A 225,187-nucleotide genomic window follows, 5' to 3' on the forward strand; every position below is an offset into this window, starting at 1 on the left:
TCTTCGGCCACAGGTCGAGCGAGGGGGCATCCAGGTACACCGGGCCCGAACCGTCCATGACGAAATGCGCATGGCGCGTGGCCGCGCAGTTGGGAATCATCGCCACGGGCTTGCTCGCCGCGTGTGTCGGGTACATCTTGATCTTGACGTCGAGTACCGTGGTCAGTCCGCCCAGGCCCTGCGCACCGATACCCAGCGCATTCACCTTCTCGTAGAGTTCGAGGCGAAGGTCTTCCACCTGCGTGAGCTTCTCGCCCTTCGACGCCTTGGCCTGCAGCTCGTACATGTCCAGGTCGTCCATCAGGCTTTCCTTGGCCATGAGCACGGCCTTCTCGGCGGTTCCGCCGATGCCGATGCCCAGCATGCCCGGCGGGCACCAGCCGGCGCCCATGGTCGGCACCGTCTTGAGCACCCAGTCGACCACCGAATCACCCGGGTTGAGCATGACCATCTTGCTCTTGTTCTCGCTGCCACCGCCCTTGGCCGCCACGGTGATGTCCAGCGTGTCGCCGGGTACCAGCTCGGTGAAGATGACGGCAGGCGTGTTGTCCTTCGTGTTCTTGCGCGCGAACTGCGGATCGGCCACGACCGATGCGCGCAAGGTGTTGTCCGGATGGTTGTAGCCGCGGCGCACGCCTTCGTTGATGGCGTCGTCCAGACTGCCGGTGAAGCCTTCCCAGCGTACGTTCATGCCGACCTTGAGGAACACGTTCACGATGCCGGTGTCCTGGCAGATCGGGCGCTGGCCGGTCGCGCTCATCTTGCTGTTGGTCAGGATCTGCGCGATCGCGTCCCGGGCTGCCGCCGATTGCTCGCGCTCGTAGGCTCGGGCCAGGTGGGCGATGTAGTCGGTGGGGTGGTAGTAGCTGATGTACTGCAGTGCAGCCGAGATGGACTCGATCAGGTCGTCCTGGTGGATGGTGGTCATGGCGTCGTGGGCTCTTTGCGGGCTTCGTGGGGCTTCGTGTGTGGCAACACCCATCAGATGAGAATTGCTTTTATTCGGGGCTATGCTTGCCAGTGTCCGGGCCAGGCTGTCCCCAGCCCGCTATTTTGACAGGTCAAGCCAAATCATGAAGACACGTACCGAGAAAGACACTTTCGGCCCGATCGAGGTGCCCGCCGACAAGTTGTGGGGCGCGCAGACGCAGCGTTCGCTGCAGAATTTCGACATCTCCACCGAGAAGCAGCCGCGCGAGATCATCCGTGCGCTCGCCCAGGTCAAGCGCGCTTCCGCCACCGTCAACCACGCGCTCGGCCTGCTCGACGCAAGGAAGAAGCAAGCCATCGTGGACGCCGCACAGGAAGTCATCGACGGCAAGCACCCCGACGAGTTCCCGCTGGTGGTCTGGCAGACCGGCTCCGGCACGCAAAGCAACATGAACCTCAACGAGGTGATCGCCAACCGTGCGAGCGAGCTGCTCGGCGGCGAGCGCGGGGAGGCCCGCCTGGTGCACCCGAATGACGACGTGAACAAGAGCCAGTCGTCCAACGACGTGTTCCCGACAGCGTCGCACGTGGCGGCGGTCGACGCGCTGACCAACAAGCTGCTGCCCGCCATCGACGTGCTGAAGAAAACGCTCATGCAAAAGGCGAAGGATTTCGACGACATCGTGAAGATCGGCCGGACCCATCTGCAGGACGCCACCCCGCTCACGCTGGGGCAGGAGATTTCCGGCTGGGCCGCGCAACTGGAGCACGGCAGCAGGCATGTGCGTGATGCACTGCCGCACCTGTACGAACTCGCCCTGGGCGGCACGGCGGTCGGCACCGGCCTTAATGCGCCCAAGGGCTACGCGGAAGGCGTGGCGAAGGAGCTCGCCAGCATCACCGGCCTGCCGTTCGTCACGTCGCCCAACAAGTTCGAATCGCTGGCGTCGCAGGACGCGCTGGTGCACGCGCACGGCGCGCTCAAGACGCTGGCCGCGAGCATGAACAAGATCGCCAACGACGTGCGCTGGCTCGCCAGCGGCCCGCGCAGCGGCATCGGCGAGATCACCATTCCCGAGAACGAGCCGGGCTCGTCGATCATGCCCGGCAAGGTCAACCCGACGCAGAGCGAAGCGGTGACCATGCTCGCCGCTCAGGTGTTCGGCAACGATGTCGCCATCAACATCGGCGGCGCGAGCGGCAACTTCGAGTTGAACGTGTTCCGTCCGGTCGTGGCGCACAACTTCCTGCAGAGCGTGCGCCTGCTCGCCGACGGAATCCTGAGTTTCGACAAGAACTGCGCCGTGGGCATCGAACCCAACCGTGAACGTATCACGGAACTGGTCGAGCGGTCATTGATGCTTGTGACGGCTCTGAATACGCACATCGGCTATGACAAGGCGGCCTATATCGCCAAGAAGGCGCACAAGGAAGGCACGAGCCTGCGCGAGGCGGCTGTTGCCTCGGGTCACGTGACGGGCGAGCAGTTCGACCAGTGGGTGGTGCCGGGCAACATGGTGGGCCGCTGAAGCGGGCGCGGTGTCAGTGCGGCTTGTTGCCGTAGGCGGTCGTCGACATCATCTTGTCGGTATAGGCGATGGCCATCGCCGAGAGCAGGAACGCGATGTGGATCACGGTCTGGGCGATCAACACCTTGTCGGTGTAGTTGTCCGCGTTGATGAAGGTCTTGAGCAGGTGGATCGAGCTGATGCCGATGATGGAGAGCGCCAGCTTCACCTTGAGCACCGAGGCGTTCACGTGGCTCAGCCACTCGGGCTGGTCGCGGTGGCCTTCGAGGTTCAGGCGCGAGACGAACGTCTCGTAGCCGCCGACAATGACCATGATCAGCAGGTTGGAGATCATGACCACGTCGATCAGCGCGAGCACCACCAACATGATGACCGTCTCGTTGAGCGAGGTGATGGGGGCTGTGGTCTTGTAGCCGATGCTGGTGATCAGCAGCTGAAGCGCTGCTTCGTTTCCGAATGCGGCTTCGACCAGATGCCATAGCTCTTTCAGGAAGTGCACCACGTACACGGCCTGCGCGGCGATCAGCCCGAGGTACAGCGGCAACTGCAGCCAACGGCTGGCAAAAATCAGGTTGGGAAGGGGGCGCAGGGGGGAAGATTTACCGGTTGCGGGATCGGTCATGACGGGCTCGATTCGAATACCTGGGGCGGCAGCGCGCATTGTAGGGCCAGCCCACGGGACGGGCCGGGTTTCCACTAGGTAGGATGCCACCATACTGTGTCAGTGGCTTGTAAGTGCCGACGCGGACATTACGCCGCAAAAGCGGGTTCAATACGGAAACCCGTACCCATAAACAGGAGACCGCAACATGAGTTCCTCTTCTTCCGCGATCGAATCGGTGCTGGTCGAGAACCGGGTGTTTCCCCCGGCCGATGCCGTGGTCAAGGCAGCCCGGATTTCCGGCATGGCCGCCTACGACGCGCTGTGTGCCGAAGCCGCGAAGGATTTCGAAGGTTTCTGGGCACGCCTGGCCCGCGAAAACGTCGTCTGGAAGAAGCCGTTCACCCGCACGCTCGACGAATCCAGTGCGCCGTTCTACAAGTGGTTCGACGACGGCGAACTCAATGCCAGCGCCAACTGCCTGGACAAGCACATCGGTACCCCCGTCGAGAACAAGACCGCCATCGTCTTCGAGGCCGATGACGGCGCCGTGACGCGGATCACCTACAAGGAACTGCTGGCCCGCGTGAGCCAGTTCGCCAATGCACTGAAGGCGCAGGGCATCCAGAAGGGCGACCGCGTCATCATCTACATGCCGATGACGGTGGAAGGCGTGATCGCCATGCAGGCGTGCGCGCGCATCGGTGCGACGCACAGCGTGGTGTTTGGCGGCTTCTCGGCGAAAGCGCTGCAGGAACGCATCATCGATGCCGGCGCGGTGGCCGTGATCACCGCCAACTTCCAGATGCGCGGCGGCAAGGAACTGCCGCTCAAGGCCATCGTGGACGACGGCATCGCACTGGGCGGCTGCGACACACTCAAGACCGTGCTGGTCTACATGCGTACTGCCACGGCCTGCAACATGGTCGCCGGTCGCGACAAGACGTTCGACGAGGTGCTCAAGGGGCAGGGCAGCGAGTGCGCACCGGAGTACGTCGGCGCCGAGCATCCGCTGTTCATCCTCTACACCTCGGGCTCCACGGGCAAGCCCAAGGGCGTGCAGCACTCCACCGGCGGCTACCTGCTGTGGGCCAAGCTGACGATGGACTGGACTTTCGACCTCAAGCCCGACGACGTGTTCTGGTGCACGGCCGACATCGGCTGGATCACCGGCCATTCGTATGTGGCCTACGGCCCGCTGGCGGCGGGCGCCACGCAGGTCATCTTCGAAGGCATTCCCACCTTCCCGCATGCGGGCCGTTTCTGGCAGATGATCGAGAAGCACAAAGTCACCATCTTCTACACCGCGCCGACGGCCATCCGCTCGCTCATCAAGGCGGCGGAAACCGACGAAAAAGTGCATCCGAAGAACTGGGACCTGAAGAGCCTGCGCATCCTCGGCTCGGTGGGTGAGCCGATCAACCCCGAAGCATGGATGTGGTACCACCGCCATGTGGGCGGCGAGCGTTGCCCCATCGTCGATACCTTCTGGCAGACGGAGACCGGCGGCCACGTCATCACGCCGCTGCCAGGCGCGACGCCGCTGGTGCCGGGCTCGTGCACGCTGCCGCTGCCCGGCATCATGGCTGCCATCGTGGACGAGACGGGCAACGACATTCCCAACGGCTCGGGCGGCATGCTGGTCATCAAGCGCCCCTGGCCGTCGATGATCCGCACCATCTGGGGCGATCCGGACCGCTTCAAGAAGAGCTACTTCCCGCCGGAGATGGGCGGCAAGATCTACCTTGCGGGCGACGGTGCGGTTCGCAGTGCCGACCGGGGTTACTTCCGCATCACCGGCCGCATCGACGATGTGCTGAACGTGTCGGGCCATCGCCTGGGCACGATGGAGATCGAATCGGCCCTCGTGTCCAAGACCGACCTGGTGGCCGAAGCTGCCGTGGTGGGCCGGCCGGACGATGTGACGGGTGAGGCCGTCTGCGCCTTCGTCGTGCTCAAGCGCGCGCGCCCCACGGGCGAGGAAGCGAAACAGATCGCCGCCGAGCTGCGCAACTGGGTCGCCAAGGAAATCGGCCCGATCGCCAAGCCCAAGGACATCCGCTTCGGCGACAACCTGCCCAAGACCCGCTCCGGAAAGATCATGCGCCGTCTGTTGCGCAGCATCGCCAAGGGTGAGGCCATCACGCAGGACACGTCGACGCTCGAAAACCCGGCGATCCTGGAGCAACTGGCCCAGACGAACTGAGCTTCCGGGGGACATCCAAAAAAGAAAGGCCGCATTGCTGCGGCCTTTCTCTGGATGGTTGAGTGACAGAACTTACTTCTGCCCCAGGATCCATGCAGACAGCTTCTTCGCGTCCGCTTCATTCACCTGCGGGTTGGCCGGCATGGGGATCGCGCCCCAGACGCCGGAGCCGCCCTTCATGATCTTGACGGCCAGCTTGTCTGCCGCGTCCTTCTGGTTGGCGTACTTCGCCGCGACGTCCTTGTACGAGGGGCCGACGAGCTTCTTGTCCACGGCGTGGCAGGTCATGCAATTCTTGGACGTGGCCAGCGCCTGATCGGCCAGGGCGGGCTGGGCAGTTGCCAAAGTGGCCAGCACAGAGAAAACCAGCGTGAGATGTTTCATTGGAATGCCTCGTGGGTTGCGGTACAGTCTTTCAAACGGCATTGTAGTAACGCTGGTTGACCTTCAGAAATTGCGGCATGAGCCGCTGCGGAGAAACGTGATGTTGTTCCTGGTGATTGGCATTGTCTTCATCGTGCTCAAGTACATGGAATTGACTTTCGTCGCGACCTGGAGCTGGTGGATCATCCTCTCCCCCTTTTTGCTGGCCGTCGCCTGGTGGCACTGGTCCGATGCTTCTGGCCGCACCAAGCGCAGGGCGATGGAGAAAATGGAGAACCGCAAGAAGGATCGTCTCCAGAAGCAACGGGATGCTCTCAAAGGTTTCAAGAGCCGCGACTGAAGCGCCCGTCATTGTTTTTTGAGGCCGCAGGCGGACGAAGGATCAGAAATCGTCCAGCACCGCGCCCTTGCTGGCGCTCGATGCGCTGAACGCGAATTTGGCCTGCACACCGCGTGTGTAGCGCGGCTCGGGAGCCGTCCAGCCTTCGCGGCGTTTGGCGAGCTGCTCCTCCGGTATGTTCAGTTCCAGCACGAGCTTGTGCGCATCGATGGTGATGGAGTCGCCCTCCTCGATGAACGCGATGTTGCCACCAGCGGCTGCTTCCGGCGCCACGTGGCCGACCACCATGCCCCAGGTGCCACCGGAGAAGCGGCCGTCGGTGATGAGGCCCACGCTTTCGCCCAGACCCGCGCCGATGAGCGCGCCGGTGGGTGCCAGCATCTCGGGCATGCCGGGACCGCCCTTCGGGCCGAGGTAACGCAGCACCATCACATCGCCCGCCTTGATCTTGCCGTCGAGGATGGCCTTGAGCGCGGACTGCTCGTCGTTGAAGACGCGCGCCGGGCCGGTGATGACGGGGTTCTTCAGCCCGGTGATCTTGGCGACTGCGCCCTCGGGCGACAGGTTGCCCTTGAGGATGGCGAGGTGGCCTTCCTTGTAGAGCGCCTTGTCGATCGTGCGGATGACGTCCTGGTCGGCGCGCGGCTGGTCCGGCACGTCCTTCAGGTTCTCGGCGATCGTCTTGCCGTTGATGGTGATGCAGTCGCCATGCAGCAGGCCGGCGTTCAGCAGCACCTTCATCACCTGCGGGATGCCGCCGGCGTTGTGCAGGTCCACGGCCAGGTACTTGCCGCTGGGCTTGAGGTCGCAGATCACCGGCACCTTCTTGCGGATGCGCTCGAAGTCGTCGATCGACCATTCCACGCCGGCCGCATGCGCGATGGCCAGGAAGTGCAGCACCGCGTTGGTGGACCCGCCGGTTGCCATGATGGTCGTGACCGCATTCTCCAGCGCCTCGCGCGTCACGATGTCGCGCGGCTTGAGATCGTTCCGGATGGCTTCCATCAGCACACGGGCCGATTCCCTGGCCGAGTTCTGCTTCTCGTCGTGCGGGTTGGCCATGGTGGACGAGTAGGGCAGGCTCATGCCGAGCGCCTCGAAGGCCGACGACATGGTGTTGGCGGTGTACATGCCGCCGCACGAACCGGTGCCGGGAATCGCGTTCTGCTCGATCGCCTTGAGGTCTTCATCGCTGAGCTTGCCGGCGGCGTTCTGGCCCACGGCTTCGAACACGCTGACGATGTTCAGGTCCTGGCCCTTCCACTTGCCCGGCAGGATGGTGCCGCCGTAGACGTAGATGGCCGGCACGTTGGCGCGCAGCATGCCCATCATGCCGCCGGGCATGTTCTTGTCGCAGCCGCCGACGACGACCACGCCGTCCATCCACTGGCCCTGCACGCAGGTCTCGATGCAGTCGCTGATGACTTCGCGGCTGACCAGTGAATACTTCATGCCTTCCGTGCCCATGGCCATGCCGTCGGAGATGGTGGGCGTACCGAACACCTGCGCATTGCCACCCGCCTCTTCGATGCCGGCAATGGCCGCGTCAGCCAGCTTCTGCAGGCCGGAGTTGCAGGGCGTGATGGTGCTGTGACCGTTGGCGACGCCGACCATCGGCTTGCCGAAGTCGCCTTCCTTGTAGCCCATGCCGTAGTACATGGAGCGGTTGGGCGCGCGGGCCTTGCCTTCGGTGATGTTGGCGCTGCGCAGGGGGATGACTTTCTTGGTGGTCATTGTGTCTCTCGGGTCGTTCGTTCGTTCGTGGGGGACTCGTGTGTCCGGGGAGCGCCGAGTATGCGCCGCTTTATTCATTCTTTCCAATCCGTTTTCGACGATGAATTAATATGTTTGGCATATGAGTGACGCCAACATCGAGCTCAGGTTGTGGCGGCAGTTCGTTGCCGTGGCGGAAGAACTGCACTTCGGCCGTGCCGCCCGCAGCCTGCACATGACGCAGCCCCCGCTGACGCAGGCCATCGCGCTGCTGGAGCAGCGTCTGGGCGTTCAACTGTTCGAGCGCACCAAACGCAGCGTGCAACTCACCGAGGCAGGCCGCGTGTTGCTGCCGCAGGCGCGCGAACTTCTGGCGCGCGCGCAGTCGCTGCCAGCGCAGGCGCGCGCTGCCGCAGCGGGGGAAACGGGGCGTTTGCGCCTGGCTTTCGTGTCCACCGTCGGCTTCGATCTGCTGCCGCAATGGGTGCGGCTGTTCCGGGAGCGCCATCCGCTCGTGCAACTGGAACTGCTGGAGGCCACCGGCGACGTGCAACTCGAACTGCTGGCGCGGGGCGAGGCCGATGCCGGCTTCGTGCTCCACTCCCCCGGCTTTGCGCCGGAGGGGCTGTCGCATTGCGTGGTCGCGACGGAGCCGCTGGTCCTGGCGTTGCCGCAGTCGCATCCGCTTGCACGGCTCGAGTCGCCGCCGCTGGCCGACGTGCTGGCCGAGCCGATCGTGCTGTTTCCGCGGCGCATCCTGCCTTCGGTGTACGACGCACTGATCGCGCTGTACCACGCGGCCGGACAGTCGCCGAAGGTCGCGCAGGAGGCGATCCAGATGCAGACCATCGTGAACCTTGTGTCGGCGGGGTTGGGGCTGGCCTGGGTGCCCCAGAGTGTCACGCAGTTCCAGCGCAGCGGCGTGGTCTATCGTCAGCCCGGCGCCCCCGGGCGGCGGCGGGCGCTGCCGGGCTGCGAAACCAGCCTGATCTGGCCGGCCGGCAACACCGCGCCGGCACTCGCGCGCTTCGTCGAATTCGTGAAGGCACAATAACCGCCATGCTGATGTATCCCGCGATCGACCCCGTTGCCCTGCAGATCGGCCCCTTGGCCATCCATTGGTACGGCCTCACTTATCTGGCCGCATTCGGCCTCTTCATGGCGCTGGGCATCCTGCGTCTGCGGCACGAGCCGTATGCGTCCATCACCGGGCCCGGGGCGTGGCAGCGGCGGGACGTGGAGGACATCCTGTTCCTTGGCGTGGCCGGCGTCATCGCCGGCGGGCGGCTGGGCTATTGCATCTTCTACAAGCCGGCGTATTACCTGTCGCATCCGCTCGAGATCTTCGCGATCTGGCAGGGCGGCATGAGCTTCCATGGCGGCATGCTCGGCGTGCTGGTGGCCATGGTCTGGTTCTCGCGCACGCGCAAGCGGCCTTGGTTGCAGGTGATGGATTTCGTCGCGCCATGTGTCCCTACGGGTCTGGCCGCCGGCCGTGTCGGCAACTTCATCAATGGTGAACTGTGGGGCCGCTTCTCCAGCCCCGACCTGCCCTGGGGCATGGTGTTCCCGCAAAGCGGCTCGATGCTGCCGCGCCATCCGTCGCAGGTGTACCAGTTCCTGCTGGAAGGCGTGCTGCTTTTCATCCTCCTGTGGATCTATGCACGCAAGCCGCGCAGGATGGGGCAGGTCAGCGGCGCATTCCTTGTCGGTTACGGTGTGTTCCGTTTCATCGCGGAATTCTTCCGAGAACCCGACAATTTCCTGGGAATACTCGCGCTCGACATGAGCATGGGGCAGTGGCTTTCGCTGCCGATGATCGTCGCTGGCGTGGCGATGTGGGTCTGGGCGAGCCGTCGGACAAACTGATTGCGACTCGCGAACAAGTTGGCGCGTTTTGGCGCCAGTTGGCTGTTGTTTCCAGCCGAAACGTCTTGAAAATCCGTGCGGCCCCCCTTGCGGGTATTTGCTGGTGCTGATCATAATTACGCGTAATTACGGAAAATTATGCGTCTCGTCCCTTCCACACCCGCTCCGCTTTCCCTGCATGAAGAGGTTGCCGCGAAGTTGCGCGAGCGCATTTTCGGGGGCGACCTTGCGCCTGGCAGTTTCCTGGACGAAGTGGCGCTGTGCGAGGGGCTCTCCATCTCGCGCACGCCGCTGCGCGAAGCGCTGAAGGTACTGACGGCGGAAGGTCTGGTGCGCCACGAGCCGCGCCGCGGCTGCTTCGTCAACCAGGTGACCGAAAAAGACCTGGACGAAATATTTCCCGTGATCGCATTGCTCGAAGGCCGTTGTGCCTATGAAGCCGCGCTGCATGCCACGGACGCCGATATCGCCGCGCTGGACATCCTGCATGACAAGCTCGCGCGCAATGCGAAGGCGCGGCGCATCAACGAATATTTCGAGACCAACTACGCCATCCATGAAGCCATCATCATGCTGGCCGACAACCGCTGGCTGGCGCAGGTGATCACCGACCTGCGCAAGATCGTGAAGCTGGCGCGCCTTCAGCAATTGCACGCTCCGGGCCGGCTGGAGCAGAGCCTGAGCGAACACATGGCCGTGCTGGCGGCGCTCAAGGCGCGGGACAGCGAAGGCGCGGAAGCGGCCATGCGCACCCATCTCAACCGCCAGCGTGAGGCGCTCACGAGCCTCGCCCGCGCGCAACGGTCCAAGGTGATCGCATGAACACGCCCACGTGGATTTCACGCAGTGTCTCGCTGCTGCGCGCCGCACCTGGTGAAAGCGGAGGTGGTGCAGCCGCCTCACCCGCACTGCGCAGCACGCGCGAGCGCCTGAAGGCCACGCTGCGGCGTGATCAGGAGGCCTTGTCCCCCCGCATCCTGCGTCGCACGCTGACCGAACTCCAGTCCATCGTCGACCTGCGCGTGAGCGAGGTCGAGGGCGGGCGTCGCGCCAAGGCCGTGGCCGAGTGGTATGCCACCACCACGCCCGCCGAACGGCGCGACGTTTGGCTGCTGATCAGCGAACAGTTCGCCCCCGACGCGGCCAAGGTGAAGGGGGCGCGTGAACAGTATGAGGCGGCCGTGGGAACGCCCGAAGAGGGCCGGGCCGAAATCCGGCTGCGCCGCGCGCTGGTGTCTCCGCGCACACGGCTGCTGCAGCGCTTCGCCTCGTTCCCCGACGGCATGCGCTTCCTCGTGGATCTGCGCGCCGAACTACTGCCGCATCTCAAATCAAAGGGCGACGAAAGCGCGCGCCTGCTGGCGCTGGACGACGAACTCGAATCGCTGTTCTCCACCTGGTTCGACGTGGCCTTTCTGGAACTGCGCCGCATCAGCTGGGATTCGCCAGCGTCGCTGATCGAAAAGCTCATCAAGTACGAAGCGGTGCATGACATCCGCAGCTGGTCGGACGTGAAGAACCGTCTGGACAGCGACCGTCGCTGCTACGGCTTCTTCCATCCCAGCCTGCCCGACGAGCCGCTGATCTTCGTCGAGGTGGCGCTGCAGGACGATGTGACCGCGAGCATCACGCCGCTGCTGGACGAATCTGCCGAGGCGTCGGACCTGACGCGCGCCACCACGGCGATCTTCTATTCCATCAGCAACACGCAGACGGGACTGCGCGGCGTGAGCTTTGGCGATTCGCTGATCAAGCACGTGGTGGAAGAGCTTCGCGCCGAATTCCCGAAGCTGCGCACCTTCGCCACGCTGTCCCCCATCCCCGGCTTCAAGAGCTGGCTGGCGAAGAACCTGGCCGCGCAGATCGAACATCTGGACGACAAGCAGCGCGCCGAGCTCGGCAAGGTCGTCGATTTCGCCCCGCCCGGCCCGTCGCACGTGCTCGCGGCGATGGACGACGTGCTCGCGCTGGCGCCCAAATCACCGCTGCGCCAGTTCATCGTCCGATGTGCTGCCCAATACCTGGCCCGTTCGCTGGTAGACGGCAAGCCGGCAGACCCGGTGGCGCGTTTCCACCTGGGCAATGGCGCGCGGGTCGAGCGGCTCAACTGGGCGGGCGACCCGTCTGCGAAAGGACTCAAGCAGTCGTACGGCCTCATGGTCAATTACCTTTACGACCTCAAGCGCCTGGACAAGCACCGCCACATGCTGGCCCAAGGGAAAGTCCCAGCATCCGGCGAGATCGACAGCCTCTGCCTGACATGACAATCAGTGTTCCCCGACGGTGCCGCAGAGCGCCGCGCTTCCGCATCGAAAACAGCTTCCATAACGACAGGAGACAAGAGATGAATTTCAGCCTCAAGCGGCGCGATGCGCTGCGACTGGCGGCCGCTTCGGTGGCCGCCGCCACCCCGTGGGTCCGCGCACAAGGAAGCGCCTGGCCCACCAAACCCGTGACGGTCGTCGTGCCGTTCCCCGCTGGCGGCGGCACCGACGCGTTCGCGCGGCCTCTGTCGGCGCAGTTCGCCAAACTCACGTCGCGGCAACTGATCATCGACAACCGCGGTGGTGCGGGCGGCACGGTCGGAGCGAGCATTGCCGCCAAGGCCGCGCCCGACGGCTACACGCTTTTCATGGGCGCGGTGCACCACGCCATTGCGCCTTCGATGTACCCCAAGCTCGATTACGACATCGAGAAGGACTTCGTCCCGCTCGCGCTGCTGGCCAACGTGCCGCAGGTGGTGGTGGTGAACCCCAAGCGCATCGAGGCGAACGACATGAAGGCGTTCCTCGAGCACGCGCGCCGCAACCCGGGCAAGCTCAATTACGCGTCGGCCGGCAGCGGCACGTCGCACCACCTGGCGGGCGAACTGTTCAAGCAGCAGACCAACACCTTCATCACGCACATCCCGTATCGCGGCGCGGGCCCTGCGCTGCAGGACCTGATTGCGGGCAACGTGGACATGATGTTCGACGGCCTGGGCTCGTCTGCCGCACACATCAAGGGCGGCCGCATCAAGGCGCTCATGGTGTCGGGGAACAAGCGCAACCCGGCATTCCCCGATGTGCCGTGCGCCGCGGAAGTCGGCCTGCCCGACTACACCGTGACGACCTGGTACGGCATGTGGGCACCGAGGGGCACGCCGGCCGATGTACAGACGCGCATCGTCGACGAACTCAAGCGTGCAGGCATGTCCGATGAACTCAAGACCATCTGGGCGGGCAACGGTGCGGAGTTCGGCACGCTCACGCCCCAGCAGTTCGGCAGCTTCGTGAGCGCCGAAGTGAAGCGATGGTCGACGGTGGTGAAGGCGTCCGGCGCGAAGCTGGACTGAGGGCGCATGGCAGGACAGGTGATCGTCTCCGACCATCCCCATGCCGAAGGCGTGGTGGCGGTCACGCTGTCCAACCCCGTGCGGCTGAATGCGATGACGCGCGCCATGTGGCGCGCGTTGCGCGACGTTTTCACCGCGTTGCAGACACGTACCGGTGTTCGTTGCGTCATCGTGCGGGGCGAGGGCGCTGCGTTCTGCGCCGGCGGTGACATCGCCGAATACCCGGAGTTCCGCTTCTCGCCGGACTCGCTGCGCGCCTTTCATGAAGATGATGTGTGGGGTGGTCTTGCCGCCATGCTGGACTGCGACGTTCCGCTCGTGGCGCAGATCGAAGGCGCCTGCATGGGGGCGGGCGTGGAGATCGCGAGTTGCTGCGACCTGCGTGTCGCTGGCGCGTCGTCGAAGTTCGGTGCGCCCATCGCAAGGCTCGGTTTTCCCATGGCGCCACGCGAGGCCTGGCTCGTGCGCAACGCCGCCGGCGACGCAACCGCACGCGAAATGCTGCTGTCGGCGGCCGTGCTCGATGCGCCCAGGATGCAGTCGCGCGGCTTCGTCCAGCAGGTCGTGGCCGATGCGCAGGTGGCCACGCACGCGCTGGACATTGCGAAAAGCATCGCCGGGCTCGCGCCGCAAGCCGCCCGGCTCAACAAACAGGCGCTGCGCGCATTGCGTGGGCCGTGCCCGCCGTCCGATGCGCAGGCCTACGGCTACGCGGACAGCCGCGAACACCGCGAAGGCATTGCGGCTTTCATCGACAAGCGCAAGCCCGTCTTCTGAATATCCAGTTCCTCCTTTCTTCCGACCCGAACGCCATGAGCAACGAGAACCTTTTTGCCGCGCTGCGCGCCGCTTTCCCGCAAGACCTGGACGCCATTGCCGTCGAAACCGACAGCGGCCTCACTTACAGCTGGCGGGACCTCGATCGCGCCACGGCCATGATGGCCAACCTGCTCGCGTCGCTGAAGCTGCCGGCCGGCGCACGCGTGGCCGTGCAGGTGGAGAAGTCGGTCGAGGCGATGATGCTGTACCTGGCCACGCTGCGCGCAGGCTACGTGTTCCTGCCGCTCAACACTGCCTACCAGAGCGCCGAGATCGAATACTTCATCGAGAACGCCGAGCCATCGGTGGTGGTCTGCACCTCGCGCAACTTCGGCTGGGTGAGCAAGATCGCCTTCAAGGCCGGCACGAAGAATGTGTTCACGCTCGACGACGACCGCACCGGCTCGTTGCTGGAGCGCGCCACGCATTGCAGTGACAAACACACGCCGGCTGTGAAGAAGGCGGACGACATGGCCGCCATCCTCTACACCAGCGGTACCACCGGCCGCAGCAAGGGCGCGATGCTGACGCACGGCAACCTGCTGTCCAACGCGAAGGTGCTCAAGGACTACTGGGGCTGGAAGAAGGGCGACGTGCTCATCCACGCCCTGCCGATCTTCCACGTGCACGGACTCTTCGTTGCGCTGCATGGTGCGCTGCTCAACGGCAGCAAGATGATCTGGCTCGCGAAGTTCGACCCGAAGGTCGTCATGCGCAAGCTGCCGGAGGCGACGGTGTTCATGGGCGTGCCCACGCTCTATGTCCGCCTGCTGGCCGAGCCGGGCCTGAACCGCGAGTCGGTGCGCAACATGCGCCTGTTCATCGCGGGTTCCGCGCCGCTGCTCATCGAGACCTTCACCGAATGGCAGGAGCGTACCGGCCACACCATCCTCGAGCGCTACGGCATGAGCGAAACGGCGATGCTCACCTCCAACCCCTACGACCCGAAGCAGGGAGAACGGCGCGGCGGCACCGTCGGCTTTCCGTTGCCCGGCGTCGGCCTGCGCGTGCGCGACGACAAGGGCGAAGCCTGCCCCACCGGCGAAATCGGCGGCATCGAGGTCAAGGGCCCGAACGTGTTCAAGGGCTACTGGCGCATGCCCGAGAAGACGAAGGAGGAGTTCACGAACGACGGCTGGTTCAGGACCGGTGACGTGGGCAAGTACGACGAGCGCGGCTACGTCACCATCGTGGGCCGCAGCAAGGACCTGATCATCAGTGGCGGCTACAACGTGTACCCGGCCGAGATCGAGGGCTACATCAACGAGATGCCCGGCGTGGCCGAGAGCGCACTCGTCGGCGTGCCGCATCCTGACTTCGGTGAAGTGGGCGTGGCAGTGGTCATCGCCAAACCGGGCGCGAAGCTCGACGCCGACGGCATCGTCGCGGCGCTCAAGCAGAAGCTGGCGAACTTCAAGATCCCCAAGCGATGTTTTGTGGTCGACGAATTGCCGCGCAACACCATGGGCAAGGTGCAGAAGAACCTGCTGCGCGCGCAGCACAAGGACCTGTTCGTCAAGACTGCCTGATTGTCTTGCGCGACTCAGGGCGCGAAGTCGTCCACCTGGATCACACGGTCTGCGGCTTTGAGATAGGCGAGTGCGAGTTCCGGTTGCGATGACTGCGAGGCCGCTTCTTCCAGCGAATTCGTGCGCCGCAGCACCTTGTTGAGCTGCGCGACTTCGTCACCCAGTTGCTGCGCCAGTTCCAGCGCTTTCATCAGGTCGAGCAGGCCGCCGCTCGCGGGCACGCTCAGGTCGGGGCACAGCTGCATGGCCAGGCGCGGATCTTCGCGCAGCAGCTTCGCGAGTTCGAGCAACTGCACATCGCGCAGTGGCGCGAGGTGGTGCGTGCGGTTCAGTGCCACGCCGCCCAGCGCAGTGCGCGCGGAGAAGGGCAGGTTGGCGTAGAGCTCGGCCATCACTTCCTGCGCGGCGTCGAGCTGCTGACGCATTCCGGCGCGCGCGAAGGGCAGCATCGCCGGACTGCCTTCGTTCACGTAGCGCCAGAGGCAGGCGCTGGCCATGTACAGGTGCGCGAGGCCGTCGCCCAGTCGCGCCGACAGCAGTTCCATGCGCTTGAGCTTGCCGCCGAGCAACCCCATCGCCAGGTCGCAGGTGAGCGCGTAGCGGGCCGACAGGCGTGCGATGAGCCGTGCCTCCTTTTCCAGATCCGCGGGCGGCGTGCCGACGAGTGGCGCGCCGAAGATGCTGCGCCAGAGGTTGCGTGAGAGATGCTTGCCGTGGCCCAGCAGCGCCTCACCCAGGGCTTGCGCGTCGTTGTTCTCGACGGCCTGCATTTCCTTCAGCACCCACGGATGGCAGCGGATCGCGCCTTGCCCGAAGATGATGAGCGAGCGCGTGAGGATGTTCGCGCCTTCCACCGTGATGGCGATCGGGGCCTGCCGGTAAGCGACGCCGAGCAGGTTCGAAGGTCCGGCGATGATGCCCTTGCCGCCGAGGATGTCCATGCCGTGGTTCACGGCGCGTCGTCCCGCTTCGGTGAGGTGCACTTTCAGGATGGCACCCGCCACGCTGGGCCGTTCGCCCTGGTCGAGCACGGCAGCCGTGAATCGGCGCGCCGCGTCGGTGGCGTAGAGTTCCGCCGCCATGCTGCCGATCACGCCGGCGATGGCGTCGAAGCGCGCGATCGGCAAGCCGAATTGCTCCCGGATGCGTCCGTACCCGTTCGCGACGAACAGCGAGGTCTGCTGCATCGCCGATCCCAGCGCAGGCAGCGAGATCGACCGGCCTGCGGCCAGGCTCTGCATCAGCATCTGCCAGCCTCGGCCCACCTGTGCTTCGCCGCCGATGACCCAGTCCATCGGCACGAACACGTCGTTGCCTTCGATGGGGCCGTTCATGAACGACCCGTTCATGGGCCGGTGACGGCGTCCGATCGTCATGCCGGGTTGTGGCACGGGAATCAGCGCGCAGGTGATGCCGCGGTTCTGAGCATCGGGCGGCAGCGACTCGTCGATCGCGTTGAATGCCAGGCCCACCACCGTTGCCACCGGTGCCAGCGTGATGTAGCGCTTGGAGAAATTGACGAGGAAGCCGCGCGTCATCACGCCGTTGAACTCGCGTTCGCACAACACGCCACGGTCCGGGATCGACGCCGCGTCGGAGCCCGCATACGGCGAGGTGAGGCCGAAGCAGGGGAGGTCGCGCCCGTCGGCCAGGCGAGGCAGGTAGTGACGCTTCTGCTGTTCCGTTCCCTCATGGAGCAACAGTTCGGCGGGACCGAGCGAGTTGGGCACCATGACCGTGACGGCTGCCGACACATTCACCGTGGCGATGCGCGTCACGACTGCGGCATGCGCGTAGTGACTGAAGCCGAGGCCTCCCCATTCGGTGGGGATGATCATCCCGAAGAAGCGTCTCTCGCGCAGGAACTGCCAGACCCCGGGCGGCAGGTCACGCGCCTCGTCGATGGCGAAGTCGTCGAGCATGGCGCACAGCTGCACCACTTCGTTCTCGAGGAACGCCTGCTCCTGTGGTGTGAGCTTGTTGGGGCCCACGCGAACCAGCGCATCGAAATCGGGTGTGCCGGCGAACAGGTTGCCTTCGAACCCGACCGTACCGGCCTCCAACGCGGCGCGCTCCGTGTCGCCCATGGCGGGCAGGGCTTTCGAGAACGGCGCCATTGCGGCGCGGCCCACCAGTTTTGCAAACGACATCGCTGTCTCCGGATGTTTTCGGGATTCCGGGCCAGTCTACGCATCGCGGATGCGAACCGGTGTGCGGCAGGGCGCTGCACCCATGTAGGCGCAGTCGTACCCACACTGTCGAAAGACGACTGCAGATCAGCGCAGCACGAGTACCGGCAATGGCGAATGCGTCAACACATGCTGCGTCTCGCTGCCCAGCAGCAGGCGCTTGATGCCGCGCCGGCCATGCGACGCCATGACGATCAGGTCGCACTTGTACTTCTTTGCCGTGGCGATGACGGCGTCGGCCACGAGGTCCGATTTCACCGTGACGGCGCGTGCCGTCACGCCCTGGGCCGCGGCCGTTGCCTTCACGGCGTCCACCACGGCCTGTGCTTCATCGGACCACTGCTTTTCGATGCGGCCGACGTCGTCGGTGCTCATGGTCACGGCGCCTTCGAAGTACGCCTGCGGATAGCGCGGAACGATCTTCACGGCGACCAGCTCCGCACCCGAGAGCCCTGCGAGCCCGATGGCGCTTTTCACGGCCTTCTTCGACAGGCTGGTGCCGTCGGTGGCAACAAGGATGCGCTTGTACATGGTGATCTCCTTGGGTTGTTGACTGTGAAGGCAGATTACGCGCGACCGGCAGGCCTGTGCTTGATCCACATCAAGGCATGCATGCGGAGCAAACCGTAACCTTCGTGACCACACCATGGCCTGCGTCATTTCAACACCCGCGAACGCGCTGCTGCTCGACGACCCGGCCGAGTGGCCGTCGTTCGGCAGTCCCTTGCCGGCAGGCTCGGAGCGGGGCGCAGGAGTCTCGTGGAGCTCGCAACTTGTCGTGCGCGGCATGTGGTGCGCCGCCTGCGCGCTCACCATCGAGGACGCGTTGCAGCAGGTGCCCGGCGTCGTGTCGGCCCGGGTGAACGCGGCCAGCCAGCGTGCCCATGTGGTGTGGCAGCCTGCGTTGGCCAGGCCTTCGCAATGGCTCGACGCCATCCGGCAGGCCGGGTACGACGCCGTGCCCGCGTCCGACGCCAGCGCACGTGAACTGCGCCAGCAGGAGCAGCGTCTCATGCTCTGGCGTTGGGCAGTCGCAGGCTTCTGCATGATGCAGGTGATGATGTACGCCGTGCCGGCCTATGTGTCCGGCCCGGGCGACATGACGCAGGACATCGCCACGCTGCTGCGCTGGGCGTCCTGGGTGCTCACCCTGCCCGTTGTGCTGTTCAGTTGCGGGCCCTTCTTCAGGGGCGCGCTGCGAGACCTGCGGCACCGGCAGGTGAGCATGGACCTGCCAGTGGCGCTGGGCATGGCCATCGCGTTCGTGGTGAGCACCACAGCCACCTTCGAGCCGCAGGGTGTGATGGGCGGCGAGGTGTATTTCGATTCGCTCACCATGTTCGTCTTCTTCCTGCTGACCGGCCGATGGCTGGAGCTGCGGCTGCGCGAGCGCACGGCAGGCGCGCTCGAGGCCCTGCTCAACCGTTTGCCGGACAGCGTGGACCGCGTGGTGCAGGGCACGGGCGATGCCGCCACGTTCGAGCGCATCGCAGCGCGCACGCTTGCGGCGGGGGATGTCATCCGCGTGCTGCCGGGCGAGTCGTTCCCGGCGGACGGCACCGTGGTGCATGGCGACGCGCTGGTTGACGAGGCACTGCTGTCGGGCGAATCGCGTCCGGTGCAACGCCCTTGCGGATCACAGGTGATGGCCGGCAGCCACAACCTGTCCGCGCCGGTGCAAGTGGCGGTGTCGCGCGTGGGCGATGACACGCGATTCGCACAGATCGTGCAGCTGATGCAGGACGCATCGACGCACAAGCCGCATCTGGCGGAACAGGCCGACCGCGTGGCGCGGCCGTTCCTGTGGGCCGTGCTGGCAGCGGCATTGTTCGCCGCGTGGCACGGCTGGTCCACAGGACCAGGGCATGCGCTGATGCTGGCGGCCACGGTGCTCATCGTCACCTGCCCATGCGCGCTGTCGCTGGCCACGCCGGTGGCGATGCTCACTGCTGCCGGCCGGTTGGCACGCGACGGCACACTGGCGCGGAATCTGCAGGCCCTGCAGGCGCTGGCCGAAGTGGACACGGTGGTGTTCGACAAGACAGGCACGCTGACGAGCGACGGGATGGCACTGGCCGCACTGCACGCGCGGGAAGGCATTCCGCATGACGAGGCGCTGGCCATCGCAGCGTCGCTCGCGTCACATTCGCTGCACCCGCTCTCGCGCTCGCTGGTGGCGGCTTGCACGGGCCCGGCCCGCACCAGTCGTGACGTGCACGAACAGGCCGGCGCGGGGCTGACCGGCCGTGTGGCGACCGATACCGGCGGCTGGCGCGAGGTGCGCCTCGGTTCTGCGCGCCACTGTGGCGTCGATGCCATCAGGGAGGTGGGCGACGATGTGCAGGACATCCACGTGCATCTCGCGGATACGTCGGGCTGGCTGGCCACCTTCGCGCTTTCGGAGAATGTGCGGCCCGATGCGAAGCAGGCGGTCGACGCCCTGCATCACATGGGCCTGCGCGTCGTCATGCTGTCCGGCGACCGGCAGCAGAGCGTGCAGCGCGTGGCTGCGCAACTCGGCATCGACGAAGCGCTGGGCGAGTGCAGTCCCGACGGCAAGCTGGCGCAGCTGCGAGCGTGGCAGGCGCAGGGCCGTCGCGTGGCCATGGTCGGCGACGGCTTGAACGACGGCCCTGTGCTTGCCGGTGCACATGTGTCGTTCGCGTTCGGCCCTGCTGTGCCGCTGGCGCAGGCGCATGCCGACTTCGTGGTCATGGGCAACGTGCTCATGCGCATGCCGCAGGCCGTGCAACTCGCGCGCCGCACGCTTCGCGTCGTGCGGCAGAACCTCGCCTGGGCAGCAGGCTACAACGCCCTGTGCGTGCCGCTGGCGCTCATGGGCTGGCTGCCGGCCTGGCTCGCGGGCATCGGCATGGCGGCGAGTTCGCTGCTGGTCGTGGCGAACGCGGCGCGGCTTTCGCGCCTTTCAACACCGGCATGAAAGGCCATGGCGCATGGATATCCTCTTCGTCCTGATTCCCCTGTCGGTGCTGCTCGTGCTGTGCATCCTCGTGGGCCTGTGGTGGGCCATCGAGCACGGTCAGTTCGACGGCGTCGACCAGGAAGGCGAACGCATTCTTCGCGGCGACTGAGCACCGATTGCGCGGCAATTGACGCACGTCAATACCCGCGCGTGACCCCGGCGGGACACTGATGGCACTCATCAAAAGGTGTCACGATGGATCCGCAAACCAAGCTTGAGAATCAGTACAACGACACGGTCGTTCGCCAGTTTTCGATCATGGCCGTGGTCTGGGGGGTGGTGGGCATGCTGGTCGGCGTCATCATCGCCGCGCAGCTGGCCTGGCCCGAACTCAACTTCGGCATTCCCTGGCTCAGCTACGGCCGGTTGAGGCCACTTCATACCAACGCGGTGATCTTCGCGTTCGGCGGTTGCTCACTGTTTGCCACCAGCTATTACGTCGTGCAGCGCACGGGGCAGGTCCGCCTGTTCGCGGGGCCGCTCGCGAGTTTCACCTTCTGGGGCTGGCAACTCGTCATCGTCGCTGCTGCGGTCAGCCTGCCGCTGGGCTTCACAACCGGCAAGGAATATGCCGAACTCGAATGGCCGATCGACATCCTCATCACGCTGGTGTGGGTGGCGTATGCAGTGGTGTTCTTCGGCACCATCGGCATCCGCAAGGTCAGGCACATCTATGTGGCCAACTGGTTCTACGGCGCGTTCATCCTTGCCGTCGCCATCCTCCACGTGGTCAACAGCGCCGAAGTGCCGGCCGGCTGGATGAAGAGCTACTCCGCCTACGCCGGCGTGCAGGACGCGATGATCCAGTGGTGGTACGGCCACAACGCAGTGGGCTTCTTCCTCACCGCGGGTTTCCTCGGGATGATGTATTACTTCATCCCCAAGCAGGCGGAGCGGCCGGTGTACAGCTACCGCCTGTCCATCGTGCACTTCTGGGCGCTGATCTTCACCTACATGTGGGCCGGCCCGCACCACCTGCACTACACCGCGCTGCCCGACTGGACGCAATCGCTGGGCATGGTGTTCTCGCTGATCCTGCTCGCACCCAGCTGGGGCGGGATGATCAACGGCATCATGACGCTCTCGGGCGCGTGGCACAAGCTGCGTGACGACCCGGTGCTGCGCTTTCTCATCGTCTCGCTTTCGTTCTACGGCATGAGCACGTTCGAGGGCCCGATGATGTCCATCAAGACCGTCAACGCGCTGAGCCACTACACAGACTGGACCGTGGGCCACGTGCACTCCGGCGCGCTCGGCTGGGTGGGCCTGATCTCGATGGGCTCGCTCTACTACCTGATTCCTCGCCTCTTCGGGCAGAAGAAGATGTACAGCGTGCCCGCCATCGAGCTGCACTTCTGGATGTCCACCATCGGCATCGTGCTCTACATCGCGGCGATGTGGATCGCCGGTGTGATGCAGGGCCTGATGTGGCGCGCCATCAATACCGACGGCACGCTCACCTACACCTTCGTCGAAAGCGTGAAGGCCACCTATCCGTTCTACGTGATCCGCGTTGCCGGTGGCGCGCTGTACCTGGGCGGCATGCTGGTCATGGCCTGGAACACCTGGATGACCGCGATCTCCGGCCGCTCGGTGAGCGTGGCGATCCCGAACGCCGCCAACACCGCGACCGCCCGACCCGCAGCGGCGCATGCCTGAAGGAAAACATCATGGCTGACAACACAAACAACATCACGGGCAACACACCTGGCTTCTCGCACGAGAAGGTCGAGACCAGCAACTTGCTGATGATCGTGCTCATCCTGCTGGTGGTGGCCATCGGCGGCATGGTGGAAATCGTCCCGCTGTTCTTCCAGAAGTCCACGACCGAAGCAGTCACCGGCGTGCAGCCGTACACCGCGCTGCAACTGGTGGGGCGCGACGTCTACCTGCGTGAAGGTTGCTACAACTGCCACTCGCAGATGATCCGCCCCTTCCGCGCCGAGACGCTGCGCTACGGCCACTACTCGGTGGCGGGTGAGTTCGTCTACGACCATCCGTTCCAGTGGGGCAGCAAGCGCACCGGTCCCGACCTGCAACGCGTGGGCGGTCGCTACAGCGACGACTGGCACCGCGTGCACCTGAACAACCCGCGCGATGTGGTGCCCGAGTCGAACATGCCGGCCTATCCGTGGCTGGAGAAGACCCAGGTCGACCCCGCCGTCGTCGCACCGCGGATGAAGGCGCTGCGCATGGTGGGCGTGCCCTACACCGATGAGCAGATTGCCAAGGGTGGCGACGAAGTGAAGGGCAAGACCGAGCAGGACGCCCTCGTGGCTTACCTGCAATCGCTGGGCCGTGCGCTCAAGTAAGGGGAAAGAACATGGACATCACGACTCTCCGCGTGGCCGCGACCATCGCCTGCTTCGCGACCTTCATCGGCATCATGGTCTGGGCCTTCGCCCGCCGCAACGCCGGCCGCTTCGCCGAAGCCGCGCAACTTCCCTTCGAGGAGGAATGAGCCATGAGCGACTTCACGCATGATTTCTGGTCGCTTTATGTGGCCGGCATCACGGTGCTGGGCATCGTGGGCTGTGTGGTCCTGCTGTGGGTGACGGCCCGCAAGAAGGTGGCCGCGTCCAGCGACAACACAACGGGACACGTCTGGGACGAGGACCTCACCGAGATGAACAATCCGCTGCCGCTGTGGTGGGTCGTCATGTTCGTGCTGACCATCGTCTTCGGCGTGGGCTACCTCGTGGTCTACCCGGGCCTGGGCAGGCACCAGGGTTCATTCAAATGGACGACCGCCGGTGAATACAAGGCCGAAGTGGCCAAGGCCAACGCGGAACTCGAGCCGATCTACGCGCGCTTCGCTGCGATGAAGCCCGAAGAGATCGCCGCAGACCCGCAGGCCCATGCCATCGGCGAGCGCCTGTTCATGAACAACTGCGCGCAGTGCCACGGCTCGGACGCACGCGGCAGCAAGGGCTTCCCCAACCTGACTGACGGGGACTGGCTGCACGGCGGCGAGCCGGACAAGATCCGCGAGACCATCACTGCCGGGCGCATCGGCACCATGCCACCCATGGCCGCCGCCGTCGGTTCGCCCGACGACGTGAAGAACGTGGCGAACTACGTGCTCAGCCTTTCGGGCAGTCCGCACGACAGCCTGCGTGCGTCGCTGGGCAAGTCGAAATTCAGCGCCTGCGCAGCCTGTCACGGCATGCAGGGCAAGGGCAACCCGGCGCTCGGCGCGCCGAACCTGGCAGACAACGTCTGGCTGCACGGTTGGGGCGAACAGGCCATCGTGTCGATCATCAACACCGGCAAGGTCAGCGAGATGCCCGCGCAGAAGGACAAGCTCACCGAGGCGCAGATCCGGGTGCTGGCCGGTTACGTCTGGGGCCTGTCGAACAAGCCCTGAAGGCGCGAGCCAGCATGTCATCCCGCAAGATCATTCCCATCATCCCGGTGGCCTCGGCGCCGGGCGCGCCGCAGGGTGTGCCGGTCGTCGAGGCAGCCAACGAAGAGATGGTGTCGCTGTACGAGGCGCAGAAAAAAATCTACCCTCGCACCGTCACCGGACTTTTCGCGCGCTGGCGCTGGGCCTTCGTGTTCCTCACCCAGCTCGTCTTTTACGGGCTGCCGTGGCTCGAATGGGGCCAGCGCCAGGCTGTCTTGTTCGACCTGGGCGCGCGGCGTTTCTACATCTTCGGCCTGGTGTTGTATCCGCAGGACTTCATCTACCTCACCGGCCTGCTGGTGATCAGCGCGCTGTCGCTGTTCCTGTTCACGGCGGTGGCGGGGCGGCTGTGGTGCGGTTTCGCCTGCCCGCAGACGGTCTACACGGAAATCTTCATGTGGATCGAGCGCAGGACCGAGGGCGATCGCTTGAAGCGCATGCGGCTCGACGAAGGCCCGATGTCGCTGGAGAAGTTCGCGCGCAAGGGCGCGAAGCACGGCCTGTGGCTGCTGGTCGCGCTGTGGACAGGCTTCACCTTTGTCGGCTACTTTTCTCCGGTGCGCGAACTCGGCGCCGGGGTGGCGTCGTTCGCGCTCGGTCCGTGGGAGACCTTCTGGATCCTGTTCTACGCCTTTGCGACCTGGGGCAATGCCGGCTTCATGCGCGAGCAGGTGTGCAAGTACATGTGCCCGTATGCGCGCTTCCAGAGCGCCATGTTCGACGCGGACACGCTCATCGTCACCTACGACGCGGCGCGTGGCGAACCGCGCGGATCGCGCTCGCGCAAGGCCGAACTCGCGAAGCTGAACCTCGGTTCGTGCATCGACTGCTCCCTGTGCGTGCAGGTGTGTCCCACGGGTATCGACATCCGCAACGGCCTGCAGTACGAATGCATCGGCTGCGCCGCCTGCGTGGATGTGTGCGACACCGTGATGGACAAGATGCACTACCCGCGAGGCCTCATCCGCTTTTCCACGCAGAACGCGCTGGCCACCGGTGGCACGTCGCGCCAGATCTGGCGGCGTGTGCTGCGGCCGCGTGTGCTGGTCTACACGCTGCTGTTGGGTGTCGTCACGCTCGCGCTGCTGGGCAGCCTGGTGCTGCGCACGCCGCTCAAGGTGGACGTGGTGCGCGACCGTGCATCGCTCTCGCGCATCGTCGACGGTGGGCGGCTGGAGAACGTCTATCGCCTGCAGATCATGAACGCGACCGAGAAGCCGCAGACCTACCGCATCAGCGCGGGCGGGCTCGAAGGCCTGGGCGTCGCATCGGACACCGATGTGGAAGTCGGCCCCGCCGAGTCGCGCTGGGTTCCGGTGCGGCTGCAGATTCCCTATGGCAGCGCGGCATCGGGCTCGCATCCGGTTCACATCGACGTGCAGGCATTGGGCGACAGCGCACACGTGTCCGAGAAGGCCGTTTTCCTGGTACCCCGCTGAACATCCATTCAAGACATCACCACGAAGGAGACACGCCATGTCAAAGAACACGATGACGCCCCGCATGCCGGGGGCCAGACCCGCAATAGCAGCTGCATCACCTGCAAAGCCCGCAGAACCATGGTGGAAGTTCGGCCACGTCTGGCTCGTCATCTCCGGTCCGGCCATCGTGGTGGTGGCCGGGCTCGTCACGGCGTGGATCGCGCTGTCGTCGCCCGATCCGGTGGTCGATGCCGACTACTACCGCAAGGGCATCGAGATCAACAGGACGCTGGCCGAGCGCAGCCTGTCGCCTGCCATGCATGCGCGCAACCACGCGGCCACGCCGACGGACGACTTGCCCGTGAAGCCTGCAGCGCAAGCCGCCACTCGCCCGTAGGAGCCCGCCATGCTCAAACAACGCCTGATGTGGATCGCCTGGCCGGCGTTCCTGATGGCCGGTGTGCTGGAGATGCTGGTGTTCGCGACGGTGGACCCGGGCGACCTTCACTGGTTCGGCCAGCCCGTCACGCTCTCGCGTCAGGGCGTCTACACGCTGGCGTTCTTCGCGTTCTGGGCGATCACCATGGCGTCGAGCGCACTGACGACCTTGCTGTCGATGTCGCCGTTCGAGGTGAATCGCTGCCCGGTGCCGGTGGACGAGCGACCCGAGGACTGCGCGCGGCACGCCTGCGCGACGGATGGAAAAGCCCGGCAGATATCCTGATCAATTGCAGGCGGTGGAAGGCGGATTCACCAGCCGCTTGAGCGCATCCACATCGAGGATGCGCACGTGGCGCTGCTTCACTTCCACGATGCCTTCCTCGGCAAACTTCGAGAAGGTGCGGCTCACGGTTTCGAGCTTGAGGCCGAGGTAGCTGCCGATTTCCTCGCGCGTCATGCGCAGCACGAGTTCGGACTGCGAGAAGCCGCGCGCATGCAGGCGCTGCACGAGATTCAGCAGGAACGCCGCCAGCCGCTCTTCGGCGCGCATGCTGCCCAGCAGCAACATCACGCCGTGTTCGCGCACGATCTCGCGGCTCATGATCTGGTGCACGTGGCGCTGCAGCGCGGTGACTTCGCGCGACAGGTCCTCGATGCGGTCGAAGGGCATGACGCAGACTTCCGCGTCTTCCAGCGCCACCGCATCGCAGGTGTGGCGATCGTTCACGATGCCGTCCAGCCCGATGATCTCGCCCGCCATCTGGAAGCCGGTCACCTGGTCACGGCCATCTTCGGTGGCGATGCAGGTCTTGAAGAAGCCGGTGCGGATGGCGTAGAGCGACGTGAATTCCTCGCCGTTGCGGAACAGGGGTGTGCCGCGTGCGACCTTGCGACGGGTGGCAACCAGGTCGTCCAGGCGCTCCATCTCTTCCTTTTGCAGGCCCACGGGCATGCACAGCTCGCGCAGGTTGCAGTTGGAGCAGGCGACTTTGATGGTCTGGGGCGTCATGCGTGCGGCCACGGGAAGGGGCCTCAAGCTTACAACCTTCGGGTCCTGTGCGGTGAAAACGGGCGCGTCGTGCATGGTCACTCCTGATATGAAGCAAATTGTCCCGGCAGCGGTGTGAGCCCGGGTTGATCCATGTCAAGGAACGGTCCGGTCGGCTGCGGCAAAGTCACGGTGCACCATCAGAAAGCACCCCATGAACGCCGTTACCCCCGATCTGCTGCGCCGTTTCGACGTTTCGGGCCCCCGTTACACCTCCTACCCGACGGCCGACCGTTTCGTGGAAGCCTTCACGGCCGATGACTACACCCAGGCGCTGACCCAGCGTCGGCACGGGGCCGCGGCCATGACGCAGCCTCTGTCGCTGTATGTGCATGTGCCGTTCTGCGAATCGCTCTGCTACTACTGCGCCTGCAACAAGATCATCACGAAGCACCACGACCGCGCGGCGCCTTACCTGCGCTATCTGGCCCGCGAGGCAGAGCTGCACACGAAGCACCTGGGCACCGGTCAGACGGTGACGCAGCTGCATCTGGGCGGCGGCAGCCCGACCTTCCTGTCCGACGACGAATTGCGCGAACTCATGGCCATGCTGCGCCGCCACTTCGCGCTGGCGCCGGGCGGCGAGTTTTCCATCGAGGTGGACCCACGCACGGTGGACGCGAAGCGCTTGGCCGTGTTGGCCGAACTCGGCTTCAACCGACTGAGCTTCGGTGTGCAGGACTTCGACCCTGCCGTGCAGAAAGCCGTGCATCGCGTGCAGCCGGTCGAACAGGTGTTCGAACTCATGGAGGCCGCGCGCCAGCACGGTTTCGACTCGGTCAACGTCGACCTGATCTACGGCCTGCCGCAGCAGACACCGGAATCCTTCAGCCGCACGCTGGCGCAGGTGTGCGAACTTCGGCCGGACCGCATCGCGCTCTACGCCTACGCGCACCTGCCCGAGCGCTTCAAGCCGCAACGGCGCATCGCCGTCGCCGAACTGCCGGGCGCGGGCGGCAAGGTCTCGATGCTGGCAAGCGCGCTCGACGCGTTCAGCGACGCGGGCTATGTGTACATCGGCATGGACCACTTTGCGCTGCCGGGCGACGCGCTGGCGGTGGCCAAGCGGCAGGGCCGCCTGCACCGCAATTTCCAGGGCTACAGCACGCAGCCCGATTGCGACCTCATCGCCCTGGGCGTGTCGGCGATCGGGCGTGTGGGCGCCACCTACAGCCAGAACGCGAAGACGATGGGCGAATACTGTGACCTGCTCGACCAGGGCCGGCTGCCCGTGGTGCGTGGCCTTGCGCTCACGCGCGACGACCTGATCCGCCGCGCGGTGATCATGGCGCTCATGTGCCAGGGCCAGTTGCTCCATGAATCGATCAACCTGGCGTGGCTCATCGACTTTTCCAGCTATTTCAGGGCCGAACTCGAGGCGCTGAAAGACCTGGAAGAGCAGGGCATGGTGACGGTGAGCGACACCGGCATCCAGGTCACGGCGACGGGCTGGTTTGTCGTGCGTGCCGTGGCCATGGTGTTCGACCGTTACCTGCAGGCCGATCGCACACGTGCGCGGTTCTCGCGCATCATCTGAACGGGGTTGCCGTGCTGCCCTCCGCTTCGCTCGCCCTGACCGCGCTGCTGATGGGGCTGCTCGGCGGGCCGCATTGCCTGTCGATGTGCGGCGCGGCGTGCACCGCGCTGGGCAAGGTGGCCGGGCCGCAGCGCGGCATGGCGCTCTGGGGTTTCCAGTCCGGGCGTTTGCTCGGCTATTCGGCGCTTGGCGGCGTGGCTGCAGCGTCGATGCAGGCCGTCGGCTGGCTGGGCACGCAGTCGGCGGCGCTGCGTCCTGCGTGGACGCTGCTGCATGTGGCGGCGATGCTCATGGGACTGGTGCTGCTGGTGCGCGCGCGCCAGCCGGTGTGGCTGGAGCTGGGGGCGCGCAAGGTCTGGCAGCGCGTGCGCGGTGCTGGCACGACGGCCGCGCTCGGTACGCCGGTGATCGTGGGCGCGCTGTGGGCCTTGCTGCCGTGTGGCCTGCTGTACTCGGCCCTGCTGGTCGCGGCGCTTAGCGGCTCGGCTGTGCAAGGCGCGATGACGATGGCGCTGTTCGCACTGGGCAGCGCCGTGGCGCTGACGGTCGGCCCGTGGCTCTGGCTGAGGCTGGGTGAAGCGGGCCGGGGCAAGCGCGCATGGGGCGACGGGCGTTGGGGCGTCCGCGTGGCCGGCGCGGCGCTGGCGGGCATGTCGGCGTGGGCACTGTGGATGGGGCTGGCGCACGACATGGCGCCTTGGTGCACCACGCCGTAGTTCTTTTCCTTAGCTGCTATAACGGCCGGGTGTCCAACCTTTCGCTGCAAGAGTCCGCATGGCCGACATCACCTTCACCAACAACGCCGAAAAGCATCGCTACGAAATCCATTCCGACGGCCAGCTCGCCGGCTTCTGTGAATACAACGTGCTGACCGACGCGCTGATGTTCACGCACACCGAAGTGCTGCCTGCGTTCGAGGGCCAGGGCTTGGGCTCCAGGCTGGCGAAGCACGTGCTGGACGATGTGCGCGTGCAGGGCAAGCACGTCATTCCCGTGTGCCAGTTCATCGCCGGCTACCTGCGCAAGCATCCGGAATACCAGGATCTGGTGCGGGAAGACATCCGCCGAGCATTCAAGATCTGACATCGAAGATCTGGCGTCAGATCTGTCAGTCCCGTCCTGCATCGCCGCCTGGCCGATCCGGCTAGCATGAAGCCATGAACCACACCTACGCTGCCACCGAACCGCCGCGCGCCGAGATCGACGCGCTCATGGGGCCCACCATCGTCGAATTCGGCGCGCCCTGGTGCCCGCATTGCAAGGCGGTGCAGGCGCCGCTGTCTGCCGCGCTGGACGGGCATGAAGGCGTCCGCCATTACAAGATCGAGGACGGCGCTGGCAAGCCGCTGGGGCGTTCATTCAACGTCAAGCTGTGGCCGACGCTGGTCTTCATGAAGGACGGCGTGGAAGTCTCTCGCCTCGTTCGCGCCACGCAGCAGGCGCCCATCGACGAGGCGGTCGCCCAGATCGATCCTGCGGCGGCCTGATTCGCAGAGCGGGCCGGAACGCACCGATGACGTCTGCACCCCCAAAAGCGAAGCCGACGGCAAAAGCGGGCCGCATCCGCATCGGCATCTCCGGTTGGCGCTACCCGCCCTGGCGTGGGGTGTTCTATCCCGACAAGCTGACGCAGGCGCGTGAACTCGAATACGCCTCGCGCGCGCTGCCGGTCATCGAACTCAACGGTTCGTTTTATTCGCTGCAGACCCCCGAGCGTTATGCGCGCTGGGCAGAGGACACGCCCGCAGGCTTCATGTTCACGGTGAAAGCGCCGCGCTACATCACGCACATCCGTCGCCTGGACGATCCGCTCGAACCCATGGCGAACTTCATGGCCTCGGGTCTGTTCGAGCTCGGGCCGAAGCTGGGTGCCATCCTCTGGCAGTTTCCGCCGGGCATGCGGTTCGACCCGGAAAAATTCGAAACCTTCCTCGCACTGCTGCCGCACACGGCAGCGCAGGCGAAGGCATTGGCGAAGCAGCGCTCGTCGCGCATGCACGGCAAGGAGTCGCTGGAGCCCGGCGCGCGCCAGAAGTTCCGCCACGCGATCGAGGTGCGCAACGACAGCTTCGTCGATCCGGCATTCATTGACATGCTGCGCAAGTACAAGGCCGCGCTCGTCGTGGCCGACACGGGTGGTCGCTGGCCCGAATACGAGGATCTGACGGCTGATTTTGTCTACGTGCGCCTGCACGGCGCGAACGCGCTTTACGAATCGGGCTATGCGGAAAAGCAACTCGACGACTGGGCGCGCCGCATTCGCAGCTGGGCGAAAGGCTCGCAGCACCGGGGTGCGAAGCTCATGTCCACCACGTCAGCGCCGAAGCGCGCAGCGCGCGACGTGTTCTGCTTCTTCGACAATACCGCCAAGATCGCCGCGCCCGCCAACGCGCAGCGACTGCGCGAAAAGCTCAAGGCCTGAACGGGGGAACGCGGCCGCTCAGGAAGTCAGACCCTTCCAGAGCATGTAGGCGGCCAGCACGTACAACACGCTGGCGAACACGCGCTTGAGCTTCTTGACCGGCAGTGCATGCGCTGCCTTCGCGCCGAGCGGCGCGGTGAACACGCTGCACACCGCGATCACTACGAGGCCGGGCAGCCAGATGTAGCCGAACGACGCCGGCGGCAGGTTCTGCACACCCTGGCCCGACACGACATAGCCGGCCACGTTGGCCAGCGCAATCGGCAGACCGAGTGCGGCGGAGGTGGCGACCGCGTTGTGCATGGCGACGTTGCACCATGTCATGAAGGGCACGCTGATGAAGCCGCCGCCCGCGCCCACCAGGCCCGAGATGAAACCGATGCCGCTGCCGGCGCCGATGAGTCCTGCCGTGCCGGGCACTTGCCGTGTGGGCTTGGGCTTCTTGTCCAGGAACATCTGCGTGGCCGAGAAGCCCACGAACAGCGCGAAAAAGATGGCGAGGTAAGAACCCTTGAGCAGCGCGAACACGCCCATGCTGCCGATCAGGCTGCCGATGACGATGCCGGGCGCGAGGCCCTTCACCAGATCCCAGCGGACCGCGCCGCGCTTGTGGTGCGCACGCACGCTGGAGATCGACGTGAAGATGATGGTCGCCATGGACGTGGCGATCGCCATCTTCACCGACAGGCTGGGCTCCACGCCGCGGTTGGACAGGATGATGGTGATGAAGGGCACCATCAGCATGCCGCCACCGATGCCCAGCAGGCCCGCAAGAAAGCCGGTGCCGATGCCGAGCACGGCGAGTTCAACGATGAGCAGGGGTTCGATGGGCATGGGAAACGTACTGCGGGGAATGGATGGAAAGAGGGAGGAGGGTGTCTGCAAGTGCCGCCGGACCGTCATCCTGAACGCAGGGGTTCAGGTGGGCGAGGGCAGCGAGGCTTCGGGTTCATCTGACGCGAGACGATCACGCCCGCTTCGCAATGTACCAAGCCCGGGCTCATAAGAGCATTGGTTCAAGGAAATATAAAGCCCGGCGCGCACTGCAGACGAGCCCATTGTAGACCTGCCCGCCCGAAAAAAGCACGCGCTCAGAGGAGTTGCCCGTCGTCCTGCAGGGTCGAGTCGAGACGCGCGAGCAGGGCTGCGAGCCGTGGATCGTCGGCCTCTTCGCCCTCGGCGTGCGGGCGCGCGGGAATGGTGACTGCCGGGGCGGCGGGACGGTCCCCCGCGTCGGCGGCGATGTTGAGCGCGGCGAGCACGGCAATACGGTCCCGTGCCTTGATGCGCCCGGCGTCGCGGATGCGGCACATGGCCGAATCCACGCGCTCGACCGCGTCGAGCAGTTGCTGTTCGCCGCCTTCGGGGCAGCCCAGCAGGTAGCTCTGGCCCATGATCTGGACTTCGAGTTGCTTCGCGGTCATGAAGAGGCCTCCTTCTGGCTCACTTCGGGCAGGCGTTCGAGCAATGCGTCGACGCGCGAGCGGGCGGCGCTCAGGCGTGATTTCAGGGAGTCGCGCTCCTGCGTGAGGGCCTGCATCTGCTCGACCAGCAAGGCGTTCGTGCGCTGCAGTTCCTCGTGGCGGAGCAGCAGCCGCTCGACGCGCTCGGCGATCTGGTCGATTTGGGAGGAACTGGCCATAAGTGAATGAATTGTAGGGTTTGCAACAGATTCTGAACGTAAAATCGCAGGGTTGGTGCTCGCGGTGTGGCTCTCATGCCGCAGTTCAACGGGAAGCAGGAGGGCTTTTGTCACGGCCTAACCTGCGCTGCCCCCGCAACGGTAAGTGGACCGGCCGCAAGGCCAGCCGTCATCACACCGCCACTGGGCGCCGCAAGGCGCCTGGGAAGGCGATGACGGATGCTCCATCAGCCCGGATACCGGCCAACAAGGTGGGTCCTGTCTGGTTCATCCGGATGGGGCCGTGTCGCCCATGCGCCGGCGGGGAAGCCGGCGAGGGCACTTGTTTGTGTTTCTCAAATCATGACTATCCGCATCCCCCGCGTGCATGGCGCCGTGCGCCTGAGCCGCATGGCCACAGCCTGCGCTGCTGCATGCAGCACGGCCCTGTGCAGCACCGCAGCTTTTTCCCAATCCACCCTGCCTGAAACCGTGGTCACCGCCACGCGCTTCGCCGAGCCCGCGGCTTCGCTGCCGCTGGGCGTGAGCGTGCTCACGGCGCAGGACATCCGCGACTCGGGCGCGACCACGGTGAACGAAGCCGTCATGCGCCTGCTGGGCATCGTGGGCCGCCAGGATTCATATGGCGGCGGCAACTACCAGCTGGATCTGCGCGGTTTCGGCAGCACGGCCGATTCCAACCAGGTCGTCGTCCTCGATGGCGTGCGCCTGAATGAAGGCGACCTGTCCTCGCCGCGCCTGTCGGGCATCGCCATCGACACGGTCGAGCGCATCGAAGTGCTGCGCGGCAGCGGCGCCGTGCTGTACGGCGAAGGCGCCACGGGCGGCGTGATCGTCATCACCACCAAGGCGTCGGCCGGCAAGGAGCGCAGCAACCGCGCGTCCATCTACGCAGGCTTTGGCTCCAACAGCACGCGTGAACTCAGCGCCAACGCCACCGTGGCCGCAGGCGGCTTCTCTCTGGATGTGTCGGGCCAGAAGCGCGAAAGCGACAACCACCGCGACAACTTCCGCTCCGAAACGGACGCGGGCGCTGCGACGGTGCAGTGGGAAGGCAGCAACGTGCGCATCGGCGCGCGCTACGCGCAGGACTCGCTGGACAGCCGCCTTCCCGGTTCGCTGTCTGCGGCGCAGTACGCAGCCAATCCGCAGCAGACCAACACGCCGGGCGACTACGGGCGCATCCGCAACGAACGCACCGGTGTGTTTGCCGAAGCGCAGTTCGGCAGCTGGCAGATCGCTGCTGACGCCGGCAAGCGCGACAAGACGTTGCGCAGCATGAGCGGCTTCGGCCCGTACGACTACAACGTCGACGCCAGCAGCTTCTCCCTGCGCGCCCGCAACGAAGCAAAATTCGGCAGCATGCAGAACACCCTCGTGTTCGGTACCGACTACAACAGCTGGGACCGCACCGTGTTCGGCGCGTTCGGCTCGGTGGCCGAACAGCACTCGCGTGCCTGGTACGTCAAGGACGACATCACGCTGCCGACCGGCACGCGCGTGTCGCTGGGCTACCGCACCGAGCGCTTCGACAAGGAAACGACCGACACCACCGATGTGATCAACGATCGACTGCATGCCTGGGAACTCGGTGTGAGCCAGCCGTTGTCGCAGAACCTCACGCTGTGGGGCCGCATCGGCAAGAGCTACCGCCTGGCGAATGCCGACGAAATGCCGTTCAACGCCGTCGCGCTCGTGCCGCAGACCTCGAAGGACACCGAACTCGGCGCGCGCTGGGCGCAGGCCGGCTACAAGCTCGAAGCGCGCCTGTACCGCAGCGCGCTCGAGAACGAGATCGGCTACGACCCCGCCGGCCTGGGCGTGTTCGGTCCGTTTGGCGCCAACGTGAACTTCGACCCGACGCGCCGCCAGGGCCTGGAGCTCGACGGAAGCTGGGCCGCGACGAAGACGGTCAACCTGCGCGCGAACCTCGCGTGGCGCAATGCCACCTTCCGCAGCGGCCCGTACTCGGGTGCCGACGTGCCGCTGGTGCCACGCCGCACCGCCACGTTGCGTGCCGACTGGACGCCCATCGCCAACCACCGCTTGAGTGGCGGCGTGAACTGGGTATCCTCGCAGCATCCCGATCTGGCGAACCAGTGCTCCATGCCTTCCTACACGACTGCCGACGTCCGCTATGCCTACCAGTGGCAGAACGTGGAATTCTCGCTGGGGGTCGGCAACCTGTTCGACCGCGACTACTACTCGCAGGCCTTCAGTTGCGTTGCCGGCGTCACGAACGGCATCTACCCCGAAGCGGGTCGCACGGTCACGGCGGCTGTGCGCGTGAGCTTCTGACGGAGCACCGGACGGAGCAACATGGGCGCTGCGGACCTCACATCACCCAAGGGTCCGCAGCGCATCGTCTGCCTGACGGAAGAGACAACCGAGTGGCTGTACCTGCTCGGCGAGGAGCGGCGCATCGTGGGCATCTCGGGCTACACGGTGCGCCCGCGCCGCGCACGTGAAGAGAAACCCAAGGTCAGCGCCTTCCTGAGCGCGAAGATCGACAAGATCCTTGCGCTCGAGCCGGACTGCGTGTTCGGCTTCTCCGACCTGCAGGCGGACATTGCCTCGGCGCTCATCCGCCACGGCATCCAGGTGACGGTGTTCAACCAGCGCAGCGTGCAGAGCATTTTCGAGATGTTGTATCAGGTGGCGGCGATGGTGGGGCGGGCCGACGATGGTCTTGCCCGCATCGAGGCCATGCGGCAGGAACTGAATGCCATCGCGCGTTCGGCCGCCGCGTTGTCGCGCCGGCCGCGCATCTTCTTCGAAGAGTGGGACGAACCGCACATCAGCGCGATCGCCTGGGTGTCGGAACTCATGGGGATTGCCGGCGGCGATGACTGCTTCCCCGAACTTGCGCGCGAGCCCTTGGGCAAGAACCGCATCATTGCGGACGGCTCGGAGATCGTGCGCCGCAACCCGGACATCGTCATCGGCTCGTGGTGCGGCAAGAAATTCCGCGCGGAGAAGGTGGCTGCCCGCCCCGGCTGGGAGGCCGTCAATGCCGTGCGCGACAGGCAACTGTTCGAGATCAAGTCGGCCGACATCCTGCAGCCGGGCCCGGCGGCGTTGACCGACGGCGTCCACCAGTTGCATCGCATCGTCAACGAGTGGGCGGAAAAACATGGCTGAGTTGTTGTCCGTCGCGCACGCCGAATTGATCCTGGGCGGGCAGAAGAGCGGCAAGTCGCGCCGCGCCGAACTTCTGGCGCAACGCTGGCTGGCGCAGTCGCCGGCGCACGAAGCGGTGTTGATCGCGACAGCCTTGGCGCACGACGACGAAATGCGCGAGCGCATCGCGCGGCACCGGGCCGACCGTGCCTTGCGGGTACCCGGCATGCGTACGGTGGAAGAGCCCCGTCATCTGTCGGCGACGATCACGGCGCACAGCCGTCCTGGCACCCTGGTCGTGGTGGATTGCCTGACGCTCTGGCTCACGCAGTGGCTGATGCCTGCGGACGACGGCGTGCCGGATGCGCAAGCGCTGCAGCAGGAGTTGCTGGCGCTGTCCACTGCCATCGCCGGTTGCGGGGGGCCGATCGTGCTGGTGAGCAACGAAATCGGCCTGGGCGTGATTCCGCTCGGTCGCGATGTGCGGCGCTTCGTCGATGCCTTGGGCAACCTGAACCAGTCCGTGGCACAGGCCTGCGCGCGCGTGACGCTCATGGCTGCCGGCTGCCCGCTGACCGTCAAGGAGATGGCAGCGTGAAAAGGTGGGGCACGCATGCAGCATCGAGTTCATGGCGTTCGCGGCCTTCATCGCGGTTTTGCGCGGTGTTGCTGTGCGCCTGCGCATGGCTGCCTTCCATCCATGCACAGGCGCGGATCCAGATCACCGATGGCCGCGGCGTGCAGGTCACCCTGCCACGCGCGCCGCAGCGCATCGTCTCGCTGCTGCCGTCGCTCACCGAAACCGTCTGCGAGCTGGGCGCGTGTGACCGGCTCGTTGGCGTGGACGACTATTCCAACTGGCCGGCGCAGGTGCGTACCCTGCCGCACGTGGGGGGGCTGGAAGACGCGAGCGTGGAGCGCATCGTCGCACTCAAGCCCGATGTCGTGCTGCTCGGAACCTCGTCGCGTGTGCTCGGGCGTCTGCAGTCGCTGGGCATTCCGGTGGCGGCGCTGGAGCCGCGCACCCATGCGGACGTGCAGTGGGTGCTGGGCAGGACGGCGGCCCTGCTCGGCCTGGCCGACAGCGCCGCGCAGGCCGAGGCGATCTGGCGGCGCATCGATGCTGGCGTGGATGCGGCGGCACAGTCCGTGCCCGCGGCGTCGCGCGGCACCCGTGTGTATTTCGAAGTGAACAGCGCCCCGTATGCGGCCGGCGAATCGTCCTTCATCGGCCAGACGCTGGCACGGCTGGGCCTTCGCAACATCGTGCCGGCAGCCCTCGGGCCGTTCCCGCAGGTCAATCCCGAGTTCGTCGTCCGTGCGGACCCCGAACTCATCATGGTGTCGGACGTGAAGAGCGTGTCGCTCGATACACGGCCGGGCTGGCCGCGCATCGCCGCCATCCGCTCGGGTCGGGTATGCCGCTTCTCCATGGCGCAGGGCGACGTGCTCGTGAGGCCCGGTCCACGCATGGCCGAAGGCGCGCAGATCATGGCGGATTGCGTGAACGGCAAGCTGAACGCGGCAGCCGGCGGAGTCTCGAAATGACGGCAAGGCGGATGACGCCGTTCCGGCTGGCCGGCGTGCTGCTGGTGTTCACCGCGCTCCTGACCGCGCTCGGCGTGGCCGTGGGCAGCATGGGCTGGGAACCGCCCTGGGGCGCAAGTGCGGTGCCCGGCGCCATCGTGTGGGACATCCGTCTGCCGCGCACGCTCGGTGCCTGGTTCGCAGGTGCGTTGCTGGGCCTGTCGGGTGCGATCGCGCAGGGGCTGTTCCGCAACCCGCTGGCCGACCCGTTCCTGCTGGGCAGCGCGTCGGGCGCGACGCTCGGTGTGGCCGTGCTGCTGGCGTGGCTCGGCGTATCGCCGGCGGCAGCAGGCATCGGCGCGCAGCTGGGCATGACGGGTTTTGCTTTCGCAGGCGCGGCCGGCGCGGTGCTGATCACGCTCACCCTGGCGCAGGGCGTGCAACATACCTTGCGGCTGCTGCTGGCCGGCGTGGTGGTTGGCGTGGTGCTGGGCGCGCTCGCGTCGCTGGTGGCGCTGTGGTCGCCCGACATCCTGCGCGCGATGCAGACCTTCATGCTCGGCACCACGAGTTTTCTCGGCTGGAGCAGCGTGGCGATGACAGCGGTGGCCCTGGCTGTCGCACTCGTCCTCGCGCTGCCGCTGTCGCGCGCGCTCGATGCCCTGAGCCTGGGCGAGACCACCGCGCTCAGTCTCGGCGTGCCGCTGCCCGTGGTGCGTGGCGTTCTCGTGGTGGCACTCGCGCTGTCCACCGGCGCAGCCGTTGCGCACGTGGGGCTGGTGGCCTTCGTCGGCCTGGCCGCGCCGCATCTGGTGCGCACGGCCCTGAAGCCCGCGCACCGCAGCCTGCTGGCGCTCTCCGCAATAACGGGTGGCGCACTTCTGCTGGCAGCCGACGTGCTCGCGCGCTGGCTCATGGCACCGCAGGAACTGCCCGTGGGCATCCTCACGGCCGTGCTGGGCGGTGGCTACCTGCTCGTGCTGATGCACCGGAGGTCTTCATGAGCGCAGCGGGCGGCGCGATCGATTCCGGCGAGGTGATGGTGGCGCAGGGCCTGCGTGTTCGCCTGGGTGATGCCGAGGTGCTGCACGACGTGAGCGTGTCGATGGCGCCTGGACGCTGGACGGCCATCGTCGGCCCCAACGGCGCGGGCAAGACGACGCTGCTGCGGGCGCTCGCGCATGTGTTGCCGGCGCGCCATGTCCTGGCAGGCGGCGTGCGCCTGCAGGGCCGCGACATCGCTACCTGCCCGCGCAGGGAGCGCGCCCGTGTGCTGGGTTGGCTGGGGCAGAACGAGGAAGCCGGCGCCGACTTGCTGGCGTACGACGTCGCGATGCTCGGGCGGTTGCCGCACCAGTCGTGGCTGTCGGTACCCACGGCCGAAGACGCGAGCATCGTCGAGCATGCGATGCGCCTTGCCCATTGTTGGGAATGGCGTCACCGCACCCTTGGCAACCTGTCCGGCGGTGAGCGGCAACGCGTGCTGCTGGCGCGCGCATTGGCAGTGCAGGCGCGCGTGATGCTGATGGACGAGCCGCTCGCCAACCTCGATGCCCCGCACCAGGCCGACTGGCTGGGCATCGTGCGGCAACTGGCGCAGGACGGCTGCACGGTGGTGAGCGTGCTGCATGAACTGGGCATGGCGTTGCAGGCCGACGAGATCGTCGTCATGCGTGCGGGCCGTATCGTGCACCAAGGCGCCAGCGGCGATGCCGCAACGCGCGAGGCGATGGTCGAGGTATTCGACGGCCGCATCGGCATCCACGAGGTGGCGGGGCAGTGGGCCGTGGTGCCCGTGGTCGCGCGCGCATGAACCTGCCTGCCAAACGCGCCCGGGCTGTCATGGTGCTCGGCACCACCAGCGGCGCGGGCAAGAGCTGGCTGGCCACGGCCCTGTGCCGCTGGTATGCGCGACAGGGTCTGAAGGTCGCGCCGTTCAAGGCGCAGAACATGAGCAACAACGCGCGCGTCGTCGCCGGCATGGATGGTTGTGAAGGCGAGATCGGCAGCGCGCAGTACTTCCAGTCGCTGGCCGCACGCGCAGAACCGCACGTCCGCATGAATCCATTGCTGCTCAAGCCCGAGGCAGACACCCGCAGCCAGGTGGTCCTGCTCGGCAGGGTGGATGAAGCGCTCTCGCGCGCGCCCTGGCACGAGCGCAGCGAACGGGTGTGGCCTGCCGTGCGCGACGCGCTCGATGCGTTGATGGCGGACAACGATGTCGTCGTCATCGAAGGCGCCGGTTCGCCGGCCGAGATCAACCTGCAGGCCAGCGACATCGTCAACATGCGCGTGGCGCAACACACCAAGGCGGCCTGCCTGCTGGTGACGGACATCGACCGTGGCGGCGCCTTCGCGCACCTATTCGGAACGTGGTCGCTGCTGCCGCCTGAAGACCGCGCGCTGCTGCGCGGCTTCGTGCTCAACAAGTTCCGTGGTGACGCGGCCCTGCTCGAACCCGCGCCGCGGATGCTCCAGGAGATGACCGGTGTTCCGACGGTGGCAACGCTGCCCATGTGGTGGCAGCATGGTCTGCCCGAGGAAGATGGCGTGTTCGACGACCGCTCGCGCAGCACCGGGGCTGTAATGACGACCATTGCCGTGATCGCATATCCGCGCATCAGCAACCTCGACGAGTTCCAGCCGCTCAAGAACGTGCCCGGCGTGCGACTCGTGTGGGTGCGCACGCCGGCCGATTGCGCCGGTGCGGACTGGCTCATCCTGCCCGGTTCCAAGCACACCGGCAGCGATCTCGCCTGGCTGCGCGCGCAAGGGCTGGATGCGGCCGTCGCTGCGCATGCCGCAAACGGCAGGCGAGTGCTCGGCATCTGCGGCGGCCTGCAGATGCTGGGCGAAGCGCTGATCGACACCGAAGGCATCGACGGCAACGGGCCGGGGCTCGGGCTGCTGCCGCTGGTGACAGCCTTCGCACGCGAGAAGACCGTCCTGCGTTCGCAGGCGCGCTTCGGCGATGTGCGGGGCGAGTGGCAAGCGCTCGCCGGTCTCGACGTGCGCGGCTATGAAATCCACCACGGACAAACAGTGCAGCACGCCGCCATGGCGAATGCGGGCGACATGGCGCAACCGGTCGTGTCGAACACCTCGGACGGCGCGCAGATCCTCGGCTGGCAAAACGGGCAGGGCAACGTGCTCGGCGTGTACCTGCATGGCCTGTTCGAAGACCCCGCAGTGATGCAGGCACTTTTCGGCGCCGGGTCTCGCACGCTCGACGCAGTGTTCGATGGGCTTGCCGACTACATCGACACGCACTTCGTGCCTGGCGTGCTGGAAGATTTGCTCAAGTAGCGCGCGCCGCTTCAGGCTGCGTCACTTCACCGCCGGATCGCCACTCATCTGCCAACTGCGGATTGCGCCCCAGCACCTGGCGCGTGAGCACGTGGCGGCCCACGCGTTCGAGCAGCGTGCTTTTCTGCTGCGGCGTGAGTGCCGAGGCACGGATGAGCGACGCCCAGGTCTTGGCGGCGGTAAGTACGGTCTGCCGCACGATGGCGCTGGCCGGCCCGGGCGCGATGCCCAGCGTGCGGCAGAAGTCGCGGGCCATCACGGGTGAGAGCAGTGAGGGTGGCTCACCGCCGGCATGGCTGGGCGCGATGTGCGCCGGCATCAGCCGCAGCGCGTGCCCGGCCTTCACGCCGTACAGGCACAGGGCCACGACGTCGTAAGCCGGCGAGAGTTCGGCCGTGCGGCCGTCGCGATAGATCAGGCCGATGTTCTTGAGGTGCGCATCGGCGTTGCCGATGAGCTCGTTCACCACCAGGCGGCGCAGCAGTTCATGGACGGCCGGTTCGCCGCAGGCGGGCAGGGCGAGCAACACTGCGGCAATTTCGGCGTAGCTGCGGCTGTATTTGTCTTCGGGCGGCACGCTCAGCACCTGTGCGAAGTCCTCGCACATCACGCGGGCCTGCAGGCCGCCGCCGGGTGCCCGGTCGAAGCGCTCGACTGCGAGGAAGTGCTGCTGCGCCTCGTCGCCCAGGTCGTAGCGATGCGGCTCCATCAGCTGCGACAGCGGCACGAGCGAATGCGCGCAGGTGTTCACGCCCACGGCGCGTGCCATGCGCAAGGAGAGGTCTTCGACCTCGGGCATGCGCGGGTAGCCCACGGCGGGAAGCTTGGCGATGACATGCGTGTCCGGTGCGTCCTGCGTGCCCGGAGCGCCTGTCGTGCGGTGGATCTTCGTCCGCCCGACATACCTGCCGTTCGCGTCGCGCAGCACGGCCAGTTTCGGCTGCACGCCCGAGAGCGACACGGCACCCTGGAACGGCGCTGCGCCCACGCTCATTTCCAGCGCGTCCTGTTCCTGTGTGACGAGGCGGGCCAGCGTGGCGCGGTCCACGTCTTCCCAGCGCGCGGTCACTGCGCCGGGCAGATCCAGCCCGCAGGCGGCAAGCATGCGGAAGTGGTCATCGGGCGCGCAACCGGCTTCCTGTGCGACGTGATCGCGGAACACGCCTTCGGGCAGCAGGTTCTGGAAGAACGAGGGCAACTGCCAGTCGCCCTTGCGGCCGGCGACACCGTTGAAGCGCGCATCCAGCACGTTGAGCAGCAGCGCGCGCTGCTGCTCGGGTTGCGCGGCCACGAAAGACTGGGAGAGGACTGGTGCGGTGCCCGGCCGCGCGGCCGCCCAGGTTTCGTCCGCAACAAAGCGCATCACCGGCGCCGCGCCTTCCGGCGCATAGCGGAACAGGATGCCCACGCGCACCTCGTGCACGCGGATGACGAGCACCTCGACGTTCATGGCTTCTCGCCGCGCGGCGTGCCGGGCTCGAGCGGGCGTAGCCGCTCCAGTGCGGCACCGACAAGACTGGGCGCTGCAGCGGTCGCGACGACCGTGGCGGCAGGTGTGGTGGATGCTGCGGCGTGCGATGGCTGCGCCTGCAGGGCCGGCGCCAGACCGCGCGGCACGAGGGCGACGTCCATGTCCAGTGCCTGCGCGATTGCGAGCAGGTTCGACACCTTGAAGTCCGACGTGCCCTCCAGGATTTTTTGCAACGACTGGTAGGACAGGCCCGTGCTGCTGACCAGATCGCCCCGGCTGCGACGCAGGCGCAGCCGCTGCGCCTCCAGCGCCGTGGCCAGCTCGACATGGGTCGTGGATAAGGTGTCGGTCATTTCAATCAAAATTTGAATAGACGAAGAATTCAAATCGAAGTTGAATGGAATTCTAGTGCTGATGACCTTATTTGTACAAGTAGGATTGAAATGACAAAGAAATTCAAATCAAAGTTTGAATTCAAGACGAATATCAAGAGAATAGGGAGCCAGCCGACTGCAAAAGACGACGGTCGCTAGCTCTTCGCGCAGAAAAACAGTCCGGGTGCACGTCGTAACGCAATTGAAGAAGCACTCTGGCAACATCGGCGTCCATGAGCCTGCAAGACATCACCGACGCTGCCCTCGCGCAGCGCCTGCAGCACAAGCTGGACAACAAGACCAAACCCGTCGGCTCGCTGGGCCGGCTGGAATCCCTGGCTGCGCAGATCGGCCTGATCCTCGGCACGGAATCGCCCGAACTCCTGCAGCCGCAGATGCTGGTGTGCGCGGGCGACCATGGCCTGACCGCGCGCGGCATTTCCGCGTACCCGAGCGACGTGACGTGGCAGATGGTGGAGAACTTCCTGGCCGGCGGGGCCGCCGTGAGCGTGCTCGCGCGCCAGCACGACATCGCGCTCAACGTGGTGGACTGCGGCGTGCGGCACGACTTCGCGCCACGGCCCGGGCTGCTCTTGCGCAAGGTGGCGCACGGCACGGCGGACTCGCTGGACGGCCCGGCCATGACGCCTGTGCAGCGCGACGAAGCCATCGCCAACGGCCGCGAAATCGTGCGCGGTCTGCCGGGCAACGCGCTGCTGCTGGGCGAGATGGGCATCGGCAATACGTCGGCGGCGTCGCTGCTGCTGGCGCGGCTGACCGGGCATCCCATCGCCGAATGCACAGGGGCAGGCACGGGGCTCGGCGGTGAAGCGCTCGCGCGCAAGGTGGACGTACTGCAGCAGGTGCTCGCGTTCCACGAGCAGGCCACGCAACCGCTGGAAGTGCTGGCAGCCTTCGGTGGGTTCGAGATCGCCACACTGGTCGGCGCGGTGTTGCAGGCGGCCGAAGAGCGGCGCGTGATCGTGGTGGACGGTTTCATCGCCAGCAGCGCCGTGCTGGTGGCGCAGGCGCTGGAGCCCTTCGTCACGCAGCGCTGTGTGTTCTCGCACCGCTCCGGCGAGTGCGGGCACGGTTTGATGCTGCGCCATCTCGGCGCGTCGGCGCAGCAGCCTGCGCGCGCGCTGCTGGACATGTCGCTGCGGCTGGGTGAAGGTTCGGGCGCTGCGCTGGCCTGGCCCCTGCTGGTGTCGGCCTGCGCACTGCTGCGCGAGATGGCGAGCTTCGAATCGGCCGGCGTGTCCGGCAAGGCCGACCTTGTTGCGGGCGTCGGGGACATCACCGAGGCCACGGCATGAACGGGCTGCGCCATTACCTGCTGGCCGTGCAGTACTTCACCCGGATCCCCGTGACCGGTGCGGTGGCCGCATGGGTCGGTTACAGCCCGCAGATGCTGCGCGCGAGCGCGGCGCACTTCCCCGGCGTCGGTCTGCTGGTCGGGCTGATGGCAGCGTTCGCGTATGGCGTCGTCATGTGGGCGTTGCCACAGAACGCACACGCGGGTGGATATGCCGCGCTGGTGGCGGCCGTGCTGTCTACCGGCTTCACTGTGTTCATGACGGGCGCATTCCACGAAGACGGCCTCGCCGACGTGGCCGACGGCCTGGGCGGCAGCGCCGAGCGGCAGCGCGCGCTCGAGATCATGAAGGACTCGCGTGTGGGCGCGTTCGGCGCGATCGCCGTGGCGCTCATGCTGATGGCCAAGGTGGCGTTGCTCGGGCTGCTGGGCAGCATCGACGTCGCGCTGGCCTGTGCGGGCCTGCTCGCTGCGCACGTGGCGTCGAGGGCATTCCCTTTGCTGCTGGTGCGTGCGTTGCCGCATGTGGGCGACGAAGGCGCGTCCAAATCGAAACCGGTGGCCGACCAGATCGGCAACACCGCATTGCTCGCGGCCTCTGCCTGGCTGGCGGCAGGGCTCGGGCTCGCATGCCTGTTCATCGACGGCATGCAGGTGCTGGCTGGCGTGGCGTTCGCCGGCCTCGCGTGGCTGTGGATGTGGCGTCTGTTCTCAAGGCGGCTGCAGGGCTTCACCGGCGATTGCCTCGGCGCAACACAACAGGCCTGCGAAGTCGCGTTCTATTTCGGACTGGCGGTGGCGGCATGAAGCTCTGGCTTGTGCGTCACTCGCTGCCGCTGATTTCGCCCGGCACCTGCTACGGCTCCATCGACGTGCCTGCCGACGAGGCCGCAACCGCACGCCAGGCCCGCGCGCTTGCTGTCGTGCTGCCGAAGGATCTTCCCGTCATCAGCTCGCCGCTGCGGCGTTGCCGCCAACTGGGCGAGACCTTGTCCGGCCTGCGCCCGGACCTGCAGCCCAGCGCCGACCCGCGCCTGGCCGAAATGAGTTTCGGCAGCTGGGAAGGTCAGCGCTGGGACGACATCTCGCAGAGGGAATACAACACCTGGCTTGCCAACTTTGCGACGCACCGCGTGGGCGGCGGCGAGTCCGTGCGCGAATTCATGCGCCGCGTGAGCAACGCGATGGTGGACACGCTCGCCACCGCCAATGCGCTCGGCGAGGCGGTGTGGATCACGCACGCCGGTGTGATCCGCGCGGTGACGCTGCTCGCCTCGGGCGTGAGCGACGTCACCCGTGCCGGCCAGTGGCCGCGCCAGGCGCCGGCCTGTGGCGAGTGGTGTGAAATCTGGCTCTGAGCCTCTCCTGAAGTTTCAGTCGGGCCGCAGCGTCTTCGGCGTGAAGTCGCAACAAGTCGCCACGGCGCATTCCCAGCACAGCGGCTTGCGCGCCTGGCACACATAGCGCCCGTGCAGGATGAGCCAGTGGTGCGCGTCCACCATGTACTCGGCAGGAATGCGTTCGAGCAGCTTCATTTCCACTTCGTACGGATTCTTGCCGGGCGCGAGGCCCGTGCGGTTGCCGACGCGGAAGATGTGCGTGTCCACCGCCATCGTCGGTTCGCCGAAGGCGACATTCAGCACCACGTTCGCCGTCTTGCGGCCGACACCGGGCAGGGCTTCGAGTTCCTCGCGCGTGCGCGGCACCTCGCCACCGTGCCGCTCCACGAGGATGCGGCATGTCTCCATCAGGTGCTTTGCCTTGCTGCGGAACAGGCCGATGGTCTTGATGTAACCCTCCAGCCCTTCGAGCCCGAGGTCGAGGATGGCCTGCGGCGTATTCGCCACCGGAAAAAGCTTGCGCGTCGCCTTGTTCACCCCCACGTCGGTGGCTTGCGCCGACAGCAGCACCGCGCTGAGCAGTTCGAACACGCTGGTGTATTCGAGCTCGGTATTGGGCTGGGGGTTGGCGGCCTCGAGGGCTGCGAAAAAGGGTTCGATAGCGGCGGCTTTCATGGCCGCGATTATCGAGGGCGGAAGCTTATCGGTACTTCGCCGCCGTGATGAACTGGCTGAACGTCTCGCACCAGACGATGACGCTGGTGAACTGTGCCGGGTCCACGCCGGGCGGCACAGGCACGACGAAGTTCTCGAAGGTCTTCACGTCGCCAACGCGTTGCATGCGGCTCTTGAGGCGCTTGAAGTCGTCTTCGGTTTCCACGAACTCGGGGGAGAGGTAGAGCTTGTAGTCCGGGCCCGGGGCCAGCTTGCCTGTGAAGCCGATGGCCTGCGCGCCGACGGTGACGGTGCCTTCGCCCCAATGGAGCGCGTCGCTGTCTTTCAGGTCGCGGCGGAACTGCGCGGTCCATCGCACTTCGCCGGTCTGCGCGGCCACCTGGGCTTGCGCGGGCGCTTCGGGCGCGATGAGGATGGGCAGCATGTAGATGCCCAGCGCGAAGCCCACGCCCAATGCGGCGATGTGCGTGGCAACGAGCAGGAGGCGCTTCATGTCTGCATTCTCAGGCCTGCGCGGCGACCGGCACGCAGAGCCAGCATGAGAAAGCGCCGGTGGCCGGGTCATCGAGGCTCAGACCGTAAGTGTCGCGGCGCGGTTGCGTGAGCCCGCGCGAGGCACACCAGCCCATGAAACGTTCCCACGTATGCGCAATACCGGGCGTGCCGTAGGGCCCGGTGCGCCGCATATAAGCCAGACGCATGGCCGGCAAAGTTTTCGTCTCGATCTTCATGCTTGCCCCCAGGGTACGGCGCGCCGCACGCGGCGCGCTAACATCGCTAGGCTAACACCCCTCCAGGACTTCCTGCTTCCACCATGCCGATCCAATTCGCAGACCGCCTGAACAACGTCGAAACCTCCGCCATCCGTGAGCTCTTCAAGCTGCTGGGCAAGCCCGGCATCATCAGCTTCGCGGGCGGTTTTCCTGATAGCGCGATGTTCGATGTCGCAGGCATCAAGGAAGCCAGCGACAAGGCGCTGACGGACGAGCCCGGCGCTGCGCTGCAGTACGGCGCGACCGAAGGCTACAACCCGCTGCGTGAACAGCTGGCCGCCTTCATGGCCAGCAAGGGCGCGAAGGATGTGACGCCCGAAGGCCTGATCGTCACCACCGGCAGCCAGCAGGCGCTCGACCTGCTGGGCAAGACGCTCATCAGCCCCGGCGACAAGGTCATCGTCGAAGGCCCGACCTTCCTCGCCACCATCCAGTGCTTCCGCCTGTATGGCGCGCAACTCATCAGCGCGCCGGTCGACGGCAACGGCGTCGATACCGACCAGCTGGAGCAGCTCATCGCCGAGCACAAGCCCAAGTTCGTCTATCTCATCCCCACCTTCGGCAACCCGAGCGGCGCACTGCTGAACCTCGAGCGGCGCAGGAAGGTGCTCGAGATGGCCGTGAAGCACCAGACGCTGATCGTCGAGGACGACCCGTACGGCGACCTGTACTTCGGCGACGCCCCGCCGCCCAGCATCCTCGCGCTGAGCGCCCAGGTGCCCGGCAGCCGCGAGTACCTCGTGCACTGCGGCAGCATGAGCAAGGTGCTGTCGCCCGGTCTGCGCGTGGGCTGGATGATCGCCCCCGCCGAGTTGCTGGCCAAGGCGACGATGTGCAAGCAGTTCAGCGACGCGCACACCAGCACCTTCGCGCAAGCCACCGCCGCGCAATACCTCAAGGCCGGCCGCATGCCCGCGACGCTGGCACGCGTGCGCAAGGTCTATGCGGAACGCGCACAGGCCATGGGCGGTGCGCTCAAGAAGGAATTGGGCGACGCCATCAGCTTCGTGCAGCCGCAGGGCGGCCTGTTCTTCTGGGCCAGCCTCACGGGTGCAGGCGGCAAGGTGAAGGACGGCAACGAGTTCGCCAAGACCGCCATCGAGAAGGGCGTGGCCTTCGTGCCGGGCACGCCGTTCTACGCCGTCAACCCCGACCATTCCACGCTGCGCCTGTCATTCGCAACAGCCGATGTCGCGAAGATCGAAGAGGGTGTGGGCCGGCTCGGGCAGGCGATGTCGCGTGCCTGATCCCATCGGGCAGTTCAGAACGTGATCTTCACCGACGGCGCGCTGCGCGTGTGTTCGCCGTGGAAGACTGCCTCGATGTTGTTGCCGTCCGGGTCGAGCACGAACGCGGCGTAGTAGCCGGGGTGGTAGGGCCGCGGCCCGGGCGCGCCGTTGTCCTTGCCGCCGTTGGCCAGCGCGGCTTGGTGGAAGGCTTCCACCATCGCCTTGTCTTTCGCCTGGAAGGCGAAGTGATGACGACCCGTCAGATGGCCCTGCGCAGCCTGGCTGTCGGCCGTGGAGACAAAGAGTTCGTCGGCCCAGAAATAGCCGTCGCCCGTGCCGCCCATGGGGATGCCAAGCACGCCGAACACCGCCTCGTAGAACTTCTGGCTGGCGGGCAGGTCGCGCACGACGAGTTGCAGGTGGTCGAAAAGGCGACCGCGATGCAGTTCCTGTGTTTCCATAAGTGGGCTCCTGGTTTCAGTCTAACGATGCGTTTGCCGCTGCACGATCAGTTCCCTGTCATCACCAGCACCGGCTTGTCCCGCCACACCTCGGGCAGCAGGCGTTGCAGCGCTTCGAGTTTCGGCCTGTCGAACGTGGCGATGTAAGCGTCGCCCGGATGGCGCGTCGCATAGTCCTGGTGCTGCGCTTCGGCGATGAAGAATTCCGTCAGTGGCACGAGTTGCGTCACGATGCGGTCATCGCCGAAGACCCGTGCTTCTTCGAGTTGCGCGATGTACTGCTGGGCCACCTGTCGCTGCGTCGGTGTGACGTGGAAGATGGCCGAACGGTACTGCGTGCCTGCATCCGGGCCTTGGCGATTCAGTTGTGTCGGATCGTGGGCCACCGAGAAATAGATCTGCAGCAGTTTGCCGAAGGTGATCCGGCGCGGGTCGTAGGTGACTTCCACCGCTTCGGCATGACCGGTGCGGCCGGTGCTGACCATGCCGTAGTGGGCGTCTCCAGCCTTGCCGCCTGCGTAACCTGAAACCGCTGCAAGAACACCATCGGTGTGCTGGAAGACCGCCTGCACGCCCCAGAAACACCCACCCGCGAACACCACCCGTGCATGGGTGGCGCCGGCGGACTCCGAAGCCGCGACCTGGGCGGCCGGCAATGCCACGGCGTGTTCACCCAGGTTGCGGTTCGAAGCGGCGGTCACTGCAATGCCGATGGCAACCGCGAACACGGCGATGACGAAGAGGATGGCTTTCATGGTGCGCGAGCTTGGCATTCTTCCAGAAACGCTCGTGACGCGCGGGGCAGTACGCACGTCCGGCATTGCAATGCGCCGCATTCCTACCCTTCGCTACCGCTTTGACCGCCGGAGCGCGACGCATTGCGCGCGCAGACTCGATCAAAACAAACATCAAGGTCTGCCATGGCTTCTCCTTTCCCGCCCATGCGTACATCACCAGCCAAGGCACTGGCCTTGGGTGCGGCAATGGCACTGTTGCCCGTCCGAAGGACCAACATCAGCAGGATGCGGATCCTCGAACCGTCAGCCATCGACAGCTGGCATGCCCATGTCTATTCCGGGGCCGCGACCATCGCGAAAGCGCGGTGTGGCTGGGCCGCTCCTGCGAATTGAAGCTATCGGCCCTGCACGACTGACCCGCAAGACGAGTCTCAACGGGCGATCAGCACCGGCACCGGCGATTCCGCCGCGACCTTGTTGGCCACGCTGCCCATCATGAGACGCGCAACGCCCGTACGGCCGTGCGAGCCCATCACGATAAGGTCCGCGCCTTCGGTCTTTGCTGTTTCGACGATGCCCTGGGTCGCGGTGACGTCTTCTGCCACGCGTGTGGCCAGGTTCACCTTCGTGCCGCCCGCTTCGCAAAGTTCTGCCACGCGCGCGTGGGCCTCAGCCGCATGCTGCATTGCAGCAGACATATAGGACTGGAAGCCCATCGGGTTCACGTCGCCCACGCCCACGTAGGGATAAGGGTCGACCACGTACAGGGCGGTCAGCTTCGCACCGTGCGCGCGGGCCAGGCCCACGGCCAGGCCTGCGGCGTGCTCCGACGCGGCGGAACCGTCGGTGGCCAGGATGATGTGCTTGAACATGTGGTGTGCCTCACTTTCTGTAGAAACCGGACGTATTCCCGTATGACTCGACTGTGACGCGAAGTTCACGCGCGCAGCGTGATCTGAATCATGCGCGAGCATTTCGATACGGGTGCTTACCTGCAACCGGGCCGCGGTCCTACACCGCAGCCACGAGCCCGGTCGAATACTTCTTCATCATGTCCATCAATCCGAAGCACCCGCCCACGCCGGAACCCTTGGCGCCGCAGAAAGCGCCCCAGAAGCCCGGCGAACAGCAGCCGACGCCGCATCCTGGCGAGTCGCTGCCGCATCCGAGCGCGCCGGACGCAGCCGGTGCACCGGGTGCACGGTGGGTCAAACAATCGAAACGTGGGACCGCGTTGATTTTCGCAGCGTCGGTCGTCGCCTTCGGTGCATGGATTCTTTTGTCGGGCATGCCTGTTCACGCGCAGGACCGGCTGAATTCCGAACGGTGCCAAAGTGCGCAACGTGAACTCGAGGCTGCGACGTCTGCCGTGGATGCCGACCGCAAAGCCGATCGCGGTACAGGGAACACCGCCAAGCTCAAGATCGAACTCGAGCGCTCGCGTGGCGTCGTCGCTTCGCGTTGTTTCGACCAGCCGGCCGATTCGGCAATGTCCGGCCGCGCGCCGCCGCCACCGGCGATGACGCCGCCCGTCATTGAAAAGCCGCATCCCGACCTGCCGCCCAAGGCTCCCGCCGAACCACGTGCGCAGATGGCCCCACCCCCGGTCCAGGTCGCCCGACCGACCGTACTCACAACCTGCGATCCCGGTGGTTGCTGGGATTCGAACGGCACGCGCCTGAACGGGCAAGGCCCTGTGCTCATTGGCCCTTCGGGAACCTGCGTGGCGCAGGGCGGCGTCGTGAATTGCCGATGATCAATCTTTCTTTGTCGGCCCGGGCAACAGGGCAAAAGCCGCCGCACCCGACGCCAGCATCGCTGCACTCGTCAGCATGACCGCCGCATAGGCGTCGAACTGGTGTTGCGAGGCCCATGACGCAGCCAGCCCGGTGACCCACTGCATCATCGCGATGCCCAGGAACATGGCCATGGTGAACACCGCCATCGCCCGGCCCGTCATAGAAGGTGGGTAAGCCTCACGCGTGTCGGAGTACTGCAGGATGATGAATCCGGTGATGAAGCCGATGCCGATGGCGGAGGCGATGGCAAGTGCGACCGATTGCGTGAACGCCAGCAGCACGAACGGCAACGTCATGACCAGCGCGAAGCCGACGATCCAGCGACGCCGCCGTGCGGCAAAGAAGGAGTCTGCCCGGCCGAACAGCGGCGCGGTGAGCAACGACACGAGCGATGCGACCACGGCCACGTTGCCGCTTTGCACCAGCGTCATGCCGTAGCGTTCCACCAGCAACGGACCGAGCCAGAGCCCGCGCAATGTGAGGAAGGCCGCGTAGGTCACGGAGGCCAGCGCCATGATGCCCCACGTTTGCGGCATGGCCAGCAGACGCCCGAACTGGCGCAGCGCGGTCCATGGCGATTCCTTTGCGGCAGAAGGTGCCGCTGCTTCCGGGCTTTCCGTCGCGGGCTCGCGCACGAGTGCGAACACCGTGATCCACGCCAGCACCGACAACACGGCGAGCACGCCGAAGCCCATGCGCCACGACCATTCCTGCACCACCCACGCCAGCGGTGTTCCCGTTGCCAGCAGGCCGATGCCGCCGATCGCCATGGTCGTACCCGAGACGGCCGCAAAGCGATTTGCAGGGAAGTGCCGCGCGATGAACACCGTGCAGACGAGGAACGCCGGCGCGCAGCCGACGCCGGTCAACGCCTGCCCGACCAGCACCCATCCGTAACTGGGCGCGAGCGCCGACAGGGCCGCACCGGCCACGGCGAGCGGGAATGCGGTGAGCAGGGTGCGCCGCACGCCGTACAGGTCGATGCCGATGCCCATGAACAACTGCATCGAACCGAACGCGAAATGGAAGATGCCGGCGAACACGCCGAGCTGCTGCGCATCGAGCGAGAACTCGGCCTGCAATTGCGTGGCCATCATCGCGGCGAGCGAGCGGAATGCCTGGCTCAGCGCAAACGCGCTGATCAGGCCCAGCAACATGATCCAGAGCACGCGCACGGGTGTGGACGGGGAGCTGCCTTGCATGGCCATCAATGCCCGCGCGGATAGGGATAGGCACGCGCCATCCATCCGTAGATGAGTGCACCCAACACCAGAGACGCGGCGGCAATACCGAGCGACAGGTCGAAGCCTTGCGTGGCACTGGCGCTGTGCGCAATCGCAAACGCAGCCAGCGGCGGCCCGGCCACCTGCCCGAAGCCATACATGGCGGTGAGCAGCCCGGTGAAGGCCGACACAGCCAGCGGCCGCACGCGCCGCACCTCCTGCATGGCGAAATAGGTGATGGCCGTGAACGGCAGTCCGAGCAACAGGCTGCCGATGGCGAAGCCGGCGGACGTCGGGCTGACCAGACCGGCGGCCACGCCCAGCGCCTGGATGACGTAGCAGCCGGCGAGCATGATGCGCATATCACCCGGATTGCGGATGCGCGACGCGATGACGGCACCGAGCATCACGCCCAGCCCGAAGATCGGCCAGAACAGATCGAGCCATGCCGAGTTTGGCAAGGTGCCGCGCGCGATCACCGGCAGGAAGGTGGCGGTGATGATGTAGCCGAACCCTGCGAGCCCGTACGCTAGGGTGAGCAGGCCGAGTTCGGTAGCCCCGTGAGTGCGCTCACCTGCGGGTTCGGCCGAACTGGCGACGGGGGCGGGTGCACTGATGGGCAGCACGTGCTGGCGCGCGAACACCCGCCAGATCGCAGCCGTCAGCACGGCGGCCAGCACGCCGAAGGCGAGCCAGCCCGTCGCAGCGCGCCAGCCGTCCGCCACCATGGCCGACGCGGCCACGCCGCTGAGCATGATGCCCGCGCCGGGGCCGACAAAGATCAAGGCACCGCGCGCCGGCACGCCCAGCCGCGCCAGTTGGCCCATGCACCAGCCGGACGCGAAAACGAACACCAGCGCGCTGGCCACGCCGGCCAGGAACCGCAGAAGCGGCCAAGCGGCCGGAAAATGCTGCGCCATACCCAGCGTGAGTGCGCAGGTGGCGCTGAGGCCGATGCGCACGGCCAGGGTGTGGCGCACCGGCGGAAGGCCGCCCAGGCGACGCCAGATCCAGGGCTGCGCGGTGCACAGGAGCGCACCCAGCAGATAGCCGAGGTAATTGGCGCTGGCCAGCCAGCTGGCCTTCCGCAGGTCCACAACGCCGTCGTGCAGCATCATTGGCAGCAGCGGCGTGAAGGCGAAGCGCCCGATGCCCATGGCCACGGCCAGCGACAGCATGCCGGCTGCGACGATGTGCCAGGGTTCGATGGGGGACGCGGTGGGGGATGCGGGCGGAGGGGAAGTCACGAGCTGCAGGGCGGGGAACCCTGCCGACTATACCCAGCCTGGTTAAAGTGTGTGGGATGCGGCCCCGCTATCACGTCTATGTTGTGCAGCTGTCCGATGAGGTCTGGAACAGCGCACGCTTTCGCCGCGCGAACCCAGACTACCAGCTCGGCCAGCCCTTCGTCTATGTCGGCATGACGGGGCTGGACCCGGACATCCGTTTCGACAAGCACAAGGCCGGTATCCAGGCCAATGTCTTCGTGCGCGACTACGGGCTGCACCTGCTGCCCGCGCTGTACGAGAAGCACAATCCCATGCCCTACGACGACGCGAAGCTCATGGAAGTGGAGCTCGGCATCGGCCTGCGCAGGCGGGGTTTCGGGGTCTGGCAGGCCTGAGTCCGCGTGGTCGTGCGCAGGATGCGGTTGTCAACGCGGTCGTCATGACACGCGTGTATAACCAGCGCGACCCGTGAGGCCTGGCCGTGCAGGAGGACACATGAACGACAACTCGAAGAATTCCCCGGACCCCGTCAACCGCCGTCGGCTGTTGCAACTGGCGGCCGGCAGCGCGACCCTGCTGTGGCTGCCGCGCAGTGCGTGGAGCCAGCCCCGCATTTCGTCCAACCCGTTCGCGCTCGGCGTGGCCAGTGGCTCGCCGTCGCCCGACGGCATGGTGTTGTGGACGCGCCTCGTGTCGGGCGGCTTCACCGGCGTGTCCGCGCTGTCGCAGGGACCTGTGACAGTGCGTTGGGAAGTCGCGCATGACGAGGCATTCATGCGCATCGCGAAATCGGGTGTCGCGCAGGCCTCACCCGAGCTTGCGCATTCCGTGCACGTGGAAGTGCAGGGGCTCGAACCCGATCGCTGGTACTTCTACCGGTTCATGGTCGGTGGCCATGGCAACGACTGGGTCAGCCCCACCGGCCGCACGCGCACCTTTCCCGCCGAGGGGGCTGCGGTCTCGCGCCTGCGGCTGGCCTACGCGTCGTGCCAGCGCTGGGAGCACGGGTACTACGCCGCCTACCGCCACATGCGCAACGAGTCGCTGGACGTGGTGATGTTCCTGGGCGACTACATCTACGAATACCCCGGCGCGAGCGAACCGGCGCGCCGCGTGCCCGGTGGCTGGGTGATCACGCTGGACGACTACCGTGCACGTTATGCGCTGCACAAGACCGACGAAGACCTGCAGGCCATGCACGCGGCATGCCCCTGGCTCGTCACGTGGGACGACCACGAGGTGCAGAACGACTACGCCGGCGTGGCCGCGGGCAACGCCGGCCCGGCCGTGGCGGATTTCGGCGCGCGCCGTGCGGCCGCCTACCAGGCCTACTACGAGCACATGCCGCTGCGCAGCACGGTGCTCACGCGCGCCATCGCAGGGCTGCAGCAGGGCGCCGAGTTGCGCATCTACGGCCGTGTGCCGTTCGGCCGCCTGGCAACGCTGCACCTGCTGGACGACCGGCAATACCGCAACGCGCAAGCGTGCACGCCCGAAGGACGTGCGGGTTCAGGGTCGGTGGCGACGGAGCGCTGCGCGATCTGGAACGATCCGGCCCGCACGCTGCTCGGTGCCGAACAGGAGACGTGGCTGGACCGCGCGTTCGCAGAATCCGCAGGCACCACCTGGAACGTCGTGGGCCAGCAAAGCGTCTTCGGCCGGCGCGATTTCAGGCGCGGGCCGGAGGAATTCATGTGGAACGACGGATGGGACGGCTACACGCCCGCGCGCAACCGGTTCCTGGCTTCCATGCAGAAGCACAGCGTTGCGAACCCGGTGCTGCTGGGTGGCGATGTCCACGAGAACTGGGTCGGCCACGTGAAGGCCGACTACACGCGCGCTGAAAGTGCCGCGCTCGGCGTGGAATTCTGCGGAACGAGCATCACCTCGCGCACGAGCGTGAGCCCCAGGCAGGCCGAGTGGCTTGCCGAAAACCCCCACTTCGTCTACGCGAACGGCGAGAAGCGGGGTTACGGTGTCGTGGAGTTCACGCCCCGGCAGATCACTACTACCTTGCGTGCGGTCGATGACGTGACGCGGCGCGACAGTGGTCTGCAGACGCTTGCGCAATTCGTGGTGCAGGCAGGCCGCCCGCAGCTCGAGCGGGCCTGAGCGACGGCGCACAGCGTCAGCAGTCTCAGCAGAGTCAGTAGCGGCTGTGGTGGCGCGCGCCACACAGCAGCCCCACCAGCACGCCGATGCCGGCGGCGATGGCGACGTATTGCAACGGCTTTTCACGCACGCAATCGCGAGCGGCTTCGAGCGCCTGTTCGGGCGTTTCGGTCACGCGATGAAGGCGGTCGCTCCACGCTTCGGCCGTTGCGGTGGCCTTGCCGGTGACCTTGTCCACACCCTCGTGGGCGGAACTCGACAGTTGGTCGATCTTGTCGTGCAGCCGGGTGTTGGCCTTGTGGATGTTGCGCGTCGCTGCGTTTTCGGCGGCATCGTCTGCGCCGGGAAGGTCGGTGGTGGCCATGTCGGTGTCCTCTGGTTGGTCTGATGGATCAGCGGATCACTTTAGGCCGCATGGTGGCAATCCCATGTGGGGCAGGCAGCCCCGTGCTTGCAGGACGTTTCCTACCCGGGCAGGGAAGGTGTACGGCTCAGGGATGCACCACCTCGAGCAGCCGGTCCAGCCCGCCGGTGTCGATGGCCACCATAGCCTGTTCGCGCACCTTCGGTTTGGCGTGATACGCGACGGACAGGCCAGCCACGCCCATCATCGGCAGATCGTTGGCGCCATCGCCCACCGCGATGGCCTGATGGGCCGGAATGCCGAGTTCACCGCAGGTCGCCAGCAGCATGCGGCGTTTCTCTTCGCCGTCGCAGATGTCGCCCCAGGGCTGGTCCACCATGCGGCCGGTGAGAACGCCATTGGCGTCCACGTCGAGCACGTTGGCGCGCATGAAGTCGATGCCCAGCCGCTCGCATACGCGCTCGGCAAAAAACGTGAAGCCGCCGGAAACCAGCATCACCTTCATGCCGGCCTTCTTGCAGGCGGCAATGAGCTCTGCCGCGCCAGGGTTGAGCCTGAGGCGCTCCTTGTAGACCGCTTCCATCTGCGCCACCGTCACGCCCTCGAGCAGCGCGACACGGCGGCGCAGGCTCTCCTTGAAATCGGTGATCTCGCCGCGCATCGATGCTTCGGTGATGGCGGCCACTTCGGCCTTGCGACCCACGGCGTCGGCGATCTCGTCCACGCATTCGATGTTGATCAGCGTCGAGTCCATGTCGAATGCGATCAGCTTGAATGCGTCCAGTCGCAGCGGAGGCGTGAAGATGCGGACGGTGAGGCCGGGGGCGAATTCGGTGGCAGGGGAGGCAGTCATGACCGGGATTTTCTCATCCGGCCACGACAGAGGCGTCAGGCGACTCCAATCGACGTCAGATGGCCTGCAGCTTTGTCCACTTCGCGCCGTCGCGATGGCTGCGGATCGCCGCCTCCACGAAGGCCATGCCGTCGATGCCGTCGTCCAGCCCGGGCATGTGGCCCTCAACGCCGTTTGCGCCGTCCGTGCCTTTCCGCCATGCCTGGGCGAAGTCCCGGTACAACTGCGCGAAGGCTTCCAGATAGCCCTCGGGGTGCCCGGCGGGAATGCGGCTCATGCCGGCGATCGCCGATGAGGCCGGTGCAAGGCCGCGACGCAGGCATTGCGCCGGTTCACCCTGGCGGGCGAACCGGAGTTCTTCAGGCCGTTCCTGATCGAAGTGCAGCGACGCCTGCGTGCCATACACGCGCAGCCGCAGCGCGTTGACCGCACCGCTTGCAACCTGGCTGGCCCATAGCATGCCGCGTGCGCCGCCTTCGTAGTGCAGCATGACCTGCACGTGGTCGTCCAGCGCGCGGCCTGCGACGAAGGTCGAGAGTTCGGCCGAGAGCTCCTGCACCTTCAGTCCCGAGACGTAGCGGGCGAGGTGATAAGCATGCGTGCCGATGTCGCCGAGCGCGCCAGCGGGCCCGGCCTGCGCGGGGTCGTTGCGCCACGCGGCCTGCTTGTTGCCCTGCTGTTCGATGGGCTGGCCCAGCCAGTCCTGCGCGTATTCCACCTGCACGATGCGGATGTCGCCGAGTTCTCCGGCCGCGATCATCTCGCGCGCCTGCCGCACCATGGGATAGCCGCTGTAGGTGTGTGTCAGCAGGAAATGGAGATTCCTTTCGCGGACCACCTGCGCGAGCTTTTGCGCATCGGCCAGCGAGGTTGCGATGGGCTTGTCGCAGATGATGTGGATGCCCTGTTCGGCGAACGCGAGCGCCACCGGCACATGCAAGTGGTTCGGCGTGACGATGACCACCGCGTCGATACCGTCTTCACGCGTGGCTTCGGCGCGGGCCATTTCGCCGTAGTCGGCGTAACTGCGTTCGGGTGCGATGCGCAAGGCCGTCGCGCTGGCGTGCGCCTTGGCGGGGGTGGAAGAGAGCGCACCGGCAACGAGCTCGAATTCGTCGTCCAGCCGCGCAGCGATGCGGTGTGCCGCGCCGATGAAGCTGCCTTCACCGCCGCCCACCATGCCCAGCCGGATGCGTCGCGACGTGTCTTTGTTTTTTGCGAAGCCGTTGCCTGCCATCATTTCTCTTTCGACAGCCCGAGCAGGTTCGACAGCGTCGCCGGATCTCCCGCACTCGCTGCGAAATCGTCGAACGCACGGTCGGCCACGCGGATGATGTGGTCGCGGATGAAGGCCGCGCCTTCGCGCGCACCGTCTTCCGGATGCTTGATGCAGCATTCCCATTCGAGCACGGCCCAACCCGGGTAGTCGTACTGCGCCATCTTCGAGAAGATCGAGCGGAAGTCCACCTGGCCGTCACCCAGCGAACGGAAGCGGCCCGCGCGGTCGATCCAGTTGGCAAAGCCGCCATACACGCCTTGCCGGCCGTTGGGACGGAACTCGGCGTCCTTCACGTGGAAGGCGCGGATGCGTTCGTGGTAGATGTCCATGAACTCGAGGTAGTCGAGCTGCTGCAGCACGAAGTGGCTCGGGTCGTACAGGATGTTCGCGCGCGGATGCTGGTCCACGGCATCGAGGAAGCGCTCGAAGGTCACGCCGTCGTGCAGGTCTTCACCCGGGTGCAGTTCGTAGCAGACGTCCACGCCTGCATCGTCGAATGCGTCGAGCACCGGCTTCCAGCGCTTTGCCAATTCGGCGAACGCGGCATCGACCAGTCCCGCCGGGCGCTGCGGCCACGGGTAGAGGTATGGCCATGCCAGTGCGCCCGAGAAGCTGGCATGCGCCTTCAGGCCCAGACGCTTCGACGCCTTCGCGGCGAGCTTCAGTTGCGACTCTGCCCACATCGTGCGCTCGGCCGGCTTGCCGTGCAATGCCTTCGGCGCGAACGCGTCGAACTGCAGGTCGTACGCGGGGTGCACCGCGAGCAACTGACCTTGCAGGTGTGTCGAAAGTTCGGTCACTTCCAGGCCGTGCTGCGCGAGGCGGCCCTTGATGTCGTCGCAATATGTGTCGCTCGTGGCGGCTTTGTCGAGATCGAAGATCGCCGGGTCCGACGTGGGGATTTGCACCCCCTTGTAGCCCAGCGAAGCGGCCCAGCCCGCCAATCCGTCGAGCGTGTCGAACGGTGCGGACGGGCCGATGAACTGGGCCAGGAAAATCCCCGGTCCCTGGATGGTTCTCATGAGGGTTCTCCTGGCGTTTCTTTCACATGTGCACCGTCGCGATCAGAACGGCGAATCCGGGTAGTAGAAGTTCTTCGCGGTGTCCTTGGTGATCAGCACCGACGGGACAATGGTCGTGGCAGGCAGCTTTTCACCCTTGGCACGTGCGAGCGCGGTCATCTTGATCGCGTCGTACAGGAACTTCGGCGAGTAGGACACATTGGCCTGGATCAGCGGGTTGCTGCCGTCCATCAGCGTCTTGATCATCGACTTCGCGCCGGCGCCGCCGAACACGATCTTGATGTCGGTGCGCTTGGCCTGTTCGATGGCCTTGAGCACGCCGAAGGCCATGTCGTCGTCCGCCGCCCACACGGCGTCGATCTGCTTGAAGCGCGTCAGGAAGTCCTGCGTGACCTTGAACGCGTCGTCGCGGTTCCAGTTGCCGTGCTTGGCGTCCAGCAGCTTGATGCCGGGTGACTTGTCGATCACGGCCTTGAAGGCATCCATGCGCTCGTTGTCGATGGTGGTCGGGATGCCGCGCAGCGCGACGATGTTGCCCTTGCCGTTCAGCGCCTTCACCAGGTACTCGGCCGGAATGCGGCCGAAGGCAGTGTTGTCGCCGGAGACGTAGGCGTCCTGCGCGCTGGTGTCCGTCAGGCCGCGGTCGACCACCGTCACGTACACGCCCTTGGCCTTGACCTGCGCGACCGGCTTGGTCAGCGCTGCCGATTCGAAAGGCAGCACGACGAGCGAGTCGATCTTGGTGGCAGTCACCAGATCCTGCAGCTGGTTGGCCTGTTCGGGCGCGCCGCTGCTGGTCTTGATGGTGACCTTGATGTTCGGGTTGGACTTTTCCAGTTCCTTCTTCGCTTCGTTGGCCCAGTACACCAGGCCGGCGGCGAAGCTGTGCGTGGCGGCCGGGATGGCGACGCCGAGGTTCACCTTGTTCTGTGCCATCGCCGGGCTTGCGAAAGCAGCGGCTGCCAGCGCGATGGCGGTCAGCAGGTGGGTACGTCTTGTGTTCATCTCTCTTGTCTCCTTGGTTGGTGGTGGTGAAAAACTACGGAAAGCACGCTCTGCGAAAACTCAGTTGCGCCGCCGCTGCATGAACGCGACGGCGATGATCACGAAGCCCTGCACCGCCGCATTCAGGTACACACTGATGATGCTGGTGAGGTTCAGGATGTTGCTGATGACCGAAAGCAGCACCGCACCGATCACGGTGCCGCTGATGCTGCCCGCACCGCCGCGCAGCGCTGTACCGCCGACGATCACGGCGGCGATGGCTTCCAGCTCCCAAAGCAAGCCCGTGGAAGGCGATGCCGAGCCCAGACGCGGCACGTACAGCAGCGTGGCGATGCCCACGCACACGCCGAGCAGCGTGTAGGTCAGCACCTTGATGCGGTCCACGTCCACGGCGGCATAGCGCGCCACCTGTTCGTTGGAGCCGATGGCCTGCACGTAGCGGCCATAGGTCGTGCGGTTGAGCAGCAGGCCGCCCGCGACTGCGACTGCGGCGAACACCCATACCGGAATCGGGATGCCCAGCAGGCTGCCGTAGTACACCGGGCCGTACACGTCGGAGAGTTCGTTCTCCAGCGTGATCGCACCGCCGTTGGCGAAGTAGGTGAGGTACGCACGGAAGATGCCGAGCGTGCCCAGCGTGACGATGAAAGGCTCGATGCGTCCGCGTGTGATGAGCAGGCCGTGTGCGAGCCCGAACAGCGCACCCAGCACCACCGCGCATACCATGCCGACCACAACCAGCATGGCCGGAGGCCAGCCCAGCGGCAGCAGCTTGTTCATGAGCAGGATGGTCACGCCCGCGATCAGCGCCGCCATGGAGCCGACCGACAGGTCGATGCCACCCGAGATGATGACGAAGCACATGCCCACGGCGATGATGCCGATGAAGGCCGTGCGCGTGAGCACGTTCATCGCGTTGTCCATGGTCGCGAACTCGCTGTTGAGCAATGTGCCGGCGACGCACAGCACCACGAGGCCGAGCACCGGTCCGAGCGAATGCAGATTCAGCTTCTTCATGAGGCTGGCCTCAGCGGGTTCCTGTGGCATGGGCGATGAGTTCCTCTTCATTCAGTAGTCCGGCCGGCAGCATGGCCCGCAGCTGGCCGCCACGCATGACGGCGACCTTGTGGCAGATGCCGATGAGTTCCATCAGCTCGGACGAGATCACGACGACCGCCTTGCCTTCATCGGTGAGCCGGCGGATCAGCAGGTAGATGTCGCGCTTGGCGCCGATGTCCACGCCGCGCGTGGGTTCGTCCAGCACCACCACCTGGGGTTGCGGGTGAAGCACCCGCGCGAGGGCGAGCTTCTGCTGGTTGCCGCCGGAAAGCGCGGACGCGGGTACGTCGAGCGAGCCGGTGCGGATGCCGAATTCCTTCACTGCGGCATCGAGCGCTGCTGCTTCGCTGGCCGGGCTCAACCAAGGGTTCGCGTGGCGCTTCAGGTCCATCAGCGTGAGGTTGTCGCGCAGGCCGAAGCGCACGTGCAGGCCGCGGCCCTTGCGGTCTTCGCTCAGGTACGTCAGGCCTGCGTCCGCGGCCTCACGCGGCGAACGTGGTGCGATGGCACGGCCCGCAATTTGCATTGACTGCACTGTGCGTGCGCGCAGGCCCAGCAGGCCTTCGAAAAGTTCGGTGCGGCCCGCGCCGACCAGACCGGCAAAGCCCAGCACCTCGCCGGCGCGCACGTCGAAGCTCACACCCTCGGCCCACCCGGGCACGCTCAGGTCGCGTACCGACAGCAGCACGGGCGCGTCGGCCGGAACTTCGTTGCGTGGAGGGTAGAGGTCGGCCAGTTCGCGCCCGACCATCAGATTGGCCATCTGCGCACGGGTGAGTTCGGCCGTGGGGCGCTGCGCCACGAGACGTCCGTCGCGCATGACGACGACTTCACGTGTCACGCGCTCCACCTCGTCGAGCTTGTGCGAGATGTAGACGATGGTCACGCCTTCGGACTGCAGCTTCGCCATCAGTTCGAACAGCCGGTTCGTCTCGCCCGGCGTCAGCGTGGCGGTGGGTTCGTCCATCACCAGCACGCGGGCCTTGCGGGACAGCGCCTTGGCGATCTCCACCAGCTGGCGCTCGGCCACGATGAGATCGCGCACGCGCGTGTCCGGGTCGGCCTTGAGCCCCACGTCATCCATGACGGCGCGGGCTGCGGCACGCATCTCGTCTTCAGCCAACCAGATGCCGCGCCGCTTCTCGTGACCCAGGAAGATGTTCTGCGCGATCGTCAGGTCTTCGGCCAGGTTGAATTCCTGATGGATCAGCACGATGCCCTCGGCTTCGGCTGCGCGCGGCCCGTCGAACGCCACGGCGCGGTCATTCACGCGGATCTCGCCGGCCGACGGTGATTCGTAGCCCGACAGGATTTTCATCAGCGTGGACTTGCCTGCGCCGTTCTCACCGAGCAGGCCGTACACGTGGCCCGGCTCCAGCATCAGACTGACGCCATGCAGCACCTGCACAGGGCCGAAGCTCTTGTCGATGCCGACGAGCTCGACGCGCACGCTCGTGTTTGATGCGCCCGTCATGCCGCCTCCGCCTGCCGCAGGCTTTCCTGCATGGCGAGCACGCCCGCGCCGATCAGGCCTGCGCGGTCGCCCAGAGGCGTGTACTGGATGTCGAGATGGCGCGTGGAAAGCGCCAGCGACCGCTGGTATACGCTCTGCCGCACCGCAGCAAGGAACAGGGGCCCCACGCGCGACACGCCGCCGCCGATGAACACATGCGACGGGTTGAAGAAGTTGACGACTGACGCGAGCATCTGCCCCACGAGCGCCCCCGAACGCTGGATCACCTGGTTCGCGGCCATGTCGCCGGCCCGGCTGGCCTCTGCCACATCCTGCAGGCGCAGCGTGCCGCGCTCGGCCAGCATGCGGGCGAGCATGTCGCTCTGGCCAGCGCGTGCAGCTTCGGTGGCCATGGCGGCGATGGCCGGGCCGGCGGCCAGCGTCTCGACGCAGCCGAAATTGCCGCAATGACAGCGCGGGCCGTCCGGCACCACGCAGATATGGCCGACGTCGCCGGCCGAACCGTTGGCCCCGCGGTAGACCTGCCCATGGCAGACGATGCCGCAGCCGATGCCGGTGCCGACCTTCACCACCAGGAAGTTCTGCAGGCTGCGCTGCATGCGCCAGAGTTCGCCCAGCGCCATCACGTTCACGTCGTTGTCCACGAAGACCGGCGCGGAGAAGTCGGTGCCGATGTCGTCGCGGATCGAATAAGCGTCCCACTGCGGCATGAGTGGCGGGTTGACCAGTTGCCCGCTGTCGAAGTCCACCGGGCCGGGCAGGCCGATGCCGATGGCAATGACCTGCTTGGGCCCCATCCGGCATTGGGCGAGAAGCTCGTGCATGAGTGTGCGGATGCGCGAGAGCACCGGGCCGGGACCGTCGCGCACGTCGGCCGGTTCGCTGTGGTGGGCGAGCACGGCAAGGTCGGGGCTGAGGATGCCGACTTCGAGGCCGGTGGCGCCGACCGCCACGCCGATCAGCACCCCCAGGCTGCGGGAGAGGCGGAGGACTTCGGCGCGGCGTCCGCCTGTGGGCACCTGCTGGCCGGATTCTTCCAGCAGGCCCTGGTCGAGGAGTTCGGCGACGGCTGCATTGGCGCGGCTCTTGGAGAACGATGACGCCGTCGCGAGCGCGTCACGCGAAATGCCGCTGGCCCAGAACACGTGGTCCAGGATGGCCTTTTCGCCGGTGCGAAGCCCCTTCCAGTTCAAGTCTTGTCTCCAGTGCCGTGCCGTCGAGTTGCGGCAGTCGGGCCATCGTATCGGGCTGAGTTCGACCCGACAAGATCAAAAATAGACCCAAAACGGGTCCATGTTTGACTGGAGTTCGGTTCAAGAGGCGTCGAGGCGCGCCGCGCTCAGGCCTCGACCGCCTTCGGCTGGCCAAGACTGCGCAGCACGTCGCGCACCATCTGCGCGCGGTCCTTCGGCTCTTTCAGTTCGCGTTCGATGCGCAGCTTCTCGTTGCCCGCCAGCTTGATGTGCCGGTTCTTCTGCACGAGGTCGATGATGCGCATCGAATCGATCGGCGGGTTGGGCCGGAAGGTGATGTTCGTCACGCCCGGCGCGGCATCGACCTTCACCACGCCGTACGGCCGCGCCAGCACGCGCAGGCGGTGTACGTCGATCAGCGTCTGCGCCTGCTGGGGCAGCTTGCCGAAGCGGTCGACGATTTCTTCGAGCAGCGAGTCGATCTGGTCGGCGTTCTTGGCCGTCGCGAGCTTCTTGTAGAACGACAGGCGCAGGTGCACGTCCCCGCAGTAGTCGTCCGGCAGCAGGGCGGGTGCGTGCAGGTTGATGTCCGTGGTGACGGAAAGCGGCGAGAGCAGGTCGGGCTCCTTGCCGGCCTTGAGCGAGGCGACTGCTTCGGACAGCATCTCGTTGTAGAGCTGAAAGCCGACTTCCAGCATGTTGCCGCTCTGGTTCTCGCCGAGCACTTCGCCTGCGCCGCGGATCTCCAGGTCGTGCATCGCGAGATAGAAGCCCGATCCGAGCTCTTCCATCTGCTGGATGGCGTCGAGCCGCTGCGCGGCCTGCTTGGTGAGGCCTTCGGTGTCCGGCACCATCAGATACGCATAGGCCTGGTGATGGCTGCGGCCGACGCGGCCGCGCAACTGGTGCAACTGCGCCAGGCCGAACTTGTCGGCGCGGCTGATGACGATGGTGTTGGCCGTCGGCACGTCGATGCCGGTCTCGATGATGGTCGAGCACAGCAGCAGGTTGTAGCGCTGGGCGACGAAGTCGCGCATCACGCGTTCGAGGTCGCGCTCGGGCATCTGGCCGTGGGCGACCGCGATGCGTGCTTCGGGAAGGATTTCTTCCAGCTTGGCGCGGCGGTTCTCGATCGTCTCCACCTCGTTGTGCAGGAAGTAGACCTGCCCGCCGCGCTTCAATTCGCGCAGCACCGCTTCGCGGATGACGCCATGCCCCTCGTTGCGCACGAAGGTCTTGATGGCCAGACGCCGCTGCGGTGCGGTCGCGATGACCGACAGGTCACGCAGACCTTCGAGCGCCATGCCCAGCGTGCGCGGGATCGGCGTGGCGGTGAGCGTGAGCACGTCCACCTCGGCGCGCAGTGCCTTCATCGCCTCCTTGTGGCGCACGCCGAAGCGGTGCTCCTCGTCGATGATGAGCAGGCCCAGGTCCTTGAACTTGGTCGATTCCGAGAGCAGCTTGTGCGTGCCGACGACGATGTCCACGCTGCCGTCGCCGATGCCCTTGATGGCGGTCGTGATCTCCTTGCCCGAGCGGAAGCGCGAAACCTCGGCCACCTTGACCGGCCACTTGCTGAAGCGGTCCACCAGTGTCTGGTAGTGCTGCTCGGCCAGCAGCGTGGTCGGCGCAAGGAAGGCGACCTGTCTGCCGCCGGTGACCGCGACGAACGCTGCGCGCAGGGCAACTTCGGTCTTGCCGAAGCCCACGTCGCCGCAGACGAGGCGATCCATGGGGCGCGGGCTGATCATGTCCTGGATGACGGCGTGGATCGCCGCGCGCTGGTCGGCCGTCTCTTCGAAGCCGAAGTCGTTGGCGAAGGTCTCGTAGTCCTGCGGCGAGAAGCGGAAGGCATGGCCTTCGCGCGCAGCGCGGCGGGCGTAGATGTTGAGCAGCTCGGCGGCGGTGTCGCGCACCTGCTCGGCGGCGCGGCGCTTGGCTTTTTCCCACTGGCCCGAGCCGAGCTTGTGCAGCGGCGCTTCGTCGGCGCTGACGCCGGTGTAGCGGCTGATCAGGTGCAACTGGCTCACCGGCACGTAGAGCGTGGCCTTGTCGGCGTATTCGAGATGCAGGAACTCCGAGCTGCCTTGGCCGAGGTCCATGTTGATCAGGCCCTTGTAGCGGCCGATGCCGTGCGCGGAATGGACCACCGGGTCGCCCACGTTGAGCTCGCTCAGGTCCTTGATCAATGCATCGACGTCGCTGACCTGTTCCTGCTTCTTGCGGCGGCGCGTGGTGGCGCTGGTTGCGAAGAGCTCGGTTTCCGTGACGAAGTCCAGGCCTTCCTCGAGCCAGCTGAAACCGACCGCGAGGCCGGACGTGGCGATGCCGATCTTCTCGTCGGCTGCCTGCCGGAATTCTTCGAGCGAGTCGAAGGCCGGCGGGCTCACACCGCCCGCGCGCAGGAAGTCGAGCAGGCTCTCGCGCCGGCCATCGCTTTCGGCCAGCAGCAGCACGCGATGTGCGGTGTTGCGGATGTGGGCAGCCAGGCGCGCCAGGGGTTCGTCGGCACCGCGCACGACAGAGAGGCTGTCCAGCTTCTGGAAATGCGCGTTGTCCGCCACGTCCTGCAGGGCAGGGCGGATGGAGAGTTGCGCATGCGCGTTCGCGCGTTCGTAGAACGACTCGCTGCTGAGGAACAGCGCGTCGGGCGGTAGCACGGGACGTTCCGGGTCGCCCTGCACCAGGCGATAGCGGTCGCGCGTGTCCTGCCAGAAATGCTGGAAAGCAGCTTCGAGGTCGCCGTGCAGCACCACCGTCGCGTCCGCGCCGAGGTAGTCGAACACCGTGGCCGTGTCCTCGAAGAACAGCGGCAGGTAGTACTCGATGCCGGCAGTCGCCACGCCGTTGCCCATGTCCTTGTAGATGCGGCTGCGCGTCGGGTCGCCTTCGAGCAGTTCGCGCCAGCGGTTGCGAAAGCGCGCGCGCGCCGCATCGTCCATGGGGAATTCGCGGCCGGGCAGCAGTCGCACTTCGGGCACCGGATACAGGCTGCGCTGGCTGTCGGGGTCGAAGGTGCGGATGGAGTCGATCTCGTCGTCGAACAGGTCGACGCGGTAGGGCACGCTGGAGCCCATGGGAAAGAGGTCGATCAGCCCGCCGCGCACGGCGTATTCGCCGGGGCTCACGACCTGCGTGACGTGGTTGTAGCCAGCCAGGGTGAGCTGCGCCTTGAGCTTGGCCTCGTCCAGCTTCTGCTTCACCTTGAACTGGAAGGTATAGCCCGCCAGGAACGAAGGCGGGGCGACGCGGTAGAGCGCCGTGGTGGCCGGCACGACGATGATGTCCGCGCCGTCTTCCTTGTTGCGCTGCGAGATCCGCCAGAGCGTGGCGAGCCGCTCGGAGATCAGGTCGTGATGCGGCGAGAACGTGTCGTAGGGCAGCGTCTCCCAGTCCGGGAAGATCGCGCCGCGCAGGTCGGGCTCGAAGAAGCGGATTTCTTCAAGCAGGCGTTGGGCGTCCGTCGCGTCGGCGGTGAAGATGGCCGTCGGCCTGCCCGCCACTTTTTCTCGAAGTGCGAGTTTCGAAAGTAACAGTGCGTCCGCCGATCCGACCGGTCGGGGCAGTGTGAAACGTTTGCCCGGTGTGAGTTTGGGTAAATCCATCGGCTGGGAATGCAACAAAAAATGGAAAACACCCCGCGCCGGAGAAGGGAGGGGTGTGAAGCATCCGATTTTAGGTGGGCTGGCCGCCCCGCGTGGGCGTCGCGCCTAGAATCTGGCCGCCGCCACTGACATTCCCTTCCCGACTGCTTCCAACGCCCCTGGCCATGCCGGAATCCAAGCCCGATTTCCCGTCCGATCCGCCGTCCGGCACGCCGGCAGATGCGCCGCGCCTGTTCGCGCTGATCCCCTGCGCGGGCACCGGCAGCCGCGCCGGCATGGCGCTGGCCAAGCAGTACACGCTGGTTGCCGGGCAGGCCATGGTGCGGCACACCGTCGATGCGTTCCGTGCCCTGCGTGGCGAGCTTGCCGGGCTGTGGGTCGTCATTGCCGCGGACGATGAGGCTTTCCGTCGCATCCTTCCTGATTTCGGCCGGAGACCCGGTCAAGACGGCGCCGGTGAACACCTGCTTGCCGCAGGCGGCGCCACACGCGCCGCCACGGTACTGAACGGCCTTCGTGCGTTGCTCGCCCATGAAACCGCAGGTGCGCAGGCCGATGACTGGGTGCTCGTGCACGACGCCGCGCGTTGCCTCGTCACGCCGGCGCAAATCCGCGCGCTGGTCGCGGCCTGTCGCCATGATGCGGTGGGCGGCCTGCTGGCCCATCGCCTGGCCGACACGCTCAAGCAGTCCGCGGCCGCCGGTGCAGATGCACGCGTCTCAGCCACGCTCGACCGCAGCGACAAATGGCTGGCCCAGACACCGCAGATGTTCCGCATCGGCGCGCTCATCGAGGCGCTGGAGAAGGCGGGCACGCAGGTGACCGACGAAGCCGGCGCCATGGAAGCGATGGGCCTCGAGCCCCTGCTCGTGCCTGGCAGCGCGCAGAATTTCAAGGTCACCTACCCCGAGGACTTCGCGCTTGCGGAGGCCGTGCTCAACAGTCGAAAGTGAAAGAATTCCCATGAACATCCGCATCGGCGAAGGCTGGGACACACACGCGCTGGTCGCCGGCCGCAAACTCATGCTCGGTGGCATCGAAGTCCCGCACACGATGGGGCTGATGGGCCATTCGGATGCGGACGCCTTGCTGCATGCCATCACGGACGCGCTGCTCGGCGCTGCCGCGCTGGGCGACATCGGCCGGCATTTTCCGGATACCGATGCGCAGTTCAAGGGGGCCGACTCCGCCGTGCTGCTGGCTGAGGCGGCGCGCCGCGTGCGTGCGGCCGGATGGGAGATCGGCAACGTCGACAGCACCATCGTCGCGCAGGCGCCCAAGCTGGCCCCGCACATTCCCGCGATGTGCGCACGCATTGCGCAGATGCTGGGGGTGGCGGTCGGTCAGGTGAACGTGAAGGCCAAGACGGCCGAGAAGATGGGCCCGGTGGGCGAGGGGCGTGCCATGGAGGCACGGGCGGTGGCGCTGCTGTTCAAGGCCTGAGCCCGCCCTTACCGAGCGCGCTGCAGCTTGATGTGCGCCGCCAGTCCGCCTGAACTGGCATTCGACAGGGTGAATTCCCCACCCATGCGCTGGATCGTCTTGTCCACGATCGACAGGCCCAGGCCGGCACCGGTTGCCTCGGTGCGCGCGGTGTCGCCCCGGAAGAACGGCTTGGTCAGGTTGGCGAGGACGTCCGGCGGCACGCCCTGACCGTAGTCGCGCACACGCAGCAGCACCGATGTTTCGCGCGCCCGCGCCACCATGGTCACCGTCGCCACGCCTGTCTGCGGCGTCTTGCCGTAGCGGCGCGCGTTTTCCAGCAGGTTGGAGACGACACGAGCGAGCTCCACATCGTCCGCCATCACCTTCAGGTTCTCGGGGATGTCCACTTTCACGCGGATGTCCTGCTGTTCCTGAACCGCGTAGGTGCAAAGGTCGACCACCTCGCGCAGCGACACGGGGCTCAGCTCCACATGGTCGGGCCGCGCGTAGTCCAGGAACTTGTCGATGATGGCGTCGAGTTGCGTGATGTCGGCTGCCATGTGGGCGCGCGCGGTTTCGTCGGACACGCTCATCTCGGTTTCAAGCCGCAGACGGGCCAGCGGCGTGCGCAGGTCGTGCGAAATACCGGCCAGCATGACGGCGCGGTCCTGCTCGATCTTGGCGAGCTGCTCGGCCATGCGGTTGAAGCCGATGTTCACCTCGCGGATTTCGTTGGTGACGGTTCGTTCGTCCAGCCTGCTGGCAGCGAAATCGCCGTCGCGGACGCGGCTGGCCGCGAACGAGAGCTTTTTCAGCGGCCGGTTGATCAGGCCGGCAATGACTGCCGCGCCGGCCAGGGAAAGGGCCGCGGCGATGATCAGCCAGATGAGCCAGGTGCGGCCACCCACGCGCGAGAAACGGGTGGGGTCCACCAGCAGCCAGTAGGCGTCGCCGTCGATCACGAAACCGACCCAGAGGCCGGGTTCGCCGTTGACACTGCTGGCTACCGTGGTGCCGGCGCCCAGGCGCGCCACCAGTTCTTCGGTGATGCGCTCATCCAGCGCGTCACTCGTGAACGGCTCGTAGGTGTCCACAGGTTCGCGCGGCAGGATGCGCACGCCTTCCTGGTCGGCCAGTGTCTTGATGAGCGACACGCGGGCGATCGAGTCCGAATACACCAGGGCGGCACGGGTCAGGTTGACCAGCGACGCAAGCTGGTGCGCCGTCTGGATGGCGCGGGGTTCGTATTCGAGCGAGCGGAAGGTCTGCAGCCAGGCAACGGTGCAGCCGACGAGCAGCAGGGCCAGCAGGAAAAACGTGCGCCAGAAAAGGCTCAACCCCACCTTGGGCCGCATCTCCAGTGGCGCAGGCAGGGTTTCGAGGGGAGCAGGCTGGGTGCCGTCGATCGCCGGGTCGTGCATCGAGCCTCAGTCTAGCGGGAGTACTGCCTGATCCCCTGCTTCAGCCCGCACCGTCCGGCACGAACACGTAGCCCACGCCCCACACCGTCTGGATGTAGCGGGGCGCGGCGGCGTCGGCTTCCACCAGCTTGCGCAGGCGGGAAATCTGCACGTCCAGGCTGCGGTCGAAGGGTTCGAACTCGCGGCCGCGTGCCAGCAGGGCCAGCTTCTCGCGCGACAGCGGCTGGCGCGGGTGGCGCACCAGCGCCTTGAGCATGGCGAATTCGCCGGTGGTGAGCTGCAGCTCCTCGCCGTTCTTGCGCAGCGTGCGGGCACCCAGATCGAACGAGAACGGGCCGAAGGTCACGGTCTCGTTGTCGGTGGACGGAGCGCCCGGGGCTTCCTGCGGCGGACGGCGACGCAGCACGGCATGCACGCGGGCCAGCAATTCGCGGGGGTTGAAGGGCTTGCCAAGGTAATCGTCGGCACCGACTTCCAGGCCGACGATGCGGTCCACGTCCTCGCCCTTGGCGGTGAGCATGATGATGGGGGTGCGGTCGTTGGCAGCGCGCAGGCGCCGGCAGATCGAGAGGCCGTCTTCGCCGGGCATCATGAGGTCGAGGACGATCAGATCGACGGCTTCACGCAACACGATGCGGTTCAGGGCCTTGCCATCCTCGGCCACCATGACTTCAAATCCCTCTTGCGTCAGGTAGCGGCGGAGCAGGTCGCGGATGCGGGCGTCGTCATCCACCACGAGGATCTTGTCTGTGCGGGCTTGGGTTTGTGTCATGAGTTGCCAAATTGAATTTGTAACAGCGCCGATTCTGGGCCTCTCACGTCTCACAAACCATGTTTTTCCCCACAGTTTGACACTATGTTACATATGTTGCCCTCACTCGCAGGCGCCGGTTGGAGACGGTGTTTACTTGCCTCATGCCGAATCCATTGAGGTGTACCGATGAAGTTCAACCGTCCTCTTCTTATTTCCGCTGTGGCCCTTCTCGCGCTGCCCGTGCTGCTGCCAGCCCGTGCCCAATCCATGGGCCGCCCGGGCGCGAACCCGGAGATGGGTCGTCAGGAAGAAGACGCGCTGCGTGCGCAGCGCCGTCTGGAATTGCGCCACGCGATCGAATCGCAACGCGGCGGTGTGTCGCAAGCGTCCAAGGACGGCCTGGGTGCACCCAGTCTCTCTCCTGAGCAGAAGGCGCAATTGCGCGAGCAGCTGCGCCGGCAGTACGGTGCCTCGGCGGATGGGCGCGTCGAGCCCCGGCCGCCGGGCGGTCCGCGGCCCTGACGCTTGCGGGTTGCTTCCGGGTTGCATTCCCGCTGTCACCCCGCCCCTGTCATCCGCGCTCGTATGCCGGCGCGTTGGGCTCTCGCCTGAATTTCAACAACAAGGACATCCATGCATCTGAATCCGAAGAAGACCGTCGCCGCCTGCCTGATCGCTGGCATGCTTTCCATGTCTGCCGTCGTGGCGGGCGCGCAGACGCTTCCCGAGCCGCAAAACGTGGCGCAACTGTCCGCGAGCGGGCAGGTCGAGGTCCAGCAGGACTTGCTGGTGCTGACGCTGTCGACCACGCGTGAAGGCGCCGACCCGAACACGGTCCAGGCGCAGCTCAAGGCAGCGCTCGACACGGCGTTGAACGAGGCGAAGAAGGCCGCGCAACCCGGCCAGATGGACGTGCGCACCGGCAACTTCAGCCTGAACCCGCGCTACACGCGCGACGGCAAGATCAACGGCTGGCAGGGTTCCGCCGAGCTGGTGCTGGAAGGGCGCGACTTTTCGCGCATCACCGGCACCGCAGGCCGCATCCAGACGCTGACGATGGGCGGTGTGGCCTTTGGCCTGAGCCGCGAGCAGCGCGCCAGGGTGGAAGCCGACGCGCGCGCCCAGGCTATCGACCAGTTCAAGCAGCGTGCGCAGGAAATTTCGCGCAGCTTCGGCTTCAGCACGTATTCACTGCGTGAAGTCAGCATCAACAGCAGCGATCAGGGTGGCGTGCCGCGTCCGCGCATGATGGCCATGGAAGCCAAGGCCGCCATGGACTCCGCCGTGCCGGTCGAGGCCGGGAAGACCACCGTGGTGGTCAACGTCTCCGGATCGGTGCAGATGAAGTAAGCGGGGAAGGCGGCCTTGTCGGGGGCCTTACTGGGCTGCCCAGCCGCCGTCCATGTTCCACGCCACGCCACGCACGTTATTGCCGGCGGGCGAGCAGAAGAACACGGCGAGGTCGCCCAGCTCTTCGGGCGTGGTGAACTGCAGTGAAGGCTCCTTCTCGGCCAGCAGGTCATGCCTGGCCTTCTCGACGGTGATGCCTTCGCGCGCGGCGCGGTCGTCGATCTGCTTCTGTACCAGCGGTGTCAACACCCAGCCCGGGCAGATGGCGTTGCAGGTGACGCCCGTGGTTGCGGTTTCCAGCGCCAGCGCCTTGGTGAATCCGACGATGCCGTGCTTGGACGCGACATAAGCCGACTTGCCTGCCGACGCGACCAGCCCGTGCGTGGACGCCACGTTGATGATGCGGCCCCAGTTGGCTTCACGCATGGCGGGAATCGCCAGACGGCTGGTATGGAACGCGCTCGTCAGGTTGATGGCGATGATGGCGTCCCACTTCTCGGGCGGGAAGTCCTCGACCTTGGCGACGTGCTGGATGCCGGCGTTGTTGACCAGGATGTCGACGCGGCCGAATTCGGCGGCTGCAAACTTCATCATGTCGGCGATATCGGCGGACTTGCTCATGTCGGCGCCGTGGTAGCCCACCTTGGCGCCCAGCGCGGCAATCTCCGCCTTGGGTCCTTCGGCGTCGCCGAAGCCATTGAGCACGATGTTGGCGCCCTGGCTGGCGAGGCGACGGGCGATGCCGAGGCCGATGCCGCTGGTGGAACCGGTGACGAGAGCTGTTTTGCCTTTGAGCATGATGGAGTTTCTCCGGATGAATTACGATGCCGCGAAGCACCTGGCCTGTGAGCGGTGCTTAGCAATTATCAAGCCGCCAACATCATTTTCATGACCGACCCCCAATTGCTCGACCTTCCCTGCCCGGATGCCTCGGGCGGTCATCGCATGGCGTACGCGCAGTGGGGCGACGCTTCCTCGCCGCGCGTGGTCGTGTGCGTGCACGGGCTCTCGCGCCAGGGGCGCGACTTCGACGAACTGGCCCGGGCCATCGTGGCGCGTGCGGGTGGCGCCATCCGGGTGGTGTGCCCCGATGTGGTGGGTCGCGGCCGGAGCGACTGGCTGCGTGACCCGACGGGCTACCAGATTCCCTCTTACGCCGCTGACATGCTGGCCATGTTGGGCCAGCTTCATGCGCAGGCACCCATCACGCAGTTGGACTGGGTGGGCACCAGCATGGGTGGGTTGATCGGCATCGTCGTCAGCGGGCAGCCCGGCTTGCCATTGCCCGTGCCTGTGCGCAAGCTCGTTCTCAACGACGTCGGGCCTGTCATCCAGTGGGACGCTCTGCAACGCATCGGTACTTATCTGGGAAATACCGGCCGGTTCGAGTCCGTCGAGCAGGCTGCGGACGCGATGTGGGCCATTTCCACCAGCTTCGGACCGCATACGCGCGAGCAGTGGCTGGCGCTCTCGCGTCACATGGTCAAGCCCCTGGCGGCCGATGGTGAAGCCGTCACGCTGCACTACGACCCCGCGATCGCCGTGCCGTTCCGCGCACTCACGCAGGAAGCCGCCACGCAAGGCGAATCGCTGCTGTGGCAGTTGTACGACGGCATCAAGGCGCAGACACTGCTGCTGCGTGGCGCGCAGTCGGATCTGCTGTCGCGCGACACCGCGCTGACCATGACGCAGCGTGGGCCGCATGCCCGTTTGATCGAGTTCGACGGCGTGGGGCATGCGCCCACGCTGGTGACATCTGCCCAGGTCGAACCGGTACTGTCGTTCCTGCTGGACTGAGCCGGGCCACCGGATGAAGAGCATCTCCGCCGAACAGCCCGAAGTGGTGCCGCAACTCGTGGCGGCCACGGCGCACAGCCTGCCGGAGCAGGCGGATGCGCTGACGCGTGCGCGTTCTTTCGCGGAACCCCTGATCGCCGGGGAAATGCTCGATACGGGCGAGAACACGCTGGCCCACGCGGATGCCGTTGCCGCAATCCTCAAGACCATCGGTGGTTCCGAGGCAATGCAGGCCGCCAGCTACCTGGTCTACGCCTGCGACCACCTGAACAAGCCGCACGAAGTGATCGCGAAGGCATTCGGCGAGAGCTTCGCAGCGCTGGCCATCGAAACCACGAAGCTCGTCAAGGTACAGCAGCAGGCGCGTGCCGCCGATGAGTCCGCGCAACTCGTCGACGACCCGAAGCTGCGTACCGAGAATGTGCGCAAGATGCTGCTGGCGTTCTCGCGCGATCTGCGCGTGGTCATGCTGCGCCTGGCATCGCGCCTGCAGACGCTGCGCCACTGCGCCGCACGCAAGGCCAGCGTCTCGCCGCAATTGGCGCGGGAGACGCTGCAGGTGTTCGCGCCACTGGCCAACCGGCTGGGCATCTGGCAGATCAAGTGGGAGATGGAGGACCTGGCGTTCCGCTTCCTCGAGCCCGACACCTACAAGGAGGTCGCCCGTCTGCTCGACGAGAAGCGCGTCGAACGCGAGGGGTACGTCGAGCAGTTGCGGGCAGGTCTCGAGAAGGATCTGAAGGCCCAGGGTATCCGCGCCACCGTGCACGGCAGGCCCAAGCACATCTATAGCATCGTGCGGAAAATGCGTGGCAAGTCTCTTGATTTCGACCGGGTATTCGACATTCGCGCATTGCGCGTGGTCGTTCCTGAAGTGACGGACTGCTACGCAGCCTTGAGTTGGGTGCACGCCCAGTTCCAGCCGCTGCCTGACGAGTTCGACGACTACATCGCCAGGCCCAAGGCGAACGGCTACCAGTCGCTGCACACCGTGGTGCTCGACGAGGCGGGCCGCGCGATCGAGATCCAGATCCGGACGCAGGCGATGCACGACCATGCCGAGTACGGCGTGGCGGCCCACTGGGCCTACAAGGAAGCAGGCAGCAAGGGCTACTCCGGCGTGTCCGCGGCCAGTGAATATGACGCCAAGATCGCCGTGTTGCGGCAACTGCTCGCATGGGAGCGCGACATGCTCGGCGAGCAGGGCGGAAACGAAGGTCTGTTCGACGATCGCATCTACGTGCTGACGCCCGACGCCGCCGTGGTCGAACTGCCGCAGGGCGCGACGCCGGTGGATTTTGCCTACACGGTCCACACGAGCCTGGGGCATCGCTGTCGCGGCGCGCGCGTGGACGGGGCCATGGTGCCGCTCAATACGCCCCTGCAGAACGGGCAGACGGTGGAGATCACCGCGGCCAAGGAGGGCGGGCCGTCACGTGACTGGTTGAACGCCGACCTGGGCTATCTGGTCAGCAACCGTGCGCGGGCCAAGGCGCGCGCCTGGTTCAATGCGCAGATCACGCACGAGACGATCGCGCGTGGTCGTGAATCGGTCGAGAAGTTGCTGCAGCGTGAGGGCAAGACGGCCATCAAGCTGGAAGACCTGGCGTCGCAACTGGGTTTCAAGTCGGCGGACAACCTGTTCGAAGTCGTCGGCAAGGACGAGTTCTCGCTGCGCAACATCGAAACGCTGCTCAAGCCGCCGGAGCCTGCCCTTGCCCCCGACGACTACCTGCTGCTCAAGAAGTCACGCAACACGGAAAAAACACCCAAGGGTGGCGTGCTTGTTGTCGGTATCGACTCGCTGATGACGCAACTCGCCAAATGCTGCAAGCCGGCGCCGCCTGACGATATCCGCGGCTTCGTCACGCGCGGCAAAGGCGTGAGCATCCATCGTGCCGATTGCAGCAACTTCCGGGAGATGGCCACGCGCAGTGAAGAGCGCGTGATCGACGTCGAATGGGGTTTGCCGCGCGGTGCCGAGGCGGCCGTGTATCCCGTGGACGTGTCGGTGGAAGCTGCCGACCGGCAGGGGCTGCTGCGCGATATCTCGGAAGTGTTCGCCAAGGAAAAGATGAACGTCATCGGCGTGCAGACGCAATCCATCAAGGGCACGGCCTGGATGACGTTCACCGTCGAGGTGGCGGATTCGGGCCGGCTCGCAAAGGTGTTGGGCATCGTGGCGGAGGTGTCAGGCGTGCGTTCGGCGCGCCGCAGGTGATGCTACAATTCCGCTTCTCGAACACCCTTAGGCGCGTAGCTCAGCTGGTTAGAGCACCACCTTGACATGGTGGGGGTCGTTGGTTCGAGTCCAATCGCGCCTACCAAGATCAACCCCGGAACCGAACTGGTCCGGGGTTTGTCGTTTCTGTCCCCATATCTATTGACGCCATCCGGCTCCTGCAACATCTTGTTGCGTAACAGACAAATTTGTCACCCGGAGTAGCTTTTTTGTTGCCTAGAATTTCCCGACAGACGGTGTTGTCGAGGTGATGTATGGATATGCGATTTCGTGAGCGCGGCCAGGTCCGGAAGTATGCGACTGAGCACGGCATTGCTGCGCTTGAGGAAGAGCTCGACTCCGGCCGGCTCGATCTCCGCAGCGTCATCCTCGTCGAACAGTGGCTGGAAGACGAGCCGCTGCGCGCAGCGAACCGTCGCAAGCGCAAGCTGCAGCGGCTCTGGAACGTTTTCGTCGCCGCCGTCTGGATTGCCGGCGCGGCGGGCGTGGGCCTGCTCGTCTGGGCCATGATGCGCTGACCCGGTCAGGGTAAACCTTGGGCTCCTTGGGGACCTTGATCCCTAGAATGTGTTGCCACGCAATACAGCCCGTCACGGGTGCAGCCGAGGAGTTCCGAAGTGCAAACCAAGAAGGCCGGGGGCCCCAAACCGGCGCAGCGCGTCATCAAGAAGTATCCCAACCGGCGGCTCTACGACACGGACACTTCAACCTACATCACCCTTGCCGAGGTCAAGCAGCTGGTCATGGCCAGCGAGGTTTTCGTCGTGCGCGATGCCAAGACCAACGAGGACCTGACGCGGGCAATCCTTCTGCAGATCATCCTGGAAGAAGAGGCGGGCGGCGAACCGATGTTCACCGAGGCCGTGCTGGCCAACATCATCCGCTTCTATGGCCAGGCCATGCACGGATACATGGGTTCCTACCTCGAGAAGAACATGCAGGCCATGCTGGACCTGCAGAACAACCTGACCGACCAGTCCAAGACCATCACGCCGGAAATGTGGACGCATTTCCTCAACGCCCAGGCACCGCTGATGCAGAACATGATGGGCGCCTACGTCGAGCAGTCCAGGAACGTGTTCGTGCAGATGCAGGAGCAGATGCAGAAACAGACCGAGCAGATGCTGGGCGCATTCGGCATCAAGCGCTAGGCTCTGGGACAATACGGGGATGAGCGAAGTTCTCACCCCCACGAACAAAACACCGAAAGTCGGATTCGTCAGCCTGGGTTGCCCCAAGGCGCTGACCGATTCCGAGTTGATCCTTACCCAGCTGAGTGCCGAGGGCTACCAGACCTCCAAGACCTTCGAGGGCGCTGACATCGTCATCGTCAACACCTGCGGCTTCATCGACGATGCCGTCAAGGAAAGCCTGGACACCATCGGTGAAGCCCTGGCCGGCAACGGTCGCGTGATCGTCACCGGCTGCCTGGGTGCCCGCTCGGGCGACGACGGCGGCAATCTGGTCAAGCAGATGCATCCGAGCGTGCTGGCCGTCACCGGACCGCATGCAACGCAGGAGGTGATGGACGCCGTCCATGCCAACCTGCCCAAGCCGCACGACCCCTTCATCGATCTCGTGCCGAATGCCTTCGGTGACGCCGGCGTCAAGCTCACGCCGCGCCATTACGCCTATCTGAAGATCAGCGAAGGCTGCAACCACCGTTGCACCTTCTGCATCATCCCGTCGATGCGCGGCGATCTCGTCAGCCGTCCCGTGGGGGATGTCCTTAAGGAGGCGCGAGCGCTGTTCGAAGGTGGTGTGAAGGAACTGCTGGTGATCAGCCAGGACACGTCGGCCTACGGGGTGGACGTGAAGTACAGAACCGGCTTCTGGGACGGCAAGCCCGTGAAGACACGCATGCTCGAACTGGCGCAGACGCTGGGCGATCTGGCCGAACCGTATGGTGCCTGGGTGCGCTTGCACTATGTGTATCCCTATCCGAGCGTGGACGAAGTCATCCCGCTGATGGCGACCGGACGCATCCTGCCGTACCTCGATGTCCCGTTCCAGCACAGTCACCCGGATGTGCTCAGGCGCATGAAGCGCCCGGCCAGCGGTGAGCGCAACCTCGAACGAATCCAGCGATGGCGTGAAGCCTGCCCCGAGATCGTGATCCGCAGCACGTTCATCGCCGGCTTCCCGGGCGAAACCGAGGCCGAGTTCCAGGATCTGCTGGACTTCGTGCGTGAGGCAGAAATCGACCGCGCGGGCTGTTTCGCCTACAGCCCGGTCGAGGGTGCGGCCGCGAACAGTATTGCGGGCATGCTGCCTCAGGAAGTGCGCGATGAGCGTCGTGCGCGCTTCATGGCTGTGGCCGAAGAAGTGTCCGCAGCCAAGCTCGCGCGCCGGGTGGGCGCGACCATGCAGGTGCTGGTGGATTCGGCGCCTGCCATGGGCCGCAAAGGAGGCGTCGGCCGTTCGTACGCCGATGCACCCGAGATCGATGGAACCGTTCGCCTGTTGCCGCCCGAGAAGATCAGCAAGACGCTGAAGGCCGGTGAGTTCACGCGCGCCCGCATCGTCGCTGCGCAGGGACACGATCTCGTGGCTGTTCCGCTTTGATGCCCCATCAATGCAGAAACAAAAAAGCCGCTGTGGATAGCGGCTTATGATCATCGCGAAGATGTATTTAAACTTGGTGCCCAGGAGAGGACTCGAACCTCCACGATGTTACTCGCTAGTACCTGAAACTAGTGCGTCTACCAATTCCGCCACCTGGGCAAGCGGACTGCAGTCTGGCTGCAACCCGATGTGTTTTCAGGAAAGAAAGAGATTCTATCATTAAAAATATCAGTACTTCCAGTGGCCTGCTCGACGAAGTGGAGGGCACCATCCAGGGCCACCGCGACGGACACGGCTTCGTTGTTCGCGACGACGGCGAATCGGACATCTACCTTCCCCCCAATGAAATGCGTGCTGTGCTTCACCGCGATCGTGTCAAGGCGCGCATCGTGCGGCATGACAGGCGCAACCGGCCCGAGGGCCGCGTGGTGGAAATCGTCGAGCGCCCAGAGCAGCCCATCATCGGCCGCCTCCTGCAGGAAGTGGGCGTATGGCTGGTGGCACCTGAAGACAAGCGCTACGGCCAGGACATCCTGATCCCCAAGGGCGCAACGGGCACCGCGAAGCCAGGGCAGGTTGTCGTGGTCGATCTGACCGAACCTCCAAGTCTTTACGGCCAGCCCGTGGGGCGCGTGAAAGAGGTGCTCGGTGAGGTGGATGATCCCGGCATGGAGATCGAGATTGCGGTTCGCAAATACGGCGTGCCGCACGAGTTCTCGCCCGCCTGCGTGGCGATGGCCCGCGCTTTGCCGGACAAGGTTCGCCCTGCCGACCGCAAGCAGCGTGTGGACCTCACGGACATCCCGCTAGTCACCATCGATGGCGAAGACGCGCGTGATTTCGACGACGCCGTGTATTGCGAACCCGCACGTGTGGGGCGCGCCAAGGGCTGGCGTCTGCTGGTAGCGATTGCCGATGTGAGCCACTACGTGGAGACGGGCAGTGCGATCGATATCGATGCCTACGACCGCGCGACCTCGGTCTACTTCCCGCGCCGCGTCATTCCGATGCTGCCGGAGAAGTTGTCCAACGGCCTGTGCTCACTCAACCCCGAGGTGGAACGCCTGTGCATGGTCTGCGACATGATGATCACGGCAAAGGGTGAGGTGCATGCATACCAGTTCTACCCGGCCGTGATGTGGAGCCACGCGCGTTTCACCTACACCGAGGTTGCGGCCATCCTTGCCAACACGCGCGGCCCCGAAGCCCAGCGCCGCAAGGACCTCGTGCCTGACCTGCTCAATCTGCACGACGTCTATCGCGCGCTGCTCGGCGCGCGCAACCAGCGTGGTGCGATTGACTTCGAGACCACGGAGACGCAGATCATCTGCGACGAGAACGGCCGCATCGAGAAGATCGTCCCGCGCGTGCGCAACGACGCGCACAAGCTGATCGAGGAGGCCATGCTGGCTGCCAACGTCTGCAGCGCCGACTTCATCTCGCAAAGCAAGCACCCGGGCCTGTACCGCGTCCACGAAGGCCCCACACCCGAGAAGAAGGAAATCCTGCGCGCCTACCTCAAGACCACGGGGGTGGGCATGTCGATCAGCGACGATCCCAAGCCGGGCGAATTCCAGGCCATTGCGGCGGCCACCAGGGACCGTCCGGACGCGCAGCAGATCCACACCATGCTGCTGCGATCGATGCAGCAGGCGATCTACACGCCGATCAACAGCGGGCACTTTGGGCTCGCCTTCGATGCCTACACCCATTTCACCAGCCCGATCCGGCGTTATCCGGACTTGCTGGTTCACCGCGTGATCAAGGCGATCCTGGGCAAGTCGCGCTATCAGTTGCCTGCGCTGCCTACGCCGGGCGAAGCGCATGCCAAGCTTGCCCGCCGGCTTGCAGCGCGGGTCAAGGAGCCCAGCGCCAAGCCCAGGAAGACCAGCGCCGAGCAGCAGGCCTGGGAGGCAGCCGGCCTGCATTGCAGCGCCAATGAAAGGCGTGCCGATGAGGCGAGCCGGGACGTCGAAGCCTGGCTCAAGTGCAAGTACATGCGCGAGCATCTGGGCGAAGAATATGGCGGTGTCGTCACGGCGGCGACGAGTTTCGGCATCTTTGTGACGCTGGACGCCATGTACGTCGAAGGCCTGGTTCACATCACAGAGCTCGGCGGTGAGTACTTCAAGTTCGACGAGGCGCGCCAGGAACTGCGCGGCGAACGAACCGGCATCCGCTATGCCATTGGTACGCGTGTGCGCGTGCAGGTGAGCCGCGTCGATCTGGACGGCCGCAAGATCGACTTCCGCCTGGTGCGCGACAACGACGATCCGGTCGTGCAGCGCGCCATGAAGGACAAGGGAGCATCAACCGGCGTGCCGACCAAGGCGTCGGTGAAGCGCGCCTCGCGCGGCAAGTCGGACAGCAAGGCGGACCGAGCGCCCAAGTCGCCGATCCAGGCGCTCAAGGCGGCGGTCAAGAAGGCTGTCGCCAAGAACAAAAGCCGCAAGTCGCGGAGATGATGTGCCGCGCGTTTTGCAAACCAGAAAACAGGAAACAAGAGACATGAGTTCATCAGGAAGAGTTGCCATCGTCACGGGTGCTGGCACGGGTATCGGGAAAGCCGCAGCGCTGGCGCTGCTCAAGGATGGCTGGCGTGTTGCGCTGGCGGGCCGCAGGCCAGAGCCGCTGGCTCAGGTGATCGAAGAGTCCGGCGCGGGAGCTGCCGCGCTCGCAGTGCCCACGGACGTTGCAGACCCGGCGTCGGTTCGAGAGTTGTTCGATGCGGTGGTCAGGCAGTTCGGCCGCGTGGATCTGCTGTTCAACAACGCCGGAGTCGGCGCACCCGCGGTGCCCATCGATGAACTGACGATCGAGCAATGGAAGAACGTGGTGGACATCAACCTCAACGGCATGTTCTATTGCATCCAGAACGCGTTCCGCGTGATGAAGGCGCAAAGCCCCAAGGGTGGTCGCATCATCAACAACGGCTCGATCTCGGCGACCACCCCGCGTCCGATGTCCATCGCTTATACGGCGACCAAACATGCCGTGACCGGCCTCACCAAGACGGCCTCGCTGGACGGCAGAAAACACGACATTGCCGTCGGTCAGATCGACGTGGGCAATGCCGGCACCGAACTGGCCATGCGCATGGCCAAGGGCGTGCCGCAGGCGAACGGTGAAATCGCACCGGAGCCGCTGATGGACGTGGCCATCGTCGGCCAGTCGCTGCTGTACATGGCCAACCTGCCGCTGGAAGCCAACGTCATGTTCCACACGGTGATGGCGACGAAGATGCCTTTCGCCGGTCGCGGCTGAGAGACGGGTTGCCAGGACTAGCGGAAGTTGCCGCTCCCGGCGAGTTGCGCAAGACGCGACGCGGTCAGCACCTCTTGCGCCGGCCATGAATCGGCAAGTTGCGCGTGTCGGGCGACGGCCTGGCAGGCGGCGCGGACTGCGGTTTCGCCGCGTGCCAGCCGGGCACCGATCATTCCCGCAAGCACATCACCGGTGCCCGCGGTTGCCAGTCTGGCATTGCCGCCATGGTGGATACGCGGCAGCTCACCGGGCGCAGCGATGACCGTGCCCGAGCCTTTGAGGACAACAACGACGCCGAATCGACCAGCCAGGGTCTGCGCTGCCTGGAGCCGGTTGGCCTGAACATCGGCGGTGCTGCATTCCAGCAGGCGTGCAGCCTCCAGAGGATGGGGCGTCATCACCGTCGGGCGCAGGCCCGCCCGACGACTTCGCGCAACAAGCAGGTGCTGCAATTGCGCGTCGGCGGCGATTGAATTGAGCGCATCGGCGTCCAGCACGAGTTGCCGGGCGTTTGAAAGAACCCGGGGCAGTTCAAGGCGGATGACATCACCGCCGCCGCACCCGCAAACCACTGCGCACTGCGTGTAGTCCAGCGAGCTGGCTGCCCTCATCATCAGCTCGGGTTGACCGGCATCGACGCTGGCCGATGTGTCCAGCAGCGCAGCGAAGACGCGACCTGCACCTGAATGCAGCGCCGCGCGTGCCGCCAGGAGTGCGGCTCCCGCCATGCCGGGCGCGCCCCCGACGACAGTCACGTCGCCGTAACTTCCCTTGTGACTGGCGTGAGGGCGCGCGTCTTCCATTTCATGGGCGTTGAGCATGGCGACTGGCAACGCCGAGTCCGTGGTGACGTCCAGCGCGTCGCACCACACGGTACCGGCGAGATCACGCCCCTGGCCTGTGAACAGGCCAGGCTTGAGCGTGAGGAGGCTGAGTGTGTCGTGCGCATGCACGACAGCGCCAAGCCCGGCGCCGAGCGGCATGCCGGTATCTGCGTTCAGGCCGGACGGCACGTCAATCGCCAGTACACGATTGGCATGGCGGCTCATGTGGTCGATCCACGTCGCCATGAGTCCTTGTGGCGCCCGGGTTGCCCCGATGCCGAGCAACGCGTCGATGACCAGATCTGCGCGACGAGGCGGTTCCCGCGAAATTCTCACGCCTGTGTGTCCCGCCCGTTGCCATGCGGCATGCGCGTCTTGCGGCGCGTCATCGGGATTCCCGAGATATGTGACCGTCAACGGAAAGCCCGCTCGATGGAGATGCACTGCCGCCTCCAGGCCGTCGCCGCCGTTGTTGCCGGGGCCACAGGCGATCCAGACATGCCGGGCGTGTGGCTGCAGGGCCATGGCCAGTTTCGCCACTGCCAGGCCTGCCCGCTGCATCAGCGCATGGTCGGGCAATGCGCCAGCAGCGGCGTGCTCGATGCGCCTTGTGGACGCGATGTCGTGCAGGGAATGCCCGTGGCCGGTGTGGATGCGCTGCATGCCGGCCATTGTGTCAGTGCGCGCTCAACGCGCGAAGCGCGAGATACCCAGTCCCTCGAGATCCACGTCAGGCGACCTGCCGGCCAGCAGATCGGCCATGGCGCGCGCACTGCCGCAACTCAAGGCCCAACCGCTGGAGCCGTGTCCGAGGTTGAGCCAGACGCCGGGTACGCCGCTCGAACCGACGATGGGCGGACCGTCCGGCAGCATGGGGCGTGCGCCTTTCCATTCCTGCACGCCCGCGCTGAGTTGCGCCGCGCCCGGAAACCAGTCGTGCAGCACTTTGTAGAGCGTGCGCAATGCGGCGGGCGAATGGGTCTGCGGCGAACCGCCGATCTCTGCGCTGCCAGCCACGCGGACGCGATTGCCCAGGCGCGAGATGGCGACCTTGTAGCGCTCGTCCATGATGCCACTGCGCGGTGCGTTGAGTGGCTCACGGATTGGGGCGCTCACCGAATAGCCATGGACTGCCGCCAGCGGAATCTTCAGGCCGAGAGGGCGCAGGAGTTCGGCGCTGGCAAGGCCCGCGCACACGACGATGGCGTCGAAGCGCTGGGTCGCTGCATCACCCTCGAATGCAAGCTCGCATGGAGCGGCGGCCGACAGTGGTTTCACACCCGCCTGGAACTCGAAGCGCGCGCCCAGCCGCTGGGCTTCGTTCTTCAGCATCAGCGCGAACTGCCGGCAGTTCGCCACTTCGTCGTCGGGCAGGTGGATGGCACCCAGAAACTGCGTGTCCGTGTTGATGGCAGGTTCGAGCTGTCGTGCCTCGGCTGCATCGATCTCGCGGAACTTGACGCCGCTGTCGCGCATCAGTTGCAGGCCGGGTTGGGCGAGTTGCCGCTCTTTCTCTGAGCGCAGCATCACCATGTAGCCGGCGCTGCGGTCGTAGTCGAGCTGCAGGTCGGCGGTGATCTGGTGCAGCCGCTCGCGGCTGTAGAAGGCCAGCCGCTGCAGGCGGGAACGATTCGCCAGATAGGCGTCGAGGCTACAGGCGCTCTGCCATTTCCACATCCACGCGAGATCGCCGGGCGCCAGTGGCAGCTTGAGCTTGACGGGGGCGTGCCGGCTGAAAAGATGGCCGATGACCTTGCGCCGCATGCCGGGTGCGGCCCATGGTGTCACGTAGCCCGGCGCGACGACGCCCGCATTCGCGAAGCTGGTTTCCTCGGCGGCTGCTCCGCGGCGTTCGAATACCGTGACTTCGTGGCCGTCGCTGGAGAGTTCCCAGGCGGTGGTGACACCGATGATGCCGGCGCCGACAATCGCAATTCTCATGAAAGCAGGGCCTCGGCCTGGGCGGCAATCGAGAGGATGTGGTCGTCGTGCAAGGCGGCGTGCCAGAGCATCAGGCCGACGGGCAGTTCGCCCTCGACATGGCACGGGATGGAGATGGCGCAGCCGTCCAGCATGTTGATCACGCCCGGATTGCGCAGGAGAAGGGCATTGACGCGGAAGAACTCCTCATCCCGCGTCGCACCGGGTGCGATGCTGGCAAAAGTGGGGGCGACGATGGGCACCGTCGGCGAAAGCACGGCATCGAAACCGCTGAGCGTGTCCTGCATCTTCGCGATCCAGCGAGCGCGCGCCTGCACCAGGTCGATGTAGTCGGCGGCCGACATCGTGGCACCGCGTTCCATGCGGGCCTTGACGCGGGGGTCGTAGCGGTCCCCATCGGAAGCCAGCAGCTTGCGATGCCATGCGTAGCTTTCAGCCGGCGAGAAGCTGGCGGCCGACTGCATGCCCGCCAGTTCGCCGATGGCTGACAAAGCGATCTCCTCGACCTTTGCGCCGGCGTCGCGCAGTTTGCGCACGGTGCGCTCGAACGCGGTGGCCACGGCAGGTTCGACGCCATCCAGCATCACGGTGCGCGCGACCGCGAACCTGCGCTCGGAAAGTGGGCGCGTGTCCACTGCCACTTTCGTGGCTGAAAGGATTTCATGGGCCAGCACGGCATCGCGCACCGAGCGGGTCATGGCGCAGACGGTGTCCAGCGTGGTCGACAGGGGCAGTGCACCCGTTGTCGGTACCAGCCGTGCCGTGTTCTTGAAGCCGACGATTCCGTTGAGCGCCGCGGGAATGCGTATCGAGCCGCCCGTGTCCGAGCCAAGCCCGATGAAGGCCGCGCCAGTGGCGACCGAGATGGCTGCACCGGACGACGAGCCCCCGGGGATGCGATGGACGTTGCCGTCCGCCACGTTGGCGGGTGTTCCGAAGTGCGGATTGATGCCGACCCCCGAGAACGCGAATTCGCTCATGTTCGTCCGGCCCAGCACAGCACCGCCAGCGGCGCGCAGGCGTGCCACTGCGGTGGCGTCCTGCACGGCAGGTTCGGCGGAGCCCAGAACCACGGAGCCCGATGCAGTGACGTCACCGGCCATGTCGAAGAGATCCTTGACCGAAATGGCCAGGCCGGCCAGCGGGAGCTTGCCGCCTGCTGCAGAGGCTGCCCGAGCCGTGTCGAAGCTGGTCTTGAGGAACACCTTGTCGCATCTGGCCGAAGCGGCTGTCGCGATGGATTTTTCGATCTCGGCCGTTGCCGTGGTGCTGCCCGCGGCAATGGCCTGGCGGGTGCTGTGAAGGTCGGGAAGCATGGGGAGGAATGGTGCCCTGTGTTATACTCTTTGGGTTTTGCTGCCGGGCACGGCCATTCGGCCCCACCCAGTGCAAAACAAATCGCAAACCAGCCCACTCAAGGTGTTGCACCCGTTGCAATTTCGGGCTGGATTTTAGACCCAACCTTCGGAGTTAATACATGTCCACGACCATGCGTCAAATGCTGGAAGCCGGTGTCCACTTCGGTCACCAGACCCGCTTCTGGAACCCCAAGATGGCCCCGTACATCTTCGGCCATCGCAACAAGATCCACATCATCAACCTGGAAAAGTCGCTGCCGCTGTTCCAGGAAGCGCAGAAGTACGCCAAGCAACTGGCTGCCAACCGCGGCACCATCCTGTTCGTCGGTACCAAGCGCCAGGCCCGTGAAATCCTGGCAACCGAAGCGCAACGCGCCGGCGTGCCTTACGTCGACCAACGCTGGCTCGGCGGCATGCTGACCAACTTCAAGACGGTCAAGACCTCGATCAAGCGCCTGAAAGACATGAAGGCCCAGCAGGAAGCTGGCCTGGACAGCCTGTCCAAGAAGGAACAGCTGATGTTCGCCCGTGAACTCGAAAAGCTCGAGAAGGACATCGGCGGCATCCAGGACATGGCCGCGCTGCCGGACGCCATCTTCGTGATCGATGTGGGCTTCCACAAGATCGCCGTTGCCGAAGCCAAGAAGCTGGGCATTCCGCTGATCGGTGTGGTGGACTCCAACCATTCGCCCGAAGGCATCGACTATGTGATCCCCGGTAACGACGACTCTTCCAAGGCCGTCACCCTGTACGCACGTGGCATCGCCGACGCCGTGCTCGAAGGCCGCGCCAATGCCGTGAACGACGTGGTCAAGGCCGTGTCCGAAGGCAGCGACGAATTCGTCGAAGTCGAAGAGGGCGCCTCTGCCTGAGTCCGCTTCCGAGCTTCCGGAAAGGGGCTCGTGTAGCCCCTTTTTTACAACTGATTTGCGTTTGAACTGAATACGGAGAATTTGATGGCTGCAATTACCGCAAGCATGGTTGCCGAACTGCGTGCAAAGACCGATGCCCCCATGATGGAGTGCAAGAAGGCGCTGACCGAAGCCGACGGCAACATGGAAAAGGCTGAAGAGATCCTGCGCGTCAAGCTGGGCAACAAGGCCGGCAAGGCGGCAGCCCGCGTGACGGCCGAAGGCGTGGTTTCCAGCTTCATCGACGGCACCACCGGTGCTTTGCTCGAAGTGAACTGCGAAACCGACTTCGTGACCAAGAACGACAGCTTCATTGCACTGGCCAAGGCTGCCGCCGAACTGATCGCGAAGAACAATCCCGCCGACATCGCTGCGCTGGGCGCGCTGTCCTACAGTGCCGACGGCTTCGGCCCCACGCTGGAAGACGTCCGCAAGGGCCTGATCGGCAAGATCGGCGAGAACATGAGCTTCCGCCGCTTCAAGCGTTTCGATTCCGGCTCCAAACTGGCGAGCTACCTGCACGGCACGCGCATCGGCGTTGTGGTCGAGTTCGACGGTGACGAAGTTGCGGCCAAGGACGTCGCGATGCACATCGCCGCCATGAAGCCCGTTGCGCTGACCAGCGCCGACGTGCCGGCCGATCTGATCGAGAAGGAGCGCTCTGTCGCCACTGCCAAGGCTGCCGAATCTGGCAAGCCGGCCGATATCGTCGCCAAGATGATCGAGGGCTCGGTGCAGAAGTACCTGAAGGAAGTCTCGCTGTTCGACCAGCCTTTCGTGAAGAACGACAAGCAGACGGTTGCCCAGATGCTCAAGGCCGCCAACACGACCGTCAAGGCGTTCACGCTGTACGTCGTGGGTGAAGGCATCGAGAAGAAGGTGGACGACTTCGCCGCCGAGGTGGCTGCCCAGGTGGCTGCTGCCAAGGGCGCAGCCTGAGCGCCGCAGACCGCAGCGAAGCCAGCCCGCCGCCGGAGAACCCCGCTACACTCACGACCGAACCAAGGAGCCCATCGATGTCCGACGCCAAGCCAGCCCACAAGCGAATCCTGCTCAAGCTGTCTGGCGAGGCGCTCATGGGTGACGACCAGTTCGGTATCAATCGCGCCACCATCGTCCGCATGGTCGAAGAGGTGGCCGATGTCACTCGCATGGGTGTCGAGGTGGCCGTGGTGATCGGCGGCGGCAACATCTTCCGCGGCGTCGCCGGTGGCTCGGTCGGGATGGACCGCGCCACGGCCGACTACATGGGCATGCTGGCCACGGTGATGAACTCGCTGGCGCTGGCCGATACCATGAACAAGCAGGGCCTGATTGCCCGCGTCATGTCTGCGATCGCCATCGAGCAGGTGGTCGAACCTTATGTCCGCCCCAAGGCGTTGCAGTACCTCGAAGAGGGCAAGGTCGTCATCTTTGCAGCCGGTACGGGCAACCCTTTCTTCACCACCGACACGGCTGCTGCGCTGCGTGGCGCCGAGATCGGTGCCGAGCTGGTGCTGAAGGCAACCAAGGTCGACGGCGTCTACACGGCCGACCCGAAGAAAGACCCGACCGCGACGCGCTATTCCAAGCTGACGTTCGACGAGGCCATCGCGCAGAACCTGGGCATCATGGATGCGACCGCGTTTGCGTTGTGTCGCGACCAGAAGCTGCCCATCAAGGTGTTTTCCATTTTCAAGCACGGTGCGCTCAAGCGCGTCGTGATGGGCGAGGACGAGGGCACCCTCGTCTACGCGTGAGGAGATCGATATGAGCATCCCGGACATCCGCAAGGGCGCCGAGGCCAAGATGGACCAGTCCATCGCCGCCTTCCGCAACAACCTGGCCAAGATCCGCACCGGCCGCGCCAATCCGGCGCTGCTCGATTCGGTGCAGGTCGAGTACTACGGCTCGATGGTGCCGCTTTCGCAGGTGGCCAACGTGTCGCTGCTCGATTCGCGCACGCTGAGCGTCCAGCCCTGGGAAAAGGGCATGGGCCCGAAGATCGAGAAGGCCATCCGCGAAAGCGATCTGGGCCTGAACCCTGCGAGCATGGGCGACCTGATCCGCGTGCCGCTGCCCGCCATGAGCGAAGAGCGCCGCAAGGAAATGACCAAGATCGTGCGCAGCGAAGGCGAGAACGCGAAGATCGCCATCCGCAACCTGCGACGCGACGCCAACGAGGCGGTCAAGAAGCTGGTCAAGGACAAGCAGGTCTCCGAAGACGATCAGAAGCGCTCGGAGGGCGATATCCAGAAGGTCACCGACAAGCATGTCGCGGAGATCGATCAGCTCGTCACAGCCAAGGAACAGGAGATCATGGCCGTCTGACGGCCTGATCCGCGCCTTCATGGCTGAAGCGCCGCTTCACGTCGCCATCATCATGGATGGCAATGGCCGGTGGGCCACCCGGCGGCTCCTGCCGCGCGTGGCGGGCCACAAGCAGGGGGTTGATACCCTGAAGCGTTGTGTGTCTGCCTGCATGGAGCGCGGCATCGGTGTGCTCACGGTCTTTGCCTTTTCTTCCGAGAACTGGGAGCGCCCCGCAGACGAAGTGTCGGGCCTGCTCGATCTTCTGGCGGGTGCGTTGTCTCGTGAAGTGGCGGAGCTGCAGGCCAATGGTGTGCGCCTGCATTTCATCGGCAACCGCGCAGCACTTTCCGCCAAGGTGTGCCAGGGCTTTGCGCAGGCCGAAGCTTCGACGGCGCACAACGCGCGACTCGTCCTCAACATCTGCTTCAACTATGGCGGGCGCTGGGACATTGTGCAGGCTGCGGCCAAGCTCGCTGCACGCGGCGTGCCCATCACGGAAGAAGCGCTGGGTGCCGAACTCTCTCTGGCACACGTTTCGCCGCCCGACCTGCTGATCCGTACCGGCGGCGAACAGCGCGTCAGCAACTTCCTGCTCTGGCAGCTCGCCTACAGCGAACTCTATTTCTGTGACACGCTCTGGCCGGACTTCGACGCAGCGGCTCTCGACCTTGCACTGGGCTCTTTCAGCGGACGTGAACGCCGTTTCGGCAAGACGTCGGCCCAGATTTCGGCACAAGGATCCGGCGACGCGCCCACGCAGGCCAGCCGTCTGGCCGCCTGAGGAAAAATCCATGCTCAAGCAGCGCGTGATCACCGCCATCGTCCTGTTGGCCATCCTTCTGCCCGCGTTGTTCTACCCCTCGCCGGAACCGTTCTGCGCGGTGGTGCTGCTGCTGATTGCGGCGGGCGGCTGGGAGTGGGGCAAGCTCAACGGGCTGGGGCAGGGCATGTCGCTCGTCCTGGCGGGCGTCTGTCTCGCGCTGTGCGGGGCGTCGTGGTGGGCAGGTTTGCTCCAGCAGCAACTCACATGGCTGTGGATCCTGGCAGGCTCTGCCTGGGTGCTGGCGGGGGCATGGCTTATCCGCAGCGGCGTTCCCGGCTGGCCTCGCGTTCCGAAAGCGGTACGCCTCGTCGGCGGCATCGCTGTCCTGTGCGTGGCGTGGCTTGCTGCTGCGCAGGCGCGTATCGCCGGCATCAACTTCCTGCTGTCGATCCTTCTGCTCGTGTGGGTGGCCGACATCTTTGCGTACTTTGCCGGCCGGGCATTGGGCCTGCGATGGACGCGCGTCAAGCTCGCGCCCGCCATCAGTCCCGGCAAAAGCTGGGAGGGTGTCTGGGGCGGCATGGCCGGCGTGGTGCTCGTCGCACTGGCCTGGGTGTGGGCGGATGCGCACTGGCAGTCGGCTGTGCCGAGTTTCTATTCGGTCCTGGCATCGCGCGGCCTCTGGCTCATGCTGCTCGCCGTGCTGTTCATGGCCGCGATGAGCGTTGTTGGTGACCTCGTGGAATCGCTTATCAAGCGCAGTGTCGGTGTGAAGGACAGCAGTGGCCTGCTGCCGGGGCATGGTGGCGTACTCGACCGGGTGGATGCACTGCTTCCCACGCTGCCACTGGCGCTGATGCTGACCTCTCTGCCCACTGCATGAAGAAACAACGTGTTGTCGTCCTGGGCGCGACCGGGTCGGTCGGTGCCAATACGCTGGATGTGATCGCCCGGCATCCGGAGCGCTATGAAGTCTTTGCCCTGACGGCCGCCACCAAGGTGGATGCGCTGCTGAAGCAATGCGTTCAGTTCCGCCCGGCATTCGCCGTCATGACCGGCGAGCCGCATGGGCGGGAACTGGCGCGACAGGTCGAGTCGCTGGGTCTCCCGACGAAAGTGCTCTGGTCTGCGGCGGACCTGTCGATGGTGGCCGCGCACGAGGAGGTCGACGTCGTCATGGCCGCCATCGTGGGCGCCGCTGGTCTGGCCCCCTGCCTTGCGGCAGCGCGCGCAGGCAAACGCCTGTTGCTCGCGAACAAGGAAGCGCTGGTGCTCGGGGGCGAGGTGTTCCTCGGGGCAGTCCGTCAGGGCGGCGCGACGCTGCTGCCCATCGACAGTGAGCATTCGGCAATTTTCCAGTCGCTTCCCGACGATCCGGCCACATGGAATGAGCGGGTCGAGAAGATCATCCTCACGGCGTCGGGCGGTCCATTTCGTACGCGTGACCCTGCAACGCTGCATGACGTCACGCCGGATCAGGCGTGCGCCCATCCGAACTGGATCATGGGTCGCAAGATCTCGGTGGATTCGGCCACCATGATGAACAAGGCGCTGGAGGTCATCGAGGCGTGTTACCTGTTCGGGTTGCCGCCGCGTCGCATCGAAGTCGTGATCCACCCGCAGAGCATCATCCACTCGATGGTGCAATATCACGACGCTTCGGTGGTCGCGCAACTGGGCACGCCGGATATGCGCGTGCCCATCGCCTACGGCCTGGCCTGGCCCGAACGGGTGGCCAGTGGCGCGGCTGCGCTCGACTTCCTGTCGCTGCCACCGATGACTTTCGAACCTGCGGATGCCGTGCGCTTTCCGGGGCTGCGGCTGGCCTGGCAGGCGCTGGAGGCGCCGGCCGGCACCACGGCGGTGCTCAACGCCGCCAACGAAGTGGCGGTCGAGGCCTTCCTGGCGGGCCGGATACGTTTCGATCAAATTCTTGAAGTCAATCTTGCAACTCTCGATGGCGTTACCATCTCCAAGCCGGGGTCGCTGGACGATCTGCTGGCCCTGGACGCACTGACGCGCGGGAAGGCAGGCCAGGAAGTCCGGCGCATCGGCATTCCATAAATACGGGGGTCATGCTCATGCTGACAGTGGTTGCATTCGTGGTGGCCTTGGGCCTGTTGATCGCTGTGCACGAGTACGGGCACTATCGCGTGGCGGTCGCCTGCGGCGTCAAGGTGCTGCGCTTTTCCGTGGGTTTTGGCAAGCCGCTGTACACATGGCGGCCCCGCAAGCAGCGGCCCAACCAGTCCACCGAATTCGTCATCGGCGCCATTCCACTGGGTGGCTACGTCAAGATGCTCGATGAGCGCGAGGGTCCGGTGGACCCGTCCGAGCGGCATCTGGCGTTCAATACCCGGCCCCTGAAGGCGCGTGCTGCCATCGTGGCGGCGGGTCCGATCGCCAATCTCTTGCTGGCCGTCCTGCTTTATTCGCTGGTCAACTGGTATGGGGTTTCGGAGCCAAAGGCTGTGCTGGCCAGCCCTGTGCCCGGTTCCATTGCGCAACAGGCAGGTTTGATTGGTGGCGAGCAGGTCCTGCGCATGGCCGCAGACGACGAAGACTGGCGCGAGACCAAATCCTTCGAGACATTCCGTTGGCAGCTCACCCGCGCCGCGCTGGAGGGCCAGGACCTGCGCATGGTCGTCGCCGGTGCGTCGGGGGGCGAGCGGGAGGTGCGGCTCCCGCTGTCGTCACTTTCCGTCAAGGACGCCGACGTCCAGATGTTCCGCCGCGTCGGCATCATCGCGCCGTGGACCGAGCCGGTCATCGGTGATGTCATGGACGGTTCTGCCGCCCAGAAATCCGGTCTGCGCAAGGGCGACCGTGTCATTTCCGTCGGTGACACGACCGCCGTGGATGGTGTGCAGTTGCGCGAACTGATCCGCGCCCAACTGCTGGATGGCAAGCCCGTGACCCGCACCTGGCGCGTGGAACGCGAGGGCAGCCCATTGGAACTTCAGGTCACCACCGAGGTGAAAACCGAGAAGGGCGAGTCCACGGCGCGCATCGGCGCCTTCGTCGGCTCGCCGCCGGCGCTGCTCACGGTGCGCCATGGCCCGATCGAGGGGCTCTGGAATGGCGTGGTGCGCACCTGGGAAGTGTCGTTGCTCACGCTGCGCATGATGGGGCGGATGGTGATTGGCGAGGCATCGCTGAAGAACCTCAGCGGCCCGCTGACCATTGCCGATTTCGCCGGCAAGTCGGCCAGCCTGGGCCTGACCCAGTATCTGGTGTTCCTGGCCCTGATCAGCGTCAGCCTGGGAGTGCTGAACCTGCTGCCTCTGCCCGTATTGGATGGGGGACACCTGATGTATTATCTTTGGGAGGGCGTGACCGGCAAGAGCGTCTCTGACGCCTGGATGGAGCGGCTGCAGCGCACGGGCGTCGCGGTGCTTCTGGTCATGATGTCGATTGCGATGTTCAACGACGTTACACGCTTGTTTGGTTCAACCTGACCTTCTGGCGCATCCGCGCAGCAGGCACAATCTGCGTCCATGAAAAAACAACTCAGCCGCTTCCGCGTGCGCACCGTGTCCGCGGTGGCCGCCATGGCAATGGCAGCCAGCACCGCCTGGGCCGTAGATCCTTTCACCATCCGCGACATCCGTGTCGAAGGTCTCCAGCGCGTCGAGCCGGGCACCATCTTCGCGTCGCTCCCGGTGCGTGTGGGCGACGTCTACAACGACGACAAGGGCACTGCGGCCATCCGGACGCTGTTCGGGCTGGGCCTGTTCACCGACGTGCGCCTCGAGGTCAACGGCAGCGTCCTGGTCGTGATCGTTGAAGAACGTCCTACGGTCAACGAGGTCGATTTCGTCGGCACCAAGGAATTCGAGAAGGACGCGCTCAAGAAGTCGTTGCGCGACATCGGCCTGACCGATGGCCGTCCGTTCGACAAGGCGCTGGCCGACCGCGCGGAGCAGGAGCTCAAGCGCCAGTACATCAACCGCAGCCTGTATGCCGTCGAAGTCGTGACGACGGTGACGCCGATCGAGCGCAACCGGGTCAACGTCACTTTCACCGTGGTCGAAGGTGAGCCCTCGAAGATCACGGAAGTGCGCGTCGTCGGCAACAAGGCCTTCAGCGAATCGACGTTGACGGGTCTGTTCGACCTGGATACCGGTGGCTGGATGAGCTGGTACACCAAGTCCGACCGCTATTCGCGCACCAAGCTCAACGCCGACCTGGAAACGCTGCGCTCGTATTACCTGACGCGCGGCTACCTCGAATTCCGCATCGACTCCACCCAGGTTGCGCTTTCGCCGGACAAGCAGGGTATCTCGATCACCGTGAACGTCACCGAGGGCGAGCGCTATGTCGTCTCGGGCGTGAAGCTGGAGGGCAACTACCTGGGTCGTGACGACGAATTCAAATCGCTCATCACCATCAAACCCGGTGAAGCCTACAACGCCGACCAGGTGAGTGAGACGGTCAAGGCCTTCAGTGACTATTTCGGCAACTTCGGCTTCGCGTTCGCCCGCGTGGAGGCGCGTCCCGAGATCGATCGCACGACCAACCGCGTTGCGTTCGTGCTACAGGCAGAGCCGGCGCGTCGCGTCTACGTGCGTCGCGTGAACGTGGCAGGCAACAGCCGCACGCGTGACGAAGTGGTCCGTCGCGAGTTCCGGCAGTTCGAGTCATCCTGGTACGACGGTGACAAGATCAAGCTGTCGCGCGACCGGGTGGACCGCCTGGGGTACTTCCGCGAGGTCGGCATCGAAACGCAGGAAGTGCCGGGCGCGCCTGATCAGGTTGACGTCAACGTGACCGTCGAGGAGAAGCCCACCGGCAGCCTGACGCTGGGCGCGGGTTTTTCGAATGCGGAGAAGCTGGCACTGTCGTTCGGCATCAAGCAGGAAAATGCGTTCGGCTCCGGCAACTATCTTGGCGTTGACATCAACACGAGCAAGTACAACCGCACCTACGTTTTCAGCACCACCGATCCGTACTTCACCAACGATGGCGTTTCGCGCACGGTAGACCTTTATCACCGCACGACGCGTCCCTATTACGCGGTGGACGGCGACTACGCGTTGGTGACGTCCGGTGCCAGCCTGCGCTTCGGCGTTCCTTTCAGTGAAACGGACACGGTCTTCTTCGGTGGCGGCGTGGAGCGCACGACGATCGAGCCCGGCACGAACATGCCGCAGGTCTATCAGACATATGTGAACCAGTTCGGCGAGACCAGCACGAGCGTTCCCCTCACCATCGGCTGGGCGCGCGATGACCGCGACAGCTCGCTCGTGCCGACGCGTGGGCGCTATCAGCGCGTCAATGCCGAATGGGGCATCGGAGGCGATACCCGCTACATCAAGGCCAACTACCAGTTCCAGCAATATGTTCCATTGAACAAGCAATTTACACTCGCTTTCAATAGCGAGGTGGGCTGGGGCAAGGGCATGGGCGGCAGGCCTTATCCGGTGTTCAAGAACTTCTATTCGGGTGGCCTCGGATCGGTGCGCGGTTTCGAGCAATCGTCGATCGGCACCAAGGATGCAATCACCCAGGCTGCCATTGGCGGATCGCGCAAGTTCACCCTGAATTCCGAGGTGATCGCGCCGTTGCCGGGTGCTGGCAACGACCGTACATTGCGTATGTTCGGCTTCGTCGACGTGGGCAGTGTCTGGGGTGAAAACGACCCCATCAATGCGGACTCCCTCCGCGCGTCGGTTGGCGTCGGCATCAGCTGGATTTCGCCCCTTGGCCCCCTGCGTATTGCCTTTGCGAACCCCATCCGCAAGTTGCCAGGGGATAGAATCCAGAGATTCCAATTCCAGATCGGTACATCTTTTTGATGAAGCTTATGAATGTCTTCGCCCGCCTGCTGTTCGTTTCCGGTGTGGCCTTCATGTCCGTCGCCGTGCAGGCGCAGGAATTCCGCATTGGTTTCGTGAATCCGGACCGTGTCATGCGAGAAGCCAGCTCGGCCAAGGCTGCCCAGGCCAAGCTCGACCAGGAATTCACCAAGCGTGAACGCGATCTGGTGGAGCAGGGCAATGTTCTTAAGGCTGCCTCTGACAAGTTCGAGCGCGAGGCGCCCACGCTGTCGGAGTCCCAACGGACTGCCCGCCAGCGCCAGTTGGTCGAGCAGGATCGTGACTTCCAGCGCAAGCGCCGTGAATTCCAGGAAGACGCAAACGCCCGCCGCAATGAAGAGCTGCAGGCACTGCTGGAGCGCGCGAACCGCGTGATCAAGCAAGTTGCAGAGGCCGAGAAGTACGACGCCATCCTTCAGGAAGGCATCTACATCAATCCCAAGCACGACATTACCGACAAGGTGATCAAGGCGCTGAACGCGGCTTCGGGTACGGCGCCGGCCAAGCAATAAGCCCGGGGCGCTCTGGCGTGGCGCTGCGTCTCGGCTCCATCGTCCAGGCCCTTGGCGGTGAACTGCACGGCCCGGAAGACCTCATCATCCAGAACCTGGCTCCGCTGGAGTCAGCGTCTCCTGTCTCGCTGAGCTTCTTCAGCAACCCCAGATACCAGCAGCAACTGGCCGCGTCGCGCGCCGGTTGCGTCATCGTCGGCCCGCAGCAGCGGGACCTGGCCCTGGCACGTGGTGCCTGCATCGTGACTGAGCAGCCTTATCTGTACTTTGCCAGGGTCACGCAGCTTTGGCGGCAGGCGATCGAGCCTGCGGGTCGGCCTGCCATTCATCCGAGTGCGGTGATCGAGGAGGGAGCCAACGTCCATCCGACCGCGCGGGTCGGCCCGCTGTGCGTGGTCGAGCGCGGTGCATCAATCGGTGCCGGCACCGTTCTCAAGTCCCGGGTTACGGTCGGCGAAAACTGTTCCATCGGCGAGCGCTGTATCGTCCACGCGGGCGCGGTCATCGGTGCCGATGGTTTCGGCTTCGCGCCGAACGACGGGGCCTGGGAAAAGATCGAGCAGCTGGGCGCGGTGCAGATCGGCAACGACGTGGAGATCGGTGCCAATACCTGTATCGACCGTGGGGCGCTCGACGACACCGTGATTGCCGACGGCGTCAAGCTCGACAACCTCATCCAGATCGGGCACAACGTCCGCATCGGCGCGCACACCGCCATGGCCGGATGCGTGGGTGTGGCGGGCAGTGCGCGGATCGGCGCGCATTGCACGGTGGGCGGCGGTGCCATCGTGCTCGGCCATCTCGAGATCGCGGATCGTGTGCACATCTCTGCAGCGAGCGTGGTCACGCGCTCGATCCTCAAGCCGGGGCAGTACACCGGGATGTTCCCCATCGACGACAATGCGTCCTGGGAAAAGAATGCAGCGAGTCTGAAGCAGTTGCATTCGCTGCGCGAACGCCTTCGCGCCCTCGAAAAATCGAAGAATTCATGATGGACATTCACCAGATCCTCAAGCAACTGCCGCATCGCTACCCCATCCTGCTGGTGGATCGCGTGCTGGAGCTCGAAAAGGGCCAGCGCATCAAGGCGTTGAAGAACGTCACGATCAACGAGCCATTCTTCATGGGGCACTTTCCTCATCGGCCGGTGATGCCGGGCGTGCTGATGCTTGAAGCCATGGCGCAGGCGGCTGCGCTGCTGGCGTTCGACATGCTGGGCAAGGCGCCCGACGACAAGACGGTCTACTACTTCGCCGGCATCGACGGCGCGCGGTTCAAGCGACCGGTGGAGCCGGGCGACCAGCTTGTCATGGACATCACGCTCGAGCGCATGAAGGCCGGCATCTTCAAATTCAAGGGCGTCACGCGCGTGGGCGAAGACGTGGCCTGTGAGGCCGAACTCATGTGCACGATGCGTTCGATCGCCTGAGGCGTAAGCCAGCCGTTCATGACCACGCCGCTGATCCATCCGACTGCGATCATCGACCCGGCTGCCGGGCTCGACAGTTCGGTCTCCGTCGGGCCGTACTCCGTCATCGGGCCGCACGTACGGATCGGGGCAGGCACGACGGTGGGTCCGCACGCCGTGATCGAGGGTCACACCACCATCGGGCGCGACAACCGCATCTTCCAGTTCGTGTCGCTCGGCGCGATCAACCAGGACAAGAAGTACAAGGGCGAGCCGTGTGAACTGGTGATCGGCGACCGGAACACGATCCGCGAATTCAGCACGTATCACATCGGCACGGTACAGGGCGGCGGCGTGACCCGGTTGGGCGACGACAACTGGATGATGGCGTATACCCATCTCGCGCACGACTGTCTGGTGGGCAACAACACCATCTTCGCCAACAACGCACAGATCGCCGGCCATGTGGTGGTGGGCGACTGGGTGATCCTCGGCGCCTACACCTGCGTCCACCAGTTCGTGCGCATCGGCGCGCACGGCATGACGGCCATGGGTTCGGTGTTGCTGGCCGACCAGCCGCCGTTCGTGATGAGCGAAGGCCATCCGGCCGGTGCGCGCTCGATGAATTTCGAAGGCCTGCGCCGGCGCGGCTTCTCCCCCGAGCGCATCGCGGCCGTCAAGGCCATGCACAAGGCGCTGTACCGGGAGAATCTGCCCGTTGCGCAGGCGCGCGAACGCATCGCGGCGCTGCCGGCAGAGCACCCGGGCAGTGAGGCCGATGTGGCGCTGATGCTCACCTTCCTCGATGGCCTGAGTGCCCAACGCGGCATCGTCCGCTGACCTTCCGATGAGTGCAGAGCCCCGGATCGCCATGGTTGCCGGCGAGGCCTCTGGCGATCTGCTCGCCGGCCTGCTGCTGCAGGGGTTGCGCGGACGTTGGCCAGGCGCAGAAGCCGTCGGTATCGGGGGGTCACGCATGCAGATGCAGGGCTTCGAGGCCTGGTGGTCGAGCGACCGGCTGGCCGTGCGCGGCTACGTCGAGGTGCTGCGCCACTACCGGGGCATCGTGCGTATCCGCTCCGAACTAAAACAGCGTCTGCTCCAGGAGCCGCCGCGAGTGTTCATCGGCGTGGATGCGCCGGACTTCAATCTCGATCTCGAAGCCGATCTCAAGAAGGCAGGCATTCCCACGCTGCATTTCGTCTGTCCGTCCATCTGGGCCTGGCGGCCCGAGCGCATCCACAAGATCAAGCGCAGTGTGGACCATGTGCTGTGCATCTTTCCGTTCGAGCCCGAATTGCTCGCGCAAGAAGGCATCGCAGCCACCTATGTGGGCCATCCGCTGGCAAATGTGATACCGATGGAGCCGGATCGCGCCGCAGCGCGCACCGCGCTCGGCCTGCCTCGGGACGCCACGGTCGTCGCGATATTGCCGGGCAGCCGTGCGTCCGAGGTCCAGTACATCGCCCCACTGTTCCTGCAGGCCGCGAAGCTGATCGCGGCCAAGGCACCGCAAACACGCTTCGTGCTGCCCGCCGTGCCGTCGCTGCATGCGCGCGTGCACGCGCTGACCCGCCAAAGCGGTCTGGGCGACAGGCTGACGGTTCTTGACGGCCAGTCGCACGCCGCGCTGGCCGCCTGCGACGTCACGCTCATCGCCAGCGGCACCGCGACGCTCGAAGCCGCGCTGTTCAAGCGGCCCATGGTCATCGGGTACCGAATGAACGGGCTCTCCTGGCTGATCATGCAGCGCAAGAAACTCCAGCCCTGGGTCGGGTTGCCCAACATCCTGTGCCGCGACTTCGTCGTGCCCGAGTTGTTGCAGGACGACGCCACCCCCCAGGCCTTGGCGCAATCTGTGCTGGACTGGCTGGCCGCACCTGAGAAAATCGAGGCCTTGCAGCAGCGCTTCGTGGCGCTGCATCATGAGCTGCAGCGCGACACCGCACAACTGGCAACCGATGCGATCCAGAAAGTTCTTGAAGGCTGAGCAGTCCACGCTGGCTTGGGACGTGCCCGGGCTTGTGGCCGGCGTCGACGAGGCTGGCCGCGGGCCGCTCGCCGGTCCGGTGATTGCGGCCGCCGTCATCCTGGATGACCTGAATCCCATCAGGGGTCTTGCCGATTCCAAGACCCTCACGGCCATGCGTCGTGACCGCCTGTACGACGAAATCCGTGCGAAGGCGCTGTGCTGCGCCGTCGGTGAAGCTTCGGTCGAAGAGATCGATACGCTCAATATCCTGCAGGCAACGATGCTGGCCATGCGCCGGGCCGTCGATGGCCTGCGCCTCAAGCCCGTGAAGGTGCTGGTGGACGGCAACCGCCTGCCTGCACTGAGTGTGGTGGCCGAGGCCATCGTCAAGGGCGATTCGCTGGTGCAGTCGATCTCGGCTGCTTCGATCATTGCCAAGGTCCACCGCGACAGGCTCTGCCTGGAACTGCACCAGCGCTGGCCGAACTACGGTTTCGACAGCCACAAGGGTTACGGCACCGAGCAGCACATGATCGCGCTGCGGGAACACGGACCGTGCGAAGCGCACCGCCGCAGCTTCGCGCCGGTGCATGGTGCCGTCAGGGCTCCCGTGCAATGAGCGAGCCACCCCGCATCCAGCACATCACCTCCCGGGACAACCCGTGGTTGAAGGACCTGCGCAAGCTGGCGCAGGACAACGCGGCGCCGCGCCGGCAGGGGCGCGTGTGGATCGAGGGCGACCACCTGTACAGGGCCGCGCAGTCGCGGGGCCTGAAACCGCAGACGGTCGTGTATGCGGAGTCTTTCCATCCGCAGGCTCCCCCGGCATGGTCAGAGGGCGTCGAACAAGTGGTCGTGTTGCCAGACGCGTTGTTCGACGCGATCAGCAACCTCGAATCTCCCGCGCGCATGGGCGGCGTGTTGAAGTTGCCGGATGCTGCGGCGCCGCAAACCGGTGTGGCGACAGTCATCCTCGATCGGGTGCAGGATGCCGGCAATGTCGGCTCCATCCTGCGCAGTGCGGCTGCCTTCGGCTTCCGGCAGGTCTTGGCGCTGAAGGGCACCGCGGCCTTGTGGTCACCGAAGGTCTTGCGGGCGGGCATGGGGGCGCACTTCACACTGGCGTTGCTTGAAGGCTTGAGCGAGCCGGAGCTGGACGGGCTGGACATGCCGCTGGTCGTGACAAGCTCCCATCGCGGGGAATGGCTGCACAAGGTGGCGCTTCCCGATCCCTGCGCCTGGGTGCTGGGCCATGAAGGGCAGGGTGTCAGCCCCGGTCTGGAAGCGCGTGCCAGCCTGTCCGTGCGCATCGCACAGCCCGGGGGAGAAGAATCGCTGAACGTGGCCGCTGCCGCTGCCATCTGCCTTCATGCCAGCGCGGCGGCAAAGGGCTGAGCCCGAAGAAGGTGCAGCGGCGCAGGCTATAATCGACGGGTTTACCTGCCAACACCCACGCCTAGCGCCGTTCCGCCGAACCACCTTCACCAAAACGTGCTCGAATCCACTGGATTTCCGACGGATGAGAGCGAGTGCTGGGCGTATCCATAACTGGAGTTACCCCGTGCTTCCCGTCTCGCCCATCGCCATCCTCGCGCTTGCAGACGGCACGGTCTTTACCGGCAATTCGATCGGAGCCCCCGGCTCCACAGTGGGTGAAGTGGTGTTCAACACCGCCATCACCGGCTACCAGGAAATCCTCACCGACCCGAGCTACTGCCAGCAGATCGTCACACTGACGTATCCGCACATCGGCAACTACGGCGTCAACACCGAGGACATCGAAGCCGACAAAGTCCATGCCGCCGGCCTGATCATCAAGGATCTGCCGCTGCTTCATTCCAACTTCCGCGCGTCGATGACGCTGTCGCAATACCTGGCGCGTGAAGGCACCGTGGCCATTGCCAACATCGACACCCGCAAGCTCACCCGCCACCTGCGCACCAAGGGCGCGCAGAACGGTTGCATCCTGGCGCTCGCCGAAGGCGAAGAAGCCACGCAGGCCCTCATCGACAAGGCCGTCGCTGCCGCCAAGGGCGCGCCCAGCATGGCGGGTCTGGACCTGGCCAAGGTGGTCTCGGTCACCAAGCCCTACACGTGGACGCAGACCGAGTGGGAGCTCGGCACCGGGTACGGTACCCAGAAGGAGCCACGCTTTCATGTCGTCGCGTTCGACTACGGCGTCAAGAAGAACATCCTGCGCATGATGGCGAGCCGCGGCGCGAAGATCACCGTGGTGCCGGCACAGACGTCGGCTGCGGAAGTGCGCAAGCTCAACCCGGACGGCGTGTTCCTCGCCAATGGCCCGGGCGACCCGGAGCCGTGCGACTACGCCATCGCCGCGTCGCGTGAACTGATCGAGGACGGCATCCCGACCTTCGGCATCTGCCTGGGCCACCAGATCATGGCGCTGGCTTCCGGCGCGAAAACCTTCAAGATGAAGTTCGGCCACCACGGCGCGAACCATCCTGTGAAAGACCTGGACAACGGCCGCGTCTCCATCACCAGCCAGAACCACGGATTCGCTGTGGACGAGAAATCCCTGCCCGCCAACCTGCGTCCCACCCACGTGAGCCTGTTCGACGGCACGTTGCAGGGCCTGGCGCGTACCGACAAGCCGGCGTTCTGCTTCCAGGGCCATCCGGAAGCCTCACCCGGCCCGCACGACATCGGCTACCTGTTCGACCGCTTCACGGCACTCATGGAAACGCACAAGGAAAAGAAGGCGGAGAAGAGCAATGCCTAAGCGCACAGACATCAAGAGCATCCTCATCATCGGCGCCGGCCCGATCATCATTGGCCAGGCCTGCGAGTTCGACTACTCCGGTGTGCAGGCCTGCAAGGCGCTGCGCGAAGAGGGCTACAAGGTCATCCTGATCAACAGCAATCCCGCGACGATCATGACCGACCCGGCCACGGCCGACGTCACCTACATCGAGCCGATCACCTGGCAGACGGTCGAGAAGATCATCGCCAAGGAAAAACCGGACGCGATCCTGCCCACCATGGGTGGCCAGACGGCGCTCAACTGCGCGCTCGACCTCTGGCACAACGGCGTGCTCAACAAGTACAAGGTCGAGCTGATCGGGGCGACGCCCGAGGCCATCGACAAGGCCGAAGACCGCCAGAAGTTCAAGCAGGCCATGACGCGCATCGGCCTGGGTTCGGCGCGCTCGGGCATCGCCCACAGCATGGATGAAGCCTGGGCCGTACAGAAGACGGTGGGCTTTCCCACGGTCATCCGCCCCAGCTTCACGCTGGGGGGCACCGGCGGCGGCATCGCCTACAACTCGGAAGAGTTCGAAGTCATCTGCAAACGCGGCCTCGAAGCCTCGCCGACCAACGAACTGCTGATCGAAGAGTCGCTGCTCGGCTGGAAGGAATACGAGATGGAAGTGGTCCGCGACAAGGCGGACAACTGCATCATCGTCTGCTCCATCGAAAACCTGGATCCGATGGGCGTGCATACGGGTGACTCGATCACCGTGGCGCCCGCTCAGACGCTGACCGACAAGGAATACCAGATCATGCGCAACGCCAGCCTGGCCGTTCTTCGCGAGATCGGCGTGGATACGGGCGGCTCCAACGTGCAGTTCTCGGTGAACCCCGCCGACGGCCGCATGATCGTCATCGAGATGAACCCGCGCGTGTCGCGTTCGTCTGCGCTCGCGTCCAAGGCCACGGGATTCCCGATCGCCAAGGTTGCGGCCAAGCTGGCCGTGGGCTACACGCTCGACGAACTGCGCAACGACATCACGGGGGGCGCCACGCCTGCATCGTTCGAGCCTTCGATCGACTACGTGGTCACCAAGATCCCGCGTTTCGCGTTCGAGAAGTTCCCGCAGGCCGACAGCCGCCTCACCACGCAGATGAAAAGCGTGGGCGAAGTCATGGCCATGGGCCGTACCTTCCAGGAGTCTTTCCAGAAGGCGCTGCGCGGCCTCGAAGTCGGGGTGGACGGCCTGAATGAAAAGACCCAGGACCGCGAAGTGCTCGAAAAGGAGCTCGGCGAGCCCGGTCCGGACCGCATCTGGTACGTGGGCGACGCCTTCGCCCAGGGCATGAGCATCGACGAGGTGCATGACCTCACGAAGATCGACAAGTGGTTTCTCGTGCAGATCGAGGAGATCGTGAAGATCGAGCTCAAGCTCGAAACCATGTCGCTCGACGAGCTCGACGCGCGCACATTGCGCATGCTCAAGCAGAAGGGCTTCTCCGACCGCCGCCTCGCCCGACAGCTCAAGACCACCGACAAGGCCGTGCGCGAGAAGCGCCGCAAGCTGGGCGTGCGCCCGGTCTACAAGCGCGTGGACACCTGCGCTGCCGAGTTCGCGACCAACACCGCCTACATGTACTCGACGTACGACGACGAGTGCGAGGCCGAGCCGACGGACAAGAAGAAGATCATGGTGCTGGGCGGCGGCCCCAACCGCATCGGCCAGGGCATCGAGTTCGACTATTGCTGCGTCCACGCCGCTCTCGCCATGCGCGAGGACGGCTACGAGACCATCATGGTCAACTGCAATCCCGAAACCGTGTCCACCGACTACGACACCTCGGACCGCCTGTATTTCGAGCCGCTCACGCTCGAAGACGTGCTGGAAATCGTGGACAAGGAAAAGCCGCACGGCGTGATCGTGCAGTACGGCGGCCAGACGCCGCTGAAACTTGCGCTCGATCTCGAAGCGAACGGCGTGCCCATCGTCGGCACCAGCCCCGACATGATCGACGCGGCTGAAGACCGCGAACGCTTCCAGAAACTGCTGCACGCGCTCAACCTTCGCCAGCCGCCGAACGCCACCGCGCGCACCGAAGCCGAGGCATTGGCCAAGGCACAGGCGCTGGGTTATCCACTGGTCGTGCGCCCGAGCTATGTGCTGGGCGGCCGCGCGATGGAAATCGTGCACGAGCAACGCGACCTCGAACGCTACATGCGCGAAGCCGTGAAGGTGAGCAACGATTCGCCCGTGCTGCTGGACCGCTTCCTGAACGATGCGATCGAGTGTGACGTGGATTGCCTGTCCGACGGCAAGCGCACTTTCATCGGCGGTGTGATGGAACACATCGAACAGGCCGGCGTTCACAGCGGGGACTCCGCGTGCTCGCTGCCGCCGTACTCGCTGTCCAAGGAAACGGTGGACGAGCTCAAGCGCCAGACGGCCGCCATGGCGCACGCGCTGAACGTCGTCGGCCTGATGAACGTGCAGTTCGCGATCCAGCAGATCGACGGCAAGGATGTCATCTACGTTCTGGAAGTGAACCCGCGCGCCTCGCGCACCGTGCCTTATGTCAGCAAGGCCACGGGCATCCAGCTGGCCAAGGTGGCGGCGCGCTGCATGGTCGGCCAGTCGCTGGACAGCCAGGGCATCGGCAAGGAAGTGACGCCGCCGTACTTCAGCGTGAAGGAGGCCGTGTTCCCCTTCGTCAAGTTCCCGGGCGTGGACACCATCCTCGGTCCCGAGATGAAGTCCACCGGCGAGGTCATGGGCGTGGGCAAGACCTTCGGCGAAGCTTTCGTGAAATCGCAGCTCGGCGCCGGTACCCGCCTGCCGCGTCCGACGGACGAAGCGCGCAAGGTGTTCCTCACCGTGAAGAACAGCGACAAGCCGCGCGCCGTGGACGTGGCGCGCCAGCTGGCTGACATGGGCTTCGAGATCGTGGCCACGAAGGGCACGGCTGCTGCCATCCAGGCGGCGGGCATTGCCTGCATCACGGTCAACAAGGTGACCGAAGGCCGCCCGCACGTGGTGGACATGATCAAGAACAACGAGATCACGCTGGTCATCAACACCGTGGAAGAGCGCCGCAATGCGATCGCCGATTCGCGCGCGATCCGCACCTCGTCGCTGCTCGCGCGCGTGACGACCTTCACCACCATCGCCGGCGCGGAAGCGGCCGTCGAAGGCATGAAGTACATGGACAACCTGGACGTCTGCTCGGTGCAGGAGATGCACGCGCAGCTGGCTGCGGCCTGATCCGCGCCGCTTGATCTTGGATTGTTTCCCGGCATAATGGCCGTGAAACACACACCGCCGGACGGCAACGTTCGGCGGTTTGCTTTTGGAGATAGACAAACATGAACACGATTCCCATCACCAGGCGCGGCGCGGAAAAGCTCAAGGAGGAGTTGCACCGCCTCAAGACCGTCGAGCGTCCGGCGATCATCAATGCCATCGCCGAAGCGCGTGCGCAGGGTGACATCAGTGAAAACGCCGAGTACGACGCGGCCAAGGACCGTCAGGGGTTCATCGAAGGCCGCATCCAGGAAATCGAAGGCAAGCTGTCGGCCGCGCAGGTCATCGACCCGTCAGCGCTCGACGCCGGTGGCAAGGTGGTGTTCGGCTCCACGGTCGAACTGGAAGACGAGGCGTCTGGCGAAGCGGTGAAGTACCAGATCGTGGGCGAGGATGAGGCGGACATCAAGTTCGGCCGTGTCAACGTGTCCAGCCCCATCGCGCGCGCGCTCATCGGCAAGGAAGAGGGCGACACGGCGGAAGTGCAGGCCCCGGGCGGCACCAAGCGCTACGAGATCGTTGCCGTCCACTACGTCTGAAGCGGAAAGCCGTTGACGTGAAAGATCGCCTGGCCCTGCTGGCCGCCGCGTTGTGGTGGGGCAGCCTGACCACTGTTGGTTTCCTCGTCGTGCCGATGCTGTTCGCCAATCTGGCGACGCCGGCCACAGCAGGTGCCATGGCCGCCAAGCTGTTCTCGGCGCAGACCTGGGTGACGCTGGGCTGCGCCTTCTTGCTGATCATCCACATCCGTACGACGGCTGAAGGCGCGCTCGAAGGCAAGGCGCAGACGGATTTGATGCTGGTGGTCGCCGGTGCCTTGCTGGCGCTGCTTGTCGAATACGCCGTCGCTCCACGCATCGTGGCGCGCGAGAACCTCAAACTCTGGCATTCGGTAGGCACAGGCATGTATGCCGTGCAGTGGCTTTGCGCCACGGCGCTGATCTGGCGCAAGGGCCGCACGCCTGCTTGAAGCTTTGACGGTTTATTCCCGCCAGTGCTCCGCCACCCAGCCCGCCGGGCGGATGTAGCGGAAGCGCCGGTTGCGCCGGCCGGCCAGTGCGTCCGGCGGATTGCATTCACCGTGGAAGATGATGACGCGAGCGTCCTTCGGCACCTCGGGCGGCTTCCAGTAGTTGGTGGGCCAGGTCGGGATGCTGTGGTACTTGAAACTCGGGCACCAGCCGTCGGGCCAGTACTGCAGCTTGCCCTGCTTGTGCAGGAAGTCAGACAGATAGGCCTGCTCGTTGCGGAATTCCTCGCGCACTTCCTGCACATGGGAGCGGAAGTACTCCAGCACGTCGGGGTGCGCTCCCAGCTCGAACCGGTACACCGACGAATTGCCGGTCACGCGCCACGGACGCTTGTAGTCGTGAATGATGAGGAAGTCGCCCGGCAGCGTGAAGAACTCGTCCAGATTGCCGACGATGACGACGTCCACGTCAAGGAAGAGTGCCGTGCCCTTCAGCCCGTGCAGGTCGGCCGCGAACGACACCAGCTTGGTCCAGCCACGCTCGGGAATGCCGGGAGGCAGGTCCAGCGGCGGAATCGGGAAGCAGTCCACCCCCGGGCGGATGCCGTTGAAGTCGTCCGTCAGGCAGACAAAGCGGAAGTCGCCGCTCAGGTGCCGGCGCACCATGGCGTAGAGCCGGTTCACGTATTCGGGGCCGTACTTCGTGCCCCACTTCATGCAGATGACGTTGCGCTGCACGGCGGCTTCAACCCAGATTGCGCTTCTTGACGGACTTCTGTTTGGGTTTGGCGCGCTTGACCTGCCCACCGGGGGTCAGGCGCTGGTTGCCCAGCACGCGCAGCGTGCGCACTTCAGGTCGCTGGCCACCACGCTTGCTGTACTTCAGGACCTTGAAGTCGCGCGGGCCGGCCATGCGGTCTTCGTCCTCGACCTTCTCCTTCGGCTTGACGGGACGCCACAGTACCAGCAGCTTGCCAATGTGCTGGATGGGCGCGGCGTTCAGCTGGTCGGCCAGTGCCTGGTAGGTTTCTTCGCGCTTGAGGCGGTCGTCGCCCAGGACGCGGATCTTGATGAGCCCGTGTGCGTTGAGCGCGGCATCGGTTTCACGGACGACGGCAGGGGTGAGCCCGTCATTGCCGATCATGACGACGGGGTCCAGATGATGCGCTTCGGCGCGATGCACCTTCCGCTGGGCGGGCGTGAGTTGTATTTGGGGCATGGCCGTATTATCCGGGCTGCAGGGGGTTGGCGGGCGATGAAGCAAGTCAAGCCCCGGGATGTCTGTTCCGCCATCGTGATGGTGGCTGTGTTTTGCCAGAGGCCTGGAAATGACCAAAAAGAATCTTGACGAGACGGAATTTCTCGTCAAGCTGAACGACAGGCTTCGTCAACATGCCATGTACGAGCCCGGCATGAACTTCATCGCCATGCCCCGGACGGCGACGGACATCTACGTGACCGGCTTCGACTGGCAGGGCGGCAAACACCATCGCCGGATGTTTCTTGGAATCTCCGGGGATGTGGGGACGCAGTTCGGATTGCTGGAATCGCCTCAGGTGACTGATCACGTGGCCAATTCCGGCGAGAAGGGTTTTCAGGAAGCTGAGCATTTCCGTGACGTGGATGGACGGCTCTACCGCTACACCATGCGCTACAACGCCGGTCCGGAGCCGACGTGGAACGCCCGGATCAGCATCGATGGGGGCGAAACACTTCATTGGACTGGCACCATGCACGGCAATCTGCATGGGGGCAGCGCGTTGCGCGCAGCCATGGCGGCCATGATCGAAGCCCTGATCGACAGCGACATCGCGGACTGACTTTTTCCAGGAATCCCGCTTTCGAGGGCGCTACCTGAGAAAATACCGGCCAATGAAAGTAAAAACAAAGAGCAAGAAGGTCAACAAGTCATGGTTGAACGACCACGTCAACGACCCCTACGTGAAGATGGCCCAGAAAGATGGCTATCGCGCCCGTGCGGCCTACAAACTCAAGGAAATCGATGAATCGCTGGGGCTGATCAAACCCGGCCATCTGGTGGTGGACCTGGGGTCTGCCCCCGGCGCGTGGAGCCAGTACGTGCGCCGTCGCCTGTCACCCGAGGGCGCTGCCGTGGGCGAGCTCAACGGCACCATCGTGGCGCTGGACATCCTGCCGATGGAGCCCGTCGAAGGCGTGGTCTTCCTGCAGGGCGATTTCCGCGAGCCCGAGGTGCTGGCGAAGCTGCGGGCCACTGTGGGAGACCGCAAGGCCGACGTGGTGGTGTCGGACATGGCGCCCAACCTGTCGGGCATCGAATCGGCCGACGCGGCCCGCATCGCGCATCTGGTGGAGCTGGCAGTGGAGTTCTGCCAGTTGCAGCTCAAACCCGAGGGTGCGCTGGTGGTCAAGGTGTTCCACGGCAGCGGCTACAGCCAGCTGGCCAAGCTGTTCAAGGAAACATTCCGCGTCGTCAAACCCGTCAAGCCCAAGGCCTCGCGGGACAAGTCGTCAGAGACTTTCCTTGTGGGAATCGGGCTCAAGTAGGCCTGCGACCAGCCCGCAACGCCGACGCCAAAACGCACGAAAAGTAACGGATTCCCTTCTGCCACCATGGCCGGAGGGGGTAAAACCACCCTTTGCGTACCTTGAAACACCTAAAATGGGGCGCAACTAGGTCCTGTCCGGCCCTCATGCCGCCCTTGATTCCCGCCCCTTGATTCGGAGCCTCGATTGAATAACCAGTGGTTCTCAAAAATTGCCGTGTGGCTCGTCATCGCGATGGTGCTGTTCACGGTGTTCAAACAGTTCGATGGTCGCGGTGCAGCCGGTGCCGGCGCAGTCGGCTATTCGGACTTCCTCGAACAGGTGCGCACCAACCGCATCAAGAGCGCCGTCATCCAGGAAGGCCAGGGCGGCACCGAGATCGTCGCTGTCGACAATGACGGCAACAAGATCCGCACCACCGCCACTTACCTCGACCGTGGCCTCGTGGGTGACCTGATCAACAACAACGTCAAGTTCGACGTCAAGCCGCGTGAAGAGCCCAGCCTGCTGGTGAGCCTGCTCGTCAGCTGGGGCCCGATGCTGCTGCTGATCGGCGTGTGGGTGTACTTCATGCGCCAGATGCAGGGCGGCGGCAAGGGCGGGGCGTTCAGCTTCGGCAAGTCCAAGGCCCGCATGCTGGACGAGAACAACAACACCGTCACCTTCGCCGACGTGGCCGGTTGCGACGAGGCCAAGGAAGAAGTGAAGGAAGTCGTCGACTTCCTGAAGGATCCGCAGAAATTCCAGAAGCTCGGTGGCCGCATTCCGCGAGGCCTGCTGCTGGTCGGCCCTCCCGGCACCGGCAAGACGCTGCTGGCCAAGTCCATCGCCGGCGAAGCCAAGGTGCCGTTCTTCAGCATCTCGGGTTCCGACTTCGTCGAAATGTTCGTCGGCGTGGGCGCTGCCCGCGTGCGCGACATGTTCGAGAACGCCAAGAAGAACGCGCCCTGCATCATCTTCATCGACGAAATCGACGCTGTGGGCCGCCAACGTGGCGCGGGTCTCGGCGGCGGTAACGACGAGCGCGAACAGACCCTCAACCAGATGCTGGTCGAGATGGACGGCTTCGAGACCAACCTGGGCGTGATCGTGGTGGCTGCCACCAACCGCCCCGACATCCTGGACGCCGCTCTGCTGCGCCCGGGCCGTTTCGACCGCCAGGTGTACGTGACGCTGCCTGACATCCGCGGCCGCGAACAGATCCTCAACGTGCACATGCGCAAGGTGCCGATCGGCCAGGACGTGAGCGCGTCCATCATCGCGCGCGGCACGCCCGGCATGTCCGGTGCCGACCTGGCCAACCTGTGCAATGAAGCCGCGCTGATGGCCGCACGCCGCAATGCGCGCGTGGTCGAGATGCAGGACTTCGAGAAGGCCAAGGACAAGATCTTCATGGGCCCCGAGCGCAAGAGCATGGTCATGCCCGAGGAAGAGCGCCGCAACACGGCCTACCACGAGTCGGGGCACGCGCTCATCGGCAAGCTGCTGCCCAAGTGCGACCCGGTGCACAAGGTCACCATCATCCCGCGCGGCCGTGCGCTGGGCGTGACGATGAGCCTGCCCGAGAACGACCGCTACAGCTACGACCGCGACTACATGCTCAACCAGATCAGCATGCTGTTCGGTGGCCGCATCGCCGAAGAAGTGTTCATGAACCAGATGACCACCGGCGCTTCGAACGATTTCGAGCGTGCCACCAATCTGGCGCGCGACATGGTCATGAAGTACGGCATGAGCGAGGCGCTCGGCCCGATGGTCTATGCGGAGAACGAGGGCGAGGTCTTCCTCGGCCGCTCGGTCACCAAGACCACCAACATCTCCGAGCAGACCATGCAGAAGGTGGACGGCGAAGTGCGCCGCATCATCGACGAGCAGTACGGCCTGGCCCGTCGTCTGATCGAGGAGAACAGCGACAAGATGCACGCCATGGCCAAGGCGCTGCTCGAATGGGAAACCATCGACGCCGAGCAGCTGGATGACATCATGGCCGGTCGTGAGCCACGTCCGCCGAAGGACTTCACGCCGCGCACACCGCCGGCAGGTGGTGGCAGCGGCGGATCGCCCGCCGTCAAGCCTGACCCCGCGCCCACGGCGGCCTGATCAGCCGACTGGCGTGTTCGTTCGACCATTACGGAACGGGGCCTCGCGGCCCCGTTTTCTTTTGCAGATGCCATGACAGACCAGTCGATCTGGCAGACCAGCCGCTTTCGGATTTCGCTCGGCACGCCCCGCGTGATGGGCATCGTCAACGTGACGCCCGATTCCTTCTCGGACGGCGGGCGTCACGCCAGCACCGCCGCTGCGCTGGCGCACTGTGAACAATTGCTGCGCGATGGCGCGGATATCCTGGACATCGGCGGCGAGTCGACGCGGCCCGGCAGTCCGGCGGTGGAACTGGACGAAGAGCTTGCACGCGTGCTGCCGGTGGTGCAGGGGGCGGTGAAATTCGGCGTGCCGCTTTCCGTCGATACCTACAAGCCTGAAGTCATGCGCGCCGTGCTGGACGCCGGCGCGGACATCGTCAACGACATCTGGGCGTTGCGCCGGCCCGGCGCACGCGAGGCAGTCGCCGGCCACCCGGGCTGCGGCGTGTGCCTGATGCACATGCACCGCGACCCGCAGACCATGCAGGTCGCGCCGATGGAGGGTGAGGTGGTGCCTGGGGTGGTCGATTTCCTGCGCGGACAGGCGAGGGCGCTGCGAGACCTGGGTGTGGCTGCCAGCCGCATCGTGCTCGACCCCGGTGTCGGCTTCGGCAAGACCGTTGCGCAGAACTTCTCATTGCTGGCGCGCCAGCAGGAAATCCTGGCCGCCGGATACCCGATACTTGCGGGCTGGTCGCGCAAGTCGTCACTTGGGGCGGTGACGGGCCTGGAGGTGGGCGACCGTATGCCGCCCAGCGTGGCGGCAGCGGTGCTCGCGGTCGATCGCGGTGCGCGCATCGTGCGCGTGCACGACGTGCGCGAGACGGTGGCAGCGCTGAAGGTCTGGCGGGCCATGCAGGACCATTGCCAGACCCCGACACGGCGTGCGAGAGAAAAAGGAAGAAAGACAGACAGATGACCCGCAAATATTTCGGCACTGACGGCATCCGCGGCACCGTGGGGCAGCCGCCCATCACACCGGACTTCGTGCTGCGACTGGCGCACGCGGTCGGGCGCGTGCTCAAGCGGACCGAGTCCCGCCCGACGGTGCTCATCGGCAAGGACACGCGCATCTCCGGCTATATGCTCGAAAGCGCACTCGAATCCGGCTTCAACTCGGCAGGTGTCGACGTGGTGCTGCTCGGCCCGTTGCCCACGCCCGGCGTGGCCTACCTCACGCGTGCGCAGCGTGCGAGCCTGGGCGTGGTGATCAGCGCCAGCCACAACGCTTTCCCGGACAACGGCATCAAGTTCTTCAGCGCGCAGGGCAGCAAGCTCGACGATGCATGGGAAGCCGCGGTGGAGGCCGCGCTCGAGGAAGCCCCTGTGTGGGCCGACTCTTCCGAGATCGGCAAGGCGCGCCGGCTCGACGACGCAGCAGGGCGCTACATCGAGTTCTGCAAAAGTACGTTCTCCACCGACCTCACGCTGCGAGGCCTCAAGATCGTGGTGGACGGCGCGCATGGCGCTGCGTATCACATCGCACCCAAGGTATTCCATGAACTGGGCGCCGAAGTGGTGGCCATCGGCTGTGCGCCGGACGGACTGAACATCAACCACGAAGTCGGCGCGACGCATCCTGACGCGCTCGTGCGTGCCGTGAAAGCCAACCATGCCGACTACGGCATCGCGCTCGATGGCGACGCCGACCGGCTGCAGATGGTGGACGCGACGGGCCGCTTGTTCAACGGCGACGAGCTGCTTTATCTGCTCGCGGCCGATCGCCTCGCGCGCGACGAAGTCGTGCCCGGGGTGGTGGGCACGCTCATGACCAACATGGCGGTGGAAGTGGCGTTGCAATCGCGCGGCGTGAAGTTCGTGCGCGCGCGCGTGGGCGACCGCTATGTGCTGGAAGAACTCGAGAAGCACAAGTGGCTACTCGGCGGCGAAGGCTCGGGCCACCTGCTCGCGCTGGACAAGCACACGACGGGTGACGGTCTCGTCAGCGCGTTGCAGGTGCTGCAGGCCTGCGTGCGCAGCGGGCAGACCATGGGGCAGCTACTTCGTGGCGTGAATCTTTTCCCGCAGACACTCGTCAACGTGCGCCTTCATCCGGGGCAGGACTGGAAGTCCAACGAGCGGCTCATGGAAGAAACGAAAGCCGTGGAGGCCGAGCTCGGCAATGCGGGTCGCGTGTTGATCCGCGCCAGTGGGACCGAGCCGGTGGTTCGTGTGATGGTGGAGGCGGCCGACGCCGCGCGCGCAGCGCAGGGCGCGCAGCGCCTGGCCGATGTGGTGAAAGCGTCATGAGTACCGGACCTGCTTCCGTCGTCGGTCTTCATCTGAGCGGCACGCACAGTTTCAGCAAGCAGGCGCAAAAGAAGTTGTCGCTGATCGAAGGCATCGGCATCGAGGGAGACGCGCACGCCGGCGTGACGGTGAAGCACCGCTCGCGCGTGGCACGCAACCCGAACCAACCCAACCTGCGACAGGTGCACCTGATGCACGCCGAACTGTTCGACGAACTCGCGGGTAAGGGATTTGCCGTGAAGCCCGGCGATCTGGGCGAGAACATCACCACGCAAGGGCTGGACCTGCTTGCGCTGCCGAGCGGGACACGCCTGCGCATCGGGAACTCGGTGCTCGTGCAACTCACGGGTCTGCGCAATCCGTGCGCGCAGATCGACCGTTTCCAGTCGGGCCTCATGCACGCGGTGCTCGATCGCACGCCCGAAGGCGGACTGGTGCGCAAGGCAGGCGTGATGGGCGTCGTCCTGAATGGCGGCGATGTGATGCAAGGCGACGCGATCCAGGTCGAACTGCCGGTCGGGCCGCACCGTCCGCTGGAGCCCGTCTGATTGTGGAGCAGCCGAACGACATCGTCATCCGGCGCGCAGACTATGCGGACGTTGCCGACGCCATGGCCATTGTTTCGATGCTGGATGTGTACGCGCGGGACACGGCTGGAGGCGGCGCGCCGCTGAAAGAGTTTGCAAGGCTGAACCTCGTCCCGGAGCTCGCGAAGCGTTCGCAGGCCTTCAGCGTCATCGCGTGGCTGGGAGGCGATGCCGTGGGCCTTGTGAACTGTTTCGAAGGCTTCTCGACATTCGCTGCGCGCCCGCTTGTCAATGTGCACGACGTCATCGTTTCACCGGCGCATCGCGGGCAGGGCGTTGCACAGCGCATGCTGGCGGAGGTAGAGCGCATGGCGCGCGGGCGCGGTGCCTGCAAGCTCACGCTCGAAGTGCTCCAGGGCAACACCAGCGCCATGCGCGTCTATGAGCGCGTGGGCTTTGCCGGCTACGTGCTCGATCCCGCCATGGGCCAGGCCACCTTCATGCAGAAGTGGCTGGACTGAGCCCCGGCCCCTAGCGTTTCGGCTTGCCGCCCAGTGTGCGGAGCCGGCCCGGCGTCCAGCCGCTTTCCACCCAGTGCGGATGCGCCGCGAGCAGGGCCCTGTCACGGTCTGCCGCGTGTGACGATGAACGGGCGGCCACTGCCTCCTCGCCCTGCATGCGCAATGCGGGCCATGCCGACACCTGGATCGGCACTGCCTGCTCACCCGACTGCAAAGGCACGAACAATGTGCCTGACTGGATGACGTGCAGCGACGGCGCGATGCCATTGATGTCACGCAGTTGTTCCGCCGTCGTGTTGTGACGCGCAGCGAATGCGGCCAGGCGTTCGTTGGCGCGCGCCTGCGACGGCTTGAGTTGCATGATGGCCAGCGACCCGTCGTCCTTCACCTGCAGGCCGCTCGCCAGCCTTGCTGCGCGGTGCTCTGGCATCCAGATGGACTGGCCCTGCGTGACCACTTGCCGCAGTGCGCCTGCATTGAGGTTCAGCAGCTCGGGCAATGGCATGCCGGAAGCGCGAGCAATGCTTGCGAGATCCGCATCGCGGTCGATGGAAATGCGCACCACGCGGGGAGAGCTGTCCACGGCAGGCAACGTCAGGCCGAACGCTGGCGCGTTATAGACGACGTCGCGCACGGCGATGAAACGCGGCACGTACGCACGCGTCTCTGCGGGCAGCCAGCGCGAGATGCTGGTGAAGTCCTGTCCCGCGCCCGCTGCGCGCGCCTGCGACAACGCGCGTGCCACGCAACCTTCACCGCAGTTGTAGCCGGCCAGCGCGAGGTGCCAGTTGCCGAACATGCGATAGAGATCGCCCAGATAGTCGAGCGCGGCATTCGTGGCGGCGAAGACATCGCGCCGGTCGTCGCGCAGCCAGTTGCGCTGCAGCCCGTAGCGCCGACCTGTCTCGGGAATGAATTGCCACACGCCGGCGGCGGCGGCCGGCGAAAGCGCGCGTGGCTCGAATGCGCTTTCGATCACCGGCAACAACGCCAGGTCCGCCGGCATGTTGCGCTGCACAAGTTGCTGGGCGATGTGTGGCAGATACGGTGCGCCGCGTTGTGTGGCACGCGCAAGGAAGTCGGGCCGGGTGCCGTACGCGCGATGGAATTCCGCGACAGTTTCGACCGGGAGCGGCGGCACGGCGAAGCCGCTGCGAAGGCGCGTCCAGAACTCGGCCGGCGCCACGGCAGCCACGGATGATGGCGCGGATGGTGCCAGCGCCCGGGCATCCGCCGTGTTTGCGGTGGCAGTCGCCTCAGCAAGCGGTGGCAGCGGGGCCGGCGCTACTGCTTGCGATGGCACCGTGCGCGTCGGCAGCGCAGGAACTTCATTGGGGTCGTCGTGGATCGTGGGCAGCCTGGCGCCCAGCACGTATTCGGGTCGCGATGGGGCGCAGCCCCACAGCAGCGAGGCGGCGAAAAAGCCGAGGAGTGTGCGCGAGAGCGCGCGGCTCAGATCCCGGAGCAACAACTCAGAGGCGTTCGCGCAGTGCAGCATTGCGTGCCTGCAGCGCGTTGGCCAGCTGGATGGCGATCATGTACTGGATCTGGTGGGCCACACGCGGCACCGACTTCTTCAACAGTGCATAGCCTTCACGCGAAAATTCCAGCGCGATGGAGGGCTCGAGTGCCACGGCGGTGGTGCTGATGGACAGGCCATCCATCAGCGAGAGCAGGTTGAACATCTCGCCGGAGCAGACTTCGGTCGCACTCAGCGTGGTCTTCAGCAACTGGTCGTGGTGGAACACGCGCACGCGGCCCGTGACGACGAGATAAGTCGATTCGCCAGGCTCGGTTTCACTGGAGAAACGATGGCCTTCGGGAAATTCGTAGAGGCGCGAACTTGCGACGAATGCATCGAGTTCCGACTCGCTGAAACGCTCGAATGCAGGCAGGTCCTGGAGGAAAGGCAGCAGGGTCATGACAGTTCCGTGTGAAGGGTTCAGGCCGGGGCCGTGGCGCGAAGACGCGAGGCCAGCGTTTCGGAGAACAACTCCAGCAAGGCAGGGCCGGTGTCGTCGGACATCAACAGGCCTTCGAGCGGCTGGTGCATCAGCTTGAATGTCGACATGCGTTGCGATGCCTGCACGGTGGAGCTTGCGATCATCTCGCGCGACAGCACGGAGATTTCACCGAGCAACGCCCCCGCGCCGATCTTGCCCAGCGGCACGGTGCGGTCGTCCTTCTCGACGAAGATTTCTGCTTCGCCGGAGAGCACGAAGTACACCGCATCTGTTGGCATCCGGTCACGGAATACATTGCGGCCCGGATGGAAGTCCACGCGGCTCACGTTCTGCATGAGATGTTCCGCGCCGTCCTTCGAGAGACGCGTGAACAACTGGGGAAAAACCTTCTGGAAATCTGCGCGATCGGTCGTGTCTGACATCGGTTTCTGACTCCAAATTCCTGCCAACTTCGGCACACCGTTATGTAACACACGCCCCTGTCACAAGAAGTGATGACATTACATCGAGTTGCATGTGTTATTCTCAAAATTCTAGTAGATGCACCCGGTTGGCGATAGCCCAGACGACGTGAATTTACTCGCATCCAGTCGCATATTCACCGCTGTTCCAGAGTGATTGCGAGGTCCTTGTTGACGAGGGGAATCCAATGCTGAGAGCAGTTGTCCGGGTTGGTTTGTGTCTGCCGCTGCTGGTGGCCCTGTCTGCCCAGGCAGGCAATCTCGAAGATGGCCTGAAAGCCGTTCGCGACGGCAACTATGCAGAGGCCCATCGCCTCTGGTCTGCAGACAGCAACAATCCGCAGTCGCAGAACAACCTCGGTGTGCTGTACGAAAAGGGTTGGGGCGTTACCGCCAACCTCACGACGGCGCGCGACTGGTATCTCAAGTCGGCGCAGGCCGGCAATCGCGATGCGCAATACAACGTGGCCGTGCTCTACGACCGCGGCATCAACGGTGTCCAGACCCCGACCGAGGCCGTGCGCTGGTACGAGATCGCCGTGCGCAACGGCAACCGCGGCGCCATGAACAACCTCGCCGTTCTGAAGGAAACCGGCCGCGGCACGCCGAAGGACCCGCAGGGCGCCGTTGCACTCTACCGCCGCGCGGCCGGTCTGGGTCTCGCGAAGGCACAGAACAACCTCGGGGTCGTCTACGAAAAGGGCGTGCTTGCACCCAAGGACGAAGTCGCCGCCGCCGGTCTTTACCGCGCTGCAGCAGAGCAGGGCTATGCACCTGCGCAAAACAACCTGGGTGTGCTGTACGGCACGGGCCGTGGCGTTCAGCGCAGCTATGTCGATGCGGCGTACTGGTTCTCGCTGTCGGCCGAGTCTGGCAACAAGAATGGCGTGACCAACCGCGATGCCGCCGTGCGCCGCCTTCAGCCCGCAGAACGCGACGAACTGACGCGCCGCCTGGCGCAACCCCGCCGCGCGGCCAACTCCTGATCCTGCGGCCGCATGACCATGCAGAGCCAGCCATCCCTTCAAACGGATGGCGTCCAATCCTGCCGCGTGCGCGGCATCGCGTTGGCCATTGCGCCGATGCTGGCAGGCCTGGCCTGCAGCGTCGCGCACGCCCAGCCGGTGCCGACTCCGGGTGCGATCCAGGACACGGTGCCGGGCTCACGCGTTCCTTCGTTCTCCAATCCCGCTGAAGTCATCTTCCCGCGCAACGCGCCGGCCATCCAGCGCGCAGAGACACGGCGCTTCCTCGTCAGCGGCTTCACTTTCACCGGCAACACGGTGTTCAGCGAAGCATTGCTGCGCCGCATGGTGGAGCGTTATCTGGACATGCAGCTCACGCTCGCCGAGCTCGACCGCATTGCCGACTTCATCACGACCTACTACCGCGAGAACGGCTACACCGTGGCGCGCGCCTTCATTCCCGCGCAGCGCGTGGAGGACGGGCTCGTCACCATCCAGATCATCGAAGGCACGGTGGAGTCCGTGGCGTTCAAGGGACAGGGCCGCTATCGCAAGTCGATGCTGGAGCCGTACCTGCAGCCGCTGCTGGAAGGCACGCCGCGCGCACTGGTGACCGACGAAGTGCTCGAGCGCCAGTTGCTGCTGCTCAACGACCTGCCGGGCCTGCGCGCGCGCGCCACGCTCGCGCCGGGCCAGCAGTTCGGCACGACCGCCGTGGAAGTGGAAACGCAGGAGCGCTTCGTGGGCGTTTCGCTCGGGGCGAACAACAGCGGCAAGCGCGAGATCGGTGCCAATCGCGTCGATGCCGGCTTCGACATCTTCAACCCCCTGACGCTGGGCGACCATTTCAACATCCGTGCGATGCGGTCCGAGGACAACCTCTTCCGCTACAACCGGCTGGCCTATTCGGTGCCCATCGGGCACGACGGCATCCGCATCGCGTTCTCGCGCACCGCGACGGACTATGACCTGGCCGGCGCGTTCGCGCCGCTCGGCATTTCGGGCCAGGTGCGTAGCGCTGATGCCACGATTTCCTATCCCTTCGTGCGGTCGCGGGCGAAAAATGTCATGGGTGCGCTGCAATGGCGCGAGACGACCACCCGGCAGAACGTGTTGGGTCTACCATTTTCGGAAGCGAAACTCCCGTTGCTGACCGCCTCGGTCTATGCGAGCCGCGTGGGCTCGGACTCCTCGGCCACGGCTCTGAGCGTGGCGATGTCGACCAATATGGTCAGCAAGGGAACGGATGCCACAGGCGCGCAGAACCGGGACTTCGTGAAGGTGGACGGCGAACTGACCTACCTCACCGGCGCAACGCGCAACTGGGACTTCTATTTCAGGGGCCGTGGTGTGGTGGCGAACGAGCTTTTGCCCGACACGGAAAAGTTCTCCATCGGCGGGCCGGACAGTGTGCGGGGTTACCAGTCGTCGTCCCTGCGTGGCGATGTCGGCTACCTGCTCACTCTGGAGTTGCGCAGGCAGTGGATGGTGGCGGGCACGCCGGGATATCTCTCCGTCTTCGGCGATATCGGTGGTGTGCGCAACAAGGGGTTCCTGGGTTTCGACCGGCTGTCTTCCGTCGGTGCGGGGCTCACGCACTACCTGGGCAACAAGGGGCAGGTGAAGGTGGAGTACGCGAGGCCGCTGCTGAAAGTGCTGGGTCGCGACACCAAACCGAAGTTGTGGGCTTCCATGACATTGGCGTTCTGAATGACTGAGGAATGACATGTTGAATGTGCAAGGATCATCTGTAAGGCAACCGTCGGCACTGCGCCCGATCGCTGTTGCCGTTGCACTGGCCCTTGCTGTCATGGCCGCGCGCCCGCGCGCCGATGTGCTGCCCACCGCACCCAACGTCATTGCGGGCTCCGCCTCCGTCACGCAAACGGCGACGCAGCAGACCATCAACCAGCATTCCGACAAGGCCATCATCAACTGGGGTTCGTTCTCCATCGGCTCGAATGCCGCCGTGAGCTTCGTGCAACCGTCGTCGTCCAGCGTCGTGCTCAACCGCGTGGTGGGTAGCGATCCGTCGAACCTGTTGGGGTCCATGTCGGCCAATGGCCACGTATTCCTGGTGAACCCGAACGGCGTGTTCTTCGGTGTCGGATCGCGCATCGACACCGGGGGTCTCGTGGCCACCACCATGTCCATCTCGGACAACGATTTCCTCAACGGCTACTACAGCTTCACGCGTGGCGGCAGCGGCTCGGTGGAGAACGCCGGCACCATCACCATCCGCGACGGTGGCTATGCGCTGCTGGCAGCAGACAGCGTGCGCAACACGGCGACGGGCCGGATCAACGCGCCGGGCAGCAGCGTGATGCTGGCATCGGCAGACCGCGTCACCATCGATACGCGACCTGACGGCCTTGTGGGCTTCTCCGTGCAGGGCGATGCCGTGCGCGCCGTGGCACGTGTGGAGAACGCCGGTGTCATCGCGGCGGACGGCGGGCAGATCGCGCTCTCCGCACGCGGCGCGCGCGAGCTCACCGGCATGGTGGTGAACAACAGCGGCGTGCTGCGCGCATCGAGCATCGAAGAGCGCGACGGCGTCGTGATCCTCTCCGCCTCGTCGGGCGTGACGCAGTCCACCGGCGAAATCCAGGCCTCGGGCGCGCGCGGCGGCCTGATCGAAGTGACCAATGCGAGCGGCACTGCAGCGCTTGCTGGCAGCGCGATCGCGCGCGGCAGCGACGGCGCCGGCGGCCGCATCGTCGTGGCAGGCGTGCAGACCGGCCTGATGGACGGCGCCGTGGTCGATGCCAGCGGCGCCTCGGGCGGCACGGTGCGAGTGGGCGGTGAGTACCGCGGCGGCGAGATCGCATCGCGCGGCGGTATCAACGTCGTCTCCGACTACACCTATGTCGCCGGCTCAGCCAGGATCCGTGCGGACGGCACGGCGGGACAGGGCGGCTCGGCAGTCGTGTGGGCCGACAACTCCACGCGCTTCGACGGTTCGATTTCCGCGACGGGCTCTGGTACCGGCCGCGGCGGCGATGCGGAAGTCTCGGGCAAGGAATACCTTGCGTTCAACGGTACGGCGGATCTGCGCTCGGCGTCGGGTGTGCGGGGCACGCTGCTGCTGGATCCGACGCGTATCACCATCACCAATGAGGATGCCTCGACGCCGGAAGCCCCGACGGGATCGCTGGACGACGGCTTCACGGGCACCATCATGGCTGGCGCTGCAGGCGGTGATACCAGCACGATTTCGCGTGGCAAGCTGCAGGAAATTGGCGCTAACACCGACATCCTGCTGGAAGCGGCGGACCGCATCACGCTGGGCAACTTCGGTGGCGGCACGATGCAGTTCAACCAGAACGGTGGTGCTGACGGCGGCCACGTCACGCTGCGCACGACCAATGCCGGCAGCAGCATCGTGTTCGCCAACGCGGCCGACACCATGGCCACGTCCGGTGGTGACCTGACGCTGCAATCGGCAGGCAGCATTGCGGTCGGGCGCCTCGACTCGAACGGCGGCGCGGTCAACCTGACGGCGGTGACGTCGATTTCCAATGGCCAGATCGAGTCGAACAACGGCAACGTGTCGTTGTCCGCCGGTACTTCGATCTCCACGGGCGCGATCAATGCCGGAGACGGCAACATCCTGCTGTCCGGCACGACGACGATCAACAACACCGGTGTGCTCGAGACGAACAACACGCTCAATTACAACGGCAACAACACGGCCACGGTGACCCAGGGTGCCCGCATCGTGGCCAATGAAGTCAGCATCGTCAATGCGCCGTCGGTCAACCTGACCAACACCAGCAATGATGTAGACATCATCAGCGCTTCCACGAACGGTGGCTCGCTGCAGTTCAGGTCGAACAACGACCTCACCGTCAACAACGTGACGGTGAACGGTGGTTCTGCGTCGGTGAACATCGCGTCCAACAACAAGGTGACGGTTGCAGGTACTGTTTCTGCAACATCCACCAGTTCGGCTACCGTCGCGCTCACCGGCGGCCATGATGTCCAGGTCAATGGCAACGTCAGCGCCACGGCGTCCAATGGCGGCGCTGGCATCAGCATTTCAGGCCGGCAGGTCACGACGACGGGCGCGCTGACCTCCAGTGCGACCAACGGCACTGCAGCGGTTTCGCTTGCCAGCACCCACGATCTTTCAGTCGGCGCCGTCACGGCCAGCAGTGCAGCCGGCGCAGCCATCAACATCGGCGGCACCGATTTCGACGCCGACAAGGTCACCCTGACCGGAGCCTTGTCGGCCACGGGTTCGGCGACCGGCGCTGCATCGATCAACGTCAGGGCCAACAACGGCATCCAGGCGTCGGGCGTGAATATCACTGCCACGGGAGGTGGCGGAGCCGGGGTCGAAGCAGCATCCGTGCGACTCAAGGCGACGGGCGGCAACATCAGCCACACCGGCACGCTCCGTGCAACCGACCAGGGCGGCGTGATCGCCGCTGCGCAGACCACCCACTACGGCCTTGTCGACGTCGAGGCCACGCAGGGTTCTGCTTCCATCGGCTCTATCAACGTGCAATCGGCGGAAGGCCGGGGCCAGGTCAACCTCGGCGGCAAGCACGGTGTGACCATCGCCTCCGGCAGCGGCATCGTCGTGAGCGCAGCTTCGCAGCCGGGCGTGCTGATCAATGCCGCGCTCGGCGATGGCGGCAACGGCGACCTCAATCTCACGGGCGCCAACATCCAGGTCACGCAGACGAAGGAGCGGCAAGTGGTTGGCGATGACGGCTCGATCAGCTACGTCGACGTCAACAAGACGGTGGAGAACGCCGGCGGCATCGGTGTGTACGGCCGCAACGTCACCGTCGATAACCTCACGTTGAGTTCGTCTGCAGTTCGCGCCGGCGGCGTGGCCGCGGTGCCGCTGTACGGCATCGGCATCACGGCCGACAACAACATCACCATCAACGGTCTGGTGTCTTCGTACTCACTTTCGGGCATCGCGGTCAACACCAATGGCGACGGCTGGGTGAAGACCGAGGGCTCGGGACTGCTGCGCGGAAACCAGCTCGCCCTGGCGGGCGATCGCGATGAAGGCTACTTCCGCGTCAAGACGGACATCAGCACGCTCTCCATCCTGGGCGGCCGCATGGCCGACGTGGACAACAGTGCGCATGGCGCCGGCCAGTTGCGTGTGGTGCTTGCCGGTGCGCTGACCGACGAGACGACCAACCCCTACAACGGCGAAGTGGTGCCGGCCGTTACCAAGCCGGTGGGTGCGCTGCGCATCACGTCCAGCAACATCTATATCCAGGCGCTGGACAACCGCTCGAACAATTCCTACCTGATCGACGGCACGCGCACGGACAACACGGCCACACCACGCCAGGACCTGATCTTCATCGCCGACAAGATCGAGGCGTCGCCCAATTCGCTCTTCACCAAGGCCGACACCTACGCGCAGTTCCGCCCGCTGGACGCGAACCGTGGTGTGCAGGTGGCCTACGCCATGCCTGGTGCCCCCGATCCGAGTCTCACGTACTACATCGGCGGGCCCAGCGGCATCCTGAACATGCTGAACCCCGAAGCCACCCTGATGATCGGCGGCGACGACTACAACGGCAACATCAGCATCGGCACGCTCAACAACAACCCGGACCAGATGAGCCTGGGCAAGATGGACCTGTATTTCGTCACCACGGCGAGGGTCTACAACTACCTGAACTCCAGCGGCGGTGCGCCGACTTACTGGACGACTGGCGTCGGCACCAGCGCACCGTACCAGGTGCCCGTGTCCGCCGTGCCCTGCGTGCAGGGCGTGGCCTGCCTGCCGCGCATGACGCAGGGCAAGATCTACATCCGCGATTCGTACAACATGGGTACGAACGACAACCCGCAGTACCGCAACGTCGTCATCAACGGCACGGGCAGCGGCACGGGTGGCAGTCTGCCGCCCGACACGACGGGCAGTGGCGACGACGGTGGCGGCGGTGACGATGAAGGCGGCGGTGGCCCGACGACCCCGGGCAGCAGCGGCAACGGTTCCGAGCCGGGTGGACCGAACGCGCCGCCGGAAGGTCCGGACGGCGGTGGCAATGCCGAGAACACCGATCCGGGCGGCGAAGGCACCACCACGGTGGTCAACAACCCCACGCAGTCCACCGGCAATCCTGACGGCCAGCCCGGTAACCAGCCCAACCCGTCCGATCCGCCCGACACGACAGGGCAGGTGCCCGACAACACGTCGGACGACGACGACCCGATCGAATCGGGCGGTGTGTTCACGGGCAACCCGACCGATCCGGACGACCCGGTCATCACCAACCCGACGCCGAACGATCCCGACCCGGACGGTCCGGTCCTGAGCGAGCCGGACCCCGACCCGAACCCCAATCCGGAAGGTCCTGAAGTCACCGACCCGACGCCGTCCGATCCCGATCCGGATGGTCCGGTCCTGAGCGGCCCGGATCCAGACCCCAATCCGGAAGGTCCCGAAGTCACCGGTCCCACGCCGTCCGACCCCGATCCGGACGGCCCGGAGCTGAGCGGCCCCAATCCTGACCCGACACCGAACGATCCGAATCCGCAAGGCCCGGACATCGGCGGTCCTTCGCCTTCCGATCCGGATGATCCGACCGATCCGGATCCAGGTCCGATCTTCTCTGGCAATCCGACACCGACACCGGGCGACCCCGAGACGCCGACGGATACCGGCACTCCGGGCACGCCTGCGCCGGGCGCCAATCCGTCAGATCCGACGGACCCGACCGATCCCAACCCGGGCCCGGATTTCAGCGGCGACCCGACCACGCCGAACGACCCGGGCAATCCGCCGGATACGCAGACGGGCGACAACACGCCCGGGAACAACCCGCCTGTCAACAATCCGCCTGGCAACGCCAACAACCCCGGCACGCCTGACGGCGATGGTCCCGGCCCGGTCACCGAAGGCCCCGGCCCCGACGACGGTGGCGATTTCAGTGGCAACCCGCCTCCGGGAAGCAATGACCCCGGGAACGTCAATCCGGGCACGGAAACCGCAAACAACAATCCGGGCACCTCGACACCGGGTGACAACACCGGCAACACGCCTGGCAATACGCCTGGCAATACACCCGGAAGTACCGACAACAACAACGACAACGGTTTCACCGGCGGCGCCACACCGGGCAACACCCCGTCGACCCCGAATGCACCGGGCGATTCGGGCGACGGCGGTGTGTTCGCGGGCAACGACCCCTCGCCAACGGGCGACAGCCCGACCAACACCGCAGATGGCGGCACGCCCGGAAACCAGGGCGCCACCGGTACGACGAACTCGGGTACGACGAACAGTTCCGGCAACACGAACACCAGCAATACGAACAACGGGTCCACTGACGTCGCCGGCAACAACAACGACAACGGCAACAACGGTTTCACCGGCGGCGCGTCCGGCGATGCCTCGTCGTCCGGATCGGAGGGCAGCAGCCTTGCCGACGGCAGCAACCAGAACAACCAGGGCAGCAGCGACCAGGCCGGCAGCAGCAACAACCAGTCGGGCGGAGGCGGGCAGGGCAGCGGCGGTTCCGGTAGTGGCTCCGGCAGCAGTTCGTCGTCCGAATTCGCCGGTGGTGCATCGGGTGGTGCGGCCGGTGCCAATGACGACGACGGTTCTTCGACGTCTTCGTCGCAGACCGCGTCCTCTTCTTCGGGCAGCAACAACAACGCCGGCGGCCAGCAGCAGGCGACAGGCCAGTCCCGGTCGGCAGAAAGTACGCGCAACGAGCCACCGCCGTGCGAAGACGAATCACAAAGCACGCGCAATGTGACGCGTGCCGGTCAATCCAACTCGGATCTGATCCAGCTGCGGGGCTCCGGCACTCGCCTGCGGCCGGCAGAAGGAAGTCTCGCGCAGCAACGTGTTTCGTGCGCGAGCAAGGTGTCCCAAAAATAAGAAAAAGGCGACGTTACAAAAGAACACGTTTTAGGGGTTCGATGCTACGATCGCTGCGTTTTTCAGAGGAAGAACAACAGGAAAGAGGCTCTCGCGCCGGACGGAAATCAAGCGGTTGAACCGCCGGCAATGAGTGATTTAACGGTGAGTTTATTTTTATCAGGAGTAAGTATGAGCATGCTGCGTCAATCCAAGAAGCAAGCCGGTCAGGGCATGACCGAATACATCATCATCGTCGCGCTGATCGCTGTCGCCGCCATCGGCGTGTACAGCTTCTTCGGCGGCACGATCCGTGCACAGACTTCCGGCATGGCCGCTGAAATGGCCGGTGGCTCGGCGAAGGACGGCCAGAAGGCTGCTTCCGACGCATCGACCGCTGCCAAGGCGTCCGGCGAGAAGAAGGTCACGCTGGGCAACTACGGCGACGAACAGAAGAAGTAATTCTTCTCTGAAGTCCGCGGCCGTTAACTGAAGACGGCCGTTTCTCGGTTTCTGCACCATTGCGAAATGGTGCGGATTGGGTGTCTTTTGGCCTAACGGTCCGCTCTTGAGCAGTAGATGAGGGGTGCGCGACGTGTATACGGGTAGAAACAGCAGAGCCAGCTTCGCCAGGGGTGCCAGTGCGCGCCTCCAGCGTGGACAGGCTTTGGTGTTCATTGCCGTCACCACGGTCATCCTTCTGCTGGTGACGCTGGCCACGTACAACGTCGGCCAGCTGAGCTATCACCGCATCAAGCTGCAGAACACGGCCGACGCCGCTGCCTACAGTGCTGCCGTGGCGCATGCGCGCGAACTGAACTTCAGTGCGTACATGAACCGCGGCGTCATCGCCAACCAGGTGTCTGTCGCCCAGATCGTGAGCCTCACCGGTTGGGCGCGCAACCTGGACGACAACTACAACGGCCCGCTGAGCAACATCGCCGACAGCGCAGCAAACATGTCCGCGCTCGGCTTCATGTGGACCGTGCCGGCGAACATCATCGGTCCCATCGGCAGCGGCATGAAATCGGCGCTCGATGCCGCCGCACCAGCCGCCACACTCGCGGTCGACACATTGATCAACCTGCTGAACGGGGCGTCGGACGCGTATCACATCGCGATGAGCGCCTCCATCGGTTACGACCTCATCCGCGAAGTGATCGAGGCGAACGAGCCCGACGCGCAGGTGTCCATGCTGGGCGAGGCGTCGATCCTGTATTCGGCCGCGCAGCAACTCGGTTTCTCCAAGACCTACAAACCGTCCAATGACCAGGACGGCGACTACCGCATGGCCTATGTCACGCAGGCGTCGATGGACATCTTCTACAAGAACCGCTCGCTGCCGCCCATCTGGCCGCTGCCGTTCCTGTTCGACCCGTTGCGGCTTTTCACCTACGGCCCCGGCCCGCTGCTGATGATGCAGTTCCACTCCGGCGGCAGCACGCTGAAGGACGCGAAGGGCAACGCCAGCACTCATCTGAAGGGCTACACCAGCCTGGACGCCACGGGTCTGTTCATGATCTTCTGCGTGACTGTGCCCGGGCCGTTCTTCATCCCGCTGCCGATCTGCGTTCCTTTGATCCCGCCGCTGTCCGCGTTCGGCAGCGGCGCAGCCGCAACGGGCCAGTCGTCGTGGGCGCAAGCTGCAGGCTTGAACCCGTTCACGGCCAACGTGAACCACCGCAATGGCAGCAACACGGCGTCTGACCCTGCCGCGTTGCTGCACTTCGGCGCTGCGCACACGCTGAACCCTGCAACCATCGTCCCGGCCTGGATCCAGACCGGCAAGGGCGCAGGCAGCACGCTCAACAGCGGTTCGGGTATCCGCGACTACCGCGACATCAAGGGCAACGCGACGGCTGCCACCAGCAATGCGGCCAGCACGCCGGCCAACCGCAACGACGTGGCGCCACCGTGGATCCTCGAGATCGAGCGGCCGCTGCCTTCGATCACCACGTCCAACAACATGCCCAATCGCGTGGCTGGCGGAACGATGCGCATCGGCGGCAGCGACGATGGCCAGTTGGCCCTGCCGCCGCCGTCCAACACCGAGTACATGCGCGCGCTCTCGCGGTCCGAGGCCTACTTCAAGCGGCCAACGGACATCTCCACCGGCGGCATGCGCCGCGCCGACAACAAGACAGAGTGGGGCAGCCTGTACAGCCCGTACTGGCAGGCGCGCCTGCAGCCCAACGGCATCGCCGAACAGGCGGCCTCCATCCTTTCCAAGTCGCTGTTCGGCCTATGACACGCACACCACGCCGAACCAGCTTCCTGCGCCAGCGCGGCCAGGCGATGACGGAATTCGTCGTCGGCGCGGTGCTCTTCCTGATGCCGCTGTTCCTTATCGTGCCGATGCTGGGCAAGTACTCGGACATCAAGGCTGCTTCTGCGCAAAGCGCGCGCTACGCTGCTTGGGAGCGCACCGTCTGGTACGGCGCGGCGTCGTCCAGCAACAACTGGCCCGGCAAGGGCAAGACCGAAGCCAACATCCAGACCGAGGCACGGCAGCGCATCATCAATTTCGGCGGCCTCATCACCAGCGCCGATGCGAACGCCACGAGCTACAGCACGGACGGCGCGCGCTGGATGTGGCGCAACCGTGACGGCAGCAAGATGCTGCAGAACTACACGGACGCGAAGAACACGGTCACCATCGGCGACAGCCCGGACATAGCCACCGGCGACGTGCTGGACACCATCAACGCATTCACGTCCATCCTCGGGTTCGATCTTGAAACGCGCGGCTTCTATACCGGTACCGCGGCCATCCCGGTGACCACGCTGCCCATCGGTGCCAGCCTGCGCCAGGGTTCCTCCAACGGGAAGTTCGATCCGGGCGTATTGACCTTCCGCGACCACAACGCGATCCTGGCCAACGGCTGGGGCTCCAGCGGTTCCGCGCACGTGAAAACCATGACGGCCGGCATTGCACCGCTCGGCCTGGTGGGCGACGAAAACCTCGGGCCTGCGCTGCAGATCGCCGGTTGTGTGGTGTTCGCGTTGTTCACGCCTGAATTCTGTTTCCTCGAGCTCGGCAAGATCGAGCCGGACATCGTGCCGCCCGACCGTTTGACGGGGCCATGACATGAAGCTCATCGCCTCCGCCGTCCTCGTATTCGCGACGCTGCCTGCGTTCTCCGCCGGGCTGACCTGCCGCGTGCCGAACACGCCCTACGGCGCGCGCGTCGAGATGGTCGCACCCGACATGCGCGTACAGGGATCGGCGATGACCATGCGCATCATCGAATCGAAACTGTCGGTCGATGAGCTCATCGGTTACTACCGCGACCTCTGGGCGCCGCTGGCCACCGACAAGCGCCCGGGTTCGCGCGAAGACAAGGCGCCCGGCTGGCGCGTGATCTCCACCATCGACGGCCCGTGCCTCAACACCGTTCAGGTGCGTGCGCAAGGCAGTGGCAGCTATGCGTTGCTGGCCGTTTCGCAGGCGCAAGGCACCATGGAGCGGCGCAACGCACAGGTGACCACTTTCCCGGCATTGCCCGGTTCGAAGGTGCTGCAGGACGTGGAGTTCGTCGACGGCATCCGCAACTCGCGCACCGTGGTGCTCACGAATACCTCCAACATCGCGGCCAACCAGAATTTCTACGTCGATGCGTTCCGGCAACGGGGCTGGACGCAGGTGATGCAGGGCAAGGCCGACAGCACGCGGGGCGTGCACCAGGTGATGGTGCTCAAGCGCGGCTTCGAGGAAATCAATCTCGTCATCTCGCCCGGCCCGAACGGGACCGTGGGCGTCGTCGCCAACGTGGTGGACCGACCATGAAAAAAATCCGCAACCGCTCCCTGTCCATGGCCCGCCGCGCACGCATGCGCGGGCAGTCGATGGTCGAGTACATCATCGTCACGTCTTTCTCGATCCTCATCCTGATCGAGACGACCAGCGGCGATTCGGTGATCCAGAAGCTGGCGAATGCGATCAAGGGCGCGTATCAGGGCTTCATGTACGCCCTGGGCTATTCAACCAATCTCAACCTGTTCTGAACGACTTCAAAAAAAGGACCTGTAAATGGCGATCCGACTTGGAAAAATGAAGATCAATCGCCTGTGGCTGCTGGTAGGCATGGCCCTCGTGCTCGGCCTGCTGGCGACCTGGCTCTCCGTCACCTACCTGCGAAACAGGGAAGAGGCGATCCAGACACAGCTGATGGAAAAGGCGCGTGGCGGCGACAAGGTCATGGTCGTGGTCCCCACGTCCGACCTCGCCAAGGGCACTGTCCTGCGTGAAGGCATCGTGGCCGGTCGTGAGATCGCAGCCGACCTCGCTTACTGGGACACCATCCCTGCCGAAGACTTCGACAAGATCAAGGGACGCCCCCTGCTGCGCGACGTGCAGCGTGGCCGCCCGCTGATGCGCGCGGACGTCGTGGACGATCGTCCGAAGGAGTTCTCCGCGACCCTGACGAAGGGCATGCGCGCGATCACCGTCGACATCGACGAACTGAATTCCATCTCGCAGATGCTGAAGGCCGGTGACTTCATCGACCTGAACCTGATCTCGGCCGATACGTCGGCCACCTCGGGTGGCCAGCAGATCTTCCCGTTCCTGCAGGCCGTGAAGGTCATCGCCACCGGCCAGCGCGCCGTCGGCGTGGCCGAGCCGCCGCCCAACCAGCAGACGCCGGAGTCGATGCACTACGCCACGGTCACCGTGGAAGTGACGCCGGAAGAAGCCGGCTACATCGCGCTGGCCCAGCAGTCCGGCCGCATTCGCGTGACGTTGCGCTCGCCGGAAGACAAGGCCATTGATCCGTACGGCCCGCTCACCGTGGCGCAACTCACGGGCGGCCAGTCGCGCGTGAAGGCCAAAGGCGGCAAGGCCGCACCTGCGCCCGCTGGCGTGAAGGTGGAGTACATCCTCGGTGGCAAGGCCGGCGGTGGCGCGGCGCCCCCGATCAACATCACCATGCCTGGCATTCCCGGCATGAACAGCCTGCCCGGCTTCCCCGGCGGCACGAGCGGACTGCCACCCGGCGTTCCGGCCAACGCCGGTGGCGTGAACATTTCCAGCGCCGGCGGCACGCCCGCCGCTCGATAACGACAACAAGGCTGACAAAACATCATGAAGACGCAGATCAAACGTTCGCAATTCCAGCAACGCGCGCTGGCCTGTCTGGTGCCGCTGCTTTCGCTGGCCGTCGTCGGCGCGCAGGCGCAGCCGCAGACCGCCCCCAAGGCACCGCCGCCCAAGGCCAAGGCCACCGTGACGGTGAACAACATGCCGGGCACGCCCGCGCCGCCCATGCCGGTGCCGGTGACGACCGCGCCCGGCACGTCCCCCATGCCCACCATGGCCGAGGAAACGGTGCAGGACATGGCCCTGTTCGTCGGCGAAGCCCGCACCATCCCGCTGTCGGGCGTGACGCGTGTCGCCGTCGGCAACGGCGCGCTCATCACGGCCACCGTGCTGGACGGCCGCGAGGTGCTGCTGCTCGGCGAAGCCGCCGGTGACACCAGCCTGTTCATCTGGTCCAACGGTGTGGTGAAGAAGTACCGCGTCAAGATCAATGCTTCCGACACCAATGTGCTGGTTCGCAACGTGCGCCAGCTCATCAGCGACCTGCCCGGCATCAAGATGGACGTGGTCGGCGACCAGGTGGTCCTGTCCGGTGCTGCCAGCAAGACGGACCTCAAACGCATCGAGCTCGTGGCCAACAACTACAAGCAGGTCGTCAACCTGGTGCGCGAGGAAGAAGTCACCCTCAAGAAGATGGTGTACATCAAGGTCCAGTTCATGGAGTTCCGCCGCAATGCCCTGGAGAACCTGGGCATCCAGTGGGCCACGTCGATGAACGGCCCCGCCGCCGCCATCACCGGCGACGTGCTGACCAACAGCCAGTTCCGCGTCCCGTCGACCGCGCCGGCCTTCCAGCCGGGCGTGGGTTCGAATGCACCGCTGTCCATCAGCTCGCAGCCGTGGCGCATCTACCTGGGCCTGGCCAGCACGATCTCGTCCACCATCAACCTCGCCATGAGCAACGGCGACGCCGGCATGCTGGCCTCGCCCGAACTGGCCACGCGCTCCGGCGGCGAAGCGAAGTTCCTGGCCGGTGGCCAGGTGCCGCTGCCCGTCACGTCGCCCACCGGCCAGGTGAGCGTCACGTTCAAGGACTACGGCATCAAGCTGAACATCAATCCGGTGGTGGACGACAACAACAACATCCAGGCCAAGCTGGATACGGAAGTGTCGGCCATCGACGCGTCCGTCGTGGTGCAGGGCATCCCCGGCTTCACGGTGCGTTCCACGTCGTCGGACATCAACCTCAAGAGCGGCCAGACCGTGGTGCTCTCGGGCCTGGTGAACGAGACCATGGCCAATGCGGTGGACAAGTTCCCCTGGCTGGGCGACGTACCCGTCATGGGCGCGTTGTTCCGCTCGACCAACTTCACGGCGGGCCGCACGGACCTCGTGGTGTTTGTCACGCCGATCGTCATCGACCCGAATTCGACCGCCAACCAGCAGCGCCTGGACAAGGCCAAGGCCATGCGTGAGCGCTTCGAAGGCACGCTGGGCAAAAAAGGCATCGTCGACTGAACGCAAGCAGGACTGAACCCATGTTCACCATCAACGTCACCAGCAGCAAGGGCGACAGCAACGTCTTCCAGTGCCAGACCGAGGTCGCCACCATCGGCAAGGCGGACGACAACCTTGTGCAGCTGAAGGGATGGACCATCGGCAAGCGCCATGCTTCCGTGGTCTTTCGCAACGGCAAGCTCTATCTCGAGGACCACGGTGGCCTGTCGGTGACCGAGGTCAACGGCGAAGCCGTGGATGGCAGCTATGGCCCGCTCAAGGACGACGATGTCATCCTCATCGGCGGCTACGAGCTGCGCGTGAAGGGCGGAGACGGGAAGCCTTCGGTGTCCGATGCGGCCATCGCCCGCGCGGCCCCCGCGCAGCCGTCCATCGAGGCCATGCTGTCGGCTACGCTGAGCCGGCCCATGCCGGCCTACCAGCCCAAGCCGCTGTCCACCAGTGCGCCGCTGCCAGGCGGCGGAGCTGGTGGCACCGCACCTGCCGCGTCGTTTGCACCGCCGGCTGCGGCCGCCGTCACGAACGAAGTGCATCAGGCCCGGCCACCGGTCCTGAAGGAGCAGCGCGTGGATGCGCCGGCCGTCGACGCGCCCGAGTTCGACCCCAACATGACGCAGCGCACGATGGCGCGTGTGCAGGCCGACGATCGCGTGATCCGCATGGCCAAGGCCCGCCAGGCCGTGCATGCCTCGCTCATCAGCATGATGGACTTGCGCCGGGTCGACGTCTCGCGCATGGAAGAGAAGGAACTCCGCTCGACCACCAGCACGCTGATCAATGAAATCATCGCCGAGTCGCGCGACATTCCGGCCGGTGTCGACAAGGCCGAGCTGTCCAAGCAGGTGATCGACGAGGTGGTGGGCCTCGGTCCGCTGGAAGACCTGCTGGCCGACGACAAGGTGACCGAAATCATGGTCAACCGTTTCGACGAAATCTTCATCGAGCGCGGCGGCAAGCTCACCGAGTCGGAAGTGACCTTCACTTCCGACAACGCGGTGCTGCAGGCCATCGAACGCATCGTGGCGCCGCTGGGCCGCCGCATCGACGAATCGTCGCCGATGGTCGACGCGCGCCTGAAGGACGGCTCGCGCGTGAACGCGGTGATCCCGCCGCTCGCGCTCAAGGGCTGCAACATCACCATCCGCAAGTTCGCCAAGAACAAGCTGCAAAGCGACGACCTGGTGAAGTTCGGTTCGGTCACCGCGGACATGATGGCCTTCCTGAAAGTCGCGGTGGAGCAAGGCACCAACATCATCATCTCGGGTGGTACCGGCTCGGGCAAGACGACGCTGCTCAATGTGCTGTCCAACTTCATTCCCGATGACGAACGCATCGTCACCGTGGAAGACGCGGCCGAACTGAAGCTCTCGCAGCCCAACCTGGTGTCGCTCGAAGCCCGCCCGCCGAACGTGGAGGGCAAGGGCGCGGTCCACATCCGCGACCTCGTGAAGAACTGCCTGCGCATGCGTCCTGACCGCATCGTCGTCGGCGAATGCCGTGGCGGCGAGGCACTGGACATGCTGCAGGCCATGAACACCGGCCATGACGGCTCGCTCACCACGGCCCACGCCAACACGCCGCGCGACTGTATTGCGCGCCTGGAGGTGATGGTGCTGATGTCGGGCCTGGACCTTCCGATCCAGGCCATCCGCGAGCAGATCTCGTCGGCCGTGCACCTGTTCGTGCAGCAGAACCGCTTTCCGGACGGCAGCCGGCGCGTGACACACATCACCGAGGTGACGGGCATCGAAGGCGGCGTCATCCAGACGCAGGACATCTTCCTGTTCAAGCAGGCGGGCTATGGCCCGGATGGCCGAATCAAGGGAAGTTTCTTCGCCACTGGCGCGATCCCCGAGCTCTACCAGAGCCTGGCCGAGCGCGGCATCCCGGTCGATCTGTCGATCTTCCAGAAAGACCGGGTGCTCTAAGTGGATCTGTCGCTCGTCATCGGTGTCGTCGCGATCGCTGCCATCGTCATCATCTGGACGATCATCCAGATTGCCGAGAGCGGCCTTCGCAAGCAGAAGCAGACGCTGCAGGCCACGGCGGCCGGCAGCCTGTCGGAGATGTTCATCTTCGTGGACGCGACCAGGCTGTTCTACATGAACGTGCTGGCCTTCGTCTTCGTACCCACCGCGCTGTACGTGATGACGGAGAACCCGGTGATCGCTCTGGGCGCTGCGGTGGTGATCGTCATCGGCCCGCGCTTCCTCGTGGCCTTCATCAAGAAGCGCCGAGAGAAGAAGTTCGAGGCGCAGCTGCCCGACGCACTGCTGATGGTTGCCGGTACGTTGCGTGCCGGTGCGAGCCTGAACGTCGCGCTCGAGTCGATGGTGTCCGAGTCGCAACCGCCGGTGTCGCAGGAGTTCGAACTCATGCTGCGCGAGCAGCGCCTGGGCGTGGACCTGGACACGGCGCTGCAGAACATGGAGCGGCGCATGCCGCTGCAGGATTTCATCATGGTGGTGGCCGGCATGCGCATCTCGCGCGAAGTCGGCGGCAACCTGGCCGACACGCTGGAAGGCATCGCCGACACGCTGCGCCGCAAGCTCACCATGGAGGGCAAGATCCAGGCGCTCACGTCACAAGGCCGCATGCAGGGCATCGTGATGACCTGCCTGCCGCTGTTCCTCATGTTCATCCTGAAATACATGGAACCCGAAGCGATGGAGCCGCTGTTCACCACCTGGTACGGGTGGATCACGCTGCTCGTCATCATCGTCATGGAGTTCGTGGGCTACTTCTTCATCCGCAAGATCGTGAACATCGACGTCTGACATCATGGGCAACACACTCATCATCTTTGCGATCGCCATGACGTTCGGCCTGGCCGTCCTGTGCATGGTGTTCGCGCTGGGGCGCCTGAAGCAGCAGGTGCCGACCGAAGACCGCGCCTATCTGGATACGCTGCCACCCATCCTGCGCATGGCCTGGCCGCTGGTGCGCTTCATGGAATACCACATCGGCAAGTTCATTCCCTCGAGCGCGCTGGAGAAGACATCCAAACAGCTGCAACTGACCGGCGTGAGCTTCCTCATGGGCGCCGAGCAGTTCTTTGCGTTGCGCTTCATCTGCATGGTGGTGGCCTTCGGCTTCACCTGGTTCGCACTGGGCGCGCTGGAGAAGAACTCCCCCGGCATCCTGATCGGCATCACGCTGCTGGGCTTTTTTTACCCGTCCATCTGGCTGGGCGATGTGCGCAAGAAGCGCGTCGTGCAGGTGCAGAAGACGCTGCCGACGTATCTCGACTACATCACCATGGCGGTGGAAGCCGGGCTGAACATGACGGGTGCCATCAACCAGGCGATGGAGAAGGGCCCGCAAGGGCCGCTCAAGCACGAGTTCTACCTGGTCGTGCGCGACCTGCGCGCGGGCGTGCCGCGTGCCGACGCATTGCGTCGCATGGAGGCGCGCATGCAGATGAGCGAGATCACCAGCTTCGTGGGCACCACCATCCAGGCCGAGAAGATGGGCGCGCGCCTGGGCACTGCATTGCGTGCGCAGGCCGAACAGCGCCGCAGCGAGCGCTTCCAGCGTGCCGAGAAGCAGGCCATGGAAGCGCCGGTGAAGCTGATCTTCCCGCTGCTGGTGTTCATCTTCCCGCTCACCTTCCTGATCCTGGGCTTCCCGATTGCGATGAAGTTCCTTACGTCGGGGATCGTCTGAAGCCGTGAGCATGTCCCGGGGCGCCGTGTACCGCCAGTCCAAGGTGCTGATTCCTTCCGCATGGCGAGCCGAGAGTGCGCTCGACCGCATGCGCGGCCTGCTGGGCCGGCCGCCGCTGAAACAGGGCGAGGCACTGCTGATCGACCCGTGCTCGTCGGTGCACACCATCGGCATGGGTTACACACTCGATGTGGTGTTCGTGGATGCGGGTGAGAAAATCGTGAAACTTTGCCGTCGCGTGGCGCCGCTGCGCATGGCGTTTGCCTTTGGCGCACGTGCCACGCTGGAGCTACCGGCTGGCGAAATCGACCGGCTCGAGCTCGCGGTGGGCGACCGCCTCGAGTGGAGACATTGATGCAGAAACTGTTGTTGACCGGTGGTGTGGTGGTGGCACTCGTGCTGGGTGGCTGCGCGTCGCGCCCCAACACCGGCACCACGCTGGCCGGCACGCCTTCGATGGGCGCGAACATCGAACTGCTGAACAAGCAGCAGTTCGCCGGCCAGGAGAACGAGGCTTCGCGCTCGGAAGCGCTTTTCCAGAGCCTGCTGCGCAAGATCCCGAACGACGCGGACACCTGGTTCCGTCTGGGCAACCTCTATGCGAGCAACAACCTGCCCGAGCCCGCCGCCGGTGCCTACAACCGAGCGCTGCTGGCCGACAACTCGCACGCGCGCGCCTGGCATAACCTGGGCGTGATCAAGCTGCGCGAAGCGTATGCCGCACTCCTTCAGGCGCAGGTGACCGTGGACTCCAATGACGAAGCCATGGCAAAACGCATCGATTCACTGCTCGAAGACCTGAGCCGCCTGTCTGCGCTGGAAGGGGAACCCCGCCCGGCCGCGAGACCCAAGACCCCCTGAACACCGGGAGATGCACATGCGCGCATTCCGCAAGCTCAATGCAACCCGCAAGCAGCGCGGCCAGTCGATGGTGGAGTACCTCATCATCCTGCCGTCGCTGCTGCTGCTGGTGCTGGGCACCATCCAGTTCGGGTTGCTCTACCAGATCAAGAGCCAGGTCAACTACGCGACCTTCGCCGCCGCGCGGCAGGGCGCGCTCAAGAATGGCAGCACCAATGCCGTGAAGGACGCGTTCGGCGCCGCCATGACGCCGCTCTTCACGCCAGGCCCGACATTCGGAGACCTGCTCCGCGGCCGCGCCGTCGGCGCGATCGAGGCGTTCAACCCGATGGTCACGAGCATCAAGCGCATCAATCCGCCGCCGGATGCCGATCTCAAGAAAGACCAGGCGGCAGGCCTGCTCAAGACAGATCCTGCCTACCCGGGTTACCTGATCATCCCGAACGACAACCTGCTGTACCGACCGGACACCGTCTTTGCGAATTCGAAGGTCAACGTGCAGGATGCGAATCTTCTGAAGATCCGCGTGACCTATTGCGCCAAGCTCATCGTGCCCCTGGCGAACCTCGTGTTCTATTCGCTGGTGAATGGCCTGGAGGGCCTGCGGACACCTGGCGGCATGTTGTACGGCGATGCAGCCACCGGATTCAATCCTTCCAGTGCCGACTGCGCGCGGTTGAAGAACGTGGTCGCCGGGCCGATCGCGAAAGTCGAGGCTGCAGGCGAATTTGTCGGGGCGGACTTGTCCTTCATCACTGACATCATGCAAACAGCGCAGGACTGGCTCGACACCGAGATTCCGGTGATCAACTGGGTGGTCGGCGGCTATCGCATTCCCGTGAGCTCCGAAGCGGTGGTCCGCATGCAGACACCCTTCAAGGTCAAGCAGTGATGCTTCGCCCGTCGATGCGTAAGGTGGCGTTTGCCGCCAGCCTCCTGTTCCTCGGCGCATCATCAGCAAGCTTTGCCAAGGACGGTGTGAAGCCGCGTATCAAGGAAGGCAACTGGCGCATCGGCGCGGCCATGGAAATCACGAACATGCAGGGCCCGTCGACCGGGCCTATGGAATACGAGCGTTGCCTGTCGCCTACGAATACGGACGAGCTGCTGCAGATTCCGCAGGGCGTGACCTGTTCGATCCGCGATTCCAGAAGCACGCCCGAATACATGACCTGGAAACTGCAGTGTGTGCATGGCCGTGAGGTCGCACACGCGGAAGGCCGGCTCGATTTCGGTGACACGCGCATCACCGGCAAGATCGTTTCACGCTCTACCAGCGCACCCAACGTCCAGGTGACCACGCTGCTGTCGGGTCGCTACGTCGGCCCGTGCATCAACGCGAATGCCGGAGCCAAGGCTGGCGCCAGGAGCGGTCCGCCCTATGCCGACCCGCCCATGCCGCCCACCACGCCGGGCGGCACGCGCTTGCCGCTTTACCCCGAAAAGAAGTGACGCTGGCCGCCTGATGCAGGCGGCTTGAAGGCGGTGTCATCGATTTGACACACCATCGCAATGAGTGTGTCACGCGCGCCCGCGATGCTCTCGGACATCACTGAAAAACGTCCGACCCCATGAGCAAAGATTTCTCCACGATGGAAGACTCCAACCGGTCTTCCAACCTCAACATCCACGAAGTGTCCGATCCGGCACGCCGCCTGTTCGTCAAGGGCGGCGTGGCCGCTGCTGCGTCGGGCCTGTTCGCCGGTCTGGCCGGTTGTGCCACTGCGTCGGGCCCGCTGGCCAATGCGCCCAAGGGCATCGGCTTCAAGAGCATCGCCATTTCCACGGCTGACAGCATCGTCGTGCCCGAGGGCTACGTGGCGCAGGTCATCGCGCCGTGGGGCAACCCGGTCGGCCTGTCCGGTGAAATGCCGAAGTTCAAGCCCGACGGTACCAACACCGCCGCCGAGCAGGAAGCCCAGATGGGCATGCACCACGACGGCATCCACTATTTCGCGATCAACGGTTCGCAAAGCGGCCTGCTCGTGATGAACCACGAGTACACCGACGACGGCCTGCTGCATGCCGATGGCATGAAGACCTGGAGCGCCGAGAAAGTGCGCAAGGCGCAGGCCGCGCACGGCGTCGCCGTGATCGAGGTGGAGCTGAAGGACAACCAATGGCAAGTGGTGCAACCCTCGCCCTGGGCGCGCCGCATCACCGCGCGCACGCCCATGACGGTGACGGGCCCCGCTGCCGGGCACGCCATGATGAAGACAGCCGCCGACACGTCGGGCCGCACGGTACTCGGCACGTTCAACAACTGCGGCAGCGGCATCACGCCCTGGGGCACGTACCTTACCTGCGAAGAGAACTTCATCAATTACTTCAAGGGTCCGGACACGCCGAACGCGCATGAAGCCCGCTGGGGCCTGCGCAAGGGCGACCCGGCAGGCTACCGCTGGCACGAACATGACGAGCGCTTCGACGCGAGCCGTCACCCCAACGAGCCCAACCGCCATGGCTGGGTCGTCGAGATCGATCCGATGAACCCGAGCTCCACGCCGATGAAGCGCACCGCGCTCGGCCGCGCCGCGCACGAAGGCGCGACGGTGGCTGTCACCCGCGACCAGCGCGCGGTGATCTACATGGGCGAGGACTCGCGCTTCGAATACATCTACAAGTTCGTCAGCCGCGACGCCATCAAGCCGGGCGGTGCGCGCGCCAATGCCGAGCTGCTGATCCACGGCACGCTGTACGTGGCACGTTTCGAAGCCAACGGCCAGGGCCAGTGGCTGCCGCTGGTGCATGGCCAGGGCCCGCTGACGGCGGCCAACGGCTTTGCGGACCAGGGCGAAGTGCTCATCAAGTCGCGTCAGGCCAGCGACCTGCTGGGCGCTACCAAGATGGACCGCCCCGAGTGGACGGCTGTCGATCAGGCACGCGGCGAGGTGTACTGCACGCTCACCAACAACAGCAGCCGCACGGCCGACGGCAAGAACGGCGTGGACGGGGCCAACCCGCGTGCCAACAACACGCAGGGCAACATCATCCGCTGGCGCGAGCAGGGTGACTTCCACGGCGAACGCTTCGTGTGGAACCACTTCGTGATGGCTGGCGACCCGTCGCTCGCACGTGCCGACGCCAAGGGCAACATCAAGGGCGACATGTTCAGCTGCCCGGACGGCCTGTGGGTCGATGGCCGCGGCGTGCTGTGGATCCAGACCGACATGTCCACCTCGGCCATGGGCAAGGGTGACCTGGTCAACATGGGCCACAACGTGATGCTCGCAGCCGACACGCAAACCGGCGAGATCCGCCGCTTCCTGAGCGGCCCGGCGGGTTGCGAGGTGACCGGTGTCACCAGCACGCCCGACCTGAAGACACTGTTCGTGAACATCCAGCACCCGGGCGAGAGCCCGAGCGAAAGAAGCGACCCGACTAAGCCCAAGGCCATCAGCACCTGGCCGGATGGACCGACAGGCGGCCGGCCTCGCTCGGCCACCGTCGTGATCCGCCGCAAGGACGGCGGCATCGTCGGCACCTGACCAACCTCAAGAAGCCCCGCCAGTCGGGGCTTCTTCGCAAATGAATCCGAAAAGGAGCGAATGCAATGAATGAACTGCCCAACCCGACCTTCCCGCTGTCGCCGGCCCGCCTTCCCAGGGGGTCACTTCATCCAGGCGGCGCTCAACAAGCTGAAGCTGGGCGGGGCGGCATTTCCGTGGCCTGGGCGCGGCACCAGGACGAAGTCCGCGCGGCGCAGCGCCTGAGGTTCGACATCTTCGCGGGCGAAATGGGCGCCCGGCTGGACACGCCGTTGGCCGGCCACGATGTCGATCTGTTCGATGATTACTGCGAACACCTGATCGTGCGCGACGCCGAAGGCGGCGAAGTCATCGGCACCTATCGCGTGCTCACACCCGCACAGGCAAAACGCGTGGGCAGCACCTACAGCGATACCGAGTTCGACCTCACGCGCCTTCGCAGCCTGCGCGAGCGCATGGTCGAGCTGGGCCGCAGCTGCGTGCATCCGGATCACCGCCAGGGCGGTGTCATCCTTGCGCTGTGGGGTGCGCTGGCCGAATTCATGGTGCGCAACAAGCTGGACACGATGATCGGCTGCGCGAGCATCCCGATGCTGCACAACGGCGTGGTGAGCGGCGATGCCGCAGCAAGCATCTGGAACCAGCTCAAGCAGACGCACATGGCGCCGATCGAGCACCACGTGCTGCCGCGCCTGCCGCTGCCGATCGAGCAACTGGACAGTACGCTGCCGGTGGAGCCGCCCGCGCTGATCAAGGGTTACCTGCGACTGGGCGCGCGCGTACTCGGCGCACCCGCGTGGGACCCGGACTTCAACACCGCCGATCTGCCCATGCTCATGCGCATCGCCGATCTGCCGCCGCGCTACCGCAAGCACTTCCTGGGGGCCGCATGAGGGCCGGGCCCGCGGCTTTCGATCCGCTGGGCCCGTGGGCTGCGGGTCTGCAGGGTGGTCTCGGCGATGAGGCTGATGTGGTCGATGACGCCGCCGACGCACACGACGGCGAGCCGCGTTGCCGCTACCGCACCATCTTCATCTCGGACCTGCACATCGGCACGCCGGGCTTCCAGGCCGAGGCGCTGCTGGACTTCCTGAAGGCACACCCGAGCGACTACCTTTATCTGGTCGGCGACATCGTGGACGGCTGGCAACTGCGCCGCCGCTGGTTCTGGCCGCAGGCGCACAACGACGTCGTGCAGAAGCTGCTGCGCCGCGCGCGCAAGGGCTGCCGCGTGATCTACGTGCCGGGCAACCACGACGAATTCGCCCGCGCCTTCACTGGCAACGCCTTCGGCGGTGTCGAGGTGCTTGAAGAGGCCGTGCACGTCACCGCCGATGGCCGCAAGCTCTGGATCATCCACGGCGACTACTTCGATGGCGTCATCCAGTGTGCCAAGTGGCTTGCTTACCTGGGCGACAACCTCTATGAGTTCACGCTGCGCCTGAACCGTCACCTGAACTCGATGCGGGCGCGCCTTGGCCTGCCGTACTGGTCGCTCTCGCAGTACCTGAAGAACCGGGTGAAGACGGCGCTCAACTACGTGACGGACTTCGAAGTGGCTGTCGCCGCCGAGGCACGTCGTCGTGGTCATCAGGGCGTGGTGTGCGGGCACATCCACCGCGCGGAGATGCGCATGATCGACGGCACGCTGTACTGCAACGACGGGGACTGGGTGGAGAGCCGCACGGCGCTGGTGGAACACTTCGACGGCCGGCTTGAACTGCTGCAATGGGGCGAGGCGAAAGCCGAACCCATCCACGCCTACGCCGACCCCGTCACGCTGGAAAAGGTCAACGCATGAAGATCGCGCTTGTCACCGATGCCTGGCAACCGCAGGTCAATGGCGTGGTGACCACGCTGGTGGAACTGGTGCGCGAGATCCGGGCTGCGGGGCATGAGGTGTCGGTCATCGAGCCCGGGCAGTTCCGCACGCGGCCGTGCCCGGGCTACAAGGGCATCGATCTGGCGATCCGCCCGGGCAAGCAGGTGGCACGCATGCTGGACGAGATCGCCCCTGACGCGATCCACGTGGCGACGGAAGGCCCGCTGGGCTGGGCGGCGCGTGGACATTGCAGGAAACGTGGCTGGCAATTCACCACCGCGTTCCACACCAGGTTCCCCGAAATCCTCCATGCGGCGGCGAAGATTCCGCTGTCGTGGGGCTATGCGCTGTTCCGGCATTTCCACAGCGCGTCGTCGGGTGTGATGGTGCCCACGCAGGGCGTGCTGCGCATGCTGGAACAGCGGGGCTTCCGCAACCTGCGCAGCTGGACGCATGGGGTGGATACGAATCTGTTCAGCTTCTCGGAACGACCGGCCGCGCATGACGAGCTGGATGCATTGACGCGCCCCGTGTCACTGTTCGTGGGCCGCGTGTCCTACGAGAAGAACATCGAGGCCTTCCTGTCGATGGATTTTCCCGGCACCAAGGTGGTCTGCGGCGTCGGGCCGCTGGAGGCGAGCTTCAAGCAGCGCTTCACGGATGTGCGCTGGATGGGTGTGCTGCCACGCGAAAAACTGGCGAAGGTGTACGCAGCGGCCGATGTGTTCGTATTCCCCAGCCGTTCCGAAACCTTCGGCCTCGTGATGCTCGAGGCCATGGCTTGCGGCACACCGGTGGCGGCCTATCCTGTGGACGGCCCGCTGGAAGTGCTGGGTGACGGGTCGGGCCGGGTGCTGGGCGGCGTGCTCCATGAAGACCTGCAGGCGGCCAGTTTTGCGGCGCTGGGCGTGTCGCGGCACGAGGCGAGGGCGCGTGCGCTCGATTTCAGCTGGCAACAGGCGACGCAGGTGTTCATCGGACATCTGGTGGACGCGCGGGGTGGGTTGTCACAGAATCGTCACACGGATGACAGGGTTGTCACATCACTGTCATCCAGCCGCTGAACACTGTCATCCATGTTGACCCCGCCCGTTCCCGTGGCTTCGGAAGTCGCGGCCCGCGCAGTCCTGCCCGGCGGGCAGGCCGTGCGCTTCCTCGACCGTGATCACAGCATCCTCGCGTTCAACGAGCGTGTGCTCGATTCGGCCCGCCGCGCCGAGGTGCCACTGCTCGAGCGCCTGCGCTACCTCTGCATCGTTTCATCCAACCTCGACGAGTTCTTCGAGGTGCGCGTTGCACCGCATCTGACTGCCGCGCAGGCCCGTGACAGCAAGGGCCTCTACACCACGGACTCTTATGCGGGGCTTTCCACCGCAGCGCATGAGCTGGTGGCCCGGCAATATGCGCTGTTCAACGACGAGCTGATGCCGGCGTTCGAGAAGCACGGCATCAAGATCGTCTCGCACGGCGAACGCAATGCCGCGCAGCGCCGCTGGGTGCATGAGTATTTCGAACGCGAGGTGCGGCCGCTGCTGGTGCCCGTGGGGCTCGACCCGGCGCACCCGTTCCCGCAGGTGGCCAACAAGTCGCTCAACTTCATCGTGCGCCTGTCCGGCCGCGATGCCTTCGGTCGCGAGAACGAGATTGCCATCGTGAAGGTGCCGCGCGTGCTGCCGCGCCTCATCCGCCTGCCGGAGAAGGTGTCGGGCAAGCGCACGCTGCTGGTGTCGCTCTCCAGCATGATCCGCTCGCACCTGGCCGAGCTCTTCCCCGGGCGCGAAGTGGGGCAGTTCTCGCAGTTCCGCGTGACGCGCCATTCCGACCTTGCGGTGGACGAGGACGACGTGCGCAACCTGCGCACCGCCTTGCGCCAGGGGCTGCAGCAGCGCCACTACGGTCAGGCGGTGCGACTCGAAGTGTCGTCGGGCTGCTCGGATTTCCTGGCGAACTTCCTGCTGCAGCAATTCAACCTGCCGCATGAGGCGCTGTACCGCGTGCACGGGCCGGTGAACCTGGTGCGCCTTCGCCAGCTGATCGACCTGGTCGATGCGCCGCATCTCCTGTTCCCTGCGTGGACGCCGGCCTGGCCGGTGTCGCTGACGCCCGGGCAGTCATTCTTCGAACGCTTGCAGCAGGGCGACGTGCTCATCCACCAGCCCTACGAAAGCTTCGATGCCGTGCTGGCGTTCCTGCGCGAGGCCGTGAACGACCCGCAGGTGCTGGCCATCCGGCAGACCATCTACCGCACCGGTGCCGATTCCGAACTCATGGAGCTTCTGCGCGAAGCCGTGCGCCGCGGCAAGGAAGTGATGGCCGTGGTCGAGTTGAAGGCGCGCTTCGACGAGGAAGCCAACATCAACTGGGCCGAGCAGCTCGAATCGATCGGCGCGCAGGTGGTGTACGGCGTGGTGGGCCTCAAGACGCACGCGAAGATGCTGCTCGTCACGCGGCGCGAAGGGCGGCATCTCAGGCGCTATGCGCACTTGTCTACCGGCAACTACAACCGCGTCACTGCGCGGCTGTACACCGACCTGAGCTACCTGACTGCGGATACGCAACTCACGTCGGACGTCGAACAGGTGTTCGTTCACCTCGCGAGCCAGAGCCGCCTGCCGAAGTTGCACAAGCTGTGGGTGGCGCCGTTCCAGCTGCACCGCCGCACCATCGAGAAGATCGATGCACTGACGGCCGCCGCGACGGCAGGGCGCAGCACGCGCATCGTCGCGAAGATGAATGCGCTGACCGACGACGCGCTCATGCAGGCGTTGCTGCGCGCGGGCCGCGCGGGCGTGAAGATCGACCTCATCGTGCGCGGCGCGTGCATGCTGCCGGCACGTGTGCCGGGCCTGACCGACAACATCCGCGTGCGCTCGGTCATCGGTCGCCTGCTCGAGCATTCGCGCGTGTTCTATTTCCGCGATGGTGACGACGAAGAACTGATGCTTTCCAGCGCCGACTGGATGAACCGCAACATGCTGCGCCGCGTGGAACTGGCCTGGCCTGTCACCGATCCGCAACTTCGCCAACGCATCATCGACGAGTGCCTGGTGGCCTATCTGTACGACGGCCACGACGCGTGGGACCTCGGGCCCGATGGCCAGTATGTCCGCGTCGGCAAGGACGGGGGTAAGGGCGAAGGGAAGTATCCCAGCGCGCAGGCGGCACTGATGCAACGCTATGCGCCGCGCGGCGGCTGAAACCGGGCAAAGGAGTGCGGATGGACCTGATTCTCTGGCGCCATGCCGAGGCCGAAGAATGGAAAGAGGGCTGCAACGATCTGGAGCGCTCCCTCACATCACGCGGCGAAAAGCAGGCCGCGCGCATGTCGCAGTGGCTCGACCGGCAGTTGCCTGAAGGCGTGCGCATCCTCTGCAGTCCGGCGCGGCGCACCGAGCAGACCGTGCTGGCGCTGGGCCGCAAGTACAAGCTGCGCAATGAACTCGCGCCCGATGGTACGGTGGAACAACTACTCGAACTCGTTCAATGGCCTTCGAGCCGCCAGACCTTCCTGGTCGTCGGCCACCAGCCGTTGCTGGGGCAGACGATTTCTCAGCTGGTGGGGCTGAAGGAAGAGGAGTGCACCGTGCGCAAAGGCGCCGTCTGGTGGCTGCGCCTGCGCGAGCGTGCGGGCGTGCAGCAGACCGTGGTGGTCACCGTGCAGTCGCCGGAGCTTCTCTGAGCAGGGATCCGATCAGTCCTTGCCCGGACGGCCGGTCTTGATGGCCGGCACCTTGGCCAGCGCCTGCAGGTAGGCCAGATCGGACATGGCGGCCAGCGCAGCGACACCGGCACGCAGGATCTCGCTCTTCTTCGCAGGACGCGTCAGGCGCTCTGCGCGTTCCTTCAACGCCTGAAGCACGACGTATTCGGTCTTGGGGATGGTGAAGCTGTCGCGCACGAGCTTGGGCTTGCGCGGCTTTTCGGCCTTTTCGGTTTTCACCGGCTTGGCGACCTTTGTGGGTTTGGCCGCCACCTTGGCTGCGGGCTTCGCTGCGGCCTTGGCGACCGGCTTTACTGCGGGCTTGGCAGCCACTTTCGTCGGCGTGGCTTTGGCGGCCGGCTTCGCAGCCACGGCTGCTTTGGTCTTCGCGACGGATTTCAGGGGAGTCTTCTTTGCAGTTGCCATGACATTGCTTCTCGGAATAAACGATATAAACAATATATACAGTTTCCGGAAAATCATCTACCGCGACCCCGTGGGTTCGCCGTGAATGATTTCTCGAAGCTCAGGGCAGGTTCAGAGAGAACAGGCTCGGCGTCTTCTGCCAGGCCTGCACTTCTTCGCGCAGCAGATGCGCCGATTGCGGATAGGCCTGTGCCCAGCCCGCGCGTCCTTGCAGGCTGGTGCCGTCAATCGCCGTTTCCAGCTTGAAGCCCTTGAGATCCGGGTCGCGGCGTGCATGGCACAGCAGCACGGCCAGGCGCAGCGCGAGCAACTGGTGCACGAACACGTCGTCGGTGAAGTCGGCTTCGAGCTTGCGCAGCTTGCCGCGATGGCCCAGCACCAGCAGGCTCAGGCGATGCAGTTCGGGCAATGCGAAGCCGGGCGCGTCGGCGTTGTCCAGGATGTACGCGCCGTGCTTGTGATAGTCACTGTGCGAGATCTGGCAGCCCACTTCATGCAGGCGCGCGGCCCAATGCAGCTTGCGCAAGTGACGCTCGGTGTCAGCCGCCGTGGCCTTGGTGCTCGCGCGGATCTGCGTGAACAGTTGCGCGGCCACCTGGTCCACACGACGCGCCTGCGCCATGTCCACACCGAAGCGCGTGGCCAGCCGGTCCACCGTGGTGGAGCGCGCGTCGGTCCGGTCTTCCTCGCGGTCGATCAGGTCATACAGCACGCCATGGCGCAGTGCGCCCTGCGCAGCGGCCATCTCTTCGATGTCCAGCAGCTCGAACACGGCGCGCAGCACGCTCACGCCGCCGGCGATGACGGGGCGGCGGTCGTCCTTCAGGCCTTCGAGCCGCACGCGGTCGGCGCTTTGCGCGCGCAGCAGCCGCTCCACCAGCCACTCCAGGCCTTCACGCGTCACGCGGCCTTCGGGGAAACCGTTCTGCCCGAGGATGTCGGCCACCGCGCCCACGGTGCCGGACGAACCATAGGCCACGTCCCACAGGTGGCTGGCGTAGGCATCCAGCGCTTCGTCGAGCACGGCCTTGGCCGCGACGTTCGCGGTGTGGAAAGCCTGCGGCGTGAACTGGCCCTGCGCGAAATACTTCATCGACCAGGCGACGCTGCCCACGCGGTAGGACTCCATCACGCGGGCTTCGAGACCCTGGCCGAGGATCATCTCGGTGGATCGGCCGCCGATGTCCACCACCAGGCGGCGCTCGTCGGACTGCGGCAGCAGGTGCGCGACGCCCTGGTAGATGAGGCGCGCTTCTTCACGGCCGGGAATCACGTCGATGGGAAAACCCAGCACCTGGTGCGCGCGCTTGAGGAATTCGTCGCGGTTGCGCGCTTCACGCAGCGTCTGCGTGGCAACGGCGCGCACCTGCGAGCGCTTGAAGCCGGCGATGCGTTCGCCGAAACGCGCCAGGCAGTCCCAGCCGCGTTGCATGGCTTCGGGCGTGAGGTTGCGCGCTTCGTCCAGGCCATTGCCCTGGCGGACGGTTTCCTTGAGGTATTCGGTGCGGTGCACCTGTCCGTGATCGAGTCGCCCGATCTCGAGGCGGAAGCTGTTGGAGCCGAGATCGACTGCGGCGAGGAGGGTACCGTTCTGCATGGAGGATGGATTGTGGCGCTCCCGGGATGGTAGCCGCTCGCAATCCCTCGCGCGCGAACGTGGGGCGAGCACAGCGCTCATCCGAGCAGCCGTCCGTCCATCGTCAGCATGCTTTGCGTCACGTAGCCGCTGCCGCGCCGGCGCGCGTCGTAGCTCACATGGAAACCGTTGAGGTCGACGTCGCTGCGCCTGGCGAATGCGGCCAGCGCCAACTGGCGCGTGAGCGGTGCTTCCACCGACGACAGCACGGTGTAGGTGTAGCGCGCGGCGATGAAGCCGGCCAGGCTCTGCGGCGTGGGTGCTTCGTCGAACAGGCGGGCCAGCGTCTCGCGATAGGCGCGCACGAGCGGCGAGCTTGCGGTGATCACCGGTACCGGCTGCGTGACGATGACGGGCGTGTTCCGCGGCATGCCCGCCTGGGCGAGCGTTGCGAGGTTCACGTCAGCCAGCGCCACGATGAACTGCTGGCGGCTGCTGGCCTGCCGTGCAAACCCCTGGCAGAAACGGACCAGCTCGGGTGTGCCTCCCACGAACAGCACGATGGTCGGCAGCGCGTTCGGTGCCACATCCGCCGGACCCAGCCGTAGCGAACGCAGTGGCAGCTTCATCGCGGCGGCGGTGCGTTCCACGTCGCCGCGGTAGAGCGAATGGTCGAGCTCGGTGGCATAGACAGCGCCGATCTCGGGAACGCCCATGAGCGAAAGGGACCGGATGGCGTGCGAAATCTGCTCCTGCCGGCCCGCGAAGATGGGGAAGGTCCGGCTGTCGACATCGGCCCCGCTGTTCTGGAGCCAAGGGGCCACGTGCGGCAGCGAAGCACCTTCCTGCCGCAGCAAGTCGCTGACCAGCGTGGCCATGCGGTGGCCGGTCGTGCCGGACAAGGCGATGCACGCGCCGTTCTCGCGCAGCGGCTGCCACGCGCCCTTGATGGCCTCGGTGCTGCCGTCGAGCTCCACCGTCAGGTGCTGGACCGGGCGGCCCTGCAGCCCGCCGCGCAGGTTGATGTCCTGCCAGGCCGCTCGGGAGCCGGCCAGGAAGTCGCGCGACACATCCTGCTGCTCGGCCGACATGTCGGCCAGCTGGGCAATGACCAGCGGCTTGCCGCTGGGGGTCGCGGTGGATTTGCCCGACTGGGCCAGAACGGGGAGGGCGGCCAGGGCGGGTGTGGCCGCCAGGGCCGCAGCGCCAAAAGCCTGCAGCAGGCGACGTCGCTGCAGGCCGGGGCCGGATTCAGGGAAAAACATGGGGAAGGGGGCGGACGTTGCCGCCGGTACATCAGGTGGCACGACTCTAGGGGCCATCCGTGACGGTTCCGTGAAAACTCCGTGACACCCCATTTGTGTCACGCCAGCGTCACAAATGGTTTTTACAGTCGCCGCAAGTCCTCAAAAGTTTCCTCTCCTTTCATCCAAACCAAAGGTGTCCTGATGCAAATGATTTCCAAGATTTCCCTGGTGGCCGCAGCCGTCCTGTCCATGTCCACGCTGGCACAAGCCCAGGACGTGACGGGCGCTGGCGCCTCCTTCCCCGCACCGGTCTACGCCAAGTGGGCTGACGCCTACAACAAGGCCACCGGCACCAAGGTGAACTACCAGTCGGTGGGTTCGGGCGCCGGCATCAAGCAGATCCAGGCCAAGACCGTGGACTTCGGCGCGACCGACGCTCCCCTGACCGACGAACAACTGGCCAAGGACGGCCTGGTCATGTTCCCCACCGTGATCGGTGGCGTGGTTCCCGTCGTGAACATCAAGGGCGTGCAACCCGGCCAGCTCAAGCTGACTGGTGCCGTGCTGGCCGACATCTATCTGGGCAAGATCGTCAAGTGGAACGAAGCGCCCATCGCCTCGCTGAACCCGGGCGTGACGCTGCCCGACGCACCGATCGCCGTGGTCCGCCGCGCTGACGGTTCGGGCACCAGCTTCGCCTTCACCGAGTACCTGACCAAGGTCAGCCCCGCCTGGGCCAAGGACGTGGGCACCGGAACGGCCGTGAAGTGGCCCACCGGCGCGGGCGGCAAGGGCAACGAAGGCGTCTCCGCTTTCGTGATGCGCCTGCCGGATTCCATCGGCTACGTCGAATACGCCTACGCCAAGCAGAACAAGATGTCGCACGTCGCCCTGCAGAACGCGGACGGCAACTACGTGCAACCGGACGACGCCAACTTCAAGGCCGCGGCCGCCGGCATCGACTGGTCCAAGTCGTTCTCGCAGAGCCTGACCAACGCCAAGGGCAAGGATTCGTGGCCCATCTCCACGGCCACCTTCATCCTGGTGTACGCCAAGCCCGAGAAGCCGACGCAGACCGCCGCCGCGCTGAAGTTCTTCGACTGGGTCTACACCAACGGCGACAAGGCTGCCATCGATCTCGACTACGTGCCGTTCCCCGACAACGTCAAGTCCATCATCCGCACGTCGTGGGGCAAGGTCGTGGGCGCCGACGGCAAGCCGGTGGCCTACAAGTAATCGGGCACCCTTCGAACCATCACAACGCGGAACAACCAAGTGTCTTCGGCACTCCCCGCAGAACAGGCGCCGGACCTCTCGGTCCGTGCGCAGGGCCGTCCCATGACAACCCCTCCTTCTTCATCCCCGGCGCGGTCCGGTCCCATGGCCGACCGCCTGTTCGGCTGGGCCGCCAAGGGTGCGGCGCTGCTCACCCTGGCGCTGCTCATCGGCATCCTGCTGTCGCTCATCGCAGGTGCATGGCCGGCCATCGTGAAATACGGTCTCGGTTTCCTCACCAGCGCGGAATGGGATCCGGTGCAGGAAGAATACGGCGGCCTGGTCATGATCTATGGCACGCTCGCCACGTCTTTCATCGCACTGCTGATCGCGGTGCCCATCAGTTTCGGCATTGCGCTGTTCCTGACCGAACTCTCGCCCGGCTGGCTCAAGCGCCCGCTGGGCACCGCCATCGAACTGCTCGCCGCAGTGCCGTCCATCGTGTACGGCATGTGGGGCCTGCTGGTCTTCGGGCCCATCCTCTCCGCCTACGTACAGCAGCCGCTGCAGAAGCTGCTGACCGGCGTGCCCTACCTGGGTGCGCTTGTCTCCGGCCCGCCGGTGGGCATCGGCATCCTGTCGGCCGGCATCATCCTTGCGATCATGATCATCCCGTTCATCGCTTCGGTGATGCGCGACGTGTTCGAAGTGACGCCCGCGCTGCTCAAGGAATCGGCCTACGGCTTGGGCTCCACCACCTGGGAGGTCGTCTCCAAGGTCGTGCTGCCGTACACCAAGGCCGGCGTCGTCGGCGGCATCATGCTCGGCCTTGGCCGTGCACTCGGTGAGACCATGGCTGTCACCTTCGTGATCGGCAACATGAACCAGCTGAATTCGCTGTCGGTTTTCGAAGCTGCCAACAGCATCACCTCGGCACTCGCCAATGAATTCGCGGAAGCCGGCACTGGCATGCACCAGGCCGCGCTGATGTACCTGGGCCTCGTTCTGTTCTTCATCACCTTCGTCGTGCTGTCGCTGTCCAAGATCCTGCTGGCTCAACTGCGCAAGAGCGAAGGAGCGAAGTCATGACCACCGGTGAGCGCCTTCTCGCTGCGGCCGACATGTCGCGCATCCGCCAGGCGAAGTACGCCAGACGCAAGATCGTCAACCAGGTCGCGTTGACGCTGTCGCTCGCTGCCATGGCCTTCGGCGTGTTCTGGCTGATCTGGATCCTGTGGGAAACCGTCCGCCTTGGTGTCGGCGGCCTCACCATGGCCACGTTCACGCAGATGACGCCGCCACCCAACGAAGTCGGCGGCATCGCCAACGCGATTTTCGGATCGTTCCTGATGGTGGGCCTGGCCACGTTCGTGGGTACGCCCATCGGCATCATGGCCGGCATCTATCTGGCCGAGTACAACCCCAAGGGCTGGCTCGCCTCGGTGACCCGGTTCGTGAACGACATCCTGCTGTCGGCACCGTCCATCGTGATCGGCCTGTTCGTCTATGCAGTGATCGTCGCGCGTTTCAAGAGCTTCTCGGGCTGGGCGGGTGCCATGGCGCTCGCGCTGATCGTGATTCCCGTCGTGATCCGCACCACCGAAAACATGCTGCAGCTCGTGCCCTCCGGTTTGCGCGAAGCGGCTTACGCACTGGGTGCGCCGAAGTGGAAGGTCATCCTGTCGATCACGCTGCGCGCCGCACGCGCCGGTGTCGTCACGGGCATCCTGCTGGCCGTGGCACGCATCTCGGGTGAGACCGCGCCTCTGCTGTTCACTGCGCTGTCCAACCAGTTCTGGACGTCCAACCTGGGCGAGCCGATGGCCAGCCTGCCGGTGACCATCTTCAAGTTCGCGATGAGCCCGTACGAGAACTGGCAACAACTGGCCTGGGCCGGTGTGTTCCTGATCACCGTCGCCGTGCTCGGCCTGAATATCCTGGCCCGCGTGCTGACCCGCGGAAAGTTATGAACCACCCCCGAAGCGCCTGCGGCGCTTCCCCCTCGAGGGGGCGCTACAAGCGGGCCGGCGAAGCCGGCTCCGCGGTGGCCCTCGAATGGAGAACTGAATGAACCCATCTGCTACTACCACTGTCGTGACGCCTGCGCCGAAGATCGCTGTGAAGAACCTGGACTTCTATTACGGCAAGTTCCATGCGCTCAAGGGCATCAACCTGAACATTCCCGAGAAGAAGGTCACGGCGTTCATCGGGCCTTCGGGGTGCGGCAAGTCCACGTTGCTTCGCACTTTCAACCGCATGTTCGAGTTGTATCCCGAACAGCGCGCAGAAGGCGCCATCGAACTGGACGGCGAGAACCTGCTGATCAGCAAGCAGGACGTTGCGCTCATCCGCGCCAAGGTCGGCATGGTGTTCCAGAAGCCCACGCCGTTTCCGATGTCGATCTACGACAACATCGCCTTCGGCGTGAAGCTGTTCGAGAATCTCTCGAACGCCGACATGGACGACCGCGTGGAATGGGCCCTGAAGAAGGCCGCCCTGTGGAACGAAGTGAAGGACAAGCTCAACCAGAGCGGCTCTGGCCTCTCTGGCGGCCAGCAGCAACGTTTGTGCATTGCGCGAGGCATCGCCATCAAGCCCGAAGTCCTGCTGCTGGACGAACCCTGCTCGGCCCTCGACCCGATCTCCACTGCCAAGATCGAAGAACTCATCGCCGAGCTCAAGAGCGAATACACGGTGGTCATCGTGACCCACAACATGCAGCAGGCCGCACGCTGCAGCGACTACACCGCCTACATGTACCTGGGCGACCTGATCGAATTCGGTGCGACGGAACAGATGTTCTTCAAGCCGCAGCGCAAAGAGACCGAAGACTACATCACCGGAAGGTTTGGATGACACCCCCGAAGCGACCTTCGGTCGCCTCCCCCTCGAGGGGGCAACACCAACGGCCTGGCCAAGCCAGTTCCATGGTGTTCTCGGCAAGTCAATCAATCAGGAGTTCATATGCCAGATAAACATCTTTCCACGCAGTTCGACAGCGAACTCAACAGTGTTTCTTCCCGCGTCATGGAACTCGGGGGCATGGTCGAGTCGCAGATCGGCCTGGCCATCTATGCGCTGTCGCAGTTCAGCGCCGAGGCCGCCGACCAGGTGACCGAGATGGAACACCGCGTCAATGCGGCAGAGATCGAGATCGACCGCGAGCTTTCTTCCATCATCGCGCGCCGCCAGCCGACCGCGCGTGACCTGCGCCTGCTGATCGCCATCTCCAAGACCACCGCCAATCTCGAGCGCGTGGGCGACGAGGCGAACAAGATCGCGCGCATGGTCAAGTCCATCATCGAAAGCGGCAATGCACGCTCGCTGCCGTCCACCGACCTGCGCGTCGCGGCCGACCTGGCCTCGGGCCTGCTGCGCAAGGCGCTGGACGCGTTCGCGCGGCTTGACACCGCCGCAGCCGTCAGCATCCTCAAGGAAGACGACCTGATTGACCGCGAGTTCGATGGCTTCGTGCGCAAGCTCATCACGTACATGATGGAAGATCCGCGTACGATTTCCGCCAGCCTGGACCTGCTGTTCCTGGCCAAGGCGATCGAGCGGATTGGCGACCATGCCAAGAACATTGCAGAATTCATCATCTACATCGTCAAGGGCGCCGATGTCCGGCACACTTCGATGGAGGAAATCGAGTCGGCCGTCCAGTAAATGAAGCGTCACCCCAGAGTCCTGATCGTCGAAGATGAATCCGCGATTGCAGAGCTGATCGCGGTCAACCTGCGCCACAACGGCTTCGACCCCATCTGGGCGGAAGACGGCGATTCGGCGCAGCGCGAGCTCGACGCCGTGCTGCCCGACGTCATCCTGCTCGACTGGATGCTGCCGGGCCAGAGCGGCCTGCAGTTGGCGCGCAAGTGGCGCGGCGACGCACGCACCAAGGTCATTCCCATCCTCATGCTCACTGCGCGCGGCGACGAGCCGGACAAGGTGGCGGGGCTGGACGCGGGCGCCGACGACTACATCACCAAGCCGTTTTCCACGCAGGAGATGCTGGCCCGCATCCGTGCCGTGCTTCGCCGCCGTGCGCCCGAGCAGGTCGGCGACAGCGTGACCATCGGCGCGCTGGTGCTGGACGCGGCAACGCACCGCGTGTCGTGGGAAGGCCAGCCGCTCAAGGTCGGGCCGACCGAATTCAAGTTGCTCAACTATCTGATGAAGCACGCAGAGCGCGTGCACAGCCGCGCGCAGCTGCTCGACAAGGTGTGGGGCGACCATGTCTTCATCGAAGAGCGCACCGTGGACGTCCACGTCAAGCGGCTGCGTGAATCGCTGGGCGAAGCGGCCCGCATGGTGGAAACCGTGCGCGGCGCGGGTTACCGGCTGACCTCGCAAGTCTCCTCCCTTTAAGGGCTTGTCAGCGCTCCGTGCCCCAGGCGTGCCGCGCCGATAATGGTTCCATGCTTCTGCGCCTCGCCTCGTTCCTGATCGTCGTCATCGTCTCTGCCTTGCTGGCGTGGCTGCTGGGCGACTGGCGCTGGGAGATTGCTGCGGCCGTTGTTGCTGCCGTCATCTGGGTGGCGGTGGACGGCTGGCGCGCATCGCGCGTGCTCGAAGGCCTGCGCAGCGAGCCGCCGAGCTTCCCGGTGCGTGCGGGTTTCTGGGGCGATCTCTCGGAGCGTGTGCGCCGTCTCATGCGCACGCGCGAGCAACAGACGCAACTGGCGGAAACCCGCCTCCAGGAATTCCTGGCAGCCATCCAGGCCTCGCCCAGCGGCGTGGTTCTGCTCGACGAGCAAGGGCGCATCGAATGGTGCAACCAGACCGCAGCGCAACATTTCGGCGTCGATGCACAGCGCGACGTGATGCAGCACGTAGGCAATCTCGTGCGCGATCCGGTGTTCGCGGCCTACCTTGCGTCCTGGAACTACAGCCGTGAGGTCGTGTTGAACGGCCCGCCGGGCACCACGTCCGGTGGCGGCGCGCACCCGTTGCGGCTGTCGGTGCAGGTCCATCCGTATGCCGGCAACCGGCGTCTGCTGCTGTCGCGTGACATCACCGCGCTGGAGCAGGCCGACGCCATGCGCCGCGACTTCGTGGCCAACGTGTCGCATGAAATCCGCACGCCGCTCACGGTGCTGGCCGGCTTTGTCGAGACCATGCAGACGCTGCCGCTGTCCGAGGCCGAGCGCTCGCGTTATCTCGGGCTGATGGCGCAGCAGTCGCAACGCATGCAGACGCTGGTGAACGACCTGCTGACGCTCTCGCGCCTGGAAGGCAGCCCGCCACCGCCGACGGGGCAATGGATATCCGTGCGCTCACTCATGGCGCAATGCGAGGAAGAGGGCAAGGGTCTGTCGCAGGCACTCACGCCGCAGGGCCACCAGTTCGGCTTCTCCGGCGGCGAGGGTGTGGAAGTGGCTGGTGCCTTGCCCGAGCTGCAGAGCGCCATGTCCAACCTGCTGAGCAACGCCATCCGCTACACGCCGGGTGGTGGGCGTATCCAGGTCACGTGGCGCACTTTGCCCGATGGCCGTGCCGAATACTGCGTGCAGGACTCGGGCCCGGGCATCGCGGCAGAGCATATCCCGCGCCTGACCGAACGCTTCTATCGCGTGGACCGCAGCCGTTCGCGCGAGACCGGTGGCACCGGGCTGGGCCTGGCCATCGTGAAGCACGTGGTGCAGCGCCATGGCGCAGAGCTGCGCATCGAGAGCACGTTGGGTACGGGGTCCAGTTTCTCGATCGTGTTCCCGGCGGCGCGCGTGCGCGCGGCGTTCAAGACGCCTGCGGTCTCTGCTTTGCCTGCGGGCTAAACTGACGGGGTCATGGCACCCCCGCCCATCGATTTCGAACCCGTTGTTGCCGCCAACGATTCGGCTGTGCCTGAGGTCTGCGCCGTCGCCGTGCGCGCGCTGTGCGAGTTCACCGCCAAGGCGGGCGATCTGGACTTGCGGTTCACGCCGTCACCCACCGCTGAAGACGGAATCCTCGGCCACAAGCTTGTGGCGTCGCGGCGCAGCGGGGACTACCAGACGGAACTGACGCTCACCGGGCAGTGGCGCAACCTGCGCATCCGCGGGCGGGCGGACGGGTATGACGCGACGGCGAACCGGCTGGAGGAAATCAAGACCTACACTGGCGATCTGGCTGCAATGAAGGCGAACCGCCGCGCGCTGCACTGGGCGCAGGCGAAGGTGTACGGCTGGTTGCTGTGCGAGAAGCTGGGGCTGGCCGAGCTGAACGTGGCCTTGGTGTACTTCGACATCGTCACGCAGGAAGAAACGGTGCTGGGCGAACTGCACACAGCCCCGGCCTTGCGCGCGTTTTTCGAACAGCAATGCGAGCGCTTTCTCGGCTGGGCCTTGCAGGAATCCGCGCATCGACGCGAGCGGGATGCAATGCTGGCCAGCCTCGCGTTCCCGCATGCGACGTTCCGCCCCGGACAGCGCCAGCTCGCCGAAGCCGTGTACCGCACCGCAGCCGGTGGACGTCGCCTGCTGGCGCAGGCACCCACCGGTCTGGGCAAGACGGTGGGCACGCTGTTTCCCTTGCTCAAGGCGATGCCAGGGCAGCGGTTGGACAAGCTGTTTTTCCTTGCGGCCAAGACGCCGGGCCGTCGGCTGGCGCTGGATGCGCTGGGGCTGCTGACCGCACGCAAACCGCTGCGCGTGGTCGAACTCGTCGCACGCGACAAGGCGTGCGAACACCCGGAGAAGGCTTGCCACGGTGACTCGTGTCCGCTGGCGAAAGGCTTCTACGACCGCCTGCCCCAGGCACGCCAGCAGGTGGTGGAGCAACAGGCGACCGGCCGCGATGAATTGCGCGACGTGGCGCTCGAGAACGGCGTCTGCCCCTACTACCTGTCGCAGGAGATGGCGCGCTGGGCCGACGTGGTGGTGGGCGACTACAACTACTACTTCGATGCGAGCGCGATGCTGCACGCGATGGCGCAGGAGGGCGAATGGCGCACGGCCATCCTGGTGGACGAGGCGCACAACCTCGTCGAACGCGCCCGCAGGATGTACTCGGCCGAGCTCGATCGCGCATCGCTGTCGGCAGCGAAGAAGGCCGCGCCCGCGCCATTGAAGAAGGCGCTGGACAAGCTGGCTCGCGCGTGGGCCGAGGTCACGCGGGACCAGGTCGAGACGTATCGGGTCCACGACACGATTCCCCAGCGCTTGCGCAATGCCTTGCAGCAGGCGTGCGCGGATTTCGCGGAGCACGAAGGCGCGGCTGCGGAGCCGACGGATGTGGCGTTGCAGGAGTTCTTCTTCGACCTGCTCCACTTCTCGCGCATGGCCGACGAGTTCGGCGCGCATTCGCTGTTCGACGTGACGCTGGCGCAGGCCGGCAGCACGCCTTCTGCACGTGTGGACTCGACCCTTGCGATCCGCAATGTCGTGCCGGGCCCTTTTCTGGAGGACCGGTTCGCGCACACGCATTGCGCGGTTCTTTTTTCCGCCACGCTCAACCCGACGGACTACTACACCGACCTGCTGGGTCTGCCGGACAACACGGTGGCCATCGAGGTGGAGTCGCCGTTCCGGGCCGAGCAGTTGCGCGTGCAGGTGGCGCGGAACATCTCCACGCGCTATGGCGACCGCCAGCGCTCGCTGGCACCTGTCGCGGCGCTTATGGCGCGACAGTTCCGCGAGCGGCCAGGCAATTACCTCGCGTTCCTCAGCAGCTACGACTATCTGGAGCAGGTGGCTGACGCACTCGCCGCGCACGCGGGCGACATCGAGATCTGGCGGCAGTCGCGCAGCATGGGCGAGGCCGCGCGCGACGCGTTCCTCGCGCGCTTCGTCGACGGTGGGCAGGGCATCGGCTTCGCCGTGCTGGGCGGTCCGTTCGCCGAAGGCATCGACCTGCCCGGCGACCGGCTGGTGGGCGCGTTCATCGCCACACTGGGCCTGCCGCAGGTGAACCCGGTGAACGAGCAGATGAAGGCGCGCATGCAGACCGTGTTCGGCGCGGGCTACGACTACGCCTATCTCTACCCGGGCTTGCAGAAGGTGGTGCAGGCTGCCGGCCGTGTGATCCGCACGCCGGATGACGTCGGCGTGATCCACCTGATGGACGACCGTTTCGGCCGGGCAGAGGTGCGTAACCTGCTGCCGGCGTGGTGGCGGGTCCTTACTTGAAGCCCACGCGGTCCAGCATCTGCTGCACCTTGGTCTGGTTGGCACCGACCTTGCCGATGGGAATGGTTTCGCTCTTGAACGAACCGCCGGTCATGACCTCCAGCGCCGGGTTGGTCACCTTCACGCCCTTGGCCGTGGGCCATTCGTTGTTGCCGTTGGCGAAGTAGTTCTGCGCTTCGGGGCTGGCCAGGTACTCCAGGAACTTGATGCCGTTGTCGCGGTTCTTGGCGTTCTTCGCCAGTGCGCCGCCTGCGATGTTCACGTGCGTGCCCCACGTTTGCTGGTTGGGGAACACCACGGCCACCTTCTCCATGATCGCCTTGTCCTCGGGCTTGCCGGAACGCATGATGCGCGCGAGGTAGTAGCTGTTGGTGACGGCAATGCCGCATTCACCGGCGGCCACGCCCTTGATCTGGTCCGTGTCGCCGCCCTTGGGGGCACGCGCCATGTTGTCCACCAGGCCCTTGAGCCAGGCTTCGGCCTTCTGCTCGCCCATGTGCTCGGTCACCGCGCCGAACAGCGACAGGTTGTACGGATGCGAACCGGAACGGATGCACAGCTTGCCCTTGTTCTTCGGGTCGGCCAGCTCCTCGTAGGTGTCCACGTCTTCCTTTTTCACCGACGCCTTGTCGTACACGATGACGCGCGCACGGGTCGAATAGCCGAACCACAGCGAGCTGCCGTCGGCTGCGCGGCCATGCAACTGCGCAGGAATGGCGTCGTCCAGCGCCTTGGATTTGACGGGCTGGAACAGGCCATCCACTTCGCCCTTGTAAAGGCGCGCTGCATCGACGAGCAGAATCACGTCGGCGGGGGAGGCCGTGCCTTCGGCCTTCAGGCGGGCGAGGATGCCGGCGTCGTCGGAGTCCACGCGGTTGACCTTGATGCCCGTGGCCTTGGTGAAGTTGCTGTACAACGCTTCGTCCGTGCTGTAGTGGCGCGCGGAATACAGGTTCACCACCTGCTCCTGGGCCGACGTGGCGCCTGCGGCAAGCAGCAGGGCGCCGGCAATGTACGGGAATGTTGCGGGCATGAGAGCGGGCATTGAAAAGCCTTCCTTTTGTTGAATTGACTGTCGATCCGGATGCGCGCGCAATACTAAAACAAATGAAAATCATTCTCGATAAAAACCGCAGGATTTGTAGAGTTTTCGCCGGTGCGCTGCTGCTGGTCGCGGCGCTTTTACAGGGTTGCGCCAATGCGCCAGTGGCGTCCGGCCCGCCGACGGCGGTGCCGCCAACTCCCGTCGAAGCCGTGCGCAAGCCGGCGCGCATCGGGCTGGCGCTGGGCGGTGGCGCGGCGCGCGGCTTCGCGCACGTGGGCGTGATCCAGGCGCTGGAGGAAGCGGGCATCAGGCCGGACTTCGTCGTGGGCACGTCGGCGGGCAGTCTCGTGGCGGCGCTCTACGCAAGCGGGCGCAACGGCACGCAACTGCAACAGGTGGCCGAGGCGATGGAAGAGGCCGCCCTCACGGACTGGACGCTGCCGCTCTTCAGCCGCGGCATGTTCCGTGGCGAGGCGCTGGCGCGCTATGTGAACGCACAAGTAGGCAACCGGCTCATCGAAGACATGCCGCTGCAGCTCGGAATCGTCGCCACCGATCTGCAGAGCGGGCAGGGCATCCTGTTCCGGCGGGGCGACACGGGCACGGCGGTGCGTGCCTCGAGCGCCGTGCCGGCGGTGTTCCTGCCGGTGCGCATCAACGGCCGCGAGTATGTGGACGGCGGGCTGGTCGCCCCGGTGCCGGTACGGTACGCACGCCAGATGGGTGCGGACATCGTGATTGCGGTGGACATCTCCGCGTCCCCTGAAGGCAATTCGGCGGCCGACACCATCCAGTTGCTGCTGCAGACTTTCGCCATCATGGGCCGCAGCATCAACGGCTACGAACTGCAGGACGCAGACGTGGTGATCCGCCCGTCGCTCACGGGCGTGGGCGGGGCGGACTTCCGCACTCGCGCCCGTGTGATCGAGGCCGGCCGGGTTGCCATGCGCCAGCAGGCGCCGCAGCTCAGGGCGCTGATCGAGGGCTGGGGCCGCAAGTAGCCGCAGCGCACGGACAGAAAAAAAAGGCCTCATCTTTCGATGAGGCCCTTGAAGGGATCCCTGAACCCGAGAGGTTCCGAGGGGACCCGAGGAGACAACCGGTCAGGCTCTGCTCAGCGCTTCTTGGCGGCAGGTGCCTTGGCGGCGCTGACGGCGGTGGCCGCAGCGGCGTTGAAATTGGCTTCGGCCATGTCGGTGGCCTGCTTCACGGCCTTCTGCATGGAGTCCAGAGCGTTGTTGGCGGCGGTGACGGCGCTCTTGAACACGGCGACGGCGGTTTCGGAGCCGGCCGGTGCGTTCTTGGCGGCGCTGTCGACCATGCCGACGAAAGCCTTCTGCGTTTCGGCGGCCTTGCCTTCGAAAGCCTTGCCGAATTCAGCGCCCGTGCTGGACGTGATGTCGTACAGGTGGCGGCTGTAGGCGGCGGTCTTCTCGGCCAGGGGCTGGAAGAGGGCGGCTTGCAGGGCCAGCAGTTCCTGTGCGTCCTTCACGCCCATGGCGGCTTGCGTGGTGCTGGCAGCGTCTGCCAGGGCAGCCTTGGAGGCGGTCACGTTCAGTTCGATCAGCTTTTCCATGCCTTCGAAGGCCTTGCTGGTCAGGCCGAACAGCGTTTCGATATTGGCTTTGTTCGAGGCAACAACTTGTTCTGCAGTCAACGACATCTCTAGCTCCTGGTGGTGGTGATGGTGGATCGGCGCTGAACCGACCCAAAGCCGTTCTCAGCTTTGTTGCGGTGCAGCATGAACTGGATTTTAGGCACCGACACGCCGATTACAAGCCCTTTTTGTTGCGGTGCAGCAAATTAGAAGTGGAATTCTAGAAAACGGGCGACAGCGCCGTTTCGGGGTTGGCTGGCAGAATCTTCTGCAATGAGCGAAGCCAGACCTGCCCCCGAGCCGCGCGAGGCCTACCGCGCCTTCCGTTCCATTTCCACCCGCTGGATGGACAACGACGTCTACGGTCATGTCAACAACGTCGTCTACTACAGCTGGTTCGACACGGCGGTGAATGCCCATCTGATCGAACAGGGCGCGCTGGACATCCACCATGGCGAAACCGTGGGCCTGGTCATCGAGACGCAGTGCAACTATTTCGAACCGATCGCTTTTCCGCAGGCTGTCGACGCGGGCATCCGCGTGGCGCACATGGGTAAATCCAGCGTGCGCTACGAAATCGGGCTGTTCATCGCCGGCAAGCCGCTCACGGCCGCGCGCGGGCATTTCATTCATGTGTATGTGGACCGGGCCACGCGCAGGCCGGTCACCCTTCCCGAGAAACTCAAAGCCGTACTGGAGACCCTCAAGTGACAAGTGAAGTGACAAGCCAGGTGAGTACCGTCGTGAAAGACCCTGCGAGCGTCGACGCCGCCATCGAAAGCCGCTTTTCGGCACGCGCGTTCCTGCCGGAACCCGTCGCGCGCGAGACGATCATGGACATCCTCCGCGTTGCGAGCAGGGCGCCGTCCGGCACCAATGCCCAGCCCTGGAAGGTTTATGTGTTGGCGGGTGCGAAGCGCGATGAATTGGTCGACAAGGTCTGTGCAGCGCACGACGCGATCCGCGCCAATCCCGAACTCGCGAGCGAGTACAAGGAAGAGTACGACTACTACCCGGAAAAGTGGATCAGCCCCTACATCGACCGGCGCCGGGAAAACGGATGGAGTCTCTATGGTCTGCTGGGCATCACCCGCGCCGACAAGGACAAGATGCACGCGCAACACCAGCGCAACTTCCGCCTGTTCGATGCACCCGTTGGCCTGATGTTCACGCTGGATCGTGTGATGGGGCGCGGCAGCCTCATCGACTACGGCATGTTCATGCAGAACATCATGCTCGCCGCACGTGCGCGCGGTTTGCACACGTGCCCGCAGGCAGCATGGAACAACTACGGGAAGATCATCCTGCCGCTGGTAGGTGCGGGGGGCAATGAGATGCTCGTCTGTGGCATGGCCCTGGGCCACGCGGACGAGTCGGCGCTGGTCAACAGCTTCCACACACCGCGTGAGGACGTGGCGTCCTTCACGCAGTGGGTGTCATGACGCAAGCTCAGCCACCAGCGCGCTTGTCGGCCTTGGCGTTCGCATGGGCGGCCTTGGCGTCCTTCACGCAGGCATCCTTGGCATTGCCGGCCAGGTCATCGCACTTTTCCTTGGCGGTTTCATAGGCTGTGTCTGCCTTGACTTCGGCGACCTTGGCGGTTGCCTTGGGGCTGGGCTTGTACTGGGCGTCGAGTTCGGCCTTGGCGACCTTTTCCGCTCCCTTGGCCTCGGCCATGCAGATGTCCTTGGCATTGGCGCTCATCGAGTCGCAGCGTTCCTTGGCGGACTTGTAGGTCGCTTCGATGCTCTTTTCCTGTGCCTTGTATTCGTCCTTGGTCACGGCGGAAGCGCCCGTCGCAAAGCCGAAAGAGCAGGCCATGGCAACGATGAGGGGAAGGGTCTTTTTCATTTGCGATCTCCTGTGAAGTAGTTGAACTCGAGGGGTGCGATACCCGTGACGCCACTTTAGGAGCTGGGGCGCAGGAGCGCGGTAGGACGGGCAGGGAGCCGGGCGTAATCCCGAGCCTACAGGGTGGGCGGGGGCGGGCGATAATGCGGCGTCGCCACACGGCGGCCCTGTCGGGACAAGACAGGCCACAGTTCCAGAGTCTTCATGATCATCACGAGTCTCCTCGATACCGACCTGTACAAATTCACCATGATGCAGGTGGTGCTGCATCAGTTTCCCGGCGCGCAGGTGGAGTACAAATTCCGCTGCCGCAACCCTGGCGTCAAGCTTGCGCCTTACGTCAACGAGATCCGCGAGGAAATCCGTGGCCTGTGCAGCCTGCACTTCCAGGACGCCGAGCTCGCGTACCTGCGCTCGATGCGCTTCATCAAGAGCGACTTTGTCGACTTCCTCGCGTTGTTCAGGCTCAACGAGAAGTACATCTCCATCGTGCCGCAGGCCAATGGCGAGATCGAGGTGTCGATCAAGGGCCCGTGGCTGCACACCATCCTCTTCGAAATCCCCGTGCTGGCCATCATCAACGAGGTCTATTTCCGCAACACGCAGGAGCGCCCTGACCTGGCCGAAGGCCGCAGCCGTCTCACGACCAAGATCGCGCAACTGCGCGGCGAAGGTCTGGCCGAGCTCAAGATCGCAGACTACGGCACGCGCCGCCGTTTCTCCAAGGCGTGGCACGAGGAAGTGCTGACCACGCTGGCTTCCCAGCTGGGTACCGGTGCGACGGGCCAGTTCGCCGGCACGAGCAATGTGCTGTTCGCCATGAAACTCGGCTACACGCCGCTGGGCACCATGGCGCACGAATACCTGCAGGCCTGCCAGGCGCTCGGCCCGCGCCTGCGCGACAGTCAGGTGTTCGGCTTCGAGTCGTGGGCGAAGGAATACCGCGGCGACCTCGGCATCGCACTGTCGGACGTGTACGGCATGAGCGCTTTCCTGCGCGACTTCGACATGTTCTTCTGCAAGCTGTTCGACGGCGCACGCCACGACAGCGGAGACCCGTTCAACTGGGGCGAGCGCATGATCGCGCATTACACGAACAACCGGGTCGATCCGCGCACCAAGACGCTGATCTTCAGCGACGGCCTGACGGTGCCGCGCACTATCGAGCTGTATCGCCAGTTCCAGGGTCGCTGCCAGCTTGCGTTCGGCATCGGCACCAATCTCACCAACGACCTGGGCGATCCACCTGCGCACGAGCCGCTGCAGATCGTCATCAAGATGGTCCGCTGCAACGGGCAGCCGGTGGCCAAGCTGTCGGACACGCCGTCCAAGAACATGTGCGACGACGAGCGCTATCTGGCCTATCTGCGGCAGGTGTTCGACATCCCGCAGCCGGCGTGATGCCGGGCTTGCAACAACCGACAACTGAAGTGGGGACACAGAGATGAAGACAGGCTTGCGTTGGGCATGCGCGTTGGGGGCAATGGCGTTGCCGGGGTTGGCGATGGCGGCCGATTTCGATGGTTCGAAACTTTCACCGCTGTGGGGGGTGCCGTTCGCGGGCATCCTGTTGTCCATTGCATTGATGCCATTGCTGACGCCGGTGTTCTGGCATCACCACTTCGGCAAGGTGGCGGCCGCCTGGGCGCTCGTGTTCCTCGTGCCGTTCGCGTTGATGTATGGGCTGCAGGTCGCGGGTACCAGCCTCGTGCACGCGCTGCTGGCCGAGTACATCCCGTTCATCATCCTGCTGACGGCGCTGTTCACGGTCGCGGGCGGTATCCACATCCGCGGTAACCTGCATGGCAGCCCGGCGCTCAACACGGCCATCCTGGCCATCGGCTCCGTGCTGGCGAGTTTCATGGGCACGACCGGCGCGTCGATGCTGCTGATCCGCCCGCTGATCCGCGCCAACGACAACCGTGTGCATCGCGCACATGTGATCGTGTTCTTCATCTTCATCGTGTCGAATGCCGGCGGCTCGCTCACGCCGCTGGGCGATCCACCACTCTTCCTCGGCTTCCTGAAGGGCGTCGATTTCTTCTGGACGGTGAAGCACATATTTCCCGAAACGCTGTTCCTCGTCGGAGCCTTGCTGGTGATCTTCCATGTGCTCGATACCTGGTACTACCGCAAGGAGGGTGTGCTTCCCATGGACCCGACGCCGGACACGCCGCGCCTCGCTTTCGACGGCGCCGTCAACTTCCTGTTGCTGGGCGGGGTGGTCGGCCTTGTGCTCCTCAGCGGCTTCTGGAAGTCGCCCGTGGTGTTCGACATCGCAGGAACCGAAGTCGGCCTGCCCGGCATCGTGCGCGACATCGGCCTGATCGGCATCACGTTGCTTTCGTTGCAGATCACGAGCGCCAAGGTGCATGAGGACAACCAGTTCTCGTGGGGCCCCATGCTGGAGGTGGCCAAGCTCTTCGCAGGCATCTTCCTCACCATCATCCCGGTCATCGCGATGCTGAAGGCGGGCGCGCAGGGGCCGTTCGGGGCGATCGTGTCTGCGGTCACGCGGCCTGATGGCACGCCGATTCCTGCGATGTACTTCTGGGCAACCGGCGCGCTCAGTTCCTTCCTGGACAACGCACCGACCTACCTCGTGTTCTTCAACACCGCAGGCGGCGACCCGCAGGCGCTCATGACCACGCTTGCACCCACGCTGGCTGCGGTTTCGGCCGGTGCGGTGTTCATGGGCGCCAACACCTACATCGGCAATGCGCCCAATCTCATGGTCAAGGCGATCGCCGAAGACCGTGGCGTGAAGATGCCCAGCTTCTTCGGCTACATGCTGTGGTCGGGCGCAATCCTGATCCCGCTGTTCATCGCAATGACATTCATCTGGTTCCGTTGAGGAGTAGCAAACATGACCAAACCCAAGGTGCTCGTGGCGCGGGCGATCTTTCCCGAGGTGATCGGGAAACTCTCGCAGCATTTCGACGTGGAGTCGAACCCGTCGGACGAAATCTGGAGCAAACCTGACTTCATCGCGAAGCTGAAGGGCAAAGTGGGCGTGTTCACCACGGGCAGCGAGCGCATCGATGCCGAGGTGCTGGCTGCCAGTCCGGACCTGAAGATCTGCGCCAACATGGCCGTGGGCTACAACAACTTCGATGTGGACGCGATGACCGCGCGCGGCGTGCTCGGCACCAACGCGCCCGACGTGTTGACGGAAACCACGGCGGACTTCGGCTTCGCGCTGCTCATGGCAACGGCGCGCCGCGTCACCGAGAGCGAGCATTACCTGCGTGCCGGCCTCTGGACCAAGTGGTCCTTCGACATGTTCGCGGGCTCTGACATCCACGGCTCCACGCTGGGCATCATCGGCATGGGCCGCATCGGGCAGGGCATCGCACGCCGTGGCGCGCACGGCTTTGGCATGAAGGTGATCTACCACAACCGCTCGCGCCTGGACGCGGCGACCGAAGCCGAATGCAAGGCGACCTATGCCAGCAAGGAAGAAGTGCTGAAGACGTCGGATCACGTCGTGCTGGTGGTGCCGTATTCGCCGCAGTCGCACCACACCATCGGCGCGGCCGAAATCGCGATGATGAAGCCGACGGCCAACCTGATCAACATCGCACGCGGCGGCATCGTGGATGACGCTGCGCTCGCCGTTGCCCTGAAAAACAGACAGATCGCCGCTGCCGGCCTGGATGTGTTCGAGGGCGAGCCCAAGCTCAACCCCGCGCTGCTCGACGTGCCGAACGTGGTGCTGACGCCGCACATCGCGAGCGCCACCATTCCCACGCGCAAGGCGATGGCGAACCTGGCGGCGGACAACCTGATCGGCTATCTCACAAAGAACAAGCCGTTGACACCACTCAACCCGCAAGTGATCAAGGGCTGAGGCGCACCTGTTCATGGAATCTCCGCTCGTCCTCTGGATACTGGCGCTGCTGTGCGCATTGAACCTCGTGCTGCTCGCGGTGCTGTTGCTGCGCAGCGGGCGCAAGGACGATGGGGCCGGGCAGGCTGCACAAGCCGCGCTGGTGGCCAGCCTCCAGCCTCTCGTGCAGAGCGCCATCCAGACAGCGACGCAGCGCTCCGAGGCTGAAGTGCGGCGCGAAATCGCCGACACCTCGCGCGCCACGCGTGCCGAACTGGCGCAGAGCATTTCGACCTTCCAGCAGGCCCTGGTGCAACAGGGCGCGGAGGCCACGCGCACGCAGAACGCGCAACTCGACGCCTTCTCGCAGCAGCTCACGCTGCTGCAGAAGTCGCTGGGCGACACGCTCACCACGCAGCTGCAGGCACTGAGTGACGCGAACGCGCGCCGCATTTCCGAGGTTCGCGCGACCCTCGAAGCGCAGCTCGCGCAACTGCAGCAGACCAATGCCACCAAGCTGGACGAGATGCGTCGCACGGTGGACGAAAAACTGCAATCCACGCTGGAAACGCGTCTGGGCGAAAGCTTCAAGCAGGTGGCCGAGCGGCTGGAACAGGTGCACAAGGGCCTGGGTGAAATGCAGACGCTGGCGCAAGGCGTCGGCGACCTCAAGCACCTGCTGACCAACGTGAAGACGCGCGGCATGTTCGGCGAAGCGCAGCTCGGCGCGTTGCTGGAGCAGGTGTTCTCGCCCGAGCAATACGCCGCACAGGTGGTCACGCGACCGGGCAGTCGCAACAACGTCGACTTCGCCATCCGGCTGCCGGGCAAATCGGTCGACGGCACGCCGCTCTGGTTGCCGATCGACGCGAAGTTCCCCAACGAAGATTACGAGCGCCTGCTGGACGCGCAGCAGCGTGCCGATGCCATCGCGGCCGACGCAGCGGGCAAGGCGCTGGAGGTGCGCATCCGCCTCGAGGCCAAGTCGATCAGCGAGAAGTACATCGAGCCGCCGCACACGACGGATTTCGCCATCCTGTTCCTGCCGACCGAAGGCCTGTACGCCGAAGTACTGCGCAGACCCGGCCTCATGGACGCCCTGCAGCGCGACCACCGCGTCACACTCGCCGGGCCGACCACGCTGCTGGCCATGCTCAGTTCGCTGCAGATGGGCTTTCGAACGCTGGCGCTGGAGAAGCGCTCCAGCGAGGTCTGGCAGGTACTGGGTGCGGTCAAGACGGAGTTCGGCAAGTTCGGTGACGTGCTCACGCGTGTGAAGAACCAGACCGAGACCGTGCTCAACACGCTCAGCAGTGCCGAGCAACGCAGCCGCGTGATGAGCCGGGCGCTGCGCAACGTCGAAGCCCTGCCCGAAGCCGAAAGCACGCGCCTCATCCCGCCGGGAGCGGAGGCTGAAGAGACTTGAACGCGGAACTCGTCCGGCTGATCGCCGCGCAGGTCTGCATCCATGCCTGCATGACCGGCCTGCGCATGGCCACGCCGTTGCTGGCGCTGCGTGAAGGGTTCAGCCCTGCGGCGGTCGGCTTCCTGCTTGCACTGTTCGCGCTCACGCAGGTGTTCCTGGCATTGCCCGCGGGTCGATTCGCCGACCTCAACGGTCTGCGCAAACCGGTGCGATGGTCCATCGTGGTGGCCGTTCTGGGCGCCGGCGTTGCCGTGATCTGGCCGGTGTATCCGGTGTTGTGCATTGCGGCACTGGCCAGCGGCGGGGCCACCGGCGTGGCCACCATTGCCTTGCAGCGGCATGTCGGCCGCGCGGTGCATTCGACGACACAACTCAAGCAGGTGTTCAGCTGGCTGGCGCTCGGGCCGGCGGTGTCCAACTTCATCGGGCCGTTCTGCGCGGGGCTGCTCATCGACCATGCCGGCACCACGGCGGGTGACACGACGGGCTATCGTGCCGCGTTCCTGCTGATGGCGGTTTTCCCGCTGGCGGCGTGGTGGTGGGTGCACCGGGTGAAGGAGCTGCCCCCCGTGGTGGCGGACGCCAACGGGCCGCGTCGGGCGTGGGACCTGTTGGGCGAGCCGATGTTCAGGCGTCTGCTCATCGTCAACTGGATCCTCTCGTCATGCTGGGACGTCCATACCTTCGTCGTGCCCATCATCGGGCACGAGCGTGGTCTGAGCGCGTCTGTGATCGGCTCCATCCTCGGCGCTTTTGCCCTGGCTGCAGCAGCGGTCCGCGTGGCGCTGCCCATCCTGGCCGAGCGCTTGCGCGAGTGGGCGGTGATCTCGGGCGCAATGCTGATGACGGCTGTGCTGTTCTCCATCTATCCGCTGCTGCATTCGGCACTGGCCATGGGCGCGTGTTCGGTGCTGCTGGGCATTGCACTGGGCTCCGTGCAGCCGATGGTCATGAGCACCCTGCACCAGATCACCCCCGAAGCGAGGCACGGCGAGGCGCTGGGCTTGCGCCTCATGGCCATCAATGCATCCAGCGTGACGATGCCCATGCTGTTCGGCGCCCTGGGGGCCGTCATCGGCGTCGCGGGTGTGTTCTGGATCGTTGGCGCGGTGGTGGGGGTGGCCACCCGCTCAGCCTGGCAACTCAGGCCGGCAGCAAGCGTCTAGACGCGCGTGCGGGGTGGCGACAGAAGGTCGACCGGCCGATCAAAGCCGGTAGAACTTGCGGATGCCGTCCCATGCCGCTTCGGGCGTGTCGGCGTACTGGAACAAGTCCAGGTCTTCCGGGGAAATCGCACCTTCTTCCACCAGAACCTCCAGGTTCAGCAGGCGCTTCCAGTAGTCACTGCCGAACAGGATGATCGGCACCGGCTTGGCCTTGCGCGTCTGCACGAGCGTGATGACTTCGAAGACCTCGTCCAGCGTGCCGAAGCCGCCCGGGAAGGCAACCAGCGCCTTCGCGCGCATCATGAAGTGCATCTTGCGCAACGCGAAGTAGTGGAACTTGAAGTTGAGCGAGGGGGACACGTACTTGTTGCCGCTCTGCTCATGCGGCAATGCGATGTTCAGGCCGACGGTGAGTGCGCCCATTTCATGCGCGCCGCGATTGGCGGCTTCCATGATGCCGGGGCCGCCGCCGGTGCAGACGTAGATGCGCTCCTGCACAGGGCGCTCGGCGCTGTAGCTCGCGACGAGCCGGCCGAACAACCGGGCCTGGTCGTAGTAGTGGGCGTTGCGCACGTGGCGGCGCGCCAGCGTGAGCGCCGCTTCGTCGCCGCTGGCTTCTGCAGCGGCGAGAGCCGCCTGCGCCGTCTCGGGGGCGGGAAAGCGTGCGCTGCCGTAGACCACGACCGTGTTGTCGATGCCTTGCGCCGCCTGGGCGAGGTCGGGCTTGAGCATCTCGAGCTGGAAGCGGATGCCGCGGGTCTCGCGGCGAAGCAGGAATTCGGGGTCGGCAAAAGCCAGCCGGTACGCGTCGGCGTCGAGCGGCTCGCCGGAATTGGCATGCGCCTGCAGCTCGGCCCACGCATCTGCAAGGCGGCGTTCGGACAGGTTTTCCGTCAGGTTTTCGGTGTTTTCCATATGAATCAGTGGTGGCTTGTTGCCTGAAGCGATTGTCGTACCAGCCGTGCAAGCTTGTCGCTACAGGGCAATTGCGAGTGCCAGCGGCACGAAGACGACCGCCAGCGCGTTGCCCAGCATGATCATCGCCGCGACTTTCTCAGGCTCCTGCCTGTAACGGTCGGCCAGCATGAACTGCATGACAGCCGGCGGCAACGCGGAGAACAGGATGAGTTGCGCGCGTTGGTCGCCTTCCATGCCCATGGCCCAGGTCAGCGGAATGGCGATCAGCAGGCCCAGGATCGGCCGGGCGAGCGCGCCCAGCAGGCCCAGCTTCAGGGCCGCGCGCCGAAGGCTGGTGAGCCGCACGCCCAGGGCGAACAGCATCATCGGCAACGTGGCATCGCCCAGCAACTTCATGCCCGACATGGCCAGATCGGGCGGGCGGATGCCGGAGACCGTGCTGGCGAAGCCGAGCAGGGTGGCCAGCATCAATGGGCTCAGCAGCAGGTCACGCGTGCGCGCATCGCGGCTCGTGATGCGTGTTCCCAGCGAAAAATGGAGCAGGTTGTTCAGCGAAAACAGTGCGACGGCCGCGCCGAAGTTGGCGGGGCCGAAGGCCAGCAGCGCCAGCGGCAGGCCCATGTTGCCGCAGTTGTTGGCCATGACGACCGGCACGAGCGTGCGCGGCTGCGTGCCCGTGACACGCGCCAGTCCCCAGGCCAGCAGGCCGCAGCCCAGGATCACGATGGTGCCGCCGAGCAGGAGCCAGAGATGGTCCTGCAGGCGGAAGCTGCGATCTGCCAGCGCGGTGAAGACGAGCAGGGGGGCCAGCACGTCCAGGGCAATGCGATTGAAGGTGGAGAGGTCCGGCCTGGTCTTGCGTCCGTAGAAGAAGCCGATCGCCACCACGAAGAACACCGGCACGATGATGCGGGCGATGCGTTCAATCAGGTCCATGAGCCGGGGAAATCTCGAAGGTGAAAGAAAAAGGGCTCCGGATGGAGCCCTTTGTCGTGACGTTGCGCCTCAGACGCGACGGCGGTATTCACCGGTGCGTGTGTCGATTTCGATCTTGTCGCCCTGGGCCACGAAGATCGGCACGCCGACTTCGAAGCCGGTGGCGATCTTGGCGGGTTTGAGCACCTTGCCGGACGTGTCGCCCTTGACGGCGGGCTCGGTCCAGGTGATTTCACGCTCCACGCTGGTGGGCAGTTCGACCGAGATGGCCTTGCCGTCGTAGAACACCACTTCGACGGGCATGCCGTCTTCGAGGTAGTTCAGGGCGTCGCCCATGTTCTCGGCTTCGACTTCGTACTGGTTGTATTCGGTGTCCATGCACACGTACATGGGGTCGGCGAAGTAGGAGTAGGTGCACTCCTTCTTCTCGAGGATGATCTGGTCCATCTTGTCGTCGGCCTTGAACACGACTTCGGTACCGAAGTTGTTCAGCAGGCTCTTGAGCTTCATGCGCACGGTGGCGGCGTTGCGGCCGCCGCGGGCGTATTCGGTCTTCAGCACGACCATAGGATCCTTGCCGTGCATGATGACGTTGCCGGCGCGGATTTCTTGAGCGATTTTCATGTCGTTTCTTCAGTGGTGGGCCGCCGGGCGCGTGGCGCAGGCAGATGCGCATGGAACCTGCCGAACGCCGCGCCCTGTGTGCGGCGGGGTGCTGTTGGTGCGCGTAGGGCGCAACGCCAGCAAAGCTGCGTATTTTAACGCATTCGCACCCGCAGGACGAAGGATTCGAGCTGTGTGCACAGGTCCCGCAGTGCGAGGGCCTTCAGGCGCGCCTGCTTTGCGGCCACTTGCCATCCGGCGAGATCCGGCACAGCCAGCTCGGGATTGACGATGCCGTTCCATGCCAACGAAAAGTCGCGTAACGAGGCTGGCGCGTCCATCCAGTCGAGGAACGCGGCCAGTTTGGCGTGGTGCGCGGCGTCGTCCTGGGGGTAGATGTTCCACACGAACGGCTTGCCCGCCCAGAGGGCGCGCACCAGCGAGTCTTCGCCACGGACGAGGTTGAGATCGCTTGCCCACAGCAGATGGTCGAATTCGGTTTGCGGCATGGCGGGCAGCCAGCTGATCGACGGTAAACGCATCGAGGGGGCCGCGTGGTGGAGTGCGGCTTTCACCGCCTGTGTGGCTCGTCCTGCCGTCACGAGAAGATGTGTTCGGCCAGCAGCACCCAGATGCATCAGCAGCCGGGGCAGGGCTGCCGGCTCGTAGCAGAAGAGGCTGACCACGGCATCGCCTTCGTGCCATGGCACGCCATGGCCGAGCAGCCAGGCCGCCCGGTCAAAGTTGCGTTTCCGCGCTTCGAGGTCGTCTTCACGCAGGAGGCCGCCGGTTCCGCCGGTGAAGCCGGGATAGAAGAAATACTTGTCCAGGCCCGCAGCCGGCCCGCTGAACACGGGCGAGCGCAGGCCATGGTTGCGTTCTACCCAGTCTTCGGCGCTCAGGTATTCGAGGTTGACCCACGCGGGCGCATGGCCGGCGGCTGCCCGGCGGGCCATCGCTTCGAGGTAGTGCGCATCGAGTTCGCAGCCGAAAGCTTCGATGACCACGTCGCCCGCTTCGCCGAATGCGGTGTCGCCGTCCCACGCTTGCACTTCCACGCCTGCGTGGCCGTGTGGTGCCATCCACGCCAGCGCGGACGCATCGTCCACCCACAGGCGCGGCGCATGCCCGCGGTCGGCCAACTGGCGTGCCAGCCGCCAGCACACGCCGATGTCGCCGTGGTTGTCGATAACCCTGCAGAAGATGTCCCACGTGAGCGGAGCAGTCATGCCGCGGATTGTCCACAATACGGGGATGACAGATTCCGCAGCCGTGCACACGCCCGAACTGCTGGCCGAGGTGGCTGCGCTGCCTCCGCTGCCGGGCGTGTACCGCTATTTCGACGCGCAGGACGCCGTGCTCTACGTGGGCAAGGCGCGTAACCTGAAGAAGCGTGTCTCCAGTTACTTCCAGAAGACCCATGGCGGCACGCGCATCGGCCACATGGTGGGCAAGATCGCGCGCATGGAGACGACGGTGGTGCGCTCCGAGGCCGAGGCCCTGCTGCTGGAAAACAACCTCATCAAGACGCTCAAGCCGCGCTACAACATCCTGTTCCGCGACGACAAGAGTTATCCGTACCTGCGTATCGCAGCGCTGCCCGCAGCGACGCCTGCTGCAAGCCCGGCCGGTGAATCGGCCAGTCGCAACAACGTGGGCCAGAGCGCGGCGGCGTTTCCCCGCGTGTCCTACTACCGCGGCGCGGTTGATCGCAAGCACCACTACTTCGGGCCGTATCCGAGCGCGTGGGCGGTGAAGGAATCCATCCTGCTCCTGCAGAAGGTGTTCCGCCTGCGCACCTGCGAAGACACGGTTTTCAACAACCGGACGCGGCCTTGCCTGCTGTACCAGATCAAGCGCTGTTCGGGCCCTTGTGTGGGGCATGTGACGCCCGAGGACTATGCGCACGACGTGGCCAACGCGCAGTCCCTGCTCGAAGGCGACACGCAGGCCGTGCTGGAAACGCTGGAGGCCCGCATGATGGCCCACTCCGAACGTCTCGAGTTCGAGCAGGCGGCGGAAATCCGTAACCAGATGACGGCGCTGTCGCGCGTGCTGCACCAGCAATCGGTGGACAACGTGTCCGACAAGGACGTGGACATCCTCGTCGTGAAAGTGCAGGGCGGCCGCGCCTGCGTCAATCTGGCCATGGTGCGCGGCGGGCGGCATCTGGGCGACAGGGCGTACTTTCCCGCGCATGTCGAGGATGCGCGGGAGATCTACGAAGGTGAAGTGGCCGAAGGGGCGGATGCCGCCGACGAGGGGGCCAGCATCGAAAGCATCAAGCCGCAATCCGTCGAGGCGCAGGTGCTCGAGGCGTTTATCGCACAGCACTACATCGATGTGCCTGTCCCGCCGACGCTCGTTGTGAGTGAACCCATCGCCAAGGCGCTGCTCGAGGCGCTGTCACAGCAAGGCGGCGTGCGCGTCTCGGCGGTGCACCAGCCGCGCGAGCAACGGCGCGTGTGGCTCGAGATGGCGGAGAAGAACGCGTCCATCCAGCTGGCGCGCCTGCTGGCGGAAGAGGGCTCGCAACAGGCACGCACGCGCGCGCTGGCCGATGCGCTGGACCTCGCGTTGGAGAACCTCGACCCGCTGCGCATCGAATGCTTCGACATCTCCCACACGGCGGGTGAAGCGACACAGGCATCGTGCGTGGTCTTCCAGAACCACAAGATGCAGAGCAGTGAATACCGCCGCTACAAGATCGAAGGCATCACGCCGGGCGACGACTACGCCGCCATGCGCCAGGTGCTCACGCGCCGCTACAGCAAGATTGCCGAGGCGATGCGTGAAGGCGCGGACGGAACAGCTGGTGCCACGGCGCGCATGCCCGACCTCGTGCTGGTGGACGGCGGCAAGGGCCAGGTGTCGATGGCGCGCGACGTGTTCACCGAACTCGGGCTCGACCTGGCGCTGATCGTCGGTGTCGAGAAGGGGGAGGGCCGCAAGGTCGGGCTGGAGGAGCTGGTGTTCGCCGATGGTCGCGATAAGGTCTACCTGGGCAAGGATTCCGCCGCGCTGATGCTGGTTGCGCAGATCCGCGACGAGGCGCACCGCTTCGCCATCACCGGCATGCGCGCGCAGCGTGCGCGGGTGCGCGTGGGTGGCAGCAAGCTGGAAGAGATTCCCGGTGTCGGCCCGCGCAAGCGGGCGAGGCTGCTGCAACGCTTCGGTGGCGTTCGCGGCGTGGCCGCGGCCAGCGTGGACGATCTGGCTTCGGTCGAGGGCATTTCCCATGATCTGGCGGAGCAGATTTATCAGGCACTGCGCTGACGCCGGCTGGCGGCGTGACACAATCGCACGATGTTCCTCACCATCCCCACGATCATGACCTGGACGCGCATCGTCGCGATTCCGCTCATCGTCGGGGTTTTCTACCTGCCCATCGCTCCCGCCACCATGAACCTGGTGGCCACGGTGATGTTCGTCGTCTTCGCGCTCACGGACTGGCTGGACGGCTACCTTGCGCGCAAGCTCAACCAGACCTCGGCCTTCGGCGCGTTTCTCGATCCGGTAGCCGACAAGTTCCTGGTCTGTGCCTCGCTGCTGGTGCTGGTGCACCTGAACCGCGCCGACGTGTTCGTCGCGCTCATCATCATCGGCCGCGAGATCGCCATTTCCGCGCTGCGTGAGTGGATGGCGCAGATCGGCGCGTCGCGCAGCGTGGCGGTGCACATGGTCGGCAAGCTCAAGACGACGGTGCAGATGGTGGCGATCCCGTTCCTGCTGTATCACGGCAACCTGTTCGGCTTCATCGATACGAACCTGTGGGGCACCTGGCTCATCTGGGCCTCGGCCATCCTGACCGTCTGGTCGATGGTCTACTACCTGCAGAAGGCGATTCCCGAGATTCGCGCGCGCGCGAAATGAACGACCGGCAGTCGGTCGCGCTCGTGCGGGCGATGCCCGTCATCTTCGTGCTCATCTGGAGCACGGGCTTCATCGTGGCGCGCTACGGCATGCCGCATTCGCCGCCGCTGAAATTCCTCTCGGTGCGTTACATCCTCTCCGTGGCGTGCTTCCTGGTGTGGGCGCTGGCTGCGCGGGCCGCCTGGCCTTCCGGACGAAGGCAATGGTTTCATCTGGCCGTCACCGGCGTGCTGATGCATGCCGGTTATCTCGGGGGTGTCTGGGCAGCAGTGAAGCTCGGCATGGGTGCGGGTCTCGTCGCGCTGCTGGTCGGCTTGCAGCCGGTGCTCACGGCCATCTGGGTGTCGCAACGCGGCGGTGAGGTTTCATCGAAACAATGGGGCGGCCTCGCGCTGGGTTTTGCGGGTCTGGCCCTGGTGGTGTGGGAGAAGCTCGGCATGGGCGAGGTCCAGCTGGTCACGCTGATGCTTTCCGTGCTGGCGCTGCTCAGCATCACTGCAGGCACGCTCTACCAGAAGCGTTTCGTTGCGCCGTGTGACGTGCGTACCGCCAACATGGTGCAACTGGCTGCGGCCTTCGTCGTGTCCGCGCCGTTGGCGTTGCTCGAGCCCGAAACGATGCACTGGACCGGTCAGCTGACCGGCGCAATGGTGTGGTCCGTGCTCGTGCTCACGCTGGGCGGAAGTTCGCTGCTCTACATGCTCATCCAGCGGGGTGCGGCGACGGCTGTCACCAGTCTGCTCTACCTGGTGCCGCCATGCACGGCATTGCTGGCGTGGCTGCTGTTCGGCGAGCCCATCACCGCACTCATCATCGTGGGCACCGCGCTCACCGCGTTCGGCGTGAGCCTGGTGGTGCGCGCCGCGCGCTAGCCTTTGCCGGGGTCGTCCGGCGCGTGCCCATCCAGGGCTCCACTGCAAATTCTCCGGCGAGGAAGTCCACCAGCAAGCGCTGGCGCACCGGCATTTTGGGTTGCCACGGTGCGAGCCAGTGGATGTCCGCATCACGCATGGCCCATTCCGGGAGGACGCGCACGAGCGCGCCGCTGTCCAGCAGCGACGCCACGTCCCACTGGCTGCGCAGCGCGATGCCATGTCCTTGCAGGCACCAGTCACGCGCCAGTTCGCCGGAATTCGTGGTGAGCCTGCCCTGCACACGGACGCGGGCGGACGTGCCCCGGTCGTGCTGGAGTTGCCAGCTGTCGAAGCGCTCGCCAGTGCGGGCGTTCTCGCGCACCACCAGGCATTCATGCGCAGCCAGATCGGCTGGCTCCGCGGGCGCACCCACCCGTTCCAGATACGAGGGCGCGGCCACCAGAACACGGCGGTTCGGCGCAAGCTTGCGCGACACCCATTGCGATGCCACGCGCTGGTCGCTGACGGACCAGAGCCAGATCGCGCCATCGAACCCTTCTGCGGCAAGGTCGGGCAGATGTTCCGTGAGTTGCAACTGGAACGAGATCTTCGGGTACCGGAGCTGGAAGCGCGCCAGTGCCGCCCCGAGCCAGACGCGACCGAAGCCCATCGTTGCGACGAGCCGCATCGCGCCGGCGGGCTCCGACTTGCGCTCACCCAATTCGTCCTCGAGTTCACGAAAGCCCTGCAGCAGCCCACGCGCCCGCTCGCATGCGGCCTCGCCTTCCGCAGTGGCGCTCACGCGGCGCGTGGATCGCTGGAACAATTGCTGCCCCAGTCGCTGCTCGAGTGCTGCCAGCCGCTTGGTGACTGCGGGCGGCGCCATACCGAGCCGGGCCGCGGCGCCCGAGAGGCTGCCCTGCTCACGGATGGCGACGATGAGTTCCAGATCGGCTCGTTCCATAATTTCCTGATTGGAAATAATTGATTGCCTGATTATTGCTTGATGCCGATCAGGCGCCAACGGCACAATGCACGAAAGAAAGCGAACGAACATGCTGGAGACATTCACCCCCCACACCGTTGCGACTGCCGACGGCCCCATCCACACGCGCAAGGGCGGGCAGGGCCCCGCGTTGCTGCTCATGCATGGCCATCCGCAGACCCATGCGATGTGGCACCGCGTGGCTCCGGCCCTGGCCGCGCACTTCACCGTGGTGATGATGGACTTGCGTGGCTACGGTGATTCCATGCGCATCGAGGGTGACGAAACCCACGCTGCGCATGCCAAGCGCGCGATGGCCAACGACGCCATGGACGTCATGCGCCACTACGGATTCACGCAATTCCAGGTGCTGGCGCATGACAGGGGCGCGCGCGTGGCGCATCGTCTCGCCATCGATCATCCGGATGCCGTGCAGCGCATGATGCTGCTGGATATCGCGCCCACGCTTGCCATGTACGAGCAGACGTCGCTGGGCTTCGCCACGGCTTACTGGCACTGGTTCTTCCTCATCCAGCCGCCGCCGCTGCCCGAAGCGCTGATCGAATCGGACCCGGTGCGCTACGTGCGCAGCGTGATGGGAAAACGGCATGCGGGACTGTCCGCCTTCGCGCCCGAGGCACTCGCGGAATACGAGCGTTGCGCGGCGATTCCGGGCAGCGCGCACGCGGTGTGCGAGGACTACCGCGCCAGCGCGACGATCGATCTCGACCACGACCGTGCCGACATCCAGCAAGGCCGCAAGGTGCAGGTGCCCTTGCGTGTGCTGTGGGGTGGGCATGGCGTCGTGGGCGCCAATTTCGACGTGCTGGCGCTGTGGCGCGAGCGCGCCACGCAGGTCAGCGGCCAGGCTTTGCCATGCGGTCACTACATCGCAGAAGAAGCGCCCGACGAATTGCTGAAGGAAGCCCTGGGCTTTTTCCAGCGCTGAGCCTCTTCAAGACATCCAATCGAAGGAAAAATCATGTCCAGGAAACGAATCGCAGTCATCGCCGGCGACGGCATCGGCAAGGAAGTCATGCCCGAAGGCATCCGCGTGATGGATGCTGCAGCCCGCAAGTTCGGCATCGACCTGCAGTTCGATCATTTCGATTTTTCGAGCTGGGACTACTACGAGAAGCACGGCAAGATGCTGCCTGACGACTGGAAGGACCAGATCGGCGGACACGACGCCATCTTCTTCGGTGCGGTCGGCTGGCCCGAGAAGATCGCCGACCACGTGTCGCTGTGGGGTTCGCTGCTGTTGTTCCGTCGCGAGTTCGACCAGTACATCAACCTGCGCCCCGCGCGCCTGATGCCCGGCATCATCGCGCCCGTGGTGCGTCGGGACGGCAGCGCGCGTGCGCCCGGCGAGATCGACATGTACATCGTGCGCGAGAACACCGAGGGCGAGTACTCCAGCATCGGCGGCCGCATGTATGCAGGTACACCGCGCGAGATCGTGATGCAGGAAACCGTGATGTCGCGCGTCGGTGTCGACCGCGTACTGAAGTTCGCGTTCGAGCTCGCCCAGTCGCGTCCGAAGAAGCATCTGACGAGCGCCACGAAGTCCAACGGCATCGCGATCACCATGCCGTACTGGGACGAGCGCGTGGCCGAGATGGCGAAGAGCTATCCCGGTGTGAACCTCGACAAGTTCCACATCGACATCCTCACCGCGCATTTCGTGCAACGCCCCGACTTCTTCGATGTCGTTGTGGCGAGCAATCTGTTCGGTGACATCCTCAGCGACCTGGGCCCGGCGTGCACGGGCACCATCGGCATTGCGCCGAGTGCGAACCTCAACCCCGACCGCACGACGCCGTCGTTGTTCGAACCCGTGCACGGCTCCGCGCCGGACATTGTAGGCAGGAACATTGCCAACCCCATCGGGCAGATCTGGTGTGGCGCGATGATGCTGGAGTTCCTCGGCCACAAGGATGCACACGACGCAGTGCTCGCTGCCATCGAGAAGGTGCTCGATCCCCAAAGCGGTGCGCCACGCACGCCGGACATCGGCGGCAAGGCGGGCACGAGCGATCTGGGACGTGCGATCGCGCAAGCTTTGTAACGTGACCTTGCAGACCTTGTCGATCGGGGCGTGAAGAATCAACAAAAGCCACTAGAATCCGGGGCCGCGCCGTTGTAAAGCCGCATGTCGTATTGACACCATGCGAGCCACTGGCTCTAATGTTTTTCCGGCAGCGCGTACCGCCCATGCAGGTTTCTGAAAGCCCCTGATCGACGCGATCAAGGGTCAGGGAAAACAAGCTACAACCCGATCAACACACTCTCAACGAGGGGCTCCTTGTGAACAAGACAGAACTGATTGAACATATCGCCAAGCACGCCGACATCTCCAAAGCAGCAGCCACGCGCGCACTCGAATCCACCATCGGTGCCGTGAAGACGACCCTGAAGAAGGGCGGCTCCGTTTCCCTCGTCGGCTTTGGCACGTTCGCAGTCGGCAAGCGCGCAGCCCGCAGCGGCCGCAACCCCCGCACCGGCGCTACGATTAAAATCAAGGCCGCCAAGGTTCCCAAGTTCCGTCCGGGCAAGGCATTGAAAGATGCCTTGAACTGACACATCAGTTTCGGTGGGGTGCTTAGCTCAGCTGGTAGAGCGGCGCCCTTACAAGGCGTAGGTCGGCGGTTCGATCCCGTCAGCACCCACCAACAATGACAAAGGCGAACACGATGTTCGCCTTTTGTGTTTCAAGTCAGAGAGAGATTCGCCATGTTCGAGTTCATCCGCAAGAGCAGCAAGTACGTCATGCTTCCCTTGCTCGTGCTGATCATCCTGTCGTTCGTCGTCGTCGGCGGGCTCGACCGCTACAGCATCTTCGACGGCCGTGGTGACACGGTCGCCACGGTTGCAGGTCACAGCATCAAGAAGCAGGACTGGGACACAGAGCACCAGCGCCAGGTCGACCAGGCGCGCATGGCCAACCCGAACGTCGACACCGCGCTGCTCGACAGCCCGATGTACCGCTACTTCACGCTCGAAGGCATGGTGCGCGACCGCGTGCTCGCGGCAGCGGCCGACAAGATGCTGCTGAACACGACCGACGCGAAGCTCGCACGCGTGCTGCGTTCGGACCCATCCATCGGCAGGCCCGACGGCACGGTGGACACCGAGCGCTACAAGGAGCTGGTCACCAGCCAGAACATGACGCCTGCGATGTACGAAGCCAAGCTGCGTTCCGACCTTGCACACCGCCAGGTGCTGTTCGGCGTCGGGGGCACGGCCTTCGCGCCCAAGTCGCTGACGGACGCCACGCTCGATGCCGCGCTCGCGCGCCGCGAGATCCAGTTCGTGCGCTTCTCGCCGGCCGAGTACAAGTCGAAGGTCACGCTGACGGACGCGGACATCGAGGCCTATTACAAGGCGAACGAAGCGCAGTTCAAGGCTGCCGAGGAAGCCGACATCGAATACGTCGTTCTGGACGCAGAGGCCGTGAAGAAAAGCATCACGGTGAACGAGCAGGACCTCAAGTCCTACTACGAGCAGAACCTCGCCGCCGAAGCCGCGAAGGAGCAGCGTCGTGCCAGCCACATCATGATCGAGTCGCCTGCGAGCGCCTCGTCTGCCGACCGCGCGAAGGCGAAGGCGCGTGCCGAAGAGCTGCTCGCGCAAGTGCGCAAGGCGCCCAACACCTTTGCCGAGGTGGCGAAGAAGGAGTCGCAGGACCCCGGCTCCGCGCCGAATGGTGGTGACCTCGACTTCTCCCCGCGCGGTGGCTTCGTGAGCAAGGCGCTCGAAGATGCTGCGTTCGGCCTGAAGAACAAGGGTGACATCAGCGGCGTTGTCGAATCCGAGTTCGGTTATCACATCGTGCGCCTGACGGACATCCGCGCGCCCGAGCATCGCAGCTACGAACAGGCGCGCCCGACGCTGGAAGCCGAGTACCGCACGCAGCAGGCGCAGCGCAAGTTCAGCGAAATCGCGGAGACCTTCACCAACACCGTGTACGAGCAGTCGGACAGCCTTCAACCCGTGGCGGACAAGCTCAAGCTGCAGATCCAGACGGCCAAGGGCGTCACCCGGACTGCTGCACCGAACGTGTCGGGTGCTCTCGCTTCGCGCAATTTCCTGACTGCGCTGTTCCGCCCGGACGCCATCGAGCGGCAGCGCAACACCGAGGCGGTGGAGATCGGCCCGAGCCAGCTCGCATCCGGTCGCATCGTGAAATACACCGCTGCCCGTACGCTGCCCCTCGCCGAAGTGAAAGACAAGGTGCGCACCACGTTGCTGGAGCAGCGCGCAGCCGAACTGGCCAAAGCCGATGGTGAAGCCAGGTTGAAGGAGTGGCAGGCAACCCCGGCCCAGGCAGACGCCAGGCTGTCAAAACCGGCACCGATTTCGCGCGCCATGTCTGGCAACACGCCGCCCGAGCTCATCAATGCTGCACTGCGTGCGCAACCGTCGGCGCTGCCCGCGTTCGTGGGCCAGCAGATCGGTGACGAGTACGTCGTCATCAAGGTCAACAAGGCCCTGCCGCGCGAAGAGCTGCCCGAGCAGGCGATGCAACAAGCCTCGGGCCAGGTGACGCAGGCCATCGGCGCTGCCGAGAACCTGGCGTACTACGAGCTGCTGAAAGAGCGCTTCAAGGTCAAGTTCAACGTACCCCGCCCTGCCGAATTGCCGGCCGGCACGATCCAGTAACCAGTTCCCGCTATAATCACGGGCTTACGGTGGCTGTAGCTCAGCTGGTAGAGTCCCAGATTGTGATTCTGGTCGTCGTGGGTTCGAGTCCCATCAGCCACCCCAAGAACACGAGGCATTGCAATCAAGAGGTTGCAGTGCCTTTTTCTTTGGCCGACGCTCTGGTCACTCCGCCTTCTCGAGCGCGATCTCCCAGAGTGCCTTGGTCTTCACATACTTGCGAGTGACGAAATGCTCGAGTGACTTCACGCGCCAGCCCTGCGAAAACAAGGTGCGGGTCGAGTCTTCGTCGAAGAAGCGCTTGGGCTCTCCGTCAACGCTGTAGTAGTTCCGTTCGATTTCCTGGTGGCCGCTGGCGCCGAAGTGGCGGTCTTCGGTGGAGTTGAGCCGACAGAGCACCAGGCCACCGGGTTGCAGGACATGGCGGATGCGTTCCACGATGGCCAGGGTGTCCTGCCAGCGAAAGTAGTGCAGCGACAGGCTGGCGATGACTGCAGCGGCTTGTCCTTTTGCCAGGGGAAATGGATCACGGATGTCTCGTTGCTCGATACTGGCAGCAGGAGCTCGCAGTTTTGCGATTGCAACTGATGCACGCGAAAGATCGAACGCCTTGACGCGCAGGCCGGCCGCAGTGAGCGTGATCGTATCGTCGCCATGGCCGCAGCCGATTTCGAGAACTGTGCCGGTGCCTGCGCGCTCCATCAGCAGGGGCATCCAGCGTTCAAGCCAAGGGTCGTGAAGCATGGGGGCGATTCTAGGTTGCCGGCCTGCACGCGATTCAATAGACTCGCCGCATGCTCGCCGGAACCATCGTTGCCTACAACCCGCAAACTGGGCGTGCCGCCGCGCAGGTGGAACGGGACTACACCGTGTTCGAAATCCTCGACGACTGGCAGCCGAAGATCGGCAGCAAGGTGTGGGGCGACGACTTGCACAACCGCTTCGAAGGCTCGCTCCGCACCGAGTCTCAGGGTATGACGCGCATCCTGGTGATCGAGTTGTACTGCACGACGCCGCGCGTGCGCACCTTGCTTGAAAAGCCCGAGCCGGATTTCTGACCAAACCCTGTGCGGCTGATCAGCCCGCGGGCTGGTTCACCATTACGAGCTTTCCCTTCACGCCGCGCGAGCCCATGTGTGCGTATGCCGCCTTCAGTTCGCTCATGGGCATGGTGCGGTCGATGACCGGCTTCACCTTGCCTTGCGTATACCAGCCGGCAAGCTCGGCCATCATCGCGGCGTTGGCCTTCGGCTCGCGGCGCGCGAAGTCTCCCCAGAACACGCCGACAATCGACGCGCCCTTGAGCAGCGTCAGGTTCAGCGGCAGTGAGGGGATCGGGCCGGACGCGAAGCCCACCACCAGATAGCGTCCGCGCCACGCGATGGACCTGAACGCGGGCTCCGCGAAGTCACCGCCAACTGGGTCATAAATGACGTCCGGCCCTTTGCCGCCCGTGGCCACCTTGATGGCCTCACGCAGATCACCCTGGCTGTAGTTGATGGTCTCATCCGCGCCGAGCTGCTTGCACAGCGCGCACTTCTCGTCGGTGGATGCCGCAGCGACGACACGCGCACCGACAGCCCTGGCGATCTGGATCGCAGCCGTCCCCACACCGCCCGCCGCGCCGAGGATCAGAACGGTCTCGCCGGCCTTGAGTTGTGCACGGTCCACCAGTGCATGGTGCGAGGTCGCGTAGATCATGATGAACGCGGCCGCATCCACGGCGGGAAAGCCGGGTGGCAGCGGCATGCACAGCGCAGCCGGCGCGACGGTGTGTGTGCCGAAGCCACCCGTGCCCGACAGGCACGCCACACGTTGGCCGGGCTTGAGATGGGTCACGCCTTCACCCACGGCCTCGACGACGCCTGCGTACTCCGAGCCGGGGACGAAGGGCAGGGGCGGCTTCATCTGGTATTTGTTCTGCACGATCAGCAGGTCGGGAAAGTTCAGGCTTGCCGCTTCGATGGCGATGCGCACTTCACCCGCCTTGGGTTCGGGCGTGGGCAGTTCCTTCCAGGTCAGTGCGTCGACGCCGACGGGGTTCTCGCAAAGCCATGCGTGCATGGATGTCTCCAGGTTGCTGTTGGAATGTGGCTGTCCATCATAGGAGCAGCCCGGGGACAGGATTGTCCCGGTCGCGACCTACAATTTGGGGCACTCTTTCCTGCCCATGAAAATCCTCATCTCCAACGACGATGGCTTCCAGGCTCCGGGCATCGTCGCGCTGTACGAAGCGCTCAAGACGGTGGCCGAAGTCGAAGTCGTCGCCCCCGAGCACAACAACAGCGCCAAGTCGAATGCGCTCACGCTGCATTCGCCACTTTATGTTCACAAGTCGCACAACGGCTTCCGCTACGTGAATGGCACGCCGGCCGACTGCGTGCATATCGCACTCACCGGCTTGCTGGACTACCGGCCCGATCTCATCGTCTCGGGCATCAACAACGGCGCCAACATGGGCGACGACACGATCTACTCCGGCACCGTAGGTGCTGCGATGGAAGGCTACCTTTTCGGCATTCCCGCCATTGCGTTCTCGCAGATCGAAAAGGGCTGGCGCGAAGTGGAGTCCGCTGCGCAGGTGGCGCGCGAGTTCGTTCAGCAGATGGACCAGCAGAAGCTGCTGGGCAGTTCACCCTGGCTGCTCAACGTGAACATTCCGAACAAGCCCATCGCTGAACTCAAGCCCATGAAGATCTGCCGGCTGGGGCGTCGCCATGCGGCCGAACGCGTCATCACGCAAGACAGTCCGCGCGGCGAGACGATGTACTGGATCGGCAGCGCCGGCCCGGCAAAGGACGATGCGGAGGGCACGGACTTCCATGCAACTGCCAACGGTCACATTGCAGTCACGCCGCTACAGGTCGACCTGACCGATCACGACAACCTGCGCTACTGGGCACAGACCGTCTCGAAGATTTCCGACGCCAACGAGGGCGCGCCGTGACGACACGTCGTCCGTCGTTTCCCGCGAAGTTGCCGGGCAGTTCACCCGTGCCGGCAAAGAAGGTGACGGCGACACTGCAGCCGCGAACGCCACCAGTTGCACCCAGCGGCGTTGGCCTCGATTCAGGGGCTGTGCGTGCACGCATGGTCCAGAAGCTTGCTGCGCAGGGCGTAAGTCATCACAAGGTACTGGCCGCGCTGGGGGCCGTCGAACGTCATCGCTTTGTCGACTCTGCCCTGGCCGGGCAGGCCTATGAAGACACGAGCCTGCCGATCGGTTTGGGGCAGACGATCTCCAAGCCCAGTGTCGTGGCACGGATGATCGAGCTGATGCTCGATGCGCCGCTCTGGTCGCAAGCGGATGCGAATGCCCATTCGAATGCGAAGGCACCACAGCGCGTGCTCGAGATCGGCACGGGCTGCGGTTATCAGGCCGCGGTCCTCAGCCAGGTCGTGCGCGAGGTGTACAGCATCGAGCGTTTGCGCGGCCTGCACGACAAGGCGCGCGAGAACCTGCGCCACTTCCGTCTGGCCAATGTGCATTTGCTCATGGGCGATGGAATGCTGGGGTATGCGAAGGGTGCGCCATATGCTGCCATCATCGCGGCTGCGGGCGGCGAAGCAGTACCGCAGGCGTGGATCGACCAGCTGGCCGTAGGCGGCCGTATCGTCGCGCCGATGCAGTCGGCGACAGGTCAGCAAGCCCTTGTCGTGATTGACAAAACGACACACGGACTGCAACAAAGTGTTCTTGAGACGGTCCACTTTGTCCCTCTAAAATCGGGCATCGCTTGAAGGAAACATTTATGCGCGTGATTCGCAGCCGGGGACAGAATTTGGCAGTGCTTTTGCTGGTGGGCGTGGTCCTGGCCGGGTGCACTTCCAGGCCCCAGCGTGCGCCGGTCGAAGACCGTGGCAGTTCGGCGGCCCGTCCCCTTCCGGCGGTTGTCGTGGAGCCCGCAGCCAAACAGCCGCCGGGCTTCGAGAACGCAGGCAAGCCGGGGTACTACACGGTCAAGCCGGGCGACACACTCATGCGTATCGGCCTGGACACCGGACAAGCCTGGCGCGACATCGTTCGCTGGAACAACATCGAGAACCCGAACCTCATCGAAGTGGGGCAGGTGCTGCGTGTCGTTCCGCCGACCGCCGCAGTTGCTGCCGTGTCGCCATCCACGGCCCCGGCTGCAGCGCCTGCCGCCAGCGAATCGGGCGTTGTCACGCGACCGATCACTTCCGGCTCGGCAACGCCTGTTGCACCCGGTAGCGCGCCAGCCGCTGTGCCCGCGCCTGCACCGGCCGCTGCGCCTGCCGCGCCTGTGGCATCGGGGCCTGACGAACTTCCCTGGATGTGGCCCGCCAGCGGCTCCGTGCTCGCGGGCTTCGACGAAGTGCGCAACAAGGGATTGGACATCGCCGGAAAGCAGGGCGACCCGGTGCTGGCCGCTGCCGAAGGGCGCGTGGTCTATGCCGGTGCGGGCCTGCGTGGCTACGGCAACCTGATCATCCTGAAGCACAACAACACCTATCTCACGGCTTATGCCCACAACCAGACCTTGCTGGTGAAGGAAGAGCAGAACGTGCAGAAGGGCCAGAAGATTGCCGAAATGGGCAGCAGCGACGCAGATCGCGTCAAACTGCATTTCGAGATCCGCCGCCAAGGCAAGCCGGTTGATCCGGCGCGCTATCTGCCGTCGAGGTAGCGATGGCAGCGCGCAACGGTCACCGCAAGACTGCAGTGCCGGATGCGCAAGAAGACGCGCGCGAGCAGCGCGTGACCAAGGCGGCCGAAGAAGCGCTCGGTGAAGCGGGGGACATCCTCACGCTTTACCTGCGTGAGGTTCGCCGCACCGAACTGTTCACCCCTGAAGAGGAATTCGAAGCCGCCACGCGTGCGCGCAACGGGGATTTCGCGGCGCGGCAGTCGATGATAGAGCACAACCTGCGCCTCGTGGTGAGCATTGCGAAGGGCTATCTCGGGCGCGGTGTTCCGCTGGCCGATCTCATCGAAGAAGGAAATCTCGGGTTGATGCATGCCATCGACAAGTTCGAGCCTGAGCGCGGTTTTCGCTTCTCGACCTATGCGACCTGGTGGATCCGCCAATCCGTCGAACGCGCGTTGATGAACCAGAGTCGTACCATCCGTCTTCCGGTGCATGTGGTGCGCGAGTTGCAGCAGGTGTTGCGTGCCCGGCGCGCGCTCGAGAACGACGAGGCCTTGCTCGCACGCAGACCTGATGGCGTGCGCGTCGAGGACATTGCATCCTTCCTCGGCCGCGACGTGAACGAGATCGCCGAACTCATGGCGTTGACGGAAACACCGAAGTCGCTCGATGCGGCCGTCGATGCCGGCGGCGACGAACATACGCTCGCCGACAGCGTTGCAGACGAGGAAAGCGCCGACCCTGCCGGCGTGACGCATGCGCACGAGATGGAGCGTCTGCTGGCCGGCTGGATCGAAACGCTCACGCAGCGCGAACAGGAAGTGCTGGAAGGCCGCTATGGCTTGCACGACCGCGACCCGGAAACGCTGGAAGTCCTGAGTGACCGGCTTGGGCTGACGCGTGAACGGGTGCGGCAGATCCAGAACGAGGCACTCGTCAAGCTCAAGCGCCATCTCACGCGCCGGGGCATCGACCGCGACGCGCTGTTCTGAAACCGCTGCGTGACGGCCTGCCACATGAGGGCCTGCTAAAGTGCGCGCCATGAGCTGGCCCGTCCTCGTCTTCGACATCGAATCCATCCCCGACATTGCTGGCCTGCGTGCCTTGAGGGGCAGTCCGCCTGACGCGACCGATGCGCAGGTGTACGACGGCTGGCTGGCCGAGCGCAAGGAAGCGGGGCAGAGCGACTTCATGCCGCTGTACCTCCAGCGCATCCTCGTGATCTCGTGCGTGTTCCGCAACGCGGAGGGGCTTCGCGTGCATTCGTTCGTGGACCGTGACGACGCGAGCGAGGGCAAGATCGTCCAGACCTTCTTCAACACCATCGAGAAGCACGTGCCGCAGCTGGTGAGCTGGAACGGCGGCGGCTTCGACCTGCCCGTATTGCACTACCGGGGCCTGCGCCATGGCGTCGTGGCCGACAAGTACTGGGACCTCGGCGACGACGACCGCGAGTTCAAGTGGAACAACTACATTGCCCGCTATCACATGCGCCACATGGACTTGATGGACGTGCTGGCGATGTACCAACCACGTGCCAATGCGCCGCTGGACGCGATGGCCAAGCTCTGCGGCTTCCCCGGCAAGCTCGGCATGGACGGCTCGATGGTCTACTCGGCCTACCGGGATGGCCAACTCGAAGACATCCGACGTTATTGCGAGACGGACGTGATGAATACCTATCTGATGTACTGCCGCTTCCAGAAAATGCGCGGCGGCCTTACCGAGAAGGAATACGACCAGGAGATCGAACTGGTGAAGGGCACGCTGGCGGAGCTCTCCACCTCCGAGGCACACTGGACGGAGTACCTGGCGGCCTGGCGCTGAGCGGCAGCGCGGCCGCTCGGGGCGCTCTGGCCGTCATGGCGACGGATTCAATATCTCGTCGTAGCCACGACCCTTGAACTCGAGCAGATCGAAGCCGTGGCCGAATGGATCGGCGAAGCCGGCAATGCGGCCCCACTTCCGGTCTTCGACCGCATGTTCCAGAACCGCGCCCGCCGCAACGGCGCGGGCAACGGCTGCATCGATGTCGGTGACCGTGAAGTCCAGATGCACGGGTGTCCAGTGGCGCGCATAGCTGCGGCGCTGCGCATGTGATTCACCCAGGGGCGCGGTGCCCGAGGCATTGGCCAGCAGGTCGATCGGGCTGCTCGCCCCCAGCAACTCCGCCCAGTCATTGCCCAGCCGACGTGCGAGCCGCAGGCCGAGCGCCTGCGTGTAGAACGCGATGCCGCGCTCCAGCGAGTCGACGTCGATGCAGATTCGAATTTCCGTGGGTGCGTCCATGCGATCTCCTTGCGCCCCATCCTAGCCTGAGACAATCCGGGATATGACAGGAATCAAAGAAGAAACCCCCACGCTCCCCGAAGGCTGGCTCCACGTCGATGCATTGGACATCGAGGCGCAAGGTGTTGCCCGCAAGCCCGACGGCAAGGTGGTGTTCATCGACGGTGCATTGCCGACCGAGCTGGTGAGCGCGACCACCATCCGGAAGAAGAACAACTGGGAGCAGGCCAACCTCACGGCCATCCACCGTGAATCGTCGCAACGTGTGCGGCCCGGCTGTCCGAATTTCGGCCTGCATGCGGGCGCCTGTGGCGGCTGCAAGATGCAGCATCTGCACGTGAACTCGCAGGTGGCCATCAAGCAGCGTGTGCTCGAGGACAACCTGTGGCACCTCGGCAAAGTGAAGGCCGAGACGATTCTTCGTCCCATCGAAGGTCCGGCCTGGGGCTATCGCGACCGGGCGCGTCTCTCTGTACGCTATGTGCACAAGAAGGGCGCGGTACTTGTCGGTTTCCACGAGCGCAAGAGCCGCTACGTGGCTGACATGAAGGTCTGCCCGATCCTGCCGCCTGCCGTCAATGCCATGCTGGTGCCGCTGCGCGAGCTCATCGGCAGCATGGACGCGCGGGAAACCTGTCCGCAGATCGAAGTGGCATGCGGCGAGGGCGTTGTCGCGCTCGTGCTGCGCCATCTGGAGCCGCTCAGCGACGCCGACAAGGACCGCCTGCGTGCCTTTGCTGCGGCGCACGCCGATGTCGGTGTTCAATGGTGGCTGCAACCCAAGGGGCCTGACACCGTGCGTCTGATGGACGAGGCCGCGCAACTGTCTTACAGCCTGCCGGACTTCGGCATCGTGATGCCATTCAAACCGACCGACTTCACCCAGGTCAATCCGCACATCAATCGCGTGCTCGTGGCGCGTGCGTTGCGACTGCTGGCCGTGCAGCCGGGGGAACGCGTGATCGACTGGTTCTGCGGGCTCGGCAATTTCACATTGCCCCTGGCGACACAGGCCAGCGAGGTGTTGGGTATCGAAGGCAGCGAGACGCTGGTCGCGCGTTCACGCGAGAACCTGCGTGGGAACGGGGAACGCAGGGCAAGGCAGGGCTTGCCGCCGCTGGCGCCCACGAACTTCGTGGCCCGTAACCTGTTCGAGATGACCCCCGAACTGCTGACAGCCGACGGCGTCGCAGACCGGTGGCTCATCGACCCGCCACGCGAAGGGGCATTTGCCTTGTCGAAGGCGTTGGCAGACCTGCATCTGCAACCCGAGCTGCGCAACGGATGGGTGCCACCAAAGCGCATCGTCTATGTGAGCTGCAATCCTGCGACGTTGGCCCGCGACGCGGGCTTGCTGGTTCATCAGGCCGGCTACCGGTGCACGGCAGCGGGGGTGGTGAACATGTTCCCGCACACGGCGCACGTGGAGTCCATCGCGGTTTTCGATCTGGCCTGAAGGCCGCACTTCAGGTTTTTGACGGCGCATGAAAAACGGGGCCCGAAGGCCCCGTTCCTGGGTCAGCGCGAGGTCGCTCAGTCGCGTTCGCCACCGAAGATGCCGAGCAGGGCCAGCAGGCTCTGGAACACGTTGTAGATGTCCAGATACAGGGCCAGCGTGGCGCTGATGTAGTTGGTTTCGCCGCCGTCGATGATGCGCTTCACGTCATACAGCATGTAGGCGCTGAAGATGCCGATGGCCGCGACCGAGATGGCGATCATGCCGGCGGACGAGCCGACGAACACGTTGATGATGCTGCCCACGAAGAGCACGATCACGCCGACGAACAGGAACTTGCCCATGCCCGACAGGTCGCGCTTGATCACGGTGGCCAGGCTTGCCATGGCGAAGAACACGGCAGCAGTGCCGCCGAAGGCCGTCATGACGAGTTGCGAACCATTGCTGAAGCCCAGCACCATGGCGATCAGGCGCGAGAGCATCAGGCCCATGAAGAACGTGAAGCCCAGCAGCACCGGCACGCCGGCGGCAGAGTTCTTGGTTTTTTCGATGGCGAACATGAAGCCGAAGGCGCCCACCAGGAACACCACCAGGCCCACGCCGCCCGACAGGGCCGTGGTGATGCCGGTGGCAACGCCGATCCACGCGCCGAGCACGGTGGGGATCAGGCTCAGGGCGAGCAGCCAGTACGTGTTGCGCAAAACGCGGTTGCGCTGCTCGACGCCGTAGCCGTAACCGGCGGTCTGGTTGAAAGTATTCACTTGATCATTCATGTCGGTTGCTCCTTCAAGGTGCTGCAACGTGCAGTAGCGTGCACACAAGGTGCATTTGGGCGCATTCTAGGGTGATTCAAGAGGAAAGCCGAAATACCCGTGAGGCGGCTTCCTATTTTTCGTAAGGGTACTGAGGTCACGGCAGTTTTACGCGGGCGGTGCGTATTGCAGCGCATCATTTGCCTGTTGTTACCGTTATGCTTGCAGCCATCCATTTTCATTCTTTGTTTGTCTCAATCACTTCACCTGTCATGAAAACCAAGTCCTTCCTCGAACTGTCCGACGTCAAGGCCATTGCGGCCGCCGCCGAGGCCGAAGCGGTCAAGAACAATTGGGCCGTCACGATCGCCATCGTCGACGACGGAGGCCATCTGCTGTGGCTGCAGCGGCTGGACGGCGTGGCCGCGATTTCTGCGGAAATTGCGCCCGCGAAGGCGCGTACATCTGCGCTGGGCCGTCGAGAAAGCAAGGGTTATGAGGACATGATCAACGGCGGTCGGGTTTCCTTCCTGAGCGCGCCTGCGCTGTCGGGCATGCTCGAAGGCGGCGTGCCGATCGTGAAGGATGGTCAGTGCCTGGGCGCTGTGGGCGTCAGTGGCGTGAAGTCGAATGAAGATGCCCAGATTGCCAAAGCCGGCATTGCCGCCATCGGCCTTTGAGTTGTCACGGCAAGTTGACCTGCTCAAAGAAAAAGCCGACCCGAGGGTCGGCTTTTTGTTGGGCGCGGAAAAAAAGCTTGGCTGGACGGGCGAACCCGTTGGCTAGCAAAAACGACCCTTGGAGACTTGAAAAAGTCTGCTGAGTCGCCCCACGATGAAACTTATTTGGTCAGGATGAGCTTGCCCAGCTTGGTGGACTGCAGTCGATAGACGGATCCGTTGTGCTGGATGGTGACGGCCTTGTTGCCGCGCAGGAGCTCGCTGCTGTCCAGCGTGGTGCCTGCGACGCCGTCGCCGCCCGAACGCAGCATCCCTTCCTGACTGGTGAGGCCGGGCATGCCCATCGCTTCGGTCAGTGCTGCAACGGAGGAAGAGGGCGTCGATGCGTACATGTCATTCACCTTCTGTGTAATCAATATCTAAATGATAATTGTTCGCATTTAAAAGTCAAGCGGCTTACGCAGATATCTGCGTATTAATTTGTGTCGCTCAGGTCTTGGGTTCGGTGATGAAGCCGATCTTGCGCAGACCGGCCCGCTGCGCCGCCGCCATGGCCTCGGCCACGCGCTCATAGCGCACGGCCTTGTCGCCACGGATGTGCAGTTCAGGCTGCGGTTCCTTTCCGGCGCCTTCACGCAGCAGGGGTTCGAGTTGCGCGTCTTCGATACGGGCTTCGTTCCAGAAGTAGTGGCCGTCGGCATCCACCGACAGGCGGACGGTTTCCGGCTTGGTGTCCTGTGGCTGGTTGGTTGCACGCGGCAGATCGACGTTGACCGAGTGCTTCATCACCGGCACGGTGATGATGAAGATGATGAGCAGCACCAGCATGACGTCCACCAGTGGCGTCATGTTGATCTCGTTCATCACCTCGTCTGCATCGTCCTGTGTTCCGAAGGCCATGATCTCAACCCTTCTTGATGGGGCGCACGGTGGCGGCAGCGCTGCTGCCCACGCGGGCACCCGTCACGAAATAGGCGTGCAGGTCGTGGGCAAAGCTGTTGAGCTTGCTGAGGACGCCCTTGTTGCCGCGCACGAGTGCGTTGTAGCCCAGCACGGCTGGAATGGCGACCGCCAGGCCGAGTGCCGTCATGATCAGCGCTTCGCCCACGGGGCCTGCTACCTTGTCGATGGTGGCCTGGCCGCTGGCACCAATGCTGATCAGTGCGTGGTAGATGCCCCAGACGGTGCCGAAAAGACCGACGAAAGGTGACGTGGAGCCCACGGAAGCCAGGATTGCCAGGCCCGATTGCGCACGCGAAGTGAACTCGTCGATGGTGTTGCGCAGCGTGCGCGTGACCCAGTCGCTCACATCCAGCGCGTCATGCAGATGCGCCTTGGTGTTGCGATGGTGGGCCGTGGCTTCGCGGCCTTCGAGGGCCAACTGGCGGAACGGGTTGGACGGATCGTTGCCCAGCTTGTCGAGACCAGCGGCGAAATCCTCGCTGTGCCAGAAGTCGCTGGCAGCCTTGGTCTGCTTCTTGTACTTCATCAGGTCGATCGTCTTGATGATGATGACCATCCACGACGCCAGCGACATGACGAGAAGGAGGATTGCCACGCCACGCGTGACCATGTCGCCCTGATTCCAGACGTGGGCGAGACCGAATTGCGATTCCATTGAAAACTCCAGAGACAGAATTAGTTCAGGACCCAGTTGATGGGTACGTCGAATGCCATGGGAACAGCAACGCCAGCCCGCTTGCCGGGTACGTAGCGCCAACGCATGACGGTTTCCAGCGCGGCCTGGTCCAACCGGTCGAAACCACTCGATTGTTTGATCTTGGCTTCCTTGGGGAGACCGTCGATGCCGATCAGCACGTTGATGATCGATTTGCCTTGCTCACCCATCCGCTTGCTCATGTAGGGGTAAGCGGGCTTGGGGTTCTGCAGATAGTCTGCATTCGTACTGGGCAGTTCGATGCGCGGCGGCGCCGGGGGGGCGGCGGGCGCGGGTGCTGGCGCGGCTGCGACCACAACGGGAGCGGCGATCGGCGGGGCCGGCGGCTGCGGCTCCAGCGAACCCATGGGCGCGTTCGGCGCGGGCGTCGGGTCCGCAATGGCCACGGGCATCGGCGGTGGCGGAAGTGCGGGGGCCTTGGCAACGGTGCGCTTCACGGGCTTCGGAGGCACGGGTGGTGGCGGGGGCTCCACCTTCGGACGAGGCGGCTCGATGAACTCGCTCATGATCGCCACGGGCACGATGATCTCGACCGCACGCTGCAGCAGGCCGGACTGGATGGCCCAGAGCGCCGCCACGTGGAAGGCGACCACGCCGCCGGCGATGGCGGCATTGCGGCTGATCACGGGGGCGGGGGGACTGCTGAACGAGGACATAAGTGACGGGCGGTATCGGCCCGCGACAATGACGGGCTATTGCTTGCGGAAAATCCACCAGGCCGAGAGTACGACCAGTATCAGGCTACCGCCAAGGGTTGCGATGAATTCCATGCCCTGCTTTCCGTGATGGATGTGGCGAGCTGAATGGCGGCAACCGGATGCGACGCATTGCATTGCGCCACGACGTCGCGCGCACAGCCCTCGCATCGTCCGCATTGCGTGGCAACACCCAACTCAAGCTGGATGTCGTCGAAACCCAGGCCAGCACGCGCGTGACGAGCTATCTCACGGTCGGAAACGCGGTGACAAACGCAGACGATCATGACGGCAGTGGCTTTTGGCTAGCTGTGGATGATGCTGCTGATTATAAATGCGAATACATCGCATTTGCAATGCATTGTTGTCTGGCGGGTCAATCAGCCTGGCGTGCCATCTCAAATCTCAGCCCAGAGCCGGATGAGGTTGTGGTAGTGGGCGGTGAAGCCGACGGCCTCATCTGAATCACCGGATTTTGCACGTAGCCTCTGGATGTGCTGGTCCAGCTCGAACAGCATCGAACGCTTCCACGCTTCGCGAATCATGCTCTGGACCCAGAAGAATGAGCAGATGCGAGCGCCTTGCGTTACCGGCTCCACTCGATGCAGGCTGGTCGAGGGATAAAGAATGAGATCGCCTGCGGGTAGCTTCACTTCATGTGTGCCGTAGGTGTCGACCGCGACCAGCTCGCCACCCTCGTAGTCTTCTGGCTCGGTGAGGAACAGCGTGCATGACACATCGGTGCGCAGGGATTGGGCGCTGCCGGGTACGCCACGGATGGAGCCGTCGACATGGAGTCCGTAGTGCTCCCCGCCCTCGTAGCAGTTGAACAGCGGAGGCATGTAACGGTGAGGCAATGCTGCCGAGAAAAACAAAGGGTTGCTTTTGAGGGCTGCAAGAATGATTTCACCCAGTCGCGCGCCGACCGGCGAATGCTCTGGCAACTGACGGTTGCGTTTGACCAAGGCTCCCTGATCGCCGACAGTATGGCGGCCATCGACCCAATCCGTTGCGTCGAGTACCTCGCGGATGTGGCGCACCTGTTCTGGAGAGAGAACTTGAGGGACGTGCAGCATCATGGATGCGATCCTTCCTGAATGAAAAAGCCCCTCTATGGTAGAGGGGCTGTTCTGGCCGGCACTTGAGGCCGGTCATTGATCCATCAGAACGCGTAGGTTGCCGACAGGAAGGCGGAGCGGGGTGCGCCAAGCGTCATGCGTGTCCCCCCGTTATTGAGGGTCTGGATGTATTCCTCATCAAAGATGTTGTTCACGTTGAAGCGAATCGTCAGATTCCTGTTGACGGCGTACGAAGCCATTGCATCTGCCACCCAGTACGAGGGGATGGACGGCATGGGCTGCGTCGCGAGTGCTGCGCCAGCCGTGATAACGCGCTTCTGCTCGGACACGTGACGGGCGCCACCGCCGAATGTCCAGCCGCCAACGGCGTAAGTTGTCCACAGTGTCGCGGTCAGATCGGGAGACCAGCGTACGGCATCTGTAACGACGCCAGTGTTCGAAATCTGGTTCAGTTGTCTGGTCTGCATCTTTGCGATGCCAGCCATGACTTGCCAGCCGCGGGCGATTTCGCCGACGACAGACAGTTCGATGCCCTGCACGCGCGTCTTGCCGGTCTGGAAGTAGGTGGCCGAGAGCGAGTCATAGGTGACTTGTTTGTCGTTTTCCGTGCGGAAGATGGCGCCGTTCAGTGTCAGTTTCTTGTCCAGCAGCTCCCACTTGGTCCCGAGCTCTAGGTTGGTGGTCTTCTGGGGGTCCAAGGCCGGGCTGTCGGCGCTTGTTGTACTTGAACTCAGAACGAAATTACCGCTGCCCGGAGGCGTATACGAGGTGGCATAGGCAGCGTAGATGCTGCCGTTGCTCGCCGGCTTGTAGACCGTACCGATCTTCCAGGAGATCAGATTGTCGGAATCGCTGCGGTTGTCCGCGCCGAGTGCGCCGACCGCAACGCCCGGGTACTGCGCGGCGTTGCCGGCGGTCACAACAGTGGCGCCATTGAGTTTGGTGTTGTAGTGTTCGAAGCGCAGGCCACCGTTGAGCAACCACTGCTCGTTGAACTTCAGGGTGTCGAATGCGTAGAGGGCAGCTGTAGTCGTGCTGCCGTCGGAGTATGCGCCGGTGCCGTAAGGGATACCGAGATTGTCATTCGGGTTGGGGTTGTAAAGGTTGGCTGCGGGGTTGGAAATACCCGTGGCGCTGAAACTCAAAGCCTTCTGACGCTCGTACAGAAATTCAACGCCAGCGGACAGCGAGTGCTTGATGCCGCCGAGGTCAAAATCGGAACGAAGGTTGGTTTGGTTGGCCAATATCTCGTTGACCTGATCGGTGCGTTGGCGATTGCGGTTGACGGTCCATGTCGACGGATCTGCTGGGTCGACCGCAACAATACCTGCGCCGCCGGTGTTCACACCGGTCGTTACACGGTCCCACTTGGTCTTGCCATAGCGAGAAACGTTGGTAATGGTCGTGCCAGCGCCGAGGTCGTGCTCTATTTTGGCGGTGAACATGTCCGCTTCAGACTTTTCGTAGTCATTCACGCTGCCATAGAAATTGTCGCGCCGAACGCGAGCACCGGAGTTGATCACGCCCGTGGCGTTGTAGAAACCTGGCATGCCGATGGTGGGGATGCCGCCATCCGGCACATTGTCATTGCGCACGTGATAGCTGTAGAGGTACAGGCGCGTCGGAGTGTTGAGGCCGAAGGCGATGGAGGGAGCAATGCCATAACCTTTGTTCTCCACGTAGTCGCGACCGTCGACGCCGGAGTCCTGGGCCATGACGTTCAGGCGGATCGCGCTGGTTTCACCCAGCTTGCGGTTGAAGTCCGCTGTCGTACGGAGCTTGCTGGCGGTGCCCAGGCCTACCGTGCCGGAGAATCCGTTTTCAAGTGAAGGAAGCTTGGTGATCTGGTTGATGTAGCCGGATGCGCCGCCGCGGCCGATGTCGGCGCCCGCTGGACCTTTGACAACTTCGATCTGCTCAAGGTTGAACGTGTCGCGGGTGATCGCGCCGAGGTCACGGATGCCGTCGAGGAAAGTGGACGTCTGAGTAGAAAAGCCGCGCATCTGGAAGGCGTCGCCTTGCGAGGAGTTGCCGTTTTCACCCAGTTGCATGGTGATGCCTGGAGTGTTCCTCAGAGCTTCCATGAGCGTGCCAGCACCTTGTTCTTGAAGGATTTCCTTCTTGATGATCTGGACGGTTTGTGGCGTGTCTACCAGGGGTTGGGTGAATTTGGGGGAGGCAGATGTGTCGGCCTTGTAGATGTCCGTCGTCGCTTCCACCTTCACCTCGCCCAGCGTGCCACCGCTGGTTTGTGCCAGTGCCGGGGCGGCAATTGCCATCAGCGTGGCGGTGGCTGCGGTGGTCAGCGCATGCGGAGGCAGCGTGCGCGCGACGGCGTGTTTACGACTCTTGATGTAGGCCATGAAAGCTCCAAACGGGTAAAGAATTTGTGTTCCATGGCTTGCGGGAAAGACCGGTTGCGTGGCTTGGGGCCGTGCAGCTGTCTCGATGCTGGCTAGGAGTGGTTGTCGAGCACGACAATCAAACCGCAATGATAGTGATTCGCATTAATTTATGTCAACTTGTGTCAGTGGTTGTAGCGGCGCGCATCATTCTTTGTGGTGGTTCTGCCACGGTTGGATCGAAAAAAAAGGGAGCCGGAAGCTCCCTTGGTGATTGCCGCAACCGTTGCCAACGGTTGGCCAACGCTGATATCGGCCCGCTATCGACCCCCTATGGGGCGGCGGTTGCGCCGGCCAGACTCCACCCGCCACCCAGCGCCTTGTACAGATCCACCGCGGATGTCAGTCGGGCCAGGCGCAGTTGCACCAGCTGGTCCTGCGCCGAGAACAGTGTGCGCTGCGCGTCGAGCACGGCGAGCAGGTCGCCGACGCCTTCGCGGTAGCGCAATTCGGCCAGACGCAGCGCGCGCTGGGCTTGCTGGACGATTTCCTGCTGGGCCACTTCCTGGCGGGCATTGCGGTCGGCATTGCCCAGCCCGTCTTCGACTTCCTTGAGCGCCGTGCGCACGGAGCGGCCATAGGTTTCGACGAGCACGACGCGCTGCGACCGCGTGCTTTCGATCTGCAGACGCTGGCGTCCGTTGTCGAAGATGTTCTGCGCGAGTGACAGGCCCAGCGACAGCGTGGATGACGGATTGGACAGGTTCAGCAATGCCGCGCTGCTGACGCCGCCCGAAGCTGACAGCGAAATGCTCGGCAGCAATGCCGCACGCGCGACAGCGACGTTGGCGTCAGCCGCAGCCAACTGTGCTTCGGCAGAGGCGAGGTCTGGCCGTCTCGTCAGCAACGACGACGGCAGGCCGGGCGATACCTGCGGAATGGTCAACTGCTCAAGTCTTTCGGTCGGCGCCAACGCATTCTGTGGAATCTGACCGCGAAGCAGGGCGAGTGCGGAACCGAGTTGGCGCGCCTGGACTTCAAGCGGCAGCAAGGCGGTGCGCTGTGACAGCACGGTCGTTGTCTGTTGCGACACCTCCAGCGGCGTGGCGACACCGTTGCGGAATCGCGCCTGCACCACGCGCAGCACGCGCTCGGCGATGGCCAGGTTCTCGCGCGCGATCTGCAGGCGTGCCTGCGTTGCCAACTGCTGGAACCAGGTGTTGGCGACGCTCGCTGCCAGGGTCAGTCGTACGGTTTCGAGGTCATAGCGCGATGCAGAAAGCGAGGCCTGTGCGCCTTGCACGCCGGAAGCAATACGGCCCCAGAGATCCACTTCATAGCTCACCGACAGCGACGCACTCGAGCTGCGTCGGGTGCTGGGGTCGGCGTTCGGGCTGTCGCTGCGGTTGGTCGATGTGCCCACACTCGCACCCACGTTGGGCAGCAGGGAGACGCCGGCAACGCCCAACGCAATCTCGGCCTGCCGCACGCGCTCGGCGGAGATGCGTACGTCGGGGTTGGCGGCGAAGGCCTCGTTCAGCAGGGTGACCAGTTGCTGCGAGTTGAATCCGTTCCACCATTGGGCCGAAACGGAAGCACCGCCCGGCGCGACTTCAGACCAGGTGGCCGGCATCGCCACGTCTGGCCTGGTCGCAGGTTCCTGGACTGCGCAACCTGCAAGCAGGACGACGAAGGATGCGGCCAGTAATGACGACTGCAGGCGCGTCATGAGCAAAGGAGCAGAAGTGTTGCGGTTGGTCGTTTTCATCGCAGACCGTTCATTCGGACGCCAGCGCGACCACCGGGTCGAGCCGTGCTGCCTTCTGGGCAGGCAGGTAGCCAAAAATCAGGCCCGTGGCAAACGCACAGCCAAAAGCCAGCACCACGGGCATGAGGGAGTACTGCACGGGCGTGCCGAAGGCTTCGATCACCGCCGCCGTGCCCAGGCCGAATGCGACGCCGAGCACGCCACCGATGGCAGAAACCACCAGCGCCTCGATCAGGAACTGCTGCATGATGTTCCGCGTTCGCGCACCTGTGGCCATGCGGATGCCGATCTCGCGCGTCCGTTCGGTCACGCTCACCAGCATGATGTTCATCACGCCGATGCCGCCGACCAGCAGCGAGATGGCCGCGATGGAACCGAGCAGGATGGTCATCGTGTCCTGCGTTTCGGTGGCCGTGTCGATGATCGACGCCATGTTGCGGATCTGGAAATCCACCACGCCATGGCGCTCGGCCAGCAATGATTCCACCGCGCTCTGTGTCTCGTCGATGCGGCTCACCTTGTCCACGGCAATCGTCACGTTGCGCAGGTAGCGCTGACCCGACAGGCGCAACTGGCTCGTCGCATACGGCACCATGACCACGTCGTCCTGGTCGGAGCCGGTAGGCGACGCCCCCTTGGGCGAGAGGATGCCCACCACCTGGAAGATCAGGTTGTTGACCAGGATGTACTTGCCGATCGGCTCATCGCCATCGGGGAACAAGGCCTTCGCCGCCGTTTCGCCGAGCACGGCGACGGTTGCGTAGTTGGTGTCGTCGTCTTCGCTGAAGAAGGTGCCGCGCGCCACCGGCCACTTGCGCGCGATGGGAAAGCGGCTGGACGTGCCCGTCACGCTGCTGGCGTAGTCGATGCCGCCGTAGCGCAATGTCACGCTGCTGGTCTGCTCGGGAATGGCAGCCAGCACGTTCGGAACTTCGGCGTTGATGGCCGTCACGTCGGCCTGCACGAGCGTGGTGACGAAGCCGCGCTGGTTCGGCGCGCCGGGCCGTACGAGCAGCAGGTTCGAGCCCATCGCGCTGATGCGGTCGATGACCAGCTGCTTCGCGCCATCGCCGATGGCCAGCATGGCGATGACGGATGCCACGCCGATCACGATGCCCAGCAGCGTGAGGATGGCACGGAACACGTTGGCCTTGAGCGCTCGGAAGGCGGTCTTGGTCGCTTCCACGATTTCACCGATGGTTGAATGTTTGCCTGCGCGCGGCGTCCACGCCAGCGCCTGCGCCGCGTTGTCGGGCGCGGATGGGCCGGGGTCGGACGTGATGTTGCCGTCCTTGATCTCGATGACGCGGTGCGCGTGCGCCGCGACTTCCGACGCGTGCGTGATCAGGATGACGGTGTGGCCTTGTGCGGAGAGCTCCTTCAGCAGGGCCATCACATCGGCGCCGCTCTTGCTGTCCAATGCGCCGGTGGGCTCGTCGGCCAGGATGACGCGGCCGCCATTCATCAGCGCACGGGCGATCGACACACGCTGCTGCTGACCGCCGGACAACTGGTTGGGCCGGTGATGGCCGCGTTCTTCCAGCCCGAGCCGCGCGAGCAGTTCCTGCGCGCGGGCGTGGCGGTCCTTCGGCGGCACGCCCGCGTACACGGCCGGCACTTCCACGTTGTCTGCCGCCGTGCCGGTGGCGATGAGGTTGTAGCTCTGGAACACGAAGCCGAACGCGTCGCGCCGCAGCTCTGCGAGTTCGTCGCGGTCCAGCGACGAGACGTCGCGACCCATGAAGCGGTAAGTGCCTGTGGTCGGCTTGTCCAGGCAGCCCAGGATGTTCATCAGCGTGGACTTGCCGGAGCCCGACGCACCCATGATGGCCACGAGCTCGCCGGGATAGATCTTCAGGTCGACGCCGTGCAGCACACGCGTCGCCAGCTCCCCGTTGCGATACGTCTTGGTGACGCCGGAGAGATCGATCAGCGGCATGCCCTGACCGGCAGATGTCTGCATCGTGCTCACCTGCGCTGTGCGCCGCCAGTGCCAGGCACGCCGCCGCCCATCGGGTTCATGCCGCCCGGGCCCGCGCCGCCGGGACCCTGCTGGCCGCCTTGCTGGTTGCTGCCGGCGCGCTTGGCTTGCGACTCGGGCACCTTCACGCCGGCGATGACGCGGTCGCCTTCCTTGAGGCCGGAGAGGATCTGTGCATGCACGCGGTTGCTTACGCCGACCATCACTTCGCGGGTCTCGATGACGCCTTCAGCCGTCTCGACGCGCACGGTAGCCTTGCGGGGCGGGCGCGTCGCTTGCGGTGCACCGGAACCGGCCATGCGCTGGCGTGCCGCACCGGGACCGGCCTTGGGCGAATCCTTTGGCATCTGTGCGCTGCCATTGGCCTCCGCAGCGGCGCGCGCGGCCATGCGTTCTGCGCGCATGCGCTGGCGCTCTTCTTCGGACATCTGCGACCAGGCTTCACGGTCGAAGCGCGGTCCGCCTGCACCGGGTTGATTGCCGCCTTGCGGGCGATCGCCGGCAGCGCGTTGTTGCTCGCTGCCCGCGGGACGTTGTGCATTCCTCGGGACATCGCCGCCCGCCGCGGTGTCACGGCGCTTGGGGGCGTCACCCTTGGGCGCATCCGCAACGGGAGCGGAGGGCGACGAGGGTGCGGCGGCGGACGATGAAGGAGCGCCTGGCGCAGCGCCACCAGCACCGGCCTGGCCGCCGGGACCACCCTGTCCTGCGGGACGTTGTCCCGGGGCGCTGCGCGCGATGGTCAGCGAGGACATCGGCGCGACCAGCACGTCACGCGCTTCGGCGACGACGAAGAACACCTGCGCGGTCATCTGCGTCATCAGGTTGCCCGGGTTTGGCACTTCGAAGACGGCGTTGTAGAGCACCACGTTGTTCGTGACTGTCGGCGTGGGTTCGATCTTGTTGAGGCGGCCGTACCAGCGGCGGCCCTGGCTGCCCAGCGTGGTGAAGTAGGCCTGCATGCCCGGGCGCAGGCGGCTCACGTCGGCCTCCGACACCTGCGTCTGCACCGTCATCAGCGACAGGTCGGCGATACGCAGCAGCGTCGGCGCGGACTGGTTGGTGTTCAGCGTCTGGCCTTGGCGCGCGGTGATGCTCACCACGGTGCCGGACATCGGCGCATAGATGCGCGTGTATTTGAGGTTGGCTTCCTCGACGCGCATGCTGGCTTGCAGTTGCTCCATCTGCGCCTTGAGCGAATTGATCTGCGCGCGACTGGTGCGCAGCGTCGTCTCGGCGTTCTGCACCAGTTCGGCCGTGGTTGCTTCCTCGGCCATCAGGTTGCGCTGGCGCTGGTAGTCGCGCTCGGCCTTGGCCAGGTTGGTCTCGCGTTCGATCAGCTGTGCCTGGTAAGAGCGCAGTTGCGCGCGGCTGGCATCGACGCGGGCGGCCGATTGTTCGGCATCGATCTCGGCGAGCAGATCGCCCTCATGCACTTCGGAGCCGACCTCGACATGTATTTTCTTGAGCTGGCCGGACACCTGGGCGCCGACGTCCACATAGTCGCGCGGCTGCAGCGAGCCGGTGGCACTGACCAGGTCTTCGATATCGCCACGCTGAATGGTGGCGAAGATGTATTCCTCAGCCTTGGGCGGGGCACCCCACTTGAGCCATGCGCCCCACCCGCCGGCTGCCAGGACGGCAATGCCGAGGATGATGCCTGCCGCACGGAAAAACTTGCGGCGTCGCGGCGCCGGGGAAGCTGAATTTTTGCTCATAGAGGCCGATCGATTGCGTCATCAGTAAACGTCTCGTCGATAGCGGCCCTCCGCCGCCATTGCGTCCATGATGTCGTCCGTGGCAATGGTTCTCAGTGCGGCGTCCACGCCACCTGCCATCCCCTCCAGACTTCCACAGACGTACACGGCGGCCCCACGCGCCAGCCATTGCCGGACTTCGTCTGCCTTTGCAAGCAGGCGGTCCTGCACATAGACCTTTTCCGGCTGGTCACGCGAGAACACCATGTCGACGTCCGCAAGAATACCTTGCTGCCGCCAGCTTTCTATGTCCGCGCGGTAAAGGTAGTCGTGGGCGGCGTTGCGTTCTCCAAACACCAGCCAGTTGTCTTTCTGTCCGGCAGCTGCCCGCGCCTTCAGATGGCTGCGCAGGCCCGCGAGACCCGTGCCGTTGCCGATGAGGATCAACGGCTTCCCGATGTTGTCCTCGAGCCTGAAATTCCTGTGCGGGCGCAGGCGCATCTTCAGTTCGCCGGCGAGCGCAAGGCCGTGCGTGAGCCAGCCGGATGCCACGCCCAAGGTGCCATCCTCGCGCAGTTCCTGGCGAACCAGCAAGTGCACGCGTCCGTCGGCGGCGACCGATCCGATGGAGTATTCGCGCGGATGGTCCGGTTCGGCAGGTGCGCTCACCTGCACGAGGTCGCCCGACTCCCAATCGGCAGCTTCGCCCGCAGGCGCTTGCAGTTCAATGTGGAACACCGGGCGGCCCGAACTGCCGGTGTTGATCTGCTCGCGCGCCTGGAGCGTCCAGTGCTGCCAGTCGGGCGCCTGCCACACCGGCATGTCGTCCAGGTTCGCGATGTGACTCAGCTGATGATGCCAACGCGTGATGGCATGGGCGTCGGCGCTGTTCACTTCGACGCGTTCGAACAGCGTCTTCGCACCCCGCCCGGCCAGCCACGCATCGAGCATGCGACCGAAACCGCAGTAGTTGACGTAGCTTTCATCGCCGAGCGCGAGCACGGCGTACTGCAGGTGGGGAAGGTCCGGGTCCGCCTGCATCACGCGATTCACGAACGGCGCGGCCATGTCGGGCGGGTCGCCTTCCCCGTACGTGCTCACGATGAAAAGCGCGCGTTGCGCATTCGCAAGCGTTGCTGTGTCGACGCTGCGCATCGGCAGCACCTGCACAGGCTCGCCCGCCGTGTGCAGGAGTTTGCCGGTATGCCAGGCGAGTTCTTCGGCATAGCCGGTCTGCGTGGCGAAGACGACGAGGATCGGCGCAGCGCCATCGCGTGCGGGCACGAGCTTCGCGGCCTCCGCCCGGTCGTGCAGTTGCTGACGGCGCACGCCGAGCCAGATGACGACGCACATGACGAGGTAAACGGCAACGATCGCCGCTGCGCTCCAGAGGCGCACAGGGTCTGCGGACCAGTTCATTGTTGTTGGATGTGCCCCGCGAAAGCAGCGCTCATGCGTGGCGAGAGTTCACCGCCTGCGGCGCGTTCGATGAACAGCGCTGCGAGATTCAGTTCCTCCGCAAAAGTGAGGCCGGCGTCCGGCCCCATGACGGTGAGCGCCGTGGCGAGCGCGTCGGCGTTCATGCAGTCGGCATGCAGCACCGTGACGCTCGCGAGTGACGCCGCGACGGGCTGGCCGCTGCGCGGATCGATCGTGTGCGAATAGCGCTGGCCCTCATGTTCAAAGAAATGCCATGCGTCACCCGAGGTGGCGATGGCGAGACCATCGAGCGCGACGGTGTACATGCGCCGGTGCGGTTCGCCGGGCTGCGAAACGGAAACGCGCCACGCCAGGCCGTCGGGCCTGTGTCCCTTGCCGAACAATTCGCCGCCCACTTCGACGAGACAGCTTTCGATCTGCAAGGCGCGAAGGGCGCTCGCGACGTGATCCACCGCGAAACCTTTGGCGATGCCGGAGAAGTCGAGCACGATGCCGCCGGGTTGCAGGACGCGCTGGGCTTGCGTGTCGAGTTCGAGGCGGTGCCAGCCCGAGCTGGCGAGGACATCATTGATTGCCTGCCGCGAAGGAGGTGTGACCGCGTTCGCCCCATCTGCCCGTGGCCCGAAGCCCCAGAGGTTGACGAGCGCCCCGACAGTCGGATCACAGGCGCCACCCGAGCGGTCGGCCCAGAGCAGCGCGCATTGCAGCACGCGAAAGAATTCAGCAGGCAGTGCGTGCCACGTACCTGCAGGCGATCGGTTGAAGCGCGTGATGTCCGAATCCGGCTCCCAGTGACTCATCTGGCCGACCACTTCGTCCAGTGCGGCCTGCGCGGCAGCGCGCACGTCGTCCAGCGGCAGCATGGAGGCGTTGGCGAAGCGCACGGACCAGGTGGTTCCCATGGTCCGGCCACTCACCTCGTGCAGCGTCGACGGGTCGGCCTTGCGGGGCGACGCCGTGTTGGCGTAGCCCTGCGTCAGCCAGGAGCCGAAATTCGGTCGCATGCAGCCAGACAAGACTCAGGGCAGGACCTCGACCGTGCCCACGTAAGACAGGCGGCGTTCCTTGGCTTGCGGCAGCGAGGTCTTGTCGTCCTTCGCGTCGGCGTCGATCCAGTACATGCCGGCGGTCGGCCAGGTCACCGTGAATTCGCCCTTGGCATCGGTCTTGGTCTTGATCTCGCCGACGCTGTCGCGGTAGCGTGTGCCGCCGTGCACGAGCACGACTTCCAGATCGGCAGCGGGCTTGCCGTCGATGTGGAAGGCGAAGGTGGCTTTCTCGCCCTTCACCAGGTCGGCGGGCTGCGTCACGGGGATCAGTTCGAGGCCTTGGGCGCTGGGCTTGATCGGGGTGGGCTTGCCGACGGTCACGAAGGTTTCCACGCGGCCTGCGGATTGCGTGACACGCAGCTCCTGGGCATCGGCCGGCACTTCCTTGGCGAAGTTCTCGGCGGTGCCGCGCCAGCGCTTGGGCTGGCCGGTGGCCTTGTCCTTGTAGTTGGCGAACAGGCCGCCGTTGATCACGGCCAGGCGGTACGTGCCGGGCTTGGTGAGGTTCAGGTCGAACACGCTGCGCAGCTTGCCGGTGTGCAGGTTTTCGGGCTTGACTTCAGCGCCGTCCGGGCCGGTGACGACCAGGCCGTCCAGGCGCAGCGGCACGTGGTTGAAGAAGAACAGGTCGTTGGACACGGCGGCGTCCACCGTGATCCATTCGGCCTTGGACAGCACCGTGCTGGAGGGCATCAGCCAGACGTTGTGGGCATGGGCCGTGGCAGCACCGGCCAGGGCGAGTGCGCAGGCGGCAAGTCGTGCGGTGAGTTTCATGAGGGTCTCCAGTGTGAAAAGGTGGGGATCAGGGCTTGATGTCCAGGACGATGGCGCCCAGCTCGCTGGTGCCCTGGGCCTGCAGTTGTTCCGCCTTCTGCGGCGGCCATGTGAACGGGATCGTGATCAGTTCACGGCCACCGACTTCGCGCGAAGCTTCGACCACCAGCTTGTACTGGCCAGCCGGCAGCTTGGGCAGCGGGTTCGTGCCTTCGGTGAAGTTGAGCTGATGCTTGCCCACGGGGCGCGTGGCACTGCTCACGCCGTCCACCGGCATCTCGAGGTCGCGGCCGGTGCGACGCCACCACTGGCGCATGTCCTTGAGCCACTTGGTGCCTGCGCCTTCTGCGCCGCGCGTGCGCAGGTCATACCAGACCGTCAGCGTGGCGGGGACCGTCTGGTCGGCCTTCTCGATCCACACGGCCACGTAGGGGCGGTGGTACTCGGCGGCGTTCAGGCGCGGGATTTCAACGTTGACGCCCAGGCCTGCGGCGAACGCCGGGGCGCTGATCATGGCGCCGAGCACCATGGAGTAGCGGACTTGCATGACGACCTCTTTCTTTGACGGATGACGATGGTTTGAATTCGATGACCGGGCTCAGTGGATGAACAGGATGGCCAGCAGGAAGGGCGCGATCACGCCCAGGCCGACCACAGGCCAGGTGAGGGGACGGTTGCCGGCGTGCATCTTCAGGATGAACAGGCCCGTGATGGAGAACAGCAGCGCGGCCACGGCGAAGATGTCGATGAACCAGCTCCAGGCGGCACCCGTGTGGCGGCCCTTGTGCAGGTCGTTGAAATAGGAGATCCAGCCGCGGTCGGTCAGTTCGTATTCGGCCTCGCCGTCCTGCACGTTGATGCGCAGCCAGGCGTCGCCGCCGGGACGGGGCAGGGAGACATAGACCTCTTCATCCGACCACTCGGCTTCCCGGCCGCCCGTGTCCACCGACCATTCGCGTTTGAACCATTCCTGCAGCGGAGCGGGAAGCGGGGCCGTCTTCGCATCCTTGTTGTCCGATTTTCCAGCGGCTTCAGCCTGCGCGCGCAGTGCATCGGCCATGGGCTTGGGCAGCGACGCATTCTTGCTGGTGATGGCAGGCTTGGCCTCGATCTGCGAGGCATGGTTGAGCGTGATGCCGGTGACGGAGAAAAGGATCATCCCGAGCAGGCACAGGGCCGCGCTGATCCAATGCCATTCGTGAAGCGTCTTGAGCCAGTAGGCACGGCGCCGGTTGTCCTGTTTAGCCTGCATCCAGAAGTACCGGGCGCGTCGCGCGCCGGGAAAGATAGGGGAGAAAGCGTCGAATTGTAATCGTTGCTAATGAGAATTAGTCGTGTTTACACAAGATTTACGAAAGGGCATTCCGTCAACGCCTCAAAGCTGGATCCAGTGGTTGTCCACGCGCACCGTCACGGTTCCGGGCGAGGTCAGCACGCGCGGTCCTTGCGCCGGTTGCGGGGCCATGGCCAGCGCTTCGCTCCTGCCTGCAGCCCAGACGCGACCGTGGCCGTCCTGGGAGAGAAGGGCGCAGGCCTCGGGCAGTTTCGACAAGGCCAGCCAGTCTTCATGGCCAGCAGGGGGATGCGCGCCGGCAGACGCCCTGAACCAGGCGACCCCGTTCGCGCGCGGGCAGCTCACGGCGAAGCAGCCGTCTGCGAACGCGATGTCGCCGCCATAGCCGCCGAGAGGCTGGGGCGCGTGAACGGCTTTCAGATGTTTGCCATCGAAGACAGCCAGCACCGGCGCGACCTGCTTTGACGCGGCGTCCGCATGTTCGGCTTGCAGTGCGATGCCCAGCAATCGTGTGCCGCTTGCGGGGTCTTGTCCCCAGGCGATGTGTCGCAGGCTCAGGCGCGGGTCCGGCAAGCGCCATTGACCCATGATCGAACCCGACTGCGGCCCGTGGCGTGCATCGAGCCGGACGACGGAGGCATCCATGCGCTCCAGGTTGATCTTGAGACGGCCCGTTTCCGGCAGTGCAGGAACGCCACCGTTCGCGACGATCAGGCTGCCGTCCTGATCGAGCAGCAGTTCATGCGGATCCATGCCGTGGGTGGGCCATTCAGCCAGCTTCTCCATGGAGCGCGCATCGCGCACGCCAATCAGCCCCTGGCCGGTTTCAAGGTTCGACTCGGTGGTGTAGAGATGCTTGCCATCGGCGCTGGCGATGACGTGGCCGTTGAACGCACGGTCGGGTTCGATCCACGCCCACTGCATGGGTTGTCCATCGACGCTCCAGCGAAGCAGCCAGTCGCCCGGGCGTCGCGCCACGGCGAGCAGCGTGCCGCCTTTTTCCATGAGCACGCCGTGTGCCCGCGTCGGCACGTCCAGGGCGGCCGCGATCCCGAGTTCGCTGGTTGCAGCGCGGGTTGAGCCAGCAGCGCCAGCGTCCAGAACGCCAACCTGATAGCCGCTCCCGTTCTCCCATGCAGCGGCGATCCTGAGGGGCCTGGCGCTGCGAGCCTGTGCAGCGGCCAACGCTTGCGTGCCAGGCAGAAAGGCCGCAAGCGCCCCCACCTTCGCCGCGAGCGGCAGCGAAGCGTACTGCGCCGCGCTACGCAGCCATTCGCGTCTCGTACCCTGGGGGCCCTTGCTGGATTTCATGTTCAATCCCCGTCGGCGTCCGAGAAGCCGATGTTGACTTCGAGTGCGGGTGCGACCTCTGCCTCGGCGAGGCGTTTCACGGCGGACAGCGCACGGCCTGCGCCGAGCACGCGGTCGTTCTGCGCGGTCGTCAGGCCCTTCATGGCTGCGTCGGTCTGGCGCACGGTATCGGCCAGCTTGCTGGCCAGCGGGTTGAGGCCGCGTCCGCGCAGATAGGTCTCGATCGGCACGAGGTCCTGTCCCGGTTGCGGCACGTTGCCCGCACGGAAGGCCGCCAGCGCGCTGACACCTTCCCATTCGGCCGCCCAGGCCTGCGCAGTCAACCCGCTGGCCGTGCGGTTGTAGGCGGGCGGCTTGCGCGTACCGCCTTGCGTCGTTGCCGCCCGCAGCGGCTTTTCCATATTGGCCCAGCGCAATCGCTCGAGACCACCGACCCATTGATTGACGAACTCGCTCATCGGCGCGACAGCCGCCTCTTCGTCTTCAGACCAGTCGCGCGCCGCCAGCGCGGCGAAGCCGGAAGCGAGGGCCTGCGCTTCCGTCTGCACCTCGGCCACGACCATCTGCGCGTACCTGCACGCCGGCGAGGCGGGTGTGATGGGCTTCGTCCACAGCAGCCACTCGAGCGCCGGCAGGCCCTTGGCGGGTGTGCCGATGCGCTCCATCGCTCTTGCATCGGCCGGCGCAGTGCGGATGGCGCGCTCGATGAGCTCCGGACGCGTCGGCATGAAGTCGATCTGGCGCAGCGAGCGGCGCTCGATCAGCGGGCCAATGGCGACGGCCACGAGTTTTTCCCACGCGAGCGTCGTGTCCTTCCAAGTCTCGCGTGCCTGTGCCAATGCCGTCGATTCGCTGCCCGGCGCCGCCTGGCAGACAGCCTTGATGCCTTGGGTCAACGCCTGCGCATGCGCAGAAAATTCGGCTGAGCGCGGCCCATACCACTGCTTGTGCACGCCCTGCATGAATGCGGGCGGACCGTAGAAGGGCAGTGCGACGTTGGCCGCCACGTTCTGCGCGAACGCGTGCGGCAGCGCCGAGACGGCCACGAAAGCAGCGCACAGGGTCCGACGAAGTTTCATCACAGTGACTCCACGAATCTGACCAGCGCGGCGCGTTCGGCGGCAGTGAAGCCGAGCACCGCCTCACGACTGGCCGCGGCCTCGCCACCGTGCCACAGCACTGCTTCCAGTACACCATTGGCGCGACCGTCATGCAGCAGCCGCGTATGGCCATTGACATCCTTGATGAGGCCGACGCCCCACAGCGGCGGCGTGCGCCACTGCTGCCCGTTCGCCAGGAAGTCCGGCCGGCCGTCGGCGAGTTCCGGGCCCATGTCGTGCACCAGCATGTCGGTGTACGGGAAGATGGTCTGTCCGTTCAGCGCCTTGCTCGTGAGGCGCGGGAACGGGCCTTCCTTGGTGACGTAACTCGGGCGATGACAGGTGGCGCATTGCGCCTGCGCGAAAAGCTTCTGGCCCTGCAGGACCGTGACGTCGTTCTTGTTGCGACGTGCGGGCGGCGCGACCGTTGCCTGATAGAAGATCACTTCGTCCAGCGTCTTGTCGTCGATCTCGGGCGCCTTGCCCTTGGCGCCGCGCGGCGCGGCCAGGCAATCCTTCTGCGTGGGCGTACAGCTCTCGTTGGGGAACAGGCGGGAGGTGATGCCGATGTCCCCGGAGAACGCGGAGGCAGTCTGGTGTGCGAGGGTCGCCACGTTGGCCTTCCAGCCAAAGCGACCGATGCGCATCTCGCCGGAAGGTGCATCCCACACGCGGTTGACGATGCCGCGGATCGGTCCGCCGGAAGCCGCCTGGTCGCGCGCGTTGCGCAGGATTTCCTCGTCGGGAATGGCCTCGAGAAGGCCGACGCCGATCACCTGCGGTGCAAGGCGCGGGCTGACCATGATGTTCGCCGGCATCGGGCCGTACGCCAGATTGGTGAAGCCGTAGGTCGGCTTGTGCAGCGTGTACGGCGTGCCGTCGGCAAAGCGGCCGCGGACCTGCTCGTACCTGATGGTGATGCCACCTTCGGGCTTGACGTTCTGCACCGCGAAGTTGGCGAACTGGTCGCCGTAGACCGGATGGGGGTTCGGTCCCCCATGCGGGTCTGTGCCGGGTATCGACAGGCGCAGCAGCAGCCCGACGGGCTGGTCCGACAGGCCGCTCTTGAAGTCCGGCGGTTCTCCGCGGCCGTCCTGCACATGGCAGCCGCCGCACGAACGCGCGATGAAATGCGGGCCCAGGCCATCGCGCGCCTTGGTGGAGGCGGGCGCCTGCACCCAGTTGCGCTTGAAGAAGGAATTCCCGATGACGAAGCGCGTGCGCTCGTCGTCCGGCAGGTTCGCGGCGGGGAAGGAGAAGGCGTTGCGACCGGTGGCGTAGACGGTCGTTTCGCCGCCTGTCTTTTCATCGTCGGGTGCGCCGGTCGCGTTGGCGGCGCTGGCGAACCAGGCTGCCCCGGCCGCCAGCGCGCCCAGCGTTGCCGCCAGCGCAAGGGTTCTGATCTGCAGCATGCGTCGCGCCGGTTACTCCGGTTGCACCAGCGTCAGCTTGGTGATGCCGACGGCGTTGGCGGCCTCCACGAGGTCCTTGCTCTGCTGCGTCAGGCTGTCGATGGTCTTCTGGACCAGCGCGCGGCCCGGCGCGCTGCGCTCGCCCTTGATGGCCTGGTCGAACGGCGCGGGGATGGCTTCTGCCGCCGTCACGGACGCTGCGATCTGCTTCGTCGTGCGCTCGGCCAGCGCTGCGTCCCTGGCCGCAACCATGTCACGCAGGCCGGGGCCTTGCACGATGCTGCCGTCAGCACGCTTGTACCGGCCGAGCCAGACGTTCTGGATGCCCATCGCGTTGGTCACCGCGTCGCGGTGCGTGTTGTCGGAGAAGCACGAGTGCTCGTCCTCCTGGTCCTGGCTGGCGAGGGCTACTTCGAGGCGTTCACCGGCCAGTTCACCGCGCGAGAGCGAGCCAACGCCGACGAAGATCTTGCGGACCGACTCCATGCCGCCGCGCTCGAAGCGCGCGCGGAAGTTCTGTTTGCCCGGTGCCCATGCGTTGGCGACGAAGCGCAGGTCGTCGATGAGCATTTCGGTCACGACCTTGAGGTACTGGCGGCGGCGGTCGGCATTGGGTTTCTTGCCGTCGACGAAGTCTTCGAACGAGCGGTTGCCCGGGCCGGTCTCGCTCAGGTCCTGCCCCCACAGGAGGAACTCGATCGCATGCCATCCGGTGGCAATGTTTTCTTCACCGTCGCGCTCGTTCAGGCTCGCGAGCTGCTTCCTGGTGATGGCGACCTTGCGGTTGTTGATGATGCCGGCGTCCGGTGCATCGACCACGTAGTCGACGTAGGACTCATCCATCGGCCAGGCGTTGATACGGCCTTCGGGACCGTTGTCGTCGTCGATGGGGCCGCCGTAGAAGCGGAAGGCTTCCGTCTGTCCATACACCTCGCGTGCATCGAGCCAGGCCTTTCGTGCCGCGACGAGGCCTTCTTCGGAAGGCCTGGCAATGAATGACGTGATCGTCTTCTGCAGCGCCTGTGCGCCCTTGAGCGCATCGTCATAGCCTGCGTGCACGAGAACGGCGTAGTGCTGTGCAACGGCACGTGCCGTCACGGCGCCCTGCGCGGCGGGCGTGGTGGCAGTTGGCGCTGCGGCTTTCGCAGCGGGGGCGGGCGTTGCTGCGCCGGTTTGTGCGCCAGTTTGTGCACCCGCTTGGGTTGTACACAAAGCGGCAATGGCCGCGCTCAGGAACAGGGGCTTGAATGACATTGATTTGAATGATCTGGGGAAGAGAGGACAGCACGAACGCTGCCTGCGGCTGGAGTGCTTGTGGTTTGTAAATATTTTAATGCGAATCATTCTTGATATCGCCAATGCCACAGCGGGAGCGAAGGTATAGCCGCAGACGAAAAAAAAGGCGGTGTTGCCACCGCCCTCGTTCGTGCAGGAGAGTCCGCTTCCGCTCAGCTCTCGTCGCCCATCTGGCTTTGCAGGTAGTTCTGGATACCGACGCGGCCGATCAGGTCGATCTGCGTTTCCAGGAAGTCGATGTGTTCTTCCGTGTCGTCCAGGATCTCCTGCAGCAGGTCGCGGGAGACATAGTCACGCACTTCCTCACAGCGCGCGATGCCTTCCTTGATGGTGGCCTGCGCGCCTTGCTCGGACGCCAGGTCGCAGCCCAGCAACTCGGGCACGTCTTCACCGACGCGCAGCTTGCCCAGGTCCTGAAGGTTCGGCAAACCGTCGAGCATGAAGATGCGGTCCATCAGTTTGTCCGCGTGCTTCATCTCGCCGATGGATTCTTCGTATTCCTTCTTTGCCAGCTTGGGCAGGCCCCAATGCTTGAGCATGCGGTAGTGCAGGAAATACTGGTTGATGGCCGTGAGCTCGTTCTTGAGTTGCGCTTGCAGCAGCTCGATGACCTTGGCGTCGCCTTGCATGTTGTTGTCCTTCTTGAAAGTGGGTTCGCCTGCGATTGTCGGTGCCCTGTGCACAAGCGGCAAGGCAGTATCCACACTGCGTCGGTCTGGCTGCGTGTGAGGTTGATAGGCGTTCGCATTCAGCGTGTGTGCGCTGAGTGCAGGTGAAGGACGTAAGTGAAAGAAAAAGCCGGCGCAAGGCCAGCTTTCAGGGAGCGCTTGTCGCGTCTCAGGCGGTCAGGCTGCGACGGCTGCTTTCGTCTCGGCAGGTGCCGACGTACGGATCAGGTGATCGAACGCGCTGAGCGCGGCCTTCGCGCCGTCCCCCGCCGCAATCACGATCTGCTTGTACGGCACCGTCGTCGCGTCGCCTGCAGCGAACACGCCGGGCACCGACGTGGCGCCGCGCGCATCGACCACGATCTCGCCGTGCTTGCTCAGCTCGACCGTGCCCTTGAGCCAGTCGGTGTTGGGCAGCAGGCCGATCTGCACGAATACGCCTTCCAGCGCGAGCTTGCTCGACTCACCCGTCGCGCGGTCCGTGTACACGAGGCCATTGACCTTCTCGCCGTCGCCGGTGACTTCGGTCGTCTGTGCCTGGGTGATCACCTTCACGTTCGGAAGGCTGCGCAGCTTGCGTTGCAACACTTCATCAGCGCGCAGCTCTGCCGCGAACTCGAGCAGCGTCACGTGCGCCACCACACCCGCGAGGTCGATCGCCGCTTCCACACCGGAGTTGCCGCCGCCGATGACTGCGACGCGCTTGCCCTTGAAGAGCGGGCCGTCGCAATGCGGGCAGTAGGTCACGCCCTTGGTGCGGTATTCCTTTTCGCCCGGGACGTTCATGTCGCGCCAACGTGCGCCGGTGGCCAGGATGACGGTCTTCGCCTTGAGCACTGCACCGCTGGACAGTTCCACCTGAACCAGTTCGCCGGGCGTGAGGCTCTCGGCGCGCTGCAGGTTCATGATGTCCACTTCGTAGGCCTTCACGTGCTCTTCGAGCGCGGCAGCGAAATGCGGGCCGTCGGTTTCCTTGACCGAGATGAAGTTCTCGATGGCCATCGTGTCCAGCACCTGGCCGCCGAAGCGTTCCGACGCCACGCCCGTGCGGATGCCCTTGCGCGCCGCATACACGGCTGCTGCGGCACCGGCAGGGCCGCCGCCGATGATGAGCACGTCGAACGGTGCTTTGGCGGCGATCTTCGCGGCTTCGCGGTCCACCGCGCCGGTGTCGATCTTCGCCAGGATTTCCTCCAGGCCCATGCGGCCCTGGCCGAAGGTCTGGCCATTCAGGAAGATGGTGGGCACGGCCATGACCTTGCGCTCGTTCACTTCGTCCTGGAACAGCGCGCCGTCGATCGCCACGTGGCGGATCTTCGGGTTGAGCACCGACATGAGGTTGAGTGCCTGCACCACGTCCGGGCAGTTCTGGCACGACTGCGAGAAGTAAGTCTCGAAGGTGAAGTCACCGTCGAGGTTGCGGATCTGCTCGATCACGTCCTGTGCGGCCTTGGACGGATAGCCACCGACCTGCAGCAGCGCCAGCACGAGCGAGGTGAACTCATGGCCCATCGGCAGGCCGGCAAAACGCAGGCCGGGCTCTGCACCGGGACGCCCGATGGAGAACGAGGGGGCACGTTCGCCGTCGCCTTGCTTCTCGATGACGGTGATGAGCGAGGACTGCTCCGCGATGTCGGCCAGCAGCGCCTTCATTTCGCCGGAAGCCGCGCTGCTGTCCAGCGAAGCGACGATCTCGATGGGCTGCGAAATGCGCTCGAGGTAGGCCTTCAGTTGGGTCTTGAGGTTGGAATCCAGCATGTACTTCTCACTTTCTGGCGAAAAAAGGGACAAAAAAACCCGGGGCGGGGACGCACCCGGGTCGTCGTGGGTGCGACTTGGTAACTCAGATCTTGCCGACCAGGTCGAGCGACGGCTTCAGCGTGGCGGCGCCTTCTTCCCACTTGGCGGGGCAGACTTCACCGGGGTGCGAGGCGACGTACTGCGCGGCCTTGACCTTGCGCAGCAGGTCCTTGGCGTCGCGGCCGATGCCTTCGGCGGTGATTTCCAGCGCCTGGATCACGCCTTGCGGGTCGACGATGTAGGTGCCGCGGTTGGCCAGGCCTTCGTCTTCACGCAGGACTTCGAAGTTGCGGCTGATCTGCAGCGTCGGGTCGCCGATCATGGTGTACTGGATCTTGCCGATGGTGTCGGAAGAGTCGTGCCATGCCTTGTGCGTGAAGTGCGTGTCGGTGGACACGGAATAGATCTCCACGCCCAGCTTCTGGAACTCGGCATAGTGGTCGGCCACGTCGCCCAGTTCGGTCGGGCACACGAAGGTGAAGTCGGCAGGGTAGAAGAAGAACACGGCCCACTTGCCCTTCACGTCGGCATCGGTGACGTCGATGAATTTGCCGGCCTTGAATGCGGTGGCCTTGAACGGCTTGATGGCGGTGTTGATGACGGACATGTAGCTTCCTTTACGGTTGGGTTTGCAAACGGGATGGAGCAACTTTACGCGCCCCGAGGTGATTGATCCAATTGATTGATGTTATTCAGTCAATTGAATTCGTTAATTCACGATGCCATTATGAACCGGCCTCGTGACGCACGCGTAACACGGTGCGTGCTCAGTAGATCAGTCGCTCGGGCCTGATTTCCTGCAGGATGGTCGTGGCAATTTCCTCGATCGACTTGGTGGTCGTCGACAGCCAGCGTATGCCGGCCCGCCGCATCATGGCTTCGGCTTCGTTCACCTCCAGCCGGCAGTTCTCGATGCTGGCGTAGCGCGAGCCCGGCCGCCGCTCGTTGCGGATCTGCGAGAGGCGTTGCGGATCGATGGTCAGGCCGAAAATCTTCTTGCGATGCGGCACCAGCGCAGGCGGCAACTGTTTGCGATCGAAATCTTCCGGGATGAGCGGGTAGTTGGCTGCCTTGAGCCCGTGCTGCATGGCCAGATACAGCGAGGTCGGCGTCTTGCCGCTGCGGCTCACGCCCACGAGGATCACGTCTGCCACCTCCAGGTCGCGGTTGGACTGCCCGTCGTCGTGCGCCAGGCTGAAGTTGATGGCCTCGATGCGGTCGTCATACTCCTTGCTCTTGCTCACGTCGGAGAAGCGGCCGATGCGGTGGTTGGACTTGATGCCCAGTTCCTTCTCCAGCGGCTGTACGAACGTGCCGAACATGTCCAGCAACATGCCTTGGCAGCCGGCCTGGATCACGCGCAGCACGTCCATGTTCACCAGCGTCGTGAAGACAATCGGCTTTTTCCCTTCGACCACGCCGGTGTGGTTGATCTGCCGGACGGCCTGATGGGCCTTGTCCACCGTGTCCACGAAGGGCAGGCGGACGTGACGGGGCTTCATTTCGAATTGCGCCAGGATGGCGTTCCCAAATGTTTCAGCGGTAATGCCGGTGCCGTCGGAGATGAAAAATACGGTTCGGGTGTGCATGATGGTCTCGCGCCTACAATCTCGCCCATTATCTGAATTCCCGATCCATGCGCCCCGCTGACCCATTCCAACAACAGCAAAGTCGCCCTTCGCGCATGGACGCCGCTGACAGCCTGCCCCTGGCCAGGCCGAGCGCAGACCCGGTTTTAACTTCTGGAGCTTTCCCATGTCTGCACTTTTCAGCCCGACCGCCCTGGTCGTACCGTTTGAAAACCTGAGGATGACGGACGTCGAGTCTGTTGGCGGCAAAAACGCCAGCCTCGGCGAAATGATCTCGCAGCTGCCCACCGGTGTGCGCGTGCCCACGGGCTTCGCCACCACGGCCCATGCTTTCCGCGAATTCCTGGCCCATGACGGCCTGGCCGCAAAAATCAGCCAGCGCCTGGCAAGCCTTGACACCGAAGACGTCCGCGCGCTGGCCGCTGCCGGTGCCGAGATCCGCAGCATGGTCGAGGCCCAGCCTTTCCCGGCCGATCTTGAAAAAGCCATCAGGGAAGCCTTCGCGACGTTGAGCGCCGGCAATGCGCAGGCCAGCTTCGCCGTGCGTTCGTCGGCCACGGCGGAAGACCTGCCGGACGCCTCCTTCGCCGGCCAGCAGGAAACCTTCCTGAACGTCGTCGGCATCGAGGACGTGCTGCACAAGATGAAGGAGGTGTTCGCCTCCCTCTACAACGACCGCGCCATCAGCTATCGCGTGCACAAGGGGTTCGCGCATGACGTGGTGGCCCTGTCCGCCGGCGTGCAACGCATGGTGCGCTCCGACCTCGGCGCTGCCGGTGTGATGTTCACCATCGACACCGAGTCCGGCTTTGAAGATGTGGTCTTCATCACGTCCAGCTATGGCCTGGGCGAGACGGTGGTGCAGGGCGCTGTGAATCCCGACGAGTTCTACGTGCACAAGCCCATGCTCAAGGCCGGCAAGCGCGCGGTCATCCGCCGCAACCTCGGCTCCAAGCTGATCCAGATGGAATTCGCTTCCGCCGAAGAGAAGTCGGCTTCCGGCAAGCTGGTAAAGACCACCGACGTGGCGGCCGAACTGCGCAACCGCTATTCACTGACCGATGAGGAAGTCGAGCAACTGGCTGCTTACGCGCTGGTGATCGAAGACCATTACGGCCGCCCGATGGACATCGAGTGGGGCAAGGACGGCACGGACGGCCAGCTCTACATCCTGCAGGCGCGCCCCGAAACGGTGAAGAGCCAGCAGAAGGGCAAGGCCGAGCAGCGCTACAAGCTCAAGCAGCAGGGAACCGTGCTCGCGGAAGGCCGCGCCATCGGCCAGAAGATCGGCACCGGCCCGGTGCGCCTGGTGCAGAACATCAGCGAAATGGACAAGGTGCAGCCCGGCGACGTGCTCGTCACCGACATGACCGACCCGAACTGGGAGCCGGTGATGAAGCGCGCCAGCGCCATCGTCACCAACCGTGGTGGCCGCACCTGCCACGCGGCCATCATCGCCCGCGAGCTCGGCATTCCCGCCGTGGTCGGATGCGGCGACGCCACCGACCGCCTGCAGGACGGAGCGCTGGTCACTGTCGCCTGTTCCGAGGGCGATACCGGCTACATCTACGACGGCCTGCTCGAAACGGAAGTCACCGAGGTCAAGCGTGGCGAAATGCCGCCCATCAAGACCAAGATCATGATGAACGTGGGCAATCCGCAGCTTGCGTTCGACTTCGCGCAACTGCCCAACGAAGGCGTGGGTCTGGCGCGGCTCGAGTTCATCATCAACAACAACATCGGCGTGCACCCCAAGGCCATCCTCGACTATCCGAACGTCGATGCGGATCTGAAGAAGGCGGTGGAGTCGGTGGCGCGCGGCCACGCTTCGCCCCGCGCTTTCTATGTGGACAAGGTGGCTGAGGGCGTGGCAACCATTGCTGCCGCGTTCTGGCCGAAGCCGGTCATCGTGCGCCTCTCGGACTTCAAGAGCAACGAATACCGCAAGCTCATCGGCGGCAGCCGCTACGAGCCGGAAGAAGAAAACCCCATGCTGGGCTTCCGCGGCGCGGCGCGCTACATCAGCACTGAATTCAGCGAGGCTTTCTCGATGGAGTGCGAGGCGATCAAGCGCGTGCGCAACGACATGGGGCTGACCAACGTCGAGGTGATGGTGCCCTTCGTGCGCACGCTCGGCCAGGCCGACCGTGTCACGCAACTGCTCGGCGCACATGGCCTCAAGCGTGGCGACAACGGCCTCAAGCACATCATGATGTGCGAGGTGCCGAGCAACGCCATCCTGGCGGACGAGTTCCTGCAGTATTTCGACGGGTTCTCCATCGGTTCGAACGACCTGACACAACTCACACTGGGCCTGGACCGGGACTCGGGCCTCGAACTGCTCGCTGCCGACTTCGACGAGCGCGATCCGGCCGTGAAGGCCATGCTCAGCCGCGCAATCTCGGCCTGCCTCGCGCAAGGCAAGTACGTCGGCATCTGCGGCCAGGGTCCCAGCGACCATCCGGACTTCGCGCTCTGGCTCGCAGAACAGGGCATCGCATCGATCTCGCTCAACCCCGACAGCGTGATCGAGACCTGGCAGCAACTGGCCAGCCGCTGATGTAAATCCCTAGTGGCTCCCAAGGGGCGCGATGCGATGATCGCGGCCCATGGAGTACAGGGCCTACAAGAGAAGACTGCACCGCATCCTGGCCACGTACGTGGCCTGTGTGGTGGGCTTCCTGCTCCTGATGCTGTGGGCCGAGCAGCAAGGCCTGTCGCGCCAGTGGATCGGCCCGATCTTCATGTTCGTCAGCGTCATGGCGTATGCCTGCATCGGCATCTACGGCCGCACCACCGACGCTGGCGACTACTACGTGGCGGGGCGGCGCATACCGGCCATGTACAACGGCATGGCGTCGGCGGCCGACTGGATGAGTGCCGCGTCGTTCATCAGCTTGGCCGGGGGTTTGTACCTGCAGGGCTTTTCGGGCAGCGACGGGCAACCGGGCGGACTGGCCTACCTGCTCGGGTGGACGGGCGGCTTCTGCCTGGTGGCCATGTTGATCGCGCCGCACCTGCGGCGCCTCAACCTCTACACCGTCCCGGACTACTTCGGTGTCCGCTATGGCGGCCTCTGGCCGCGGCGGATCGCGGCGCTGGCTGCCATCGCCTGCTCGTTCACGTATGTGGTGGCCCAGATCTATGGCGTCGGACTGATCGCTTCCCGGCTGACCGGCGTGCAGTTCGAGGTCGGCATCATGCTCGGCCTGGGTGGCGTGCTGGTGTGTTCGTTCCTCGGGGGCATGCGCGCCATCACCTGGACGCAGGTGGCCCAGTACGTGATCGTGCTGCTCGCCTTCCTGATTCCTGTTTCGTGGCTCGCCTACAAGCAGTTGGGCAATCCCCTGGCACCGCTGGTCTATGGTCAGCAGGTGCAGCGACTGGGCGAACTGGAGCGGCAATTGCTCGATTCGCCAGCCGAAAAAGAGGTGAGGGCGGAATACCTGCGCCGTGCGAGGGACTACGAGGCGCGTCTCTCCGACGTGCCGGCCGCGCTCGAGCAGGAGCGAAGGCAGTTGCAGGAGCGGGTGCATGCGTTGCGCACGCAGCGCGCGGACATGGCGCTGGTCATGGCGGCGCAGCGCAACCTGTCCATGCTGCCCAAGGACGTCGACGCTGCCCGCGAACGCTGGTCCCGCGCCATGCACGACAACTACGAGCGGGCCCGCGCGCTCGGCGGCCTGCCGCCGCACAGCCAGGCCTTTGCGGGAGACCCGGATGGCACGCCGGAGCAGCAGAGAAGCTTCCGGACCTCGCGCATCAACTTCCTCGCCCTGATGTTCTGCCTGATGGTGGGGACGGCTGGCCTTCCGCATCTGCTCGTGCGCTACTACACGACGCCCACGGTCGCGGAGGCGCGGGTTTCCGTCGCGTGGTCGCTGTTCTTCATCGTGTTGCTCTACATGAGCGCGCCCGCGCTCGCGGTGCTGGTGAAGTACGAGGTCATGGAAAGCCTGGTTGGCAGCCGGTTCGATGCGTTGCCGGGCTGGATCGCGCAGTGGAGCAAGGTCGATGCGGCCCTGCTGTCGGTCAGCGACATCAACGGCGATGGCATCGTGCAGTTCGGCGAGCTGAGGTTCGGCGCCGACCTGATCATGCTGGCCATGCCGGAGCTTGGCGGCCTGCCCTATGTGGTGTCGGGACTGGTGGCTGCCGGCGGACTGGCGGCGGCCCTGTCCACTGCCGACGGCTTGATGCTCACCATCACCAACTCGCTGGTGCGCGATCTGTATTTCGATGGCGGGCGGCGCGGTTCGGCCACACCGGAGCAGCGGGTGATCCTGTCCAAGTTCGCGCTGCTGGCGGTGGCCATGCTGGCAGCCTTCGTTGCCGCGCTCAAGCCGGCGGAGATCCTGTCGCTGGTGTCGGCATCGTTTTCGCTGGCGGGTGCCGCCTTTGTGCCGGCCATGGTGTGCGGCATTTTCTGGCGGCGCGCGACCCGCGCAGGCGCCATCGCCGGCATGCTCGCCGGTCTGGCGGTGACGGTCTATTACATGCTGGTCAATGCGCAAGCAGTGCGCAGCTTCCTCGGACTGACCGCCCCGGCCCCGCTGTGGTTCGGCATCCAGCCAATTTCGGCTGCGGTCTTCGGTGTTCCGCTGGGGTTTGCCGTGATCTGGGCGGTCAGCCTGCGCACGCCCGCGCCCCGGGCGCCAGGAAGACTGCTATAATCGTGGGCTTTCCCCTTGCCGCACCGCTACTTGACGCAGTGGGCGGCTTCAACCACAAGGAGTTTGAATGCGTCACTATGAAATCATCTTGCTGATCCACCCGGATCAGAGCGAACAGGTTCCGGCCATGCTGGAGCGCTACAAGGGCATGATCACCACCGGCAACGGCAAGGTGCACCGTGTCGAAGACTGGGGCCGCCGTCAGCTGGCTTACCAGATCAACAAGCTGGGCAAGGCGCACTTCCTGTGCGTGAACATCGAGGCCGACCAGGCTGTGATGGCCGAGCTGGAGCATGCCTTCAAGTTCAACGACGCTGTCCTGCGCCACCTGACGGTGCAGAAGAAGAAGGCCGAAACCGGTCCGTCTTCCATGATGAAGACCGTCGAGCGCGAAGAGGCCCGCAAGGCCCAGCAGGCGGAGTACGCGGCAGCCGCCTGATGCGGCAAGCCCGGAAGGGCGTGTGAACCACGTCACGCTGACTGCCCGTATCGTCGAAGCCGCAAGCTTGCGATACACACCGGCCGGGTTACCGGCCCTGGACCTGAGACTCGAACATGAGTCCGAAATCCAGGAAGCCGGACAGGCCCGGCAGGTGAAGGCAGCAGTCAAGGCGGTGGCCTTTGGCTCGGTGGCCGAGACCCTCGGCAAACAGGACATCGGCACCCTCTGGCGGTTCAACGGCTTTCTGGCGACACCCCGCAACGGCAAGTACGTCGTGCTTCACATCCAGGAATTCAGTCAAGATTAATTTTCAGGAGGCCCCATGGCCACGTTCAAGAAATTCAACAAAGACAAGCGCCCCAAGCGCAACACCCAGTCGCTGCTGTTCAAGCGCAAGCGCTTCTGCCGCTTCACCGTCGCCGGTGTCGAGGAAATCGACTACAAGGACATCGACACCCTGCGCGATTTCATCAGCGAAAACGGCAAGATCATCCCCGCACGCCTGACCGGCACGCGCGCGATCTACCAGCGCCAGCTCAATACCGCCATCAAGCGCGCCCGCTTCCTGGCCCTGCTGCCGTACAGCGACCAGCACCGCATCTGAGGAGAACCACATGCAAGTCATCCTGCTCGACAAGGTTCTGAACCTCGGCAATCTCGGCGAAATCGTCAAGGTGAAAGACGGTTATGCCCGCAACTTCCTGATCCCGCAAGGCCGCGCCCGCCGTGCCACCGCTGCTGCCAAGGCAGAGTTCGAAGCCAAGCGCGCCGAACTCGAGAAGGCTGCCGCCGCCAAGCTGGCCGAGTCGCAAGCCCTGGGCGAAAAGCTCGGCGGCACGACCATCAAGCTGACGCAGAAGGCCGGCGTTGACGGCCGTCTGTTCGGCTCGGTCACCAACTTCGACATCGCCGAAGAGCTGAGCAAGCAAGGTTACAAGGTTGCGAAGGCCCAGGTGCGCATGCCCAACGGCCCGATCAAGACCGTGGGCGACAGCACGGTTTCCGTGGCCCTGCACACGGACGTGGTCGTCGAAGTCAATGTCACCGTCTACGGCGAAACCGCCTGATCGGCCTTTCGCTTGATGAAAAGCCGCCGCGAGGCGGCTTTTCTTTTTTGGGCTTTGAAGTTGTCCCGGGTTAACAACCGGAAATCCACAGCTTCTTCCCAAAGTTGTCTGCTGGACGCGCCTGCGCCGCCGCCTTAGCATCGTTCATTCAGGAAAAACAATCGAATGTCAGCTGTTCTCAGCCATGCCAATGACGGCTTCCCGCAAGACCGCCAGATCGCGCAACTTCGTGTTCCGCCGCACTCCATCGAGGCCGAGTCGAGCGTGCTCGGCGGCCTGCTGCTGGACAACAGCGCGTGGGACCGCGTGGGGGACCTGCTGACCGACGGTGACTTCTATCGTTACGAGCATCGGCTGATCTATGCGGCCATCGGCGGGCTGATCAACGCGACGCGGCCGGCCGACGTGATCACGGTCTATGAACAGCTCCAGTCCCTGGGCAAGGCCGACGAGATCGGTGGACTGGCCTATCTGAACTCGCTGGCGCAATATGTACCGAGTGCGAGCAACATCCGCCGTTACGCCGAGATCGTGCGGGAGCGCGCCATCCTGCGCAAGCTGGTGACCGCCAGCGACGAGATTTCCACCAACGCGTTCAACCCGCAGGGCAAGCCGGTGGACCAGTTGCTCGACGAAGCCGAACAGAAGATCTTCAACATCGGCGAGGAAGGCTCGCGGATGAAGCAGGGCTTCCAGGGCATGGATTCGCTGGTCGTGCAACTGCTGGACCGTGTGCAGGAGATGGCGGACAACCCCAACGACATCACCGGCGTGCCCAGCGGCTTCTACGACCTCGACCGCATGACCTCGGGCATGCAGGCGGGTGACCTGATCATCCTGGCGGCGCGTCCGTCCATGGGCAAGACGGCGTTTGCCATCAACATCGCCGAGCATGTGGCGCTCAATGAAGGCCTGCCGGTGGCCGTGTTCTCCATGGAAATGGGCGCCTCGCAGCTGGCTGTGCGTATCGTCGGCTCCATCGGCCGCATCGACCAGGGACACCTGCGCACCGGCAAGTTGACGGACGACGAATGGCCGCGCCTGACCGAAGCGATCGAGAAGTTGCGCAACGTATCGCTGCACATCGACGAAACGCCGGGCCTCACCACGAGCGAGTTGCGTGCCAACGCGCGGCGGCTGGCGCGCCAATGCGGCAAGCTGGGCCTGATCGTGGTGGATTACTTGCAGCTCATGAGCACGTCCAGCAGCATGAACGACGAGAACCGCGCAACGGCCGTCGGCGAGATTTCGCGCGGCCTCAAGATGCTGGCCAAGGAACTGCAATGTCCGGTGATTGCGCTTTCGCAGCTCAGCCGGGGTGTCGAGGCACGCACCGACAAACGGCCGATGATGAGTGACCTGCGCGAATCCGGCGCCATCGAGCAGGACGCCGACGTCATCATGTTCATCTACCGTGACGACTACTACAACAAGGACTCCAAGGAGCCTGGCGTCGCCGAGATCATCATCAGCAAGCAGCGTAACGGCCCCACGGGCACGACCAAGCTCGCGTTCCTGAAGCCGCTGACCAAGTTCGAGAGCCTGGCAAGCGGCGGCGGTGGCGCGGACTTCTAACGCTGTTTTCACAGGCATCCAGCGTGAATCCGTCACGCCACTGTCTTCGAAAGATCATCAGGGCGTCACATGACGCCTTCAAGCTCGTTGCGTCACAAAGACGGGGCGGTTGAATGAAGGTGAGCGTATTCGGGGTGGGATATGTCGGTCTGGTGACCGGCGCATGTCTCGCCGAGCTGGGCAACCAGGTGGTCTGTATCGACATCGATCCGGAACGCATCGGGCGGCTGGCGCAGGGACAGATTCCCTTCCACGAACCCGGTCTGCCCGAAATGGTCCGCAACAACGTGGATGCGGACCGACTGCGCTTCACGTGCGAGGCGGACGAGGGTGTCGGGCATGGGGAGATCATCTTCATCGCCGTCGGAACGCCAGGCGCGGCGGACGGAAGTGCCGACCTGACCCAGGTGCGCGCAGTGGCGCGCACGATCGGCAGCCGCATGGACGCGTTCAAGGTCGTCGTCAACAAGTCCACCGTGCCTGTCGGCACCGCCGATGAAGTCGAGCAGCTGATTGCGCACGAGCTCGCACAACGCGACCACGACGTAACCGGCGGCGCTGACTTCGCCGTCGTA

The 225,187-nt window shown here is 64.9% G+C and carries 216 protein-coding genes, 4 tRNA genes, 1 other RNA gene and 1 riboswitch (2 of these 222 cut by a window edge); of the genes, 141 read left to right on the top strand and 80 right to left on the bottom strand.

Translation table 11 applies throughout. The features are described 5' to 3' along the window. Positions 1-928 carry the 5' portion of a fumarate hydratase gene (locus ACO2Q9_RS08040; protein WP_423310052.1) on the bottom strand. It extends 623 nt beyond the left edge of the window, so 928 of the gene's 1,551 nt are visible here — the first part of the coding sequence; the start codon lies at positions 926-928; its stop codon lies beyond the left edge, outside the window. Positions 929-1,073: 145 nt separating this feature from the next. On the opposite strand from ACO2Q9_RS08040, the gene fumC reads away from it, so the two are divergent. Then, the gene (fumC, locus tag ACO2Q9_RS08045) at positions 1,074-2,459 is read left to right on the top strand and encodes a class II fumarate hydratase (protein WP_423310054.1); all 1,386 of its coding nucleotides are present in this window, start codon (positions 1,074-1,076) and stop codon (positions 2,457-2,459) included. A 13-nt stretch (positions 2,460-2,472) separates the two neighbouring features. Here the strand turns inward: fumC and ACO2Q9_RS08050 are convergent, their stop codons facing one another. Continuing rightward, a complete protein-coding gene (locus ACO2Q9_RS08050; protein ID WP_423310056.1) occupies positions 2,473-3,081 on the bottom strand; it encodes a TIGR00645 family protein in 609 nt (202 codons plus the stop codon). 187 nt (positions 3,082-3,268) lie between these two features. On the opposite strand from ACO2Q9_RS08050, the gene acs reads away from it, so the two are divergent. After that, a complete protein-coding gene (acs, locus tag ACO2Q9_RS08055) occupies positions 3,269-5,266 on the top strand; it encodes an acetate--CoA ligase (RefSeq protein WP_423310058.1) in 1,998 nt (665 codons plus the stop codon). Between the two features lie 72 nt (positions 5,267-5,338). Here the strand turns inward: acs and ACO2Q9_RS08060 are convergent, their stop codons facing one another. Further along, positions 5,339-5,650, bottom strand: coding sequence for a c-type cytochrome (locus ACO2Q9_RS08060; RefSeq protein ID WP_423310060.1), 312 nt, complete (start codon positions 5,648-5,650; stop codon positions 5,339-5,341). 100 nt (positions 5,651-5,750) lie between these two features. Here ACO2Q9_RS08060 and ACO2Q9_RS08065 point away from each other — a divergent pair, with 100 nt between their 5' ends. Continuing rightward, complete coding sequence (locus ACO2Q9_RS08065; protein WP_423310062.1) at positions 5,751-5,990, top strand: TIGR04438 family Trp-rich protein; 240 nt, start codon at positions 5,751-5,753, stop codon at positions 5,988-5,990. Positions 5,991-6,032: 42 nt separating this feature from the next. Here ACO2Q9_RS08065 and ilvD read toward each other — a convergent pair whose 3' ends face one another. Next, the gene (gene ilvD / locus ACO2Q9_RS08070) at positions 6,033-7,724 is read right to left on the bottom strand and encodes a dihydroxy-acid dehydratase (RefSeq protein ID WP_423310064.1); all 1,692 of its coding nucleotides are present in this window, start codon (positions 7,722-7,724) and stop codon (positions 6,033-6,035) included. 121 nt (positions 7,725-7,845) lie between these two features. On the opposite strand from ilvD, the gene ACO2Q9_RS08075 reads away from it, so the two are divergent. The 7 genes from ACO2Q9_RS08075 (at position 7,846) to ACO2Q9_RS08105 (ending at position 15,254) form a co-directional block, all read left to right on the top strand. Next, positions 7,846-8,757 carry a LysR family transcriptional regulator gene (locus tag ACO2Q9_RS08075; protein WP_423310066.1) on the top strand — a complete coding sequence of 304 codons (912 nt, stop codon included), beginning with the start codon at positions 7,846-7,848 and terminating at the stop codon, positions 8,755-8,757. Positions 8,758-8,762: 5 nt separating this feature from the next. Continuing rightward, the gene (lgt, locus tag ACO2Q9_RS08080) at positions 8,763-9,572 is read left to right on the top strand and encodes a prolipoprotein diacylglyceryl transferase (RefSeq protein ID WP_423310068.1); all 810 of its coding nucleotides are present in this window, start codon (positions 8,763-8,765) and stop codon (positions 9,570-9,572) included. A gap of 138 nt (positions 9,573-9,710) precedes the next feature. Next, complete coding sequence (locus tag ACO2Q9_RS08085) at positions 9,711-10,394, top strand: GntR family transcriptional regulator (protein WP_423310070.1); 684 nt, start codon at positions 9,711-9,713, stop codon at positions 10,392-10,394. Then, positions 10,391-11,836 carry a malonyl-CoA decarboxylase gene (locus tag ACO2Q9_RS08090; protein ID WP_423310072.1) on the top strand — a complete coding sequence of 482 codons (1,446 nt, stop codon included), beginning with the start codon at positions 10,391-10,393 and terminating at the stop codon, positions 11,834-11,836. Before ACO2Q9_RS08085 ends, ACO2Q9_RS08090 begins: the two co-directional genes overlap by 4 nt. 80 nt (positions 11,837-11,916) lie before the next feature. Continuing rightward, positions 11,917-12,906: a Bug family tripartite tricarboxylate transporter substrate binding protein gene (locus ACO2Q9_RS08095; protein ID WP_423310074.1), complete on the top strand. Its 990-nt coding sequence runs from the start codon at positions 11,917-11,919 to the stop codon at positions 12,904-12,906. Positions 12,907-12,912: 6 nt separating this feature from the next. Further along, positions 12,913-13,683, top strand: coding sequence for an enoyl-CoA hydratase/isomerase family protein (locus ACO2Q9_RS08100; RefSeq protein ID WP_423310076.1), 771 nt, complete (start codon positions 12,913-12,915; stop codon positions 13,681-13,683). Positions 13,684-13,718: 35 nt separating this feature from the next. Beyond that, positions 13,719-15,254 carry a malonate--CoA ligase gene (locus tag ACO2Q9_RS08105; RefSeq protein WP_423310078.1) on the top strand — a complete coding sequence of 512 codons (1,536 nt, stop codon included), beginning with the start codon at positions 13,719-13,721 and terminating at the stop codon, positions 15,252-15,254. 14 nt (positions 15,255-15,268) lie between these two features. On the opposite strand, the gene ACO2Q9_RS08110 is transcribed toward ACO2Q9_RS08105, so the two are convergent. Together ACO2Q9_RS08110 and ACO2Q9_RS08115 are read right to left on the bottom strand one after the other, a co-directional pair. Continuing rightward, the gene (locus ACO2Q9_RS08110; RefSeq protein ID WP_423310080.1) at positions 15,269-17,404 is read right to left on the bottom strand and encodes an acyl-CoA dehydrogenase; all 2,136 of its coding nucleotides are present in this window, start codon (positions 17,402-17,404) and stop codon (positions 15,269-15,271) included. A gap of 126 nt (positions 17,405-17,530) precedes the next feature. Beyond that, positions 17,531-17,974, bottom strand: a complete 444-nt coding sequence (locus ACO2Q9_RS08115; protein ID WP_423310082.1) for a universal stress protein — start codon at positions 17,972-17,974, stop codon at positions 17,531-17,533. Between the two features lie 115 nt (positions 17,975-18,089). Between ACO2Q9_RS08115 and ACO2Q9_RS08120 the strand changes: the two genes are divergently transcribed. The 9 genes from ACO2Q9_RS08120 (at position 18,090) to ACO2Q9_RS08160 (ending at position 25,977) form a co-directional block, all read left to right on the top strand. Continuing rightward, positions 18,090-20,384: a heavy metal translocating P-type ATPase gene (locus ACO2Q9_RS08120; RefSeq protein ID WP_423310084.1), complete on the top strand. Its 2,295-nt coding sequence runs from the start codon at positions 18,090-18,092 to the stop codon at positions 20,382-20,384. A 13-nt stretch (positions 20,385-20,397) separates the two neighbouring features. Then, the gene (gene ccoS / locus ACO2Q9_RS08125; RefSeq protein WP_423310086.1) at positions 20,398-20,535 is read left to right on the top strand and encodes a cbb3-type cytochrome oxidase assembly protein CcoS; all 138 of its coding nucleotides are present in this window, start codon (positions 20,398-20,400) and stop codon (positions 20,533-20,535) included. Between the two features lie 86 nt (positions 20,536-20,621). Continuing rightward, entirely contained in the window at positions 20,622-22,085 is a 1,464-nt protein-coding gene (gene ccoN / locus ACO2Q9_RS08130; protein WP_423310088.1) for a cytochrome-c oxidase, cbb3-type subunit I, read from the top strand. Positions 22,086-22,096: 11 nt separating this feature from the next. Further along, on the top strand, positions 22,097-22,738 hold the full coding sequence (ccoO, locus tag ACO2Q9_RS08135) for a cytochrome-c oxidase, cbb3-type subunit II (RefSeq protein WP_423310090.1): 642 nt from the start codon (positions 22,097-22,099) through the stop codon (positions 22,736-22,738). Between the two features lie 11 nt (positions 22,739-22,749). Next, the gene (locus ACO2Q9_RS08140) at positions 22,750-22,887 is read left to right on the top strand and encodes a cbb3-type cytochrome oxidase subunit 3 (protein WP_423310092.1); all 138 of its coding nucleotides are present in this window, start codon (positions 22,750-22,752) and stop codon (positions 22,885-22,887) included. A gap of 3 nt (positions 22,888-22,890) precedes the next feature. Beyond that, positions 22,891-23,793 carry a cytochrome-c oxidase, cbb3-type subunit III gene (ccoP, locus tag ACO2Q9_RS08145; protein ID WP_423310094.1) on the top strand — a complete coding sequence of 301 codons (903 nt, stop codon included), beginning with the start codon at positions 22,891-22,893 and terminating at the stop codon, positions 23,791-23,793. 14 nt (positions 23,794-23,807) lie between these two features. Beyond that, the gene (gene ccoG, locus ACO2Q9_RS08150) at positions 23,808-25,271 is read left to right on the top strand and encodes a cytochrome c oxidase accessory protein CcoG (RefSeq protein WP_423310096.1); all 1,464 of its coding nucleotides are present in this window, start codon (positions 23,808-23,810) and stop codon (positions 25,269-25,271) included. Positions 25,272-25,335: 64 nt separating this feature from the next. Beyond that, on the top strand, positions 25,336-25,650 hold the full coding sequence (locus tag ACO2Q9_RS08155) for a FixH family protein (RefSeq protein WP_423311208.1): 315 nt from the start codon (positions 25,336-25,338) through the stop codon (positions 25,648-25,650). A 9-nt stretch (positions 25,651-25,659) separates the two neighbouring features. Next, positions 25,660-25,977, top strand: a complete 318-nt coding sequence (locus tag ACO2Q9_RS08160; RefSeq protein WP_423310098.1) for a hypothetical protein — start codon at positions 25,660-25,662, stop codon at positions 25,975-25,977. On the opposite strand, the gene fnr is transcribed toward ACO2Q9_RS08160, so the two are convergent. Further along, a complete protein-coding gene (gene fnr, locus ACO2Q9_RS08165) occupies positions 25,978-26,703 on the bottom strand; it encodes a fumarate/nitrate reduction transcriptional regulator Fnr (protein WP_423311210.1) in 726 nt (241 codons plus the stop codon). Positions 26,704-26,896: 193 nt separating this feature from the next. Here fnr and hemN point away from each other — a divergent pair, with 193 nt between their 5' ends. The 5 genes from hemN (at position 26,897) to ACO2Q9_RS08190 (ending at position 30,701) form a co-directional block, all read left to right on the top strand. Continuing rightward, positions 26,897-28,279 (top strand): oxygen-independent coproporphyrinogen III oxidase, encoded by a 1,383-nt coding sequence (gene hemN / locus ACO2Q9_RS08170; RefSeq protein WP_423310100.1) that lies wholly within the window; start codon positions 26,897-26,899, stop codon positions 28,277-28,279. Positions 28,280-28,329: 50 nt separating this feature from the next. After that, positions 28,330-28,995, top strand: coding sequence for a sulfite exporter TauE/SafE family protein (locus ACO2Q9_RS08175; protein WP_423311212.1), 666 nt, complete (start codon positions 28,330-28,332; stop codon positions 28,993-28,995). 58 nt (positions 28,996-29,053) lie between these two features. Next, complete coding sequence (locus tag ACO2Q9_RS08180; protein ID WP_423310102.1) at positions 29,054-29,362, top strand: GNAT family N-acetyltransferase; 309 nt, start codon at positions 29,054-29,056, stop codon at positions 29,360-29,362. Between the two features lie 74 nt (positions 29,363-29,436). Next, positions 29,437-29,766: a thioredoxin family protein gene (locus tag ACO2Q9_RS08185; RefSeq protein ID WP_423310104.1), complete on the top strand. Its 330-nt coding sequence runs from the start codon at positions 29,437-29,439 to the stop codon at positions 29,764-29,766. Between the two features lie 26 nt (positions 29,767-29,792). Next, entirely contained in the window at positions 29,793-30,701 is a 909-nt protein-coding gene (locus ACO2Q9_RS08190; protein ID WP_423310106.1) for a DUF72 domain-containing protein, read from the top strand. Between the two features lie 18 nt (positions 30,702-30,719). Here the strand turns inward: ACO2Q9_RS08190 and ACO2Q9_RS08195 are convergent, their stop codons facing one another. The 4 genes from ACO2Q9_RS08195 to ACO2Q9_RS08210 form a co-directional block, all read right to left on the bottom strand. Then, on the bottom strand, positions 30,720-31,535 hold the full coding sequence (locus tag ACO2Q9_RS08195; RefSeq protein ID WP_423310108.1) for a sulfite exporter TauE/SafE family protein: 816 nt from the start codon (positions 31,533-31,535) through the stop codon (positions 30,720-30,722). A gap of 38 nt (positions 31,536-31,573) precedes the next feature. Further along, positions 31,574-31,756: non-coding RNA, 6S RNA (gene ssrS / locus ACO2Q9_RS08200), on the bottom strand. Between the two features lie 36 nt (positions 31,757-31,792). Continuing rightward, positions 31,793-32,125 carry a cell division protein ZapA gene (locus ACO2Q9_RS08205; protein WP_423310110.1) on the bottom strand — a complete coding sequence of 111 codons (333 nt, stop codon included), beginning with the start codon at positions 32,123-32,125 and terminating at the stop codon, positions 31,793-31,795. Continuing rightward, positions 32,122-32,343, bottom strand: a complete 222-nt coding sequence (locus ACO2Q9_RS08210) for a DUF904 domain-containing protein (RefSeq protein ID WP_423310112.1) — start codon at positions 32,341-32,343, stop codon at positions 32,122-32,124. Before ACO2Q9_RS08210 ends, ACO2Q9_RS08205 begins: the two co-directional genes overlap by 4 nt. A gap of 36 nt (positions 32,344-32,379) precedes the next feature. After that, positions 32,380-32,605: riboswitch (cobalamin riboswitch) on the top strand. Between the two features lie 80 nt (positions 32,606-32,685). On the opposite strand from ACO2Q9_RS08210, the gene ACO2Q9_RS08215 reads away from it, so the two are divergent. The 7 genes from ACO2Q9_RS08215 (at position 32,686) to ACO2Q9_RS08245 (ending at position 40,296) form a co-directional block, all read left to right on the top strand. Further along, positions 32,686-34,641 (top strand): TonB-dependent receptor, encoded by a 1,956-nt coding sequence (locus tag ACO2Q9_RS08215; protein WP_423310114.1) that lies wholly within the window; start codon positions 32,686-32,688, stop codon positions 34,639-34,641. Positions 34,642-34,662: 21 nt separating this feature from the next. Then, positions 34,663-35,484 carry an ABC transporter substrate-binding protein gene (locus ACO2Q9_RS08220; RefSeq protein WP_423310116.1) on the top strand — a complete coding sequence of 274 codons (822 nt, stop codon included), beginning with the start codon at positions 34,663-34,665 and terminating at the stop codon, positions 35,482-35,484. Beyond that, entirely contained in the window at positions 35,477-36,061 is a 585-nt protein-coding gene (locus ACO2Q9_RS08225) for a bifunctional adenosylcobinamide kinase/adenosylcobinamide-phosphate guanylyltransferase (RefSeq protein ID WP_423310118.1), read from the top strand. Before ACO2Q9_RS08220 ends, ACO2Q9_RS08225 begins: the two co-directional genes overlap by 8 nt. A gap of 65 nt (positions 36,062-36,126) precedes the next feature. Next, positions 36,127-37,011 carry an ABC transporter substrate-binding protein gene (locus ACO2Q9_RS08230; RefSeq protein WP_423311214.1) on the top strand — a complete coding sequence of 295 codons (885 nt, stop codon included), beginning with the start codon at positions 36,127-36,129 and terminating at the stop codon, positions 37,009-37,011. Next, positions 37,008-37,994: a FecCD family ABC transporter permease gene (locus tag ACO2Q9_RS08235; RefSeq protein ID WP_423310120.1), complete on the top strand. Its 987-nt coding sequence runs from the start codon at positions 37,008-37,010 to the stop codon at positions 37,992-37,994. The genes ACO2Q9_RS08230 and ACO2Q9_RS08235 overlap by 4 nt, the downstream gene beginning before the upstream one ends. Beyond that, positions 37,991-38,803, top strand: a complete 813-nt coding sequence (locus ACO2Q9_RS08240; protein WP_423310122.1) for an ABC transporter ATP-binding protein — start codon at positions 37,991-37,993, stop codon at positions 38,801-38,803. The genes ACO2Q9_RS08235 and ACO2Q9_RS08240 overlap by 4 nt, the downstream gene beginning before the upstream one ends. After that, positions 38,800-40,296, top strand: a complete 1,497-nt coding sequence (locus ACO2Q9_RS08245; protein WP_423310124.1) for a cobyric acid synthase — start codon at positions 38,800-38,802, stop codon at positions 40,294-40,296. Before ACO2Q9_RS08240 ends, ACO2Q9_RS08245 begins: the two co-directional genes overlap by 4 nt. On the opposite strand, the gene ACO2Q9_RS08250 is transcribed toward ACO2Q9_RS08245, so the two are convergent. Both ACO2Q9_RS08250 and ACO2Q9_RS08255 read right to left on the bottom strand, forming a co-directional pair. Then, positions 40,289-41,746: a type II toxin-antitoxin system HipA family toxin gene (locus ACO2Q9_RS08250; RefSeq protein WP_423310126.1), complete on the bottom strand. Its 1,458-nt coding sequence runs from the start codon at positions 41,744-41,746 to the stop codon at positions 40,289-40,291. The two genes, ACO2Q9_RS08245 and ACO2Q9_RS08250, sit on opposite strands and share 8 nt — an antisense overlap. Next, positions 41,743-42,120, bottom strand: a complete 378-nt coding sequence (locus tag ACO2Q9_RS08255) for a helix-turn-helix domain-containing protein (protein WP_423310129.1) — start codon at positions 42,118-42,120, stop codon at positions 41,743-41,745. The genes ACO2Q9_RS08250 and ACO2Q9_RS08255 overlap by 4 nt, the downstream gene beginning before the upstream one ends. 254 nt (positions 42,121-42,374) lie before the next feature. Here ACO2Q9_RS08255 and cobT point away from each other — a divergent pair, with 254 nt between their 5' ends. The 3 genes from cobT to ACO2Q9_RS08270 are packed head-to-tail and all read left to right on the top strand — an operon-like array spanning position 42,375 to position 44,814. Then, a complete protein-coding gene (gene cobT / locus ACO2Q9_RS08260) occupies positions 42,375-43,457 on the top strand; it encodes a nicotinate-nucleotide--dimethylbenzimidazole phosphoribosyltransferase (RefSeq protein ID WP_423310131.1) in 1,083 nt (360 codons plus the stop codon). Then, complete coding sequence (locus ACO2Q9_RS08265; RefSeq protein ID WP_423310133.1) at positions 43,454-44,263, top strand: adenosylcobinamide-GDP ribazoletransferase; 810 nt, start codon at positions 43,454-43,456, stop codon at positions 44,261-44,263. The genes cobT and ACO2Q9_RS08265 overlap by 4 nt, the downstream gene beginning before the upstream one ends. Continuing rightward, on the top strand, positions 44,260-44,814 hold the full coding sequence (locus tag ACO2Q9_RS08270; RefSeq protein WP_423310135.1) for a histidine phosphatase family protein: 555 nt from the start codon (positions 44,260-44,262) through the stop codon (positions 44,812-44,814). The genes ACO2Q9_RS08265 and ACO2Q9_RS08270 overlap by 4 nt, the downstream gene beginning before the upstream one ends. Before the next feature lie 15 nt (positions 44,815-44,829). Here the strand turns inward: ACO2Q9_RS08270 and nth are convergent, their stop codons facing one another. Genes nth through ACO2Q9_RS08285 form a run of 3 tightly spaced genes read right to left on the bottom strand, consistent with a single transcriptional unit; the run spans position 44,830 to position 46,202 of the window. Beyond that, positions 44,830-45,471 (bottom strand): endonuclease III, encoded by a 642-nt coding sequence (gene nth, locus ACO2Q9_RS08275; RefSeq protein ID WP_423310137.1) that lies wholly within the window; start codon positions 45,469-45,471, stop codon positions 44,830-44,832. 25 nt (positions 45,472-45,496) lie between these two features. After that, entirely contained in the window at positions 45,497-45,964 is a 468-nt protein-coding gene (locus ACO2Q9_RS08280) for a DM13 domain-containing protein (protein ID WP_423310139.1), read from the bottom strand. Between the two features lie 10 nt (positions 45,965-45,974). Next, positions 45,975-46,202, bottom strand: a complete 228-nt coding sequence (locus ACO2Q9_RS08285) for a GyrI-like domain-containing protein (RefSeq protein WP_423310141.1) — start codon at positions 46,200-46,202, stop codon at positions 45,975-45,977. A gap of 89 nt (positions 46,203-46,291) precedes the next feature. On the opposite strand from ACO2Q9_RS08285, the gene ACO2Q9_RS08290 reads away from it, so the two are divergent. After that, positions 46,292-47,491: a PLP-dependent aminotransferase family protein gene (locus tag ACO2Q9_RS08290; protein ID WP_423311216.1), complete on the top strand. Its 1,200-nt coding sequence runs from the start codon at positions 46,292-46,294 to the stop codon at positions 47,489-47,491. A 14-nt stretch (positions 47,492-47,505) separates the two neighbouring features. Here the strand turns inward: ACO2Q9_RS08290 and ACO2Q9_RS08295 are convergent, their stop codons facing one another. From ACO2Q9_RS08295 to ACO2Q9_RS08305, 3 genes are all read right to left on the bottom strand, one after another. Further along, positions 47,506-47,934, bottom strand: coding sequence for a VOC family protein (locus ACO2Q9_RS08295; protein WP_423310143.1), 429 nt, complete (start codon positions 47,932-47,934; stop codon positions 47,506-47,508). Positions 47,935-47,981: 47 nt separating this feature from the next. Then, positions 47,982-48,689 (bottom strand): peptide-methionine (S)-S-oxide reductase MsrA, encoded by a 708-nt coding sequence (gene msrA / locus ACO2Q9_RS08300; RefSeq protein ID WP_423310145.1) that lies wholly within the window; start codon positions 48,687-48,689, stop codon positions 47,982-47,984. 413 nt (positions 48,690-49,102) lie between these two features. Beyond that, entirely contained in the window at positions 49,103-49,543 is a 441-nt protein-coding gene (locus tag ACO2Q9_RS08305) for a universal stress protein (protein WP_423310147.1), read from the bottom strand. A gap of 179 nt (positions 49,544-49,722) precedes the next feature. Between ACO2Q9_RS08305 and ACO2Q9_RS08310 the strand changes: the two genes are divergently transcribed. Beyond that, positions 49,723-50,427, top strand: a complete 705-nt coding sequence (locus ACO2Q9_RS08310) for a hypothetical protein (protein ID WP_423310149.1) — start codon at positions 49,723-49,725, stop codon at positions 50,425-50,427. Here ACO2Q9_RS08310 and ACO2Q9_RS08315 read toward each other — a convergent pair whose 3' ends face one another. Together ACO2Q9_RS08315 and ACO2Q9_RS08320 are read right to left on the bottom strand one after the other, a co-directional pair. Then, positions 50,428-51,678 (bottom strand): MFS transporter, encoded by a 1,251-nt coding sequence (locus tag ACO2Q9_RS08315; RefSeq protein WP_423310151.1) that lies wholly within the window; start codon positions 51,676-51,678, stop codon positions 50,428-50,430. It abuts the gene before it with no gap. Then, positions 51,678-52,940 carry a YbfB/YjiJ family MFS transporter gene (locus tag ACO2Q9_RS08320; protein ID WP_423310153.1) on the bottom strand — a complete coding sequence of 421 codons (1,263 nt, stop codon included), beginning with the start codon at positions 52,938-52,940 and terminating at the stop codon, positions 51,678-51,680. Before ACO2Q9_RS08320 ends, ACO2Q9_RS08315 begins: the two co-directional genes overlap by 1 nt. Positions 52,941-52,996: 56 nt before the next feature. Between ACO2Q9_RS08320 and ACO2Q9_RS08325 the strand changes: the two genes are divergently transcribed. Together ACO2Q9_RS08325 and ACO2Q9_RS08330 are read left to right on the top strand one after the other, a co-directional pair. Beyond that, a complete protein-coding gene (locus ACO2Q9_RS08325; protein ID WP_423310155.1) occupies positions 52,997-53,317 on the top strand; it encodes a hypothetical protein in 321 nt (106 codons plus the stop codon). A 100-nt stretch (positions 53,318-53,417) separates the two neighbouring features. Continuing rightward, on the top strand, positions 53,418-55,034 hold the full coding sequence (locus ACO2Q9_RS08330; protein WP_423310157.1) for an alkaline phosphatase D family protein: 1,617 nt from the start codon (positions 53,418-53,420) through the stop codon (positions 55,032-55,034). 34 nt (positions 55,035-55,068) lie between these two features. On the opposite strand, the gene ACO2Q9_RS08335 is transcribed toward ACO2Q9_RS08330, so the two are convergent. From ACO2Q9_RS08335 to mfd, 9 genes are all read right to left on the bottom strand, one after another. After that, entirely contained in the window at positions 55,069-55,398 is a 330-nt protein-coding gene (locus tag ACO2Q9_RS08335; RefSeq protein WP_423310159.1) for a DUF883 family protein, read from the bottom strand. A gap of 127 nt (positions 55,399-55,525) precedes the next feature. After that, positions 55,526-56,251 (bottom strand): phosphoserine phosphatase SerB, encoded by a 726-nt coding sequence (gene serB, locus ACO2Q9_RS08340; protein WP_423310161.1) that lies wholly within the window; start codon positions 56,249-56,251, stop codon positions 55,526-55,528. Positions 56,252-56,306: 55 nt separating this feature from the next. Next, positions 56,307-57,491, bottom strand: coding sequence for a Gfo/Idh/MocA family protein (locus ACO2Q9_RS08345; protein WP_423310163.1), 1,185 nt, complete (start codon positions 57,489-57,491; stop codon positions 56,307-56,309). Further along, positions 57,488-58,552 carry a sugar phosphate isomerase/epimerase family protein gene (locus ACO2Q9_RS08350; RefSeq protein ID WP_423310165.1) on the bottom strand — a complete coding sequence of 355 codons (1,065 nt, stop codon included), beginning with the start codon at positions 58,550-58,552 and terminating at the stop codon, positions 57,488-57,490. The genes ACO2Q9_RS08345 and ACO2Q9_RS08350 overlap by 4 nt, the downstream gene beginning before the upstream one ends. 42 nt (positions 58,553-58,594) lie before the next feature. Beyond that, the gene (locus ACO2Q9_RS08355; RefSeq protein WP_423310167.1) at positions 58,595-59,557 is read right to left on the bottom strand and encodes a substrate-binding domain-containing protein; all 963 of its coding nucleotides are present in this window, start codon (positions 59,555-59,557) and stop codon (positions 58,595-58,597) included. Between the two features lie 60 nt (positions 59,558-59,617). Continuing rightward, positions 59,618-60,604: an ABC transporter permease gene (locus ACO2Q9_RS08360; protein WP_423310169.1), complete on the bottom strand. Its 987-nt coding sequence runs from the start codon at positions 60,602-60,604 to the stop codon at positions 59,618-59,620. Continuing rightward, a complete protein-coding gene (locus ACO2Q9_RS08365; RefSeq protein ID WP_423310171.1) occupies positions 60,585-62,090 on the bottom strand; it encodes a sugar ABC transporter ATP-binding protein in 1,506 nt (501 codons plus the stop codon). The genes ACO2Q9_RS08360 and ACO2Q9_RS08365 overlap by 20 nt, the downstream gene beginning before the upstream one ends. Next, positions 62,087-63,283, bottom strand: a complete 1,197-nt coding sequence (locus ACO2Q9_RS08370) for an ROK family protein (RefSeq protein WP_423310173.1) — start codon at positions 63,281-63,283, stop codon at positions 62,087-62,089. The genes ACO2Q9_RS08365 and ACO2Q9_RS08370 overlap by 4 nt, the downstream gene beginning before the upstream one ends. A gap of 146 nt (positions 63,284-63,429) precedes the next feature. Further along, on the bottom strand, positions 63,430-66,888 hold the full coding sequence (gene mfd, locus ACO2Q9_RS08375) for a transcription-repair coupling factor (RefSeq protein WP_423310175.1): 3,459 nt from the start codon (positions 66,886-66,888) through the stop codon (positions 63,430-63,432). Between the two features lie 164 nt (positions 66,889-67,052). Between mfd and ispD the strand changes: the two genes are divergently transcribed. Together ispD and ispF are read left to right on the top strand one after the other, a co-directional pair. Further along, on the top strand, positions 67,053-67,841 hold the full coding sequence (gene ispD, locus ACO2Q9_RS08380) for a 2-C-methyl-D-erythritol 4-phosphate cytidylyltransferase (protein ID WP_423310177.1): 789 nt from the start codon (positions 67,053-67,055) through the stop codon (positions 67,839-67,841). 10 nt (positions 67,842-67,851) lie between these two features. Then, positions 67,852-68,331 (top strand): 2-C-methyl-D-erythritol 2,4-cyclodiphosphate synthase, encoded by a 480-nt coding sequence (ispF, locus tag ACO2Q9_RS08385; RefSeq protein ID WP_423310179.1) that lies wholly within the window; start codon positions 67,852-67,854, stop codon positions 68,329-68,331. Positions 68,332-68,339: 8 nt separating this feature from the next. Here the strand turns inward: ispF and ACO2Q9_RS08390 are convergent, their stop codons facing one another. Then, a complete protein-coding gene (locus ACO2Q9_RS08390; protein WP_423310181.1) occupies positions 68,340-69,734 on the bottom strand; it encodes an ATP-binding protein in 1,395 nt (464 codons plus the stop codon). Between the two features lie 40 nt (positions 69,735-69,774). Further along, positions 69,775-70,506, bottom strand: a complete 732-nt coding sequence (ompR, locus tag ACO2Q9_RS08395; protein ID WP_423310183.1) for a two-component system response regulator OmpR — start codon at positions 70,504-70,506, stop codon at positions 69,775-69,777. A 168-nt stretch (positions 70,507-70,674) separates the two neighbouring features. Here ompR and ACO2Q9_RS08400 point away from each other — a divergent pair, with 168 nt between their 5' ends. Both ACO2Q9_RS08400 and ACO2Q9_RS08405 read left to right on the top strand, forming a co-directional pair. Beyond that, complete coding sequence (locus ACO2Q9_RS08400) at positions 70,675-71,010, top strand: hypothetical protein (RefSeq protein WP_423310185.1); 336 nt, start codon at positions 70,675-70,677, stop codon at positions 71,008-71,010. Between the two features lie 111 nt (positions 71,011-71,121). Continuing rightward, entirely contained in the window at positions 71,122-71,838 is a 717-nt protein-coding gene (locus ACO2Q9_RS08405) for an SIMPL domain-containing protein (protein WP_423310187.1), read from the top strand. Between the two features lie 27 nt (positions 71,839-71,865). Here the strand turns inward: ACO2Q9_RS08405 and ACO2Q9_RS08410 are convergent, their stop codons facing one another. Beyond that, the gene (locus tag ACO2Q9_RS08410; RefSeq protein WP_423310189.1) at positions 71,866-72,636 is read right to left on the bottom strand and encodes a 3-hydroxybutyrate dehydrogenase; all 771 of its coding nucleotides are present in this window, start codon (positions 72,634-72,636) and stop codon (positions 71,866-71,868) included. A 90-nt stretch (positions 72,637-72,726) separates the two neighbouring features. Between ACO2Q9_RS08410 and ACO2Q9_RS08415 the strand changes: the two genes are divergently transcribed. From ACO2Q9_RS08415 to rimO, 6 genes are all read left to right on the top strand, one after another. Further along, positions 72,727-73,635 (top strand): alpha/beta fold hydrolase, encoded by a 909-nt coding sequence (locus ACO2Q9_RS08415; protein ID WP_423310191.1) that lies wholly within the window; start codon positions 72,727-72,729, stop codon positions 73,633-73,635. Positions 73,636-73,648: 13 nt separating this feature from the next. Then, on the top strand, positions 73,649-75,856 hold the full coding sequence (locus ACO2Q9_RS08420) for a RelA/SpoT family protein (protein ID WP_423310193.1): 2,208 nt from the start codon (positions 73,649-73,651) through the stop codon (positions 75,854-75,856). Positions 75,857-75,885: 29 nt separating this feature from the next. Next, positions 75,886-75,962, top strand: a tRNA-Val gene (locus ACO2Q9_RS08425). A gap of 169 nt (positions 75,963-76,131) precedes the next feature. Continuing rightward, positions 76,132-76,395: a hypothetical protein gene (locus ACO2Q9_RS08430; protein ID WP_423310195.1), complete on the top strand. Its 264-nt coding sequence runs from the start codon at positions 76,132-76,134 to the stop codon at positions 76,393-76,395. A gap of 99 nt (positions 76,396-76,494) precedes the next feature. Then, on the top strand, positions 76,495-77,028 hold the full coding sequence (phaR, locus tag ACO2Q9_RS08435; RefSeq protein ID WP_423310197.1) for a polyhydroxyalkanoate synthesis repressor PhaR: 534 nt from the start codon (positions 76,495-76,497) through the stop codon (positions 77,026-77,028). A gap of 19 nt (positions 77,029-77,047) precedes the next feature. Further along, positions 77,048-78,442: a 30S ribosomal protein S12 methylthiotransferase RimO gene (rimO, locus tag ACO2Q9_RS08440; protein ID WP_423310199.1), complete on the top strand. Its 1,395-nt coding sequence runs from the start codon at positions 77,048-77,050 to the stop codon at positions 78,440-78,442. Between the two features lie 74 nt (positions 78,443-78,516). Here the strand turns inward: rimO and ACO2Q9_RS08445 are convergent. Further along, positions 78,517-78,601, bottom strand: a tRNA-Leu gene (locus tag ACO2Q9_RS08445). A gap of 86 nt (positions 78,602-78,687) precedes the next feature. Here ACO2Q9_RS08445 and rnr point away from each other — a divergent pair. Together rnr and ACO2Q9_RS08455 are read left to right on the top strand one after the other, a co-directional pair. After that, positions 78,688-80,907 carry a ribonuclease R gene (rnr, locus tag ACO2Q9_RS08450; RefSeq protein WP_423311218.1) on the top strand — a complete coding sequence of 740 codons (2,220 nt, stop codon included), beginning with the start codon at positions 78,688-78,690 and terminating at the stop codon, positions 80,905-80,907. 43 nt (positions 80,908-80,950) lie between these two features. Next, a complete protein-coding gene (locus tag ACO2Q9_RS08455; RefSeq protein WP_423310201.1) occupies positions 80,951-81,706 on the top strand; it encodes an SDR family oxidoreductase in 756 nt (251 codons plus the stop codon). 17 nt (positions 81,707-81,723) lie between these two features. Here ACO2Q9_RS08455 and ACO2Q9_RS08460 read toward each other — a convergent pair whose 3' ends face one another. From ACO2Q9_RS08460 to ACO2Q9_RS08470, 3 genes are read right to left on the bottom strand one after another with little or no spacing between them, the layout of a single operon-like run. Beyond that, positions 81,724-83,193 carry an NAD(P)H-hydrate dehydratase gene (locus ACO2Q9_RS08460; RefSeq protein WP_423310203.1) on the bottom strand — a complete coding sequence of 490 codons (1,470 nt, stop codon included), beginning with the start codon at positions 83,191-83,193 and terminating at the stop codon, positions 81,724-81,726. A gap of 24 nt (positions 83,194-83,217) precedes the next feature. Then, positions 83,218-84,471 carry a D-amino acid dehydrogenase gene (locus tag ACO2Q9_RS08465; RefSeq protein WP_423310205.1) on the bottom strand — a complete coding sequence of 418 codons (1,254 nt, stop codon included), beginning with the start codon at positions 84,469-84,471 and terminating at the stop codon, positions 83,218-83,220. Further along, positions 84,468-85,787, bottom strand: a complete 1,320-nt coding sequence (locus ACO2Q9_RS08470; protein WP_423310207.1) for an amidase — start codon at positions 85,785-85,787, stop codon at positions 84,468-84,470. Before ACO2Q9_RS08470 ends, ACO2Q9_RS08465 begins: the two co-directional genes overlap by 4 nt. Positions 85,788-85,948: 161 nt before the next feature. On the opposite strand from ACO2Q9_RS08470, the gene rpsB reads away from it, so the two are divergent. From rpsB to ACO2Q9_RS08570, 20 genes are all read left to right on the top strand, one after another. Further along, a complete protein-coding gene (gene rpsB / locus ACO2Q9_RS08475; RefSeq protein WP_423310209.1) occupies positions 85,949-86,701 on the top strand; it encodes a 30S ribosomal protein S2 in 753 nt (250 codons plus the stop codon). Between the two features lie 84 nt (positions 86,702-86,785). Then, the gene (tsf, locus tag ACO2Q9_RS08480; protein WP_423310211.1) at positions 86,786-87,679 is read left to right on the top strand and encodes a translation elongation factor Ts; all 894 of its coding nucleotides are present in this window, start codon (positions 86,786-86,788) and stop codon (positions 87,677-87,679) included. Between the two features lie 77 nt (positions 87,680-87,756). Further along, the gene (pyrH, locus tag ACO2Q9_RS08485) at positions 87,757-88,479 is read left to right on the top strand and encodes a UMP kinase (RefSeq protein ID WP_423310213.1); all 723 of its coding nucleotides are present in this window, start codon (positions 87,757-87,759) and stop codon (positions 88,477-88,479) included. Positions 88,480-88,489: 10 nt separating this feature from the next. Beyond that, positions 88,490-89,050 (top strand): ribosome recycling factor, encoded by a 561-nt coding sequence (gene frr, locus ACO2Q9_RS08490; protein ID WP_423310215.1) that lies wholly within the window; start codon positions 88,490-88,492, stop codon positions 89,048-89,050. A 19-nt stretch (positions 89,051-89,069) separates the two neighbouring features. After that, complete coding sequence (gene uppS, locus ACO2Q9_RS08495; RefSeq protein WP_423310217.1) at positions 89,070-89,813, top strand: polyprenyl diphosphate synthase; 744 nt, start codon at positions 89,070-89,072, stop codon at positions 89,811-89,813. Between the two features lie 10 nt (positions 89,814-89,823). After that, complete coding sequence (locus ACO2Q9_RS08500) at positions 89,824-90,678, top strand: phosphatidate cytidylyltransferase (protein ID WP_423310220.1); 855 nt, start codon at positions 89,824-89,826, stop codon at positions 90,676-90,678. Continuing rightward, positions 90,675-91,859 carry a 1-deoxy-D-xylulose-5-phosphate reductoisomerase gene (locus ACO2Q9_RS08505; RefSeq protein ID WP_423310222.1) on the top strand — a complete coding sequence of 395 codons (1,185 nt, stop codon included), beginning with the start codon at positions 90,675-90,677 and terminating at the stop codon, positions 91,857-91,859. Before ACO2Q9_RS08500 ends, ACO2Q9_RS08505 begins: the two co-directional genes overlap by 4 nt. Positions 91,860-91,870: 11 nt before the next feature. Continuing rightward, entirely contained in the window at positions 91,871-93,253 is a 1,383-nt protein-coding gene (rseP, locus tag ACO2Q9_RS08510) for an RIP metalloprotease RseP (protein WP_423310224.1), read from the top strand. 39 nt (positions 93,254-93,292) lie between these two features. Continuing rightward, complete coding sequence (bamA, locus tag ACO2Q9_RS08515) at positions 93,293-95,593, top strand: outer membrane protein assembly factor BamA (protein WP_423310226.1); 2,301 nt, start codon at positions 93,293-93,295, stop codon at positions 95,591-95,593. A gap of 8 nt (positions 95,594-95,601) precedes the next feature. Then, positions 95,602-96,126: an OmpH family outer membrane protein gene (locus tag ACO2Q9_RS08520; protein ID WP_423310228.1), complete on the top strand. Its 525-nt coding sequence runs from the start codon at positions 95,602-95,604 to the stop codon at positions 96,124-96,126. Between the two features lie 17 nt (positions 96,127-96,143). Then, positions 96,144-97,118 (top strand): UDP-3-O-(3-hydroxymyristoyl)glucosamine N-acyltransferase, encoded by a 975-nt coding sequence (gene lpxD, locus ACO2Q9_RS08525; RefSeq protein ID WP_423310230.1) that lies wholly within the window; start codon positions 96,144-96,146, stop codon positions 97,116-97,118. After that, positions 97,115-97,555 (top strand): 3-hydroxyacyl-ACP dehydratase FabZ, encoded by a 441-nt coding sequence (fabZ, locus tag ACO2Q9_RS08530; protein ID WP_423310232.1) that lies wholly within the window; start codon positions 97,115-97,117, stop codon positions 97,553-97,555. Before lpxD ends, fabZ begins: the two co-directional genes overlap by 4 nt. Positions 97,556-97,573: 18 nt before the next feature. Beyond that, positions 97,574-98,374: an acyl-ACP--UDP-N-acetylglucosamine O-acyltransferase gene (gene lpxA / locus ACO2Q9_RS08535; RefSeq protein WP_423310234.1), complete on the top strand. Its 801-nt coding sequence runs from the start codon at positions 97,574-97,576 to the stop codon at positions 98,372-98,374. A 7-nt stretch (positions 98,375-98,381) separates the two neighbouring features. Further along, a complete protein-coding gene (gene lpxB, locus ACO2Q9_RS08540; protein ID WP_423310236.1) occupies positions 98,382-99,524 on the top strand; it encodes a lipid-A-disaccharide synthase in 1,143 nt (380 codons plus the stop codon). Beyond that, on the top strand, positions 99,496-100,125 hold the full coding sequence (rnhB, locus tag ACO2Q9_RS08545; protein ID WP_423310238.1) for a ribonuclease HII: 630 nt from the start codon (positions 99,496-99,498) through the stop codon (positions 100,123-100,125). Before lpxB ends, rnhB begins: the two co-directional genes overlap by 29 nt. Next, a complete protein-coding gene (locus tag ACO2Q9_RS08550) occupies positions 100,122-100,901 on the top strand; it encodes a TrmH family RNA methyltransferase (protein WP_423310240.1) in 780 nt (259 codons plus the stop codon). The genes rnhB and ACO2Q9_RS08550 overlap by 4 nt, the downstream gene beginning before the upstream one ends. 124 nt (positions 100,902-101,025) lie before the next feature. Further along, complete coding sequence (carA, locus tag ACO2Q9_RS08555; protein WP_423310242.1) at positions 101,026-102,249, top strand: glutamine-hydrolyzing carbamoyl-phosphate synthase small subunit; 1,224 nt, start codon at positions 101,026-101,028, stop codon at positions 102,247-102,249. After that, positions 102,242-105,478 carry a carbamoyl-phosphate synthase large subunit gene (gene carB / locus ACO2Q9_RS08560; RefSeq protein ID WP_423310244.1) on the top strand — a complete coding sequence of 1,079 codons (3,237 nt, stop codon included), beginning with the start codon at positions 102,242-102,244 and terminating at the stop codon, positions 105,476-105,478. The genes carA and carB overlap by 8 nt, the downstream gene beginning before the upstream one ends. 101 nt (positions 105,479-105,579) lie before the next feature. Continuing rightward, the gene (gene greA, locus ACO2Q9_RS08565; RefSeq protein ID WP_423310246.1) at positions 105,580-106,056 is read left to right on the top strand and encodes a transcription elongation factor GreA; all 477 of its coding nucleotides are present in this window, start codon (positions 105,580-105,582) and stop codon (positions 106,054-106,056) included. 17 nt (positions 106,057-106,073) lie between these two features. Next, positions 106,074-106,487: a DUF4149 domain-containing protein gene (locus ACO2Q9_RS08570; protein ID WP_423310248.1), complete on the top strand. Its 414-nt coding sequence runs from the start codon at positions 106,074-106,076 to the stop codon at positions 106,485-106,487. Positions 106,488-106,499: 12 nt separating this feature from the next. Here ACO2Q9_RS08570 and ACO2Q9_RS08575 read toward each other — a convergent pair whose 3' ends face one another. Together ACO2Q9_RS08575 and ACO2Q9_RS08580 are read right to left on the bottom strand one after the other, a co-directional pair. Then, the gene (locus ACO2Q9_RS08575) at positions 106,500-107,204 is read right to left on the bottom strand and encodes a glycosyltransferase (protein WP_423311220.1); all 705 of its coding nucleotides are present in this window, start codon (positions 107,202-107,204) and stop codon (positions 106,500-106,502) included. A 28-nt stretch (positions 107,205-107,232) separates the two neighbouring features. Continuing rightward, positions 107,233-107,706, bottom strand: coding sequence for a YhbY family RNA-binding protein (locus ACO2Q9_RS08580; RefSeq protein WP_423310250.1), 474 nt, complete (start codon positions 107,704-107,706; stop codon positions 107,233-107,235). A gap of 109 nt (positions 107,707-107,815) precedes the next feature. Here ACO2Q9_RS08580 and ACO2Q9_RS08585 point away from each other — a divergent pair, with 109 nt between their 5' ends. From ACO2Q9_RS08585 to ACO2Q9_RS08615, 7 genes are all read left to right on the top strand, one after another. Next, positions 107,816-108,307, top strand: coding sequence for a hypothetical protein (locus ACO2Q9_RS08585; protein WP_423310252.1), 492 nt, complete (start codon positions 107,816-107,818; stop codon positions 108,305-108,307). A 52-nt stretch (positions 108,308-108,359) separates the two neighbouring features. Further along, positions 108,360-109,013: an RlmE family RNA methyltransferase gene (locus tag ACO2Q9_RS08590; protein ID WP_423310254.1), complete on the top strand. Its 654-nt coding sequence runs from the start codon at positions 108,360-108,362 to the stop codon at positions 109,011-109,013. Positions 109,014-109,199: 186 nt separating this feature from the next. Further along, on the top strand, positions 109,200-111,113 hold the full coding sequence (gene ftsH / locus ACO2Q9_RS08595) for an ATP-dependent zinc metalloprotease FtsH (protein WP_423310256.1): 1,914 nt from the start codon (positions 109,200-109,202) through the stop codon (positions 111,111-111,113). Between the two features lie 72 nt (positions 111,114-111,185). Beyond that, positions 111,186-112,076 (top strand): dihydropteroate synthase, encoded by an 891-nt coding sequence (gene folP / locus ACO2Q9_RS08600; protein ID WP_423310258.1) that lies wholly within the window; start codon positions 111,186-111,188, stop codon positions 112,074-112,076. Further along, a complete protein-coding gene (glmM, locus tag ACO2Q9_RS08605) occupies positions 112,073-113,407 on the top strand; it encodes a phosphoglucosamine mutase (protein WP_423310260.1) in 1,335 nt (444 codons plus the stop codon). The genes folP and glmM overlap by 4 nt, the downstream gene beginning before the upstream one ends. Further along, positions 113,404-113,955 carry an MOSC domain-containing protein gene (locus ACO2Q9_RS08610; protein ID WP_423310262.1) on the top strand — a complete coding sequence of 184 codons (552 nt, stop codon included), beginning with the start codon at positions 113,404-113,406 and terminating at the stop codon, positions 113,953-113,955. Before glmM ends, ACO2Q9_RS08610 begins: the two co-directional genes overlap by 4 nt. A gap of 62 nt (positions 113,956-114,017) precedes the next feature. Then, positions 114,018-114,455 carry a GNAT family N-acetyltransferase gene (locus ACO2Q9_RS08615; RefSeq protein ID WP_423311222.1) on the top strand — a complete coding sequence of 146 codons (438 nt, stop codon included), beginning with the start codon at positions 114,018-114,020 and terminating at the stop codon, positions 114,453-114,455. 10 nt (positions 114,456-114,465) lie between these two features. Here the strand turns inward: ACO2Q9_RS08615 and ACO2Q9_RS08620 are convergent, their stop codons facing one another. From ACO2Q9_RS08620 to ACO2Q9_RS08630, 3 genes are read right to left on the bottom strand one after another with little or no spacing between them, the layout of a single operon-like run. Continuing rightward, entirely contained in the window at positions 114,466-115,926 is a 1,461-nt protein-coding gene (locus ACO2Q9_RS08620) for a transglycosylase SLT domain-containing protein (RefSeq protein ID WP_423310264.1), read from the bottom strand. Between the two features lies 1 nt (position 115,927). Continuing rightward, the gene (locus ACO2Q9_RS08625) at positions 115,928-116,377 is read right to left on the bottom strand and encodes a Crp/Fnr family transcriptional regulator (protein ID WP_423310266.1); all 450 of its coding nucleotides are present in this window, start codon (positions 116,375-116,377) and stop codon (positions 115,928-115,930) included. Positions 116,378-116,397: 20 nt separating this feature from the next. Continuing rightward, a complete protein-coding gene (locus tag ACO2Q9_RS08630; RefSeq protein ID WP_423310268.1) occupies positions 116,398-116,841 on the bottom strand; it encodes a cyclic nucleotide-binding domain-containing protein in 444 nt (147 codons plus the stop codon). A 227-nt stretch (positions 116,842-117,068) separates the two neighbouring features. On the opposite strand from ACO2Q9_RS08630, the gene ACO2Q9_RS08635 reads away from it, so the two are divergent. The 23 genes from ACO2Q9_RS08635 (at position 117,069) to ACO2Q9_RS08745 (ending at position 145,763) form a co-directional block, all read left to right on the top strand. Next, positions 117,069-117,866: a tetratricopeptide repeat protein gene (locus ACO2Q9_RS08635; RefSeq protein WP_423310270.1), complete on the top strand. Its 798-nt coding sequence runs from the start codon at positions 117,069-117,071 to the stop codon at positions 117,864-117,866. 12 nt (positions 117,867-117,878) lie between these two features. Then, positions 117,879-119,555, top strand: coding sequence for a ShlB/FhaC/HecB family hemolysin secretion/activation protein (locus tag ACO2Q9_RS08640; RefSeq protein ID WP_423310272.1), 1,677 nt, complete (start codon positions 117,879-117,881; stop codon positions 119,553-119,555). Positions 119,556-119,655: 100 nt separating this feature from the next. After that, complete coding sequence (locus ACO2Q9_RS08645; RefSeq protein ID WP_423310274.1) at positions 119,656-125,712, top strand: filamentous hemagglutinin N-terminal domain-containing protein; 6,057 nt, start codon at positions 119,656-119,658, stop codon at positions 125,710-125,712. A gap of 171 nt (positions 125,713-125,883) precedes the next feature. After that, complete coding sequence (locus ACO2Q9_RS08650; protein WP_423310276.1) at positions 125,884-126,153, top strand: Flp family type IVb pilin; 270 nt, start codon at positions 125,884-125,886, stop codon at positions 126,151-126,153. Positions 126,154-126,361: 208 nt separating this feature from the next. Then, complete coding sequence (locus tag ACO2Q9_RS08655; RefSeq protein WP_423310278.1) at positions 126,362-127,939, top strand: pilus assembly protein TadG-related protein; 1,578 nt, start codon at positions 126,362-126,364, stop codon at positions 127,937-127,939. Further along, positions 127,936-128,778, top strand: coding sequence for a TadE/TadG family type IV pilus assembly protein (locus ACO2Q9_RS08660; protein WP_423310280.1), 843 nt, complete (start codon positions 127,936-127,938; stop codon positions 128,776-128,778). The genes ACO2Q9_RS08655 and ACO2Q9_RS08660 overlap by 4 nt, the downstream gene beginning before the upstream one ends. Position 128,779: 1 nt before the next feature. Further along, positions 128,780-129,478, top strand: a complete 699-nt coding sequence (locus ACO2Q9_RS08665) for a hypothetical protein (protein WP_423310282.1) — start codon at positions 128,780-128,782, stop codon at positions 129,476-129,478. After that, entirely contained in the window at positions 129,475-129,696 is a 222-nt protein-coding gene (locus tag ACO2Q9_RS08670) for a hypothetical protein (protein ID WP_423310284.1), read from the top strand. The genes ACO2Q9_RS08665 and ACO2Q9_RS08670 overlap by 4 nt, the downstream gene beginning before the upstream one ends. A gap of 46 nt (positions 129,697-129,742) precedes the next feature. Further along, positions 129,743-130,750: a Flp pilus assembly protein CpaB gene (cpaB, locus tag ACO2Q9_RS08675; protein ID WP_423310286.1), complete on the top strand. Its 1,008-nt coding sequence runs from the start codon at positions 129,743-129,745 to the stop codon at positions 130,748-130,750. Between the two features lie 24 nt (positions 130,751-130,774). Continuing rightward, entirely contained in the window at positions 130,775-132,247 is a 1,473-nt protein-coding gene (locus ACO2Q9_RS08680; RefSeq protein ID WP_423310288.1) for a type II and III secretion system protein family protein, read from the top strand. Positions 132,248-132,267: 20 nt separating this feature from the next. Next, positions 132,268-134,175, top strand: a complete 1,908-nt coding sequence (locus ACO2Q9_RS08685) for an ATPase, T2SS/T4P/T4SS family (protein ID WP_423310290.1) — start codon at positions 132,268-132,270, stop codon at positions 134,173-134,175. Next, positions 134,176-135,024 (top strand): type II secretion system F family protein, encoded by an 849-nt coding sequence (locus ACO2Q9_RS08690; RefSeq protein WP_423310292.1) that lies wholly within the window; start codon positions 134,176-134,178, stop codon positions 135,022-135,024. A gap of 4 nt (positions 135,025-135,028) precedes the next feature. Then, positions 135,029-135,913, top strand: coding sequence for a type II secretion system F family protein (locus tag ACO2Q9_RS08695; protein WP_423310294.1), 885 nt, complete (start codon positions 135,029-135,031; stop codon positions 135,911-135,913). A 10-nt stretch (positions 135,914-135,923) separates the two neighbouring features. Beyond that, a complete protein-coding gene (locus tag ACO2Q9_RS08700; protein WP_423310296.1) occupies positions 135,924-136,268 on the top strand; it encodes a DUF192 domain-containing protein in 345 nt (114 codons plus the stop codon). Further along, a complete protein-coding gene (locus ACO2Q9_RS08705) occupies positions 136,268-136,774 on the top strand; it encodes a hypothetical protein (protein WP_423310298.1) in 507 nt (168 codons plus the stop codon). The genes ACO2Q9_RS08700 and ACO2Q9_RS08705 overlap by 1 nt, the downstream gene beginning before the upstream one ends. A gap of 16 nt (positions 136,775-136,790) precedes the next feature. After that, a complete protein-coding gene (locus ACO2Q9_RS08710; RefSeq protein WP_423310300.1) occupies positions 136,791-137,666 on the top strand; it encodes a TadE/TadG family type IV pilus assembly protein in 876 nt (291 codons plus the stop codon). Then, positions 137,666-138,226 (top strand): DUF3617 domain-containing protein, encoded by a 561-nt coding sequence (locus ACO2Q9_RS08715; protein WP_423310302.1) that lies wholly within the window; start codon positions 137,666-137,668, stop codon positions 138,224-138,226. Before ACO2Q9_RS08710 ends, ACO2Q9_RS08715 begins: the two co-directional genes overlap by 1 nt. Positions 138,227-138,345: 119 nt before the next feature. Next, positions 138,346-140,262 carry a PhoX family protein gene (locus ACO2Q9_RS08720; RefSeq protein ID WP_423310304.1) on the top strand — a complete coding sequence of 639 codons (1,917 nt, stop codon included), beginning with the start codon at positions 138,346-138,348 and terminating at the stop codon, positions 140,260-140,262. Positions 140,263-140,327: 65 nt separating this feature from the next. After that, positions 140,328-141,155: a GNAT family N-acetyltransferase gene (locus ACO2Q9_RS08725; protein WP_423310305.1), complete on the top strand. Its 828-nt coding sequence runs from the start codon at positions 140,328-140,330 to the stop codon at positions 141,153-141,155. Continuing rightward, on the top strand, positions 141,152-142,063 hold the full coding sequence (locus ACO2Q9_RS08730; protein ID WP_423310308.1) for a UDP-2,3-diacylglucosamine diphosphatase: 912 nt from the start codon (positions 141,152-141,154) through the stop codon (positions 142,061-142,063). The genes ACO2Q9_RS08725 and ACO2Q9_RS08730 overlap by 4 nt, the downstream gene beginning before the upstream one ends. After that, positions 142,060-143,148 carry a glycosyltransferase family 4 protein gene (locus tag ACO2Q9_RS08735; protein ID WP_423310310.1) on the top strand — a complete coding sequence of 363 codons (1,089 nt, stop codon included), beginning with the start codon at positions 142,060-142,062 and terminating at the stop codon, positions 143,146-143,148. The genes ACO2Q9_RS08730 and ACO2Q9_RS08735 overlap by 4 nt, the downstream gene beginning before the upstream one ends. Before the next feature lie 12 nt (positions 143,149-143,160). Then, complete coding sequence (gene ppk1, locus ACO2Q9_RS08740; RefSeq protein ID WP_423310312.1) at positions 143,161-145,281, top strand: polyphosphate kinase 1; 2,121 nt, start codon at positions 143,161-143,163, stop codon at positions 145,279-145,281. Positions 145,282-145,301: 20 nt separating this feature from the next. Beyond that, the gene (locus ACO2Q9_RS08745; protein WP_423310314.1) at positions 145,302-145,763 is read left to right on the top strand and encodes a SixA phosphatase family protein; all 462 of its coding nucleotides are present in this window, start codon (positions 145,302-145,304) and stop codon (positions 145,761-145,763) included. A 12-nt stretch (positions 145,764-145,775) separates the two neighbouring features. Here ACO2Q9_RS08745 and ACO2Q9_RS08750 read toward each other — a convergent pair whose 3' ends face one another. The 3 genes from ACO2Q9_RS08750 to ACO2Q9_RS08760 all read right to left on the bottom strand — a co-directional run bounded on the left by ACO2Q9_RS08750 (position 145,776) and on the right by ACO2Q9_RS08760 (position 149,051). After that, a complete protein-coding gene (locus ACO2Q9_RS08750; RefSeq protein ID WP_423310316.1) occupies positions 145,776-146,210 on the bottom strand; it encodes a hypothetical protein in 435 nt (144 codons plus the stop codon). A gap of 100 nt (positions 146,211-146,310) precedes the next feature. After that, positions 146,311-147,807 (bottom strand): exopolyphosphatase, encoded by a 1,497-nt coding sequence (gene ppx / locus ACO2Q9_RS08755; RefSeq protein ID WP_423310318.1) that lies wholly within the window; start codon positions 147,805-147,807, stop codon positions 146,311-146,313. Between the two features lie 77 nt (positions 147,808-147,884). Beyond that, positions 147,885-149,051: an ABC transporter substrate-binding protein gene (locus tag ACO2Q9_RS08760; protein ID WP_423310320.1), complete on the bottom strand. Its 1,167-nt coding sequence runs from the start codon at positions 149,049-149,051 to the stop codon at positions 147,885-147,887. A 183-nt stretch (positions 149,052-149,234) separates the two neighbouring features. Here ACO2Q9_RS08760 and pstS point away from each other — a divergent pair, with 183 nt between their 5' ends. From pstS to ACO2Q9_RS08800, 8 genes are all read left to right on the top strand, one after another. Beyond that, on the top strand, positions 149,235-150,269 hold the full coding sequence (gene pstS, locus ACO2Q9_RS08765) for a phosphate ABC transporter substrate-binding protein PstS (protein ID WP_423310322.1): 1,035 nt from the start codon (positions 149,235-149,237) through the stop codon (positions 150,267-150,269). 102 nt (positions 150,270-150,371) lie between these two features. Beyond that, positions 150,372-151,337 (top strand): phosphate ABC transporter permease subunit PstC, encoded by a 966-nt coding sequence (gene pstC, locus ACO2Q9_RS08770; protein ID WP_423310324.1) that lies wholly within the window; start codon positions 150,372-150,374, stop codon positions 151,335-151,337. Continuing rightward, positions 151,334-152,218 carry a phosphate ABC transporter permease PstA gene (gene pstA, locus ACO2Q9_RS08775; protein WP_423310326.1) on the top strand — a complete coding sequence of 295 codons (885 nt, stop codon included), beginning with the start codon at positions 151,334-151,336 and terminating at the stop codon, positions 152,216-152,218. The genes pstC and pstA overlap by 4 nt, the downstream gene beginning before the upstream one ends. Positions 152,219-152,315: 97 nt before the next feature. Continuing rightward, positions 152,316-153,104: a phosphate ABC transporter ATP-binding protein PstB gene (gene pstB / locus ACO2Q9_RS08780; protein WP_423310328.1), complete on the top strand. Its 789-nt coding sequence runs from the start codon at positions 152,316-152,318 to the stop codon at positions 153,102-153,104. A 108-nt stretch (positions 153,105-153,212) separates the two neighbouring features. Next, positions 153,213-153,914, top strand: a complete 702-nt coding sequence (gene phoU / locus ACO2Q9_RS08785; RefSeq protein WP_423310330.1) for a phosphate signaling complex protein PhoU — start codon at positions 153,213-153,215, stop codon at positions 153,912-153,914. Then, positions 153,915-154,613: a phosphate regulon transcriptional regulator PhoB gene (gene phoB, locus ACO2Q9_RS08790; protein WP_423310333.1), complete on the top strand. Its 699-nt coding sequence runs from the start codon at positions 153,915-153,917 to the stop codon at positions 154,611-154,613. Positions 154,614-154,663: 50 nt separating this feature from the next. Next, a complete protein-coding gene (phoR, locus tag ACO2Q9_RS08795; RefSeq protein WP_423310335.1) occupies positions 154,664-156,019 on the top strand; it encodes a phosphate regulon sensor histidine kinase PhoR in 1,356 nt (451 codons plus the stop codon). 12 nt (positions 156,020-156,031) lie between these two features. Beyond that, the gene (locus tag ACO2Q9_RS08800; protein WP_423310337.1) at positions 156,032-158,350 is read left to right on the top strand and encodes an ATP-dependent DNA helicase; all 2,319 of its coding nucleotides are present in this window, start codon (positions 156,032-156,034) and stop codon (positions 158,348-158,350) included. Here the strand turns inward: ACO2Q9_RS08800 and ACO2Q9_RS08805 are convergent. After that, positions 158,343-159,383, bottom strand: coding sequence for an extracellular solute-binding protein (locus ACO2Q9_RS08805; protein WP_423310339.1), 1,041 nt, complete (start codon positions 159,381-159,383; stop codon positions 158,343-158,345). The two genes, ACO2Q9_RS08800 and ACO2Q9_RS08805, sit on opposite strands and share 8 nt — an antisense overlap. Before the next feature lie 74 nt (positions 159,384-159,457). Here ACO2Q9_RS08805 and ACO2Q9_RS08810 point away from each other — a divergent pair, with 74 nt between their 5' ends. After that, positions 159,458-160,396 (top strand): patatin-like phospholipase family protein, encoded by a 939-nt coding sequence (locus tag ACO2Q9_RS08810; RefSeq protein WP_423310341.1) that lies wholly within the window; start codon positions 159,458-159,460, stop codon positions 160,394-160,396. Positions 160,397-160,509: 113 nt separating this feature from the next. Here the strand turns inward: ACO2Q9_RS08810 and ACO2Q9_RS08815 are convergent, their stop codons facing one another. Next, on the bottom strand, positions 160,510-161,058 hold the full coding sequence (locus ACO2Q9_RS08815; protein WP_423310343.1) for a phasin family protein: 549 nt from the start codon (positions 161,056-161,058) through the stop codon (positions 160,510-160,512). 207 nt (positions 161,059-161,265) lie between these two features. On the opposite strand from ACO2Q9_RS08815, the gene ACO2Q9_RS08820 reads away from it, so the two are divergent. Both ACO2Q9_RS08820 and ACO2Q9_RS08825 read left to right on the top strand, forming a co-directional pair. Beyond that, the gene (locus ACO2Q9_RS08820) at positions 161,266-161,703 is read left to right on the top strand and encodes an acyl-CoA thioesterase (protein WP_423310345.1); all 438 of its coding nucleotides are present in this window, start codon (positions 161,266-161,268) and stop codon (positions 161,701-161,703) included. A gap of 32 nt (positions 161,704-161,735) precedes the next feature. Next, a complete protein-coding gene (locus ACO2Q9_RS08825) occupies positions 161,736-162,434 on the top strand; it encodes a nitroreductase (RefSeq protein WP_423310347.1) in 699 nt (232 codons plus the stop codon). Between the two features lie 7 nt (positions 162,435-162,441). Here the strand turns inward: ACO2Q9_RS08825 and ACO2Q9_RS08830 are convergent, their stop codons facing one another. Continuing rightward, positions 162,442-162,843 carry a hypothetical protein gene (locus ACO2Q9_RS08830; protein WP_423310349.1) on the bottom strand — a complete coding sequence of 134 codons (402 nt, stop codon included), beginning with the start codon at positions 162,841-162,843 and terminating at the stop codon, positions 162,442-162,444. A 204-nt stretch (positions 162,844-163,047) separates the two neighbouring features. Here ACO2Q9_RS08830 and pncB point away from each other — a divergent pair, with 204 nt between their 5' ends. The 5 genes from pncB to ACO2Q9_RS08855 are packed head-to-tail and all read left to right on the top strand — an operon-like array spanning position 163,048 to position 169,264. Then, on the top strand, positions 163,048-164,244 hold the full coding sequence (gene pncB, locus ACO2Q9_RS08835; protein ID WP_423310351.1) for a nicotinate phosphoribosyltransferase: 1,197 nt from the start codon (positions 163,048-163,050) through the stop codon (positions 164,242-164,244). 43 nt (positions 164,245-164,287) lie between these two features. Next, on the top strand, positions 164,288-165,697 hold the full coding sequence (locus ACO2Q9_RS08840; RefSeq protein ID WP_423310353.1) for a sodium:proton antiporter: 1,410 nt from the start codon (positions 164,288-164,290) through the stop codon (positions 165,695-165,697). A 12-nt stretch (positions 165,698-165,709) separates the two neighbouring features. Beyond that, the gene (locus ACO2Q9_RS08845; RefSeq protein WP_423310355.1) at positions 165,710-166,693 is read left to right on the top strand and encodes a 2-hydroxyacid dehydrogenase; all 984 of its coding nucleotides are present in this window, start codon (positions 165,710-165,712) and stop codon (positions 166,691-166,693) included. Between the two features lie 13 nt (positions 166,694-166,706). Beyond that, positions 166,707-168,098 carry a DNA recombination protein RmuC gene (gene rmuC / locus ACO2Q9_RS08850; RefSeq protein ID WP_423310357.1) on the top strand — a complete coding sequence of 464 codons (1,392 nt, stop codon included), beginning with the start codon at positions 166,707-166,709 and terminating at the stop codon, positions 168,096-168,098. Then, entirely contained in the window at positions 168,095-169,264 is a 1,170-nt protein-coding gene (locus ACO2Q9_RS08855; protein WP_423310359.1) for an MFS transporter, read from the top strand. The genes rmuC and ACO2Q9_RS08855 overlap by 4 nt, the downstream gene beginning before the upstream one ends. A 39-nt stretch (positions 169,265-169,303) precedes the next feature. On the opposite strand, the gene ACO2Q9_RS08860 is transcribed toward ACO2Q9_RS08855, so the two are convergent. From ACO2Q9_RS08860 to earP, 4 genes are all read right to left on the bottom strand, one after another. Next, complete coding sequence (locus tag ACO2Q9_RS08860) at positions 169,304-170,179, bottom strand: TIGR00730 family Rossman fold protein (protein ID WP_423310361.1); 876 nt, start codon at positions 170,177-170,179, stop codon at positions 169,304-169,306. A 60-nt stretch (positions 170,180-170,239) separates the two neighbouring features. Next, entirely contained in the window at positions 170,240-171,118 is an 879-nt protein-coding gene (locus ACO2Q9_RS08865; RefSeq protein ID WP_423310363.1) for an AEC family transporter, read from the bottom strand. A 69-nt stretch (positions 171,119-171,187) separates the two neighbouring features. Next, complete coding sequence (gene efp / locus ACO2Q9_RS08870; protein ID WP_423310365.1) at positions 171,188-171,742, bottom strand: elongation factor P; 555 nt, start codon at positions 171,740-171,742, stop codon at positions 171,188-171,190. Between the two features lie 134 nt (positions 171,743-171,876). Beyond that, positions 171,877-172,950 carry an elongation factor P maturation arginine rhamnosyltransferase EarP gene (earP, locus tag ACO2Q9_RS08875; RefSeq protein ID WP_423310367.1) on the bottom strand — a complete coding sequence of 358 codons (1,074 nt, stop codon included), beginning with the start codon at positions 172,948-172,950 and terminating at the stop codon, positions 171,877-171,879. Positions 172,951-172,975: 25 nt separating this feature from the next. Here earP and ACO2Q9_RS08880 point away from each other — a divergent pair, with 25 nt between their 5' ends. From ACO2Q9_RS08880 to ACO2Q9_RS08890, 3 genes are read left to right on the top strand one after another with little or no spacing between them, the layout of a single operon-like run. Next, positions 172,976-174,997 carry an excinuclease ABC subunit UvrC gene (locus ACO2Q9_RS08880; protein ID WP_423310369.1) on the top strand — a complete coding sequence of 674 codons (2,022 nt, stop codon included), beginning with the start codon at positions 172,976-172,978 and terminating at the stop codon, positions 174,995-174,997. 30 nt (positions 174,998-175,027) lie between these two features. Continuing rightward, positions 175,028-175,594, top strand: coding sequence for a CDP-diacylglycerol--glycerol-3-phosphate 3-phosphatidyltransferase (gene pgsA, locus ACO2Q9_RS08885; protein ID WP_423310371.1), 567 nt, complete (start codon positions 175,028-175,030; stop codon positions 175,592-175,594). Next, positions 175,591-176,466, top strand: a complete 876-nt coding sequence (locus tag ACO2Q9_RS08890; RefSeq protein ID WP_423310373.1) for a DMT family transporter — start codon at positions 175,591-175,593, stop codon at positions 176,464-176,466. The genes pgsA and ACO2Q9_RS08890 overlap by 4 nt, the downstream gene beginning before the upstream one ends. Here the strand turns inward: ACO2Q9_RS08890 and ACO2Q9_RS08895 are convergent. Then, entirely contained in the window at positions 176,423-177,412 is a 990-nt protein-coding gene (locus ACO2Q9_RS08895) for a LysR family transcriptional regulator (protein ID WP_423310375.1), read from the bottom strand. The genes ACO2Q9_RS08890 and ACO2Q9_RS08895 overlap by 44 nt on opposite strands. A 91-nt stretch (positions 177,413-177,503) precedes the next feature. Between ACO2Q9_RS08895 and ACO2Q9_RS08900 the strand changes: the two genes are divergently transcribed. The 6 genes from ACO2Q9_RS08900 (at position 177,504) to ACO2Q9_RS08925 (ending at position 182,200) form a co-directional block, all read left to right on the top strand. Next, a complete protein-coding gene (locus tag ACO2Q9_RS08900; RefSeq protein WP_423310377.1) occupies positions 177,504-178,382 on the top strand; it encodes an alpha/beta fold hydrolase in 879 nt (292 codons plus the stop codon). Between the two features lie 33 nt (positions 178,383-178,415). Further along, positions 178,416-179,501, top strand: coding sequence for a tartrate dehydrogenase (locus ACO2Q9_RS08905; protein WP_423310379.1), 1,086 nt, complete (start codon positions 178,416-178,418; stop codon positions 179,499-179,501). A gap of 239 nt (positions 179,502-179,740) precedes the next feature. After that, on the top strand, positions 179,741-180,013 hold the full coding sequence (locus ACO2Q9_RS08910; protein ID WP_243306389.1) for an HU family DNA-binding protein: 273 nt from the start codon (positions 179,741-179,743) through the stop codon (positions 180,011-180,013). Between the two features lie 16 nt (positions 180,014-180,029). Then, positions 180,030-180,105, top strand: a tRNA-Val gene (locus ACO2Q9_RS08915). Positions 180,106-180,166: 61 nt separating this feature from the next. Further along, on the top strand, positions 180,167-182,095 hold the full coding sequence (locus ACO2Q9_RS08920; RefSeq protein ID WP_423310381.1) for a SurA N-terminal domain-containing protein: 1,929 nt from the start codon (positions 180,167-180,169) through the stop codon (positions 182,093-182,095). A 29-nt stretch (positions 182,096-182,124) separates the two neighbouring features. After that, positions 182,125-182,200: transfer RNA gene (locus ACO2Q9_RS08925), tRNA-His, on the top strand. 60 nt (positions 182,201-182,260) lie between these two features. Here the strand turns inward: ACO2Q9_RS08925 and ACO2Q9_RS08930 are convergent. Continuing rightward, positions 182,261-182,839: a class I SAM-dependent methyltransferase gene (locus ACO2Q9_RS08930; RefSeq protein ID WP_423310383.1), complete on the bottom strand. Its 579-nt coding sequence runs from the start codon at positions 182,837-182,839 to the stop codon at positions 182,261-182,263. A 50-nt stretch (positions 182,840-182,889) separates the two neighbouring features. Here ACO2Q9_RS08930 and ACO2Q9_RS08935 point away from each other — a divergent pair, with 50 nt between their 5' ends. Continuing rightward, positions 182,890-183,153: a hypothetical protein gene (locus ACO2Q9_RS08935; RefSeq protein WP_423310385.1), complete on the top strand. Its 264-nt coding sequence runs from the start codon at positions 182,890-182,892 to the stop codon at positions 183,151-183,153. Positions 183,154-183,172: 19 nt separating this feature from the next. Here the strand turns inward: ACO2Q9_RS08935 and ACO2Q9_RS08940 are convergent, their stop codons facing one another. Beyond that, the gene (locus tag ACO2Q9_RS08940) at positions 183,173-184,159 is read right to left on the bottom strand and encodes an NADPH:quinone oxidoreductase family protein (protein ID WP_423310387.1); all 987 of its coding nucleotides are present in this window, start codon (positions 184,157-184,159) and stop codon (positions 183,173-183,175) included. Positions 184,160-184,265: 106 nt separating this feature from the next. Here ACO2Q9_RS08940 and surE point away from each other — a divergent pair, with 106 nt between their 5' ends. From surE to ACO2Q9_RS08965, 5 genes are read left to right on the top strand one after another with little or no spacing between them, the layout of a single operon-like run. Further along, positions 184,266-185,042: a 5'/3'-nucleotidase SurE gene (gene surE / locus ACO2Q9_RS08945; RefSeq protein WP_423310389.1), complete on the top strand. Its 777-nt coding sequence runs from the start codon at positions 184,266-184,268 to the stop codon at positions 185,040-185,042. After that, positions 185,039-185,836, top strand: a complete 798-nt coding sequence (locus tag ACO2Q9_RS08950; protein ID WP_423310391.1) for a protein-L-isoaspartate(D-aspartate) O-methyltransferase — start codon at positions 185,039-185,041, stop codon at positions 185,834-185,836. The genes surE and ACO2Q9_RS08950 overlap by 4 nt, the downstream gene beginning before the upstream one ends. An 11-nt stretch (positions 185,837-185,847) precedes the next feature. Next, on the top strand, positions 185,848-186,744 hold the full coding sequence (locus tag ACO2Q9_RS08955; protein ID WP_423310393.1) for a peptidoglycan DD-metalloendopeptidase family protein: 897 nt from the start codon (positions 185,848-185,850) through the stop codon (positions 186,742-186,744). 2 nt (positions 186,745-186,746) lie between these two features. Then, entirely contained in the window at positions 186,747-187,697 is a 951-nt protein-coding gene (gene rpoS, locus ACO2Q9_RS08960; protein ID WP_423310395.1) for an RNA polymerase sigma factor RpoS, read from the top strand. 49 nt (positions 187,698-187,746) lie between these two features. Beyond that, positions 187,747-188,532 carry a 3'-5' exonuclease gene (locus ACO2Q9_RS08965; protein WP_423310397.1) on the top strand — a complete coding sequence of 262 codons (786 nt, stop codon included), beginning with the start codon at positions 187,747-187,749 and terminating at the stop codon, positions 188,530-188,532. Positions 188,533-188,565: 33 nt separating this feature from the next. Here ACO2Q9_RS08965 and ACO2Q9_RS08970 read toward each other — a convergent pair whose 3' ends face one another. After that, positions 188,566-188,994: a VOC family protein gene (locus ACO2Q9_RS08970; RefSeq protein WP_423310399.1), complete on the bottom strand. Its 429-nt coding sequence runs from the start codon at positions 188,992-188,994 to the stop codon at positions 188,566-188,568. Between the two features lie 43 nt (positions 188,995-189,037). On the opposite strand from ACO2Q9_RS08970, the gene rlmD reads away from it, so the two are divergent. Then, the gene (rlmD, locus tag ACO2Q9_RS08975; RefSeq protein WP_423310401.1) at positions 189,038-190,450 is read left to right on the top strand and encodes a 23S rRNA (uracil(1939)-C(5))-methyltransferase RlmD; all 1,413 of its coding nucleotides are present in this window, start codon (positions 189,038-189,040) and stop codon (positions 190,448-190,450) included. 77 nt (positions 190,451-190,527) lie between these two features. Here the strand turns inward: rlmD and ACO2Q9_RS08980 are convergent, their stop codons facing one another. Further along, the gene (locus tag ACO2Q9_RS08980; protein ID WP_423310403.1) at positions 190,528-191,223 is read right to left on the bottom strand and encodes a Bax inhibitor-1/YccA family protein; all 696 of its coding nucleotides are present in this window, start codon (positions 191,221-191,223) and stop codon (positions 190,528-190,530) included. A gap of 251 nt (positions 191,224-191,474) precedes the next feature. Here ACO2Q9_RS08980 and ACO2Q9_RS08985 point away from each other — a divergent pair, with 251 nt between their 5' ends. Further along, positions 191,475-191,882, top strand: a complete 408-nt coding sequence (locus tag ACO2Q9_RS08985) for a GlcG/HbpS family heme-binding protein (protein ID WP_423311224.1) — start codon at positions 191,475-191,477, stop codon at positions 191,880-191,882. A gap of 161 nt (positions 191,883-192,043) precedes the next feature. Here ACO2Q9_RS08985 and hemP read toward each other — a convergent pair whose 3' ends face one another. From hemP to ppsR, 23 genes are all read right to left on the bottom strand, one after another. Further along, the gene (gene hemP / locus ACO2Q9_RS08990) at positions 192,044-192,220 is read right to left on the bottom strand and encodes a hemin uptake protein HemP (protein ID WP_423311226.1); all 177 of its coding nucleotides are present in this window, start codon (positions 192,218-192,220) and stop codon (positions 192,044-192,046) included. Positions 192,221-192,371: 151 nt separating this feature from the next. After that, positions 192,372-192,782: an ExbD/TolR family protein gene (locus ACO2Q9_RS08995; protein ID WP_423310405.1), complete on the bottom strand. Its 411-nt coding sequence runs from the start codon at positions 192,780-192,782 to the stop codon at positions 192,372-192,374. 4 nt (positions 192,783-192,786) lie between these two features. After that, on the bottom strand, positions 192,787-193,500 hold the full coding sequence (locus tag ACO2Q9_RS09000) for a MotA/TolQ/ExbB proton channel family protein (protein ID WP_423310407.1): 714 nt from the start codon (positions 193,498-193,500) through the stop codon (positions 192,787-192,789). Between the two features lie 20 nt (positions 193,501-193,520). Continuing rightward, complete coding sequence (locus ACO2Q9_RS09005) at positions 193,521-194,216, bottom strand: energy transducer TonB (RefSeq protein WP_423310408.1); 696 nt, start codon at positions 194,214-194,216, stop codon at positions 193,521-193,523. A gap of 80 nt (positions 194,217-194,296) precedes the next feature. Further along, on the bottom strand, positions 194,297-194,542 hold the full coding sequence (locus tag ACO2Q9_RS09010) for a (2Fe-2S)-binding protein (protein ID WP_423310409.1): 246 nt from the start codon (positions 194,540-194,542) through the stop codon (positions 194,297-194,299). Positions 194,543-194,653: 111 nt separating this feature from the next. Next, positions 194,654-195,334 carry a Fe2+-dependent dioxygenase gene (locus ACO2Q9_RS09015; protein ID WP_423310410.1) on the bottom strand — a complete coding sequence of 227 codons (681 nt, stop codon included), beginning with the start codon at positions 195,332-195,334 and terminating at the stop codon, positions 194,654-194,656. A gap of 83 nt (positions 195,335-195,417) precedes the next feature. Beyond that, on the bottom strand, positions 195,418-197,697 hold the full coding sequence (locus ACO2Q9_RS09020; RefSeq protein WP_423310412.1) for a catecholate siderophore receptor Fiu: 2,280 nt from the start codon (positions 197,695-197,697) through the stop codon (positions 195,418-195,420). A 310-nt stretch (positions 197,698-198,007) separates the two neighbouring features. Then, on the bottom strand, positions 198,008-199,444 hold the full coding sequence (locus tag ACO2Q9_RS09025; protein ID WP_423310414.1) for an efflux transporter outer membrane subunit: 1,437 nt from the start codon (positions 199,442-199,444) through the stop codon (positions 198,008-198,010). Between the two features lie 10 nt (positions 199,445-199,454). Further along, on the bottom strand, positions 199,455-201,407 hold the full coding sequence (locus ACO2Q9_RS09030; protein WP_423310416.1) for a MacB family efflux pump subunit: 1,953 nt from the start codon (positions 201,405-201,407) through the stop codon (positions 199,455-199,457). A 5-nt stretch (positions 201,408-201,412) separates the two neighbouring features. After that, positions 201,413-203,143: an efflux RND transporter periplasmic adaptor subunit gene (locus tag ACO2Q9_RS09035; protein WP_423310418.1), complete on the bottom strand. Its 1,731-nt coding sequence runs from the start codon at positions 203,141-203,143 to the stop codon at positions 201,413-201,415. A gap of 21 nt (positions 203,144-203,164) precedes the next feature. Further along, positions 203,165-204,541 (bottom strand): sulfite reductase subunit alpha, encoded by a 1,377-nt coding sequence (locus tag ACO2Q9_RS09040; RefSeq protein WP_423310420.1) that lies wholly within the window; start codon positions 204,539-204,541, stop codon positions 203,165-203,167. After that, on the bottom strand, positions 204,538-205,566 hold the full coding sequence (locus ACO2Q9_RS09045; RefSeq protein ID WP_423310422.1) for an FAD:protein FMN transferase: 1,029 nt from the start codon (positions 205,564-205,566) through the stop codon (positions 204,538-204,540). The genes ACO2Q9_RS09040 and ACO2Q9_RS09045 overlap by 4 nt, the downstream gene beginning before the upstream one ends. A 15-nt stretch (positions 205,567-205,581) precedes the next feature. Further along, complete coding sequence (locus ACO2Q9_RS09050; RefSeq protein WP_423310424.1) at positions 205,582-206,385, bottom strand: DUF4198 domain-containing protein; 804 nt, start codon at positions 206,383-206,385, stop codon at positions 205,582-205,584. 28 nt (positions 206,386-206,413) lie between these two features. Further along, positions 206,414-206,932, bottom strand: a complete 519-nt coding sequence (locus tag ACO2Q9_RS09055) for a DUF2271 domain-containing protein (protein WP_423310426.1) — start codon at positions 206,930-206,932, stop codon at positions 206,414-206,416. A gap of 51 nt (positions 206,933-206,983) precedes the next feature. Further along, positions 206,984-207,637, bottom strand: coding sequence for a PepSY-associated TM helix domain-containing protein (locus tag ACO2Q9_RS09060; protein WP_423310428.1), 654 nt, complete (start codon positions 207,635-207,637; stop codon positions 206,984-206,986). A gap of 123 nt (positions 207,638-207,760) precedes the next feature. After that, positions 207,761-208,990 (bottom strand): DUF1513 domain-containing protein, encoded by a 1,230-nt coding sequence (locus tag ACO2Q9_RS09065; protein ID WP_423310430.1) that lies wholly within the window; start codon positions 208,988-208,990, stop codon positions 207,761-207,763. Positions 208,991-208,992: 2 nt separating this feature from the next. Next, positions 208,993-210,069, bottom strand: coding sequence for an imelysin family protein (locus ACO2Q9_RS09070; RefSeq protein WP_423310432.1), 1,077 nt, complete (start codon positions 210,067-210,069; stop codon positions 208,993-208,995). Continuing rightward, positions 210,069-211,502 carry a di-heme oxidoredictase family protein gene (locus tag ACO2Q9_RS09075; RefSeq protein WP_423310434.1) on the bottom strand — a complete coding sequence of 478 codons (1,434 nt, stop codon included), beginning with the start codon at positions 211,500-211,502 and terminating at the stop codon, positions 210,069-210,071. Before ACO2Q9_RS09075 ends, ACO2Q9_RS09070 begins: the two co-directional genes overlap by 1 nt. A 12-nt stretch (positions 211,503-211,514) precedes the next feature. Continuing rightward, positions 211,515-212,756, bottom strand: a complete 1,242-nt coding sequence (locus ACO2Q9_RS09080; RefSeq protein ID WP_423310436.1) for an imelysin family protein — start codon at positions 212,754-212,756, stop codon at positions 211,515-211,517. A 194-nt stretch (positions 212,757-212,950) separates the two neighbouring features. After that, on the bottom strand, positions 212,951-213,427 hold the full coding sequence (bfr, locus tag ACO2Q9_RS09085) for a bacterioferritin (protein ID WP_423310438.1): 477 nt from the start codon (positions 213,425-213,427) through the stop codon (positions 212,951-212,953). Between the two features lie 216 nt (positions 213,428-213,643). After that, complete coding sequence (gene ahpF / locus ACO2Q9_RS09090) at positions 213,644-215,224, bottom strand: alkyl hydroperoxide reductase subunit F (protein ID WP_423310441.1); 1,581 nt, start codon at positions 215,222-215,224, stop codon at positions 213,644-213,646. 85 nt (positions 215,225-215,309) lie between these two features. Continuing rightward, a complete protein-coding gene (gene ahpC / locus ACO2Q9_RS09095) occupies positions 215,310-215,873 on the bottom strand; it encodes an alkyl hydroperoxide reductase subunit C (protein ID WP_423310443.1) in 564 nt (187 codons plus the stop codon). A 160-nt stretch (positions 215,874-216,033) separates the two neighbouring features. Continuing rightward, positions 216,034-216,855 (bottom strand): posphoenolpyruvate synthetase regulatory kinase/phosphorylase PpsR, encoded by an 822-nt coding sequence (gene ppsR / locus ACO2Q9_RS09100; protein WP_423310445.1) that lies wholly within the window; start codon positions 216,853-216,855, stop codon positions 216,034-216,036. A 166-nt stretch (positions 216,856-217,021) separates the two neighbouring features. Here ppsR and ppsA point away from each other — a divergent pair, with 166 nt between their 5' ends. The 8 genes from ppsA to ACO2Q9_RS09140 all read left to right on the top strand — a co-directional run. Next, positions 217,022-219,415 (top strand): phosphoenolpyruvate synthase, encoded by a 2,394-nt coding sequence (ppsA, locus tag ACO2Q9_RS09105; RefSeq protein ID WP_423310447.1) that lies wholly within the window; start codon positions 217,022-217,024, stop codon positions 219,413-219,415. Between the two features lie 49 nt (positions 219,416-219,464). Beyond that, positions 219,465-221,528 carry a VC_2705 family sodium/solute symporter gene (locus ACO2Q9_RS09110; protein ID WP_423310449.1) on the top strand — a complete coding sequence of 688 codons (2,064 nt, stop codon included), beginning with the start codon at positions 219,465-219,467 and terminating at the stop codon, positions 221,526-221,528. 67 nt (positions 221,529-221,595) lie between these two features. Next, positions 221,596-221,967: a 30S ribosomal protein S6 gene (rpsF, locus tag ACO2Q9_RS09115; RefSeq protein WP_423310451.1), complete on the top strand. Its 372-nt coding sequence runs from the start codon at positions 221,596-221,598 to the stop codon at positions 221,965-221,967. Between the two features lie 22 nt (positions 221,968-221,989). Then, a complete protein-coding gene (gene priB / locus ACO2Q9_RS09120; RefSeq protein WP_423310453.1) occupies positions 221,990-222,277 on the top strand; it encodes a primosomal replication protein N in 288 nt (95 codons plus the stop codon). A 15-nt stretch (positions 222,278-222,292) separates the two neighbouring features. Next, on the top strand, positions 222,293-222,574 hold the full coding sequence (gene rpsR, locus ACO2Q9_RS09125; RefSeq protein ID WP_169420325.1) for a 30S ribosomal protein S18: 282 nt from the start codon (positions 222,293-222,295) through the stop codon (positions 222,572-222,574). A 10-nt stretch (positions 222,575-222,584) separates the two neighbouring features. Continuing rightward, positions 222,585-223,037: a 50S ribosomal protein L9 gene (gene rplI / locus ACO2Q9_RS09130; RefSeq protein WP_423310455.1), complete on the top strand. Its 453-nt coding sequence runs from the start codon at positions 222,585-222,587 to the stop codon at positions 223,035-223,037. 165 nt (positions 223,038-223,202) lie between these two features. After that, the gene (dnaB, locus tag ACO2Q9_RS09135) at positions 223,203-224,612 is read left to right on the top strand and encodes a replicative DNA helicase (RefSeq protein WP_423310457.1); all 1,410 of its coding nucleotides are present in this window, start codon (positions 223,203-223,205) and stop codon (positions 224,610-224,612) included. Between the two features lie 113 nt (positions 224,613-224,725). After that, positions 224,726-225,187 carry the 5' portion of a UDP-glucose dehydrogenase family protein gene (locus ACO2Q9_RS09140; protein ID WP_423310459.1) on the top strand. Its footprint extends 918 nt past the window's final position, so the window shows 462 of its 1,380 coding nt (coding positions 1-462); its start codon is at positions 224,726-224,728; its stop codon lies off the right edge, out of view.

This window comes from Variovorax sp. VNK109, assembly GCF_049445855.1.
GTDB lineage: Bacteria > Pseudomonadota > Gammaproteobacteria > Burkholderiales > Burkholderiaceae_C > JAGOCV01.

Coding starts and splice junctions, on each gene's coding strand:
- fumC (WP_423310054.1), top strand. CDS start 1,074: ATGAAGACACGTACCGAGAAAGACACTTTCGGCCCGATCGAGGTGCCC.
- ACO2Q9_RS08050 (WP_423310056.1), bottom strand. CDS start 3,081: ATGACCGATCCCGCAACCGGTAAATCTTCCCCCCTGCGCCCCCTTCCC.
- acs (WP_423310058.1), top strand. CDS start 3,269: ATGAGTTCCTCTTCTTCCGCGATCGAATCGGTGCTGGTCGAGAACCGG.
- ACO2Q9_RS08060 (WP_423310060.1), bottom strand. CDS start 5,650: ATGAAACATCTCACGCTGGTTTTCTCTGTGCTGGCCACTTTGGCAACT.
- ACO2Q9_RS08065 (WP_423310062.1), top strand. CDS start 5,751: ATGTTGTTCCTGGTGATTGGCATTGTCTTCATCGTGCTCAAGTACATG.
- ilvD (WP_423310064.1), bottom strand. CDS start 7,724: ATGACCACCAAGAAAGTCATCCCCCTGCGCAGCGCCAACATCACCGAA.
- ACO2Q9_RS08075 (WP_423310066.1), top strand. CDS start 7,846: ATGAGTGACGCCAACATCGAGCTCAGGTTGTGGCGGCAGTTCGTTGCC.
- lgt (WP_423310068.1), top strand. CDS start 8,763: ATGCTGATGTATCCCGCGATCGACCCCGTTGCCCTGCAGATCGGCCCC.
- ACO2Q9_RS08085 (WP_423310070.1), top strand. CDS start 9,711: ATGCGTCTCGTCCCTTCCACACCCGCTCCGCTTTCCCTGCATGAAGAG.
- ACO2Q9_RS08090 (WP_423310072.1), top strand. CDS start 10,391: ATGAACACGCCCACGTGGATTTCACGCAGTGTCTCGCTGCTGCGCGCC.
- ACO2Q9_RS08095 (WP_423310074.1), top strand. CDS start 11,917: ATGAATTTCAGCCTCAAGCGGCGCGATGCGCTGCGACTGGCGGCCGCT.
- ACO2Q9_RS08100 (WP_423310076.1), top strand. CDS start 12,913: ATGGCAGGACAGGTGATCGTCTCCGACCATCCCCATGCCGAAGGCGTG.
- ACO2Q9_RS08105 (WP_423310078.1), top strand. CDS start 13,719: ATGAGCAACGAGAACCTTTTTGCCGCGCTGCGCGCCGCTTTCCCGCAA.
- ACO2Q9_RS08110 (WP_423310080.1), bottom strand. CDS start 17,404: ATGTCGTTTGCAAAACTGGTGGGCCGCGCCGCAATGGCGCCGTTCTCG.
- ACO2Q9_RS08115 (WP_423310082.1), bottom strand. CDS start 17,974: ATGTACAAGCGCATCCTTGTTGCCACCGACGGCACCAGCCTGTCGAAG.
- ACO2Q9_RS08120 (WP_423310084.1), top strand. CDS start 18,090: ATGGCCTGCGTCATTTCAACACCCGCGAACGCGCTGCTGCTCGACGAC.
- ccoS (WP_423310086.1), top strand. CDS start 20,398: ATGGATATCCTCTTCGTCCTGATTCCCCTGTCGGTGCTGCTCGTGCTG.
- ccoN (WP_423310088.1), top strand. CDS start 20,622: ATGGATCCGCAAACCAAGCTTGAGAATCAGTACAACGACACGGTCGTT.
- ccoO (WP_423310090.1), top strand. CDS start 22,097: ATGGCTGACAACACAAACAACATCACGGGCAACACACCTGGCTTCTCG.
- ACO2Q9_RS08140 (WP_423310092.1), top strand. CDS start 22,750: ATGGACATCACGACTCTCCGCGTGGCCGCGACCATCGCCTGCTTCGCG.
- ccoP (WP_423310094.1), top strand. CDS start 22,891: ATGAGCGACTTCACGCATGATTTCTGGTCGCTTTATGTGGCCGGCATC.
- ccoG (WP_423310096.1), top strand. CDS start 23,808: ATGTCATCCCGCAAGATCATTCCCATCATCCCGGTGGCCTCGGCGCCG.
- ACO2Q9_RS08155 (WP_423311208.1), top strand. CDS start 25,336: ATGCCGGGGGCCAGACCCGCAATAGCAGCTGCATCACCTGCAAAGCCC.
- ACO2Q9_RS08160 (WP_423310098.1), top strand. CDS start 25,660: ATGCTCAAACAACGCCTGATGTGGATCGCCTGGCCGGCGTTCCTGATG.
- fnr (WP_423311210.1), bottom strand. CDS start 26,703: ATGACGCCCCAGACCATCAAAGTCGCCTGCTCCAACTGCAACCTGCGC.
- hemN (WP_423310100.1), top strand. CDS start 26,897: ATGAACGCCGTTACCCCCGATCTGCTGCGCCGTTTCGACGTTTCGGGC.
- ACO2Q9_RS08175 (WP_423311212.1), top strand. CDS start 28,330: ATGGGGCTGCTCGGCGGGCCGCATTGCCTGTCGATGTGCGGCGCGGCG.
- ACO2Q9_RS08180 (WP_423310102.1), top strand. CDS start 29,054: ATGGCCGACATCACCTTCACCAACAACGCCGAAAAGCATCGCTACGAA.
- ACO2Q9_RS08185 (WP_423310104.1), top strand. CDS start 29,437: ATGAACCACACCTACGCTGCCACCGAACCGCCGCGCGCCGAGATCGAC.
- ACO2Q9_RS08190 (WP_423310106.1), top strand. CDS start 29,793: ATGACGTCTGCACCCCCAAAAGCGAAGCCGACGGCAAAAGCGGGCCGC.
- ACO2Q9_RS08195 (WP_423310108.1), bottom strand. CDS start 31,535: ATGCCCATCGAACCCCTGCTCATCGTTGAACTCGCCGTGCTCGGCATC.
- ACO2Q9_RS08205 (WP_423310110.1), bottom strand. CDS start 32,125: ATGACCGCGAAGCAACTCGAAGTCCAGATCATGGGCCAGAGCTACCTG.
- ACO2Q9_RS08210 (WP_423310112.1), bottom strand. CDS start 32,343: ATGGCCAGTTCCTCCCAAATCGACCAGATCGCCGAGCGCGTCGAGCGG.
- ACO2Q9_RS08215 (WP_423310114.1), top strand. CDS start 32,686: ATGACTATCCGCATCCCCCGCGTGCATGGCGCCGTGCGCCTGAGCCGC.
- ACO2Q9_RS08220 (WP_423310116.1), top strand. CDS start 34,663: ATGGGCGCTGCGGACCTCACATCACCCAAGGGTCCGCAGCGCATCGTC.
- ACO2Q9_RS08225 (WP_423310118.1), top strand. CDS start 35,477: ATGGCTGAGTTGTTGTCCGTCGCGCACGCCGAATTGATCCTGGGCGGG.
- ACO2Q9_RS08235 (WP_423310120.1), top strand. CDS start 37,008: ATGACGGCAAGGCGGATGACGCCGTTCCGGCTGGCCGGCGTGCTGCTG.
- ACO2Q9_RS08240 (WP_423310122.1), top strand. CDS start 37,991: ATGAGCGCAGCGGGCGGCGCGATCGATTCCGGCGAGGTGATGGTGGCG.
- ACO2Q9_RS08245 (WP_423310124.1), top strand. CDS start 38,800: ATGAACCTGCCTGCCAAACGCGCCCGGGCTGTCATGGTGCTCGGCACC.
- ACO2Q9_RS08250 (WP_423310126.1), bottom strand. CDS start 41,746: ATGAACGTCGAGGTGCTCGTCATCCGCGTGCACGAGGTGCGCGTGGGC.
- ACO2Q9_RS08255 (WP_423310129.1), bottom strand. CDS start 42,120: ATGACCGACACCTTATCCACGACCCATGTCGAGCTGGCCACGGCGCTG.
- cobT (WP_423310131.1), top strand. CDS start 42,375: ATGAGCCTGCAAGACATCACCGACGCTGCCCTCGCGCAGCGCCTGCAG.
- ACO2Q9_RS08265 (WP_423310133.1), top strand. CDS start 43,454: ATGAACGGGCTGCGCCATTACCTGCTGGCCGTGCAGTACTTCACCCGG.
- ACO2Q9_RS08270 (WP_423310135.1), top strand. CDS start 44,260: ATGAAGCTCTGGCTTGTGCGTCACTCGCTGCCGCTGATTTCGCCCGGC.
- nth (WP_423310137.1), bottom strand. CDS start 45,471: ATGAAAGCCGCCGCTATCGAACCCTTTTTCGCAGCCCTCGAGGCCGCC.
- ACO2Q9_RS08280 (WP_423310139.1), bottom strand. CDS start 45,964: ATGAAGCGCCTCCTGCTCGTTGCCACGCACATCGCCGCATTGGGCGTG.
- ACO2Q9_RS08285 (WP_423310141.1), bottom strand. CDS start 46,202: ATGAAGATCGAGACGAAAACTTTGCCGGCCATGCGTCTGGCTTATATG.
- ACO2Q9_RS08295 (WP_423310143.1), bottom strand. CDS start 47,934: ATGGAAACACAGGAACTGCATCGCGGTCGCCTTTTCGACCACCTGCAA.
- msrA (WP_423310145.1), bottom strand. CDS start 48,689: ATGAAAGCCATCCTCTTCGTCATCGCCGTGTTCGCGGTTGCCATCGGC.
- ACO2Q9_RS08305 (WP_423310147.1), bottom strand. CDS start 49,543: ATGTTCAAGCACATCATCCTGGCCACCGACGGTTCCGCCGCGTCGGAG.
- ACO2Q9_RS08310 (WP_423310149.1), top strand. CDS start 49,723: ATGTCCATCAATCCGAAGCACCCGCCCACGCCGGAACCCTTGGCGCCG.
- ACO2Q9_RS08315 (WP_423310151.1), bottom strand. CDS start 51,678: ATGGCCATGCAAGGCAGCTCCCCGTCCACACCCGTGCGCGTGCTCTGG.
- ACO2Q9_RS08325 (WP_423310155.1), top strand. CDS start 52,997: ATGCGGCCCCGCTATCACGTCTATGTTGTGCAGCTGTCCGATGAGGTC.
- ACO2Q9_RS08330 (WP_423310157.1), top strand. CDS start 53,418: ATGAACGACAACTCGAAGAATTCCCCGGACCCCGTCAACCGCCGTCGG.
- ACO2Q9_RS08335 (WP_423310159.1), bottom strand. CDS start 55,398: ATGGCCACCACCGACCTTCCCGGCGCAGACGATGCCGCCGAAAACGCA.
- serB (WP_423310161.1), bottom strand. CDS start 56,251: ATGACTGCCTCCCCTGCCACCGAATTCGCCCCCGGCCTCACCGTCCGC.
- ACO2Q9_RS08345 (WP_423310163.1), bottom strand. CDS start 57,491: ATGATGGCAGGCAACGGCTTCGCAAAAAACAAAGACACGTCGCGACGC.
- ACO2Q9_RS08350 (WP_423310165.1), bottom strand. CDS start 58,552: ATGAGAACCATCCAGGGACCGGGGATTTTCCTGGCCCAGTTCATCGGC.
- ACO2Q9_RS08355 (WP_423310167.1), bottom strand. CDS start 59,557: ATGAACACAAGACGTACCCACCTGCTGACCGCCATCGCGCTGGCAGCC.
- ACO2Q9_RS08360 (WP_423310169.1), bottom strand. CDS start 60,604: ATGCCACAGGAACCCGCTGAGGCCAGCCTCATGAAGAAGCTGAATCTG.
- ACO2Q9_RS08365 (WP_423310171.1), bottom strand. CDS start 62,090: ATGACGGGCGCATCAAACACGAGCGTGCGCGTCGAGCTCGTCGGCATC.
- mfd (WP_423310175.1), bottom strand. CDS start 66,888: ATGGATTTACCCAAACTCACACCGGGCAAACGTTTCACACTGCCCCGA.
- ispD (WP_423310177.1), top strand. CDS start 67,053: ATGCCGGAATCCAAGCCCGATTTCCCGTCCGATCCGCCGTCCGGCACG.
- ispF (WP_423310179.1), top strand. CDS start 67,852: ATGAACATCCGCATCGGCGAAGGCTGGGACACACACGCGCTGGTCGCC.
- ACO2Q9_RS08390 (WP_423310181.1), bottom strand. CDS start 69,734: ATGCACGACCCGGCGATCGACGGCACCCAGCCTGCTCCCCTCGAAACC.
- ompR (WP_423310183.1), bottom strand. CDS start 70,506: ATGACACAAACCCAAGCCCGCACAGACAAGATCCTCGTGGTGGATGAC.
- ACO2Q9_RS08400 (WP_423310185.1), top strand. CDS start 70,675: ATGAAGTTCAACCGTCCTCTTCTTATTTCCGCTGTGGCCCTTCTCGCG.
- ACO2Q9_RS08405 (WP_423310187.1), top strand. CDS start 71,122: ATGCATCTGAATCCGAAGAAGACCGTCGCCGCCTGCCTGATCGCTGGC.
- ACO2Q9_RS08410 (WP_423310189.1), bottom strand. CDS start 72,636: ATGCTCAAAGGCAAAACAGCTCTCGTCACCGGTTCCACCAGCGGCATC.
- ACO2Q9_RS08415 (WP_423310191.1), top strand. CDS start 72,727: ATGACCGACCCCCAATTGCTCGACCTTCCCTGCCCGGATGCCTCGGGC.
- ACO2Q9_RS08420 (WP_423310193.1), top strand. CDS start 73,649: ATGAAGAGCATCTCCGCCGAACAGCCCGAAGTGGTGCCGCAACTCGTG.
- ACO2Q9_RS08430 (WP_423310195.1), top strand. CDS start 76,132: ATGGATATGCGATTTCGTGAGCGCGGCCAGGTCCGGAAGTATGCGACT.
- rimO (WP_423310199.1), top strand. CDS start 77,048: ATGAGCGAAGTTCTCACCCCCACGAACAAAACACCGAAAGTCGGATTC.
- ACO2Q9_RS08455 (WP_423310201.1), top strand. CDS start 80,951: ATGAGTTCATCAGGAAGAGTTGCCATCGTCACGGGTGCTGGCACGGGT.
- ACO2Q9_RS08460 (WP_423310203.1), bottom strand. CDS start 83,193: ATGCAGCGCATCCACACCGGCCACGGGCATTCCCTGCACGACATCGCG.
- ACO2Q9_RS08465 (WP_423310205.1), bottom strand. CDS start 84,471: ATGAGAATTGCGATTGTCGGCGCCGGCATCATCGGTGTCACCACCGCC.
- ACO2Q9_RS08470 (WP_423310207.1), bottom strand. CDS start 85,787: ATGCTTCCCGACCTTCACAGCACCCGCCAGGCCATTGCCGCGGGCAGC.
- rpsB (WP_423310209.1), top strand. CDS start 85,949: ATGTCCACGACCATGCGTCAAATGCTGGAAGCCGGTGTCCACTTCGGT.
- tsf (WP_423310211.1), top strand. CDS start 86,786: ATGGCTGCAATTACCGCAAGCATGGTTGCCGAACTGCGTGCAAAGACC.
- pyrH (WP_423310213.1), top strand. CDS start 87,757: ATGTCCGACGCCAAGCCAGCCCACAAGCGAATCCTGCTCAAGCTGTCT.
- frr (WP_423310215.1), top strand. CDS start 88,490: ATGAGCATCCCGGACATCCGCAAGGGCGCCGAGGCCAAGATGGACCAG.
- uppS (WP_423310217.1), top strand. CDS start 89,070: ATGGCTGAAGCGCCGCTTCACGTCGCCATCATCATGGATGGCAATGGC.
- ACO2Q9_RS08500 (WP_423310220.1), top strand. CDS start 89,824: ATGCTCAAGCAGCGCGTGATCACCGCCATCGTCCTGTTGGCCATCCTT.
- ACO2Q9_RS08505 (WP_423310222.1), top strand. CDS start 90,675: ATGAAGAAACAACGTGTTGTCGTCCTGGGCGCGACCGGGTCGGTCGGT.
- rseP (WP_423310224.1), top strand. CDS start 91,871: ATGCTCATGCTGACAGTGGTTGCATTCGTGGTGGCCTTGGGCCTGTTG.
- bamA (WP_423310226.1), top strand. CDS start 93,293: ATGAAAAAACAACTCAGCCGCTTCCGCGTGCGCACCGTGTCCGCGGTG.
- ACO2Q9_RS08520 (WP_423310228.1), top strand. CDS start 95,602: ATGAATGTCTTCGCCCGCCTGCTGTTCGTTTCCGGTGTGGCCTTCATG.
- fabZ (WP_423310232.1), top strand. CDS start 97,115: ATGATGGACATTCACCAGATCCTCAAGCAACTGCCGCATCGCTACCCC.
- lpxA (WP_423310234.1), top strand. CDS start 97,574: ATGACCACGCCGCTGATCCATCCGACTGCGATCATCGACCCGGCTGCC.
- lpxB (WP_423310236.1), top strand. CDS start 98,382: ATGAGTGCAGAGCCCCGGATCGCCATGGTTGCCGGCGAGGCCTCTGGC.
- rnhB (WP_423310238.1), top strand. CDS start 99,496: ATGCGATCCAGAAAGTTCTTGAAGGCTGAGCAGTCCACGCTGGCTTGG.
- ACO2Q9_RS08550 (WP_423310240.1), top strand. CDS start 100,122: ATGAGCGAGCCACCCCGCATCCAGCACATCACCTCCCGGGACAACCCG.
- carA (WP_423310242.1), top strand. CDS start 101,026: ATGAGAGCGAGTGCTGGGCGTATCCATAACTGGAGTTACCCCGTGCTT.
- carB (WP_423310244.1), top strand. CDS start 102,242: ATGCCTAAGCGCACAGACATCAAGAGCATCCTCATCATCGGCGCCGGC.
- greA (WP_423310246.1), top strand. CDS start 105,580: ATGAACACGATTCCCATCACCAGGCGCGGCGCGGAAAAGCTCAAGGAG.
- ACO2Q9_RS08575 (WP_423311220.1), bottom strand. CDS start 107,204: ATGAAGTGGGGCACGAAGTACGGCCCCGAATACGTGAACCGGCTCTAC.
- ACO2Q9_RS08580 (WP_423310250.1), bottom strand. CDS start 107,706: ATGCCCCAAATACAACTCACGCCCGCCCAGCGGAAGGTGCATCGCGCC.
- ACO2Q9_RS08585 (WP_423310252.1), top strand. CDS start 107,816: ATGACCAAAAAGAATCTTGACGAGACGGAATTTCTCGTCAAGCTGAAC.
- ACO2Q9_RS08590 (WP_423310254.1), top strand. CDS start 108,360: ATGAAAGTAAAAACAAAGAGCAAGAAGGTCAACAAGTCATGGTTGAAC.
- folP (WP_423310258.1), top strand. CDS start 111,186: ATGACAGACCAGTCGATCTGGCAGACCAGCCGCTTTCGGATTTCGCTC.
- glmM (WP_423310260.1), top strand. CDS start 112,073: ATGACCCGCAAATATTTCGGCACTGACGGCATCCGCGGCACCGTGGGG.
- ACO2Q9_RS08610 (WP_423310262.1), top strand. CDS start 113,404: ATGAGTACCGGACCTGCTTCCGTCGTCGGTCTTCATCTGAGCGGCACG.
- ACO2Q9_RS08615 (WP_423311222.1), top strand. CDS start 114,018: ATGGCCATTGTTTCGATGCTGGATGTGTACGCGCGGGACACGGCTGGA.
- ACO2Q9_RS08625 (WP_423310266.1), bottom strand. CDS start 116,377: ATGACCCTGCTGCCTTTCCTCCAGGACCTGCCTGCATTCGAGCGTTTC.
- ACO2Q9_RS08630 (WP_423310268.1), bottom strand. CDS start 116,841: ATGTCAGACACGACCGATCGCGCAGATTTCCAGAAGGTTTTTCCCCAG.
- ACO2Q9_RS08635 (WP_423310270.1), top strand. CDS start 117,069: ATGCTGAGAGCAGTTGTCCGGGTTGGTTTGTGTCTGCCGCTGCTGGTG.
- ACO2Q9_RS08640 (WP_423310272.1), top strand. CDS start 117,879: ATGACCATGCAGAGCCAGCCATCCCTTCAAACGGATGGCGTCCAATCC.
- ACO2Q9_RS08645 (WP_423310274.1), top strand. CDS start 119,656: ATGGCCGCGCGCCCGCGCGCCGATGTGCTGCCCACCGCACCCAACGTC.
- ACO2Q9_RS08650 (WP_423310276.1), top strand. CDS start 125,884: ATGAGCATGCTGCGTCAATCCAAGAAGCAAGCCGGTCAGGGCATGACC.
- ACO2Q9_RS08660 (WP_423310280.1), top strand. CDS start 127,936: ATGACACGCACACCACGCCGAACCAGCTTCCTGCGCCAGCGCGGCCAG.
- ACO2Q9_RS08665 (WP_423310282.1), top strand. CDS start 128,780: ATGAAGCTCATCGCCTCCGCCGTCCTCGTATTCGCGACGCTGCCTGCG.
- ACO2Q9_RS08670 (WP_423310284.1), top strand. CDS start 129,475: ATGAAAAAAATCCGCAACCGCTCCCTGTCCATGGCCCGCCGCGCACGC.
- cpaB (WP_423310286.1), top strand. CDS start 129,743: ATGAAGATCAATCGCCTGTGGCTGCTGGTAGGCATGGCCCTCGTGCTC.
- ACO2Q9_RS08680 (WP_423310288.1), top strand. CDS start 130,775: ATGAAGACGCAGATCAAACGTTCGCAATTCCAGCAACGCGCGCTGGCC.
- ACO2Q9_RS08685 (WP_423310290.1), top strand. CDS start 132,268: ATGTTCACCATCAACGTCACCAGCAGCAAGGGCGACAGCAACGTCTTC.
- ACO2Q9_RS08695 (WP_423310294.1), top strand. CDS start 135,029: ATGGGCAACACACTCATCATCTTTGCGATCGCCATGACGTTCGGCCTG.
- ACO2Q9_RS08700 (WP_423310296.1), top strand. CDS start 135,924: ATGTCCCGGGGCGCCGTGTACCGCCAGTCCAAGGTGCTGATTCCTTCC.
- ACO2Q9_RS08705 (WP_423310298.1), top strand. CDS start 136,268: ATGCAGAAACTGTTGTTGACCGGTGGTGTGGTGGTGGCACTCGTGCTG.
- ACO2Q9_RS08710 (WP_423310300.1), top strand. CDS start 136,791: ATGCGCGCATTCCGCAAGCTCAATGCAACCCGCAAGCAGCGCGGCCAG.
- ACO2Q9_RS08715 (WP_423310302.1), top strand. CDS start 137,666: ATGCTTCGCCCGTCGATGCGTAAGGTGGCGTTTGCCGCCAGCCTCCTG.
- ACO2Q9_RS08720 (WP_423310304.1), top strand. CDS start 138,346: ATGAGCAAAGATTTCTCCACGATGGAAGACTCCAACCGGTCTTCCAAC.
- ACO2Q9_RS08725 (WP_423310305.1), top strand. CDS start 140,328: ATGAATGAACTGCCCAACCCGACCTTCCCGCTGTCGCCGGCCCGCCTT.
- ACO2Q9_RS08730 (WP_423310308.1), top strand. CDS start 141,152: ATGAGGGCCGGGCCCGCGGCTTTCGATCCGCTGGGCCCGTGGGCTGCG.
- ACO2Q9_RS08735 (WP_423310310.1), top strand. CDS start 142,060: ATGAAGATCGCGCTTGTCACCGATGCCTGGCAACCGCAGGTCAATGGC.
- ppk1 (WP_423310312.1), top strand. CDS start 143,161: ATGTTGACCCCGCCCGTTCCCGTGGCTTCGGAAGTCGCGGCCCGCGCA.
- ACO2Q9_RS08745 (WP_423310314.1), top strand. CDS start 145,302: ATGGACCTGATTCTCTGGCGCCATGCCGAGGCCGAAGAATGGAAAGAG.
- ACO2Q9_RS08750 (WP_423310316.1), bottom strand. CDS start 146,210: ATGGCAACTGCAAAGAAGACTCCCCTGAAATCCGTCGCGAAGACCAAA.
- ppx (WP_423310318.1), bottom strand. CDS start 147,807: ATGCAGAACGGTACCCTCCTCGCCGCAGTCGATCTCGGCTCCAACAGC.
- ACO2Q9_RS08760 (WP_423310320.1), bottom strand. CDS start 149,051: ATGTTTTTCCCTGAATCCGGCCCCGGCCTGCAGCGACGTCGCCTGCTG.
- pstS (WP_423310322.1), top strand. CDS start 149,235: ATGCAAATGATTTCCAAGATTTCCCTGGTGGCCGCAGCCGTCCTGTCC.
- pstC (WP_423310324.1), top strand. CDS start 150,372: ATGACAACCCCTCCTTCTTCATCCCCGGCGCGGTCCGGTCCCATGGCC.
- pstA (WP_423310326.1), top strand. CDS start 151,334: ATGACCACCGGTGAGCGCCTTCTCGCTGCGGCCGACATGTCGCGCATC.
- pstB (WP_423310328.1), top strand. CDS start 152,316: ATGAACCCATCTGCTACTACCACTGTCGTGACGCCTGCGCCGAAGATC.
- phoU (WP_423310330.1), top strand. CDS start 153,213: ATGCCAGATAAACATCTTTCCACGCAGTTCGACAGCGAACTCAACAGT.
- phoB (WP_423310333.1), top strand. CDS start 153,915: ATGAAGCGTCACCCCAGAGTCCTGATCGTCGAAGATGAATCCGCGATT.
- phoR (WP_423310335.1), top strand. CDS start 154,664: ATGCTTCTGCGCCTCGCCTCGTTCCTGATCGTCGTCATCGTCTCTGCC.
- ACO2Q9_RS08800 (WP_423310337.1), top strand. CDS start 156,032: ATGGCACCCCCGCCCATCGATTTCGAACCCGTTGTTGCCGCCAACGAT.
- ACO2Q9_RS08805 (WP_423310339.1), bottom strand. CDS start 159,383: ATGCCCGCAACATTCCCGTACATTGCCGGCGCCCTGCTGCTTGCCGCA.
- ACO2Q9_RS08810 (WP_423310341.1), top strand. CDS start 159,458: ATGAAAATCATTCTCGATAAAAACCGCAGGATTTGTAGAGTTTTCGCC.
- ACO2Q9_RS08815 (WP_423310343.1), bottom strand. CDS start 161,058: ATGTCGTTGACTGCAGAACAAGTTGTTGCCTCGAACAAAGCCAATATC.
- ACO2Q9_RS08820 (WP_423310345.1), top strand. CDS start 161,266: ATGAGCGAAGCCAGACCTGCCCCCGAGCCGCGCGAGGCCTACCGCGCC.
- ACO2Q9_RS08830 (WP_423310349.1), bottom strand. CDS start 162,843: ATGAAAAAGACCCTTCCCCTCATCGTTGCCATGGCCTGCTCTTTCGGC.
- pncB (WP_423310351.1), top strand. CDS start 163,048: ATGATCATCACGAGTCTCCTCGATACCGACCTGTACAAATTCACCATG.
- ACO2Q9_RS08840 (WP_423310353.1), top strand. CDS start 164,288: ATGAAGACAGGCTTGCGTTGGGCATGCGCGTTGGGGGCAATGGCGTTG.
- ACO2Q9_RS08845 (WP_423310355.1), top strand. CDS start 165,710: ATGACCAAACCCAAGGTGCTCGTGGCGCGGGCGATCTTTCCCGAGGTG.
- rmuC (WP_423310357.1), top strand. CDS start 166,707: ATGGAATCTCCGCTCGTCCTCTGGATACTGGCGCTGCTGTGCGCATTG.
- ACO2Q9_RS08860 (WP_423310361.1), bottom strand. CDS start 170,179: ATGGAAAACACCGAAAACCTGACGGAAAACCTGTCCGAACGCCGCCTT.
- ACO2Q9_RS08865 (WP_423310363.1), bottom strand. CDS start 171,118: ATGGACCTGATTGAACGCATCGCCCGCATCATCGTGCCGGTGTTCTTC.
- efp (WP_423310365.1), bottom strand. CDS start 171,742: ATGAAAATCGCTCAAGAAATCCGCGCCGGCAACGTCATCATGCACGGC.
- earP (WP_423310367.1), bottom strand. CDS start 172,950: ATGACTGCTCCGCTCACGTGGGACATCTTCTGCAGGGTTATCGACAAC.
- ACO2Q9_RS08880 (WP_423310369.1), top strand. CDS start 172,976: ATGACAGATTCCGCAGCCGTGCACACGCCCGAACTGCTGGCCGAGGTG.
- pgsA (WP_423310371.1), top strand. CDS start 175,028: ATGTTCCTCACCATCCCCACGATCATGACCTGGACGCGCATCGTCGCG.
- ACO2Q9_RS08890 (WP_423310373.1), top strand. CDS start 175,591: ATGAACGACCGGCAGTCGGTCGCGCTCGTGCGGGCGATGCCCGTCATC.
- ACO2Q9_RS08895 (WP_423310375.1), bottom strand. CDS start 177,412: ATGGAACGAGCCGATCTGGAACTCATCGTCGCCATCCGTGAGCAGGGC.
- ACO2Q9_RS08900 (WP_423310377.1), top strand. CDS start 177,504: ATGCTGGAGACATTCACCCCCCACACCGTTGCGACTGCCGACGGCCCC.
- ACO2Q9_RS08905 (WP_423310379.1), top strand. CDS start 178,416: ATGTCCAGGAAACGAATCGCAGTCATCGCCGGCGACGGCATCGGCAAG.
- ACO2Q9_RS08920 (WP_423310381.1), top strand. CDS start 180,167: ATGTTCGAGTTCATCCGCAAGAGCAGCAAGTACGTCATGCTTCCCTTG.
- ACO2Q9_RS08930 (WP_423310383.1), bottom strand. CDS start 182,839: ATGCTTCACGACCCTTGGCTTGAACGCTGGATGCCCCTGCTGATGGAG.
- ACO2Q9_RS08935 (WP_423310385.1), top strand. CDS start 182,890: ATGCTCGCCGGAACCATCGTTGCCTACAACCCGCAAACTGGGCGTGCC.
- ACO2Q9_RS08940 (WP_423310387.1), bottom strand. CDS start 184,159: ATGCACGCATGGCTTTGCGAGAACCCCGTCGGCGTCGACGCACTGACC.
- surE (WP_423310389.1), top strand. CDS start 184,266: ATGAAAATCCTCATCTCCAACGACGATGGCTTCCAGGCTCCGGGCATC.
- ACO2Q9_RS08955 (WP_423310393.1), top strand. CDS start 185,848: ATGCGCGTGATTCGCAGCCGGGGACAGAATTTGGCAGTGCTTTTGCTG.
- rpoS (WP_423310395.1), top strand. CDS start 186,747: ATGGCAGCGCGCAACGGTCACCGCAAGACTGCAGTGCCGGATGCGCAA.
- ACO2Q9_RS08965 (WP_423310397.1), top strand. CDS start 187,747: ATGAGCTGGCCCGTCCTCGTCTTCGACATCGAATCCATCCCCGACATT.
- ACO2Q9_RS08970 (WP_423310399.1), bottom strand. CDS start 188,994: ATGGACGCACCCACGGAAATTCGAATCTGCATCGACGTCGACTCGCTG.
- rlmD (WP_423310401.1), top strand. CDS start 189,038: ATGACAGGAATCAAAGAAGAAACCCCCACGCTCCCCGAAGGCTGGCTC.
- ACO2Q9_RS08980 (WP_423310403.1), bottom strand. CDS start 191,223: ATGAATGATCAAGTGAATACTTTCAACCAGACCGCCGGTTACGGCTAC.
- ACO2Q9_RS08985 (WP_423311224.1), top strand. CDS start 191,475: ATGAAAACCAAGTCCTTCCTCGAACTGTCCGACGTCAAGGCCATTGCG.
- hemP (WP_423311226.1), bottom strand. CDS start 192,220: ATGCCCGGCCTCACCAGTCAGGAAGGGATGCTGCGTTCGGGCGGCGAC.
- ACO2Q9_RS08995 (WP_423310405.1), bottom strand. CDS start 192,782: ATGGCCTTCGGAACACAGGACGATGCAGACGAGGTGATGAACGAGATC.
- ACO2Q9_RS09000 (WP_423310407.1), bottom strand. CDS start 193,500: ATGGAATCGCAATTCGGTCTCGCCCACGTCTGGAATCAGGGCGACATG.
- ACO2Q9_RS09005 (WP_423310408.1), bottom strand. CDS start 194,216: ATGTCCTCGTTCAGCAGTCCCCCCGCCCCCGTGATCAGCCGCAATGCC.
- ACO2Q9_RS09010 (WP_423310409.1), bottom strand. CDS start 194,542: ATGATCGTCTGCGTTTGTCACCGCGTTTCCGACCGTGAGATAGCTCGT.
- ACO2Q9_RS09015 (WP_423310410.1), bottom strand. CDS start 195,334: ATGATGCTGCACGTCCCTCAAGTTCTCTCTCCAGAACAGGTGCGCCAC.
- ACO2Q9_RS09020 (WP_423310412.1), bottom strand. CDS start 197,697: ATGGCCTACATCAAGAGTCGTAAACACGCCGTCGCGCGCACGCTGCCT.
- ACO2Q9_RS09025 (WP_423310414.1), bottom strand. CDS start 199,444: ATGAAAACGACCAACCGCAACACTTCTGCTCCTTTGCTCATGACGCGC.
- ACO2Q9_RS09030 (WP_423310416.1), bottom strand. CDS start 201,407: ATGCAGACATCTGCCGGTCAGGGCATGCCGCTGATCGATCTCTCCGGC.
- ACO2Q9_RS09035 (WP_423310418.1), bottom strand. CDS start 203,143: ATGAGCAAAAATTCAGCTTCCCCGGCGCCGCGACGCCGCAAGTTTTTC.
- ACO2Q9_RS09040 (WP_423310420.1), bottom strand. CDS start 204,541: ATGAACTGGTCCGCAGACCCTGTGCGCCTCTGGAGCGCAGCGGCGATC.
- ACO2Q9_RS09045 (WP_423310422.1), bottom strand. CDS start 205,566: ATGCGACCGAATTTCGGCTCCTGGCTGACGCAGGGCTACGCCAACACG.
- ACO2Q9_RS09050 (WP_423310424.1), bottom strand. CDS start 206,385: ATGAAACTCACCGCACGACTTGCCGCCTGCGCACTCGCCCTGGCCGGT.
- ACO2Q9_RS09055 (WP_423310426.1), bottom strand. CDS start 206,932: ATGCAAGTCCGCTACTCCATGGTGCTCGGCGCCATGATCAGCGCCCCG.
- ACO2Q9_RS09060 (WP_423310428.1), bottom strand. CDS start 207,637: ATGCAGGCTAAACAGGACAACCGGCGCCGTGCCTACTGGCTCAAGACG.
- ACO2Q9_RS09065 (WP_423310430.1), bottom strand. CDS start 208,990: ATGAAATCCAGCAAGGGCCCCCAGGGTACGAGACGCGAATGGCTGCGT.
- ACO2Q9_RS09070 (WP_423310432.1), bottom strand. CDS start 210,069: ATGAAACTTCGTCGGACCCTGTGCGCTGCTTTCGTGGCCGTCTCGGCG.
- ACO2Q9_RS09075 (WP_423310434.1), bottom strand. CDS start 211,502: ATGCTGCAGATCAGAACCCTTGCGCTGGCGGCAACGCTGGGCGCGCTG.
- ACO2Q9_RS09080 (WP_423310436.1), bottom strand. CDS start 212,756: ATGTCATTCAAGCCCCTGTTCCTGAGCGCGGCCATTGCCGCTTTGTGT.
- bfr (WP_423310438.1), bottom strand. CDS start 213,427: ATGCAAGGCGACGCCAAGGTCATCGAGCTGCTGCAAGCGCAACTCAAG.
- ahpF (WP_423310441.1), bottom strand. CDS start 215,224: ATGCTGGATTCCAACCTCAAGACCCAACTGAAGGCCTACCTCGAGCGC.
- ahpC (WP_423310443.1), bottom strand. CDS start 215,873: ATGTCCGTCATCAACACCGCCATCAAGCCGTTCAAGGCCACCGCATTC.
- ppsR (WP_423310445.1), bottom strand. CDS start 216,855: ATGCACACCCGAACCGTATTTTTCATCTCCGACGGCACCGGCATTACC.
- ppsA (WP_423310447.1), top strand. CDS start 217,022: ATGTCTGCACTTTTCAGCCCGACCGCCCTGGTCGTACCGTTTGAAAAC.
- ACO2Q9_RS09110 (WP_423310449.1), top strand. CDS start 219,465: ATGGAGTACAGGGCCTACAAGAGAAGACTGCACCGCATCCTGGCCACG.
- rpsF (WP_423310451.1), top strand. CDS start 221,596: ATGCGTCACTATGAAATCATCTTGCTGATCCACCCGGATCAGAGCGAA.
- rpsR (WP_169420325.1), top strand. CDS start 222,293: ATGGCCACGTTCAAGAAATTCAACAAAGACAAGCGCCCCAAGCGCAAC.
- rplI (WP_423310455.1), top strand. CDS start 222,585: ATGCAAGTCATCCTGCTCGACAAGGTTCTGAACCTCGGCAATCTCGGC.
- dnaB (WP_423310457.1), top strand. CDS start 223,203: ATGTCAGCTGTTCTCAGCCATGCCAATGACGGCTTCCCGCAAGACCGC.